Genomic DNA, 225,090 nt, shown 5'->3' on the forward strand with positions numbered 1-225,090 from the left:
GCTGGAGTTCGTCGGCCTGCCCGATCCGGCGACGCTGATGCATGCCTATCCGTTCCGCCTGTCGGGTGGCCAGCGCCAGCGCGTGGTGATCGCCATGGCGCTGGCGCTCGAACCGGCGCTGCTGATCGCCGACGAGCCGACTACCGCGCTCGATGTCACCACGCAGGCGCAGATCCTCGACCTGATCCGCCGTATCCAGGCCGAGAAGGGCATGGGCGTGATGTTCGTCACCCATGACTTCGGTGTGGTGGCCGAGATCGCCGATCGCGTGGCGGTAATGGAGAAGGGCGTTCTGGTGGAGATGGGCAGCGCCGACCAGGTGTTGAACCGCCCGCAGCATGCCTATACCAAGCGTCTGATCGGCGCGGTGCCGCACGGCCGTGCCGGCGAGCGCGGGCGCAACGAGAGCGAGACCGTGCTGGAGGTGCGCGACCTGCGCAAGACCTATGTGACCGGCGGCGGGCTCTTCACCAAGAAGCGCGTGGTGCATGCGGTGGATGGCGTCAGCTTCACGGTGCGCCGCGGCGAGACGCTGGGCATCGTCGGCGAGTCGGGCTCGGGCAAGTCGACCATCGGCAAATGCCTGCTGCGCCTGACGGATATCGATGGCGGCGCGCTGATGTTCGATGGCCAGGACATCGCCCGGCTGTCCGAGCGCCAGTTCCGCCCGCTGCGCCGCGACGTGCAGATGATCTTCCAGGATCCGTTTGCCTCGCTCAATCCCCGCCACACGGTGGGTCGCATCATCACCGATGGCCCGGTCGCCAATGGCGTGCCGCTGGCGGCCGCACAGGCGCGCGCCCGTGAACTGCTGCAGCTGGTGGGGCTGGAGGCGTCCGCGTTCGACCGCTATCCCAACCAGTTCTCCGGCGGCCAGCGCCAGCGCATCGGCATCGCGCGGGCACTGGCGCTCGAACCCAAGCTGCTGGTGGCCGACGAGTCGGTCTCGGCGCTCGATGTCTCGGTGCAGGCGCAGGTGCTGGAGCTGCTGGCCGACCTGCAGAAGCGCCTGAATATCGGCCTGATCTTCATTACCCATGACCTGCGCGTCGCCGCGCAGATCTGCCACCACGTGCTCGTGATGCACAAGGGCCGCGTGGTCGAGTCCGGCCCGCCGGGGCAGATCTTCGACGCGCCGCAGCACGCCTATACCCAGCGCCTGATCGGCGCGATTCCCGGCAAGGAATGGGACCCCACTCTGATCCGCGCCGCCGCCTGAGCGGCGCGGGCACCAACCACGTCGCAACCGCAAGAATAACTGGAGAGAAGTGATGAAGAACGCCGAACTGGTTCGCCGCAAGGACGCCGCCACCCCGCGCGGCGTGGGCGTGATGTGCAATTTCTACGCCGAGCGCGCGCTGAATTCGGAGATCTGGGATGTCGAGGGCAAGCGCTATATCGACTTCGCCGCAGGCATCGCCGTGCTCAACACGGGCCACCGCCATCCGCGCCTGGTCGAGGCCGTCGAGAAGCAGCTGGGGCGCTTCACCCACACCGCTTACCAGATCGTGCCATACGCCAGCTATATCGAACTGGCCGAGAAGATCAACCGCCGTGCGCCGGGCCGCTCCGCCAAGAAGACCGCATTCTTCACCACCGGCGCCGAGGCGGTGGAAAACGCCATCAAGATCGCGCGCGCCGCCACCGGCCGGCCGGGCGTGATTGCATTCTCCGGCGGCTTCCACGGCCGCACCATGATGGGCATGGCGCTGACCGGCAAGGTCGCGCCGTACAAGATCGGCTTCGGGCCGTTCCCGGGCGAGGTCTACCACGCGCCGTATCCGTGCGCGCTGCACGGGGTCAGCACCGACGATTCGCTCAAGGCGCTGCAGCACCTGTTCAAGGCGGACATCGATCCCAAGCGCGTGGCGGCCATCATCTTCGAGCCCGTGCAGGGCGAGGGCGGCTTCAACGTCGCGCCGACCGATTTCGTGCGCGCGCTGCGTGCGGTCTGCGATGAGCACGGCATCCTGCTGATCGCCGATGAAGTCCAGACCGGCTTCGGCCGCACCGGCAAGCTGTTCGCGATGGAGCACTACGACGTGGCGCCGGACCTGACCACCATGGCCAAGAGCCTGGCCGGCGGCATGCCGCTGTCGGCCGTGTGCGGCCGCGCCGAGGTGATGGACGCTCCCGCGCCCGGCGGACTGGGCGGCACGTATGCCGGCAACCCCCTGGCGGTGGCGTCGGCGCTGGCGGTGCTGGACGTGCTCGAAAGCGAAAAGCTGATCGAACGCGGCGCCGAACTGGGCCAGCGTTTGATGGCGCGCCTGGAAAACCTGCGCCCGCGTGTGCCGCAGATCGCCGAAGTGCGCGGCGTCGGCGCCATGGTGGCAGTGGAATTCCGCCAGGCCGACGGCAGCCCCGATCCCGACTTTACGCGCACGGTGCAGAACCGCGCGCTGGAAAAGGGCCTGCTGCTGCTGTCGTGCGGCGTGTACGGCAATGTGATCCGCTTCCTGTTCCCGCTGACGATCCAGGACGAAGTGATGAACGAAGGCCTGGACATCCTGGCCGAGGCACTGACGCGCTGAAGCGTTCGCTCCCATCGATACCAACGAGACATTCCATGCAACTCAAGGACTCCGGCCTGCTGCGTGCGCAGGCCTATATCGCCGGCAGCTGGCAAGATGCGGACAGCGGCGCCACCTTCACTGTCACCGATCCCGCCAGCGGCGCCCTGATCGGCACCGTGCCCGGCATGGGCGCGGCCGAAACGCGCCGCGCCATCGACGCCGCGCAGGCGGCACAGGCTGGCTGGCGCCGCAAGACCGCGCGCGAGCGCGCCGCGGTGCTGCGCGCCTGGTACGAACTGATGCTGGCCAATGCCGACGACCTCGCGCTGCTGATGACCACCGAGCAAGGCAAGCCGCTGGCGGAAGCGAAGGGCGAAGTCGTCTATGCCGCTTCCTTCCTCGAATGGTTCGCCGAGGAGGCCAAGCGTGTCAGCGGCGACGTGCTGGCCACGCCCGCCAACGACAAGCGCCTGGTCGTGGTCAAGGAGCCGGTCGGCGTATGCGCGGCAATCACGCCGTGGAACTTCCCGCTCGCCATGATCACGCGCAAGGCCGGCCCGGCCCTGGCCGCGGGCTGCGCCATGGTGCTCAAGCCGGCTGAAGACACGCCGCTGTCGGCGCTGGCGCTGGCCGTGCTGGCCGAGCGTGCCGGGCTGCCGGCGGGCCTGTTCAGCGTGATCACCGGCGACGCCATCGCCATCGGCGGCGAACTCACGGCTAACCCCGTGGTGCGCAAGCTCAGCTTCACCGGCTCGACCGAGGTGGGCCGCATCCTGATGCGGCAATCCGCCGACACCATCAAGAAGCTTTCGCTGGAGCTTGGCGGCAACGCGCCCTTCATCGTGTTCGACGACGCCGACCTCGATGCCGCGGTGGAGGGGGCCATTGCCTCCAAGTACCGCAACGCCGGCCAGACCTGCGTCTGCGCCAACCGGCTCTATGTTCACGACAAGGTCTATGACGCATTCGCCGAAAAGCTGGTGGCAGCGGTGGCAAAGCTGAAGGTCGGTTACGGCGTCGAGCCGGGCGTGCTGCAGGGCCCGCTGATCAACGAGGATGCGGTGGCCAAGGTCGAGTCGCATATCACCGACGCGCTTGGCAAGGGCGCGCGCCTGCTCGCCGGCGGCAAGCGCCATGCGCTGGGCGGCACTTTCTTCGAACCGACCGTCCTGGCCGACGTTACCCCTGCCATGCGCGTGGCCCGGGAAGAAACCTTCGGCCCGCTCGCGCCGCTGTTCCGCTTCTCCACCGACGAGGAAGCGATCGCGATGGCCAACGATACCGAGTTCGGACTGGCCTCCTATTTCTTCAGCCGCGATATCGGCCGCGTCTGGCGCGTCGCCGAGGCGCTGGAATACGGCATGGTCGGCATCAACACCGGCCTGATCTCCAACGAGGTGGCGCCGTTCGGCGGCGTCAAGCAGTCGGGGCTGGGCCGCGAGGGCTCGAAGTACGGCCTCGACGAATACCTGGAGGTCAAGTACCTGTGCATGGGCGGGGTGGACCGGTGAGCGCGCCGCAAGACCGGCCCAGGGCAGTCGGCACGGTGCAGGTCGACAACGAGCGCGTGGTCGTGACCGAGTGGCGCTTCGCGCCCGGCGCCGAGACCGGCCAGCATCGCCATGGCTACGACTATGTGGTGGTGCCGATGACCACTGGCGCGCTGCGCCTGCAGACGCCGGCCGGCGAGGTCACCAGCCAGCTGATCGCCGGCCAGGCCTACCACCGTCCGGCCGGCGTCGAGCACAACGTCATCAACGCCCACGAAGGCGAATGCGTGTTCGTGGAGATCGAGATCAAGCCGGCGGCCGGTGCCGCGGGCGGAGGAAGTTGCCAATGAGCCAAGCCCATCACAACCTGCGCGAGCGCAATGGCGGCCAGATCCTTGTCGAGCAGCTGCGCATCCAGGGCGTGCGGCGCGTATTCCTGGTGCCGGGCGAAAGCTACCTGCCATGCATCGATGCGCTGTACGACCACCAGGACGCGATCACGCCGATCGTCTGCCGCCAGGAAAGCGGCGCCGGCTACATGGCCGAAGCCCACGGCAAGCTTACCGGCGAGCCCGGCGTTTGCTTCGTCACGCGCGGCCCCGGCGCAACCAACGCCAGCATTGCCGTGCATACCGCGTTCCAGGACTCCACGCCGATGATCCTGTTCGTGGGGCAGGTGGGCAACGATTTCTACGAGCGTGAAGCCTTCCAGGAAATCGACTACCGCCGCATGTTCGGCCAGATGGCCAAGTGGGTCGCGCAGATCGACCGCACCGACCGCATCCCCGAGTTCATCGCGCGCGCCTTCGCGGTGGCGACGAGTGGCCGGCCCGGGCCGGTGGTGCTGGCGTTGCCCGAGGACACGCTGTGGGGCAAGGCCACCGTGGCCGATATGCCGCGCTACGTGCGCAGCCACGCGGCCCCGGCGCCGCACGCGCTGGCGTCCCTGGCCGCGATGCTGGAACAGGCCGAGCGTCCCTTCCTGATGATCGGCGGCTCCGGCTGGACCCCCGAGGCGATGCGGCAGATGGAAGGCTTCGCCGAACGCTTCGGCCTGCCGGTGGGGTTGGCGTGGCGCCGGCTGGAATGCTTCGACAACCACCATTCCAACTATGCCGGCCATGTCGGCTGGGGCATGGGCGAGGCACTGCGCGCGCGCATCCGCGAGTCGGACCTGCTGATCGCCGTCGGCACCCGCATGGGCGAGGCCACCACCGAGGGTTATACGGTGGTGGAAAGCCCGCTGCCGCGCCAGCGGCTGGTGCATGTGTATCCCGATCCGGAGGAGCTGGGCCGCGTGTTCCGCGCGGAGGTGCCTATCGTTGCCGACGTCGTCTCGTTCGCGGCCGCGGTGGACGGCCTGCGTCCGGCGCGAGAACACAATCGCGCCGCATTGGTGGAGCGCGCGCGGCACGACTACCTCGACAGCCAGAAGGCGCTGCCCGCGCCAGGCCCGCTGAACCTGAATCAGGCCGCCTGCCTTGTGCGCGAGCGCCTGCCCGACGATGCCTGCATCACCGTCGGTGCCGGCAACTACGCGGTCTTTCCGCACACCTATTACCGCTACAAGGGCGTCGGCACCAGCCTGGCGCCCACCGTGGGCTCGATGGGCTACGGGCTGCCGGCGGCCATCTCGGCCAAGCTGGAGCGTCCGGAACGCACCGTGGTCTGCTATGCGGGCGACGGCTGCTTCCAGATGAACCTGCAGGAGCTGGGCGTGGCCATGCAGTACCGCCTCGGCATCGTGGTGCTGGTGTTCAACAACGGCATCTGGGGCACGATCCGCGCCCACCAGGAACGCGAGTTCCCCGGGCGGACCATCGCGCTGGGCTTCGAGAACCCCGAGTTCGCCGAACTGGCGCGCGCCTACCGCGGCTACGGCGAAGTGGTCGCCAGCGACGCCGAATTCGGTCCCGCGCTGGACCGCGCGCTCGACTTTGCCAGCACGCACAGCATGCCGGCGCTGCTGGAGCTGCGCTACGACCCCGACGGCATCGCGCCGGGCATGACCCTGTCCGGCATCCGCGCGGCGGCGCTGGCGCGCCAGGCGGCAGGCTGAGCCGGCGCTTCTCTTCACAACCACTCAACACCATGCGTGCCTTCTTCTCGGATGATCAGTTGCTGCACGAGCCTCGCCAGTTCATGCGCGCGGGGCGGCTGTGCGCGCCGACCGACGTGCCGGCCCGCGCGGCGGCACTGCAGCGCGCGCTGGCCGCGCGCGGCATCGAACTGGCGGCGCCGCCCGATTGCGGGCGCGCGCCGCTGGAGGCGGTGCACAGTCCGGCCTATCTCGACTTCCTCGCCAGCGCCTACGCGCGCTGGCAGGAACTGGCGCGCCCCGGCTTCGAGCCCGGCATCGAAGTCCTGCCCAATCTTTCGCCGTATCACAACGGCAAGGTCGGCGAGCCGCGCCGGCCTGCGTGCCCGACCGAATCGGTGATCGCGCAGGCGGGCTACTACCTGGGCGACCTCAGCTGCCCGCTCGGCCCGGACAGCTGGCGCGCGATCCTGCGCGGCGCGCACAGCGCGGTGGCGGCGGCACGCCATGTGTGCGAGCGGCAGGACGGCGCCGGCATGGCCTACGCGCTGTGCCGTCCGTCCGGCCACCACGCCCATAGCGATCGCGCGGCCGGCTTCTGTTACGTCAACAACTCCGCCATCGCGGCGCAGACGCTGCTGGCCCGCTTCGGCAAGGTGGCGGTGCTCGACGTCGACGCGCACCACGGTGACGGCACGCAGCAGATCTTCTATCACCGCTCCGATGTGATGACGATTTCGCTGCATGCCGATCCGGCCGACTACTACCCGTTCTACACCGGCTATGCGAACGAGCGCGGCTATGGCGCGGGCTATGGCTACAACCTCAACTTCCCGCTGCCGCACGGCAGCGGCGACGCCGAATTCCTGTCGGCGCTGGACGGTGCGCTGGACGCGCTGCGCGACTATCGCCCGCAGGCGGTAGTGCTGGCGCTGGGCTTCGATACCTACGAGAACGATCCCATCAGCGTCCTGAAGGTCAGCATGGACGGCTACCGCGGCATCGGCGAGCGCATCCATGCGCTGGGCCTGCCGACGGTGGTGGTGCAGGAGGGCGGCTACGAGGTCGAGGCCATCGGGCGCGGGCTGGATGCATTCCTGGCAGGTTTCGCACCCGCGATCGCATAAGAAATGAATGGCGCAATCACCAATACTGGGAGAACTGCAATGACTAGCAAGATCGCCATCAACGGCCAGCGCCTGTGGCAATCGCTGATGGACCTGGCACGGATCGGCGCCACGCCGAAGGGCGGCAACGCGCGGCTGGCCCTGACCGCACTCGACGGTCAGGGCCGCGACCTGGTATGCGGCTGGATGCGCGACGCCGGCCTGACCGTGACGGTGGACCGCGTCGGCAATATCTTCGGGCGCCGCGCCGGGCGCAACGACGCGCTGCCGCCGGTGATGACCGGCAGCCATATCGATACCCAGCCGACCGGCGGCAAGTTCGACGGCTGCTTCGGCGTGCTGGCCGGGCTGGAAGTCATGCGCACGCTCAACGACCATGGCGTGACCACCGAAGCGCCGCTCGAACTGGCGATCTGGACCAATGAGGAGGGCACGCGCTTCGTGCCGGTGATGATGGGCTCGGGCGTGTTCGCGGGCATCTTCCCGCTGCAGACCGCGCTGGACGCCACCGATACCGAAGGCAAGCGCGTGGCGGACGAACTGCAGGCCATCGGCTATGCCGGCACCGACGAAGTGGGCGGGCGGCCGGTGGGCGCATATTTCGAGGCGCATATCGAGCAGGGCCCGGTGCTGGAAGCGGCGGACAACGTGATCGGCGTGGTCACCGGTTCGCTGGGGCTGCGCTGGTACGACGTCACCGTGACCGGTATGGAAGCGCACGCCGGCCCGACGCCGATGCCGCTGCGCCGTGACGCGCTCTATGGTGCCACACACGTGATGCAGGAAGTGGTGCGCATCGCCCATGACTTCGCGCCGCACGGCCGCGGCACCGTGGGCGTGGTCAATCTCCACCCCGGCTCGCGCAACGTGATTCCCGGCGCGGTCAGATTCACGGTCGACCTGCGCCACGAAGACGCCGGCAAGCTGGCCGAGATGGACGCCCGCTTCCGCGCCGCATGCGAGGCGCTGGCGCAGGGCCAGACCACCGGTGCCGCGTTCGACGTGAAGATCGACGACGTGCAGTACTTCCCGCCGACCCCGTTCGCGCCGGAACTGGTCGACCATGTGCGCCGCGAGGCCGTGGCGCGCGGCTACAGCCAGCAGAACATCGTCACCGGCGCGGGCCATGATGCCGTCTACATGGCCAGCGTGACCCCGACCGCGATGATCTTCGTGCCCTGCAAGGACGGCATCAGCCATAACGAAGTGGAAGACGCCCGCCCCGAGCACCTGGAAGCCGGCGCCAACGTGCTGCTCGGTGCAATGGTCGCGCAGGCGGGCGCATGACCGCCGCGGCGCCGGGCAGGTCCGACTGGTGGCGTGGCGGGCTGCTGTTCCTGTGCGTGGTGACGTTGTTCGCCACGGTGGATGCCACCGCCAAGCACCTGGTCGGCCGCTATCCCGCGCCGTTCCTCAATGCGGTGCGATACGGCGCCACGCTGGCAGTGGCGGTGGCCATGCTCGCCGGATCTGGCCAACTGCGCTTCTGGCGCACCCCGCACCGCGGCCTCTTGGTGCTGCGCGGTCTGATGCTGGCGGTGGTCGGCACCTGCTTCATGACCGCGCTGCTGTGGATGCCGCTGGCCGAAGCCACCGCCATCTATTTCATGGCGCCGCTGATGGTGGTGGGCCTGTCGCCGTGGATGCTGGGCGAGAAGGTCGGCCTGCGCCAGTGGCTGGCGGTAGGCGCGGGCTTCTGCGGGATGCTGCTGATCGTACGCCCCGGCGGCGCGGTGTCGTGGCTTGGCACCGTGCTGATGCTGGCCGCCACGCTGGCCTACGCCATGCTGCAACTGCTGACGCGGCGCATGGCGGGGCAGGTTGATGCGCGCGTGCAATACGGCTTTGCCGCGCTGATCTGCATGGTTGCCACCGGCGTGCCGGCGCCGTTCTTCCCGCCGCCGGTGTGGCCTGACCTGGCCGACTGGATGGCGATCCTGGCGATGGGGCTGATGAGCGCGGCGGCGCAGGTGCTGCTGATCCTGGCCCTGCAGCGCGCCCCGGCATCGCGCCTGGCGCCGCTGAACTATTTCCACCTGCTGCTGGCGCTGGTCTACAGCGCGCTGTGGTTCGGCCGCTGGCCCGACGCGCTGGCGCTGGCCGGCATCGCCCTGATCGTGGTCGCGGGCCTGACGCAGACGCTGCCGTCGCCCGCGGCCCTGTCAACCAAACGAGGAACCCCATGAGCGAAACTCGCGACCAGTCTTACTGGCAGACCCGGGCAGCGGCACTGCGCCCGCAAAGCCGCGGCTACATCGGTGGCGAATGGACCGACGCAGCCAATGGCGCTACCTTCGACACCATCAACCCCGCCACCGGTGCCGTGCTGGCCAAGGTCGCGGCATGCGGCGCGGCCGACGTCGACCGCGCCGTCGCGGCGGCACGCCAGGCCTTCGAGCAAGGCGTCTGGTCCGGGCTGGCACCGCGCGATCGCAAGGCCGTGCTGCTGCGCCTGGCCGCGCTGATCGAAACGCACCACGAGGAACTGGCCCTGCTGGAAACGCTGGACATGGGCAAGCCCATCGGCGACACGCTGGCCTACGACATTCCGGAAGCGGCGCGCACCTTCGCGTGGTACGCCGAAGCCATCGACAAGCTCTACGACGAGATCGCGCCCACCGGCGGCAACGTGCTCGCCACCATCACGCGCGAGCCGCTTGGCGTAGTCGCGGCCGTGGTGCCGTGGAACTATCCGCTGCTGATGGGCAGCTGGAAGGTCGCACCGGCGCTGGCCGCCGGCAACAGCGTCATCCTCAAGCCGGCCGAACAGTCGCCATTGACCGCTCTGCGGCTGGCCGAACTGGCTGCTGAAGCCGGCATTCCGCCCGGGGTCTTCAACGTGGTGCCGGGACTGGGCGCGCAGGCAGGGCAGGCACTCGGGCTGCATCCCGACGTGGATGGCATCGCCTTCACCGGCTCCACGGCCACCGGCAAGCGCTTCATGGAATATTCCGGCCAGTCCAACCTGAAGCGTGTCTGGCTCGAATGCGGCGGCAAGTCGCCGCATATCGTCTTCGACGACTGTCCCGACCTCGACCGCGCCGCGCAGGCGGCTGCCATCGGCATCTTCAACAACCAGGGTGAGATCTGCATCGCCGGTTCGCGCCTTTATGTCCAACGCGCCATCTACGACGCCTTCATGGAGAAGCTGGAGGCCCATGCCAGAGCGATGCAGCCCGGCGATCCACTCGACCCCGCTTCCGCCATGGGCGCCATCGTCGACGCGCGCCAGCTCGATCGCGTGATGTCCTATGTGGACGGCGGCCAACGCGAAGGCGCGCGGTTGCGCCTGGGCGGCGAACGCGTCCGCACGGACACCGGCGGCTACTTCCTGCAGCCCACCATCTTTGAATGCCCGAGCCAGTCGCTCAGCATCGTGCGCGAAGAGATCTTCGGCCCGGTGCTGGCCGTGACTTTGTTCGACACGGAGGACGAAGTCGTGCGCATGGCCAACGATTCGCCCTATGGGCTGGGCTCAGGACTGTGGACCGCCAATCTGTCGCGCGCGCACCGTGTCTCGCGTCGGCTGCGGGCCGGGCTGGTGTGGGTCAACTGCTATATGGATGGAGATATCACGGTGCCTTTCGGCGGGGTCAAGCAGTCGGGATCGGGGCGGGACAAGTCGCTGCATGCGCTGGACAAGTACACCGATTTGAAGACTACGTGGATCAATCTGGGGTAGATCTGCTGACGAGGCGCTGGGCTTCCAGCTCGCGTCTCGTCTGGTCCAGCTTTTCGGCAAGCAGTCGTTCATCGGGTAGTACGGTCCGATACTCGGCGGCCAACACTCTGTTGGACAGGCCTTCGAGGGAATAGCGCGCTTCCGAGGCACCCAGTTCCGTGCACAATATCAGCCCAACCGGGGGATTCTCCCCCGGTTTCATCCAATTCTCGCGTGCATAGTTCAGGTAAGGATGCATTTGGCCAGCGTCGGTGTAGCTGAACTTTCCAACCTTGAGATCCACAACGAGCAGGCACTTGAGTCGACGGTTGAAGAACAGCAAATCAACGCGGAACCAACTGTCGTCGATGCGTAGGCGCCGCTGCCGGCCAATGAATGCGAAGTCATCGCCCAGTTCAAGCAGGAAGTCAGCGAGATGGTGAATCAAGGCGCCCTCCAGTTCCGATTCGGAGTATTCGTCCTTGAGATTCAGGAACTCCAGCACGAATGGGTCCTTGAAGGCTTGGTCCGGTGACGATGTGTCACTGGCTTCGATCTCCATGGCGCCTGTCAACATGGCTGCCTGGTTCGTCGAGAGTGCCGTGCGCTCATAGAACTGGCTGCCGATCTGGCGGTCAAGCTGGCGCACGCTCCAGCCACAGCGCAGTGCCTCGGCTTCATAGAAGTCCCGCGCATAGGCGTTCTTGACTGAGATCAGGCGCACATAGGTGGACCAGGGCAGACGCAAGGCCTGGGCGAGGACGGAAATATTGAGTGGCTCTTTGCGCACACATTTGCCAGACAGAGTCTGGCAAATCTTCTCTGCAGGCCAATATTGGTAGAACGTGCGCATCTGCTGCAGGTTTTGCCTGCTGAAGCCTCGGCCAAACCGGGAGGAAAGGTCGGATGCCAGACGTTCGAGCAATGCGTCGCCATATCCGGCGCGTTCTTGTCCGGCCTGTTCGAACTCGGTGATGCGTCGGCCGATTTCCCAGTAAGTAGCGGTCATGAGGGCGTTTACGCTTCTTGCGGCGGCGCTTCGCGCGGATTCCAGCAATGCCACGACTTCTCGCTGGATGAACGCGTACGCCTGGCTTTCGGGGAGTGCACTCGTCGTGGTCATGGTGTTGTCGTCAAGCTTGAGGTTAACGCGTTGGCGGATGCCCCGAAGCGCCGCCAACGCATGCGCCGCTACGCTGTGAGCGGATCCGCGTCCATCAACTCGGCCAGCTTCGCCTGCACCATGCCAAGCAGGCATAGCGCGCTGAAGCATTCCTCTGAACGTACGCTCAACTGCTCCAATAGCGCGAGCACGCCTTCAATGCCGGCGCGGATTTGATGCAGGGAAACACTGGTTTCGACTGGTTCGATCGTCATGGATGACACCTCACTAAGTGGATTTGGGCCACCCAGGCAAGTGAGGGTGGCGGGTCAAGAGCGAGGGTGGAAATACCGGAAGACGCGAAGAACCGGCCCAGCCTTGCGGCTGCCCCGCTCGACCCGCCATGGAACCAATTGGTTCGTGCGAGTACACAGACGTTGCCCATTGGTGCGGCAACGTCTGTTCGCATCAATTGCTCGGGTTTCCACGCCCGGTCACCGGCAATCCGATGACGCAACCAGTATTTCCGGCCTGCGCCACGAAGGCGATAAGAGATGTCGCATTCCTGTTGGGAAAGCGAAGCTTGCAGGAACGCGGCTCCCTAGGAAATCGCTGAGTCCTGAAAGCGGCGAAAGCGGATGGAGGAGGGAAGTACGGCCAGGCTTGGCGCGGCAGCGTGCAGGAATCACGCAGTCCAACGCCTCAGAAATTCCCTAACGAAAGACGCGGTTTCTCAGCTGAGCGCCAGCGTCACCGCAGCCTGCGCGTGCAGCGCCGTGGTATCGAACACCGGCAGCGCCACGTCACGCTGCCCGAGCAGCAGCGTGATTTCCGTGCAGCCGAGGATCACGCCTTCGGCGCCCTGCGCCGCGAGCGCGGCGACGATGCGTTGGTATTCGGCCCTCGCGTCATCGCGCACGATGCCGTGGCATAACTCTTCATAGATGACATCGTGCACCCGTTCGCGGTCCGCCTGCTCCGGCACTACCACGTCGATGCCATGCAACTCGCGCATCCGCCCGCGGTAGAAATCCTGCTCCATCGTGAAGCGGGTTCCGAGCAGGCCGACCCGCCGGATGCCGGCCTGACGCAACGCTTGCGCCGTCGGGTCGACGATATGAATGAAGGGCACGTTGAGCACGGATTCGATCGCCGGCGCTACGCGATGCATGGTGTTGGTACAGAGCAGCACGAAATCCGCGCCGCCGCCCTCGACCTGCCGCGCGGCCTGCTGCATGAGCCGGCCGAGTTCATCCCATTGCTCCGCGTGCTGGAGTGCCTTGATTTCCTCGAAGCAGACGGTGGCCATGAGGCTGCGGGCATTGTTGTGCCCGCCCAGCCTTGCTTTCATGTCTTGGTTGATCAGCCGGTAGTACTCGGCGGACGACTCCCAGCTCATGCCGCCGATCAGTCCGATTGTTTTCATGCTCTGATTCCCTTGCGCAGTCTGGCCCTTGTGACTTTGAGAAAAGTAGCAACAAAAGGCAGTAGCGGACAGGGACAATTCTGCTGATTCCCACCCGGCCAGTGCCGGCACGAAATGCGAAGAAGGCGAGATATGACAGGCGGCGGCTATCTCGCTTCCCGCTACAGCTTGCCTTCAAGCGACTTGCGCTCCAGCCAGATCTCCTGCACGAACGGGTCCGTCACGCCATAGACCCCGTGCCCTTTGCGCATGATCAGGTTCGTCGCCATCATCTCATTGACCACAGGCTGCGCTTCCTCGATGCGGACATCACGTCCCAGGGCAGCCGAGTAGGCAGCAGCGGACTCGCCTGAAAACAGGCCGCGGGCGTCACCATCAGCGCACGCAATGCGATCGAAAATTGCGGTAGCCAATCCGCCCAGCTGTTCGAGCTTCATCAGTTCAAGATCGGCAGCAGTCGAGCGGAGCGTGTTGGCAATGACTGGCAAGTGCTCGTCCGGATTGCTTCCGGAAGGCAAGTGGAAATGCAGTTGCCGCAAGGCTTTGATCATCTCTTCCGGCCGGTTGCCCAGTGCGCGGAAAGCCTGGACGGCAACGTCGAGAGATGGACGCGCGCTGAATCCTTCTGCCGACAAGCGTTCCAGCAGATGGGCGATGTAGTCTTCACCAAGCACGGGGTAGGAGACCGAGGTAGCGCCTGCAAAGGCCTGGTTGCGGCGCGCAGTCAGTTCGCCAACCAGCGCCCGGTGCGAGCCAGTGCCTACAAAGATGAAGTAGCCAGGCGTATTGGGGCGTGGATTGACGGCATCGCGGGCTGCCTTGAGTGCCAGTAGCATTCGGTTGCCCTCGTCGGAGGTGATGGCATGCTGGACCTCGTCCACGATCAGGACTACGTTGGTCCTGGCCTTGTCGACGACTTCGGCAAGGGCGTGGGCCAGCGTGGCACCGCCGGGCTCGCCAACGCTTTCAAGCTTGAACCCGAACTTGAGGCCAAAGGCGCCAAAGTCGGCACCGGACACTCGCTTGAGCTGCCTGAGGGCGGCGGAGCCCGGCTGCTCCAGCTCGGCGAGAGTCTTCTTTACCGCGGCAAGGATTAGGGACGCAGGGCTGCGTTGGGTGTCGCTCCAGAGGTCGACGTAGATGACGATCGCACCCTCGGCCTCCAGGGCAGGGACGAGGTCGTTGATAAGAAACGTCGTTTTTCCGGTGCGCCGCAAGCCCGATAGAAACAAGCCTGACCGTAGCCCTTCGTCCAGTACGCCGGGGTGGAGCAACTGCTGCGACATCTGGCTCGCAAGGGCCGGGCGACGATAGATGTTTGTCATGGCGCACTTATTGGAAATTATTGGATTCCAATAATTATAGCCGAGTAATAATTCTCTCTAATTCATGAGGGCTGAGTGGCTCCGTACCCACTCTGGGTGACGAAAGGGATTCTTTTTGGCCGTTTAGCGCGCCGTTCCCTTTCCAAGACCAGCCACAAAGTCCTCCCCCTCTGGCAACCCTAAAGAGAAGCCGACCGGGAAGTTCACTGCAATCCCGTCTTCTCCTGCTGGGCGTCGCACCACCCCGCGGGCGCGCACGTGCGCATCCTCAAACAATTCCCCCGCCCCCAGCACCGGTGAGAACGGTATATCCAGCGGCCCGAAGAAATTCTCCCACTCGGCCAGGTCACGCGTCAGGAACACCGCCGCAAGCAGGTCATTGACCGCCAGCTTGTGCCCATAACGCCCGGCCCGCGTGGCATATCGCGGATCGCGCAGCGCAGGAAATTTCTCCCCAAGCGCCTCGCCCAGGTTGACCCAGAACTTGTTCTCCAGAATCCCCATCGCCAGATGCCTGCCGTCGCGCGTCTCGAACAGGTCGTTCTCCGGCATCACCGTCGGTGATTCCTGTGGCGCGGCCTCGTGCCCGCGCGCGGCCCAGGCGCCGTGGGCGGTCCATGACAGGATCGCGTCGTGGATCGACACGTCCAGATGCTGCCCCCGTCCGTGCTGCCGCGCGCTCATGATGGCAACAGCAAGCGACAGCGCGGCATATCCGGAGGCTGCATAGTCGGACACCCGCACACGCGGACGCGAGACCTTGTCGTGCACCTGCACCGGCGTCGCCCAGTAGCCGGCCAGCGCCAGGTAGTTGAGGTCATGCCCCGCATGGCTGGCGTACGGTCCGGTCTGCCCGAAGCCGGAGACCGAGCACAGCACAATGGCCGGATTGACCGCGGCCAATGCCGCATAGTCAAGTCCCAGCCGCTTCATGACGCCAGGGCGGAAGCCTTCCACCACGGCGTCGGCATTGCGCGCCAGTTCGAGGAAGGCCTCGCGGCCGGCGTCGGCTTTCAGGTCCAGCGCGATGGACTTCTTGCCGCGATTGAACTGCGCATACGCCGCGGGACTAAGCTGGCGGATGGAGTCGCCGCTGCCGGGCTGCTCCACCTTGATCACATCGGCTCCAAGTTGCCGCAGCAGGCTGCAGGCATGCGGGCCGGGCAGCAGCTGGCTGGCGTCGATGATGGTGACATCCTTCAGGCAGGACCATTCTGGTTTCATGTGCAATCCCGGTTCAATAGCAGGGCGCTCAGCCCAGGTCGCCGACCATGCCGATCGACTTCATCAGCTCGCCATAGCGGGAGTTGTCCGCGGCCACGACCGTGCCGAACTGGGCCGGGGTGGCGCTGCGGCGTAGTTCGCCCGCGTTGGCCTTGAGCTGCGCGTCGAACACGCCGGCATTCTGCAGCGCGGCAACCGCGGCATGGAGCTTCTGCGTCAGCTCGGCCGGGAAGTTGGCCGGCGCAAACAGGCCGCTCCAGTTGTCGATGACAAAGCCGGGCGGCAGCGCTTCGGCCATGGTCGGCACGTCCGGGAAGAACGGCGAGCGTGCGGCGGCGGTGACGGCCAGCACGCGCACCTGTTGGTTGCGCACATACTGGGTGGCCGTGCCAAGCACCGGCATGCCGAACTGGGTCTGCCCGGTCAGCATGGCGGTGATGATTTCCGGCGCGCCCTTGTACGGGATATGCACCGCGTCGCAGCCGGTCTGGTGCAGCATGGTTTCCACCGCCAGATGGGCGATGCTGCCCTTGCCGCCAGAGCCGTAGTTGAACTTGCCCGGCGCTTTCTTCATGGCAGCGACCAGCTCGGCCGCGGTCTTGTACGGCGACGATGCAGGCACGACCAGCGCAGTCGGCCCGCCGGAAAGCGCCGTGATCGGCGTGAAATCGCGCGCCGGGTCGTACGGCATCTTGCGGTACATGTGCACGTTGATCACGTGCGTATTGGCCAGAATGCCCAGCGTGTAGCCGTCCGGCGCCGCACGCCGCAGCGCGGTGGCGCCGATGATGCCGCCGGCGCCGGGCATGTTCTCGACCACCAGCGGCTGGCCGAGTTTCTGGCCCAGCTCCGCCGACAGCGTGCGGGCGGTATTGTCGGGCGTGCTGCCGGCGATGAACGGGACGATCAGCCGGATCGGCCGGTTGGGATAGTTGGCAGGGGCCGCGGCGCGGGCGGGCAGCAGGACGCTTCCCAGTGCGGCGGCGCCAGCGGTGGCGAGCCATTCTCGGCGGTTCATGCTAGGTCTCCGTGGTCTTTTTTGTCGTGTCCTGATGCCGGCGGCGTCCGTGCCGCCGGCACGGTCATGCCTGTTGCTGCTTTGGCGGCTGCGCTTGTTGCTGCAATGGCTCCAGTATCGCGCGCGCGATGGTGTTGCGCTGGATCTCGCTGGTGCCGGTGAAGATGCGGAACATGCGCAGCTTGCGGAAGGTCTGCTCGACCGGATGCCCGCGCGTAACGCCGACGTTGCCGTGGATCTGCACCGCCTTGTCGGCCACTTCGAAGCAGCGCTCCGAGACAAAGAGCTTGCATGCCGCGGCCTTCATGCGCAGGTCGGCGCCGGCATCGGCCAGCGCGGCGGTGTGCGCGATCATGCTTTCGCAGGCCCACAGCGCCGCGGCCATGTCGGCGAGCATGTGCTGGATCGCCTGGAAGCGCGCGATCGGGCCGCCGAACTGGCGCCGCTTGCCGGCGTATTCCACCGATGACTCGTAGGCGCGCATGGCCAGCCCCAGCATCGACGGGCAGTGCAGCAAGCGGTTCACGTTGATGCGCGACATGCCGAGCTTGAAGCCGTTGCCCTCGCCGCCAAAGATATTGGCGCGCGGCACGCGCACGTTGTCGAAGCGGATATCGCCGTCGATATGCTGGCCCGACATTGGCACGTACTCGTTGGTCACGGTCACGCCCGGCAGGTTCAGGTCGACCAGCACCGCGCTGATCGCCGGCGGCGTGATGGTGGCATCCGTCACGCACATGACGATGGCGAAGTCCGCGAACGGCGCGCCGCTGATGTAGTGCTTGCCGCCGTTGATCACCAGCTCGTCGCCGTCGGCGACCGCGGTGGTCTTGATGCTCTGCGCGTCCGAGCCGGAATGCGTTTCGGTCAGCGCGAAGCAGGTCGATTTCTCGCCGCGGATGACCGGCTCGAAGTACTGCTTCAGTTGCGCCGGCGTGGCGTACTTGAGCATGTTGCCTACGCGCGGCGGGCCGCCCAGGTCGCCCAGCACATGCGCCGCCAGCGTCGAGCCACTGGCGGCAAGGTCGGCCTTGAGCGCGCATTGCTCCTGGATGTTCAGCCCCTTGCCGCCGAGCGATTCCGGCAGGCAGGCGGCATAGAAGCCCAGTTCGTAAGAGCGGCGCCAGACATTGCGCAGCACCTCGCGCGGCCACTGGTCTTCGGAACCGAGACCCAGCTCCTGCTCCAGCGGGCGCAGCTCTTCGTCGATAAAGCGGCGGATGCCGGCGCGGGTTTCCAACAGCACGGGGTTGGTCAGATGATCGAACATGACAGGCGGGCTCCTTAGTTGACGCGGCGCGCCACGCCTTGCCAGTAGCGTTCGCGCACGATCTTGCGGGCCAGCTTGCCGCTGGCGTTCTTGGGCAGTTCGGCGACAAAGTCGACCGAACGCGGCGATTTGTAGTCGGCGATGCGCTCGCGGCAGTGCGCGATCAGCTGCTGCGCGCTGGCTTCTCGGCCCGGGCGCAGCGTGACCACGGCCTTGACGCTCTCGCCCCAGGTATCGTCGGGCACGCTGATGACGCAGGCTTCGAGCACGTCGGGGTGCTGGTACAGCGTCGCTTCGACCTCGGTCGGGTACACATTGAAGCCGCCGGAAATGATCATGTCCTTCTTGCGGTCGACCAGGTACAGGTAGCCGGCGTCGTCCACGCGCGCCAAGTCGCCGGTGTGCAGCCAGCCGTCGACGATGGTCTCGGCGGTCAGCGCGGGCTCGCCCCAGTAGCCCCGGAACACGTCTTCGCCGCGGATCACCAGTTCGCCGGTTTCGCCGACCGCGACCTCGCGGCCTTGCTCGTCGACCACGCGCACCTCTGTCTCGCCCAGCGCGCGGCCACACGACGCCAGGCGCTCGGGGTGGTTCGCGATCGCGTCGGCATGATCGGCGGTCGACAGGCGCGTGACGCCAGAGGTAGATTCGCTGGCGCCATAGCCTTGCGACAGGATCGGGCCGATGCGCTCCCACGCCTCGCGGATACGCGCCGGTGCCATCGGCGCGGCGCCATAGGCCAGCGTCTTCAGGCTGGACAGGTCGGCCTGCGCCAGCGTGGGCTCGGCCATCAGCATGTTGATCATTGCCGGCACCATGAACACGTGCGTGATGCGCAGCCGCGCCACCTCGGCCAGGAAGTGTGCGGGCTCGAATTTTTCGAAAAGCACCAGCGTCGCGCCCAGGTACAGGTAAGGCTGCATCAGCATGCCGGACGCGTGCGTGACCGGGCCGATCAGCGCCAGCCGGTCTCCGGGTCGAGCGGGGCGGTCCATGCCGGCCACCATCTTGCGCAGCGCCGCCATGCGGTTGCCGTAGGTCTGCATCGCCGCCTTGATCTTGCCGGTGGAGCCGGACGAGAAGTGCAGCACGGCGAGATCGCTGGCAGCGGGTGCGATGTCGGGCGGCGTGGTGCCGGCGTTGGCCAGCAGCGATTCGTAGCCGACATAGCCTGCGGGCGCGTCGCCGATGGCGATAAACGTCTCCACGCTGCCGAAGCCCGGCGTGGCGCGCGAGTAGCCGGTGTAGCCGGGGCCGGCGATCAGCACGCGCGGCGTGCAGTTCTCGACCACATCAGTGGCTTCCGCGGCGGTAAAGCGCGGATTCAGCGCGGCCTTGACCAGGCCGGCCTTGTACAGCGCGCACTCCAGCTCGACCAGCTCGGGCCGGTTGCGCGCCTGCACCGCCACGCGGTCGCCGTGCTGCAGCCCGAGCGCCAGCAGCGCGTTGGCCAGCCGGGTGGAGCGCTCTTCCAGCTGGCGGTAGGTCACCACCTGGTCCTGGTAGAGGATGGCGGGCTGGTCGCCCCAATAGCGCGCGGCGCGGCGCAGGAAGTACGCGAAACTCATGCTGTCTCCGTGATGCGAATGATGTTGTGCTACGGCTCTGCGCCTAAGTCTGTAAGATGGCGCCCATCACCACAATGCGGCGCTGGATATAAAGCCATAACCATCAGGAATGTGAGGCAATGGAGACGCGGGATCTGGACTACATCCTCGCCGTGGCAACGCACGGCGGCATCGGCAGGGCGGCGGAGGCCCTCGGGATCAGCCAGCCGGCCCTGACCAAGGCGGTGCAGCGGGTGGAGGCGCAGGCCGGGCTGCCGCTGTTCGAGCGTACCGCCAACGGCATGACCGCCACTTACGCCGGCGCGCGCTTCCTGGAGCGGGCGCGGCGCATCCGGCTGGAGTATGAGGACGGCATCAAGGAAATGCTCGGTATCCGCACCGGCGAGCAGGGCGTGCTGCGGGTCGGCTATTCGCCGTCGATTCCGGGTGGCGTGATCCTGGGCGCGTGCCAGCAGCTGATGCGTGAGCGCCCGGTCGCGCGGCTGCGCTTGCGGCGCCGGCTGGCGCGGGACGTGCTGGACCTGCTGGCCGCCGGCGAACTCGATCTCGCGGTGGCGCCGGTGCAGGCTTCAACGGACTTTGCGGTGGAGCCGCTGTTCGACGACCGGCTGGTGGTGGTGGCCGATCAGGGCCACGCGCTATTGCGCCGGCGCAAGCTGCGGCTGGTGGACCTGGCCGACCAGGAATGGCTGCTGCCGGAGGCGCATATCACGCTGCGGCAGCAGGTCGATGCCGCCTTCCGCCAGCGCGGCCTGCCGGCGCCGCAGCCGCGCGTCGAGATCGATTTCGGCAGCCCCTCGCTGTTCGCGCTGATTCAGGGTACGCAGATGCTGAGCATCGCCAACGAGGGCGGCGACGCCATGCAGCACGGCCTGCGCGCGCTGCCGCTGGAAGTGGAAGAGCTGGACCTGCGCCGGCGGATCGGCGTGCTGACCCGCGCCGGCGCGTACCTGTCGCCGCTGGCGCAGCGCCTGACGACGCTGCTGCGCGAGCACAGCCGCTGAGCGCGCTGAAGGTTATTGCAGCGGGATCCTGGCGACCGCCGCCAGCCGCTTCCAGCGCACGATCTCGTCCTTCTGGTATTGCAGCATTTCCGCCGGCGACGACAGGATCAGCTTGGTCGACTGGCGTGTGTAGTACTCGCGCACGTCGGGCGCGTTGCCAGCCTGCGTGAACAGGTCCTGCAGCCGCTTCACCACCGCCGGCGGGGTCTTGGCGGATATCGCCGCGGCCACCCAGTTGTACGCCAGGAAATCCGGCAGGCCGGCCTCGACGATCGACGGCACGTCCGGCAACAGCGGCGAGCGCTGCGGCGCGGTATAGGCCAGCGCCCGGACCTTGCCGCCGCGCACCAGTTCGATTGCGCCGGTGGCATCGACCACGGCAAAGTCCACGTTGGCCGCCATCACGCCGTTGATCGCATCGCCCGCGCCCTTGTAAGGCACCGCGGTGGTCTTGATCTTCGCCAGCTCGTTGAACCATTCGCTGTACAGCGTGTACGAGATCGAGCCCGTGCCGTAATTGAGCGCGCCGGGCCGCTTGCGCGCGTCCTCCAGCAGTTCCGCCAGTGTGCGGTAGGGCGAGCCGGCCGGCACGATGACCACGCACGGCCCGCGCGACAGCAGCGTGATCGGCGCGAAATCCGTCAGCGGGTCATACGGCAGCTTGCGGAAGGTGGCGGCGTTGGTCGACAGCGTGGAATTGCTGCCGATAAACACCGTGTAGCCGTCGGCCGGCGCGTTCAGCGCGGTCTGCACGCCGATAAAGCCGTTGCCGCCTGGCTTGTTCTCGACCACTACGCCCTGGCCGGTCAGCTCGCCGATCTTCTTGGCGAACATGCGCGCGGTGGTGTCGGTGCCGCTGCCTGCCGGGAACGGCACGATAAAGCGCATCGGGCGCGTGGGGAAGGCGTCTTCGGCAGCAAACGCCGGCAGCGTTGCGATGCCGGCCAGTGCCGCGGCGGCGAGGCCGAGGAAGCGGCGTCGCGAACGGTAAGGCTGTTGCATGGTGTCTCCTTTCGGTCGGAAAAACCCGGCGTGTTCCCGCCGGTGCGAGAAGTCGGTCACTCAGCGGCGCAGGCCGAGCAGGTCGCGCGCGATCACCCAGCGATGGACTTCGCTGGGCCCTTCGTAGATGCGCATCAGCCGGGTCTCGTTGGCCATCTGCTGCAGCGGCAGTTCCTTGGTCATGCCCATCGCGCCGAAGGTCTGCATCGCCTGGTCGATCACTTCCCACGCCATTTCGGTGGCGAAGACCTTGATCATCGAGACCTGCGTGCGCGCCTCTTCGCCGGCATCGATGCGGCTGGCGGCTTCATAGGTCATCAGGCGGCAGGCATGGATGCGCGTGGCGGCGTCCGCCACCCACCACTGGACCGCCTGGCGCTGTGCCAGCGGCGCGCCGAAGGTCTGCCGCTGCGGCGCGTATTCGCAGATCATGTCGAGCGCGCGCTGCGCCCGGCCGATGCACCACGCGGCCATCTGCACCCGGCGCGTGGACAGGCGCGCCTGCATCGGCGCAAAGCCCTGGCCTTCGGTGCCAAGCAACTGCGTGGCGGGGACGCGGCAGTCTTCCAGCACGACTTCATAGGTGGAATGGCCGCCGATCATCGGGATGCGGCGCTCCACGCGCAGGCCGGGCGTGCCGCGCTCGACGATAAAGGCCGAGATGCCGCCGCGCGCGCCCTTCGCCTTGTCGGTCACGGCCATCACGATGGTCCAGTCGGCGCGCGCCGCGCGGCTGATCCAGATCTTGCGGCCGTTCAGCACCCAGTGGTCGCCGTCGCGTTCGGCGCGCGTGGTCATCATGGCGGGGTCGCCCCCGGCGCCGGGCTCGGAAATGGCGATGGCCGATACCGTTTCGCCGCGCGCATACGGGTCCAGGTAGCGCTCGCGCTGGGCGTCGTTCGCGGTCAGCATCAGCATGCGCAGGTTGGGCGAATCCGGCGGCAGATCGTAGGGCGTGATGGTCTTGCCGAGTTCTTCGTTGACGCCGACCATCGCCACCACGGGCAGGTCGGCGCCGCCCATCTCCGTGGGCGCATCCAGTCCCCACAGGCCAAGCTCGCGCGACAGGCCGTCAAGGCGTGCGTGTTCTTCCGGCAGCAGCGCGTGTTCTCCGCCACTGGCCTCGCGGGCCAGCACCGCCGGCTCCAATGGGATCAGCTGGTCGCGCACGAAGCGCGCGACCAGGTCCTTGAGCATGCGGTGTTCTTCATCGAGCTGGAAATTCATGCGTGTCTCCTTGTTATTCCTGAGCGCCGGCGTGTGTGCCGGCATGCGCGGCGGGCAGGGCGATACCGGCTTCCTGCAAGACCTCGGCGGTGTGTTCGCCGAGCGCCGGCGCATGGCGGCGCAAGGACAGCGGCGTGGCCGAAAAGCGCGCGGCCGGGCGCACTTCGCGCAGCGGGCCTTCGGTGGGGTGCTGCGTCGCCTGGAACAGGCCCACGGCTTGCAGGTGCGGATGATCGACCAGCGCATCGAGCCCGTAGATCGGCGTGGCGGGGATGTCGAGCGATTCGAACAGCACCATCCATTCGTCGGTGCTGCGCTCAGGCGTCAGCTCGGCCAGGTGCCCGTACAGCGCGCGGATATTGGCATTGCGCTGCGCGCGGTCGCTGACTTCATAGCGGTCGGCAAGGTCGTCGCGGCCGACCGCGCGGAAGAAGGCTTGCCAGTGGCGCTCGGTATAGGGCAGCGCGCAGATCCAGCCGTCGCGCGTCGGCGCCGGGCGGCGGCCGCCTTGCAGCAGACGCGCATAGCCGGCGCCGGCGGGAGCGGGGTCGAAGGTCAGGCCACCCAGGTGCTCGGTCATCACGAATGCGGCCATGGTCTCCAGCATCGGCACTTCGACCGACTGGCCCACGCCGTGGCGTTCCCGATGCAGCAGCGCGGCCAGCACCGCGTTGGCCAGCGCCAGCCCGGTGGTCTTGTCGGCGATCAGGCTGGGCACGTATTCCGGCCGCTCGCCTGTGCCGGCGCCCAGCGCCACCAGTCCGCAGCCCGCCTGGATGATGTCGTCGAAAGCGGGCTTGTCGCGATGCGGGCCGTCCTGGCCGAAGCCTGTGGCCACGCAATAGACGATGCGCGGGTTGATGCGCGCGACCGCCTCGTAGCCAAAGCCCAGCCGCTCGATCGCCGCCACGCGCATGTTGTGCACCAGCACGTCTGCGCCGGCGATCAGCGCGCGCAGCGCTGCAACGCCCTCGGGGGTCTTCAGGTCGAGTACGACCGAGCGCTTGTTACGGTTCAGCGCCAGGTAGATCGAGCTCATGCCGGCGTGCTGCGACACGCCGTTGGCGCGCATCAGATCGCCTTCCGGACCTTCGATCTTGATCACGTCGGCGCCGAAGTCGGCCAGCACCTGCGTGGCCAGCGGGCCGAGCACGACCGACGTGAGATCCAGCACGCGGATGCCGTCGAGCGGGCCGGCGGGCGTGGCAGGGGTGTGGTGTTCAGGCACGGACGGCTCCTTAGCGGCGGTGGAATACCGGCGTACGGCGTTCCGCCATCGCTGCCACGCCTTCGCGGAAATCGTCGCTGCGGAACTGCCCACGCTGGATGGCCAGTTCGCGCTGGTTGACCTCGGCGATGCGGTCGGCCAGCCCCTCGCGCAGCGTGGCGCGCGTGGTTTCCACCGCCAGCGGCGCGGAGGCGGCGATCTCCTGGGCGAGCGCCATGGCGCGGTCGTTGACTTCAGCCTTGGCCACCAGTTCATCGGCCAGGCCGATGGCGACGGCGTCGCTACCGGAGATGCGGCGGCCGGTATAGAACAGCAGCGCGGCCTGCTGCTCGCCGACCAGCCGCGGCAGCGTCACGCTGAGGCCGAAGCCGGGGTGGAAGCCGAGCCGGTTGAAATTGGCGCTGTAGCGTGCCTCGGGGCAGGTCACCCGGAAGTCGGCCACCAGTGCCAGGCCCAGCCCGGCGCCAATGGCGGCGCCTTCGACCGCGGCGACGATGGGCTTGCGGTTGCGGTAGAGCTTCATCGCATGCACGTAGAAACCGGCCGGGTCGTTGGCGATCTCGCCCTGGCCGGCGCCGCTGAAGTCGGCGCCGGCGCAGAACGCGCTGACCCCGGAGGCCAGCACAATGGCGCGGCAGCTGGCGTCGTCGTCCAGGGCCAGCAGGGTGTCCGCGAGGCGGCGCATCACGTCGGCATCGACAAAGTTGTGCGGCGGACGGGACAGCACAATGCGGGCGACGTGGCCGTCGCGGCTCAGCTGGATGTCGGCATTGGATGACATGCGGGGCGCTCCTCAGTGTTGTGGGCCGGCGCAGGTCCGGCGGAGCACTCAGTATTCGCGCTGCCGCGCCTCGCCGCTATACTCGGATTTCGCTTACTGAAATTATGCGGAGATGGCTGATACAGCACCCGAAGCGGTGTCGACGCGCCGCGTGACCCACCAGACCGGCCGCTTTACCCGCGACACCGCTGGCAGCCAGTCGCTGGAGCGGGGGCTGGTACTGCTGCGCGCCTTCCGCGTCGGGACCACCAGCCTGACCAATGCCGAGCTGGCGGCGCGCACCGGCCTGCCGCGGCCGACCGTCAGCAGGCTGACGCGATCGCTGGTGGACGCCAGCTTCCTGCGCTACGACGTCAACGAACGCGCCTACCGGCTGGCGCCGGTGGTGCTGAGCCTGGCCGATGCCTTCCGCCACGCCAACCGCGCCGCGGATATTGCGCTGCCGCTGATGCGCAAGGTGGCAGAGGCCGACAAGGTCAACGTGGGACTGGCCGTGGGCGACAAGCTCGACATGGTGTACCTGGCCTCGATCCGCCACAGCCGCGACAGCGTCTCGCGCACGCGGCGCGTGGTGCCGGGCACGCGCGTGCCGATGGAGCTGACCTCGATCGGGCTGGCGTGGCTGGGAGCGCAGCCGGATGGTGTGCGGGAAGACATGCTGGAAGGTATTGCCGCGCGGCAGGGCGAGGCCTGGCCGGCCATGCAGGCACGCGTGCTGCAGGCGATCGAGCAGTCGCAACAGCGCGGCTTTTGCACCGCCGCATACCAGCAGGGGCATTTGCTGGCGGTGGGCGCGGCGTTCCGTGGCCCCGACCAGCAGCTCTATGGCCTGAACATCAGCTTTCCGTATTCAGCCAGCGAGCGCAGGCGCGACAACGCCCGCTATGCGGTAAAGCTGGCGCGGCTGATGGACGATATCCAGTCGGCGTGGCAGCGCGCCGGCGGCGGCTAGCGCCGGGCTCAGTACACCGGCGCCATGCCGGCGGGCCGGTTCTTGAAGCGCCGGTGGACCCAGTAGTACTGCTCCGGCATGGTCGCGATCTGCGATTCCAGGAAGGCATTCATGCGGCGCGAATCCTCCTCCACGGAGCCGGACGGAAAGCCCTCCAGCGGGTCGAAGATGCGGAGGCGGTAGCCGCGGTAGTCGGGCAGCACCTCGGTGGTAAAGGGCACCACGCGCGCGCCCGTCATGCTGGCCAGCCGCGAGGCCGACGTCAGTGTGCACGCCGGCACGCCGAAGAACGGCACGAACACCGAATCGGCCAGGCCGAAGTCCATGTCCGCCGCCAGCATGACCGGGCAGCCGGAGCGCAGCGTGCGCACCACCTGCTTGCCGCTGCCGCTGCGCGGGATCATCTCGGCACCAAAGCGCCCACGCTGCGTGCGCGCGATTTCTTCCAGCAGCGGGCTCGACATCTTGGTGTACAGCGATGCGACCGGGTGGCGGATCGAGTAGAACATGCACCCCGCTTCGATCGCGACGAAGTGGAAACCCAGGAAGATGGTTGGTTGCTCGGTGCAGGTGGACAGGTCGATGCGGGTGTCCAGTTCGATCAGCTTGTCCAGCCGCCCGGCATCGCCAAACCATTGCACGCCGCGCTCCAGGTAGCTGCGCATGACATGGCCGAAGTGGCGCCGCGCCAGCTGCTGCCGGGCGGCTTCGTCCATGTCCGGGAAGCACAGGGCCAGGTTGGTCAGCACGATGCGGCGCCGGCGGCTGGGGATCTGGTACAGCAGCTTGCCGATAGCGTCTCCCAGGCGCGCGGTCAAGCCGTAAGGCAGCGCCGCGAGGAGCTTGAAGACAGTGACGACTAGTGCGGCCCGGAGCCGATGGGTCATGAGGATCCTGTGGAGCGGTGGCGGCAGCGCGGCGTTCCGCCGGGCGGCTGCACGGTAATGATTGGGCGCCACGACAGGTGGCGGACGAGGGCGGGCGGGGCGCGCGCGGTCGGCAAGAGCAATGGCTGGCGGCCCGGCACGGCGATGGGCAACGCCTGGCGCGCACGGTGTGCGCGTCGGAACGTACGGAATGGGAGCGTTAGCGCGCAGTTGCGCTGCGAAGCGCGCACTGTAGCACGTTGCGACAGGCGGGCATGTACCGAGGTGTTACAACGTCGAAAAGTGTCCGCCACGCAACATCATGCGGGTGGCGCATGGCTTGACGCCCGGCTTCGGCGCCGCGCGCTCAGTGCTTCAGCTCGCCCAAGTAGTAGTTGATTTCCGCCAGCAGCGTATCGTGGAATTCGGCCGGCAGGGCGCGGTCGTCGGTCAGAGCCAGCAACTGGTCGACGCGCACGCGGAAGCGCCGCTCCACCCCGGCCTGGGCCGCCGGCGGCAACCCGGCGGCCAGGGCGCCGAGCAGTTCCCGTATCACCAGAAGGCGCGCGCCGTACTGGACCATGGCATCGCCCTGTGTCTTGAGGCTGGTGGCCAGCGGGTCCGGGCTGGCCGGTGCCACGGGCGCGGTGATGGCCGGCGCCACGGGCGCGGTGATGGCCGGCGCGGGGGGCACGGCATGCGCTGGTGCCAGGTGGCGTGCGTCGTTGGCGGCCTGGGGCGGCGTCGCGGCGCCAAGTATGCGGGACAGCAGGTTGATCCTGAACATCGGCAGGGCTCCCCGAGGGCAATCGTGAACGCCGCGCATGCGCGCGGCCGGCCGGTCTGGCTGACTTGCATATCTTGGAACGCCGTGGCGGCGCTGACAGTGCGGCAGGAAACAATGCCTGCCACCGGCGCGCGTTCAGGCCACTGTGCGCGCGACCGCCTTGCGGCCCTTGCCGGCACGCGCGGGCGGCAGGCACAGGCCGCAAACGAAATGCCGGCGCAGGCCATAGGCGTGGACCACGTAGTCGCCTGCGCAGCGACGGCAGCGCGCCAGCTGGAGCATGCCGTTCTCGTGAAAGCGCACCAGCGTCCAGGCGCGGGTAAAGCTGAGTTCCGCGGGTTCCCCGGTCACGGACAACTGCTCCCGGTAGACGCGGTAGCCCGACAGCACCGCGCGGATACCGGCCAGCCCGCCGGCGTCGCGCATGAATCGATAGGCGTTGAGCAGCATCGATGCATGGGCGTTGGGGCGCCATGTCACGAACCAGTCGGTGGAATAGGGCAGCATGCCCTTGGGCGGCGATTTCCCGCGCAGCTCCTTGTACAGCCGGACCAGCCGCACCCGCGGCAACGTCAGCGCCGATTCCAGCACCTGCAGGCGCGCACCCAGCCCAATCAGTTCGATGGCCAGCCGGATTTGCTCGACGTCATGCAGCATGCTCTTGCTGGTGGGCGGCGAAGACGAGGGTGGCGGGTCTGTGTCGGGGCGCAAGTCCATCGTTTCCTGAATGTTTCGCTGAATAGCGATGGATTCTATGGATGGCCGTTTTGTCATAACTCTGATATGCATCAAGAGTCGCTTCCCGGCCGGGTGTGTAGGAGAAGTGCCCACACGGTATAGGACGGACGCCGATTTTGCCTGTACACCCATGCGCTACCCTTCAAGAACACGTAAACGACTCGGGAGCAACCCATGGCTGCGAACTTCCTCATCAGGCAGACGCCCCAAGGCTGGGAACTGACGGTCGAAAGTGCGCGCAAGGGCCTGGTTCATTGCGAGGACCGGGACGTCGCCGTCAATATCGGCAAAGCCGCGGCAAAGCGGTGTGGTGTCGGGCTGATCGTGCAGGAAGATCCGGACGGCTGCGAGTCCGCGATAGGATTTACGGAGTCACTGGCCGCCTGAAGCGACGCAGCATCGGCGACGCAACATCGGGGATCCATTGCTGGACCCCATTGAGAAAATCCGGGATTTCCAGGCATCGCAAGGATGCTTACAACGGCGGGCGCTTTTTACAGGGCGCCCGCCGTTGCATTGGGTGACTTGCAGTCGCGCGCAATGGCGCGCGATGACTGTCGCAGTGGTACGGAACTTGCGCCCTCTGGCAACTGGTGCGGCGCGGTGGCATGCCGCCGCCGCAGTTCCCATCCGGCAGTTCCAATCCGCAGGAGATCAACCATGCATCCATTCCGGAATGAAGGCAGCAACTCGTGGTGGCGCGACGAAGAGGCGCCGCGGCGCGACCGTGCGGACGACCCGCGAGGCTATGGCGAGGGACGCTACGGGCAATCGGGCGGGCCGGCCCGCGACTACGGCGAAGGCCGCTACGAGGGCCGCCAGCGCCATGGCGGCGATGTGCGGGGTCAGGGCTATTACGGCAGCCGCCAGGAAGGTCAGGGCGGCCAGGGCGGCGGAGAAGACTGGCAGCGGTCCGGCCAGCGCGCGCCGTGGGACGACGATGAAGCGTGGCGCGGCAGCGCCTCGGACCAGGGCGGCAACGTGCGCGATGAGTGGGGCGAAAGCCGCCGCGGCGGCCAGGCGATGACCGGTCGCCAGGGTGGGATGGCTTCGAGCGGTAGCGAGTATGACCAGGGCTACGGCATTTCCGAGCGGCCGGGTTCGGCCGGGCGCAGTGCCGGCGATTTCGGCAGGCAGGGCGCGGGTGAACGGCGGTTTGGCCGGCAGCTGCGCGGGCGCGACCGCGTTGGCCCGAAGGGCTACCAGCGCAGCGACGATCGCATCCGTGAAGAAATCTGCGAGCGCCTGGCCCATGCGCCCCATGTCGATGTGCAGGACGTTGAGGTAGAAGTGGAGAGCGGGGTGGTGCGCCTGAGCGGCAACGTGCGCGATCGCCGCCAGAAGTACTGCATTGAAGACATTGCCGACGACGTGTTTGGCGTGCGTGAAGTCCACAACGGGATCCGGATGGGCTCGGCCGGACCGTTCGGCGTTTCGGGCCTTTCCGAGGGTGTAGGCGAGACGCGGAACACAGCTTCCGGCGCGGCCGGGCAAGGCCATGTCAGCGGTATCAGCAGTGCCGGCAGCGCGACCGGGTCGACCGCCAGCAGCTATGGCGGCGGCATGGAAGCGGGCAGTGGCGGCCCGGGTGCCGGCCGCGACAGCACCGGCGGCACGACGCGCCCCTGATTTCGCGCGGCGTCAAGCCACCGGAAAGCGGGGCTGCGCCGCTGGCGCGGCCCCGTCCGCTTTCACACCTCGCGACGCGGCGCGTCGGGCGATTCCTCCGGCGGCAAGCGGTCGTCGGCCTCGCTGCGCGGCTGCGCCATGCGGCGATGCTGCTCGGCCAGCACGTCCGCCGGGGTGACCATGGCAATCGCCGCTCGCAGCTTGTTCTGCCAGCCGGTGATGACTTCGCCTTCGCCGCGCATCATCGAATCGAAGCCGGTCCGTGCGACCTCGGCGGCATCGGCCTTCTTCTGCTGGCCGATCCGGGTGTCCAGCAGGTCCGCGCGCTCGAAAAACTCGGTCTCGGTCGCGCCGGGCATCAGGCAGGTCACGGTCACGCCGGTGCCCTGCAACTCGTGCCGCAGGGCGTACGAGAACGAATCCAGGAACGCCTTGGTGGCGTTGTACACCGCCTGGTAGGTGCCCGGCATGAAGCCGGCAATCGACCCCGTGATCAGGATGCGCCCGCTGCGCTGCTCGCGCATGCGCTGGCCAACCCGGTGCAGCAAATGGACGGTGCCGGTCACGTTGGTTTCCAGCACGTGCTGGATATCGGCAAAATCCTGATCCAGGAACGCGTGGCCGAGACCGCGGCCGGCATTGGCGCAGAGCACGTCGACGCGGCGGTTTTCGCAGGCCGCGCACAACTGCTCGATGCCGGCCGGCGTGGACAGGTCCGCCACCAGCGCTTCTACCTGGGCACCCTCGTCACGGAGTTGCGCGGCGGCAACTTCGATCTGCGGCTCATCGGCGGCGATAACGAGGTCATAGCCGTACCGCACGCAGCACCGCGCCAGTTCATAGCCGATGCCTGACGAGGCGCCGGTGATCACGGCAAGCAAGCCGGTGCGGACATGGGAGGGGGCAGGAGTGGGAGCAGGAGAGGGAGCAGGAGTGGAAGCAGGAGAGGGAGCAGGAGAGGGAATGTCAGCCATGATGGCCTCCGGGGACTGCGCAGCGGAGGACATTCTTACCGCCGCGTTGTAAGGTTTGGCGACACATGGCGCCAGCGGGACTTGCCTCAGCCCACGCGCCGCCAGGCATGTATGCCGAACCAGACCCCGAGCAATGCCACGATCGTCGCCAGCAGAGCCAGCGCCGCGCATGCCGCCGGCGCCAGCGAGCCGAACCAGGCAAAGGCATCGGTGCGCCGCCACAGCACCCAGGCGAGCGTGGCCGCCATCAGTACCAGAGCGGTCTGCGTCAGCGCTTCGACCACGCGCATGGGGCCGCGGGCGGTGCTGTCCAGGGGATCGCGGCGGGCTTCCGCGGCAATGACTTCGGGGTCTTCCATGGCGTTGCGCTCAGGAGGGCGGATGCCATGGTCGTGCAAGTCCCGTTCCCGGACGGGAATTACGCTGGCACAGGCTTCAGGCGGGTCAGAAGACGCCCAGCGCCAGCCCGGCGGCCAGCCCTTCGCCCAGTTCCGCGCAGCGCGCCAAGTCCTCCGCACCGATCTGCTTGGGCGCGAGAATGCGCTCCGGCGTCTGTGCGTGCGTGCAGACGATCAGCCCGGGCGCAACGGGGTTGAGGCGCCAGCCCGTGGCAATGCGGTCTACCTGCCGCAGTGCGTTCTGGCCATCGCTGCCGGCGCAGATCATGGCGGCGTAGGGACGGCCGTTGATGCGGTCCAGCACGGGGTAGTAACAGCGGTCGAAGAAGTCCTTCATCATCCCCGCGATGGCGGCGAGGTTCTCCGGCGTGGCGAACAGGTAGCCATCGGCGGCCAGCACATCGTCGGGCCCGGCCTCGGCCGCACGCTTGAGCACCACCACGACGCCCTCCTGCGCACGCGCGGCCGCCGCGGCTGCCTCGGCCATCTGGCGGGTGCCGCCGGTCATGGTGTGGTAGACGATCAACAGCGTTTTCATGCTTGCGTGCAGGGCGGGATGCGCGAACCCACTGTAGCACGCCGGGCGCCAGTGGCGACCTGGGAACTTTTACAACGCACCGGCGGACTGACCGGCATGGGCGCCGGCGTTAAAATGTGGCGCCTGTGTAGTTTCCGCCCCCGGTCCAGGAGTTTCCAAGATGCCTTCGCCGCGCTCGTCGCTTTCTCCGCGTTCCTTTTCTACCGCGCTTGCGCTGGTGCTGTCGCTTGGCTGCGCAGCGGCCGCTCAGGCCGCGGACGACGCGCCGAAGCCACGCGGACGCGACGAGGCTCCTGAAGCCCCCATTGCCTGCATGAAGGCGGTCAAGGCTGCGCTGCCCAACCCGGGCAGCTTCAAGTGGGTCAGTGCCAAGACCCGCAAGGTCGCGGAAGACGCCTACAGCGTGGTTGGCGATGTCGAATACGTCGCGCAGGACGGCGCGGCGCGCAAGGCCAAGGTGCAGTGCGACGTGATGCGCGCGCCCGGCAACCAGTTCGTAGTGCCCAAGGTTCGGCTGCCGCAGTAGCTCCAGCCGGGGAAGTCCAGGCACCTGCCGCACTGCGCGGCGTGATGCAAAGAAATGTGGATGCTGTCCATTTTCTTTGCTAGTCTATGTGTACGGCATCCACAAATGCCCGTGCCGGGCCCGTTGGCCGCAAACGCAAGGAGACTCCGAATGAAGACCGAAGCTCAGAAGGAACACCGCTGGCTGCAACGGCTGGTGGGCGAATGGATGGCCGAAGGCGAGGCCGTGATGGGACCGGACCAGCCACCGCAGAAATGGCAGATTCCCGAGCGGGTCACCGGCGTTGGCGAGCTCTGGGTACAGGGCACGGCGCAAGGCGACATGCCCGGCTGCGGCCCCGCCACCACCGTGATGACACTGGGCTACGATCCCGCCCGCAAGCATTTCGTCGGCACCTTCATCGGCTCGATGATGACCCACCTGTGGGTCTACGAGGGAGACCTCGACGCCGGCGGCCAGCAGCTGACGCTGCGCGCCGAGGGACCAGATTGTTCGGGCAATGGCCGCACGGTCCAGTACCGCGATGTGATCGCCTTCAAGGATGACAATGAACGGACGCTGACGTCATTCATGCAGGGCGAGAACGGCGAGTGGACCGAGATCATGAAAGCCACGTACCGCCGCAAGCGCTAGTGCGGCGCCCGTTCCTGCCGCTCAGGTGCGCTCTCCCGTGGCATGGGCGACGCGCGCCAGCCGGCGCCCGGGACCGCCAGGGCCGCGATGCTGGTCGTCCTGCGGGCTTTCCTGCGGGCTTTCCTGTTGGCTTTCCTGTTGGCTTTCCTGTTGGCTTTCCTGTTGGCTCACCGGCCGCTGCCGTTCCGCCTTGTGGCGTTCGGCATTGCGCCGCCGCCGGCGCCGCAGCAACAGCAGTATCGACGCCGGCAGCAGAAGCACCAGCGCCAGCAGCGCAAAAGTCGCCGGCCCCGGGTTGCGCGCCACGGCGGCGACGCGGTCGACCAGGAAGGCCGAGATCACGATGCCCGGCAGCATCCCCAGCGCCGTGCCCACCAGGCAGTCGCGCAGGCTGATGCGCGACGCGCCGACCACCAGGTTGACCAGCGAGAACGGCGCGATCGGCACCAGCCGCAACACCACCATCGCCAGCACGCCGTGCCTGCCGAGCTGGTGGCTGACCCGGTTCAGCCGCCGGCCGCCGAAGCGGCGCACAGTATTGCGGCCGAGCAGGCGGCCCGCCAGGTAGCCCGCGCCGGTGCTCAGCATGGTGCCACCCAGCGCCAGCGCGGCGCCATAGAGCGGCCCGAACACCACCACGGTCACGAGGATCAGCAGCGTGACCGGCAGCATGGTCACCGCCCCGGCCAGGTAGACCCCCATCATTGCCAGCGGCGCCATGGGCATGTCGTCCAGGCGCTCGACCACGGCCAGCAGCGCGCGGAAATCCGCCCATTCGCGCAGCGGCGTGTAGCGCCAGGCGAAGGCGAGCCCGGCCAGCACCAGCGCCAGCGCCACCATCACGCCGACACGGCCTACCACGCGTGGGCGCGCTTCGTGGCTGACGAATTCGGCCAGCACCTGGTCGCTGTCGATGGGCTCGATCGGGTCGAGCAGGTGGTCGGCCGGGGAAGCGGCGTCGAGGTCGTCCGGCAGCGGGGGCTCGTAGTCTTCCAGCGTGCGGCCGTCGTCACGCTGCAGCGCGCGGATGGCCGCCAGCAGGCTGCGCGTTTCGGCCACCTTGGCCTGGAAGGCCTCGGGCGCGATCTCAAGGTGCTCGCCCAGCAGCCGGGACCGCATGGCAGCGATGGCTTCGCGCACGCGCGGGTCGCCGCCTGAGGTCACCACCACATTGCACTCGGTGTCCAGCCCCAGCGAGCGGTTGCTGAGGTTGGAAGAACCAATGGTCAGGAAATCGTCGTCGATCACCGTTACCTTGCTGTGGACGTTGACGCATTCGGGCAGCAGCCCCGGTATCGTCGGGCAAAACAGGTGAAAGCGGTTGCCTGTGTCCGCCGCCCGCAGGCGCCGGTACAGGCGCGCGCGCAGCACGCCCATGCTGTGCGCCTCCAGCCAGCCGCTCTCGTTGCGTCGCGATACCAGCACGATATCGGGGCCATTCTCACGCCCCAGCCGTCCGGCCAGCGCCTTGGCGATCTCGCCCGAGCTGAAGTACTGGTTCTCCATGTAGACGCTGTGACGGGCCGACGCAATGGCGTCGCGCAGCAGCATGCGGATCTCGCTGACGCCGGGCTCGTCTTCGCACATGGGCATGGTGCGGGCGATGCCGACGCGCACGTCGGTCAGTTCCGGCTTCAGGCTGGGTGGCCACGGGTCCGCGGAGGTCTCTGCCATCGCCGAGGCCGGACGCGACCTGCGTCCGGTCGCGCGCAGCCAGCGATCCGCGCACAGGATGGCGAGCGCGGCGGCGGCCTGGCCATCGAGCACGCACTGGACGTCATGGAAGGGCGGGTAGGACTTGCCTTCGGCCATGCGCAGCGGTGCGCCGGGCGCGTGGTTGTTGTCGTCCCAGCGGCGCAGCGTCAGGTCCAGCCCGCCGACAAAAGCGACCTTGCTGTCGATCGCCACCACCTTCTGGTGGTGCGAGGCGCCGGGCGGATGGTTGCCGTCGAGCCGGAACGACAGGTGCCGGTGCGCCTGCCAGTGCGCGCTGGCCGACGGCAGCCATTCGCGCTCCATCGCCATCACCATGGCGTAATCCCAGCTCAGGATATAGATGCGAAGGTCGGGACGGCGGTCCGCCAGTGCGCAGAGGAAGTCGCGCAGCCCGTCAGGCAGGCCGTCCTGCGCGCCGTCGGGCACGAGTTCCATGCGGCTGTCGATGTCCCAGCCGAGGATAAAGATGGTGTGCTCGGCGCGCGGCAACGCTTCGCGCAGCGCGCGGAAATACGCGTCGCCGTCGACGAGCATGGCAAAGCGCTGGCACGGCTCGACACGCCAGCAGTTGCGCCCGGGCTCCAGTGTGAAGGCGGGCGGTTCCTGCAATTCATGCGGAGTGTCCGGCGCTGGCCGCGTCGGGGTGCCGGGCGGAATCTGTGGCCTCATGTCGCACGCTCAGGAGGATAAGCCTTAAGCGTCGCGCAAGTTCCATACCGGAGGGTGTGACGGGACTGCCGTGAGCGTTGCGGCCGTGGGAAGCGGCGTCCAGAGGCAGGGAAATAAGATGGGAAGGTGTGCGCGCCGCGTGTGCGCCGCGTGTGCGCTTTACCTGCCTTTGTAAGAACCGCACTGCCGGCGCAAGCGGCGCCGGCAGGTCTTACGATGCCTGGCGGCGCGCCGGGCGGGCGATGCCCCAAGCGTCAAGCAGCGGCTGGAAATGCGGCGTGGCCTCGCGCGCGGGCGGCGCCACCTTGCGCGGCGGCGGCAACGGCCGGCCGGTCAGTACCAGCAAGGTGTCGGCCTGCGAGCCAAGTTCTGGTTCGCCGGCATAGGCGACGACGCCCATTTGGCGGGCCGATTTCAGAGCGCGGGTCAGTTCCGCGGCATTCAGGCGGCTGGCGGCGGCAAGCCGGTGCCGGGGCATGGGCCCCTGGGCACGCAGGCTGTTCATCAGAGCCAGCACGCAATCCCGGGTGGTTCGATTCATGTCGCTGCGTGAGGAAGATTGGAGCATCCGCCTGGCCTCTTTGGGCCATATCGGATGCGGGAATCCATTCTTTCGCAGGGGTCATATCTTGCCAACCGGATATGACACTTGTTCACATTCTTCGCGCGATGCGTGGACGGAACCTTCCGTCAGTGCCGGGTTTGCGGATCGCCGCACGGAAACCGGTGTTCCGGGGCGAGAGCAGCCCCGGCGACGGCGCTCTGGCGGCGCCATCTGCGGGCCTGCCTGGCGTGCACATCGGTCGCCATTTCGTGGAGTTCAGCGATCCTGGCCTCAAGCGGGTCGGGATAGATGTCGAGCGGACGGTTTCTGAGTATGCGGGACATGACGGGGTCTCTGTAGGTGCCTGGTCTTAGTATTGGCACTGAAACGGTCGATTGCATGCAACGATTTCTAAACCGTTGATCTGACTCAACGTTGACTACGCAATGAACTGTTGCGGGCCATGACGCGAATGTCGCGGTCGGCGAGCATTCCCGCCGTCCGGGTCAGCTTTCAGTGTCCCAGGCGCGGCATGGTCCTGGACTCGCGGCAATCGATCTTGCGCTCGCGCACCATGCCATCGCGGCGATGGATGCACAGCGACACGCCGTCCTGGCGTGCCCGCAGCCAGCCCGCTGCGATGGCGGATTCCTGGGTGGGAAACTGCCGCGCCGTGGCTTCGCCGCCCCCGGCGCACGGGTATCGGTCGCTGTCCTACAGCCGAGGACATGTCGCGCCGTCGGCTGACACCGCGGTAGGACGAAAGCCGACTTTTCGCGCGGTTGTCGGTTGCTACGATCCAATTGCCGGTTGGGCATGAAGCTGCCCGGTCAAGCTATCCCGAGCTATTCCATCTGGCGGCGCATGCCGCTTCCACACGAAGCAAGGAGATCGTCATGAGAAAGCTATTCGCACTGTTTGCCCTCGCTGGCGTGATGCTGGTTACCGGTTGCAACACCATGGCCGGTGCAGGCAAGGACATCGAACGCGGCGGCGAGAAGGTGCAGGGCGCGGCAGAGAACACCAAGCAGAAAATGTAATCGACTGCCGACGCTCGCTTGCGCGGCAAATGGCCCGTGCCACTGGCACGGGCCATTTGTGTTTGGTTGGCAATGTCAGGTTCAGTGGCAGCTTCAGTGCGCAACCGACTCCGGCACGCGTTCCTCGTCGCGGCTGCGGCGCCAGCTTGCTGGCGGGAGCCCGAACTCGCGCTTGAAGGCGCGGCTGAACGCCGCCTCGGAGTCATAGCCGACCGCGCCCGCGATCTCGCCGATCGACCGGTTGCCGCTGCGCAGCTCCGCCGCCGCGGTGCGCAGGCGCCAGTGCGCCAGGTATTGCATCGGTGGCTGGCCGAGCAGATCGGTAAAGCGTTGCGCCAGCGCCGAGCGTGACAGCCCGACGTTGCCGGCGAGCTCGTCCACTGTCCACGGGTAGGCTGGGCGGGCATGCATGCGCGACAGGGCCCGCCCTACGTAGCGGTCGCGCAGCGCGGCCAGCCAGCCGCTTTCATTGTCCGGGAGCGTGTCAATACAGCGCCGCACCGCCTGCACGAAGAGCAGCTCGGACAGCTTGGCCAGCACCGTGGCGCTGCCCGCGCGCGGCTCGGCCGCTTCAGAGGTGGCAAACGCCAGCGCCGAGGACAGCCACGCCGACTCGATGCCATTGCCCAACCCCACTTTGAACAGCCGCGGGAGCGAGGTCAGCAGCGGGTTGCCCATGGTGTCGTCGAACCCGAGGAAGCCGCACACCATGCGCGTGGTTTCGCCGCCGCCCCCATACGACACGCGCATGACTTCGCCCGGGCTGTTGCGCAGCATGTCCGCGACCAGCGGCGCGGACTGCACCGGCTGCAGGTGCAGGTCGCTGCCCAGCACGTGTGGCTCGCCTTGCGGTACCACCAGCAGCTCGCCGGTCTCGACGCGCAGGCCCGGCCCCGTGCTTCCGACAAGGCGGGCCCAGCACACGCCTTCGGTTATCAGGTGGTAGGAGACGACGCGATCGGTGCCGGGCAGGAAGGCGTTGCGCAATTCAGCGTCCGCTTCAGACACCAGGCACCACGGCGACTTGAATTCGCCGTTGAGGAAGACGGCACCGCTCAGTTGCACGGCGCGCAGCAGGTCGGACAAGGCATCCATGGTCACTTTCCTCCAGATCCGGTGTTTCGCGCAAGAAAGCCGGACGCCCGATCATACGGGCAAGGGGACCGGGCTCCGATACTAGCATCGTGCTACGGGCCGGACAACGGCTCTGCGGCACGGATCAGACAAGCCGGAGACAACACCATGGAAACAGTTACCGCCCCCGATGCCAGCGCAGGTGCGCAGGCCGATTGGCTCGCACTTGCCGCGGCGCTGGGCCGCACCTTCGACACACGCGCCCCCGACATCGACGCGAGCGAGCAGTTCGTCAGCGCGAACTACGACGACCTGCGAGCGCATCGCTTCTTTGCCGCCGCCGTGCCGCAGGAGCTGGGCGGTGCCGGCTTGTCCCACCAGGAGCTGGGCGGCGTGCTGCGCGAGCTGGGCAAGTACTGCGGGTCGACCGCACTGGCCTTTGCCATGCACACGCATCCGGTGGCCACGGCGGCATGGCGCTGGCGCAATCAGAAAGCGCCGGTGGAAGGGCTGCTCAAGCGCGTGGCGGGCGAGCAGATGGTGCTGCTGGGCAGCGGCGGTTCGGACTGGCTGCAGGGCAGCGGCAAGGCCACGCGTGTCGAAGGTGGCTTCCGTGTGGACGGGCGCAAGATCTTCGCCAGCGGCGCGCCGGTGGCGGACTTGTTCATGACTTGCGCGGTGTACGACGATCCCGAAGCCGGGCCCACGGTGCTGCATTTCGCGCTGCCGATGAAGAGCCCCGGCGTGCGCGTGATGTCGAACTGGCACGCGCTGGGCATGCGCGGCACGGGCTCGCACGACGTGCTGCTTGAAGGCGTGCTGGTGCCGGACACCGCCGTCGCCGCGCGCCGCCCGCAAGGTGTCTGGCATCCGATGATGCATACCGTCTCGATGATCGCGTTGCCGCTGATCTACGCGGTCTACGTCGGCATCGCCGAAGCCGCGCGCGATATCGCCCTGCAACTGGCGCGGCAGCGTCGCCTCAGCGCGCATGCGGTGGAAGCGGCCGGACGCCTCTGCAACGAAGCCGAAGCCGCGCGCATGGCGCTGGATACGATGTTCGACGCAGCCGCGGGGCACGCGCCGGGTGCGGTGACCACCAACCGCATCATGTGCGGGCGCACGCTGGCTGCGCGCGCGGTGCTGGCGACCGTCGAAGCGGCCATGGACCTCGCCGGCGGCGCGGGCTTTTATCGCGATACCGGGCTGGAGCGGCGCTTCCGCGATGCGCAAGGCGCGCGCTTCCATCCGTTGCAGGCCGGTGCCCAGCAGGAGTACGCCGGACGCATGGCGCTGGGCCTGGATATCGATGCGCCTCCCGGCGAGGTGCGGCAGGCCGCGCAATGATGCCCGCACTGGCCCCGCTGCCGTATGCCACCGAGGCCTGCAACGACAGCGGCTGCGATGACCTGGGCGAGGCCTCCAGCGGCCTGGACCATGACGCCCGCGCACGTCGCGCCCTGCGCGATGCGCTCGGGCAGTTCGCCACCGGCGTGACGGTAGTGACCGCGGCGGACGCGGAGGGCAGGCCGGTCGGGGTGACGATCAACGCCTTCACTTCCGTCTCGCTGGCGCCGCCGCTGCTGCTGTGGTGCCTGGCGCGCGCATCCGGCAGCCTGCCGGCGCTGCGCGCCGCGCCCTGTCATGCCATCAACGTGCTGGGCAGCGGACAACTGGCCTTGTGCCGGCGTTTTGCCGGGCGTGATATCGACCGCTTTGCCGGTGTGGATTGCCGCCCCGGACCGTGCGGCACGGTGCTGCTGGCCGGCGCGCTGGCGACATTTATCTGCCGGCACCGCTCGGTGCGCAGGTTCGGCGACCATGTGGTGTTCGTGGTCGAGGTGATGGCCTACGGCGCGTCGCCCGGTGCGCCGCTGGTGTTCCATGGGGGCGGGTTTGGCGAAGGGACGGCGAGCATCGACGCCGGTGCGGCCTAGCGCAGCACCCGTGCTCCGCGGGCCTTGCCGGCGATCACCAGGGCAATGCCACCGAGCACGGCCACCGCGCTGACCGCGAGCCGCAGCGTCAGCGTTTCACCCAGCAGCACGATGCCGCCCGCCGCGGCAATGATCGGCACGCTCAGTTGCACCGTGGCGGCGGTGGCCGCGCGCAGGCGCGGCACCACCGCATACCAGACCACATAGCCAAGCCCGGACGTGACCGCGCCGGACAGCAATGCATACACCAGGCCCGCGCGGTCCAGCGAACGCTGCGCCTGCATCACCGCGGCCAGCGCCAGCGCCAGTGGTACCGCGCGCAGGAAATTGCCCGCCGTGGTCGTGACCGGATCGGCATTGCGCCGCCCGTGCAGCGAATAGATGCCCCAGGCGATGCCCGCCAGGATCATCAACAGGGAAGACAGCAGCGGCGGCGTGGCCAGTCCCGGCAGCAGCAGCCACACCAGCCCCACGAGCGCGAGCGCCAGGCCGATCCATTGCTGCATGCGCAGCGACTCGCCGGCCGCCAGCCCGTAGCCCGTCATGGTGGCCTGCACGGCAGCGAACAGCAACAACGCCCCGGTGCCGGCGCCCAGGCGCAGGTAGGCAAACGAGAACGCTGCGGCGTAGCAGAACAGCGCCAGTGCCGAAATCCAGCTGCCGGCCAGCGGCGGAAACCACGCCATGGTGTCGGAGCGCAGCAACCGGTGCTGCACCACCACGATGATCCACAGCATCGCGGCCGCCGCGGTGACGCGCGCCAGCGTGAAGCTGGTCGCGTCGATGGTGGTGCCTTCCAGCGCGAGCCGGCATAACAGGGAGTTGCCGGCGAAGGCCAGCATGGCCAGTGTGGTCAGCAGGACGGTGTTCGCACGTGGCATGCGGGCCAGGGGTCTATGCAGGCTCGACAAAGTGGCCGGGCTCAGGCCGCCGGCGGCGTGTCGCCGATGGCGAACGACGACAGGTGCTCGATCGCCCGCACCAGCGCGGAATGGTCCCAGCCGCTGCCGCCCAGGCCGTCGCAGACGTTGAACAACTGCTGGCACGACGCCGTGCTGGGCAGGCCCACGCCCAGCTGGCGCGCGGTGGACAGCGCCAGTTCCAGGTCCTTCTGGTGCAGGGCGATGCGGAAGCCCGGGTCGAAGGTCCGCTTGATCATGCGTTCGCCATGGACCTCAAGGATGCGCGAACTGGCAAAGCCGCCCATCAGCGCCTCGCGCACGCGCGCGGGATCGGCGCCGGCACGCGCGGCCAGCACCAGCGCCTCGCCGACAGCCTCGATGGTCAGCGCCACGATCACCTGGTTGGCCACCTTGGCCACCTGGCCCGCGCCGGCTTCGCCGACGCGCACGATATTCTTGCCCATCAGCTGCAGCAGCGGCAGCACGCGGTCGAACACTTCCTGCTTGCCGCCGGCCATGATCGACAGCGTGCCGGCCTTGGCGCCAACCTCGCCGCCGGAAACCGGTGCATCGACGTAGTCCACGCCCAGCGCCTCGATGCAGCGCGCGAACTCGCGCGTGGCGATCGGCGAGATCGAGCTCATGTCGATCACGGTGACGCCTCCCGGCGTCTCGGCGAGGCCGTCGGCGACGCCCTCCTTGCCGAAGAGGACCTGCTCCACGTCGGGCGTGTCGGGCAGCATCAGGATGATGGTTTCCGACTGCCGCGCGACCTCTTCGGCGCTGCCGCAGGCCTGAACGCCCGCGTCCAGCAGGGCCTGCGGCACGCCGCTGCGGGTATGGGCGAACACGGTATGCCCGCCGTCGACGACGTGCTGCGCCATGGGCTTGCCCATCACGCCAAGCCCGATAAAGCCGATCTTGCTCATGACAGTGTCCGGTGGTTGCGTGGGAGCGCCCGCACAGGCAGACGCTTAACTCTGATCATAGTCAGTCGCACGCCGGTAAGGCCGCGGATACGTGCGCCTGCCGGAGCAAGGAAAAAGCCCCGCGCCAATGCTGGCAACGGGGCTCATTGCGCGCTGGCGAGCCGCGCCGACGGGTCAGCGGCACGCCGCATCCTTGGCAGCATCGCCCGGACGCTGGCCCAGGATCTCGCGGATGCGGGCCAGGTACTGGTCGCCCACCGTCCGGTGCATGCGCGCGGCCTCGGCGGCGAACTGGCGCCGGCCAGGCGGGCGGATCCCGAGGCTGCGGCAGATTGTCGACAGGTAGGGCTTGCGGTCGCGGCCCAGGCGCAGCGCCACGGTCTGCAGCGCGGCATCGCCGATGCGCCCGCGCAGCCAGGCCAGCACCTGGCGGTCGTAGTCGTTTTGCACACGGATCAGGTGTTCCATAACCGGACTCCCACTGTTCATCCATACAGGTACTGTAAATATATACAGTATTCTGGCGGATGCAAGAAAAGTCCGCGTCGAGTGACTCAAGTGCTGCGACTAGCGACAAATTTCCGGAAAATCTGAGACGGAAACCGAAAGTTTCCGCGACATGGGGCACGGCGGGCATCTGCTTGGTACTGGACTGAGTCATGGTCTTCGCAGGGGAGGGGTTCTTCCCCGACCCTGGCAAACACCTTCCCAAATTTTGATGCGATCGAACTTGTTGCTGCCAATCCAAAGCTGCGTGCTCACCAAAAGCCAAGCACCTTCCACCAGACGCTCCCGACCACGGCGAAGATCAGCAGCTCCACCACGCACATCACAAAACCGACGCGCCACCAGGTTCCCATCGTGACAAAGCCGCTGCCGAAGATGATCGGCGAGGTGCCCGTCGCATAGTGGGTCAGCGTCATCATGATCGCCGAGCCGGCCGCCATCAGCAGCATGAACGGCACCACATACGCTGGCGGTATCAGATGGACTCCGACCGTCAGGAAGGCGAGCATCATCGCACTGATGTGCGCCGTCGTGCTGGCAAACAGGTAGTGCGAGAAAACGAAGACCGCCACCAGGATCGCGGCCGTGCCGCCCCAGCCAATGCCGCTGGCCACGATCGCGTCGCTCATGCCCTTAGAGAACCACCCGATCACACCCTGCTTGTTCAGTTGCTCGGCCAGCATGATCAGCGCACCGAACCAGATCAGCGTGTCCCAGGCGCTCTTCTCGGACAGCACGTCATCCCAGTCGATGGTGCCGGTAATGATCAGCACGAACAGGCCGACCAAGGCGACCACCGTCGGGTCCAGCGTTAGCGCCGGACCGAACAGCATCGCCGGAACGTTGGCCCACAGTAGCAGCAGCAGCGCGAAGGTGAAAATCATGACCATTTCCTTCGGCGACACAGGCCCCATCTTTGCAAGCTCGGCGTGCGCGTATTCCACCGCGTTGGGTGTGGCCTTGAGCTGCGGCGGCGACAACACATAGATCACCAGCGGCATCAGCAGCATACATAGCAGGCCGGGCACCAACATGCAAAGCGCCCAGTCCGTCCAGCTCAGATGCAGATTCTGATTGGTCGCCTTGGCGATGTAGTCCACCACCAGCGGGTTCGGGGCGGTGGCGGTCACGAACATCGCCGACGAGATAGGGTTGGCGTGATAGTTGACCAACGCCAGGTAGGTGCCGACCTTGCCCTCGGTGCCCGTGGCCGGGTCGGAGTCGAATGCGTTGGCGATCGACTTCATGATCGGATGCACGATGCCGCCACCGCGCGCGGTATTGCTCGGCGTGAAGGGCGCCAGTACCAGTTCACACGTGACCAGACCGTAGCCGATGCCTATCGTCCGTTTCCCCATCAGGGAGATGAAAATCAGGCCGATACGGGTGCCCAGGCCGGTCTTCTTCACGCCGCGGGAGATCAGGATGGCCACCACGATCAGCCAGATTAGCGGATTGTCGAAGGCGGTCAGCGCATCGGCGATCGCCCCCTTGGACGAAGTCGAGGTCACCTGTGACAGCGAGAGGATCACGATCGCCATCATCGCCATCACTCCGATCGGCATGACCTTCAGGATGATTGCAACGATTGTCGTCAGAAAGATGGCAACCAGGCCCCAAGCCTTGGGCGTGAGCCCCGCGGGCACAGGCAGCAGCAGCAGGGTGATCAGCACGACCGTCGTGATCAGGGCGGGGCCTAACCGGAACGGGACCACGCTGTTGAAGTAGAGGAACGCCGCTTTTAGTCTTGTGAGCATTTTTTGATCCCTCCCAGAAGAGTTGGTGGAGTTCTGGATAAGTCAGTGGCTGCGCTTCGCCACCCGCCGATCAGAGGAACGCAACCGAACGCGACCTGCACCACGCCAAGCGGGCATGGTTACCTAACGTCGTCCACCACCACCTCGTCCGCCACCAAAGCCACCCGCGCGTGCGCCACCGCCAAAGCCGCCGCCCCGGCCGGCCCCGGAATGCAGGCTCTGGTTGCCGCGACTGACGTCGCGCTGCACGGCGCTGCCGCCCCGGCCCACGCCCTGGAAGCCATTGTCCCGGCCACCGGTCGCATCGCGCCCGCGGAATCCGCCGCGGCCCGACGCATCGGCCGTGCTCCTGCCGAATTTCTCGCGCGTGGCGTTGTCACGATAGGCAACACCCTGGCGGTGCCGCGCATCATGCTGCCAGCGGCCTTTATCCAGCTTGCTGGCGTCAAAGTTGCGGTCGATATTGCGGGCCTTGTGGTGCTCCACATGGACGCCGCCGTTGTTCCAGTCGCAGTCGCCAAAAATGGCAATGGCCCCGGCCAGGCCGATACCCCATGCAATGCCGCCGAGGAAGGCGTCGCCAGGATAGTAAGGTCCGTAGGGCGGCCAGTAGTAGTACGGATAGCCGGCATAGCCCCAGCCGCCGTAGACAATGGCGGGGTCGTACACCGGCACGTAGATCACCTCGGGATTCGCCGGTTCGATGCGCACGATCGTTTGCTGCGTGGCTTCGGCAGCGGTTGCGGGTTCCACGATCACAGTCTGCTGTGCGCCCGACTTGAGATGCCCGGCTTGCTGGGCGCGCACGCGCAGGCGTTGCACGGCAGCCATCACATCCTTCTGCTGCGCCAGGAAGGCGTCTCCGAGCTTCTGGGTCCAGTCGAGCTTGTCACCCATTGGCCCAAGTATCTGCGGAAAGGCCACCAGCGATTTCACGCTGACATCCCAGGTCTCGTTCTGCACTGCCTTGACGGCGGCGTCGCCTTTCAGGTCAGGGTGTCCTTTGAGCCAGCGCGCGGCAAGGGCGACCTCGAGCGGATAGGTGGAAGCCATCAGCACCTGCGACAGCAGCGGATCGGGGTAGAGTGCGATCGGGGCGACCAGCGCCTCGATTTCTTCCGCCTTGTAGGGAGCGGGTTCGCTCTGGGCCTGTGTCGTGCCGCCGCCAGGCAGCGCGGATGCCGGCTCCGTAGCTGGCGGGCCGGCGCTCTGGCATCCGGCCAGCGCCAGCGCGCTGCAGCAAGCCATGGTCAGGATGCGATGCCTCATGGCGATACCCTCCGCCAGCCGGGCGCCGGGTCAAAAGACTTCGTTGCTGCTGCCTTGGCCGCGCTGTTGGCTCCAAGGTCGCGTTCATACACTTGCCCTTTGTGGCTGACGATGAAGCTCATCACGCCGGTTTCTCCGTACCGCACCGGCCAGGCCATGACCGCGAAGCCGCCGAACAGCTTGCCGTCGACGACATAGTTCAGCTTGCCGCCGTCGCCGTGCGGCCCTTGCGCGGTCAGCAGCTTGTAGTGGTAGCCGTGGTAGCCGTCCTTGCTTGCATTGCGCGTGCCGGCGTCGCGGAAAGCCGGGCCGAGCGGACTCGGTGGCTCATTCGAGGCGGTCGGCCAATAGAGCCCGTCTTGCTTGCCCGGGGAACTGGATAGCCTGTTCGCATAGACCAGGCGCTTCTCGCCATCGTGCATCGTCTGGGCATATTCGGTTTGCGCATCGCAGATGGCCTGCATGGTCTGGATCACGGCAAGCTCGTTGCGGCCGATGCGGCGCACGCGCATTTCCTCGACGCCCGCCCGCGTGTCGAATTGCCAGCCGCCCGCCGCTTTGACCAGCGGCACCGGCAGGGTCCAGCCGTCGTCGCCGACAGCGATGAAGGCGTGCTTGTCCGTCTGCTGCAAGCGGTGCGACTGCGCCCAGGCACTGTTGAACCGGTTCCGCACGTCGTCACCGGCTGGCGGAATGATGTCGCGGAAACTGGCGCCCAGCATGCGGCGCATGGCCGCTTCGTCGTCATTGCGCACCGCCTGCCCAAAGGCCGCCATCGCTGCATCGGGCGAGTCGAAGACCTGGCGCGCGAAGGCAAGCGCCGGGCTTAGCGCGAACAGGCAAAGGCAGGCTACCGCAGCGGCTGCGCCAAGGGGCACCCTTCGAGGGCGCACAATCACGCGGTTCCGGGACACCAGCGTCACCGCGATCAGGCCGATGGCGGCACCAGGGATGGGCTCGAGCATCAGCCCGACGATGACGCCGACGAAGATCGCGACGTACAGCCACGTGTGCAGTGCCAGCCCCTCGGGCGCGGGAATCAACGCGACCACGACCGCGGCCACGACGGGCGCAAGCGCCGTCATCAGGGTTTTCATGGGGCTTCCCCTAGGCAAAGACCTTCGCTGTGCTATGGTTTATATGACCTTTTCGGACAGTGCGCCAGTTAAATGTGCGGCTGGCGCCGCCGACACGACAGGATGTGAAATGGCACGTTTGAGCATCGAGGGGCGGCAAATCGAGGCACCGGCAAACTGTTCCATCCTGCAGGCCTTCCTGCACGCAGGGGAGACGCTGGTTGAAGGCGTGGGCTGCATGGGCCAGGGCGTCTGCGGCTCGTGCCGGGTCATGGTGCGGCGCAGCGGCGAGCAGGATGTACGCACGGCGCTGGCCTGCGAGACGCTGGTCGAGGACGGCATGCAGGTCGCGTTCCTGGACTACTTCACGGCGTCGGAGCGGCACGTCTATCGCATGGAGGAGGTCGGCGAGAGCTGGGAAGCCTTGCGGACGATTTCCACGGTGTTCCCCGAGGCCGCCCATTGCCGCCACTGCAGCGGATGCGACCGCGCCTGTCCGAAGGAGCTGGCGGTCCAGCAGGGCGTGCAGTTCGCCGTGGAGGGCAAGCTCAGCGCCGCCAGCCAGGTCTTCGACGAATGTGTCATGTGCAACCTCTGCACGCTGGCCTGCCCCGAGCATATCCGCCCCAACCATCTCGGCCTGTTCGTGCGGCGCATGATCGCGGCCCAGACGCTGCGGCCCGCCAATCTCATGCTGCGCCTGCAACAGCTCGAAAGCGGCGCGATGACGATCGACTTTGACGCACCAGGCGCGCAGCCGCCGCGCTGACGGGGGCAGACAAACATGCCAACCGGCATCCCATACGATGAAGCGCGCCGGCGGTACCGGCCCGGCGTCGCGACAGCGATGCGCAGCGACGACGACAGCGTCGAAGCGCTGCTCAAGGGCTATCACCCAGACCACGGGCCCAATGCGCGCGTTGCGCTGGCCGTCGGCGTGAACCGCGGCGAGCCCTGCCAGCCGGATCTTGCGCGCTGTCTGCAGGCTAATGCGCTGATTGACGATGTCGACATTGCCGGCGCCCAACTCGTCTCCACCGATGTGCTGATCATCGGCGGCGGCGGAGGCGGCTGCGCGGCAGCGCTCACGGCGGCCGGGCAGGGCGCACAGGTGATCCTGGCCACCAAGCTGCGCCTTGGCGACAGCAATACCGTGATGGCCGAGGGCGGCATCCAGGCGGCCATCGGCGAGGATGACAGTCCCCAGCTGCACTTCGAGGACACATTGCGCGCCGGTCATTTCCGCGGCGAGCCGGAACTGGTCGCGCAGATGGTGATGGACGGGCCCGATGTCATCCGCTGGCTGATCCGGCTGGGCATGATGTTTGACCAGGAAGAGGACCGGCCCTTTGGCGGCAACCTGCTGCGCAAGAAGCCAGGCGGGGCGTCGGCCGCGCGCATCCTGTCCTATCGGGATTACACCGGGCTGGAGATGATGCGCGTGCTGCGCGAGGCCGTGGACCTGGAACCGGGGGTTGCGGTGTGGAACCGCTGCCCCGCGGTCGAGCTGCTGTCCGACGAACGGGGCCGCTGCGCCGGCGCCGTGATCTACAACCTCGAATGGCGAACCTTCATGCTGGTGCGCGCGCGTGCCGTGATTCTCGCCACCGGCGGGGCGGGGCGCCTGCACCTGAACAGCTTCCCCACCTCCAATCACTACGGCGCCACCGCGGACGGCCTGGTGCTTGCCTATCGCCTCGGGGCGCGCCTGCGCGAGCTCGATTCGTTCCAGTACCACCCCACCGGCATCGCCTACCCGCCGCACCTGGCGGGCGGCCTGATCTCGGAAGCGGCGCGCTCGGCGGGCGCCCGGCTGCTCAACGGCGAGGGCGAGCGCTTTGTCGATGAACTCAAGCCCCGGGACATCGTGGCCTCGGCCATCCTGCGCGAGTGCGCGCAGGGCCGCGGCATCGAGCGGGGCGGACAGGTCGGGGTGTTCCTCGACACGCCGACGCTCGAAATGGAGAATCCCGGCATCCTCGCCAAGCGGCTGGTCACGCTGCGCCATCTGGCGCACAAGTGCGGGCAGGACGCGGCGCAGGAGCCTTTCCTGGTCTATCCGACCCTGCACTACCAGAATGGCGGCGTTGCCATCGACAAGGATGGCGCGACGAGCGTGCCGGGACTTTACTGCGTGGGCGAGGTTACGGGCGGCATCCACGGGCGCAACCGGCTGATGGGCAACGCGCTGCTCGACATCCTGAGCATGGGCCGGCGTGCCGGTGCCAGCGCGGCGCAAGCGGGGCGCGCTGGGATGGCCGTGCGCGCCGGGATCGGCCACGTGCATGCGTGGCAGCGGGAACTGACGCTGGCCGGGCTGCCACTGCATGTCAAGGCACCGCAGCTGTTCCCCGGTTACGCCCATTTCGATCTGCGCGACGATGCCGGATTGCGCTCCGGCGTACGGGGCCGCACGGTCGGCGGCACGCGGTGATCGACCCACGGAGCGCGCGATGGAACACCTGAATCAGGTACTCCTCAACGAGGATATCCGCGTCGGTGCGGACCTGGATGGCTGGCTTGCGCGGGGCGGCGGAGAGGGGCTGGCCAGGGCGCTGCGCGAACCGGCCACGATCATTGCAGAAATCGAACAGGCGGACCTGCGCGGGATGGGCGGCGCCGGCTTCGCGACGCATCGCAAGTGGACGCCGGTGGCCGCTGCCGCCGATGGCGACAAATACATCATCTGCAATGGCAATGAAGACGAGCCGGGAACCTTCAAGGACCGGTTCCTGCTGGAACATACGCCGCACCAGGTGATAGAGGGCGCGCTGATCGCCGCGGCCGCCACCCGTGCCAACCACGTCGTCCTGTACGTCAATCCGCATCAGCCACTGGCGCTGGACAGGACCCGCCAGGCGGTGCAGCAGTGGCAGGGGCACGCGCAGTTCGCCGAGCTGGCGCAACTGGTCGGCGGGCCGGTATCGCTCAGCGTGGTGCCGAGCTCGGGCTTGTACATCGGTGGCGAGGAGACCGCGGTCATCGCGAGCGTGGAGGGCGGGTTCCCGTTTCCGCGCCGCAAGCCGCCTTTTCCCGCCCAGCACGGGGTGCATGGCGCGCCGACGGTCGTCAACAACACCGAGACGCTGGCCCACGTGCCCGGCATCCTGCGCCACGGCGCGCAGTGGTATCGCAGCCTCGGCACCGGCAATGCGGCGGGCACGAAGCTGTATTCGCTGTCGGGCGACGTGTTGCGGCCCGGGCTGTATGAGCTGCCGATGGGCACGAGCCTGGAGACGCTGGTGTTCGGGCATGGCGGCGGCATGCTCCAGGGCAAGGAATTCAAGGCGGTCTTTACGGGCGGTCCTTCCAATACCCTGCTGACCAAGCGCGACCTCGACGTGGCACTGGACTTTGATTCAGTGCGGCAGCGGCGCTCGCGGTTGGGGACCGGCGCGATGATCGTGGTGTCGGAAGGAACCAGCATCGTCCGCAAGGTGGCCGAGTATGTGAGCTTCTTCGCCCAGGGTTCGTGCGGCCAGTGCCCGCCATGCAAGGGCGGGACCTTCCAGCTGATGCGGCTGCTCAATCGGATCGATACCGGCCGCGGCGTGCGCGCGGACGTGGAAGCGTTGGAAAACCTGTGCCGCATCCTTCCCGGCAGCGGGCGCTGCGGCCTGATCGATGGCGCCGTGACGGTGGTGAACAGCTCCCTGGATCAGTTCCGGGAAGAATACGAGGCGCTTTTGATGGCATAGCCCCAGCAAGCGGACGCCCGACAGGGCATCCGGCGCGGTCATGGAGTCAACCATGCATTGCATTGCAACTTGTGTGCTGTCCTTGTCGGTGGCACTGGTCTCGGCATGCGGAAAGCGCGAGCAGCCACCTGCTCCGACAAGCGTCACGCCGCCAGTCGCCGGCAGCAGCGAAGCGGTGGCCGCGGCGCCACCGCAAGGCGCCAATGACAGACCTCGGCCCACTACCAACGGGCGATATCAAATCGTCGTCAATCCGACAGGCGCCCGCGCAGGCCCGTTCTTGCTCGATACTCAGGCCGGGCGCATCTGGCAATTGAGCGAGTTCCCTGGGCTTCAAGGCGCCCCGAGGGCGTGGCGCGAGATGACGATCATTGATGACACGGGCGAAATGGGGATCACAACGGCGCAGTTCCAGAAACTCTATCCGCCGCGACAGGTTGTGCCGCAGAGGCGGTAATACCAGCAAACTCTGGTTGGCATCACGTGGGGAAAAGGGTAGCGCTCTGATTCCAGCCGGCCTAAAGTTGTCGGGACGGCGGTGTCGCAATCAGCGTGGCCGCCATGCATGAACGTACCAGCTAGCCAAGCTGTCTTGGGAAAGCCAGAGTGGCTTGACGGCACAAGGCTGATCCATTTGGGAGGCGACATGTCCCATTCCTATGTTCTGAAGCTGATATCGCAAATGGCGACACTGGTACTTGCCAGCGCCACGTTTGCCAGCACGGCGTGGGCGACAGAGCAAGCGCAGCAACGCCGGGCCGGCCGTGACGTTCGCCAGGAAACGCGTCAGGATGCCAGGCAGACGAAGCAAGACTGTCGTGCCACCGACCAGCAAAGCAATGCGAATTGCCGGCAGGATAAGCGTCAGACTAAGCAACAGGGCCGCGAGACAGCACGCGATATCAAATACTAGACGCTTGCATAGGCCCTGCTAGTACCACTCTGACTTCCGTCACCTGGCCCCAGGCCGCGGCTGCCTCCGGCCGACCCGGAACCGTCACTCGCGGCCAGCACTGTCGTCGTGCTGGACATCAGGCCTTTTCCACGCGCGAAGCCATGGCGGCGATTTGCCAGGCGACCTTGCGCAGTTACGGAATTCGAGTCAGGCCAGGCGATGGCCAATGAAAACAAGGCATGACATCAAGGGTGGGACGATCAGCCAAATATATGTCCCGCTTTGTCAAATGAAGGCGAGGGCCCTTTGGTAAAATCCAGCGCCCTATGCAGCCAGTTTCGCCGGCTGGTCACGCCGCCCCGATCCACCCAAGCGTGCTGCCGGTCTGAGTTAACGCGCATGCCGCCACCAATCATCTCCGCCGTGATCGCCGACGATCACCCGGTAATTCAGCTCGCAGTCAAGGCTACCTTGAGCGAGATTCCGAATGTCCGGATTTCCGCAATATGCTCGTCAGGAAAAGAGCTCTTTGCGGCGCTACAAACGCAACAACCTGACCTTATCGTTACCGATTTCACGATGGAGCGTTCCCAGGTCAATGACGACGGTCTTCGCCTGATCCACCGGCTCAGGCAGTCCCGCCCAAATACGCCGATCGTGGTTTTCACGATGTTGACCAACGGCGGACTGCTCACGCGCATCAGGGAGATGGGCGTTGAGGCCATCGTCGGGAAGGACGAGGAGCCGGGCATCCTGAGGCAAATCTGCGTCGATGCCATAACCGGTACTGGCCAGCGCCTGTCGCCGGGCATAGCGGCCAGGATGTCAAGCGCGGGGGCGTTGGTCAACGGCACGGCAAGCCCGCTATCCCCCCGTGAGATCGAAGTTGTGCGGATGTTCGCGACTGGCAGCACTCTCACGCAGATCGCGGGATATCTCCATCGATCGCTCGCTACCATCGCGACGCAGAAGCGATCGGCAATGCGCAAGCTGAATATCACCAGTAATGCGGACCTTGTCACGTACGCACGCGACAACGGTCTTGCCTGATGCAGGACGAACGCGAGCGCTCGCAGCAATCGCCACTACACGCCGACCACTCGGTTGAGCGGAATCTGCAGCGGGAGCGCCGTGTGTTCTCGATGGTGGTCCTGCTGCTGGGGCTGGTCGCCATCGCGATCGCTTCGGCAGCCATGCTTGCCCGCCTGAATGGATCCCTGCGTGCCCAGGAGCAGGTCGCGCGCCTGTACGAGCAAGGCGTAGTCGATGCGGTGCTCGAACGCCGCAGCACCCTGACGGCGACGAACCTGATCCTTGAGTTGCGCAGCAATGGCAAAGTCCCCGTGGCGCACCGCGCGCATGCCGGCAGTCTGTGCACGCAGGTGTCTCCGTCCGCGCCTCCCGATCCCGTGTTGGAGCAGAGTTGCGACCAGGCCGTCCGGACGCTGACTGCCGCAAGCCAGAAGCCTTCGATCGAGATGATCTCGATTGCGAACGGGGCGACGTATCGGTATGAAGCGCCTGACGCATCGGGATCCGGCGTGGGGGCGACCCTTCCGCCGCTGTCGTCGTCAAGCATCACCTCGATGATTCTTGAACGGTTCCAGGGCCGCGACATGGATCTCTTGCAGGCAGCACGGGAGAAGCGCGTCGTATGGCTGGGCATTCCGGCGAATGCGGCCGGAGGGAGTCCGGAGATGGTTGGCGCATCGCTGGTCGCGAAAGGCGACGCACTCTACGCCATCGTGTTGACGCGGATCCCGCTGCAAGACTTGCTTCGGCCAGCCTGGCCGAACTTGTCGATCCCGGAGCCAATTGTCGTCGATCGCCTGGGCACGCCCCTGGTTGCTTCAGGTGAAGGGGCCAACGCACGGCGCCTGGACGACAGGCTGGAGGGACTTCCGGAGGGGCTGTTTCATTGGGTCCAGGACTATGGGTGGGCCCTGCGGCGCCCGCCGCTGGTTGCGGATTTCGGCCACCTTGTCTTCGCGCTGCCGCTAGGGCAGCAGTTCCGGGAAATGCGCGAGGAATTGCTTGCCACCGGCCTGATGACCGCTGCGCTGCTCGCCTTGCTGTTTGCGATGTATCGCTACTGGAACTATCGCTTCCTGACCGGCACCTATGCCGAGGCGGCACGCGCGCAGCAGCTATTGCACGAAGCGAGACTCGCCAGCGAGGCTGCGGCCAAGGCCAAGGTGGCGTTCTTTGCGTCGATGAGCCACGAGATACGGACGCCGCTTTCCTCGCTGCTGGGAAACATGGAGCTCGTGGCCCTCGGCACGCTGGGGCCGGAGCAGCGGGCGCGGGTAAGCGCCATGCAGGTGTCGGCCGAAGGGTTGCTGCAGATCGTTAACGACGTGCTCGATTTTTCGAAGCTCGACGTGGGAGCGATGCGCCTGGCGGAGGAGCCCGTCGTCGTCACGGAACTCCTCGGTCGCATTGCGATCTCGCACGCGCCGCTTGCGGCGCGGCGTGGGCTGAGCTTCTTCGCGGTATATGGCAAGGAGATTCCGGCGCGGCTCAATCTTGACCCGGTGCGCCTGACCCAGATCATCAACAACCTGCTTGGCAACGCGTTCAAGTTCACCGAGGCGGGGAAGATTGTCCTGCGCGCGCAATGGGTGGATGCAAACCTTGAGATCGTCATCACCGACACCGGCGTTGGCATACCGGAGGCGTACAAGGATCGGCTCTTCCAGCCATTCTCCCAGGTCGGCAACAATCGTCTCGCGCAGGCCGGCGGGACCGGGCTTGGACTGTCAATCTGCCTGCGGCTGGTGGAGCGGATGAACGGACGTATCACGCTGGACAGCGTATTAGGCGTTGGCACGCGCGTCACGGTTCGCCTGCCGCTCAGCACGCCGGGTGGGCACCAGACCCCGGCGCAATGGCGCCTGGCGCCGCACCGCGCCCTGGTCCTGTCCCGTGAGCCAGAGTGCCGCGAAGCAATGCTGAACCATTTCGACTGGGGATCATGCCAGCCGTCTTTCCGGTCGAACATCGACGAGCCCATTGACGGGGACCGATTCGACTGCCTGCTCGTGACCGAGTCCCTGGATCCGGCCCAGGTCATTGCGTGGTGGCGGAAGCCAGCCTCTATCGTATGGCTCAGGCAACTGGGCCCGCTCGTCCCGACCACGCGGCCGGATGGCAGCCGGGATGTGTCTGCCTACAGCCTGGCCGGTATCCATGCCGCTGTACAGGCGGCCCTCAAGAAAGCTCCGCAGCCTGAGCATGTCGGCGAAGTTCGTGTCGGGGCTGCCATGCACGATCAATCTTCAGCTCCTTTCGCGGGCCTTTCCGTGTTGGTCGCGGAAGACAATCTGCTGAACAGGAAGCTGCTGCGCGACCAGCTTCACCTGCTGGGTGCGAGCGTTATCGAAGCCGGCAACGGCAACGAGGCCTTGGCAGTCTTGTCGGAGCAGGCCGTGCACGCAGTGCTGACGGACGTGGACATGCCCGTCATGAATGGATTCGACCTGCTTCGTGAAATCAGGCGGCGCGGGCCGGAAGTACCCGTCTATGCCGTAAGCGCTAGCGCCAGACCGAAGGATGTTACCGAGGGGCTGGCAAGCGGTTTCACCGGCTATCTCACCAAACCGGTGTCGCTGGCGACGCTGGCTTCGGTGCTCGATGCTGTTGCCACCCGGGCCGAACCGCTACACACGGATGAAGGGGCGGCGCCAGTGCCGCTAACCGATGACGATCTCCCTGAACTGCCGTCGGTCGCCGAAGAATACGCCGAGGCGTTCCTGGCGCAGACCATGGTGGACCTGGACGAGTTCAAGGCGATCCGGGCAGCGCGAGACATCCGCCACCTGGAACGGCTGCTGCATCGTATCGCGGGGACGCTCGGCGTCGTCGGGCGCTCAGGACTGTCCGAAGTCTGCGCTGACCTGCACAACCACGTGGCTGAAGCCAAGCGCTGGGACGATGAGATCGAACTGCAGTCCGCCTTCATCATGCAAGGCCTGATGAGCGCATGCGAGCGCGGGCGTGGTGAGGACCGGGTCGCCTGCGGCTCCCGTCCGCTGGCTTTCTAACTTCTATGATTGTGAACACTCCTGCGCGCGGTCAGCATTGAGGGGACGGCTGGATGCCTGCTTAAGGCACCACTCGTCTTGGGTACTGCCCCCTTGCGAGGCCCTTGGTTTGCCCGCCTGTATGGCGGGCATTTTTTTATGTGCCCCGGCCGGGCGCATCGGCTAGCGCTGATTGCCGCCACACCGAGGCGCGAATCCCTGCCACCGGGGAAAGATGGCGCAATGCCCCGGACTGGCACCTCCTCAGGAGAGTTCATGAGCAATCGTAGAAGTCTTGCTCTTGCCGCGTGCACGGCATTGGTTCTGATCTCGGGTGCGGCCAATACGGCGCAGGCTCAGGTCTTGCTGAAGCCCATTGCCTATCCGCTGAGAGGACAGTCGGCCTACCAGCAGGCCAACGACGATGGGGCCTGCTATGGCTGGGCCCGGCGCGAGACCGGCGTCGACCCGGCCCGCATAGCGAGCACGCCAGCGCCGGTCATCCTGCCCGGCGGCGAGAGGATACGGGGCGCAGCGGGCGGAGCGGCTGCCGGGGCAGTGGTGGGCGCGATCGGCGGTGACGCGGGCAGGGGAGCTGCCGCGGGCGCGGCGGTCGGCACGGTCGCTGGTGGCGTCGCCCATCGCCAGCACCGCCGGCAGGCTGCAGCCATGGGCGCACAGGCGCAGGCCAGCAACGACTGGGCCATGACATCGTACTGGCAAGCCTGGCGTGCCTGCATGGCGGGCCGCGGCTATTCAGTGCAGTAAGCACCTCGGAAGGTGGACCGGGCTGGCGTCAGCCGGTCCATCCCGGAGAGCACGACGTCAGAGGCGCCCTAGAGAACGGCGCAGGCTTCTGCGCTGGCGGTAACGGCAAGATCTACCCGCGCATCATTGCGCAAGACCACGCAGAGGAAATTGCCGATGGCTTCGCCCGCGTGAGGATCTTCCCGCCACAGTTGTGGCAGGGGTGCGGTCGAGGCATGCAAGTCGCCCCGCTCGGGCGCGGCATGGGATTCCGTGCCGGCTATGGCATCGCTCCAGGTTATCGCGATGGGCCCCTCCGGCTTGGTGCCAAGGAAGCAGAAAGAGGGCGCCGACAGCGAGCGCCGCGACGCGGGTCCGGTCTCGCAAGTGCCGGCGCGTAGTTCCAGCACGTCATGATCGGTCTGATTGACGGTGACGATCTTTGTCCACGGCCAGGGCTCCTGGAACGGACTCCACGTCTCAGAGGTAGGGATTGCGCATCCGGAGATGGCGCTTGCCGTGGCAATGGCAATGACACAGGCAGAAATCGACGAAACAGCATTCATTGGATAGTCAATTCAGGTGAACCTGATATTCACCTGGGAGGGCATACGACGGCGCACAGGGTAAGCCGGCCTCGTCGTGGCGGCTATCAAAGGAATTCGAAATGTCGGGCGACGCTTGGGGCGCATCCATCCGACCCGCCCTCACTTTCTAATTTCTGTGATAGCCCCGCCTGCACCACCGGCATAAGGTGTGCACATTCACTGAGATCTGACTGGCCGCGCCGGTTTGCGTCGACGGTATCTGACCCACTTCAAAGGAACTACAGGAATGATCAAGCACTGCCTTTCGGCTGTCTCGAGAGCGGGCGCGGGCGCGCGCGGTCGTGGGGTGCCCAACCTTGTCATGGCCCTGCTGATTGCCGGCGCCGCGCAATCGTACGCGCAGATCCTGCCCGCTCAAGGGCAGCGAGACACCGCCGCGCAGCCGGAGGCCTGCTCAGGTACCGGCGCCGGCCTGCAATCCGCGGCCTGCCGTGCCGCCAGCAATCCCGGCCAGAGCAAGTACAACCTCCTGTACGCGGACGATGCGCCAGCCGGCAACAGCGAACGGTCATCCGGGCAGGTTTCAGCCAGCCCGTGCCGGAGCTGCCCGACGGATGCAGAATCCGGCCGGCAAGCCGGGCGCATGCCGGACAGCGCCGCCAGGAACAGCCGCAGCGAATCAGCGGGTACTACCTCGACCAGCACGCTGTAGTTCTCAACGCAACCGAGTACCTGGCAAGTCAAACACCGGGCCCTGGTGCCCGATCTCTCTACTTCCCCGATGAAACTGCGTCAATATCTGCTGGCGGGCCTTAGCCTGCTGGCAATGCATGAACCAGCGTTCGCCTCCTTCCTCAGCGGAAAGGCCCTGGAGAGCGCCGCCAATGCCATCTCCTGGGTGGTGGTGATATTTGTGCCGCTTGCAGCCATCTACCTGTTCTGGATGCTGCATATCTGGCCGGACAAGGTCGCTCACCGGAAGCAGCATCCGCAAAGGGAAGCCATCCATGCGCTATGCCTGCTTTCGCTTTTCTTCGGCGGACTGCTGTGGCCGATGGCGTGGCTCTGGGCACACACCAAGCCGGTGTTCTACCGGGCGGCCTATGGCACCGACAAACTGCCGGAAGACGAAGCCGCGCGAGGCGCGGGACATGCCCCCATCGGCCGGCCCGGGAACGTCGCGTCCCTGCGGGCGCCGGCACGCGGCGCTGCGTCCGGCGCAGGGGAGCAGAGCTGAATGGATGCGCTGCTGCTTGCTATCTACGCGCTGGCCGTCTGGCTGGTCTTCTTCAAGTTCAAATGGCTGCCATGGAACACGACGTCCATGGTCATCGTGGTCACGATTCCGGTGGTCGCGCTGACGCTGCTGGTCCTGACGCTGAACGTGGTGGCACCTTCGTCCCATGATGTCAGGGTGGTCGGCAAGGTGCTCCAGGTGGTGCCGCAGGTGAGGGGGCGCATTGTCGATCTTCCGGCCGAGGGTAACCGGCACTACAAGAAGGGCGATGTCCTGCTGCGCATCGACCCGACGCCCTATCAGGCCTCGGTCAGGCAGCTTGAGGGCAGGTTGATGGCGGACGACGCCGCGCTTGCCGAAGCGCAGGCCGCCGCTCGCCAGCTCAGCGAGTCAGTGCGCGGAGCGGCCGGCAAGGTTGCCACGGTACAAGCCAAGCTGTCGCTCGCCCGACAGCGGCTCACAGAACATGAGGCACTGCTCGCGGCAGGGGCCGGATCGAAGTTCGACCGGGAAGATGCCCTGGCGCGGCGGCACGAACTGGAAGGCGAACTGGTCAGCGCTCAAGCCGTCGAGGACGAGGCCAGGCAGAGGCTTTCGGCCAGGAGCCAGGGGGAATTCGCCGCCATCGCCACGGCGCGCGCCAAGCGTGCGGAAACCGAGGTCATGCTCGAGAACGCCCGATGGGAACTTGGCCAAACCGAGTACCGGGCGCCCGCCGACGGCAAGGTGGTGAACCTGCAGGTGCGCGTGGGCACGATGCTGGTCCCGTTTCCGTTCTCGCCGGCATTCAGCTTCGTTGAGGACGAGCAGGAAGTGGTCGCCTTCTACAGGCAGAACGAGCTTTACAACGTCAGGGCGGGCGACTTCGCCGAGATCTACCTGCCGACGCATCCGGGTGAAATCATCAAGGCAAAGGTGGATTCGATCGTCTGGGCGCAATCACAAGGCCAGTTTGCGCAGGGTGGAATGATTCCGAACACTGGTGCCACGGAAGCCGTGCCGAACCGGTTCGCGGTCAAGCTGGACCTGCGCGACGAATCGAAGGGCCAGATGCTTCCGGTCGGGGCTGTCGGCGCGGGTGCCGTCTACACCACGCACATGAAGATGTTCCATATCGTTCGGATGGTCTTCCTGCGCGTCAGTTCCAAGCTGAACTATCTGGTATTCAAGCTCCATTAAAGGCAAGCCTGTGTCGTCATCTTTCAACAAGACCATTCCGGTACTGCTGGCGCTGCCGCTTGCCATGCTCTTCGGCTGCGCCTTGCAGGCGCCGCCGGATAGCGCCAGCCTTCGAGACCAGGCCGTCCCGGCGCTTGAAGGGCAGCGCACCTGGGCAAGCTCGGCCGAAGCAGGCGAGCCCGCGGACGACTGGCTTGCAAGCTTCGACGATGCCGAGCTGCATCGGCTGGCCCGGGAAGCGATCGCGCACAACGGCGATCTCAGGCTGGCAGCGGTGCGCGTCGAGCAGGCGCAGGCACTCGTTACCATGCAAAGCAGCGGCCTGTTACCGAGCGCGGGCGTGAAGGGCAGGGCCGGGCAATCGGAAACCCAGTTCCTCTCGATTGGTGCGAGCTGGGAGATCGATCTCTGGGGCCGCATACGCGCACAATCGCGTGCCGCAAAATCCCAGTACGCCGCTACCTTGGACGAATATCTCTGGGCGCAGCGCGTCGTCGCAGCAACTACTGCCAAGGCATGGTTCACACTGATCCGGTCCGCAAAGCTGGAGGACCGGCAGCGACAGGCCGTGGCCGTAGAGGAGCAACTGGTGCAGATCAGCGAGCGGCGGGTTGCCATTGGTGCGGCACCGGACACCGAACCGGTGGAAGCGAAGAATGCGCTGCGCACGCAGGTGGATGCGCTCCGGAAGGCCGAACTGGCCAGAAGCCAGGCTGCGCAAGCCCTGGAGTTGATGCTGGGCCGATACCCTGCCGGGGAAATCGGAGATAGCGTGGCGAAGCTGGAGCTGCCCGCCATGCCCGTCGCCCCGCAGGCAGGCTTGCCTGCGGATCTGCTTGATCGCCGGCCGGACTTGACGGCTGCGGCACACCGCGTCGCCGCGGCCTTCGACCTGAGGCAGTCCGCCGAGGCAGCGCGGCTGCCAAGCATTTCTATCAGCGCGGCCATTACCGGCATCCGTAGCGACGTGCTGCTGCTCAACCAGGCCGGCACTCCGATCAAGGGACTGAACGGCGCGTTCTTCGCGCCGCTGTTCACGGGGGGAGAGCTCAAGGCCAGGGCGGACTACTACAGCGCCGAGCAGAAGGCCGCCATGATCGCCTATGGCAACAATGCCCTGCAGGCACTGGGCGAGGTCGATGCGGGGTTGCGTGCTGAATCGAATCTTGCAGACCGCACCAGGCAACTGCAGGATCGGGTGAACGAGAGCCAGCTATTGGTTCAGCGCGAGGAGGCACGCGCAAGCATTGGTGCTTCCGACCCGCGCGGGGTCCTGAGGGTTCGGCAGAAACTGCTGGCTGCCGAGATGGATCTGATCAACGTGCGGGGCGATCATCTCAATCAGCGTATCGCGCTATTGTTGGCGCTAGGGGGAGACTGGAGCAGCAAAGGGCAGATCTGATGCTGTCGGTGAAAACGCTGAAGGGCCGAAAAAGCATGCCAGTCAGCGCATGAGGCTGACTGGCATGCTTTTCCTTGATGGAAGAGATTCACTTGTTGCCTTGAGCATGCGCGTCAAAGCGCGCGACTTCTTCGAGCAGCATCGGCGCACCCATGCTGTTCGCGTGCAAGCCCAGAACGCTAACGCCCTGAAGGACAGCGGCGATCTCTTCCTTGGTGGCGCCGAGCTCGAGTGCGCGGCGGATATGGCGCCGCGTACCAGGACCGTACATGTGCGTGCAGGATACATCGACGGCTATGGAGATGAACTCCCAGACCTTTGGCTCTATCAGCCCCTTGGTCATCGGATGCATGGCCATGTCGAGGAATTTCTCGGTCCAGACGGGGTCGAGCTCCGTGAAGCTGTTCCACTCCGGATTCCAATAGCCGCTCGCGCGCAAGCTGTCGCTGATGGGCGTGGCTGGCAGGGTGCTTGTGCCGGTGTACTTGTCGTCGTGCATGGCGGTCAGTTCAAGGAGGGCTTGTAGTTGATGGCACGCAGTGCCTGACCTGTCCGCTCGTTCTCCCGCTTGAGCATCTTCTCCAGGCCGGCGGTCGTCTGCGTGGGACTTCCTGCGTTCATTCCAAGTGCCGCAAGCTGGCTCTTCACCGAAGGGGATGAGACGGCCTTGAGTAGCTCCTGCTGCAGCTTGCCGCGGATGGCAGCCGGCACGTCGGGCGTGGACCAGACGCTGGTGCCCATGATCTGGCTGAGATCGGGGTAGCCCGCTTCCGCCATTGTCGGCACATCGGGCAGGAACGGCGAACGCTCGGCCGATGTCACCGCCAGCGCCCGGACCTTGCCGGGTTTCACGAGCGCAAGCGCGGTGCCCATGCCGTCAAACATGAACTGAATCTGGCCGCCCATCAGGTCGGTGAGCGCAGGGGGCGAGCCTTTGTAGCCGACGTGCTCCATGTCCAGCCCGGCCGCCTTGTTGAACTGCATGCCTTTGATGTGAGAAAGCGTACCCGGACTGTAGGACGCGTAGGAGACCTTTCCCGGATGTGCCTTCACGTAGGCCACCATCTCGCTGACATTGGTGACCGGCAGGCGAGGGTCGGCGACCAGCACCAGCGGCACGCTGGCCACTTCAGCGACCGGTACCACATCCTTGAACGGATCGAAGCGGAATTTGTAGCTGTACGGGTTCTCCGTCACCAGCGAGTTGGGAGACAGCACGAATGTGTAGCCATCGCGTGGCGCGCCGAGCATGGCGTCCGTGGCAATGATGCCGCCCGCGCCGGGCTTGTTTTCAACCACCACGGATTGTCTGAGGTTCTGGCGCATGCTCTCCGCAATCGTACGTGCGATCATGTCGGATGCGCCTCCCGCCGGAGCCGGAACGAGGATGCGAATGGGGCGATTGGGCCAATCCCCTTCCGCCAGCGCGCTGGAGAGGGGCAGGGCGGACAACAGCGTTGCAATGCAGGTCCGGCGTGCGATTCGAATGATGTTCGAGGTCATTTTCGCCCTTTGCGTAGGTGTTGTTACGGCGTCGTATGCGGTGGAGGTGCGAATGACGGGACCACCGTGATCACGACCTTGTCCAGGTTCTCCGGGTGCAGCGAATCTTCCAGAAAATGCATTTCGTTCTCCTTGACAGGAGGGCTTGGCTATCGGCGCCGCGACGATGTTGTTGAGGTCGAGCCGGGATTAGTCTAGTAATCACGGGTCAGTTGGTTTCTCTCACTTCATGACGTTCATGTCTCATTTCATGACAGACTGTTGGAGGTGACCGGGTTTTCCCTGAAGGAACGGATCCGGGTTACTCCCCGGTGAAGGAGAAACGATGGGTTGATTCGTACGGGGGTGCTGAAGAACTATTTCAAGGTTGCGCAGCAATTCATCTACGATGGGGGCAGCGATGCTCACGGGGACGCGCTACACTCGGTGCAAGAGCTGAACTTCAAAATTTTTATCGGTAGTTCTCTATAAGGAAAGACCATGGGAATGGAAACCATAGAAATCAAGGCCTACGTCCCGGCACGGGACTTTGCGCTGTCGCGTCGCTTCTATTCCGATCTCGGGTTCAATGAGACCTTGCTTTCCGCTGAGATGGCTTACTTCAACGCAGGCAATTGCAGTTTCCTGCTACAGAACTTCTACGTGAAGGAGCACGCCGAAAACTTCATGATGCACATGCTGGTGGCGGACGTAGAAGCATGGTGGGAAAGGGTGGTTTCGCAAGAACTGGCCAGGCGCTACGGAGTGCGAGTCGAGCCGCCGCAGAATCAGCCCTGGGGCATTCGGGATTTCTGCATTGTCGATCCCACAAGCGTGTTGTGGCGCATTGGGCAAGACCTGGGTTAGTGTCGGCCTTGGGCCGAGGGCGAGTGATGGACGTCCGTCGACCCAGGAAGTCGTTCACCCGGTCTGGAACATCTGGCCAAAGTCGCAGGTCTCCTGAGCCAGCGTGACAATTGACGATACAAGCAGGCTCTTCCTGTCGCTCTTGCAGATGGCGGCATACGGCGCTGGCGGCAACGCGGGGCTTACAGAAAGAACCTCCAGCGCGCCAGCATCGACCATCGGCGCCAGGCACTTCCTGGGCAAATAGCTGATGCCCATACCCGAGACCGTCAGGCCGATGATGGCAACCACGCTGTTGCTGAACAGCGTGTTCTCCTGGTTCACGCCTATCGATCTCAGCCAGCGGTTGTAAAGCTGGCCGGTCCCCGACCGGTCATCCTGCGTCAGCAGCCGATGCGCAGCCAGCTCGTGCATGCGCAGCCGATGGCGACGGCCTGTCAGCCCGGGCTTGCACATCCACGCATTTTCGACGACCCCAACGCGCGTCGACAGGAAGCGCTGGTCGCTGAACACATCGGGGACGATCATCAGGTCTACTTCGTCGGCCAGCAGCTTGTCGCGAAGCACGACGCTGACGTCGACGTGCGGCTCGATGATCACTCGCGGATAGCTGGCCTGGATCGCGCTCACCAGGCGCGGCAGCCAGGTCATCGCCGTCAGTTCGGTGACGCCGATACGGACGTGACGCTCGAGTACCTCCGGGCGCTGGAACTGTTCGACCGCCGCGTCGCGCTGCTCGAGCAGCCGCTTGGCCAGCAGGAACATCTCCTCTCCCTTTTCAGTCAGCCGCGCCGATCGCAACGAGCGATCGAACAAGGGCGTCTCGAACAGTGCCTCCAGCTCCTGCACTCGCTTCGATACGGCCGATTGCGTGGTGTGCATCTTGTTCGCGGCTTGCGCGAAGCCGCCGAGTTGTACCACCCAGTAGACCGCCTCCAGTTGCTTGAACGTCATCACGGCGCTCACCTCCGACTTCCTATGTATCGATTCATGGAATGTGTACAGATTCCAATTTATCGCTTTTTTTGATCGAGATCGAGTACCAGAATGAGTGCATCGATTCCGCCCCAGTACCGCTCCAATGCGACTCGGGCTTCCAGCATGGAGACACAGGTATGTTGCTGACTGAAGAAGAAACCGGGATGTTGAACGGGGACAAGGGCCTCGCCGTCAAGAAGGCAATGGAGATCCTGGTTGCCCTCGGCGAAAGCTTTGGTGCCGCAAGGCTCGTTCCGGTCAACAACGTGCATATGGCGGGTTCCTCGGTGCTGGTCGCCGAGGAAGCCGGTACGAGGTTCGTTGAAGATATCCGCAAGCAGGGCGGTACGTTCGTTACCCGGGTCACAACCAATCCTACGGCTGTCGATCCCACGCAGTGGCAGCAGATCGGCATTCCCGAGTCGGACAGCGTCCTGCAGGCGCGGCTGACCGATGCCTATGCCGGGATGGGCGCCAATACCTGCAATACCTGCATTCCTTACCTGGTCGGGAACCTGCCGCGCTTTGGCGAGCATATGGCATGGGGAGAGTCGTCAGCCGTCGTGTTCGCCAACTCCGTTTGCGGCGCCCGGACCAATCGGGAAGGGGGGCCCAGCGGGCTTGCCTCGGCCCTTACCGGCCGCACACCTGAGTATGGATTCCACCTGAAGGAAAACCGTTACGGCAAGTTTCTGGTCAAGGTCGAGACGCCGCTCGATGACATGACCGACTACGGGACGCTCGGCTATTTCGCCGGCAAGATCGCGGGGCAGGATACGCCGGTGTTTACGGGCATTCCGTCGGACCCGACGGTGGAACAGTTCAAGGCACTGAGCGCTGCGCTGGCGGCCTCCGCTTCGGTGAGCATGTTTCATGCGGTCGGCGTGACACCGGAGGCGCCAACGCTCGAAGACGCATTCGGCGGCCGCGAGCCGGAGAAGGTGCTTGTGTTCGGCGAGGCAGAGAAGGCGCAGGCAGAGGCTGCCTTGAACAAGGAGCCATCCGACCATGTGGACTGGATCCTGGTCGGCTGTCCGAATGCTTCCGTGCAGGAGATTCGGGAAGTGGCGGAAGCCCTGGAGGGCAAGAAAGTCCATCCTGATGTCTCGCTCTGGGTCACCACGGCAGGCGCCATGTACGCCATGGCCGAACGGGTTGGCTACATCAAGACGATCGAGGATGCCGGCGGCACCGTGGTGCGGGAAACCTGCCCGTTCCTGGCCCGCAGCCGGGTCATTGCGCCGAACAAGGGATACAAGACCCTCACCACCAACTCGGCAAAGATGGCATTTTATGCGCCCGGCCAGTTTGGACTCCTTACCCACTATGGGAATCTGGATCGCGTAATGAAGGCCGCAGTTGCCGGCGTCTGGAGGTAATCAGCATGACGACCCATCAATTCGTTCTGAAGGGACGCAAGATCGTCACGGGCAAGGCCAGCGGAGAGGCTGTCGTCACCAAGGAAGCGATCAGCTTCAATGGCGGGGTCGACAACATGACCGGCATCGTCACCGAGCCCGGCCATGAACTGGAGGGTGTCAGTATTGCCGGCAAGGTGCTGGTGTTCCTGACGGGGAAGGGCTCCACCGGCGGCTCGTACAAGATTTACGACATGGTGTCGCGCGGCACCGCCCCGGTTGCCTTCGTACAGGTGACTCCCGAAGCGATCACCACGATCGGCGCGATTATCGGGAATATCCCGGTCGTCGCCGGACTGGATCAGGATCCCACGCTTGCCATTTCCACCGGGGATCTTGTCGAGATGGATGCGGATGCCGGCATCGTTTCGGTGACCACTAAAAAGAAGCACCAGGAAGCCACGCCCCCGGCGGCATAGCGCATCCAGTTCGATTGCGCTGACCGCACGCAGCAGCGCACATAAAACCATTACCGGAGACAACCATGACCCGACGTTTCGTCCACGTCGCTGTTGCCGCCTGCGCGGCGTTTGCGACTTTCACCGCCCAGGCCAGCGACTGGCCTTCGAAAAAGCCGATCACGCTGGTCGTGCCGCTTGCCCCCGGCGGCAGCACCGATTCCACCGCGCGCCTGCTTGCCGACAAACTTGGCAAGGAACTGAAGCAGCAGGTCATCGTGGAAAACCGGGCCGGTGCCGGCGGCAACATCGGCGCTGCCTACGTGGCGAAGGCGGCGCCGGACGGCTACACGCTGCTGATGGCCACCAGCACGATCGCCACCAACGTCACGCTCTACAAGAACATGGGTTTCGACCTGCGCAAGGACCTGGTTCCGGTATCGCAGGTGGCGTTGATCCCGAACGTGCTCACCATCAACAACGCTGTGCCGGCCAAGACACTGCAGGAGTTCGTTGAATATGTCCGGCAGAAGAAGGGACCCGTCAGCTATGGTTCCGCCGGTAACGGCACGGCGTCGCACCTGTCCGGAGCGCTGTTCAACAGCATGGCGCATGCCGAAATGCTTCATGTTCCCTACAAGGGCGGTGCGCCCGCCAATGCCGACCTGATCGGCGGGCAGATCCAGGCGGTGTTCTCGCCCATGGTGGAGGTGCTGCCGTTCATCGACAGCGGCAAGCTGCGCGCCCTCGGCGTCACGACCAAAAGCCGCTCGTCACGCCTGCCCAACGTGCCCGCGGTCGGCGAGGTGCTGCCGGGATTCGAGGTGACGCTCTGGAACGGCGTCTTCGCGTCCGCGGCTACGCCGCAGGCCGTGGTCGACAAGCTGGCCGCGGCGATCCAGAAGGTTGCGCAGGACCCGACCTTCCGCAAGACGCTGGCCGACCAGGGCTCCACGCCGGTGGGCAATACGCCGGCGGAGTTCAGGAAGATCCTCGACCAGGAAATCGACAAGTGGGGCAAGCTCGTCAAGCTCTCGGGCGCGAGCGTCGAATAAAGCGCAGGCGCATGACCATGACCAATGCTCAGTCATTCCTCCTGCGCTGCACGCTGGCCGCCGCCGTGGCCGGTACGCTCGCCGCGTGCGCCGGTACACCCGTAGCCCCCAAGCCGTCCGCTTACTTTCTCTCCGTGCAGGATGGCCGCGCCGGGCTGGTCGACGGCAAGCCCGTGGTGCGCAACGCGGGCGACACCCTGGCCGTCGTCGAGCTTGCCGATGGACGCCTGCGCGTGGCGCAGCAGATCGAGATGCCGACCTCGCTGGTCGGGCCGCCCAGCTCCATCGCCATCGCCCCCGGCGGGCGCCTGGCGCTGGTCAGCGCGGCGACGCGACGCGACCCTTCCGATGCGACCAAGGTGGCCACGTTCGACCTCGTGTCGGTGGTGGCGCTGGATCCCGGCGCCGGTCCGCGCGTCGTCGGCAACGTGCGGACCGGCGCCGGCGCATCCGGCATCTCGATCAACCGGGCCGGCACGCTGGCGTTGGTCGCCAATCGCACCGAGGGCTCCGTTTCCGTGCTCGCCATCGAGGGGGAGCAGGTACAGGCCGTCGGCAAGCTGCAGCTCGGTGACAAGTCTGGTCCGGCGCACGTCGCCTTTACACCAGATGGCCGCCGTGCCCTCGTGAGCCGCGATGGCGATAACCGCGTCAGCCTGCTGGCCATCGACGGCCGCTCGGTCACGCTCGACCCGCGCGAATTGTATGCCGGCCTGCGTCCTTATGGACTCGACGTGTCGCCGGACGGCGCGTGGGCCGCAGTGACCAACCTCGGCGCGGGGCAGGGCGACGCCGACACGATCAGCCTTATCGACCTGCGGGTGCAACCGCCGCGCGTGGTCGATACGGTCACCGTGGGGCAGACGCCGGAAGGCATCTTCTTTTCGCCCGACGGGCGCTTGGTCGGCGTGACCGTCATCGATGGCAGCAACAAGCCGCAGGCTTCTGCCTTCCATGGCACCGCGCGCTATCGCCTGTTCAGCATCGAAGGCGGCCGTCTGCGGCAGGCCGCGCAGCTGGCTGGCGGGCAATGGCTGCAAGGCCATGCCTTCACGCCGGACGGCAACGCGGTGCTGGTGCAGGACGCCGCCAACCGTCAGATACGCCTTTACCGGAACGTGGGCGGCACGCTGGCCGACAGCGGCGAGCGCGTGCAGCTCGATGGCGCCCCCGCCGCGCTCAAGCTCTGGCGCTGAAGCAACAGCGGCCTGCCGAATGTCATCACCAATCTTTGAGGGATTCATCAAATGAAACAGCCTTCCTTGCTTGAGCGCCTTGCCGCGCTCGACACCAATACGGTCTCCGACGCGCTTGATTTCCTGGGATTGCCCGGCGCCACGCATGGCCTGCTGCCGTTGTGGGACTGCCCGAAGATCGTGGGCCGCGCCAGCACGATCCAGCTCGGGCCCAAGACCGATGCCAGGCCCACGGTGCACCTGATTTCGCCGGTGATTGACGCGGTGGACACCGATGACCGCGTACTCGTGATCGCTGGCGGTGTCGATGGCATCTCGTGCTGGGGCGACATCCTCGCCAATGCGGCCTGTGCGAAGAAGATCAGGGGTTCCGTCATCGACGGCTACAGCCGCGACATCGAGGGCAGCGAGTCGATCGACTACCCGGTCTACGGCCGCGGCATCACCATGATCAGCGCGCGCAACCGCGTGATCCAGACCGGCTCGGGCGAGCCGGTGCAGGTCAGGGGCGTGACGGTGCGCCAGGACGACTACGTGATCGCCGACCGCTGCGGCGCGGTGTTCGTGCCGGCAGCGCGCATCGAAGAGGTGCTCGGCCTTGGCGAACGCATCGCGCGCCGCCAGGACGGCATGGTGGCCGCGGTGCGCACCGGCCGCCCGGTCGCGGAAGTCATGCACGACAAAGAGTTTGAAGCCATCAATCAAGGAGGCACGAAATGAACGCACCCGCCATGCGCGCAGAAGACAAGGAACTGGTAGCCCTGTTCGAAGGACTGGATACCCCAGGCGTATCCGATGCCATGGACAAGCTGGGCCTGCCCGGCCAATGCCTGGGCATCGCGCCGCTGGACAACTACAAGGGCACGGTCGTCGGTCCGGCATTTACTGTCAAGTATGTGTCGGCGACCACGCCGGCCGGGTCGGTCGGCGACTTTATCGATGAGGTGGCCGAGGGCGACGTCATCGTGATCGACAACGACGGCCGCACCGACTGCACCGTGTGGGGCGACATCATGACCCAGTACGCCGGCCTGCGCCGGATCGGCGCCACCGTCATCGACGGTGTCTGCCGCGACGTCTCCAAGGCGCTGGGCGATGGCTACCCGCTGTTCACCAAAGGCCGCTTCATGCGCACCGGCAAGGACCGTGTGCAGGTCGAGGCCGCGGGCGTGCCGGTGTCCATCGGCACCGCTCGCGTAGCCGCGCGCGACATCGTGGTGGCGGACGCCAACGGTGTCGTGGTGGTACCGCGTGAACGCGCCCGGGAAGTGGCGGACGTCACGCGGCAGATCGAAGGCGTAGAAGCCCAGATCCGCGCGCAGATCGCACAAGGCAAGACCCTGGGCGAGGCGCGCGAAGTGCTGGGCTACCACACGCTGCAAAGGAAAGCATGATGACCGCATCCCACACCCCATACAGCGGCGCCACCCTTGAGCTGGCGCGCAAGCTGGGCTCGTCCACGCTCTATGAGGCCTCGGGCCTGCCCACCAGCGCGGTCGATCCACTGGTCCGAACCATCTGGCCCGGCGCCTCGGTTGCCGGTCCCGCTTACCCGCTGGAATGCGCACCGGGCGACAACCTGGCCATTCACGTCGCGATGGAAAAAGCGCCGTGCGGCAGCATCCTGGTCGTGTCCACAGGCGGCTTCGTGGCAGGCTATTGGGGCGAAGTGCTGACGGTCGCGGCCGAGGCGGCCGGCATCGCCGCACTGGTGATCGACGGCGGCGTGCGCGATATCGCGGCACTGACCGCTCGGCGCTTCCCGGCGTTTTCGCGCGGGATCTCCGTGCGCGGAACAATCAAGGCCAGTGTCCCGTCGGTGGGGCAGCCCCTCAGCTTCACGGGTACCCCGGTAGCCGCCGGCGACCTGGTGGTGGCGGACGATGATGGCGTGGTTGTCATTCCGGCGGCGCATGTCGAGGCGACCCTGGCCCAGGGTCAGGCTCGCTTCGACAAGGAAGCAGGGATGATGGACGAACTGCGCCAGGGGCGTACGACGCTTGACCTGATGGGCTTGTCCCGCTGGCGGGAAGGTACGTGACGGCCCAGGCCCGCAGGGTTTGCCGGTGCAACTGCAGCTACCCTTGATTCGCAAGGGGTAGGTGCTGCGTAAGCAGAAAGGCACGAAACTCACTTATCTGGATGATGGTGGTCCGGGATGGGCATTGTTTCCGGCGGCGGGCATTCCGGTACCGTTGTGTCGTCGCGCTCTTCAATTACCGAAATATCCCAGCAGGAGATGAACAGAGCGGCGATCAGAGGACCTATCACAAAGCCGTTGATGCCGAAAACGGACATGCCGCCCAATGTCGAAATCAGGACGACCCAGTCCGGCAGCTTGGTGTCCTTGCCGACAAGGAGAGGGCGTAGCAAGTTGTCCACGGCGCCAATAACAAGGGTGCCGATGGCAATGAGCGCGATCCCTTTCCAAACCGGGCCTGCCAGCAAAAAATAAACCGCCGTCGGACCCCAGACCAGTGCAGCACCGATGGCCGGTAGCAGGGAGAGAAACGCCATCAGCGTGCCCCATAGCAACACCCCGTTGATTCCCAGCAGCAGGAAAGCCAGGCCGCCCAGTATTCCCTGGATTACGGCCACTGCGACGTTGCCCTTGACCGTTGCGCGGACTACCGTGGTGAACCGGCTGACCAGCCTGCGAGTATGCGCTTCATCTAGTGGCACGGCCTCGCGGATGCGGTGCGAAATGATCGTGCCATCACGCAGCAGGAAGAACACCAGGTAAAGCATGATGCCAAGGCCGGCAGCGAACTGCAGCGTGTTCTGCCCAATGGTGACAGCCTGGGCCGCCATGAACTGGCTGATCCGGGCGGCGCCTTCGGTCAGTTTCGCTTGCAACCCCGCTACGTCGGCCAATCCGATTTCGCCCAGCCAGTTCGCAACGGAAGCCGGCAAGGCCTGTACTGCCGTCCGGAAATACTGTCCGAAATTCCACTCGCCTGTCTTGATCTGGTTATAGGCAAACGCGACTTCCTGGGCGAGTGTGGCAATCATCAGGAAGACCGGAACAATGGCCATCAGCAGGCAGACAAGCAGGGTCGTCAGCGCAGCGACATTTTCCCGGTTGCCAAATCTCACCGTCAGTTTGCGGTGCATCGGATGAAATAGGATCGCGAGTATCGTGCCCCAGAGGATCGCACTGAAGAAGGGCAACAGGATCCAGATGAACGCAACGGAGACAGCGAACAGAAGGATGTAAAAGCCTTTCAGATTGCGCATTGGATTGTCCATGAATTCGGCAATACGGCATATGACGAGCAGCGCTGCGGAAGATCATAGCAGCCAGGGCAGGAATGACCACGAGTCTCCGGCATCCCGACACAGCTTAGTACGTGTCGGCGATTTCCTACCGGGCATGCTTCCTGTGCCCTACATCGTTGGGCGGTCCTATGTGGTCTAGTGATACGCAACAACGGAGTTGTCTCACTTCACCAAGGAGCGAGGAAGCGCCATGTCTAGCTCGTTAGCGGGATTCAGGGTTGACCCAATGCTGGTGACGATTTCAGGACTGTCGGCTGGAGCGTTCATGGCGCATCAGCTCCACGTTGCATACTCGGAGATGTTCAAGGGCGCTGCGTTTATAGCAGGCGGTCCATACTTTGCGTCAAAAGGTAGCTTGAGCCACGCTTTGTCCTCTGTACTCGGGCTGACTGGACTTCCGGATACTGCCTTCTCCATTTCGGTCGCGCGAGAGGCTGACGCCGAGGGGAAGATCGCACCGCTGGCTAACCTGCGTTCCTCGCGCGTTTGGGTGTTTCACGGTCGTGCCGACACGATTTCCTCCCGCTCGGCAGCGGAAGCATTGGTATCGTTCTATGACGAGTGCGGGAATCGCAGCGCATTGGAGTACGTGTACGACCTGGAGGTGGGGCATGCCATGCCTGTTGCATGTGAGGAAGAGTTGCCGCCGTACTTCTCCAATTGTGGTTTCGATGCTGCCGGTAGCTTGTTGGCCCATCTATACGGACCTCTGCGCAACCGAGCGTCTTCCGCGCCGGGCGAGTTGCGCGCGTTCTCTCAACTAGAATTCAATGATGCATCGCGGTGTTACGGCCTGGCGGAAAGAGGCCTGGTCTACCTTCCGATCGCGGCGTTGGCGGGGCGAAAGTGCGGCCTTCACGTCGCACTACATGGCTGCCAGCAAACGCTCGACGACATTGGCGACGGCTTCGCGAGGATGGCAGGCTACAACGAGTGGGCAGAAGCCAATGACCTGATCGTCCTGTATCCTCAAGTGTCGAGGTCATACAGTATGTCAGCCTTTAACCCATTAGGTGCCTGGGACTGGTGGGGATATAGTGACCCGGATTTCCATCTTCGTGCCGGTGGGCAGATGCAGAGCATAGCGTCGATGGTTCAGACTTTGTGCGGCACGTCCGGCCTTCACTGAGTTCCATGCGTGCGCGCAGCTTCATGCCGGCCGGGTTGAAGTTCTTGCCAGCACCGCGTGTAAATTAGCGCGATGGTGGCCGTCTGGTGCCTGCTACCAGGTCGAGATGGCGCTTGTCGTTGCCAGCGGCATGCCAATCCCGGCAGCGGGGTCGGGCATTGCCTGGATTTCGATATAGGGACGCTCCGACTCGACCTTGCCAAATATGGCGGCGAACGGAATGTCGCCGGCATCCCGGCCGGTGCCGATGCGCAGCAGGCCGGTCGGAATGGAAACGCCTGACGGATCGAGCAGATACCAGCCGCCCGAAAGATACACCTCGACCACCGCGTGAAAATCGGGTGCGCCCATCGCTGGATCCGCGCCGTAGTCCAGGCTGCTGGACATACGGGCGGGAATACTCAGGGCGCGGCAAATTGCGATCATCAGGTGGGAAAAATCCCGGCAAACTCCGGTGCGCTCGACAATCGTATCGATTGCCGAAGTGCGCTCATTGGTGGAGCGCGAGAGAAAGCGCACATGGTTGCGTACCCACTCCCGTATGGCATACACACGCGAATAGCCCCGCGGCATGCTGCCAAACTCGCGCAGGGCGAACTCCATCATGCGGTCAGATTCGCAATAGCGGCTGGGTGCCAGGTACGAAAGCACATCGAAGGGAAGCTCCGCAACCGGCACCTCGTTCAGCGACGCTCCATCGTCCAGGCGATGGTCGATGTCCACCACAGCTTCATAGCGGATGGCCAGTGGGCCCTGGCTCGCACGAATCCTGAGCATGCGGTTGCATAGCGGGTCAGTGTAGCGGGCAGCGTGGATCGGTGGCGTGAGCGTAAGGTGCTCGGAGACAACCGACTGCCTTCCGGTCTTGGCAGCTTCGACAATCAGCAGAAAGTCTGCCGTGGGATCCAGGATCTTATAGGACAGGTTCACCAAGTACCGAAGGCGGTTCATTGCTGATCTTGCGTCGACGTGGAGACGGTCCTGGCCGTGGGACTGACTCTGGCCATCCAGGTAAGTGTACTGCGACTCAGCGAGCAGCAAGGCCGTACTCCGACGTCTCTTGTTCGATACCTGTCATGGCGTATGGAAAGCGTTTGCTTCGTGGCGGAACGGAAATCGGACACATCCTGGCTTTCAGCGTATGCTCGGTGATGAAAGGAGACCAACATGTCTCAGAACAACGCAATCTACAAAGGCTTCCGGGTATCCGCGAACGTGCGTCGCGCACCCCGTGCGGTTCCCGATGGCGAGCCGCTTCAGCCGGGATTCCTCGCTACTGTGACGATCACGCAAGTCAGTACAGGAATGGGCTCCCAGAGACTGGTGCCACCGCTGATCCAGCATTTCGCAAACGCGCCGCACGCTGCCATCGCGCTGGCTTTGTCGTCCGCCAGGGAAGCGATCGACGCCATGTCCACCTTCGTCAAGGCGAAGTAGTCCGTCGGCAATGCCACAGGCGCTGATCGAAAGAGCATTCCGGCCACCTCGCGAGTGACCGGTACGGTGGTTGCCATTATTGCCGCGAATACTGTTCCAGGTTTTGTCGCAACAGGTTCCGGTGAATCAGGCACGCGCTTCCGGAACAAATAGGTCCAGACTCACTTGCGCGGCTCGCGAACTTGGCTTTCCGCTGTGCAGGAATCAAACACGGCTCGCACAACAGACAGGGGCGCGGCCCCGAGAAGCGCGGCTGCCTCTGCCTGGCAGTCGCGTGCGGGGCCAACTGGCACGCCAGGCGGCTCGCCCGCGGGTGTCTTGCCGGGCTGGCTACCGCCGTTCGTCGACGCGCAGGCGTTCAGCAGGGCCAGGGCGGCGAGCAATTGCACGGATCTGAGGCGCATATTGCAAGGTACTCCATGGCGAGCGTAGGGATGGCTTATTGCCCACCCGGAACGGTCGACCGATTGGTCGTGGTAGAGTCGATCATCATACTTTGTCGCGTAGCCTTATGTCGCCACCCGTTGAACGTGGATCCGTCGATTCAGCAGGCCATCAACAGGCCATGGAAAGCGCCGCGGATGCGGATAGCGTGAGCGTGCGGATTCCGGCCATCGTTCCAGCGCAAGCCGCTCTGGTGGTCATGCATTATCAGACCGACATCCTTGCGTTGTTTCCATCGGTCGCGCCCACTTTGCTCTCCAATACGCGCAAGCTGTGTAACGCTGCGCGGGCCAAGGGCGTCAGCGTCTATTTCGCCAAGATCCACTTTCAGCCGGGCTATCCGGAAGTCAGTCCGTTGAACAGGAACGGGCAGGGAATCAAGCGACTTGGTCTTTTCGTCGACGACCAGATCTCGCCGGAACTCGGCCAGTTGGCCACGGAGCCGCTCATCATCGCGCATCGTGCCAGCGTGTTCTTTGGTACCGACCTGCAGGTGCGGCTTTCCGCGCAGGGTATCGATACCCTGCTCATGGTCGGCATTGCGTCAACCGGTGTAGTGCTGTCGTCGGTCGCGTACGCGAGCGATGCGGACTTCCGTTTATTTACCGTCAAGGATTGCTGCTACGACCCAGATCAGGTCGTGCACGATCATCTTTTTTCAACGGCGTTCGATTCGCGCACAACGGTGCTCACGCTCGCTGATGCCTTGCGGTTGCTTGCCTAGCATTTGCTGGCATTTCGACGGTTGGCAAGCAATGCGGGCGATCCCCGCGGCATGCCGGTAGCTAGCCGCCGTCATCCGAGCACGAGATGGCGTCCTATGGTAACTTCGGCAAATGAATTCATTGACTTCACCTGGTGCTGCATAGGCGGCACTTATGTGCTGTTGGGAGAGTGACGCAGTGTGAGCAATGCGAAACAGGACACGCGGCGTATGTTGCGGACTGAGAAGGTTTCAATCAGCAGGGCGTTGCGCCTGAGCGTGCCGCCAGAAGCCAGGCCTGCGCCGGTCAACAGGAGAGACTGGCTGCGGCAGAGGAAAGAGCAATTGCAGGCTGCCCGTGCCGCTGCCAAGCAAAGGCGCGATCTGCTGAAAGCCGAAATCATGTCGGCCGCGCAAGATGTTGCGCGTGAGGAACGCGTTGCTGCGCGGCTGGAAGCGGAACGCCTGAAGGCGGAAACCAAGGCCGCGCGAAGCAACGCGCGGGAAGACGCACGCGCTGCCGCCAAGTTCGAGCGCGGCCAACCAGCCCGCCCGGCGTCAAAACGAAAGGCACTGCCCGAGGAAAGAGGCAAGCTTGTCTCTTACGCCGATCTGTTGCGGATGCGCAGGTGATCTGGCGGAAGGTCGACGGGACTGACCGCTTCGTGGCAAACCACTTCGATGTTGTGCCCGTCCGGACCAATGACGAATGCTGCATAGTAGTTCGCGTGGTAGTGCGGGCGCAGACCAGGCGCACCATTGTCTTTGCCCCCCGCCTCCAGAGCCGCGCGATAGAACGCTTCGACCTGCTGGCGAGTCTCGGCCGTGAATGCCAGGTGAAGATGCGCCGGCTTCTCGTCGGTCTGGTACAGGCACAATGAAGCCTTGCCCTTTGGGCTAAGCTCGACACCGTACGCCGGCGGCCCCTCCGAGACAACCGCTACGCCGAGCGGTTCGAGTGCCTTGAGGAAGAACGCCTTGCTCGCTGCATAGTCGCTGACTCCGAATTTGACGTGGTCAAACATGAGCTCTCCTGAAGAGTTTCGGCCTGCGCGAGGATCCTAACCCTTTCATCGAGGGGACGTCCGCAAGCGGGCTTCGCCCACTTGCGGCCGCTTCTCATGTCAAACGTCGAGCGTCCGGCAACGGCCCGCTATGGTGGTAGGAATCGCTTCACACACCTGCCACCTCGATCAGCGCATCGACCACCACCACGCCGTCGGCGTTCGCCATGACCGGGTTGAGGTCGATCGAGCGGATCGCACCGCCGGCAGCATGGACCAGCTGGCCGACTTGCACCGCCAGTCGGCACAGCGCGGCGACATCGACCGCAGGCTCGTTGCGCACCCCATGCAGCAGCGGCGCGATGCGCAGGCCGTCCAGCGCACGGGCGACATCGGCTTGGCTGCACGGCGCCAGCAGCACGGCGGTGTCGCGCAGCACCTCGACATACTTGCCGCCGTCGCCGACCACCAGCACCGCGCCGAATACGGGATCCCAGTGCGCGCCGATCATGCATTCGCGCTGGCCGCGCACCATGCGCGCGACGACGATGCCTTCGCAATGGGCGTCCATGGCCTGCAGCGTGCGCGTCTGGGCGGTGAATGCGCTCGCTACCGCTTCCGGATCATTGCAGTGCAGGGCGACCAGCCCGTGCTCGCTCTTGTGCGGCACCTGGGGCGAGCTCGCCTTGACCGCCACCGGCGCGCCGATGCGCTGCCACGCGGCCACCACGGCGTCCACGTCGCGGCAAAGATAGTGTTCCACCACCGGCATGCCGGCCGCGGCGAGACGTGCCAGGCTGGCGGCTTCGCTCAGCGTCTTGCCTTTCGCCGGCGACGCGGGCAAGGCAGGTGCAGCGGGAGGTGGCGGCTCGCCGTCAGCCGCGATCTGCCGCAGCCGCTGCTGGTGCGAGACCAGCTGCGAGAACGCCGCCAGCGCTTCGGCAGCGCTGGCGTAGGTCGGTACGTTGGCTTGCCGGAAGGCTTCGGCCACCGGCGGCTGCCAGACGGCGACCGCGATGGGCTTGCCCGCGGTATCGGCAAATGCGGCGGCGTCGCGGGCAAAGCGCAGCACGTCATAGCCCATGCCGGACACCGGGATATCGAGCAGGAACAGGTCGGCGGCGGAATCGCGCGCGACCACTGGCAGCACCTCGCCGAACAGCGCGCTGTTGGTCAGCAGTGCGGCGGTGACATCGACCGGGTTGGCGGTAGCGGCAAAACCGGGCAGGCGCTCGGCCAGCGCGGCCTGCGTGGCACCGGACAGCGGCGCGAGCGTCAGGCCGCACGCGGGCGCTGCGTCGGCGGCCATCACGCAGCTTGCTCCGGAATTGCTGACGACCACCAGCCGCCGCCCCGTGGCTTGCCAGCCGCGCAGGTACATGGGCGCGCAGCGTGCCAGCGCGTGCGCATCGTCCACGCGCCAGATGCCATGGCGCTGCAGGAAGGCATCGACCGCGCGGTCCTCGTTGGCGATGGCACCGGTGTGCGACGCCGCGGCCCGCTGCCCGTCGTCTGAGCGGCCGGCCTTGACCGCCACCACCGGCACATTGCGCGCCCGCGCCACGCGCGCGGCCTCGGCCAGCACCTCGGGGTCGGTCAGGCTTTCCAGGTACAGCAGCACCAGCCGCACACCGGGATCGTGCGCTACCGCCAACGCCAGTTCGCTGACGGTGATATCGGCCTGGTTGCCGGTGGCATGCATGTGGCGCACGCCAATGCCCTGGCCGCGCAGCAGCCCGTAGACCATCGCCGCCACGCCGCCGCTCTGGCTGACCACGGCGACCGGGCCGTCCTGCGGCGGCACCTCGATGAACATGGTCGAAAAACTGGCGATCGCGCCACTCCCGAAGTTGGCCAGTCCCTGGCTGTTCGGGCCGACCAGCCGCAGCCCGGTGGCGCGGGCGGCGCGCACCATCTCGTCCTGCTGGCGCCGGCCTTCGGCCCCGGCTTCGCCGAAGCCCGATGCAATCACAATGGCCGCCGCCACGCCCAGCCGGGCGCAGTCCTGCACGGCCTGCACCGCGGCGTCGCCGGCGACGATGATGATCGCGAGCTCAGGGACTTCCGGCAGCGCGTCCAGCGTGGGATAGGCGCGCAGGCCCTGGATGGTGTCGCGCTGCGGGTTGACCGGGTAGAGCGTGCCGGCGTAGCCGTGCGTCCTCATGTAGTGGATGGGCCGGCCGCCGATCTTGTGGATGTTGTCAGAGGCGCCGATCACGGCGATGGAGCGGGGAGCGAGCAGGGACTGGAGCGAGTTGTTCATGACTGGGCGGGGGTGTGCGTGGGGAATCAGTCGACGGTGGCGCCGGAGGCCTTGACGACGCGGGCCCATTTGTCGATTTCCTGGTCGAGGAACTGCGCGGTGGCTGGTGGGGATGTCCATTCCGTGGCAAAGCCCTGCGTGGCGAAGCGCGCGCGCACGTCGGCGTCGTCGAGCACGGATTTCAGCGCCGTGCCGATCGTATTGAGCACCGCGGGCGGCGTGCCGGCGGGGGCCAGCAGCGCGTTCCAGGCGCTGGCCTCGTAGCCCGGCAATCCTGACTGCGCGATGGTCGGCGTGTCCGGCGCGGCCGGCGAACGCGCCGCGCCCGTGACCGCCAGCGCCTTGAGCTTGCCGTCGCGCACGAACGGCATGGCCGACAGCATGGTGTCGAACATCACCGTGGCCTGGCCGCCCATCACGTCGGTCAGCGCGGGCGCGCTGCCCTTGTACGGTACGTGCGTCATGCGCACGCCGGCCATGCTGTTGAACAGTTCCGCGGCAAGATGGGTGGACTGGCCATTGCCGGAGCTGGCAAAGGTGACCTCGCCGGGCCTGGTCCTGGCCAGCGCGATCAGCTCGGCGACATTGCCCGCGGGCATGGCGGGCGCGGTCACCAGCACCAGCGGGCCGCGCGTGAGCAGGCTTACCGGCGTGAAGTCCTTGCGCGTGTCGTAGCCGGGCTTGCGGAACAGCGTCATGTTGATGGCATGTGCGGTGGTGGCGACCAGCAGCGTGTAGCCGTCGGGCGCGGCCCTGGCCACGGCCTCGGCGCCGATGTTGCCGCCGGCGCCGGGACGGTTCTCCACCACCAGCGGCTGGCCGAGCTTGTCCGAGAGCTTCTGGCCGACCACGCGCGCGACGATGTCGGTGGGACCGCCGGGCGGGTACGGCACAACCAGCCGGATCGGCTTGACTGGGAAGGACTGGGCCAGAACTGTCGGCACGGCGGCCGCGGACAGGGCGAGGCAGGAAAGCAGGGCGAGCGCGTGCCGCCGGGATCGATTCGGTGCCAAGGGGTTTCTCCGGTTGTGGGTGCCGGCTGGGATGGAGACGGGCGCGCCGGCTGGCGCCGGAAGGCCGCTATTCGCGCAGGAAGCGCAGCAACGTCCCTTCCCCGAATCGCAGGAACCCTGCGCGCACGCGCTCGCCGATCGCCACGCCGGGCTCGGCATGGCCCATCACGCGCGGACCTTCGTCCAGCGTGGCCAGCACCAGCGTGTAGGGCGCGAGGGCACGGAAGGCCTCCGTCGGGGCGCGGCTGATCTCGGTGACCGCATACACCGTGGCCAGTCCGCTGGCATCGCGCCAGTGCAGTTGCACGCTGCCGCAGGTGCGGCAGGCGTGGCGCTCCAGCGGCTGCCACGCCCCGCAGCCGTCGCAGCACTGGTAGCGCACCACGCCGGAATCGAGTCCGTCGGCATAGGGATGGCTTATGGTATGGCTCATGGCATGGCTCATCACGTAGCCTCCAGCACCAGGCTGACATGCGACGACAGCACGCCGCCGTCGGCATGGAACAGCGCGCGGCGGCGCTTGCTCAGTTGGCGTTCCCCGGCGCGCCCGGCGAGCTGGCGCGCGGCTTCGGCAAGATGCATCAGCCCGCCCGCCACGCCGGAATGGCCGAAGGCAAGCAGCCCGCCATGCGTATTGAGCGGCAGCGCGCCGCCGCGGCTGAATTCGCCGGCTTGCAGCCGCGCATGCGCTTGCCCGCGCGGCGCCAGTCCGAGCTCTTCCAGCAGCATCACCAGGGTGATGGTGAACGAGTCATAGATTGCCAGGCAGTCAATGCCGTCCACGCCGCGGCCCGCCTCGGCAAAGGCGCGCCGCGCGGCGTCGGCGGCGCCGGTCTGCATCACGTCTTCGATCGCGCCCAGGTGCTGGTGCCGGTGCGCCTGCCCCGCGCCGGCGATGCGCACCGGCGTGCCGGCGCCGGGTTCCGCGGATACGATCACCGCCACCGCGCCATCGGAAATCGGGCAGCAGTCGGACAGCCGCAGCGGCGTGGCGATCGGGCGGGAGGCGCGTGCCTCTGCGAGCGACAGCGGCTCGCGCAGGTGCGCATCCGGATGGCCGGCGGCATGCTCGCGCATCAGCACCGCAAAGCCGGACAGCGCATCGGCATCCATGCCGGTCTCATGCAGGTAGCGCGACGCCAGCAGCGCGTAGTAGGCCGGCACCGAGGCGCCGTTGGGCACCTCGGCATGCGGCTCGCCCACCTGCGCCAGCGTCTGGATCGACTGGTCGCGGCTCTGGCCGCTGAGGCGGTTCTCGCCAGCCACCACCAGCACGTGGCGGCAGCGGCCGGCGCGCACCAGTTCGTGCGCCAGCATGGCCATCACGCCGCCGGTGGCGCCGCCCGCGGCCACGCCGTGGGCGTAGGCGGGAGTGAGCGAGGCGTATTCGCAGAAGCGGTCGGCCAACATCAGGTGCGGCAGCGTGGTGGCATAGCCGCACAGCACGCCGTCGATGTCGGCGCGCGCCAGCCCGGCATCGGCCAGCGCGGCATCGGCGGCCTGCGCCATCAGCGCCAGCGGCGTGCTGCCCTCGATGCGGCCGAAGCGGGTGTTGCCGCTGCCGCGCAGGTAGGTGGTGCGCATGTCAGTGTTTGAGCAGCGGGCATTGCGACTTCGATGCCGGCATGAAGGCCTGCTCGCCGGGCACCGTCGCCACGACCTTGTAGTAGTCCCATGGGTACTTTGATTCGGCCGGCGTCTTCACCTCGAACAGGTACATGTCGTGGATCATGCGGCCGTCCTCGCGGATGCGGCCGTTCCTGGCGAAGAAGTCGTTGACCGGCATGGCTTTCATCTTCTTCATCACCGCCGACGTCTCGTCGGTACCCGCCGCCTGCACCGCCTTCAGATAGTGCATCACCGACGAATACGCGCCGGCCTGGCTCATGTTGGGCATCTTCTTCAGCTTCTCGAAATAGCGGCGCGACCACGCGCGGGTGGCATCATTCATGTCCCAGTAGAAGGCTTCGGTCAGCACCAGGCCGCCCGCGGTCTTCAGGCCGATGGCATGGATGTCGTTGATGTAGAGCAGCAGTCCCGCCATGCGCTGCGCGCCGTTGCGCGTGAGGCCGAACTCCGACGCCGCCTTGATCGCGTTGATGGTGTCGCCGCCCGCATTGGCCAGTCCCACGACCTGCGCCTTGCTGGCCTGTGCCTGCAGCAGGTAAGAGGCAAAGTCGCTGGCGCCGATCGGGTGGCGCGCGGCGCCCAGCACCTTGCCGCCGGTTTCGTTGATGACCGACGTGGCGGAGTCCTGCAGCGTATGCCCGAAGGCGTAGTCGGCGGTCAGGAAGAACCAGGTCTTGCCGCCGCGCTGCACCGTGGCGCGCGCGGTGGTGTTGGCAAGCGCGTAGGTGTCGTAGGCGTAGTGCACCGACACTGGCGTGCACAGGTCGTTGGTAATGCGCTCGGTGCCTGGTCCCGAGAACACCACGATGCGGTTTTTCTGCTTCGCCACTTCCAGCACGGCCAGCGCCGGCGCCGAGGCGGCCACGTCGAGGATGGCGTCGACATTGCCGGTGTCGTACCACTCGCGCGCCTTGTTGGCGGCGATATCGGCCTTGTTCTGGTGATCGACCACCACCAGCTCGATCTTCTTGCCGAGCACCTTGCCGCCGAAATCGTCGATGGCCATCTGCGCCGCGGTGGCGCTGCCGCGGCCGGTGACGTCGGCGTACAGGCCGCTCATGTCGAGCAGCATGCCGAGCTTGACCACGTCGTCGGAGATCGCTGCCTTGGGCTGCGCGTGCGCGCTGCCGCAGGCAAGCGCCGCGGCCACGGCGAAGGCGCCGGCGGCCCGGCGGCGGATCGAATGGCGAAGCTTCATGTTGTCTCCTCTGGCTTGTTGTGGTTCTTGTTTTGGCTTTGCCTGGCTAGACCGTGGCGATCGGTGTCACCGGCGACCCGACTGCCCCCGGCAGCCGAAGCGGCGGCGCGGTCAGCTGGAAGCGGGTGCGGCCGCTGGCGCGCAGCCAGTCGGCCAGCTCGCGCAGGTACCACAGCTCGCCCAGCGGCAGGCCCAGCTTGAACAGGCAGTGGTGGTGCAGCGGCAGCAGCGGGTGGTGCTTGTCGCCATCGGGCGCGGGGCGGGCCGGGTAGCGCTCGACTGCGTAGTTGTCGGCGATCAGCGCGGCGATGCCGGCGTCGGTGATCCACTGCAACAGCTTGTCGTCGCGGCCGTCGAGCGCGCAGCAGCTGTGGTGCAGCACGGCTTCGTCGGGCTCGCGCTGCATCGACAGCACCACTTCGGCAAAGCCGGTGCGCAGCAGCAGCATGTCACCGGACTCGACCTCGGCCTTGCCGGCGTCCATCGCGCGCATCAGGTCGTCATAGCCGACGGTGCGGAAGTCCTTGCCATACACGTGCGCCAGGTCCACCAGCACGCCGCGACCCTGCATGCCCTTGACGGCAAAATTCTCGATGCCGAGCGCCTGCGCGGCGCTGTGGTCGTGGCCGCATGGATGGGCGGCGAAGTGGTCGTCGTCGGCGTAGTCCACCGGGCCGACGATATGCTCATTGGCACGGAAGCCGTTGTAGTAGACGCGCTCGGGCCGGCCGTCGCCGTCAGCATCGAACAGTGCGCCCACATGCGCCAGCGCATCCCACTGCGTGCTGTACTGCAGGCACATCAGGACCTGGTCGTCGCTGATTACATCGGTGGCGGCCGGATCGACCCTGGCCAGCGGGAAGTTGAGGTAGGGGCTGTCGTCGCGGAAGGTGGGGCGCAGTTGCGGCGGGTGGCGGCGCGGGTTGAGCTTGTTGCCGCCCGGGTAGTCCAGCGGCAGCGACAGGCAGAAGCTGATGCCGGCCTGCACCTCGCGCGCGCCCTTGACGACCTGCTCGGGGCCGATCAGGTTGACGCGGCCCAGCTGGTCGTCGGGGCCGAAATCACCCCAGTTGGAACCCTGCGGACGTTGCTTCCAGCGCATGTCATGCCTCCTCTTGCGTACGTGGCCGGGTGGCCGGTTTGTGTAGGTTGGGTCGTGGGTCGGGCCTGGTGTCCGGATGCGCGCCGGCGTGCGATCGCCAGTGCTGGCAGATGGCGTCGGCTTCGCGCCGCAGCGCGCGCGCCATGGCCGCCTCGCGGGTGGTGATGCGGTCATTGAGCGCGGCGATGCTGATCGCGCCCAGCGGGTAGCCGCCGGGGCCGGGCAGGGCGACGGCGATGCCGCCCATGCGCTCCACCACGACGTCCAGCAATACGGCGTAGCCGCGCTCGCGCGTGGCCTGCACATGGCCCAGCAGCATGTCCCGGCTGAAGCGCGGGTAGCGGCGCATGGCCGGCGCGATGCCGTCGAGCACGGCGTCGATCTCGGCATCGGGCAGCGCGGCCAGCAGCGCCAGGCTGCCCGCACCGATGCCCAGCGGCCGGCGGCTGCCGATGTCCAGGTAATTGGCGCGGATCGGGAAGGTGCCCAGGCGCAGCTCGATGCAGACCGATTCGCAGCCGCTCGGCACCGACAGGATGGCGCTGTCCTCGAAGGCATTGGCCAGCCGGATCAGTGCGGGGCGTACCAACGGGCGCAGGTCGGTGCGCTGCAGGGTGGCAGCATGCAGCGCGAGCCATTCAGGCCCCGGCGCAAAGGCCTTGGTGGCGGGATCGCGGTGTACCAGGCCCTCGGCCGCCAGCGTTTCCAGCAGGCGCAGCGCCGAGGCCTTGTCGACGCCTGCGGCCAGCGCCAGGTCGGTAAGGCGGCTGTTGCGGGCATCGGTCAGCGCGCGCAGCAGGCGGCAGGCTTTCTGCAGCGAGGTGCTCGGGGTGGTCACGCCGGTGGTCTCCTTGTCCGGTTTTCGTCACGTGAAACCGGTCAGGGGAGTTTATAGGCCATAGGAAAGGGCTGGTCATTCTGCGGTGCGGGAAAGTTTTGCCGGATGAAACTGGCCGTCAGGGCTTTGCGAAACCAGCGCCGAATTCGTCACATGAAAGCTTGTTGTAAGTCATCGTATGACATGGCGGATCGAAAATGTTATTCCGAAGGGAACCCGTCCAGTAGTACCGGCGGCGCCAGAGACGCGCACCAGCAGTGGGATTGCAGCCAGGAAGCCGTCACGCCGGTGGCGCGTTCCGTGTACCGACCTAGGGAAATCCCGGAGTCATTCGTCCGTATGACACATTACAATGTCATCAGACAACGTAACACTGGCAAGGCCCACATTGCCGATCCGGAGATGACATGGCAGTAAACGCGACAGCGGCGCGCACAGCGACCGCGGCAGCTGGTGGGCGTGGACCTCGGCCAGTACTGTATCAACGTGCTGGCGTGCCGGGCGGGCGCTTCTCCCGCTGGTGATCGGCTACATCCTCAGCGTTACGGGTTCGTTCAACGGCGCGCTGGTGTTCGTGGGCGTGAATGCACTGGTGACCGTGTTCTGCTACCTGGTCATCGTCAAGGATATCCGTCGGGTGGAACTGCAGCCCGCCTGAGCTTTCTGGAACAAGCAAAATGAGTGAAGCCAATTCCTCGCAAGCGGTGCGTCCGCTGTACATCACGATGCACCCCGACGACAACGTCGCCATCGTCGCCAACGACGGCGGGCTGCCTGCCGGCGCCACGTTCCCGTGCGGCCTTACGCTGGTCGAGGGCGTGCCCCAGGGCCACAAGGTCGCACTGGCCGACCTGCGCGAAGGCGACGAGGTGATCCGCTACAACGTGGTGATCGGCTACGCGCTGAAGGACCTGCCGCGCGGCAGCTGGATCAACGAACGCGTGATCCGCATGCCGGCCGCGCCTGAGCTGCACGACCTGCCGGTCGGCACGCGCGTCACGCCGCTGCCGCCGCTGGAGGGCTACACCTTCGAGGGCTACCGCAATGCCGACGGTTCGGTCGGTACGCGCAATATCCTCGGCATCACCACCACCGTGCAATGCGTGGAGGGCGTGGTCGAGTTTGCCGTGCGGCGCATCAAGGAAGAGCTGCTGCCGAAGTATCCCAACGTCGATGACGTGGTGGGCCTGGAGCACACCTACGGCTGCGGCGTGGCGATCGACGCGCCGGACGCCGGCATTCCCATCCGCACCATCCGCAATATCGCGCTAAACCCCAACTTCGGCGGCGAAGTGATGATCGTCAGCCTGGGCTGCGAAAAGCTGCAGCCCACGCGGCTGGTCAGCGCCGGCACCATCCCGATCCAGAAGGAAGGCGAGCCGGACGTGGTCTGCCTGCAGGACGAACAGCACGTGGGCTTTGCGTCGATGATCGATTCGATCATGACGACCGCCGAGAAACACCTGCAACGCCTGGATGCGCGCCGGCGCGAGACCTGCCCCGCATCCGACCTGGTGGTCGGCGTGCAGTGCGGCGGCAGCGATGCCTTCTCCGGCGTGACCGCCAACCCGGCGGTGGGCTTTGCCACCGACCTGCTGGTGCGCGCCGGCGGCACGGTGATGTTCTCCGAGGTGACCGAAGTCCGTGATGGCATCGATCAGCTCACCGCGCGCGCGGCCACGCCGGAAGTGGCCGAGGCCCTGATGAAGCAGATGGCCTGGTACGACGCCTACCTCGAAAAAGGCAAGGTCGACCGCAGCGCCAACACCACGCCCGGCAACAAGAAGGGCGGGCTGTCCAATATCGTGGAAAAGGCCATGGGCTCGATCGTCAAGTCCGGCACCGGCCCGATCCATGGCGTCAGCGGCCCGGGCGAGAAGGTGACGCAGAAGGGCCTGATCTATGCCGCCACGCCGGCTGGCGACTTTGTCTGCGGCACGCTGCAGCTGGCCGCCGGCATGAACCTGCACGTCTTCACCACCGGCCGCGGCACGCCGTACGGCCTGGCCGAGGTGCCGGTGATCAAGGTCTCGACGCGCAACGACCTGGCGCGCCGCTGGCACGACCTGATGGACGTCAACGCCGGCCGCATCGCCACCGGCGAAGCCACCATCGAAGAGGTGGGCTGGGAGCTGTTCCACACGCTGCTGGCGGTGGCCAGCGGCAAGAAGTCGTGGGCGGAACACTGGAAGATCAAGAACGCGCTGGTGCTGTTCAATCCGGCGCCGGTGACCTGAGGCCTCGGCTTCCGGTTCTTCTCGTCGCTCGTCGTCGTCGTCGAAGGATTATTCATGGCTCTTGAGTGGGCGGCCGAAAAGGCCGCTCTTTTTTGCTTGAAAACTATATTCAAAATATTTGAACAACTATGTGATGATTCGAGTAATTTTTCAGGCACTTCGTTACGTATAGTTCATCCCATCGCAGCGCCACAGGCACAGAGACGTTGCGGGAAATTAACCAATCTACTTAACGGAGCGCCCCATTATGTCGAACGCCAAACTGGAAGTCCTGACCCCGCAAAACAGCCAGCTGATCATCATCGACCACCAGCCGCAGATGGCGTTCGGCGTCCAGTCGATGGACCGCCAGCTGATGAAGAACAACGTGGTCGGGCTGGCCAAGGCGGCAAAGATCTTCGACATCCCGACCACGATCACCACGGTCGAGTCGGATTCGTTCTCCGGCTACACCTACCCCGAACTGCTCGACGTATTCCCCGGCAAGGAAACGCTGGAACGCACCTCGATGAACTCGTGGGACGACCAGAAGGTGCGCGACGCGCTGGCCGCCGCCGGCCGCAGGAAGATCATCGTCGCCGGACTGTGGACCGAGGTGTGCAACACCACCTTCGCGCTGTCGGCCATGCATGACAGCGACTACGAGATCTACATAGTTGCCGACGCCTCGGGCGGTACCAGCAAGGAAGCGCACGACTACGCCATGCAGCGCATGGTGCAGGCCGGCGTGGTGCCGGTGACCTGGCAGCAGGTGGTGCTGGAGTGGCAGCGCGACTGGGCCCGCCGCGACTCGTACGACGCCGTGATGGCGCTGGTCAAGGAACACTCCGGCGCCTACGGCATGGGCGTGGACTACGCCTACACCATGGTGCACAAGGCCGCGCAGCGCACCGCGTCGCAGCACGTGTCGCTGGCCCCCGTTCCCGCGGTCTGACCGATCGCTGTTGCACTGGCATCCCGGACAAGGAGAACAACATGAATATCGGTGCAAGGCTTGGCCGCGGCGCTTGCCTGCTGGGATGCTGGCTTGCAGTGATGATGGGCAGCGTCGGCGCCGCGGCGGTGGTGGCGCAGACGCTGGCGGTGTGAGGCGATCCGGGGCTAGCGCAGCCATGGAAGCTGGACGCCGCTGAACGCCAGCGCCAGCCCGCCGACCACGACCAGGCTGAGCGCCCACACCACGTCGAGGTTGAACCAGCTGCGCGACACGAATTTAAGCCCGACGTAGCGATAGACCAGCCACGCTACCACGCCGCCTGTCGCGATCATGGCCGCGGCATGCACGACGGACACGAGCAGCGCCATGGAAACATTAGCGCCCATCAGCGCGGCGGCGGCCTGGTGGCCGGCATCCTCGTCGGCGCGGCACAGCCCGAGATAGATCGGCACCAGCATCAGCCCAGCGCCGTGCGCGATCGCCACGGCGAAGGACCATAGCGCGAGGCGCGACGGCGGAATGCGCGCCAGTGCGCGCGGATGGCGGCGCCACACCAGCAGCGCCACGCCCCAGCCGATTACCAGCAGCCCCGCGGCAAACTGCAGCGGCGCCTGCCAGCGCACCAGCATGGCCAGCACGCCGAACGGCAGCATGACCGCGATCATCGCCAGCAGATGGCCCAGCGCCAGCGAACCGAGCGCCGACACCACCGCGCGATCCTGCTGCGCCAGCAAACCGTTCGATACAGCAAGCGGCCATCCCATCGCGGGATTCAGGCCGTGATAGATGCCGCTTGCCAGGACCGCCGACCACAGGCCGGCATGCTCCCAGGAGAGCGCGGTCAAGTCCGGACCGACGGGTAGCAGAACGAGTCAGTCGAGCAGTCGCCGCCTTCCAGCCGCACCTGGTGGGCGCGGTAGCCGTCGGGGAAGTCCACCCAGTAGTCGTCGGCCAGCGCCAGCCCGCCCTCCGGCTCGGCACGCCCCATCACCTGCACGCCGGGAACACCGTTGGGATAGAACTGGTTGTCCCAGGTGGAGTAGAGCGAATTGGTCCAGTAGACGCGCCTGCCGTCGCGGCTGATTTCGACCATCTGCGGGCCGCCGGCGAAGGTCTTGCCGTTCGGGTGCGGCGTGCGCCGCGCAATGCCGCCAAGATGGACCGAGCCCGACAGCCGGGGCTTGCGCGGGTCGCTGACGTCGTACTGGCGCATCTCGCCGGTGCCCCAGCAGGCCACGTAAAGAAACTTGTCGTCGATGGACAAATCGATATCGGTCACCAGCGGCGGCACCGCGCCGAAGCCTTGCAGCAAGGGCGGCAGCTGGTCGGCCGAAGCCGGCTCGGGCGGAATGGTCGCGGTCTTCTCCACATGGAACTTGCCGCCTTCGCGCCACCAGGTCCAGATCGAGCCTTCCAGGTTGGTGGTGTCGACCACCACGCCGACAAAGCCGTATTCGCGCACCGGATCGTGCGCGGGCCGGACTTCCAGCGCCATCTGGTGGTTGGCGCCGAGGTCGATGGTCTGCACGTTGCGGCGCCCGCGCAGGTCCCAGAAATGCAGCTTGTGGCCGTACTTGTTGGCAAGCAGGTCCTCGGCCACCAGGCCGTTCTCGAACTGCGGCGGCAATGCCCATTCGCTCGACACCATGTAGTCGCGCGGCAGGTTCCACCAGAAGTCGTAGTGCTTCTCCTGCTCGCCGCGGTCGATTTCCCAGCGCCCGAGCACCTCGAAGGTCTCGCAGTCCATGATGAAGATGCCGGGCAGCCCGTCGGTGCCGTCCTGGCCGGCGCCGCCGAGCGTGCTCACGTAGATCCCTTCCGGGCCGCAATGCACGGTGTGCGGCCGCGAGTAGCCGGTCTTGCTGATGATCTCGTCCGGCTCGATGATCTTGTGGATGCGCGCCTGCGTGGGATGCGGCTTGGTGTCTACGATATAAATGCGGGACGAGCGCATGCCCGGGATGATCAGGTAGCGCCGCTCCAGGAACGCGTGGCCGGTCAGCGGCGACAGCGCGGAGGAACAGGCATTCCAGCCGAAGTGATGCAGCTCGTCGCCCTTGTTGGTCATCGGCACGGTATGCACCACCGTGCTGTAGGTGGGCGAGCCGGGCTTGACGTCGATCACGGCCAGCGCGTCAGGGCGCGAGCCGTCGGGGCTCAGCAGCAGGGTGTAGGCAAATTCTTCCGGCGGCGCGCTCATCGCGAGCTGGGGCGACGGGTAAAACGTGGGATCCGGCCGCATGTTCATGGTTAGCCCTCCTTGTTCTACGCCGGTCACATGCCGCGAGATCGCGCAGGCCGGCATGGCAGCGTCCGCGCACGTAAGTGGAGTTCGAGCCTACTTAGCCTAGGTCGTTCTCCAACCCTAGTCAAACGCGGCCAGGGCGGCGGCGCAGGGCCGTTCTCGTCACGCTAAAGACGCCTGGCGCGTGAGCAAATGCGATGGTGCACCGCACGTGCGCTGCCCGTGCCGGCAGGCATATCGTTATCGGCAATCGTTCGTTCCGGCCGCGGGCATCGCGCCCGTATGCTTTGGCTTCGATTCCGACCGATGCCCCGCGAGCCATGGCCAACTATCTCGACGACCGACAGCGCAGCGAACTCGCGCACGCCGCGCGTCACTGGCTGTGGCGCACCGAACTGCCGACCTGGCTGCTGATCGTGGCGGTGTACGGCGCATGGTTCGGCGTAGCCACGCAGGCGAGCCGGTTGGGCCTGCCGCTGGCATGCGTGCTGCTGACGCTGTGCACCACCTGGTACCTGTCGCTGCAGCATGAACTGATGCATGGCCATCCGACCCGGCTGCCCTGGCTGAACGCGCTGATCGGCGCGGCGCCGCTGGGCGTGTGGCTGCCGTATGGCCTGTACCGGCGCTGGCACCTGCAGCACCATGAAGCCGAACTGACGCATCCCGGCGGCGATCCGGAGAGCTATTTTCTGTACGCGGCGGACTGGCATGCGTCGGGCCCGTTCGCACGCAGGCTCTATGCCGTGCGCAACACGCTGGCGGGCCGCGTGCTGCTGCAACCCGCATTTTCGATCCTGGCCATCGGTGCCGATGCGTGGAGCAAGCTGCGCGCCGGCGACTGGCGCGATGTGCCGATGTGGCTGGCGCACCTGCTGGCGCTGGGCGTGCTGCTGGCCTGGCTGCAGGTGTACTGCGGCATGCCGGCATGGCTGATGCTGGCGGGCGTTGCGTATCCCGCGCTGTCGCTGTCGGCGATCCGTTCCTTCCATGAGCATCGCGCCACCGGCCCGCAGGCGGCGCGCAGCGTGATCAACGACGCCGGGCTGGCCTGGCGCCTGCTGTTCCTGAACAACAACTATCACCTGGTGCACCACGATCTGCCGTCGGTGCCGTGGTTTGTGCTGGGCCGGGTCTATCGGCGCCGCGCCGACGATTACCTGGCGCGCAACGACGGCTTCCTGGTGCGCGGCTATGGCGAATGGCTGGTGCGGTATGCGCTGCGCGCGGCCGCGCCGGTGGTCCATCCCCTGTTCCACGGGCCGTCCGACGGACCCCACTACGCGGCGAGGCCCTATGGCGAAGCCTGAGCACTGGGTCGCGGCGCTGCCGATGTACAACGTGTCGGCGTCCTTGCGCGCTGACTGGATCACGCTGATCGAGCGCGTGGCGCAATCGCTGCAACGCGCGGGCGTCGTGCTTACCGCCGTCGACCCCGGCGACGATGCCGCCGCGCTGCACGCATTCTGGCGGCGCGACGACGTGCTGCTGTCGCAGGCATGCGGCTATCCGCTGGTGCAGGGGCTGGCGCCGCATGTGCGGCTGATCGGCACGCCGCGCTTCCGGGTGCCGGGCTGCCAGTGGCATACCTATCGCAGCGCGATCGTGGTACGGGCAGGCGACGGGCCCGGCACGCTCGATGCCTGCCGTGGCGCGCGGGCTGCCTGCAATGCGCCCGACTCACACAGCGGCATGAATGCGCTGCGCCATGCGGTGGCGCCGCTGGCGCGTGCAGGGCGCTTCTTTGGCGAGGTGGTCCACACCGGCTCGCACCTGGCGTCGTTGGCGGCCGTGACCGCCGGCGAGGCAGACGTGGCGGCGATCGATTGCGTGACGCTGGCCTATGCCGCCGAGCACCATCCCGATCTGGTGGCGGGCGTGCGGCAGATCGGCACCACGCGGGCGGTGGCGGGATTGCCGTTCATCGCATCGCGGCGGGCGGGTGCGCCGCTGGTGCAACGGGTGCGGGCGGCCATGCGGCAGGCCCTGCACGACGACGTGGCGCTGCGCGCCCGGCTGCGGCTGGAAGATGTGGTGCCCAGCGCGGTGGCGGACTACCAGCCGGTGTCCAGCATGGCGCTGGAGGCAAGCCTGCGGGGGTACAGCGCGCTCAACTGAGGCCGCGCCCGCCCTAATACCCGCCCTAATGCGCCGGCCCGATGCCGGCATCGAAGCGCGCGGCCAATCCCCGGTCGCGGAACGCCGCCACCACGAAGTCGATGAACACGCGCGTCTTGGGCGGCAGCAGCGTCTTGTTCGGGTAGTAGAGCGAGATCGGCCCGTTGTCGGCATGCCATTCCGGAAGCAGCCGCACCAGCGCACCGCTTTCCAGCCATTGCGCCGCATGCGGCGTCGGCAGCAGCGCCACGCCGTAGCCGAGCATGGCCGCGTGCGCCATTGCCTCGGGATCGTCAAAGATCATGCGCGTGCGCTGCGTGACCGGCGCCTCTTCGCCTGACTCGCTGCGCAGCGTCCATGCGCGCAGCCTGCCGGTCGGGCCGGAGCGCCGCACGATGCCGTCCATCGCGGCCAGCTCGCTGGGATGGCCCGGCATGGGCCTGCCTTCCATGTAGGACGGCGATGCCGCGGCCACGATGCAGGTCCGCGCCAGTTCGCGCGCGACCACGCCATCGGTCAGTTCGATCCCGCCGCCGATAGCCGCGTCAAAGCCGTCCTGGATCAGTTCCGCGGGGCGGTTGTCGAAATGCCAGTCCGGCACGATCGCCGGATAGCGCCGCAGGAATTCGCCCAGCATCGGCACCAGGTGTTCGCGGCCGAAGGCGAGCGCCATGCTGACCTTGAGCGTGCCCGCGGGTTTGCCGGCGTCTTGCGAGGCGCTGGCAAAGGCATCGCGCAAGGTCGAGAACGGATCCGAGACCTGCCGCAGGAACTGTTCGCCGCTGGCGGTCAGCGTCAGCTGGCGCGTGCTGCGCTGGAACAGCCGCAGGCCCAGGTGCGACTCCAGCCGCGCCACGTTCTTGCTGACCGCCGCCGGCGTCATGCCGAGCTGGCGCGCCGCTGCGGAAAAACTGCCGGCTTCGGCACTCCGGACAAAGGATTCGAGCAGATTGAGGGCCTCCATGGCCTCAGCTTATACCAATGGTTGAAAAAGCTGATGCCGATTTATGGCTACCGACGGGGCAATCCACGCACGATACTGCTTTCACCAACCAACCATTTCCCGGAGCAATCCATGGCCAACCTGACTGGAAAAACTGCATTCGTAACCGGCGGCGCCCGCGGCATCGGCGCGGCAATCGTGCGCCGGCTGGCGCGCGAGGGCGCCGCCGTCGCCTTCACCTACCAGAACTCCGCAGCGGGTGCCAACGCGCTGGCCGCGGAAGTGGAAGCCGCCGGCGGCCGCGCGCTGGCGCTGCAGGCCAACGCCGCCGATGCCGCCGCGCTGACCCGCGCCATTGACGGCGCCGCGCGCCAGTTCGGCAAGCTCGACATCCTGGTCAACAATGCCGGCGTGCTGCGGCTGGGATCGGTCGAGACCCTGTCGCTGGAAGACTTCGACGAGACCCTGGCCGTCAACGTGCGCGCGGTGTTCGTCGCGGCAAAGGCCGCTCTGGCGCACATGGGCGAAGGCGGCCGCATCATCAACATCGGCAGCACCAATGCCGAACGCATGCCGTTCCCCGGCGGCAGCGCGTATGCGATGAGCAAGTCCGCGCTGCTGGGGCTGGTGCAAGGCATGGCGCGCGACCTGGGGCCGCGCGGCATCACCGTGAACAACATCCAGCCGGGACCGACCAATACCGACATGAACCCGGAAGCCGGGGAATTCGGCGCGGCGCTGCATGGCCTGATGGCACTGCAGCGGCACGCCACGCCGGACGAGATTGCCGGCATGGTGGCTTATGTCGCGGGTCCGGAAGCGGGCTTTGTGACCGGTGCCAGCCTGATGATCGACGGCGGCTTCAGCGCCTGAGCGATGGCGGTGTGGGCGCCGGGCCATCCTCCCGTGACCACGCTGATGCTGGTCAAGCCGGATGGTATCGAGCCGCTGCCCGCCGGCCCGGCCGCCACGCCGAACAAGTAAGCCTTACGCTGCCCCGCCAGCACGCCGGCCCGGCGCCGGCGTGCCTCAGTCTTCCGCCGCCTTGCGCATCGCCGCGCTGACCTCGCCGTAAAAGCCCCGCAGCTTTTCCAGTTCCAGGTCTACCGGCTGCAGCGCCGGCCACAGCAGCGCCACCATGTCGCGGGCGGTCTTCTCGATATCGACCTCGCGCTGCCGCGCGATCGCATCCCACAGGATGTGCTCCATCGGCCCCAGGATGGCCGAGCGCAGCAGGCTCAGCGGCAGGTCGCCCCGGATCTCGCCATTGGTGCGCGCCCGCGCCAGCAGGTCCATCAGCGGCGCCGTGTAGCGGCGCTGCAGCGGCAGGAACATCTCGCCCAGCCCCGGCCCCTTGGCCCGGCCTTCCGACAGCACCAGCGCACACAGCCCGGTCCCCTGGATCAGGAACAGGCGCAGGTGCGTCTTCACGTAGAACTCAAGCTGCACCTTGGTGGGCTGGCCATGCGGCATGCCCTGTTCCAGCGTGCTGATGATCTCGTCGTACCAGTCCTCGATCACGCGCACGCACAGTTCGCGCTTGCCGTGGAAATAGGTAAAGACCGTCCCCTCGGAGACGCCCAGGCGCTGGGCGATCTCGGTGGTGGTGGCGCGCTCGTAGCCAAGCTCGGCGAACACGTCGCGGCTTACGCGCAGGATGTCGCGGATGCGCTGCTCGGCCTTGGCTCCGGCGGGTACGCGGCGCCGGGAACTGGTGTCTTCCATGCTGTCGGGGGTGTGGACGTCTCTCTCGTGGCGAGGATTATAGTGCGCCGTTAGTGAAAACTTGAGTAAAGCTCAAAATTATTATTGCGTTCTGCCTGCCGAGCGTGTACTTTTCACTCGTCGGCGCCACAGGCTGCGCCGGCGGGCGGGGAGCAGATGCGGCGGATTTAAGGGATTTCCCTGATGCAATTGCCCGCCAGCCCATCTAAGACAATGAACACGGCATGAATTGAGTGATACTCACAAAACGCCGGGCGCACGGAACGCCACCGAGCTTTGGAGACCAGTATGACGATGCAGGGCGAGTCCCAACCCACCATCCTGCCCCTGGGCGGGCTGTCGCATGTGCGAGGCGAAACCAATATCCCGCTGTCCGAGCAGACGGTGCCGGAGTTGCTGGCGCAGACCGTCGCCCGCTTTGCGCAGCGCGACGCGGTGGCTTTCCGCGAGCAGGGCGTGCGCTGGACCTGGCAGCAGTTCGCCGAGGCCATCGATGCGCTGGCAGCGGGGCTGCACGCGCTCGGCCTGGTGCGCGGCGATCGGGTCGGCATCTGGTCGCCCAACCGCGTGGAATGGGTGGTGACGCAGTTCGCCACCGCGCGGCTCGGGCTGGTGCTGGTCAATATCAACCCGGCCTACCGCTTGTCCGAGCTGGAGTACGCGCTGAACAAGGTCGGCGTCAAGGCGATCGTCGCGGCCGAGGCGTTCAAGACCTCGCGCTACCTGGAGATGCTGCAGGCGCTGGCCCCTGAACTCGCCACCAGCGAGCCTGGCGCACTGCAGGCCGCGCGGCTGCCGGCGCTGCGCTGGGTAATCCGCATGGGCGCGGGCGAGACGCCGGGCATGATCCGCTATGACGATGTGGTGGCGCGCGGCGCAGGCGTAGCGCGTGAAACGCTCGACGCCATCACCGTGCAGCTCGACCGCAACGACCCGATCAACGTGCAGTTCACCAGCGGCACCACGGGCGCGCCCAAGGGCGCCACGCTGACGCACCGGAATATCGTCAACAACGCGCGCTTTATCGCCATGGCGATGCGCTTTACCGAACAGGACAAGCTGTGCATCCCGGTGCCGTTCTACCACTGCTTCGGCATGGTGCTGGCGGTGCTGGCGTGCGTCTCCACGGGCGCCGCGATGGTGTTCCCGGGCGAAGCGTTCGATCCGGAAGCCACCATGCAGGCCGTCAGCGAAGAGCGCTGCACCGCGCTGCATGGCGTGCCGACCATGTTCATCGCGCAGCTCGACCATCCGCGCTTTGGCAACTATGACTTCTCGTCGCTGCGCACCGGCATCATGGCCGGCTCGCCGTGCCCGATCGAGACCATGAAGCGCGTGGTGTCGCAGATGCATATGTCGGAGGTGACGATCGCCTACGGCATGACCGAGACCAGCCCGGTCTCGTTCCAGAGCAGCACCACCGATCCGCTGGACAAGCGCACCACCACCGTCGGCCGCATCCAGCCGCACCTGGAGGTCAGGATCGTCGACGGCACCGGCGCCACGGTGCCGGTGGGCGAGAAGGGCGAGCTGTGCACGCGCGGCTACTCGGTCATGCTGGGCTACTGGGACGACGAGGCCCGCACCGCGGAGACCATCCGCGATGGCTGGATGCACACCGGCGATCTCGCCACCATCGACGAAGAGGGCTACTGCAATATCGTCGGCCGCGTGAAGGACATGCTGATCCGCGGTGGCGAGAACATCTATCCGCGCGAGATCGAGGAATTCCTGTTCCGCCATCCGAAGGTGCAGGCCGTGCAGGTGTTCGGCGTGCCGGACCAGAAGTACGGCGAGGAAGTGTGCGCGTGGATCGTGCTCAAGCCGGGCGAAAGCGCCACCGAGGAAGAGATCCGCGAGTTCTGCCGCAACCAGATCGCCCACTACAAGATTCCGCGCTACATCCGCTTCGTGGACGAAATGCCCCTGACCGTGACCGGCAAGGTGCAGAAATTCGTGATGCGCGACCAGATGGTGCGCGACCTGAACCTCAGCGAATCGAAGACGGCCTGAACGCGCCGCCCCCAGTACGACATTGATTACCAAGACGACACTGCCATGACTACCTTGCCCGGCCTGAAATTCGACCTCGGCGAAGACATCGAGATGCTGCGCGATTCCGTGCGTACGTGGGCCCAGGCCGAACTGGCCCCGCGCGCGGGCGAGATCGACCGCACCGACCAGTTCCCGATGGACGCCTGGAAGAAGATGGGCGACCTCGGCGTGCTCGGCATCACCGTGGCCGAGGAATACGGCGGCGCCAATATGGGCTACCTGGCGCACATGATCGCGATGGAAGAGATCAGCCGCGCGTCGGCGTCGGTCGGCCTGTCGTACGGCGCGCATTCCAACCTGTGCGTGAACCAGATCCACCGCAACGGCACGCCGGCGCAGAAGGCCAAATACCTGCCCAAGCTGGTGTCGGGCGAATGGATCGGCGCGCTGGCGATGAGCGAGCCCAACGCCGGCTCCGACGTGGTCAGCATGAAGCTGCGCGCGGAATTCAAGGGCGACCGCTACGTGCTCAACGGCACCAAGATGTGGATCACCAACGGCCCGGACTGCGACGTGCTGGTGGTGTACGCCAAGACCGAGCCCGAGCTGGGCGCGCGCGGCATGACCGCATTTATCGTCGAGAAGGGCATGAAGGGCTTCTCGGTGGCGCAGAAGCTAGACAAGCTGGGCATGCGCGGCTCGCACACCGGCGAGCTGGTGTTCGAGGACGTGGAAGTGCCGGCGGAAAACATCCTTGGTGCCGAGAACAGTGGCGCCAGGGTGCTGATGAGCGGGCTGGACTACGAGCGCGCGGTGCTGTCGGGCGGCCCGGTCGGCATCATGCAGGCGTGCATGGACGTGGTTACGCCGTATATCCATGACCGCAAGCAGTTCGGCCAGAGCATCGGCGAGTTCCAGCTGATCCAGGGCAAGGTGGCGGACATGTACACCACGCTGCAGGCGGCGCGCAGCTACCTGTACACGGTCGGCAAGAACCTGGACGCGCTCGGCAGCGGCCACGTGCGCCAGGTGCGCAAGGACTGCGCCGCGGTGATCCTGTACACGGCGGAAAAGGCCACCTGGATGGCGGGCGAGACCGTGCAGATCCTGGGCGGCAACGGCTATATCAACGAATACCCGGCCGGGCGCCTGTGGCGCGATGCCAAGCTGTACGAGATCGGCGCCGGCACGTCGGAGATCCGCCGCATGCTGATCGGCCGCGAGCTGTTCGCGGAAACGATGTAAGCACCCCACGCGATGGCTGCACCCTACAACGAACTGACTGGCCGAGGCTGATATGGCGGCAATTGAGACAAAGCTGAACGCACGCTCCGAAGCGTTCAAGACGAACGCGCAGGCAATGCAGGCACTGGTTGCCGACCTGGAAGCGAAGATCGCCAGGCTGGCGGAAGGCGGCGGCGAGGCCGCGCGCGACAAGCACCTGTCGCGCGGCAAGCTGCTGCCGCGCGACCGCGTGCAGCAACTGCTGGATCCGGGCACCCCCTTCCTGGAGCTGTCGCAGCTCGCGGCCTACGACATGTATGACGATGCCGCGCCGGGCGCCGGCATTATCACCGGCATCGGCCGCGTGGCCGGGCAGGAGTGCGTGATCGTCTGCAACGACGCCACCGTCAAGGGCGGCACGTATTATCCGATCACGGTCAAGAAGCATGTGCGCGCGCAGGAGATCGCCGAGCAGAACAACCTGCCGTGCATCTACCTGGTCGATTCCGGGGGCGCCAACCTGCCCAACCAGGACGACGTGTTCCCCGACCGCGACCACTTCGGCCGCATCTTCTACAACCAGGCCAACCTGTCCAAGCAGGGCATCCCGCAGATCGCGGTGGTGATGGGTTCCTGCACCGCAGGTGGCGCCTACGTGCCGGCGATGAGCGACGAGTCAATCATCGTCAAGAACCAGGGCACCATCTTCCTGGGCGGGCCGCCGCTGGTGAAGGCCGCCACCGGCGAGGAAGTCAGCGCCGAGGACCTGGGCGGCGCCGACGTGCATACGCGCCTGTCCGGCGTGGCCGACTACTTCGCGCAGAACGACCACCACGCGCTGAGCCTGGCGCGCAATATCGTGCAGCACCTGAACCGCCGCAAGCCGGACCAGATCCGCCTGCACGAGCCGGCCGAACCGCTGTACCCGGTGGAAGAACTGTACGGCGTGATCCCCACCGACACGCGCAAGCCCTATGACGTGCGCGAGGTGATCGCGCGCATCGTCGACGGCTCCGAGTTCGACGAGTTCAAGGCGCGCTACGGCACCACGCTGGTATGCGGCTTCGCGCGCATCTGGGGCTACCCGGTCGGCATCGTCGCCAACAACGGCATCCTGTTCTCCGAGTCGGCGCTGAAGGGCGCGCACTTTATCGAGCTGTGCTGCCAGCGCAAGATCCCGCTGGTGTTCCTGCAGAACATCACCGGCTTCATGGTGGGGCGCAAGTACGAGAACGAAGGCATCGCCCGCAACGGCGCCAAGATGGTGACCGCGGTGGCGACGGCGCAGGTGCCCAAGTTCACCGTGATCATCGGCGGCTCGTTCGGTGCCGGCAACTACGGCATGTGCGGCCGTGCCTATTCGCCGCGCTTCCTGTGGATGTGGCCGAACGCGCGCATCTCGGTGATGGGCGGCGAGCAGGCCGCGAGCGTGCTGGCGACGGTGCGCCGCGATGGCATCGAGGGCAAGGGCGGCAAGTGGAGCGCGGAAGAGGAAGACGCCTTCAAGCAGCCGATCCGCGACCAGTACGAGCACCAGGGCCACCCGTACTACGCCAGCGCGCGGCTGTGGGACGACGGCGTGATCGATCCCGCGCAGACGCGCACGGTGCTGGGGCTGGGCCTGTCGGCCAGCCTGAACGCGCCGATCGAGGACATGAAGTTCGGCGTCTTCCGTATGTAATTCGGCATGTAATCCTGCCCTCCAGGTATCCCAGAATCGTTGTCAAGAACGCTCCCCGCGAGGAGCGAAAGGCGAAGTCATGTTCACCAAAGTCCTGATCGCAAACCGCGGCGAGATCGCCTGCCGCGTGGCCGCCACCTGCCGCCGGCTCGGCATCCGCACCGTCGCGGTGTACTCGGATGCCGACGCCAATGCACGCCACGTCGCCTTCTGCGACGAGGCGGTCCATATCGGCGCCGCCGCCGCGCGCGACAGCTACCTGCGCGCCGACCACATCATCGAGATGGCGAAGGCGACCGGCGCCCAGGCGATCCACCCGGGCTACGGCTTCCTGTCCGAGAACGAAGCCTTCGCCGAGGCCTGCGCCGCGGCCGGGCTGGTCTTCATTGGCCCGCCGGCCTCCGCCATCCACGCCATGGGCAGCAAGAGCGCGGCCAAGCAGTTGATGGAAAAGGCGTCGGTGCCGCTGGTGCCGGGCTATCACGGCGAAGACCAGGACGCGGCGCTGCTGCGCCGCGAGGCCGACCGCATCGGCTACCCGGTGCTGCTCAAGGCCAGCGCGGGCGGCGGCGGCAAGGGCATGCGCGTGGTCGAGTCGGGCGATGGCTTCGAGGCCGCGCTGGCGTCGGTCAAGCGCGAGGCCAGCGCCAGCTTCGGCGACGACAAGGTGCTGGTCGAGAAGTACCTGACCCGCCCGCGCCATATCGAAATCCAGGTGTTCGCCGATACCCACGGCAACTGCGTCTACCTGTTCGAGCGCGACTGCTCGGTGCAGCGCCGCCACCAGAAGGTGCTGGAAGAGGCGCCCGCGCCGGGCATGACAGAAGAACGCCGCCGCGCCATGGGCGAAGCGGCAGTCGCCGCCGCCAAGGCGGTGGGCTATGTCGGCGCCGGCACCGTCGAGTTCATCGCCAACCAGGATGGCTCGTTCTATTTCATGGAGATGAACACGCGCCTGCAGGTCGAGCACCCGGTCACCGAGATGATCACCGGGCAGGACCTGGTCGAATGGCAACTGCGCGTCGCCGCCGGCGAGCCGCTGCCGCTCACGCAGCAGCAACTGCGCATCGACGGCCATGCGCTGGAAGCGCGCATCTACGCCGAGAACCCCGACAAGCAGTTCCTGCCCTCCACCGGCACGCTGCGCTTCCTGCGCACGCCGCCGGCGGTGCAGTTCATGCGTGGCGAAGATGCGCATGGCCCGGCCGGCATCCGCATCGATGCCGGCGTGCGCGAAGGCGACACCATCAGCCCGTACTACGACCCGATGATCGCCAAGCTGATCGTCTGGGGCAAGGACCGCGACGAGGCGCTGGCGCGCATGCGCCAGGCGCTGGCGGCATACCATGTGGTCGGCCTGTCGACCAACGTGGCGTTCCTGCAGCGGCTGGTGTCGTCGCAGGCGTTCCGCACCGCGGACCTCGATACCGGCCTGATCGAGCGCAACGAGAGCGAACTGTTCCCGCTGCCTGAGCCGGTCGGCATCGACACCGTCGCGCTGGCGGTGGCTGCGCTGCTGGACCGCGAAACGCGCGAGCGCCGCATCGACGCCGCCGACCAGCATTCGCCGTGGACCCACGGCGGTGCCTGGCGGCTGAACGGCAGCGCATCGCGGCAGCTGCGCTTTGGCTACGGCGACCAGGTGCTCGACGTGACGCTGCACGTCAACGCGCGCGGCAGCACCCTGGCCTACGCTGGCGAGTCTGTGCCATTCGCCGCGGTATGCAAGGCCGACGATATCCGCATCGATCTCGGCACGCGCCGCGTGCACGGGCACGTGCATGCGGAAGCGGACGACTTCCACGTCTTCGCCGCGGGCCGGCAGGTGCTGCTGGGCTGGATCGATCCGCTGTCCCACGCCGGCGAAGCCGAAGGCGAGGGCGGCAAGCTGACCGCGCCAATGCCGGGCAAGGTCATCGCGGTGATGGTCGAAGCCGGCAGCACCGTCACACGCGGCACGCCGCTGCTGGTGATGGAGGCGATGAAGATGGAGCACACCATCAGCGCACCGGCCGACGGCGTGATCAGCGAAGTGCTTTACGGCGTAGGCGAACAGGTGACCGAGGGCGCGCAACTGCTCGCGTTCGGTACCTGAAACACTGACGGAGACGACACATGCATGCGGACAAGGTCAAGGTCGTTGAAGTCGGCCCGCGCGATGGCTTGCAGAATGAGAAGAGCCTGATCCCCACCGAGACCAAGGTGGCGTTGATCGACCAACTCACCGACGCGGGCTTCCCCAATATCGAAGTGGCATCGTTCGTCTCGCCGAAGTGGGTGCCGCAGATGGCCGACGGTGCGCAGGTCATGGCTGCGATCAGGCGGCGGCCCGGCACCATCTACTCTGCGCTGACGCCGAACATGAAGGGCCTGGAAGGCGCGCTTGCGGCGGGCGCCGACGAGGTCGTGATTTTCGGCGCGGCCAGCGAGGCGTTCTCGCAGAAGAACATCAACTGCTCGATCGCCGAGTCGATGGCGCGCTTCGAGCCCGTTGCCGCGGCCGCCAAGGCGAAGGGCGTGCGGCTTCGCGCCAGCGTGTCGTGCGCGCTGGGCTGCCCTTACCAGGGCGAGGTGCCGATCGATGCCGTGGTCGACGTGGTGAGGCGCATGCGCGAACTGGGCTGCGACGAGATCGATATCGCAGACACCATCGGCGTTGGCACGCCAGACAAGGTAAAGGCCGTGATGCGTGCCGCGGCCACGGAATTCCCGCTGGCGCAGCTTTCCGGGCATTTCCACGACACGTATGGGCATGCGCTGGCCAATGTCGAGGCGAGCCTGGAAGCCGGCATCCGCATCTTCCATGCTTCGGTCGCCGGGCTTGGTGGGTGCCCGTATGCGAAGGGCGCGACCGGTAACGTGGCGACGGAGGCATTGCTGCAGCGCCTGGCGAGCCTGGGGATGGAGACCGGGGTTGATCTGGACAAGGTTATTGCGGCTGCCGGACTGATCTCCAGGGCCATCGGCAAGCCGGTACTGCAATAGTCCGAGCGCGGAGGTTGCGCCCTTCTCCCGCGTGCGGGAGGGGGGAGACCACATGTGCAATTCCAGCGTTGGAACGTACCGTCCTGCGTCGCTTTCGCAACCCACCTGTCTCATATTGAGACACCGCCCGCATTATCCTGAGACAGCCTCGCCAAACCTGCCACACAACGCTTGAATTCGCCCGGGGGCTCTCTTAAAGTACCTTTCCAGTTCGCGCCGCCCCAACTACAGCACAGGCAGCGCACATAGATGACCTGGCCGCAACGACGGCCGGGCGTGCCACCGGCATCGGCGCAATTAGCCCTCATACGGCAGCGCGCGACACCGACCACTGGAGACAAGGTAATGCCACCCGCACCGACAAGCCTGCTGTGCGATGCCAACGTTGCACGGCGGGAGTTCCTCGACGGAAAGGACGTGCCCGCCGGCGTCGTGTCCGACCTGATCGTGCGTTCGTGGCAACGTGCCGCGCGCGCGGGCGTGCGTCCCGAGCAGCGCATGCTGTTTTCGGATGTCATCACGCATAGCGAAGTCCGGCGCAGCGAAGAAGAGAACCGCACGCTGATCGAACTGGCCGGCGCCGACATGGAGGTGCTGGCCGGCGCCTTTCCGTCGCAGCAGTGGATCGTGCTGTGCACCAATGCCGAAGGCATGATCGTGTCATCCCACGGGCGCCTGGGCGCGGGGCCGGGCGGGCCGTCGCCGCTGCAGCATGGCCGGCGCATCTGCGAGACCGGCATCGGCACCAACGCGCCCGGCTGCCTGCTGGCTGAGGGCGGCAGCGCCGTCGAGATTCGCCGCGGCGAGCATTTCCTGCATGAACTGGTCGACGTGGTCTGTGCCGCCGCGCCGATCTACGATTGCCACGACCGCCTGATCGGCGTGCTCGATATCACTGGCTTCGGCGTCGACTTGCCGGCCTACGCGGTCAGCCACGTGCGCGCGGCGGCCACGTCGATCGGCAACCGCACCTTTGAGCGGCTGCCTGGCTGCTGCATCGTGCGCCTGCACCACGACCGGCGCATGCTGCATACACCGGCGGAAGGCATCGTCGCGGTCTCCGCCGACGGCGTGATCGTGGCGGCAAACCATACCGCGCGCGACATGCTGCGGCTCGGCAACGCCGAGATCGGCGCGATCGATATCGGCAGCGTCTTTGCCGAAGGCATGTATGGCCCGGGAGGCGCGGTGCAAAGCGTCGTGCGCACGGTCGCCGGCGGGCGCCTGCATGTGTCGGCAAGTGAAACCCAGCGTGCGCGTTCCCCCGGCGCCGCGCCGCGCGCCGACGACACCGGTCCGCTGGCTGGCCACCTGATTGCCGATGCCACGCTGGCGCGCGCCTTCGACAAGGCCAGCATGGCGGTCGGCGCGCAGGTGCCGGTGATCCTGCTGGGAGAGACCGGCACCGGCAAGACCATGCTGGCGCGCGCGCTGCACGAGGCCAGCCGGCCGGCCGGCAGCTTTGTCTCGATCAACTGCTCGGCCATTCCCGAAGGGCTGGCCGAAGCCGAGCTGTTCGGCTATGCCGACGGCGCCTTTACCGGCAGCCGCCGTGGCGGCAGCGCGGGCAAGATCGAGCAGGCCAACCATGGCACGCTGTTCCTGGACGAGATCGGCGACATGCCGCTGGCATTGCAGACGCGGCTGCTGAGCGTGCTGCAGGAGCGCTGCGTAACACGTGTGGGCGCGACCAAGGCGATCCCTGTCGACCTGTCGGTGATCTGCGCCACGCACCGCAGCCTGCCGGAACTGGTGCGGCAGGGCGCCTTCCGCGAAGACCTGTATTTCCGCATCAACGGCATGTCGGTGCGCGTTCCAGCGCTGCGCGACCGCACCGACCTGCCCGAGCTGATCGCGGCGATGCTGCAGACGCTGGCGCGCGGCCGGCGCAAGGCGCTCGACGCCGACGTGATGGCGCTGCTGATGTCGCATCCCTGGCCGGGCAACGTGCGCGAGCTGCACCAGGTGCTGCGCACCGCGGTGGCGCTGTCTGGCCTCAGCGAGGCAATCCGGCGCGAGCATCTCGACGAAAGCTGGCTGGATGCGGCAACACGCGCGACGGTGGCGGACCTGCTGCCCACGGCAGGCCAGCCGATGCTGCTGGCGCAGGCGCAGGACGCGCTGATCCAGCGCACCCTCGACGAACTCAGCGGCAACCGCTCCGAAGCCGCGCGCGCACTCGGCATCTCGCGCGCGACGCTGTACCGCAAGATGGCGCGCGCCAAGATCCGCTAGAACGGTTCTCCCACCTCCCATCCCTCCATCGAACCCCCGCTCGCCACGCCGTGGCAGCGGGGGTTTTTTATTGACCGCCTGTCTTGGCTGTATCGAGACATTGGCTCAGATTGCGACATCCCAGGCAGCCTCGCGACGACGTTGCAGGCGAAAACTGGCGCAAAAACACGCACCTGTGCGCGATTTGGGCGGCGGGCACGGCGCTTGCGTTGCAGGGCATCGCATACCAACAGGGTTCGACCCAAGGATCAACATGAGGAGACAGGCGATGCACGGCAATGCAGGACTGCTGATCAACGGAAAAATCGTGCAGGGCAGCACCACGCTCGACGTGGTCAACCCCGCCACCGGCAAGGTGTTCACCACGGTATCGCGCGCCACCGAGCGCGAGGCCGCCGCCGCGGTCGCTGCCGCCAAGGCCGCGCAACCCGCCTGGGCCGCGCTGGAACTGGCGCAGCGGCGCGCGTTGCTGCTGCGCTTTGCCGACGAGCTGCACGGCAACGCCGAAGACCTAGCCGCCACGCTGGTGCTGGAGCAGGGCAAGCCACTGGCCGAAGCGCGCCAGGAGCTGCAGTTCGCCGCAGCCTTCGTGCGCCATATCGCCGGGCTGGAGCTGCCGGTCTCGCTGGTGCAGGACGATGCCACCCACCGCATCGAACTGCACCACAAGCCGCTGGGCGTGGTGGCCGCGATCGCGGCTTGGAATTTCCCGGTGCTGATCGCCGCCTACAAGCTCGCGCCGGCGCTGCTGATGGGCAATGCCGTGGTGCTCAAGCCCGCGCCGACCACGCCGGTGGCAACGCTGCAACTCGGCGCGATCCTGTCCGACCTGCTGCCGCCGGGCGTGGTCAATGTCATCACCGATGCCAATGACCTGGGCAGCTACCTGACCTCGCATCCCGACGTGGCCAAGGTCTCGTTCACGGGCTCGACCGCGACCGGCAAGAAGGTGATGGCAAGTGCCGGCCCGGGGCTGAAGCGCATCACGCTGGAACTGGGCGGCAACGACGCGGCCATCGTGCTCGACGATGCCGACGTGGCGGACATCGCGCCGAAGATCTTTGGGAGCGCCTTCTACAACTGCGGGCAGGTATGCCTGGCACTGAAGCGGCTGTACGTGCATGCCTCGGTCCATGACGCGCTGTGCGACGCGCTGGCCGACCTGGCCGGGCGCGCGGTGGTCGGCAACGGCGCCGAAGCCGGCGTCACGATGGGGCCGCTGCAGAACGCCATGCAGTACGACAAGGCCGGCCGCTTTCTGGCCAGCGCGCGGCGCGACGGCAAGATCCTGGCGGGCGGTGCATTGCTCAAGGGCGATGGCTACTTCGTCGCCCCGACCATCGTGCGCGATCTGACTGACCGCAGCGAACTGGTGGCCGAGGAGCAGTTCGCCCCGATCCTGCCGGTGCTGAAGTTCGACAGCATCGACGAAGCTGTGGCGCGCGCCAACGGCACGCCCTACGGACTCGGTGGCTCGGTGTGGTCCCGCGACGAAGAGCGCGCCTGTGGGGTGGCGTGGCGTCTCGACGTGGGCACGGCATGGGTCAACCACCACCTGCATTTCGGCCCGCATATCCCGCTGGTGGGCGCCAAGGAGTCTGGCGTCGGCGTGGAATTCGGGCCGGAAGGGCTGGCCGAGTATGCGCAACTGAGCGTGATCAATATCGCGCGGGCACAGGCGGGCTGATGCCGCATGCCCGCCGCCCGGCGGGCCACAGACAAGAAGAAAACCGGAGGAGACATGCATCAAACCAGAACGGCCGGTGGCCGGGGACTGCGCTCGCCTGTACGCAGCGCTGCAGCGCCGGCGGCCGGCTTGGCATTGGCCCTGCTGCTCGGCGCATCCCCCGCGCGCGCCATTGACGTAGACGCGGGCGATTACACCGCATTGCCCGCGGGCACCAATCTCGGCCTGTTGTACTACCAGCATGCGCAGCGCGACCGCGTCTATGCCGGCGGCAACCGCGTCGCGGGCGGCAACCTGGATTCGGACGTGGGCATCGTGCGCTATGTGCGGTTCATGGAAGTCGGCGGCATCACCATCGACCCGCAGTTCCTGCTGCCGTTCGGCAAGCTGCGCGCCACCGACAACCTCAGCGCGCTGGGCAGTGCCAGCGGCGTGGGCGACCTGATCCTGGCGTCGACGGTGTGGCTGGTGAACCAGCCCGACAGGAAGCGCTATTTCGGCATCACGCCGTTCCTGTTCGTGCCGACCGGCAGCTACGACCAGAACCGTCCGCTGAACCTCGGCGAGCACCGCTGGAAGTTTGCGCTGCAGGCAGGCTATATCACGCCGATTACCGACAAGGTCACGCTCGACCTGGTGGCGGACGTCACGGTGTTCGGCAACAACAGCAAGTACGGCCCGAACTCGGCCACGCTCAGGCAGGACGCCCTGGTGCAGGGGCAGGGCTGGCTGCGCTACCACTTCACCGAACGCTTCGATGTGCGCGGCGGGCTGTCGTATGCCTTCGGCGGCGAGACCTCGGTCAACAACGTATCGCGCGACGACCGCACCAATACGTCGAAGTTCCTGGTCGGTTTCGCCTGGTTCCCGGCAGCGACGTTCCAGGTCCTCGGCACCTTCGGCCGCGATATCTCGGTGCGCAACGGGCCGATGGAGAACCTGCGCGCCAACCTGCGCCTGCTCAAGGTGTTCTGACACGCCATATCAAGAAAGAAGACAGAGGAGATCAAGATGCATAGCAACAAGCTACGCCTGTTAGTGAGCGTGATGGCCGCCGCCAGTGTGGCGCTGCCCGCGCCGATGGTATTCGGCGCCGACGGCATCGCCACCACTCGCTCGGCAAAAGCGAACAAGCCGGCCAACGCCGCCGCGCGCGTGGATGGCGCCGCCATCCGCGCCAACGAGGCCGGCACGCCGAACTGGCCCAGTTACGGCCTGGATTACGCCGAGACCCGCTTCAGCAAGCTTGAGCAGGTGAACGCGGGCAACGTCAAGGGCCTGGGGCTGGCGTGGTCCTACGACCTGGAATCAACGCGCGGCGTGGAAGCAACGCCGCTGGTGGTCGATGGCGTGATGTATGTCTCCGCGCCGTGGAGCGTGGTGCATGCCATCGACGCGCGTACCGGCAAGCGCCTGTGGACCTATGACCCGCAGGTGCCGCGCGACCAGGCCTACAAGGGTTGCTGCGACGTGGTCAACCGCGGCGTGGCGCTGTACAAGGGCAAGGTCTTCGTCGGCGCGTTCGATGGCCGGCTGGTGGCGATCGACGCCGCCACCGGCAAGAAGGTCTGGGAGCAGGACACCATTGTCGACCGCAGCAAGTCCTACACCATTACCGGCGCGCCGCGCGTCTACAACGGCAAGGTGATCATCGGCAACGGCGGCGCGGAATACGGCGTGCGCGGCTATATCACCGCCTACGATGCCGAGACCGGCAAGCAGCAATGGCGCTGGTACACGGTGCCGGGCGACCCCGCCAGGCCCTTCGAGAATGAAGCCATGGCAAAGGCCGCGGCCACCTGGGATCCCAGCGGCAAGTACTGGGTCAACGGCGGCGGCGGCACGGTGTGGAACACCATGGCGTTCGACCCCGAGCTGAACCTGATGTACATCGGCACCGGCAATGCCGGTCCGTGGAGCCGCAAGCTGCGCAGCCCGAAGGGCGGCGACAACCTCTACGCGGCCTCCGTGGTGGCGCTGAACCCCGACACCGGCGAATACGTCTGGCACTACCAGGAAACCCCGGGCGACAACTGGGACTACACTTCGACGCAGGACATCATCCTGGCCGACCTGAAGATCGACGGCCAGCCGCGCAAGGTGATCCTGCACGCGCCCAAGAACGGCTTCTTCTTCGTGATCGACCGGACCAACGGCAAGTTCATCTCGGCGAAGAACTTCGTCGACGTCAACTGGGCCTCGGGCTATGACAAGGACGGCCGGCCGATCGAGACGCCGCAGTCGGACACATCGGGCAAGCCGGCGGATATCGTGCCGGGGCCGTTCGGCGCGCACAACTGGCATTCGATGTCGTTCCACCCGAAGCTGGGGCTGGCCTTTATCCCGGCGCAGCACGTGCCGCTGACGCTGGCCGACAACAAGGAGTGGGCCCACAACCAGAAGGACTCGCCGGAGGCGCATCGCGGCGTGGGCTGGAACCTGGGCATGCTGGTCAATGCCGAGCCGCCCAGGAGCAAGCCGATGGGGCGGCTGATCGCCTGGGATCCGCTGGCGCAGAAGGCGGTATGGCACCAGGACCATGCCGGGCCGTGGAATGGCGGCACGCTCGCGACCGCTGGCAACCTGGTGTTCCAGGGCACCGCGGACGGGCGGCTGGTGGCGTATCACGCCGGCACCGGCGAGAAGCTGTGGCAGGCGCCGACCGGCTCCGGCGTGGTGGCGGCGCCGGTGACCTACCTGCTCGACGGCAAGCAGTACGTCTCGGTGGCGGTGGGCTGGGGCGGCGTGTATGGCCTGAGCCAGCGCGGCAGCGACAGGCAGGCGCCGGGGCGGGTCTACACCTTTGTGCTCAACGGCAAGAAGCCGATGCCAGAGTCGGCGCCGTACGCGATGGCGCCGCTGCTGAGCGGGGTGAAGTACGACCCGGCCAAGGTCGCCGACGGGCAGAAGCTCTACGTCAACAACTGCGTCTTCTGCCATGGCGTGCCAGGTGTCGACAAGGGTGGCAATATCCCCAACCTGGCTTATGTCGGCGCGCCGATGATCGAGCACCTGGACAAGATCCTGTTCAACGGGCCGTTCGTGCAGAAGGGCATGCCGGATTTCACCGGCAAGCTGACGGCCGAGGACGTGGTCAAGATCCAGGCGTTCATCCAGGGCACCGCGGACGCGGTGCGGCCTAAGAAGCCCTGACGGGGGCGCGCGCGGGCCGGCGCTGGCCCGCGCGCTTCATGCGTGCAAAAGTGGCTGTTCGCCAAATCGGAATTGCTCAGAGCCGCGAATCGCGAGGAAATACCGCCTGGACAATTTGAGTCGTGGTGAGCAGTGAAATGAAAATCCAATCAACGGAAACCGTGACGGAGGGTGGCGCCGGCGGCGCCCTCGACAACCTCTCCCTCGACAATCCCGCCCTCGAAAGCATCGGTGTCCGCATCACGCAGTGGCGCCCCGATTACGTCGAGCTTGAGCTGCCGGTCACATCCAGCATGCTGAACCGCAGCCGCGTGGTCCATGGCGGCACGATCTGCACGCTACTGGACGCCGCCACCGGCTATGCCGGCCTGTTCTCGGCACCGGGCGAGGCGGCGCGGCATGCGGTGACGCTGTCGCTGACTTCCAACTTCCTGAGCAATGGCACGGGCAGTGTGCTGACGGCGAAGGGCACCGTCGACCGGCGCGGGCGCTCGATCTTCTTCTCGCGCGCGGAGGTCTGGCTCGATGATGAATTGCTGGTGGCGACGGGCGTTGCCACGATGAAGTACCTGAAGTAAGGCGAGGGGGCGTGCCCCTTTCTCCTCGTAAGCGGACGCTCGTCCGCCCGATCCCTTCCTCCGGTGCCCCGCGCACCACCTCGGGTGTCCTTCGCGCGACTACCCCTTGCGCTCGCCTCGATACTGTATAAATATACAGTTATCGTAAATATCCTATGTCTCTCGCTTCCCGCGAGCGATCCCGACTTCACATGCCTGCGCAATCGTACGCAGCCCCGCCCATGGCGGCGGAGGGCCTTCTTTTCCCTGCGCCGACGCCGGCCAGGCCCGCAGCCCCGGCAGCCCACGCTACGCGGCAGCAGGCGCTGTCAGCGCTCGAGCAGCGCTATCCCGGCCTGTGGCGCGCCGGCCAGCTTGGCCGCGCCGGCAGCGCCGCGGTGTGCCCGACCGGGTATGACGCGCTCTCTGCCGAACTGCCCGGCGGGGGCTGGCCGGCCGGCGGCCTGACCGAACTGCTGACCACGCAGGCCGGCGCGGGCGAGTTGCGCCTGCTGCTGCCGGCGCTGCGCGCGCTGGCCGGGGCGGGGCGCCGCATTGCGCTGGTGGCGCCGCCTTGCCTGCCCAATGCGATGGGCCTGGCCGCGGCCGGCCTGCCGGCGCGCCAGCTGTACTGGCTGCGCCCGCCTGCAGGCGCGGCCAAGGGCGCGCAGCAGGCCGACATGCTGTGGGCGGCCGAGCAGGTGCTGCGCAGCCAGGCCTTCGGCGGCGTGCTGGTGTGGCTGCCCACGGCCCGGCCCGGGGCGCTGCGCCGGCTGCAGGTGCTGGCGCAGGCCGGCGACGCGGTGGTGTGGGCGCTGCGCCCGGCCGCGGCGTTGCGCGAGTCGTCGCCAGCGGTGCTGCGCCTGCTGCTGGCGCCGCAACCCGGCAATGCGCTGTCGATCACCTTCCACAAGCGGCGCGGGCCGGTGCGCGATACGCCGTTGCTGCTGCACCTGGGCGGGATGGAGGCAGCCACGCGCACGGCCGCCTGGCCCGTGCCCGCCGGCGCCCCGGCCGCCGCGCGTTCCGTTATGCCTTCGCCTTCTCAGTCTTCTCAGTCTTCTCAGTCTTCTCCCGATGCCGTACTGGATCGCGGTGCACCTGCCGCGCCTGCCCCTGGACGCACTGCAGCCCAACTGGCCTGAGCCCGCTGCTGCCGGCCCATCCTCCGCCACTGGCACGCTGCACCATGCGCTGCCGGTGGCGGTGATGGCGCAGGAGCAGGTGGTGCTGGCCAACGGTCCCGCGATGCAGCTGGGCGTGCGCTACGGCATGCGCCGCGGCGGCGTGCAGGCGCTGTCGGCGGACATCGTGCAGCTGGAGCGCGACCCGGTCGCGGAAGACGCGTTGATGGAAACGGTGGCGCTGGCGCTGCTGCGCTTCACGCCGGCCGTGACGTTCGACGAGGAGCCCGAATCGGCCACGGTGATGCTCGACGTCACCGCCAGCCTGCGCCTCTTCGGCGGCCACCGCGCAATGTGCCGCGCGGTGCGCGCCTGCGTGCGCCAGCTTGGCACCATTGCCCAGGTGGGCAGCGGCCCGACCGCGCACGGCGCCGCCTGGCTGGCGCGCCAGCCGCTGCGGCGCACCCGCCGCGGCGTGGTGCGGCCCGCGCGCCGGGCGGTGGGCATGGCGCGCCTGCACCGGCTGCTCGACCGCCTGCCGGTCGAGGCGCTGCACACGCTGGCCGACCCGGCCTGGCTCGAAGGCATCGGCTGCCGCACGCTGGGCGAGGTGCGGCGCCTGCCGCGCGCCGGCCTGACGCGGCGGCTGGGCCCGGCACTGCTGGCGCGGCTGGACCAGGCCTATGGCGAGATCCCGGCGCGCTTTGCCTGGTACGCGGCGCCGCCCACGTTCGCGCAGCGCATGGACCTGCCGGGGCGCATCGAATCCGCCGAAGGCGTGCTGGCGGGCGCGCAGCGCCTGCTGCTGGCGCTGGCCGGCTGGCTGGCGCTGCTGCAGGCCGGCGTCACGCGTTGCGTGCTGGTGCTGGAGCATGAGCGCTACCGGCGCGGCGTCGATACTGAAGGGACGCCGGTCGCGCTAGGCCTGGCCCAGCCCAGCCGCGATCCCGCGCACCTGTCGCGGCTGCTGCGGGAGAAGCTCGACAAGCTCAGCTTCCACGCCCCCGTCACCGGACTGGTGCTGCGGGTGGAGGCGATGCAGGCGTGCGTGCCGCAAAGCGATGCGCTGTTCCCCGAACCCGGCGGCACGCCGGAAGACCTGGGCCGCCTGCTCGATACGCTGATGGCGCGGCTGGGCCGCGACAACGTGCTGCAGCCGCGGCCGCTGGCGGACCACCGTCCAGAGCGCGCCAACCGCTGGATGCCGGTCGACGAACCCCAGCCCGGCGGCAAGGCGGCCGCCATGCCGGGCCCGCTGCCAGAGCGCCCGCTGTGGCTGCTGCCGCAACCGCTGCCGTTGCCGGTGCAGCAGCACCGCCCCAGCCACGGCGGGCCGCTGGCGCTGCTGAGCCGGCCCGAGCGCATCGAGGCCGGCTGGTGGGACGGCGCGCTGGCCACGCGCGATTACTTCATCGCCGAGCGCGCCGATGGCCTGCGCTGCTGGATCTATCGCGAGCGTCCCGGCCACGGCGCGGACGAGGGCAGCGAGTACCGCTGGTTCCTGCACGGGTTGTTCGCATGACGCCGGTGATCTCTTCGCTGCCCGGCCTGCTGCCGGCGCTGCCCGACTACGTGGAGCTGCACTGCATCTCCAACTTCACCTTCCTCACCGGCGCCTCGCACCCGGGCGAGCTGATCGAGCGCGCCTTCGGCCTGGGCTACCGCGGACTGGCGCTGACCGATGAATGCTCGGTGGCCGGCACCGCGCGCGCCCACGATGCGATCCAGACGCTGCGCAAGCGCCTGCACGATGCGGTGGCACGCAGCGCGGCGCGCGGCGCGGAGGCAGACATCGACGAGCCGCTGCTCGATCCCGAAGGCGACGCCGATACCGACGAGGACGACCCCGCCGCGCACGCCAGCCGCCACCAGCGGCTGCAGGCGCTGGTGGCCGCCGCCGACAGCTTCGCGCTGCTGATCGGCAGCCGCTTCAGCCTGCCGCCGGCCGATGGCGCCGATGATGCCGATGGTGCCGACCGGCCGCCGCTGCGGCTGGTGCTGATCGCCCAGCACCGCGACGGCTTCGGCAACCTGTCCGAGCTGATCACGCTGGGCCGCCGCCGCGCGCAGAAGGGCAGCTACCGGCTGCACCCCGAAGACATCGCCGCGCCGACCGGCGACGAAGCCCACCTGCGCGGCATGCCGGGCTGCCTGGCGCTGCTGCTGCCCGACTATTGCGCCGATCCCGAGTTGCTGCGCGAACAGGCGCAGTGGTGCCGTGACGTCTTCGGCGAGCGCGTATGGATCGCACTGGAGTTGCTGCAGGGCCATGCAGACGGGCTGCACCGCGCGCGCCTGGAAGCAGTGTCGGCACAGACCGGCGTGCCGTTGGCCGCCGCCGGCGCGGTCACCATGCACGTGCGCTCGCGCAAGCCGCTGTCCGACGTGATGTCCGCGATCCGGCTTGGCCAGCCGCTGGCCGAATGCGGCATGGCGCTGGCACCCAATGCCGAGCAGCACCTGCGCATGCGCCAGGTGCTGTCGCGCCTGTACCCGCGCGATGCGCTGGCGCAGACGCTGAAGATTGCCGCGCAGTGCGATTTTTCGCTGGGCATGCTGCGTTACGAATATCCCGAAGAGCTGGTGCCGCCGGGCTATACGCCGATCTCTTACCTGCGCGACGAAGTGAAGCGCGGCAAGGTGGAACGTTTTCCAAATGGCCTGAAGCCGGAATGGGAAGCGCAGCTGGAGGAAGAACTGCTACTGATCGAGGAAAAACAGTACGAGCCCTTTTTCCTCACCGTGCACGACATCGTGCGCTTTGCCCGCGCCAACGGCATCCTGTGCCAGGGCCGCGGCTCGGCCGCCAATTCGCTGGTGTGCTTCTGCCTGTATGTGACCGAGGTCAGCCCCGAGCAGGCCAACCTGCTGTTCGGCCGCTTCCTGTCGCGCGAGCGCGATGAGCCGCCCGATATCGACGTCGACTTCGAGCACCAGCGGCGCGAGGAGGTGATCCAGTACATCTACCAGAAGTACGGCCGCCACCGTGCCGCGCTGGCGGCGTCGCTGATCACCTACCGTTCGCGCAGCGCGCTGCGCGACGTGGGCCGCGCGCTGGGCATCGACGCGAGTGTGGTCGAGCAGGTGGTCAAGGGCCAGGCCTGGTGGGACGGCCCCGGCTTCGTGGAGAAGATCACGCGCTACGGGCTCGATCCCGACTCGCCCGCGGTGCAGCAGTGGGCCAGCCTGACTGCGCAGCTGCGTGGCTTTCCGCGCCATTTGTCGCAGCACGTCGGCGGCTTCGTGATCGCGCGACACAAGTTGTCGCGGCTGGTGCCGATCGAGAACGCGGCCATGGCGGACCGCAGCGTGATCCAGTGGGACAAGGATGACCTGGAATCGCTGGGCTTGCTCAAGGTCGATGTGCTGGCGCTTGGGATGTTGTCAGCGATCCGGCGGGCGTTGGAGATGATCCCCAATCCCGACGAAACGCGTGCGGGATTGCCTGCGCGCATGGAGGACATCCCCAAGGAGGATCCGGAAACTTACGACATGATCTGCAAGGCCGATACCATCGGCGTGTTCCAGATCGAGTCGAGGGCGCAGCAGTCGATGCTGCCAAGGCTGCAGCCGCGTGCGTACTACGACCTTGTGGTGGAAGTGGCGATCGTGCGCCCCGGCCCGATCCAGGGTGGCATGGTGCACCCTTACCTCAAGCGGCGCGAGGCGTTCCGTTTGACGAAGAAGCCGCCGGTCTTCTTCAACGCCGTGATCGAGAAAGTGCTGGGCCGCACGCTGGGCGTGCCGATCTTCCAGGAACAGGTGATGCAACTGGCCATCGACGCGGCGGGTTTCTCACCGGGGCAGGCCGACCAGCTGCGGCGCTCGATGGCGGCGTGGCGCAGGCGCGGCGATCTCCGCCAGCATCAGGACGCGCTGGTGCGTGCGCTGACCCGCAATGGCTATCCCGAATCGTTCGCGCTGGCGATCTGCAAGCAGATCGAGGGGTTTGGTGAATATGGCTTCCCGGAAAGCCATGCGGCCAGCTTCGCCAAGCTGGTGTATGTCAGCTCCTGGCTCAAGTGCCATCGTCCGTCGGCCTTCCTGTGCGCGCTGCTGAACAGCCAGCCGATGGGGTTCTATTCGCCATCGCAGCTGGTGCAGGATGCGCAGCGGCATGGGGTGGAGGTCTTGCCGGTGGACGTCACGTTGAGCCGGTGGGAAAGCACGCTGGAGCCGGTGGAGGCCGATGCCGCGCAAACGCATCCGCACGTGCGCCTCGGCCTGAGCCGCGTCAAGGGCATGCGCGAGGAGGCCGCGCTGCGGATCGAGGATGCGCGTGCGCAGCGTGCGTTCGACAGCGTGGAAGACCTGGCGCTGCGAGCCGCGCTGGACCGGCATGATATCGACGTGCTGGCCGCTTCAGACGCGCTGGCGCCGCTTGCGGGTCATCGCCGGCAGGCGCGATGGCAGGCACGCGCGGCGGCTGAACACGCGGCGCACCGCGATCTTCTGTATGAGGCGCCGCCGGCAGAAGATGCGCTCGTACTGCCTGCGCCGCGGCTGGGAGAGGATGTGACGGCGGACTACGCCAGCCTCGGGCTCTCGCTCAAATCTCATCCGCTGGCGTTGTTGCGGGACAGGTTGAAGGCGATGCGGTTTGCTACCGCCAGTCAGCTGCAGCGCTGTGGCAATGGGCGGCGGGTGCGGGCTTGCGGGATCGTCACGGTGCGGCAGCGGCCATCTACGGCCAGTGGGACTATTTTTGCGACGATCGAGGATGAGACTGGTACGGTCAATCTGATTTTATGGCCGGATCTGGTGGAGAGGCAGCGGAAGGAGGTGTTGGGGGCTACGTTGCTGGGGGTGGTGGGGACGTGGCAGCGGCAGGGGGACGTGCGGCATCTTGTGGCCAAGGAACTGGTGGATCTTAGTCCTTTGCTGGGGAGGTTGATGGTGGGGAGTCGGGATTTTCATTGAGATTTTTTGTTGTTTTGGTGTTGCTGCGGCTTACCTCAGTCCAGCAACTTGTCAACCGTCATCGGCAGATCGCGCACACGCCGTCCAGTCGCGTGATACACAGCATTGGCAATGGCCGCGGCCACCCCCACGATGCCGATTTCGCCGATACCCTTGGTGCCCAGCGCATTGATATGCGGATCGTGCCCGTCCAGCATGTCGACCTCGATCTCCCCCACGTCGGCGCTGACCGGCACATGGTATTCGGCAAGGTTGGCATTGGCCACGCGGCCGGTGGCCAGGTCCAGTTCGCTTTTCTCATGCAGCGCCATGCCGATGCCCCAGACGATGCCACCCACCAGCTGGCTATGCGCGGTCTTGCGGTTCAGCACGCGGCCCACGTCGTAGCAGCCGGCCACGCGATGCACGCGGACCTCGCCAAGGTCGGGATCGACATGCACTTCGGCAAAGACGGCGCCGAAGGCATGCATCGAGTATTGCTTGCGCTCGTCGCCCGGCGCGGCGCTGGCGTGGGCCTCGATGGGCTTGCCGCCAGCGCGCGTGATGGCCGCGCCGACCTGCTCCCGGCGCGACGGGTCGCTGCGCAGCCGCAACCAGCCGTCCACGACTTCCACATCATCCGGGCGCGCGCCTGACAGCGGCGAGGCGGGATCGGCCACGGACCGCGCCACCAGCTTCCCAAGTGCGGCGGCGGCTGCCTGTTGCACCGCCGGGGCGACGCTGGCCACCGATTGCGAGCCGCCCGACACCGGCGCCTCCGGGAAATCCGTATCGCCCAGCTCAAAGCGCACGCGCTCCGGCGGCAGGCCCAGCGCGTCGGCGGCCACCTGTGTCATCACGGTATAGGTGCCGGTGCCCAGGTCCTGCGACCCGCTGCGCACCAGCGCCGTGCCATCCGGCAGGATGCGCGCCATGGCGCTGGCGCCCGAGCGGTTGGCAGGGTAGGTGGCGGTGGCCATGCCCAGTCCGACCAGCATGCCGCCGGCCTGCATCGAGCGCGGCTTCGGATCGCGGCGCGACCAGCCAAAGCGCTCTGCCGCCACGCGATAGCATTCGCGCAGCGATTTGCTGGAGAAGGGCTTCTGCTTGTGCGGATCGGCATCGGCGTGGTTGCGCAAACGCAACTCGACCGGATCGATGCCGAGCCGATCGGCCAGTTCATCCAGCGCGCACTCCAATGCAAAGCTCCCCGGCGCTTCGCCCGGCGCACGCATGAAGGTCATGGTGCCGATCTGCAGCCGTGCCACCCGGTGGCTGGTTTGCAGGTTGGGGCATGCGTAGAGCGAGCGCGTCAGCACGGCGCAAGTCTCGAGCCATTCCTCGAGTTGCGCGCTGCCGATGATGACGTCGTGCCGCAGCGCCTGCAGGCGGCCATCGTCACCGCTGGCGGCGACCACGTGCTGCTCGGTGACTGGCCGCGCGCCGACCGGGCCGAACATCTGCACGCGGTCGACCACCAGCTTGACCGGCCTGCCGGCCGCTTGCGCCGCCATGGCCGCCAGCACCACGTGCGACCACATCGAACCCTTGCAGCCGAAGCCGCCGCCGACGAAGGGGCAGCGCACGCGTACCTTGTCGGCGGGGATGCCGAGGGTGGCCGCCACCGCCTTGCGCACGCCGGTGATGTACTGGGTCGAGTCATACAGCGTCAAGGCGTCGCCATCCCAGGCGGCGATGGTCGCGTGGGGCTCCATCGGGTTGTGGTGCTCCATCGGCGTGGTGTAGACCTCGTCGACGGTCGTGGACACTGAGCGCAGCGCGGCGTCGACATCGCCGCGATGGCTGTCGGCCTGGCCGGCGTCTTCGCCCTTCGGCTTGCCGGCGCGCGCGCGCGCCTGCGCGAAGTCCAGCACGGCTGCCTCCTCGCGGTAGCGGAACACCAGTCGCGTCGCTGCTTCACGCGCCTGCTCCAGCGTATCGGCCACGACCACGGCGATGGGCTGGTTGTTGTAATGCACCGAGGTGTCCTGCAGCAGCGCCATCACGTGGCCGGCGGTCGGCGTATCGGCCCCGGCCTTGCCGCCCTTGGGCAGTTTCGGTGCGTTGAAAGGTGTCATCACCAGCCGCACGCCGGGCAGCTGCTCGCATGCGGCGCTGTCGATCGATTCCACCTTGCCATGCGGGATGGTGCTGGTGACCATTACCGCGTGGACCATCCCTGGCACGACATGGTCGGCTGCGTAGCGTGCGCGGCCGGTGACCTTGAGCACGCCGTCGGTGCGGTCGATGGGGGCGCCGGTAACGCTCATTGCCATGCTCCTTCATGCGCCTTGCGGGCGGGCCGCGACCTGCAGCGCACGCACCACGGCGCGTTGCGCCAGCCCGACCTTGAAGGCGTTGTGCTCATAGGACCGGGCGCCATCTAGCAGCAGGCGGGCGGCCTCGGCCGCGCTGTGCGCGCTCAGCGGCCGGCCGGTCAGTGCCTGCTCGGCAGCGGGCACGCGCCACGGCTTGTGTGCCACGCCGCCGAGCGCCAGACGCGCGCTGCGCACGGTATGGTCGGCAAATTCGAGCGCCGCGGCCACCGAGACCAGCGCGAAGGCGAAACTGGCCCGGTCGCGCACCTTCAGGTAATGCGCATGGGCGGCATAGGGCGAGGGTGGCAGCTCCAGCGCCACGACCAGCTCGCCGGGCGCCAGCGTCGTGTCGATCTCCGGCTTGTCTTCCGGCAAGCGATGGAAGTCGGCGATCCGGATCCTGCGCTCGCCGCCTGGCGCACGCACGACAATAACGGCCTCCAGCGCGGCCAGCGCCACGCACATATCGGACGGATGCACGGCAATGCAATGCTCGCTGGCGCCAAGGATCGCGTGCATCCGGTTGATGCCGTCGCGCGCGCTGCAGCCCGAGCCAGGCTTGCGCTTGTTGCAGGCCGGGAAGCCGGTGTCGTAGAAGTAGTGGCAACGCGTGCGCTGCAGCAGATTGCCGCCCACGGTCGCCATATTGCGCAACTGCCCGGAAGCGCCGGACAGCAGCGCCTGCGCCAGCAGCGGATAGCGTTGGCGCACCAGCGGCTGGTTGGCGGCGTCGGTGTTGGTGAGCATCGCGCCGATGCGCAGGCCACCGTCGGGCAGCGCCTCGACCTGCGCCAGCGGCAGCCGGCTGACGTCGACCAGTTGCTGCGGCGATTCAACACCGGCCTTGACCAGGTCGAGCAGGTTGGTGCCGCCGCCAACATAGCGAGCGCCCGGCTGGCTGCCCAGTTGCAGGGCTTCGTCGACGGTATCGGGCCGCGCGTAGGAGAAGGGCTGCATGCCGCTGCCTCAGCGCGCGCCTTGCTTGCCGCCAACCTCGCGGATCGCGGCGACGATCCTGGGGTAGGCACCGCAGCGGCACAGGTTGCCGCTCATGCGCTCGCGGATCTCGTCGTCGCTGAGCGGAAGTGTGGGCGAGGCCAGCGGCTGCACCATGCTGGCCTCGCCGGCGCGCGCTTCGGCCAGCATGCCAACTGCCGAGCAGATCTGGCCTGGCGTGCAGAAGCCGCACTGCAGTGCGTCATGGGCGACAAAAGCGGCCTGCATGGGATGCAGCCTATCACCGTCGGCCAGGCCTTCGATGGTGGTCAGGTCGCGGTCTTCCTGCATCACAGCAAGTGTCAGGCAGGACTGGATGCGCCGCCCGTCGCTCAGCACGGTGCAGGCGCCGCACTGGCCGCGGTCGCAGCCCTTCTTGGTGCCCATCAGGTGCATCACTTCGCGCAATGCGTCGAGCAGGGTGGTGCGCGGCTCAAGCTGCAGGGTGTGGGTCTGGCCGTTGATACGGAGCGTGACGGGGCGCGCGGCGGCGCCCGCAGGCGCGGTGGCGTCGCGCCGGGTGGAGTCCTTGTGTTCGGACATTGTGCTGGCCTTTTGTGGAAGGGGCGGCACCGTGGGGAGAGCGCCGCGCCTGACAGTGCAGCAAGAAGGACAGCAAATTCGGTGCCCGGCAGCGAGGCGGGCCAGGAACGGGAGAGGGAGGGAAGAGGTGAGGGAACGGTGCCGCCGCGTGCGTCAGAACTCCACGGCGGCTTGTAGAAATTACGCTCGCGCCACGCGGGCCGCACAAAGAAAAGGCGGCGCACAATGGCGCCGCCCTGGCATTGACCGTAAGGCCGCAGAGGCCTTAGCCCTTCAGCACGCTGCCGATGGCCTTCGCCACGATTTCCACGTTGCGCTCGTTCAGGCCGGCCACGCACATGCGGCCCGAGCGCAGCAGGTAAACACCGTACTGCTCGCGCAGGCGCTCGGCCTGGTCGGCGGTCAGGCCGGTATAGGTAAACATGCCGCGCTGCGTCAGGTAGCGCGACAGCGCTTCGCCGCTGACATGGTCGCGCAGGTTGTGGTGGATCGCTTCACGCATGCGCGCGATGCGGCCGCACATCTGGGCCAGTTCTTCCTCCCACAGCTGGCGCAGCTCGGGCGTGGTCAGCACCTTGGCCACCACGCGCGCGCCGTGCGTCGGCGGGTTGCTGTAGTTGGCGCGCACCGCGCCGGTCAGCTGGCCGAGCACGTTGGCGGCTTCCCCCGCGGTGTTGCAGAACACGCTCAGGCCGCCGCAGCGCTCGCCGTACAGCGAGAAGTTCTTCGAGAACGAGTTCGCCACGAGGCAGGGCACGTCCTGCGCGACCAGCTCGCGGATCGCAAAGGCATCGTCTTCCAGTCCGGCGCCGAAGCCCTGGTAGGCCATGTCGACGAAGGGCAGCAGGTTGTTGGCATTGACCAGCGCGATCAGCTGGCGCCACTGGTCCTGGTTCAGGTCCACGCCGGTCGGGTTGTGGCAGCAGGCGTGCAGCAGCACGATGCTTTGCGCGGGGATGGTGCGCAGCGCGTCCATCATCGCGTCGAACTTCAGGCCGCCGGTGGCGTCGTCGTAGTACGGGTAGGTGTTGACCGTGAAGCCCGCGCGCTCGAACACCACGCGATGGTTTTCCCAGCTCGGGTCGCTGATCCACACCTGCGATTGTGGGTAGTAGCGCTTGAGGAAATCCGCGCCCACGCGCAGCGCGCCGGAGCCGCCCAGCGTCTGCAGCGTGGCGATGCGGCCGGCGGCGCGCGCCGGCGAGTCTTCGCCAAATACCAGCGCCTGCACCGCGCTGCGGTAGCCCACCAGGCCCGACATCGGCAGGTAGGGGCGCGGGCCCATGTCAGCCAGCAGCGCAGCCTCGGCCTTGGCGACGGCCTGCATCACCGGCAGGCGGCCGTCATCGTCAAAATAGATGCCGATGCTCAGGTTGACCTTGTCGGTGCGGGGATCTTTCTGGAAGTCCTCGTTGAGCGAGAGGATCGGGTCGCCGGGAAAGGCTTCGATGTGTGCGAACATGGGATGCGATGGAATCAGGTCGGAGGGGGCTGCTGCGTGGCGCAGGCAGGCGCCGGGCACCGCGCAGCAAGGATTCTAACCGGCGGCGCCCGCGGGCTGCGGGCGCCGCGCCGGCCGGTCAGCGCAGTTGCTGGGTGGCGACGCCGTCCTGCAGCGGGGCGGCCGCGTTCTTCTGGCGCACCAGGTAGCTGATGGCAAGGACCACCAGCCACACCGGGATCAGGTAGACCGAGAGGCGCAGGCCTTCGGTCAGGTACATCACCACCAGGATGCCGGCCAGGAACACCAGGCACAGGTAGTTGGTCAGCGGGTAGCCCCAGCTCTGGAACTTTGTGGCCTGGCCGGCCTTTCGCTTGTCGGCGCGGAATTTCAGGTGGATCAGGCTGATCATGGCCCAGTTGATGATCAGGGCCGACACCACCAGGCCCATCAGCAGCTCGAAAGCCTTGCCCGGCATGAAGTAGTTGATCACCACGCAGGCCGCGGTGGCCAGCGCCGAAAAGCCCAGTGCCGCCAGCGGGATGCCGCGCTTGTTGACCTTGAGCAGCGCCTTGGGCGCATTGCCTTGCTGGGCCAGGCCGTACAGCATGCGGCTGTTGCAGTACACACCGCTGTTGTAGACCGACAGCGCGGCGGTCAGCACCACCACGTTCAGCACGTTGGCAACCCAGTTGCTGTTCAGCGCATGGAAGATCAGTACGAACGGGCTGCCGCCGGTGACCACGTTTTCCCACGGGTACAGCGACAGCAGCACTGCCAGCGCGCCCACATAGAAGATCAGGATGCGGTAGATCACCTGGTTGGTGGCCTTGGGAATGGTCTTCTCGGGCGAATCGGCTTCCGCCGCGGTAATGCCCACCAGCTCCAGGCCGCCGAACGAGAACATGATGACAGCCATGGCCATCACCAGGCCGCCCATGCCGTTGGGGAAGAAGCCGCCGTGCTGCCACAGGTTGGCCACGCTGGCTTGCGGGCCGGCATTGCCGGACATCAGCAGGTAGCCGCCAAAGCCGATCATGCCGATGATGGCCACGACCTTGATGATCGAGAACCAGAATTCCATCTCGCCGAAGGACTTCACGCTCGACAGGTTGATCGCATTGATCACCAGGAAGAACACCAGCGCCGAGACCCACGTCGGGATTTCCGGCCACCAGTACTGCACGTAGATGCCGACGGCCGACAGCTCGGCCATGCTTACAAGGATGTACAGCACCCAGTAGTTCCAGCCGGAGAGAAAGCCGGCGAAGTGGCCGCAGTACTTGTCGGCGAAGTAGCTGAACGAACCGGCGACGGGCTCGTCCACCACCATCTCGCCGAGCTGGCGCATGATAAAGAACGCCACGATGCCGGCGATCGCGTAGCCCAGCAGGACCGACGGCCCCGCCATCTTGATGGTCTGGGCGATGCCCAGGAAAAGGCCGGTGCCGATGGCCCCGCCCAGCGCGATCAGCTGGATATGCCGGTTCTTCAGGCCACGCTTGAGCGTGCCGTCATTGCTGCTTGCATGCATTCAGTTGTTTCCTCTACCCATTCTCATGGAATGTGGGCCCGCGCCTCTGGCTGTTTTGACTCGGACGCTTGGGCCGGGGGACGCCACCACCCGCACGGCAGGGTGACTGCCGCGTGGGTGGTTCGCTTACCGGAACCGGCTGGTGCCTGTCACAGGCGGCCGGTCAGGGAAGGCCGATGCCGGTCAGGCCTCGACCTTGAGCGTGCCGCGCTCGATCTGGTCGCGTTCCAGCGACTCGAACAGCGCTTTGAAGTTGCCTTCGCCGAAGCCTTCGTCACCGCGGCGCTGGATGAACTCGAAGAACACCGGACCCAGTGCGGTCTTGGAGAAGATCTGCAGCAGCAGGCGGGGCTTGCCGCCTTCCGTGGTGCCGTCCAGCAAGATGCCGCGCGACTTCAGTTGCTCGACGGGCTGGCCGTGGCCGGGCAGGCGCGTTGCCAGCGCGTCGTAGTAATAGTCGTTCGGCGCGGTCATCAGCGGCACGCCTGCGAGTTGCAGGTTGTCGATGACTTCGATCAGGTTGTCGGTCAGGAAGGCGATGTGCTGGATACCCTCGCCATTGAAGGCCATCAGGAACTCTTCGATCTGGCCGGCGCCCTTGGACGATTCCTCGTTCAGCGGAATGCGGATTTTACCATCCGGCGCGGTCATGGCCTTGGAGGTCAGGCCGGTGTATTCGCCCTGGATGTCGAAGTAGCGGATTTCACGGAAGTTGAACAGCTTTTCGTAGAAGTTGGCCCAATAAGCCATGCGGCCACGGTAGACGTTGTGCGTCAGGTGGTCGATCAGCTTGAGGCCGTGGCCAACCGGGTGGCGGTCGACGCCTTCGACGAACTCGAAGTCGATGTCATAGATCGACTTGCCTTCCTCGAACCGGTCGATCAGGTACAGCGGCGCGCCGCCGATGCCCTTGATAGCAGGCAGGCGCAGTTCCATGGGGCCGGTCGGGATTTCAACCGGCTGGGCGCCCAGTTCCAGCGCGCGGGCGTAGGCCTTGTGCGAATCCTTGACGCGGAAAGCCATGCCGCAGGCGCTCGGGCCGTGTTCGGCGGCAAAGTAGGCGGCGTGGCTGTTCGGCTCGCGGTTGACGATGAAATTCACCTCGCCCTGGCGGTACAGCACCACATCCTTGGAGCGGTGCTTTGCCACCAGCGTAAAGCCCATCTGCTCGAACAGCGGCTCGAGCACGTTGGGGGTGGGCGAGGCGAATTCAACGAATTCAAATCCCATCAGCTGCATCGGGTTGTCAAACAGGTCGGCCATGGCTTTCTCACTAGAGGGGAGGTTAAGTGATTGGATCGGTGCGGCGCCGGCAGAGTGCCGTGAGGCAGGGCGGGCGCGCACCGGAGATCGGAATTCCGGTTCAGCACTCCGCGCCATCGGCGCTGGCGCCTGGCGTGCCAGGCAAGGAAGGCAGGTTCATGGTCATGGGGGCGTTCAGAACCGGTCAGTCGGGAAATATTATTGCAGTGGCGACTTTGCCCGGATCGGGTGCCGCCGCCGCCAGTCAGTGCCGCGCAAACTGTTTGCCGCGCTGGCTTTATGTCGCTGGCTTGGGATGCAGTGTATATTCTGGCCAGCAAAATTGGATTTCGTTAGCCACGCAGGGAAACCCTAGATTATGAAATTCAATTGCAAAAATCTTTGAAATGAGGAAATCAAAGTGCAAACGATCGACCTGGACCGTACCGATCGCCGCCTGCTGGCGGTATTGCAGGAGAACGCGCGCGCCTCGAACCTGGAGCTGGCGGAGGCAATTGCGCTGTCTCCGGCACAAACGCTGCGGCGTCACCGTCGCCTGGAAGAGGCCGGGCTGGTCAAGCGCTACGAAGCGCGGCTGGATGCCGCTGCACTTGGCCTGGGCGTGGTCGCCTTCATCCATGTGACGATGGAGCGTGGCCATATCCGCGAGCTGTCCAACTTCAAGCGGCTGGTGGCGGAGCTCGCGCAGATCCAGGAGTGCTTTTCCGTGACCGGAGATATCGACTACGTGCTGAAGGTGGTCGCCAGGGACCTGAAGGCGTTGTCTGACTTCCTGCTCGATACGCTGATGCGCATCCCGGGCGTCAGCGCGGTCAAATCCAGCGTCTGCCTGGACGAGATCAAGTGCACCAGCGCCGTGCCGGTGGAAGCCTGAAACCGCGCGTCGGTGTTTCCGTCACTCCGGGCCGTTGCCGGTCCGGTCGCATGCCACGTTCATCTCGCGGCATATGGCGCACCACGCGGGGCATGAGCCGGGTTTGTTGGCGTCCGGCGCATCCGTAGCGGGCAGGTCGGATGGCGCCACATGCACCGTCATCGCCGGCCGCGGCGGCCGGCAACCGCTGCAGGCGCGCGCCACTGCTTCGTACAGGGCTTGCAGCCCCACCGGCTTGACGATCACCGCATTCATGCCGGCAGCCAGCGCCGCGGCGTGGTCTTCCGCCACGGCACTGGCGGTGCAGCCGACGATCGGCACATCGCGGGCGGCGCCATCGCGGGCCCGCACCGCGCGCGCGAAGGCCAGGCCGTCCATCACCGGCATCGCGCAGTCGCAGACGACGACATCGAACACGGCGCCATCCAGCCTGGCCAGCCCGTCGCGGCCGTCCCCGGCGGTCGCCACATGGTGGCCCAGGTACTCCAGCTGGCGCTGCAGCAGCAGGCGGTTGGGCGCATGGTCGTCGATCACCAGGATGCGGGCGTGGCAACGCGCGCAGCCTGGCACCGGCACAGGCTGCGCCGGCGAGGCCGCGACGGCGTCGGCCAGCGCCAGCGCCAGCGACACCGTCACGCGCGTGCCGTGGCCCGGCTGGCTGGACAACGAGATCCGTCCGCCCATCGCGCTCGCCAGGCGCTGGCAGATCGCCAGGCCGAGCCCGGTGCCGCCTGCATGGGTGCGCGACTGGTCGTGTACCTGCACGAACGGCTCGAACAGCCGCGCCTGCGCTTCGGGTGGTATGCCGATGCCGGTATCCGCAACGGCCAGCGTCACGGCCTGCTTGCCGTCGGCGGCTGGCTCGGCTTCCAGCCGGACCCGGATCGCCCCGCGGTCGGTGAAGCGCACTGCGTTGGACACCAGGTTGCCCAGGATTTGCCGGAAGCGCAGGCCGTCGACCTGGTGCAGCGGCGCCACGCCAGTGCCAAGCTCGCTGGTCAGCGCCAGCCCCTTCTGCCCGGCCACAGGGCCAAAGATCAGCAAGGTGTCCTTGATCAGCGCCGGCAGCGACGCGGGTGCCGGGTGGATGCTGAACTTGCCGGCTTCCATCTTGGACAGGTCGAGGATGTCGTCGATCAGTGCCAGCAGGCCGAGCGCCGACTCATGCGCGGTCACCAGTTGCAGGCGTTGGTGGTCGGGCAACTGGCATTGCGCCAGCGTCAGTTCCAGCATGCCGGTGATGGCGTTCATCGGCGTGCGGATCTCATGGCTGACCGAAGCCAGGAAGGTGGACTTGGCGCGGTTGGCGGCCTCGGCCTCGGCCTTGGCGTGCGCCAGTTCGGCCAGCATGTCGTGGCGCTCGGTCAGGTCGACGCAGCCGCCCGCGAGGCCCTTGACCTTGCCGTCAGCGCCCCGCAGCGGGGTAACCCAGTTCAGGACATGATGGCTGCGCCCGTTGAGCAGCAGGCAACGGTCCTTGCGCAGCGGCTCGCCCTCGTCGAGGACCTTGCGGTAGTCGCGCGCCAGTTCGGCCATGTCGGTGACGATGGGATGCGCATGGCCTGGCGCATCGAGCGGCTGCCCGCGAAGCATGCTGCGCGTGGCGCCGACGAGTTCCTCATAGTTGCGGTTGCACGTGATGAGGCGCAGCGAGGCATCGCGCAGGTAGACCGGCTGCGGGATACCGTCGAGCAGCGCCGACTGGATCGCAATGTGGTCCTTCAGCGCGCTCTCGGCGGCGCGGCGCCGGCGCACCTCGCGGTGGAGCACGGCGATCCATGCCAGCAGGCATGCGCTGAGGCCGCAGAACAGCATCGCGGCCCAGCCGTACAGGCGTTCATGGGCCAACGGGGTGGCGTACACGGGCGCCATGGTCTGGCCCGTGGCACCAGTCGAGAAGGCGATCAGGAGCATCGCTGCCCAACGGTATAACGCGGCGCTTGCGTGGCGGGGTTGCGACCGGGCGAGGGGTGCCGTGCGGAGGGATTTCGAACGGACCGGCAAGCGAGACAGGCAGGACAGGCAGGACAGAGGGGGCAAGGTGAACCAGGAAAATACGGCTGGTATTCACTCTAGATCCTATGAGATAGAGGGAGCCATCGACAAGCGCCCATACCTAAAATCAGCGTGTCGTGCTTGGCTCACAGGAGAGCATCATGCGTACAGATCAGACCACGGGTACCGAGGAGCGGGTGTTGGCGGTGTCGCTCGAACTGGCGGCCGCGAAGTGGAAAGTGGCGTTACACGACGGGCACCGCGAGAAGCCTGCGGTGCATACCGTCGCGCAGCCGCAAGCCTCAGCGCGTCTGCAGGCCGTCATGGAGCTAATCGAACAACACAAAGACAAGTGGTCGCTGCCAGCAGGTGTGCGCGTCGTCATAAGCTACGAGGCAGGCCAGGACGGGTTCTGGATCTGTCGCGCGCTTCAGGCACGCGGCATCGAGTGCTACGTCATCGATCCGGCCAGCATTCCGGTCGAACGCCACAAGCGGCGCGCGAAGACCGACCGGCTCGATGTCATCAAGCTGGTGATCAGCCTGCGCGCCTGGCTACGCGGCGAGCGCGACCGCATGCACGTCGTTCACGTGCCATCCCCGCAGGACGAAGCGTCGCGGCACCTGATGCGCGATCGCGGGCAACTGCAGAAGGAAGTGCTGCAGCACTGCGACCGCATGCGCAAACTGTTGGCCACCTTCGGCTGCTGGGATGAGGTGCATCACAGGCACTTCGCCGGCCGGCTCGCCCGTGACGAGGTGAAGTGTCACGACGGCGCGCCGTTGCCGCCCGAAATGCGCGAGCGGCTGCTGCGCGAGTGCGATCGGCTGGCGCTAGCGCAGCAGCAACTCGCGGCGCTGGAGAAGACGCGGCAGGCAAGCCTGCCCGCACCCGCGTGCCAGCGACGCGATAACCTGGCGCGCCTGAAAGGAATTGGCGAAGTGGGCGCGTCACGCCTCGCGCTCGAACTGTTCTGGAGGGAGTTCGGCAACCGGCGCCAAGTGGGTGCCTGTACGGGGCTGGTGCCCCAGCCTTACGACAGCGGCGAGAGCCAGGTCGACCAGGGCATTAGCAAACAGGGGAACCGACGAGTGCGCGCGTTACTGATCGAGATGGCATGGTGCTGGCTCCGCTACCAGCCCGACAGCGCACTCACGCGCTGGTTCAACGAGCGCACCCAGAGCACGGGACCAAACCGGCGCGCCCGGCGTATCGCGATCGTTGCAGTCGCACGGCGACTGGCCATTGCGCTGTGGCGCTATCTGAAAGACGGTGAGATTCCCGAAGGCGCACGGCTGAAGTCGGCATAGGCCTCCTAAAAGCTTGCAGGAAAGAGGTAACGCTCGGTCAGGGCAACTACGCAAGCACAAACGGTCTGAGGTGAACATGCCCGTTAGGCTCCTGGGTTGCTGAAGCAACCGATTTATCTAGATGGGGCATTTGTTCCTGGTTGATGATTCCGGCGTAATGCGCATGCAGGATGAGGCCGGCCAAGCGCCGGCGGATAGAAGGTGGTCGGACGTCACGTCTGACGCGCGCACACAAACGGACTTCAGACCTATGCACCTACCAAAGTAGGAATGTTCGATCGCCCGGTCGACTTAGCCAGTTCTGCAAAAGGATTTGACAAACCACTGTTCATAGAAGGAGCCTCGCTGCGCCACCTCATTCAGACGACTCCGAAAGTGCTTGTGGAAATTTCCGAATCGAATGGAGATATTGCCTAACGCGCTGCCATTACCTCACCTGCAGCGCGAGGTTTTGCCGCCCTCCAGCCGACGGAACGTATCGCGGGTGAGCCCTCGGTACATTTGCAAGCGCAACCGCGGCGCTATGATTCGCCTTGCGGATCGCGATGCATGTGCTCTCCATTAGCACTGCATCGGCCGCGGCCGATGCACGTGATTGCATGGGACAAATGGGACAGCTAATTGCCAGTTCAGGAATGTTGGGAAGATTCGTGGCGCACCTCGGAAGCTTCAGGTGTATTCGTGAGCAAATGCTGAGCACAATGCTGCAACGCCTGACTGCGTGCCGCTTCACGCGGGCACAAAAAAGTTTGCTATGGAGGGAATGCAGTGGCCACTATCCTGATCGTCGACGATCATCCGCCCGTGCGAATCGTCCTCAAGACCCACTTGTCCCAGGTGCTAGGCATCACGCATGTACTGGAAGCGGACAACGGCCAGGCCGCCGTGGAAATCGTGCGGCAGTATGCGCCGGACGTGGTGATCCTCGACCTGGACATACCGAAGATCAACGGCCTTGAAGTGATCCCCCGTCTGATGGCCGTGCATCCGGGCGTGCGCATCCTGGTGATCTCGGGCCAGGACCAGAATACCTTTGCCCCGCGCGCGCGCCAGGCCGGCGCGCATGGCTACGTGAGCAAGACCCAGGAACTGGCGGAAATCGTGCGCTGCGCCGAGTCGGTGCTGGCCGGCTATACCGTGATGCCCGAACTCGAACGCGGCAAATCTGAGTTCGGCGATGAGGCAGTGCGCCTGGCCAGCCTGTCGGACAAGGAGCTGATTATCATGCAAATGCTGGCCAAAGGCATGAGCAACAAGGAAATCGGCGAAGCCCTGTTTATTTCCAACAAGACCGTCAGTACCCACAAGACGCGGATCATGGAAAAACTCGGGGCGCGCTCGCTTGTGGATGTCATCGATTTTGCGCGGCGCCACCATATTGCAATCGGCTAGCATGGCGAACCTGGTTTCTTTTGCATCGTCCGGGGGCGCGCTGCCATGACCGGCGCGCTTCTGTTTGCCGCGCTCCACGACGGACAGTGGGCCGCCAGCCTGGCGGCGCTGCTGCAGCGGCTGGGATTTGCACCGCAGGCGGCCGCGCCGGCAGCGGCGCTTGCGCCGGCATCGGCTGGCAAGGTCGGGTTGGTGATCGCCGGGCCCGGCACGCCCGTGCCGCCAACGCTGCTGGAAGGCTGGCATGCCGTCGGCGCGTTGTGCGCGGTCGCGGTCCCGCCGGGGGAGCGCTCGGAACATGGTGCCTTCGTGGCCCGATTGCCGGTGCCGGCAACCGAGGCGGCGATTCTCGCGATGCTGGCCGAGCGCCACTACGTTGCGCTGCCCGCGTACGAGGCGGCCGCGATCCCCGCTGCGATTGCCGCGCAGACCTTCGGCGATGCGGCCTTCGCGGACGAATTGCTGCAGGCGCTGGTGATGTCGGCGCAGGCTGACCTGGCACAACTGCGCGGCGCCGGCACCAACCTGGAAACATGCGGCAGCATTGCGCATCGGATGAAATCGTCGGCGCATTATGTCGGTTGCGACACGTTGCGCGTGCTGGCACAACGCATTGAGGACGCTGCCCGCAGCGGCGATGCCGGCACGGTCGCGGCACTCCGCGCGATCTTCGAGCCGACCTGCGTGCGGCTGGTTGGACTGCTGACGGCACTGGCGGCCAGGACATAATGCCGGGCCAATTGGCGTGATTATCAGGCACGGTAATTTTCCGGATTGGCGCAAGCGCGCCGCTCGATTATTCTGGATTAACGGCGGCTGGGTATCCTGAATATCCGGTAATGAATGCTGCCGATTCATTCGGCGCGGTCATGGATGGATTTTGGCGCGGCAATTTTCCGCCAGGATTCCCCCGGGCACCGGCGCCGTCATTTTCCGGGAACGGGTCATGAACCATGCGTTGGCGGCATTGCCGGAATCGGCCTTCTACTTCCACCTGGCCGCGGTGGCGCTGCTGCTGCTGTCGTTTTTTACCGGCCGCGCCATCCTGCAGGTGCTGGCCACGCGCGAGGGGCGCCGCGAACGGGCGCAGCGCCTGGTGCGCGTCGCATTTGGCCGGCTGGTCGCGCTCGGCGCCATCTGGACCGCGATCGTCTACGGGCACGGCGCCTGGGAGCGTGCCGGTGCCCACAACTGCCGGCACCTGCCGGCGGTGGATGCGGCTGCGCGTTACGCCGCCGAATTCTGCTACCTGCGCCATGACCGGCTGCTGCTGCGCGTCTATGGCGACGGGCGCGGTACGGCACGCGGGGAAGGGCGCGAGGGCTTGCTGGCCCATCGCACCATCACCAGCGTCGGTCCGGTACACGTGAGCTGGGACGGCCACGCGCTGGTCTATGCATCCCAGGCGGGGGGCGCACAAGGCCGGCTGGCGCTGCCACCCACATGGCGCGACCGGCTGCTGGCGCGGTTGCCCTGAAGCCGGCCCCGGCTGGCCCTTTCTACGCCACGCGGGACGCGTCAGTGCGGGGCGGCCGCCGGAAGATCGGTGCTGCAGCTGGGCGCACCGTCATCGTGCGAGTGGACGTGCAGCGCGCCCGGGACATGGCGACTATCCAGGCCATTGCCCTGCAGCCATTGGGCGGTGGTGGCGGCGGCACGGTCGATCAGCTCGCCGCAGCGTGTGTAGTCGTAGGGCGAGATATCGAGCGGGCACAGCGGCGGCACCACGCTGATATACGCGCGGTCGGCAAAGTGCTGCAGGTCGTTCACCAACTGGCGTGCTACCAGCAGCGACAGCGCATTGAAGGCATGCTCGAGCGCGCCGCGCGGCGCCCGGCGCTCGGCGCAGGTAAAGCCGGCGGGCAGCACAATCACGCGGGTGGCGCCGAGGGCGACCGCGGTGGATACCGGTGTATTGTTGGCCACGCCGCCGTCGATCAGCGTGCGGCCTTCGAACTGCACCGGCGGGAACACGCCGGGAATGGCGGCGCTGGCCAGCACCGCATCGACGATATTGCCCTGGGATAGCAGCACCTCGTCCCCGCTTTGCATATCCGTGGCAACCACATGCAGCGGCAACTCCGCCGCTTCGAGCCGGCGCGGACCGAAATGGCGCGCCAGCAGCGCGCGCAGGCCCGCCGACTCGACCAGGTGGCCGCGGCTGCCTCCAACCATGCCAAGCACGCTGCGCCAGCCCCACGGCATGATGTCGGCGCGGCGGATGCCGCGCCACAGCTGGTCCAGGCGGCCAGCGCCGGCGACGCCAGGGTTGCAGGCGAAATAGGCCCCGTTGATGGCGCCCGCCGAGGCGCCGATGACGATGTCGGGCGTCACGCCCCATGCCACCAGCTCGCGCAGCATGCCGACCTGGATCGCACCGAGGCTGCCGCCGCCGGCGAATACGAAGGCTGTCTTGTCCATGGCTGTCGTAATGGCGCGGTGCGTCCGCGCCGTCTCCCCTTGCATGTTGGCTCGTGTGCCCCCGACCCTAGCAAAGCATAGGCGACACCGGGCCCGCTGGGCAGGATGGCTCCCCGCGCTGACATCATCCTGGCGCGCTTCAACGGCTCGGCGCGGCGGCCATGATGGCCGTTGCGCAAGCGGGCGAGATCGTCCAGACCATCCGGCACAAGCAGCATTGATCGAAGCCTGCCTGCGCACCGCGGGCCTGACGCTGCCGGGGACATGCTTCGCCAATAAAATGCAATTAACCGCCAGAAATTTTCCGCAACCTCCAAGTTGGGCTGGCAGTGGGGTGGGGCAGACCTTCTGGCAGTACCCTCGGCCGCGACACGGCATGCAGGGCCGCGGCGTAAGGTGTCGGGACGCGCTATTCGAGGAATTCGTCCGCGGAGATCCCCAGCTGGCCGGCCATATGCTCGACCAGCGCCTGCAGCCGGGCGACCTTTTCCGATAGCGCCTGGTGTTCCGCGCGCAGTTGCGCCAGTTCGGTGGAAGTCCCCGCACCCGCTTCGGCACCGCCCAGGCTGCCTCCGTAAGCAGACTCCTGCGCCGCTTCCAGTCCGGCGTCGCCGCTCAGCAGGTGCATCCAGCGATGCTCGCGCGCGCCGGGCGCACGCGCCAGACGCACCACGAAGGGCGGCTCGCGCTCCGCCAGTTCTTCCAGGAAAGCCTCCACCGACGAAATATCGGCAAACGCGTGCAGGCGCGCCGTATTCAGGCGCAACTCCGCCGCGGTCTGCGGCCCGCGCAGCAGCAGCATCGCCAGCAGCGCGACCGACTGGCTCGGTACACCGAGCCCGCGCTGCATATTGTGCTCGAAGCGTGGCACGCGGCTGCTGCTCCCCTCGAAGACCAGGCTCAGGTGCTTGAGCCCGTCGATGGCGTCGAGGATCTCGGGTTCGCTCACATTCATGACCGGGGCACGGGCGGTCTTCTGGTTGCAGCCGGACGCGAGGGCGTTGAGCGACAGCGGATAGGTATCGGGGACGGTGTGCTGTTTTTCCACCAGCACGCCGAGTACGCGGCCTTCCACTGCAGACAGGGGCCGCGGCGCGGGGCGGGCGGGGCGTTCGCCAGGCTGGCTGGCGTCGGAGACGGAATCGGGTTGCATCAAGACTCTGGTGTGGACTCGGGCCGCGCCTGCCGGCCTGGCGGCGCGCTCCCATTCAAGCGCAAGGCAGCGCCAGGCGCAACTATGCCATGCCGGGGCCGCCGCGCCGCTGCTTGCGACCCGTTCGCCCCTCGCATTCTGCGGCGTGCCGTCTACTATCGATAGGCCGCGCCGCCGCCGGCTGGCGCGCGCACCGACCACTGGGGGGCCGAAATGGCGATTTCGCAGGCGGAAGCGATGGCAACGGGCGCCACCGACGGCGAGGCTGGCAGCGCGGGCGCAGCGCCTGACGGTGGCGGACTGGAAGCGCCGTATTCCACGCTGGAGTCGCGCTGGCACCAGATGTTCCCGAAGCTCGGTGCCGAAGACATGGCACGGGTGCAGCGCTTCGGCACGCCGCAGCGCTGGCGCGCCGGAGAAAAACTGTTCTCGATCGGCCAGAGCGGGCGCGGCATGTACCTCGTGACCAGCGGCTGCGTGCGCCTTGTGCGTCGAGACGGACTGGGCCGCGAATCCACGATCACCGAGCAGGGGCCGGGCCACTTCCTGGCCGAGGTCGGCACGCTGAGCGGCCGGCCGGCACTGGTCGACGGCATTGCCGTGACCGACACCGACGGCTACGCCATCACGCCCGAGCGCCTGCGCGCGCTGCTGGTGGCCGAGGCCGAACTGGGCGAGCGCATCATGCGCGCCCTGATCCTGCGCCGCGTGGGCCTGATCGAGTTTGGCAGCGGGCCGGTGCTGGTCGGCCACGGCACCGAGCCGCTGCTGCTGGCGCTGCAGGCATTCCTGCGGCGCAACGGCTATCCCCACACCGTGATCGACATGGACGTGGATGGCGAGTGCTCGTTGCTGCTGGAGTACGCCAACGCGCCCGCCAGCGACTTCCCGCTGGTGATCTGCCCTGACGGCAGCGTGCTGCGCGCGCCCGATGAGGGCCAGCTGGCCTCATGCCTGGGGCTGTTGCCTGAGTTCGATCCGCACCATGTCTATGACGTGATCGTGGTGGGTGCGGGGCCGGCAGGCCTGGCGACGGCGGTGTATGCGGCGTCCGAAGGGCTGTCGGTCGCGGTGATCGACTGCCGCTCGCCCGGCGGCCAGGCCGGTGCCAGCGCGCGCATCGAGAACTACCTGGGCTTTCCCACCGGCATTTCCGGGCAGGCACTGGCCGGACGCGCCTTCGTGCAGGCGCTGAAGTTCGGCGCGCATATCGCCATCCCGCTGGAAGTGAAGGCCCTGCATTGCGGCGCCGATCCAATCCAGCTGGAGCTTGTCGACGGACGCATGATCCCGACCCATACCGTAGTGATCGCCACCGGCGCGCAATACCGCCGGCCCGGCATTGAAGCGCTGGAGCGCTTCGAGGGACGCGGCGTCTACTACTGGGCTTCGCCGGTGGAGGCCAAGCTGTGCCGCAACGAGCCCGCGATGCTGGTCGGCGGTGGCAATTCAGCCGGGCAGGCGGCGGTCTACCTGGCATCCAATGCCGCGCACGTGCATATGCTGGTGCGCGGGCCCGGGCTGGCCGCGACCATGTCGCGCTACCTGATCGACCGCATTGGTTCGCTGCGCAACGTCACGCTGCATACCCATGCGCACATCACCGCGCTGACGGGCAACGGCTGGCTGTCGCGGGTGCGCTACGACGCGCCGGGCGAAAGCCCGACGCCGGTGGAAATGAACGTGCGCCACCTGTTCCTGTTCATCGGCGCGGACCCCAACGCGGCCTGGCTACGCACCTGCCATGTCGAGGTCGACGACAAGGGCTTCGTGCGCACCGGAGGCGGCGACCTCGGTTGCGCCGCGGCGGTCCCGTATCCGCTGCAGACCAGCGTGCCGGGCGTGTTCGCCATCGGCGATGTGCGCTCGGGCTCGACCAAGCGCGTCGCGGCCGCAGTGGGCGAGGGCGCCGCGGTGGTGGCGCAGATCCACGATTACCTGGCGAAGGCCCAGCTGGCGGCGGCCCGATAGCGCAAGTACCCAGGGCACGCGCCTAGCCTTGCGCTTCGCGCTCAAGCAGTTCGCGCTTGCGCGCCACGCCCCAACGGTAGCCGGACAGGGCGCCATCGCTGCGTACCACGCGATGGCATGGAATCGCGACCGCCAGGTGATTGGCCGCGCAGGCCTGCGCCACTGCTCGCACCGCCCGCGGCGCGCCGATGCGGGCCGCGATCTCGGCATAGCTGGCGGTGCTGCCCGGCGGGATCTCTTGCAGCGCCTGCCAGACGCGCTGCTGGAAGGCGGTGCCGCGCACGTCCAGCGGCAGCGCCAGCCCGGTCGATGGCGCCTCGACAAAGCCGACCACCTGCGCCACCAGTTGCTCGAACCGCGCGTCGCCGCCGATCAGGTTGGCGCGCGGGAACTGGTCCTGCAGATCCTGCAGCAGTCCCTGCGGATCGTCGCCCAGCAGGATCGCGCAGACGCCGCGGTCGCTCTGCGCGACAAGGATCGCGCCCAGCGCCGATTGGCCGATGGCGAAGCGGATATCGGTGTCGGCACCGCCCGCGCGATAGCGCGACGGCGTCATGCCGAGCACCGCGTCCGCGGTTTCGTAGAAGCGGCTGTTGGAGCCAAAGCCGGCGTCGTAGATGGCTTCGGTCACCGATTCGCTGCTGCCCAGCTGCGTGCGCAGTTTGCTGGCACGGTGTGCGGCCGCGTAGGCGCGCGGGGTCAGGCCGGTGGCGGCCTTGAACAGCCGGTGGAAGTGATAGGGGCTGACGCCGGCGGCACGCGCCAACCCGGGCAGCGTAGGCAAGGTGTCGGCGGCCTCGATGCGGCGGCATGCGTCGGCCACGATGGCGGCGTGCTGCGCGGCCAGCGCGGGCGGCGCGGCGCGGCGGCTGGGCCGGTAACCGGCGGCTTCGGCCGCCGAGGCGTTGTCGAAGAACTCGACATTGGCCGGATGCGGCAGCCGCGACGGGCTGCTGGGCAGGCAATAGACGCCGGTGGTCTTGACCGCGTAGACGAAGCTGCCGTCGGCGGCGGGATCGCGCGCCAGCACGCGCGCCCAGCGCGGGTCGTTCTCGATGGCGGTGGCGCTGCCGGTATTGCGGCGCGGTCTTGGCATGGATACAGGCATGTCGTTGCTCAGCTGGCGTCGTGGAAGATGATGCCGAGCGTGTAGCGCTGGCCCGCGTGCAGCCGGCTGACGCCATGGCGCAGGTTTACCCGGTAGCTGCCCCGGCTGCCTTGCACCGGCCGCTGGCTGACGGCGAACACCACCGCGTCGCCCTGGCGCAGCGACACCACTTCGGCTCGAGACTGCATGCGCGGGCGCTGCTCGGTCATTACGAACTCCCCGCCAGTGAAATCGCGTCCGGGCTCGGACAGCAGCACCGCCACCTGCAGCGGAAAAACATGTTCGCCGTACAGGTCCTGGTGCAGGCAGTTGTAGTCGCCGGGGCCGTAACGCAGCAGCAGCGGCGTGGGACGCGACTGGCCTGCCTGGTGGCAACGCGCCAGGTAGTCCGCGTGCACCGCGGGGTAACGCGTGTCGATGCCCATCGCGGCGTTCCAGCGGTTGGCAACGGGCACGAGGTGCGGGTACAGCGCCGTGCGCAAGGCGCCGACGATGTCGGGCAAGGGATAGGCAAAGTACTTGTACTCGCCCTGGCCGAAGCCGTGCCGCGCCATCACGATGCGCGAGCGATACAGCCCCTCCTGCTCGTAGCGCGCAGCGAGCGCCCGGCATTCCGCTTCGGCCAGCAGGCCGCGGATGGCGGCGCAGCCGTAGTCATCAAGGCCGCGCTCCAGCGTGGGCCAGTCGACGCCATCGACGCGCACTCCGACGGGCGCGTGCCCTGGCGACTGGCGCCTGTCTTCCCGCAGGTCCGGCACGGGGCGGCGCGGTCCGCTTACCGCCGTCGCGTATGCCTGGGGGCGCTGTGCCTGCTTGATTGTCACTGCCGTTCTCCGGTTTTGGCTTGCATGGTGCCCACTTTAGGTCGCGTCGGTCGCCGTGGCACTCCGGGTCTTGCTTTTGAATTCTGCACAACAAATTGCCTTGACAAGACAGGTCTGTCTACAAATAATGAGACAGGTCTGTATCATTGTCGAGAGGCAAGCAGGCCGCCAACCCGAACATCCTTTGCCTTGCAGGAGAAACCCGATGTCCGCCCAACCCGAAATCCGCCCGCCACTGCCGCCGTTCACCCACGATTCCGCCATCGCCAAGGTCCGCGCCGCCGAGGACGGCTGGAACAGCCGCGACCCGGAGCGCGTGGCGCTGGCCTACACCGTCGACAGCGCCTGGCGCAACCGTGCCGAGTTCGTCAACGGCCGCGCCGATATCGTCGCGTTCCTGCAGCGCAAGTGGCAGAAGGAACTGGATTACCGCCTGATCAAGGAGTTATGGGCGCATGACGGCAACCGCATCGCGGTGCGCTTTGCCTATGAATGGCATGACGATTCCGGCAACTGGTACCGGTCGTATGGCAACGAGAACTGGGAATTCGATGAGGCGGGACTGATGCGGCGCCGCTTCGCCTGCATCAACGATGCGCCGATCCGCGAGGCGGACCGCAAGTTCCATTGGCCGCTGGGGCGGCGCCCGGACGGGCATTCGGGGTTGAGCGATTTGGGCCTGTAAGCGAAAAACCGCTGTTGCTTTTCTCCCCTCTCCCGCGCGCGGGAGAGGGGAGAAAGCCAGCGGCTTGCGGGTCTGCACAGCCTTACTGCATCTTGTCCAGGTTGCCGATCCGCACCAGCATTTCCGTGAACATCTGCATGTCGAGGTTCAGGTCGGCTACTTCCTTGTACTCGCGCGCATTGTGCGCGGTGTACTTCTTGCCCGGCATCGCCGGCCCGAAGTTGATCGCGTTGGGCATCAGCTTGGCGGTGGTGCTGCCCGCGGTGGCGACCGGCTTGGCTTCCAGCCCGGTGGTGTCGCCGAAGATATTGAGCAGCGTGGACAGCCAGGCGCCCTTGGGGTCGCGCGCCATCCAGTTGCCCTGGTCGTACTTGATCTCCACCGGCCCGTGCGTCGCGGCCCAGCCGAAGATGCGCTTGGTGATCCGGGCACCCAGCTCGTCGGGCGTGCGGCCGCGCGGCATGCGCACATTGGTGACCACGTCGACATACTCGCCGCGCTCGCGCACCAGCGTGGGCGACATCGTCAGCGGACCCATGAAGGCGTCGCGATACGCCACCTCCATCCTGGTGCCGAGGTAGTCCAGCCCATACAGGTCGTTCAGGTAGCGCACCGCGTTCAGGTAGTGGTTGTCGGCAAAGCGGACGCCGCTGGCCTGCAGGAACAGCGCCAGCCGCGGCAGCGGGTTGACGCCTTCTTCCGGGCGCGAACCGTGTGCGGAAGCGCCGGTGACCTTGACCTCGACTTCATTGCCCTCGCGCTTCACGTCGATCGAGAACTTGCCGCGTGGCGCATTGCGGCGCACGAAATCCGCCTTGGCCTGCTCGAGCGCCGCGGCCACGGCGGCGGCATCGCCGCCGGCAATGCGCGCGGTGGCGGTCTCGGGAATGGCGTTGGCCGAGGCTGCGCCGCGCATGGCCACGATAGCGGGGCCCTTGTCGTCTCCCTTGCCGCGTTCAGCCTTGCCGTCGGCGGACTTGATGCCGAACGAGACGGTCAGCGTGCCGGCGCCTTTCTCCGCGACCACGGCCGGGTACTTGCTGTCGAGCACGATGTTGTACTCCGGCAGCGTGGTGTGCTGGCGGTAGTACTTCATGCCGTCGCCGCCGGTCTCCTCGGTGGTTTCGATCATCAGGCGGATGGTGCGCTCCAGCGGCACGCCGCTTTCCTTGACGGTCTTCATCGCATACAGCACGGCCGCGATCGAGCCCTTGTCGTCGATGGTGCCGCGCCCGTAGAGCGTGTCGCCCACGCGCGTGAGCCGGAACGGATCGAGGCGGGTGCCGTCCTCCAGCACCCATTCCTCGGCCACGGCCGGAACCACGTCGGCGTGGGTCAGGATGCCGAAGGTATCCTTGCTGCCGCCAGGCAGCGTGACTTCGAACACGCGGTTGTCCACGTTGCGGTAGGCCAGCCCGAAGTCGCGCGCCATGCCTTCCACCATCTTGCCGAACTCCACGATGGCGGGGTTATCGTGCTGGGCGATCTTTTCATCGCGCACGGTGCGCAGCGCCACCATCTTGCCGATGGTGTCGATCACCGCGGCCTCGTTGCGGACGCGGTTGTAGACGCCCAGCAGGCGTCCGACATTGACCAGGTTCTCGCCAGCCAGCGGTGCCTTGGCCTGCCAGGCAGCCACGGCCGGGGCGACCGAAGGTTCCGCCCTGGCGGCGGCCGCCATGAAGGCCTGCAGGTCGGCCGGCGCGGCCGCGCGGGTGCTGCTGACCAGCGCATCGAGCGCCGGCTTCTTCAGGGTTTGCGCCTGCCCCGGGTGCGCGATCAGGAGCGATAGCGCAAGCAGGGCAGCCCACCGGCGAGGCGTCGGCCGGTGGTGCGGGCGGCAAGATCTGGTCATTGCGAAGCAGGGAGTCAGGTTGGATGCCGCATGATAGGGCACTCACAGGGGTTTGCCGAAGAAATATGCCGTGCAGTGCGCGCGCGGGGTGTGTCCCAGGCCGCAATAGCGGATTCCTATGCCGTCATCATAGAATAAGGCAATCGTTTCGGTTGAAACGATGAATTGTACAAATCACATCGCGGTCGACAGAATGAGGCCTTCGCTGCAACACGCAGCCGAAACAACCGAATGAATCCAGACCAAGGAGTGATTCCGATGCTGCAATCCCGTGAAGGCCAACGCGTTCCCAATGTTTCGTTCCGCGTCCGTCAGGACAACGAGTGGAAGACCATCACCACCGGCGAACTGTTCAGCGGCAAGACCGTGGCCGTGTTTTCTCTGCCGGGCGCCTTCACGCCGACGTGTTCGTCCACCCACCTGCCGCGCTACAACGAACTGGCGCCGGTGTTCGCCAGGCACGGCGTCGACGACATCCTGTGCGTGTCGGTCAACGACACCTTCGTGATGAACGAGTGGGCCAAGGACCAGGAGTCGGAAAACATCACCATGATCCCCGACGGCAACGGCGAATTCACCGAAGGCATGGGCATGCTGGTGGACAAGGCCGACCTGGGCTTCGGCAAGCGCAGCTGGCGCTATTCGATGCTGGTGCGCGACGGCGTGGTCGAGAAGATGTTCATCGAGCCGGAAGAGCCGGGCGACCCGTTCAAGGTCTCCGACGCCGACACCATGCTGAACCACATCGCTCCGGGCGCGCGCAAGCCTGACCAAGTGGTGGTGTTCTCGAAGGTGGGCTGCTCGTTCTGCGCCAAGGCCAAGCAGCTGCTCGACGACAACGGCTTCGACTACATCGACGTGCCGCTGGACAACAAGGTGCGCGGCAAGGTGCTGGGCGCCGTGTCGGGCGAGATGACCGCGCCGCAGGTCTTCATCAACGGCAAGCTGGTCGGCGGCGCCGAGGCGCTGCAGCAGTACCTGGCCAGCTGAGTGGCCAACTAAACCGCTCAAATCCCTTCTCTGCCGCTTGCGCGGACCGGCAGTCGCCGGACCCGATGGCACCGTCTTGCCCGCAATTGCTGGCAAAGGGCAGGGCGGTGCCATCCAGCCCGCTGATTGATCCCTGATTCACGCCATGACAACCAAGGAACCGCACGCCATGACTACCATCCAGACCGACGTCGCCGTGATCGGCGCAGGCACTGCCGGCCTTGCTGCCTACCGGGCTGCGATCGCCGCCGGCAAGCGCGCCTTGATCATCGAAGGCGGCCAGTACGGCACGACCTGCGCCCGCGTGGGCTGCATGCCTTCGAAGCTGCTGATCGCTGCCGCCGAGGCCGCGCACGAACTGCGCCATACCGCGCCGTTTGGCGTGCACGTGGATGGCCAGGTTCGCATCGACGGCCGCGAGGTCATGGCCCGCGTGCGCAGCGAGCGGGACCGCTTTGTCGGCTTTGTCGTACGCGGCGTCGAGAATATCCCGGAAGCCGACCGGCTCCGTGGCTACGCCCGCTTTATCGACAACACCACGCTGGAGGTCGACGGCCACACGACCGTGCGCGCCAGCCGCGTGGTCATCGCCACCGGCTCAAAGCCTGCGCTGCCGGCACCGTTCCAGGCGTTTGGCGACCGCCTCATCGTCAATGACGATGTGTTCGCATGGGAAGACCTGCCGGGCAGCGTGGTGGTGTTCGGCCCGGGCGTGATCGGGCTGGAACTTGGCCAGGCGCTGTCGCGCCTTGGCGTGCGGGTGCGCGTGTTTGGCGTCAGCGGTTCGCTCGGGCCGCTGACCGATCCGGTGATCCGCGACTATGCGGCCAAGGCATTCAACGACGAGTTCTACCTCGACCCGCACGCCAGGGTGAGCGAAATGGGCCGCGACGGCGACCAGGTGGTGATGACCTATGCCGACCGCGAAGGGCGCAGGGTGACCGAGCGCTTCGACTACGCGCTGGCCGCCACCGGCCGCGAGCCGAACGTGCGCGGCCTCGGCCTGGAAAACACCGGCCTGGCGCTGGACCAGCGTGGTGTGCCTGTGTTCGACCCGGAAACGCTCCAGTGCGGCAATTCCCCGGTGTTTATCGCGGGCGATGCCAACAATATCCTGCCGCTGCTGCACGAAGCCGCGGACGAGGGCAAGGCCGCCGGCGAGAACGCCGCCAGCTATCCGCAAGTAAAGCGGCTGGCGCGCCGGGCGCCGCTGGCAGTGGTGTTCTCCGACCCGCAGATCGCGATGGTTGGCCAGCGCCACGCCGATCTGGCTGACGGCAGCTTCGTCACCGGCGAGGTCAGCTTCGAGGACCAGGGCCGCAGCCGCGTCATGCTGAAAAACCGCGGGCTGATGCATGTCTACGCGGACAAGGCGAGCGGCCGCTTCCTCGGGGCGGAATGGATCGGCCCGCGTGCGGAGAATATCGCGCACTTGCTGGCGTGGTCATACCAGCAGGGGCTGACCATCGAGCAGATGCTTGGCATGCCGTATTACCACCCGGTGGTGGAAGAGGGGCTGCGCACGGCGCTGCGCGACGCGGCGGCCAAGCTTGCGGCGTGAACGTTACCTTGGTTGCTAGACAGGTCTGTCTGTCATAGTATTCCTTATGCAGGCCGGCTTGCGCTACCTCGCCGCCGGCCCTGCTATTGATTTCCCTCACTTGTCTTTCGCCGCGCCCCCATGGCCAACCCCTCCGCCCGCGACCGCATCCTGGACACCGCCGCCCGCCTGTTCTACCAGGAGGGGTATCGCGCCACCGGCATCGACCGGATCATTGCCGAGTCGGGTGTGGCCAAGATGTCGCTGTACCGGCATTTCGCCTCCAAGAACGACCTGATCTCGGCCTTCCTGGACCGGCGCCATGACGAGTGGATGGTCTGGTTCCGCGGCGACGTCGAGGCACGCCTGGCCACTCGCCCGCATCTGGAGGTGATTGCCGACGCGCTGGCAGACTGGTTCGCCGCGGATTTCCGCGGCTGCGCCTTTATCAACGTGGTGGCCGAGGTCGGCGGTGATGCCCGCGCGGCCGATCAGGCTGCCGCGCACAAGGCAGAACTGGCGGCGTTCGTCGCCGATATCGCCGCGCGGCTCGGGCTGCGCCAGCCAGCACAGGTGGCGGAGGAAGCCATGCTGTGCATCGAAGGCATGATCGTGCGCTACCAGATGCACCGCGACCCGGCGGTGATCGAGGCTGGGCGGCGGTTGCTGGGGCGATTGCAGGGCGGCTGAGGGCAGCTTAACTCCGGGGCATCATACGATGCGCCGTGGCATAGTCGCGCAGCGCGTCGTTCATCAGCGTTTGCCAGCCGCTGCCGGTAGCCTTAAAGGCATCGAGCACATCCGGATCGATCCTGAGTGTCTGGTTTACCTTGCGCTCGCCTGCCGGTTTGGCCGGGCGGCCCCGGCGCCTAACCAGTGCCTCGGCCTTCTCCTTCCCCATCGCCTGCTCAAGCACCTCAATGGCCGGGCGCATCTGCCTGATCTGCTCTGTGGACAGCGACACAGCATCCGGATCGGCATCAATGCCGCGGGCGATCGCGGCGTCTTCCGCGGGTGTCGGGGTAATCAGCTTAGCTTTCCTGTTCATAGTCTCGCACCTCGCGGGAATTGGCTTTTCGAAGGCTGATCGCACGCAATGTGTTGCCGCGCATGGTGAAGACCAGGCAATACAGGCGAGATCCAATTGGCCCATACGCGATGTAGCGCGTCTCGCCATATTGCTTGCGTGTATCGGTCTTCAGCAGCGCGCGTCCAAATTCGAACAGGCCAGCAGCGGCCAGTGACAACCCATGTTGGTGTTGGTTGATGACGTCCTTCGCCAAGTCAAACTCGATGTCCATTTACTGTAGCAGCAAAAAATACCTCAGGCAAAATTTAATGCTGCAGCGTAAATTCTTAACCCGATATCGCAAAAATGCGGAAGTTAAGTCACTCCTTTCTAGTGCTCTCAATCAATTCCGCGAAAATGTATCGCCTCTGACACATTCAGGCTACAATACAAATGTAATTGCGAATTGTTCGCATTCGTAATCAGAAATTTCCACTGGCGATCCGTCACCGTTCCTGGTGCACGGCACGCTACATTTCCGTTCCTGAGTGATGTCCTTTCAACCGATCTCCCGGGCCAAGCCGCGCTTTGCCCGCTCCCGGCTGACGCCTCCCCGCGGCCTTTCGCTGACCACCCTGGCCCTGAGCCTGCACACCGGGGGTGTGTTTGCCCAGCCGGCAGCCACGCCCCAGCCTGCCTCCGGCGCGGCAGCCGAACTGCCGGCCGTGACGGTGCGTGCGTCCGGCGCGGATGAAACCGCAACCGGGCCGGTGCACGGCTTCGTTGCCAAGCGCAGCGCCACCGCGACCAAGACCGATACGCCGGTGATGGAGACGCCGCAGTCGATCACGGTGATCACGCGCGACCGGATGGAAGCGCAGGGTGCGCAGTCGGTCCAGCAGGCCATCGGCTATACCGCCGGAGTCTATGCCGGGCCGTATGGCAATGACGCGCGCGGCGACTGGGGCAAGTTCCGCGGCACGGACTTCACGCAGTACCGCGACGGCCTGCTCAACCAGGTCGGCTTCTACAACAACGTGCGTGCCGACGTCTACGCGCTGGAGCGCATCGATGTGCTGCGCGGCCCGTCGTCGATGCTGTTCGGGCAGGGCGCCGTCGGCGGCATCCTGAACCTGGTCAGCAAGCGTCCGCAGGCCGAGGCTGCGCGCGAGGTTGGCGTGCAGTTCGGCAACTACAACCGCAAGCAGGTGCAGGCCGACCTGACCGGCCCGCTCGATGCCGAGGGCAAGTGGATGTACCGGCTGGTGGCGCTGGCGCGCGACAGCGACACGCAGGTGGACTACGTGCCCGACAACCGCTACCTGATCGCGCCGTCGCTGACATACCGTCCCAATGCCGATACCTCGTTCACGCTGCTGACCAATTTCCAGCGCGACGAAAGCGGGACCTCGGTCGGCTTCTTCCCGTGGCGCGGCACGCTCTATCCGAACCCGGGCGGGCAGATTCCCGACCACCTGTTCATCAGCGAGCCGGGCTACGACCGCTACAACGCCGAGCAGACTTCGGTGGGCTATGAGTTCCAGCACAAGGTCAACGATGCGCTCACGGTCCGCCAGAACCTGCGCTACTCGCACAGCACCGTGGACTACCGCAGCATCTATGCGGCCGGCTTCACCGGCGCGACGCACGGCTGGGTGCCCGGCAGCAGCACGCTGATGCGCCGCACGGTCTACCTGAACCAGCCGACGCTGAATGCCTTCGTGGTCGACACGCAGGCGCAAGGCAACTTCCGCACGGGCCCGGTCGACCATACGCTGCTGGCCGGGATGGACTACCAGCATGCCGAGATCACGGGCCGCGCCGGCGTAGGCGGCACCGCTGCGCCGCTGAATGTGTTCAACCCGGTCTACGGCAATTTCACCTTGCCGGGCACACGCGACCTGAACCCCAGCAAGCAGATCCAGACCGGCGTGTACCTGCAGGACCAGCTGTCATGGAACAAGTGGCTGCTGATGCTGGGCCTGCGCTATGACTGGTCGCGCGCAGCACAGGACAACACGCCTGCGGGCAGCCGCGAAGACAATGAGCTGACCAAGCGCGCCGGCCTGATGTACCGCTCGGACATCGGCCTGAACCCGTACGTCAGCTACACCGAGTCGTTCCAGGGCCTGCCCGGCTTCAACCGCTCCAACCAGGCGTTCAAGCCGCTGCGCGGTTCGCAGTGGGAAGCGGGGATCAAGTACCAGCCGCCGGGCAAGAACGCTTCGCTGACCGTGGCGGCGTTCGACATGCGCGAGAAGAACCGGAAGACCGCTGGCGTGGTCAACGGCATTCCTGACCAGGTGCAGGTGGGCGAGGCCCGCACGCGTGGCATCGAGGTCGAGGCACTGGCTTCGCTGACCAGCCGCCTGGACCTGATCGCGACCTATACCTACCTGGATGCGCGCGTGATCGAGGGCAGTGCCGCCGAGGTCGGCAAGCGCCTGGCCAGCACGCCGTCGAACATGGCGTCGCTGTGGGCCAACTACCGCTTCAAGATGTTCGGGCTGCCGGGCTTCGTTGCCGGCGGCGGCGTGCGCTATGTCGGCCCGAGCTATGACGGCACCGACCAGAACCGCGTCGGCGGAGTCACGCTGTACGACGCCATGATCGCCTACGATCACGGCCCGCTGCGCGTCGCGCTGAACGCCAACAACCTGTTCGACAAGCAGTACGTAACCACCTGCCTGTCACGTGGCGATTGCTACTTCGGCGCGCGCCGGACGGTGGTCGGCAGCGTGACGTACCGCTTCTGACGCGGCGGGCTAGGCTGCCAGCGCGGTATCGATGGCGCGCTGCAGCCGCTCCATGCCGAAGGTCACGTCCTGCACCGTGCCGTTGACGAAGAACGACGGCGTGCCGCGCACCCGGCAGCGCGTGCCGCCGTGCTGGTCGGCGCGGATGCGTGGCAGGTGCCGGTGGGTCGACATGTCGGTGTCGTAGCGGTCAAGATCCAGGCCGGCCATGCCCGCGTATTGGCGCAGGGCGTCGGGCTTCAGGCCTTGCGGGTGCTCGTAGAGCATGCGGTACATCTGCCAGAAGCGGTCCTGCGCCGCCGCGGCCTCGGCGCATTCGGCCGCCGGCTCGGCGGACGGGTGCCAGCTGGCCATCGGGTAGTGCCGGTAGACAAAGCGCACCTGCGGGCCATAGTGCTCCAGCAGGATCTTCATGGCTCCGTAGGCGATGCGGCAGTAGGAGCATTCGAAGTCGCCGTATTCGACGACGGTGACCCTGGCGGTATCGGGGCCGACGGCATGGTCGGCGGCGGTGACGGCGACTTCCAGCATTGGCGTTCTCCGGTGCGTGCGCGGCAAGCAAGCGCGGATTCCCGGTGGGGGAGGTTCCAGTGTAGTCGCCGCCGGCGCCAGGCAAAGGCCCCGGCACCTGCCCGGAATGCGCGGCGGTTGCGGACGGAAGGACCGGGGCGGCTACGGCACGATCGACAGGAACAGGTAGGCCGCCAGGATCACCAGATGCACCACGCCTTGCAGGATGGTGGTGCGGCCCATGCCCAGCGTCAGCGACGACACCACCAGCGTCAGCATCAGCAGCACCATGTCCTTGGTGCCCAGCCCCAGTTCCAGCGGCTGGCCGATCCAGATAAAGACGGCGGCCACGGTGGGAATGGTCAGCCCAATGCTGGCCAGCGCCGAACCCAGGGCCAGGTTCAGGCTGGTCTGGATACGGTCGGCGCGCGCCGCGCGCAGCGCCGCCAGCCCCTCGGGCAATAGCACCATGGCGGCAATCACGATCCCGACCACCGCGGCCGGCGCACCGGCTTTCAGCACTGCCGCCTCGACCGACGGCGACAGCAGCTTGGCCAGCCCCACCACCAGCACCAGGCAAGCCACCAGCAGCACGCCGCTGGTGAGCGCCACGCGCGCGGGCGGTGGCGGCGCGTGCACGCTCTCGTCCGAACTGCCTTCGGCCAGGAAGTAATCGCGGTGGCGGATGGTCTGCACGAACACGAACGAGCCGTACAGCACCAGCGACATCACGCCCGAGAACGCCAGTTGCGCCGGCGTCAGCACCGGCCCCGGCGACGAACTGGTGTAGTTTGGCAGCACCATTGTCAGCACCAGCAGCGCCGCCAGCACCGCCATCGCGGCATTGGCGCCGGGCGCCTGGAACGCCTGCTCGCGGTGGTGCAGGCCGCCGACGAACAGGCACAGCCCGACAATGCCGTTGCAGATCAGCATGACCGCGGCAAATACCGTGTCACGCGCCAGGCCCGCTTTCTCCGGCCCGGACGACAACATCACGGAGACGATCAGCGCGACTTCGATTACGGTCACGGCAATCGCCAGCACCAGCGTGCCGAACGGTTCGCCCACCTTGTGCGCGACCACCTCGGCGTGGTGCACGGCGGCAAAGACCGCGCCGGCCAGCGCCACGGCCACCAGTGCGATCAGCCAGCCCTGCCCCGGCATCAGCCAGGCCACGCCCAGCGTCGCCGCTGCGGCGACTGGCGCCCCGATGGTCCATGGCGGCAGCTTGTTGGAAGTCAGCGCCATCCCTGTGTGTCCTTTCTTGTCGTTATGCCGTACCGGGCGGCACGGGCGTGCCATGCGGGCACGCATTGTAGCTTTGAGATATGACGCCAGCACCACTTTACAGACTGCGGCGACAGGGATATGGCAAGCGTGAAGGCTATGAGTTCCCGCTAGTTGATAGATGTTGACGGAATTTGGTGCGGATTCTGCGGCATTGGCCGGCGCAATGTCGCGTCGGGAATGGTCAGCCAGGCCCCGGTGGGTCGTCGTGGGCAACGCACGGCGGCCGGGCGGGCGGCCGCTCGCGCAGCGCCGGATGATTACGCAGGATCCAGCGCGCAGCAAACAGCAAGGCGAGGAAGCACGCGAAAAAATACGCGCACAAGGCGACGACGTTTTGCATGATGAATTGACCCTGGATGTCGGCTCTTGCGGCCGGTGTGCGCGGCAGTATGCGCAGCATTCGTAACGCCTGACACCCTCATGAGGGAGGGCAGGACGCGCGCTTAAGCCAGTCTCGCCAGTCTCACCGGTCTCGCTGCTCTCGCCGGCAATCTGCCGGCCATCTGCCGGCTTCGCGGGCGGGTCAGTCCGCGTCCGGGATCGGTGCGCCGGTGATCTTGGGGGCCGGCTCGGCCTGCAGGGCATCTGCGGGAAGCAGCTTCAGGAAGGTGCGGGCAACTTCGGGATCGCGGCAGGCGAGCCAGTCGTCCCACTGCTCGCGCGGCACGATGACCACGGAACGTTTTTCGTCGCCTGGCTTGTGGAAGCGGTCCATCACCGGGTGCCGCGCGGAGTTCACCGTCAGCATGGTGAAGGACAGCGCTTCGTCGGGCCAGCCACGCCACAGGCCGGCGATGCCGAAGGCGGGCTCGCCGGGCAGCCAGATGCGCCAGCGCACCGGCTTGCCGGGCGGGCCGCCCGGCATCGCGTCTTCGGGATAGGCGTACTCGTAGAACGCGGTGGCCGGAACCAGGCAAAGCTGTCCCTGCCGCCAGTAGCGGGCGAAGGCAGGGCGCTCGCCGACGGTCTCGCTGCGCGCGTTGGTGGTGTCATAGCGGCGTGTGCCGGGCGGGATGCGCGGCCGCGGCACCATGCCGAACGACGCCAGCCCGGCATGCCGCACGCCGTCGTCGGTGGCGCGCACGATCGGCGCCAGGTAATCGGGATAGGTTTCGGCCTTGAAGATGCCCGGCGGCGGCTCCACGCCGAAGATGTCGCGCAGGATCTGGCGCTGGACCGGGGCGTAGTTGGTGCACATGCGCTGATCTCCCTGGCGTGATGCCCGCCGTGTTCTGCGTATCGTCGGCGCCGGGCCGCATGGCGTCAAGCGCACCGCGCGTGATGTCCGGGCATGGCAAAAACAGTCAGGCGCGCTGGCGGATTCGGTTATTGCCCGCCGCCCCGGCACAGGCGCACACTCCTGCGACCATTACAGACGATAACAGGCACCATGACGCGGGCGGCGTCCGCGGCAGGCTGCCGGACATACAGGAGACACCATGCGCGACTACGCCCAGGCCTACGACGGCTTTTCCTATGACGAGACGGTGGCCCGGCAACTGCACGGCAGCCTCGATGCGATCAACGCCTGTGTCGAATGCTGCGACCGTCATGCCGGGCCCGGGCGCATCGCGCTGTTCTGGGAGGGCCGCGACGGCAACGCGCGCAGCTGGACGTTTGCCGAGCTGCAGGCGCTGTCGGCGCAGTTTGCCGGCTTCCTGAAAGCGCAGGGCGTGCAGCCGGGCGATCGCGTTGCCGGGCTGCTGCCGCGCACGGCCGAGCTGCTCGTGACCATCCTGGGCACCTGGCGCGCCGGCGCCGTGTACCAGCCGCTGTTCACGGCGTTCGGTCCCAAGGCCATCGAGCACCGGCTCAACAGCTCGGGCGCGAAAGTGGTGGTCACGGATACTGTCAACCGTCCCAAGCTGGATGATGTGGAGGGCGCGCCGCCCGTCGTCACCGTGGCCGGCACCAGCGAAGCGCCTGGCGACGCAGCCACCGGCGATTTCAGCTTCTGGGCCGAGCTGGCGCGCCAGCCCGCCACGTTCGAGCCGGTCATGCGCCGCGGCGACGATCCCTTCCTGATGATGTTCACCTCGGGCACCACCGGGCCGGCCAAGCCGCTGCTGGTGCCGCTCAAGGCCATCGCCGCGTTCGCCGGCTACATGCGCGACGCCGTCGACCTGCGCGACGAAGACGCGTTCTGGAACCTGGCTGACCCGGGCTGGGCCTACGGCCTCTACTACGCGGTGACGGGGCCGCTGTCGCTGGGGCATGCCACCACCTTCTACGACGGCCCGTTCACCGTGGAAAGCACCTGCCGCGTCATCCGCAAGTACGGCATCACCAACCTGGCCGGCTCGCCCACCGCCTACCGGCTGCTGATCGCCGCCGGGCAGGCCGTGTCGGAGCAGTTGCGCGGGCAGTTGCGCGCCGTCAGCAGCGCCGGTGAGCCGCTCAACCCCGAAGTGATCCGCTGGTTCGCCAGCGAGCTGGATGCGGCCATCCACGACCACTATGGGCAGACCGAACTCGGCATGGTGCTGTGCAACCACCACGCGCTGTCGCACGCGGTGCGCATGGGTGCTGCGGGCTTTGCCAGCCCGGGGCACCGCGTGGTCGTGGTCGATGACGAGCAGCGCGAACTGCCCGCCGGACAGCCCGGCACGCTGGCGCTGGACCTGGAGCGCTCGCCGATGTGCTGGTTCGGCGGCTACCATGGCACGCCCACCAGCGCGTTCGCGGGCCACTATTACCTGACCGGCGATTCCGCCGAACTCAACGACGACGGCAGCATCAGCTTTATCGGCCGCGCCGACGATGTCATCACCACTTCGGGCTACCGCGTCGGGCCGTTCGACGTGGAAAGCGCGCTGATCGAGCACCCCGCCGTGGTCGAGGCCGCGGTGATCGGCAAGCCTGACCCCGAGCGCACCGAACTGATCAAGGCCTTCGTCGTGCTCGACCGGCAATACCCGGCCACGCCCGAACTGGCCGAGGCACTGCGCCAGCATGTGCGCAAGCGCCTGGCTGCCCACTCCTACCCGCGCGAGATCGAATTCGTCGCCGAACTGCCCAAGACCCCCAGCGGCAAGGTCCAGCGTTTCATCCTGCGCAACCAGGAGGTGGCGCGCGCCCGCGAATCGGCCTCGGCCTGAGTCCGAACGCCCCTGGCATGCTTCCTATAATGAGGAAGCGGATGCCAGGGCCCCCGGCGGTGATGGAGGCCGCGGCGCCGCGCCAGGCGCGCCCGCAGGCCGGGCGCACGTCTTTTCATCTCCAGACCATTCGGGCGAGGCGATCAAAATGCAGACTAGCGAAGCGGTGCTGACGCAGGCGCGCGCAGCCTTGGCGCATGTGCCTTATCAGGGGCATGTACTCCATCCCACCATCCAGTTGCGGCTGTCGGACGGCGCGCTGATCCTGGAAGGCGAGGTAGCCGATATCGTCGACAAGACCCGCGCGGCCACCGCGCTGAGGCGCGTGGACGGCGTGACCAGCGTGATCGACCACCTGCGCGTGACAAACGGTGGCGTGCCAGTCGGCGACGGCGAACTGCGCGACGCGGTATGCGAGCGCCTGCTCAATGCCATCGATTTCCGCAACTGCAGGATCTGCGCACGCGTCAAGGGCCAGCACGAGACCGTGCGCGAGGCCGTGGGCGAACGCAGCGGCTGGATCGAGGTCGAGGCGCACGACGGCGTGGTGACGCTGTGGGGCCAGGTGATCAGCCTGTCGCACATGCGCCTGGCCGGCGTGCTGGCCTGGTGGTCGGGCGGCTGCCGCTGCGTGGTCAACGAACTGGTGGTGGCGCCCGCCGAAGCCGACCGCGACGATGAGATCACCGAGGCGCTGATGCTGGTGCTGGAGACCGATCCCTTCGTCGACGCCGGCCAGGTCAGCGTGCATACCGAGAACCGCGTCGTCACGCTGGAAGGCTGCGTCGCCAGCGAGAACACGCGCCGGCAGGTCGAGCGCGACGCGTGGTACGTGCAGGGCGTGGAGGACGTGGTCAACCGCATCTCGCTGCGCGCCTGATTAGCCCGGCATGCCGCGCCGGGCCGCCGCATCCTCCATGCGCCAGTAACGCCGCCGCGCCCGCAGCGCAAAGCGGGCGCGATAGTCCGACATCGACATTCCCGTGATGCGCTGGAACAGCCGCCGGAACGCGGCCGCGTCGCTGTAGCCGCAGGCTTCGGCGATGGCCTGCGTGCCGTGCAGCGTCACTTCCAGCAGCATGCGCGCGCGCTCCACGCGCAGTGTGTGCAGGTAATCCAGCGGCGTCATGCCGGTAACCTGCCGGAAATGCCGCAGCAGGGTCCGCTCGCTGACCGCAGCAGCCTGCGCCACCGCGGCCAGCTGGTAGGGCTCGGCCACATGTTCCTGCAGCCACTGGATGGCCCGGTACACCGGGCTGTCCGCCGTGCGGCTGAGCCAGCGCTGCGAGACCAGCGCCGGCACGCTGCGCTGGCGTTCGGGCTGGTATAGCATCAGCTGCGCGGCAGCCTGAGCCAGGTCGGGGTCGTGCAGATGCCCCAGCACGCGCAGCATGAATTCCACCTGCAGCGCGGGGGCCACGCAAGAGAACACTTGCCCGTGCACGCTCATGGCCTGGTCGCCGGCCAGGTCGGCGTGCGGGAACTGGTGCGTCATCCAGCTCTGGTACATCCACGGCGCCCCGGTACGGGCCTGGTCCAGCAGGCCGAGCTGCAGCGGCAACACCATCCCCGACGAGCAGGCGGCGAGCCACCCGCCCGCGGCCACATGGCGCTCGACCATGCGCAGCGCGGCGGTATCGCGGCGGACGATATCGCCGAGCTGGTGCGCATTGCTGGCCAGCAGTGCCGGGATCACCAGCAGCGAGCGGCTGCCCGTCGCGCGGATGCGGCGCGTGGACGCTTCCAGGCCCGGCAGGTCCGTCGACAGCATGCGCCCGTTGGCGCCGCACAGTTGCCAGCTCAGCGTCGGCGCGGCATCCGGGCGCTGCAGGCTGGCCACGCCGGCGACGGTGCGCAGCACGTCGAGCGTGGTGAAGAGGGTGCCGGGCATCGCATGGGGCAGCCAGAGCAGGCGGACATGTAATGGACTTGCGGGCGCGGTGAGGATGTCGGAAACCAGCGGATTAATGGGGGCGCGCATATCAGGGACAGTTCGGGCATGGTCCGACCCCCGCCCAGTCGTGGCGGGATCGGCATTGTGATTGGCGATATTGATCCTCCCCATGCCCGCTGGCAAGGGCTAGCATCGTGCCGTTGTGCCGTGGACGCCGGCGTTGCCGCACGGCATGGCCCCAACAAGACGCCAACAAGATCCCAACAAGATCCCAACAAGATCCCAACAAATCCAGACCGAGGAGATTCCATGCCGTTTTCCGTTCGACAAGTTGCTGTCGCCGCCGCCCTGTCACTTGCCGGCGCCGGCCAGCTGGCCGCTGCCGCCCAGCCCGATGCCGCGCTGCTGGCCGCCGCCCGCACCGCCCAGCCGGCGGTGGTGCAGTCGCTCAAGGAGATGGTGTCGATCGAATCCGGCAGCGCCAACGCGCAGGGCCTGGCCCAGATGGCCAGCTACACCGAGAAGCGGCTGCAGGCGCTGGGCGCCAAGGTGGAGCGCGTGCCGGTCGCCAGGGGACCGGGCACCATGGTCAAGGGCACGTTTATCGGCAACGGCAAGCGCCGCATCATGCTGATCGCCCACATGGACACGGTCTATCCGGAAAACACGCTGGCGACCCAGCCGATCCGCGAGGAAGGCAACCGGCTCTACGGCCCCGGCATTGCCGACGACAAGGGCGGCATCGCGGTCATCCTGCATTCGCTGGAGATCCTGAAGAACAAGGGCTGGAGCGACTACGCGCAGATCACCGTGCTGTTCAACCCGGACGAGGAAGTGGGCTCGGTCGGCTCCGGCGAGACCATTGCCGCGCTGGCCGCGCAGCATGACGTGGTGCTGTCCTGCGAGCCCACCGCCGCCAAGGACGTGGTCAAGGCCGAGTCGCTGCTGCTGGGCGCGTCCGGCACCGCCACCGCCACCATGCAGGTCAAGGGCCGCGCCTCGCATGCCGGCGCCGCGCCCGAGCGCGGCCGCAATGCGCTGGTCGAGCTGGCCTACCAGCTGCAGCAGACCCGCGACGTCGCCACGCAGGTGCCTGGCTCGCAGCTGAACTGGACCCAGGCGCAGGCCGGCACCGTGCGCAACCAGATCCCGGAAAGCGCGGTGGCCTACGGCGACGTCCGCACCACCGCCAGCGGCGCCGCCGAGAAGCTGAAGGTCGCGCTGCAGGACAAGGTCAGGTCGGGCCAGCTGGTGCCCGATACCCAGACCACGGTGACCATGGAAGAGGGGCGCCCGCCGTTCGTGGCCGACGCCCGCGGGCGCGCGCTGGCCAGGCGCGCGCAGGAAATCTACGCCGAGCTGGACGGCCGCACGCTGGCGCTGGCAGAAGGCACCGGCGGTGCCACCGACGCCAGCTATGCCGCACGCTCGGGCAAGCCGGCGGTGGTGGAGAGCTTCGGCCTCGCGGGCTTCGGCTACCACGCGCGCGACGAGTACATCGAGCTGGATTCGATCGTGCCGCGGCTGTACCTGATGACGCGGATCCTGGAGGATATCGGGCGCAACTGAGACCTCGTGCCGGTGTGCCGCGGATGGCACCCGGGCTGCTCCGAAGCGGCGCTTCGCATACGCTCCGGACACCTCTCCCCGCGCGCGTGAAGGCCACTGGCCCCGGCATCCTGCTACAGTGTCAACGCCGCCCCAATGGCGGCCATGACAAAGACATAGTGGGGAGACCGCAGCATGAACCGCAAAGGCCTGGTCGATGCCGCCTCGGCATTGGAAGACCTGGCGGCCGGCAATGTGCCGGCTGCCGCGCAAGTGGCGGCAGGCGCCGCCGCGCTGGAAAAGATCCATACCGATTACCCGGGCTGGCGCGATGTCGGCGATGCCCTGTTCGGCCTCAAGGCCCTCGCCAGCGGCTGCGGCATGGAGCTGGACGCCAACGGCCGCCAGCGCGCGGGCCGGCTGGCCGACGTCGTGCGCAGCCTGATCGACCAGATCTGACGCAGTGGACTAGAGCATCGACTCGATCGGCAGGATCGACAGGAACCAGATGCCAAGCCGGCGCCACCAGCTGGTGTTGGGCTCGGTGTCGTGGCGCACAACCTCGTCGCCGCGCCGCTCCAGCCAGTACAGCTTGCCTTGCTCGTCGAGCTTGACCTGGTAGGCCGCTTGCGGCACCACCGTGGCAAAGGTCGATTCGATGCGGCCGGCCAGCGTCGGGCTGTCGATCACGAAGCCGAGCTCGGTATTGAGGTTGGCCGAGCGCGGGTCGAAATTGAACGAGCCCACGAACACGCGGCTGGCATCGACGGCAAAGGTCTTGGCATGGAGGCTGGAGCCGGAACTGCCGAACGGGCCGGCGGCGCGGTCCTCCTTCCTGGCCGGTGCCGCCGACCGCCGCAGTTCGTACAGGTCCACGCCGGCCTCCAGCAGCGCCTTGCGGCGCTTGGCATAGCCGGAATGGACGGCGGCGACGTCGGTGGCCTCTAGCGCGTTGGTCAGCACGCGCACGGCAACGCCCTTTTCGGCCAGCTGCGAGAAGTAGGCGGTGCCGGCGGTGGACGGGACGAAGTAGGGCGAGACCAGATCCAGCTCGCGCTGCGGCTCGCCCAGGATCTCGCGCAGCTGGTGCGCGACCAGCGTGTCGCGCGATGCTTCGCCGAGGGCCTTGACCGGGTCGTCGCTGACGATGCGTGTCGCTGCCCACTCGAACTCCAGCGTGCCGTTGAGCATGTGCTGCACGTCGGGCACCTCGCGCAGCGCGGCCACGTAGGTGCCGGCGGCGGGGTTCTGCTCGACCGCGCGGGCGCTGCCGGCCAGCTCGTGCAGGCGCTCCACGCTGACCGGTGGCACCAGCCGGTCCACCGGGTAGGCCGAGGCGCTGGTCCAGTAGCGGTCGAAATCGTGCGCCACGTCTGCGGCGGCGGGGCCGATCGCAATCACGTCGAGGTCGGCGAACAGCACGCCGTCGGTAGCGCCGAAGTACTCGTCGCCGACGTTGCGTCCGCCGATGATCGTGGCGACGCCATCGGCGGTAAACGACTTGTTGTGCATGCGCCGGTTCAGGCGCCGGAAATCGGTCAGGAAATTGAGCGCCTTGGGCTGGCGCAGCACGAACGGGTTGAAGATCCGCACTTCGACCTGCGGATGCGCGTCCATGGCCGCCAGCAGCTCGTCCATGCCCGAAAGGCCGTTGTCATCGAGCAGCAGGCGCACGCGTACGCCGCGGTCGGCGGCCTCGTGCAGCGCCTCTAGCAGCAGGGTGCCGGTCAGGTCGTTACGCCAGATGTAGTACTGCACGTCGAGCGTGCGCTGCGCCGTGCGCGCCAGGTGTATGCGCGCGGCGAAGGCGGCGTGGGCGTTGTTCAGCGGGTGGATGCCGCTGAGTCCGGGATGGCCGGCCAGCGCGGCGGCTACCGCGCGGCCCAGCGGCGTGGCCGCTGCCTCGGCGGGCGTGATGGCGGTGGATTCGGTGCGGTGGTCCAGCGGCGGCAGCGCACAGCCGCCCATCAGGGTGGCGCAGCACAGCAGCAGCGAACTGGCGTGCTGGCGGCGGTGGGGCACGAACGCGGCGTCTGTGGGCAATGGCATGGCGGTGGTCGGCGCGTCCCGCTGGCGGTCCGCGCGTTGCGTCAATGTACGCCATGTTGCCATGCCGGCGTGCATGACGGCATCAGCTGCCTGCGAATGACGCAGCGGGTGAATGCGAATTTCTAGGGGGATTGAAGAGCGGCGAGGTTTGCCGCTGCACAGGGCTTGCGTCCCTCTCCCGCGAGCGGGAGAGGGACAACACCAGCAGGATCCGAAACGCTTGCGACTTAGGAAGCCGCCGCCACCACCCCGCAAGCAATGCGCCCGCCCGCATTGCCCGTCGGCTGCGTCTTGTAGTCGTCCGGATCCTTGTGCACGACCACCGCGCGCCCGATCACGCTGTTGGCGCCGGTGCCGACCGACAGCGCCGGCAGCAGCATGCCGACGCGCACGTTGCCGTTGGCGTCGGCGGTAACGTTGTTCATGTCGCCGGCATGGTGCTCACCCGAGGTCATCTGGCCGTGCGGCTTGCCGCCCGGGTTGAAATGGCCGCCCGCGCTCATCGCGTCGGGCGCCGAGCAGTCGCCCTTTTCATGGACGTGGAAGCCATGGACGGTATTAGGCGGCAGGCCGGTGATCGAGGCGGTCATCAAGACTCCGCCCTGCTGCTGCTGGAAAGTCACGGTGCCGCCGGTGTTGGTGCCGCTCTTGGGCTGCAGCTGCGCGGTGGCACGGGCCCCGCTCGTGCTGGCCGAGGCCGCGGTGGCAGCGGTAGCACCGCTGGCGCTGGACGAGGCCGAGGAGCTCATGCCGGAGCCGCCGCAGCCGGCCAGGAACACCGTTGCGGCAACGCAGGCAGCCAGGGGGGTAAGCACTTGTTTCATCGGAATCCTCTTCTGGTCGTGATTTCGGATGAAACAGTATAGGTCGGCCAACGCGCTTGCGGCTTCCGGTTTTGTCCTACTAGGCACGTTCCGGATGCGCCTGCGCTTGCTGCACTTGCTGCCTGCACTTGCCGGTCGCGCCAGGAGGGAAGTCAGGCCGCTACCGCGAGGCGCTGCTGTGCCGCACCAAAATGCGGGTGGCGCGAGAACTGGTCCGCCGCCCAGTTGACGAACACCCGCACCTTGGCCGACAGGTGCCGGTTCTGCGGATACATCGCCGAGATCGGCAGCTCGTCGGTCTGCCAGTCGGCCATGATCTCGACCAGCCGGCCGCTGGCCACGTAAGGCTCGGCCATGGCGCGCGAGATGCGGGCGATGCCGTGGCCTTCGAGTGTGCAGCCCACATAGACTTCGGGGTCGTTGGTCGAGATCGCCGAGGGCAGCAGTACCTCGCCGCGCTCCGTGCCGCGCGCCATCGGCCACGGCATCTCGCGCCCGGTGCGGTTGGACAGGTAGTTCACCGCCTTGTGCTGCGCCAGCTCGGCAAGGTCGCTCGGCGTGCCGGCGCGGTTCAGGTAGATCGGCGAGGCGTAGAACGCCAGCTTTACGTGGCCGATGCGGCGGGCCACCATCGATTCGTCCAGCGGAATCCCCACGCGCAACACCACGTCGACGCCTTCCTGCAGCAGGTCGATGGGCTTGCCGTTGATGGTCAGCTCGAGCTTCAGGTCGGGGTAGGCCTGCAGGAAGTCATTCAGGGCAGGCACCAGGACCATGTTGGCCAGCGGCGCGGTGGTGTCGACCGACAATGTGCCGCGCGGCGAATTGTTCTGCCGCGTCAGCGACTGTTCGGCTTCTTCCACGTCCGCGAGGATGCGCACGCAGCGTTCGTAATAGGCCGCGCCGTCGTTGGTCACGCTGATGCGGCGCGTGGTCCGGTGCAGCAGCTTGACGCCGAGGTGCGTCTCTAGGTTCTGGATCAGGCGGGTCAGCGTGGCCTTGGGCAGGTCCAGCGATTCGGCGGCGCGCGCAAAGCTGCCGACGTCCACGACCCGTGTGAATGCCTGCATTGATACGAGACGGTCCATGATGAGGTTCCGACGATAGATCCGAACGGCGTACCGCGCGCGCTCGTGACGCGCACGGCGTGGTTTGTTGTTGTGATTGGGGAAGTGCTGCCGGCTGGCTGGCGCCGGGGTGCGCGGGGGCGCTGGTCCGGCGTGGGTTTGTCAGGGCGTGCAGCGCCCGCAATGAATGAAAAGCAAGGTTGCGGATCGCCATGCGTGCCGAGAACCGGAGTGAATCACATTTCCGATGACCTTGTCACGCGTGGGGTTTCGGTCCCGTGCTTCCGTTGCACTGCGCCCGATTATTCCAATCCGGGAACAGTGCATTGGCAATCTCTCGCTTTATCCCATCCTCGTCAATCACCATAATCCGTTGCATCGCAACACTCAAGCGCATTGTTTTCCCCGTGCGCCAGACGCCATGCCAAACAAGCCAGGCCAACGCCAGAATGCCGCTTTCGCCGCCACCGGCCAGGGCGAGCCGCGCGTGGCCGAGCACACGGTAACGAGCGACGGCCGCGAGATCGCGGTGTGCGTGTGCTACCCGCCGGGCTATCCCGCGCCGGGCGCCGAGGCGGCCACGTGGTTGCCCTGGCTGGTGTACCTGCATGCCGGCGGCTTTGTCGATGGCGGCGTGGAGCGGGCGCGCAAGCTGGTGCAGGACCTGGCCCGCGCGGTGCCGGCCGTGGTGGTGACGCCGGCCTATTCGCTGGCGCCCGAAAACCCCTTCCCGGCGGCGCCCGAAGACGCGCACAGCACGGTGCAGTGGGTGCTGCGCAATGCCCGGCGCCTGAAGCTGGACAAGACCCGCTTCGCGCTGGTGGGCGAGGAAGCCGGCGGCAACCTGGCGATCGCGCTGGCGCAGATGCTGCGCGACCGCGGCACCGCGCAGCCACGCGGCCAGTGGCTGATCCGGCCGGTGACCGACCCATGCCTGCAGCACGCGTCGTGCGCGGGCTTCGGCAGCGGCCAGGTGCTGATGGAAACGTTGCGGCGCATGGCCTGCAACTATCGCGATTACTTGCCGACGCCGGCGGACAGCGTGCATCCCTATGCCGCGCCGGCCATGGCTTCGCGCCTGGCCGGGCTGCCGCCCACGCTGGTCCAGGTCGCGGAACAGGATGCGCTACGTGCCGAAGGCGAAGCCTTCGCGCAGCGGCTGGGCAAGGCCGGTGTGCCGGCCCAGGCCATGATCATGCCCGGCGCCTGTGGCGACGGCGTGGAAGAGGCCCATGACGCGTGTCAGGCATGGGTCAACGAAGGTGCGCGGTTCCTGCAGCGATGTCTGGCTGCGGCCGACGATACCTCACCCCTGACCGAACGCCAGGCTGGCGCAAGCGCCAGCCGGCCTGGAGCCAAGCCCGCCGGCTGAGCCGCTCCAGCCAATCGCCAGCCGGCTCTGTATCGGCCAGAGCCAGGTCCGCCGGTTTGCATGGGCGGCCCTAAGTCCGACTATCCAATCTGACCAGATTCCGGTCCGCCCCCGCGGACCGGCAGGCGGCGTTCGGCCATTTGCTTTTCCGGTTGAAGAAAACCCGAACAGGAGTTTGAGAAATGCAGCAGCAGAAGCGACGTACCCTGATTGCCCTTGCCATCGTCGTGGTGCTCGGTGCCGGCGTGGCCGGCTCGGTCCTGCGCCCGTGGCACAGCGGCGAGGCCCATGCCAACACCCCGCCGCCGGCCCCGTCGATCGAAGTGGCCGCCGCGGTGGGCCAGACCATCACCGAGTGGGATGAGTTTTCCGGGCGCCTGGAGGCGGTCGACCGCGTGGAGATCCGGCCGCGCGTGGGTGGCACCATCGATGCCGTCCATTTCCGCGAGGGCGCGCTGGTGAAGAAGGGCGATCCGCTCTTCACCATCGACCCGCGCCCCTACGCAGCGGAAGTGGCACGCGCCGAGGCCGCGCTGGCCGCCGCGCAGGTTCGCGCCGCGCACGCCAAGAGCGAAGGCGAACGCGCACAGCGGTTGCTGGACGACAACGCCATCTCGCGGCGCGAGTTCGACGAGCGCATCCACGCCGCGCGCGAAACCAGCGCCAACGTGCGCGCCGCGCAAGCGCAGCTGGAAACCGCGCGCCTGAACCTGGCCTACACCCGCATCACCGCGCCGGTGTCTGGCCGCGTATCGCGCGCCGAAATCACGGTGGGCAACCTGGTGGCGCCGGGCGTGGCGACGCCGCCGCTGACCACGGTAGTGTCGGTGTCGCCGATCTACGCGAGCTTTGAGATCGACGAGCAGAGCTACCTGCGCTACACCGCTCCCGGCGCCGGCGGCGGGCAGGCCAACCTGCCGGTCTACCTCGGCCTGGCCAACGAAGACGGCCATCCGCACCAGGGCAAGATCCAGTCGGTCGACAACCGGCTCGATACGCGCAGCGGCACCATCCGCGTGCGCGCCGTGTTCGACAACGACGACGGCCGCCTGCTGCCGGGCCTGTACGCCAAGGTCAAGATGGGCGGCGGCGCGCCGCATGCGGCGGTGCTGGTCAACGACCGCGCTGTCGGCACCGACCAGGGCAAGAAGTTCGTGCTGGTGGTCGACAAGACCAGCAAGCTGGTCTACCGCGAAGTCGAGCTCGGGCCCAACTACGAGGGCCTGCGCGTGATCCGCAAGGGGCTGAAGCCGGGCGAGAGCATCGTCGTCAACGGGCTGCAGCGCGTGCGCCCCGGCGACACGGTGCAGCCCAAGACGGTGGCGATGGCCTACCGCAGCGAGCTGGAGCCGCGCCAGGCAGCGCCTGACCGCAAGCAGGCCGCCAGCGGCAAGGGCGACGGCAACGAAGGCAAACCGGTGAGCTGATCCGCCTACCGACAGCAGAAAACCCCTGGCGCTCCCCTTCATTTGTGGATGGCGCCCGCCACGGCGGGCCGCCAGGGGACGCGCTACGCCAACGCAGGCCAACGCAGGCAGAGACCAAGATGAATCTCTCTAAATTCTTTATCGACCGCCCCATCTTCGCGGGGGTGCTGTCGGTGCTGATCTTCCTGATTGGCGCCATCTCGATGTTCAAGTTGCCGATCTCGGAGTACCCGGAAGTGGTGCCGCCTTCGGTGGTGGTACGGGCCCAGTTCCCCGGCGCCAACCCGAAGGTGATCGCCGAGACGGTGGCCACGCCGCTTGAGGAACAGATCAACGGCGTCGAGGACATGCTCTACATGAACTCGCAGGCTAACAGCGACGGCACGCTGACGCTGACCGTGACCTTCAAGCTGGGTACCGACCCGGACAAGGCCCAGCAGCTGGTGCAGAACCGCGTCTCGCAGGCCGAGCCGCGCCTGCCCGAGGACGTGCGCCGGCTGGGCATCACCACCGTCAAGAGCTCGCCGGACCTGACCATGGTGGTGCACCTGGTCTCGCCGAACGACCGCTATGACATGACGTACCTGCGCAACTACGCGCTGATCAACGTGAAGGACCGCCTCGCGCGGATCCAGGGCGTGGGCCAGGTGCAGATGTTCGGCTCGGGTGACTACTCGATGCGCGTCTGGGTGAACCCGGAGAAGATCGCCGAGCGCGGCCTGGCCGCGTCCGACGTGGTGCGCGCGATCCGCGAGCAGAACGTGCAGGTGGCGGCCGGTGTGATCGGCCAGTCGCCGTCGCTGCCGGGCACCGACCTGCAGCTGTCGGTGAATGCGCAGGGCCGTCTGCAGACCGTGGAGGAGTTTGGCGACATCATCGTCAAGACCTCGCCCGACGGCGTGGTCACGTACCTGAAGGATATCGCCCGCATCGAACTGGGCGCGTCGGAGTACGCACTGCGCTCGCTGCTGGACAACAAGTCCGCCGTGGCGCTGCCGATCTTCCAGTCGCCGGGTTCGAACGCCATCCAGATCTCGGATGACGTGCGCAAGACCATGGCCGAGCTGAAGCAGAACATGCCGGAAGGCGTGGACTACAGCATCGTCTATGACCCGACGCAGTTCGTGCGCCACAGCATCGAGGCCGTGGTCCACACGCTGTTCGAAGCCATAGCGCTGGTGGTGCTGGTGGTGATCCTGTTCCTGCAGACGTGGCGCGCATCGATCATCCCGCTGCTGGCGGTGCCGGTGTCGATCGTCGGTACATTCGGCCTGATGTATGCATTCGGCTTCTCGATCAACGCGCTGAGCCTGTTCGGCCTGGTGCTGGCGATCGGTATCGTGGTGGACGATGCGATCGTGGTGGTGGAAAACGTCGAGCGGAACATCGAGGAAGGGCTGTCCCCGAAGGAGGCCACGTACAAGGCCATGCGCGAAGTGAGCGGCCCCATCATCGCCATCGCGCTGACGCTGATCGCCGTGTTCGTGCCGCTGGCCTTCATGACGGGCCTGACCGGCCAGTTCTACAAGCAGTTCGCGCTGACGATCTCGATCTCGACCATCATCTCGGCCTTCAACTCGCTGACGCTGTCGCCGGCCCTGTCCGCGTTGCTGCTCAAGCGCCACGATGCGCCCAAGGACTGGCTGACGCGTGGCATGGACCGTGTATTTGGCAAGTTCTTCGTGCGCTTCAACCGCTTCTTCGGCCGCAGCTCGGATAGCTATGGCCGTGGCGTGAAGGGTGTGATCCGCCGCAAGGGCTCGGTGTTCGGCGTCTACGCCGTGATGCTGGTGGCCACGTGGGGCGTGTTCCAGCTGGTGCCCAAGGGTTTCGTGCCGGCGCAGGACAAGCAGTATCTGGTGAGCTTTGCCAAGCTGCCTGATGGCGCCACGCTGGACCGCACCGAGGACGTGATCCGCCGTATGTCGGAGATCGCACTCAAGCATCCGGGCGTGGAGTCCGCCGTGGCCTTCCCGGGCCTGTCGATCAACGGCTTCACCAACAGCCCGAGCGCCGGCATCGTGTTCGTCACGCTCGATCCGTTCGACAAGCGCAAGAGCGATGAGCTGTCCGGCAATGCGATTGCCGCGGACCTGAACAAGCAGTATGGCTCGATCCAGGATGCCTTCATCGCCGTGTTCCCGCCCCCGCCGGTGCAGGGCCTGGGTACGATCGGCGGGTTCAAGATGATGATCGAGGATCGCGCCGCGCTGGGCTATGACGCGCTGTTCGACGCCACCAACGCATTCATGACCAAGGCGCGCGCCACGCCGGAGCTCGCCGGCATCTTCAGCAACTACCAGGTGAACGTGCCGCAGCTGGACGTGCAGCTCGACCGCACCAAGGCCAAGCAGCTGGGCGTGCCGGTGACCGATGTGTTCGAGACGCTGCAGACCTATCTGGGCTCGTCGTACGTGAACGACTTCAACAAGTTCGGTCGTACGTACCAGGTCAAGGTGCAGGCCGACGCCCAGTTCCGCCAGCATGCCGAGGACATCCTGCAGCTGAAGGCGCGCAGCGCCAGCGGGGAAATGGTGCCGCTGTCGTCGCTGGTAAAGGTCAAGCAGAGCTTTGGTCCGGACAGCGTGATCCGCTACAACGCCTTCACGGCCGCGGACATGAACGGTGGGCCGGCGCCAGGGATCTCGTCGGGCCAGGCACAGGCGGCCGCCGAGCGCATTGCCGCCGAAACGCTGCCCAAGGGCATCGGCTTCGAATGGACCGAGCTGACGTACCAGGACATCCTGGCCGGCAACGCGGGGGTGTGGATCTTCCCGCTGTGCGTGCTGCTGGTGTTCCTGGTGCTGGCTGCGCAGTATGAAAGCCTGACGCTGCCGCTGGCGGTGATCCTGATCGTGCCGATGAGCCTGCTGGCGGCGATGACCGGGGTGTGGCTGACGCAAGGCGACAACAACATCTTCACGCAGATCGGTTTCATCGTGCTGGTGGGGCTATCCGCGAAGAACGCGATCCTGATCGTGGAGTTTGCGCGCGAGCTTGAACATCACGGCCGCACGGTGGTGCAGGCCGCGATCGAAGCCAGCCGCCTGCGCCTGCGCCCGATCCTGATGACGTCGTTCGCGTTCATCATGGGCGTGGTGCCGCTGGTGTTGTCCAGCGGTGCCGGCTCGGAGATGCGCCATGCGATGGGCGTGGCGGTGTTCGCGGGCATGCTCGGCGTGACGTTCTTCGGGCTGTTCCTGACGCCGGTGTTCTACGTGGCGCTGCGCTTGCTGGCCACCCGGGGCCAGCGCCGCGCGCAGACGGCGCAAGTCGGACACGAGGCTGTGGCATCGGCTGAATAACGCATGTTTGCTCCCCTCGCCCTCTGGGAGAGGGGAGCTACCTCGGCGGCATTGATTCCGCCGAAGCACAGAACAGTCAAGGAATGCACAAATGATTGCCCAGATGACAAGGCAGTTCCCCCGAATCGCTACGCTGGCCGCCGCGCTGATCCTGGCCGGCTGCTCGCTGGCCCCGACCTACAAGGTGCCGGAGACCGCCACGGTGCCGGCCTACAAGGAAGCCGAGGCCGCGCAGGCCGAAGGCGCGCAATGGAAGACCGCGACGCCCGCCGAAGGCCAGCATCGCGGCGAATGGTGGAAGATCTTCGGCGACGGCGAACTGGACCGGTTAATGGTTGCCTCCGGCGAATCCAACCAGGATCTCGCCATCGCCGCGGCCCGTCTGAAGCAGGCGCGCGCCTTCACCGGCGCGACCGAGGCGGATCTCTACCCGCAGCTCAGCGTGGGCCTCGATCCGACCCGCTCGCAGCCCTCGGCCGCATCGCAAGGCCTGCCCGACGGCACGCGGGTCTCGCCGCAGACCGTGCTGAAGGCACGCGCCTTCGCCAGCTATGAGCTGGACCTGTTCGGCCGCGTGGCGTCCAGCGTCAATGCCGCGCGCGCCGAAGGCGAAGCCGCCGAGGACCTGTACCGCTCGGTGCAGCTCGCGTTGCAGGCCGACGTGGCGCAGGCGTATTTCGCGCTGCGCACGCTGGACAGCGAACGCGACCTGCTGAACGCGACCATCCGGCTGCGTGAAGACGCGCTGAAGCTGCTGAAGAAGCGCTACGACGCCGGCGAGACTACCGACCTGGATCCGGCCCGCGCCGAGGCCGAGCTCGGCACCGCGCGCGCCGACCTGGCCGGCATCGAGCGCCGCCGCGCCAACCAGGAGCATGCGCTGGCGGTGCTGACCGGCGTGCCACCCGCGGCGTTCTCGCTGCCGGCGCGGCCGTTCGATGCCACGCCGATCGCGATCCCGGCCGGGCTGCCGTCCGAGCTGCTGGAGCGGCGCCCCGACATCGCCGCGGCGGAGCGCCAGATGGCTGCCGCCAACGCCCGCATCGGCGTGGCCAAGGCGGCGTTCTTCCCGCGCATCACGCTGACCGGGCTGTTCGGCTTTGAATCGGCCGACCTGTCGAACCTGTTCAAATGGTCGTCGCGTACGTGGATGCTGGGGCCGCTGATCGGCTCGACCATCGCGCAGACGGTGTTCGACGGTGGCCGCAACAGTTCCAACCTGGCCGGCGCGCGGGCCGCGCATGAGGAAAGCGTGGCCGCGTACCGGCAGACCGTGCTGGTGGCCTTCCGCGAAGTCGAGGACAGCCTGGCCGACGTGCGCTGGCTGAGCCAGCAGGCGGGCGCGCTGGACGGCGCGCTGGGCGGCGCGCGCCGCGCGGCGCGGATCTCGCGCAGTCGCTACGATGCCGGCGCGGTTGACTACCTTACTGTGATCGACGCCGACCGCACCGTGCTGCAATCGCAGCGCGAGGCCAATGCCGTGGCCGGCTTGCGCGCTGCCGCAACGGTATCGCTGATCCGCCGGCTGGGTGGCGGCTGGGGTCCGTTGCCGGAGACGGTGGCGGCCACGCAGCCTGCGACGGCCACGGTGCCCGCGCAATGACGCGCTGCAGCGCCGCGCCATGACGCGCTGCAACCGCGCGCCATCAGCGCGGCGATGCTGGCGCGATGCCCCGGAATCACTACACTGGAAGCATCGCGCCACGCATCCCGGGCGCCCCCGGGGCAGATTTGCGGGTGCCTGGGTTGCGTCGTCATGCTTCGCTTCAGGAAACCGGTCTGGGGATTGATCTTTGCCGCGCTTACGGTGGCGCTGCTGCTGGTGCCATTGCCGTGGGCGGACCGCACCAGCATCCATGACGAAGTAGTGATCGCCCGGACGCCGGCCGAGGTGTTCGACTACATTGCCACGCCGCAGCACTGGCCGGCGTGGTATCCCGCCTCGGGCGCGGTGGCAGGGGCGACGGACCATCCGCTGGGACCTGGCGAGCGCGTGGCCGAGAGCTTCGTGGCAGGCGAGCGCAGCGCCGTGGTCATCTGGACCGTCACCATCAGCCAGCGGCCGCGCCTCTGGGCGATCGCCGGCGACGTGCCGGGCGGGCGCCGGGCCGGCACCATCACCTACAAGCTTACGCCGGCCATGACGCCGTCGCTGACACCGTCGGCGGAAAGCACGCGTTTCGAACGGGAATTCAGCTACCAGTCGCCCACGCTGCTCTTTGCGCTGATCAATCGCCTGATGCTGCGCTCGCGCCTGCAGTCAGAGTCCGGCGAGGCGCTCAGGCGCCTGAAGGCGAGGCTGGAAGCACCGCAGGCGCCATAGCCTTGCACGGCGGGTCGATCGGCACTAAGTTGGAAACAGCCGCCAGTGCGGCTGCAGGAGGTTTGCCATCACCATGACGCCCCATACCCTTGGCCTCGATCCCGCAGCATGGATGTGGCGGCTGGCATTGGGCGCCACGCTGGCGCTGGCGTTGCAGTTCGGCGCCGGGCCATCGCGCGCCCAGCCACATGAGTCGGGCTCGATCACGATCGGCGGATCGGCGCAAGTGCAGGGGCCGGTTCGGGTCCATGGCACGCTCACCGTCGCCGGCCATGTCTTTGCCAGCGGTCCGTTGACCGCGGCGTATTTCACCGGCCCGGTCAGCGCCCGCGCCGTGCCATATCGCGGCGGCTACCTGAAGGTATTCAATGGACCGTTGACGGTGCATGGCGACATGGTGGTCAAGGGCGACCTGACCGTTGCCGGGCCGCTGACCGTCGATGGCCCGCTTGCCGCCAGCGGCGGCATCGATGCCGACGGACCGATGCGCGAGCGCGACTACGGCCGCTGAAGCCGAGCCCGGCTGCGCGGCGTTTCCCTGTTGCACAATACCGGCTTTGCAGTCGCTGCAATCCGGACGGGGAACACGCATGGCAAAGCAGGGCGAGGGCGCACTGGGCCTGAAGGGCATCGCAATGTTCGAGGCGGCCAAGGGCCTGCTGGTGATCGTCGCCGGCCTGGGGCTGGCCGCGCTGCTGCACCGCGATGCGCAGGCGCTGGCCGAAGCCATCATCCAGCGCCTGCACGTCAATCCCGCCAGCCGCTATCCCACCATCTTCCTGTCGCTGCTCGCGCATCCTGACAACGCGCGCCTGTGGGCGATCGGCGGGTCGGCGGCGGTCTATGCGCTGATGCGCTTTGCCGAAGCCTACGGGCTTTGGCGCGGGCTCGCGTGGGGCAACTGGATCGGCGTCTGGTCCGGCGGCATCTATATCCCGCTGGAGCTGTACGAGGCCTTGGTCCATCCGAGCTGGCTGCATGGCGGGCTGGCGGCGGCCAACCTGCTGGTGGTGCTATACCTTGCGCGGGGATTGCTGTTGCGGCGCGTGTCCGCCGGCTAGGGCGATCCGGCGGTCAGTGCGAGATCGATCAGCAGCGGGTCGTGGTCGGAAGACCGGTAGGCATCGGGGGCGTAGTAGGCAGGCACCGAAGGCGCCCCCGGGCCCGGCGCATACGAGAACGCAGCCGGCTCGTCGGCATTGATATGCCAGGCCTGCACGGCAATGACGTGCCTTGCGGCCGCGGCATCGGCCAGCACATGGTCAAGATAGCCGGCCTGCCCGTTATAGACGTAGCTGTAGGCTTGCGGCCCCGCCCGCTTTGCCACCATGTCCGCGTAGCCGCGCCGTGCCAGCAATCGTACCGGATCTTCCATCGCATAGCTGTTCAGGTCGCCAATCACCAGCACGCCCGCGCCAGCCGCGCCGGTCGGCACCGTGGCAAGCCAGTCGGCCAGGGCGCCGGCGGCCTGTACGCGTGACGGGTTCCAGCATCCTTGCCCATCGCCCTGGTCGGCTTGTGCGCCACCGGCTTCCACGCAGTTCTTTGACTTGAGGTGGTTGACCACGAGCGTCACAGGCGCGCCGCCGGCCTTTGCCCGGAAGCTGGCGGCGAGTGGCTGCCGGCTGCGGGCGCCCAGCCACGTGGTGGCGGCACGGCCGACGATCTCCGCGGCGCGGGCGTTGTACAGCAGGCCCACCGCGATCGCATCGCCGCCGAGCGAGGGCGTTCCGGGATCGACGACGCGCCAGTCGGGCCCAAGCCGCGTCGCCAGTTGCCGCACCGCGCTGTCCGGGCCAAAGCCGTTGTTCTGCAGTTCCATCAGGCCGACCACGTCGGCATCCAGCGCGCGCAGCGCGGCGACCAGCTTGGCCTCCTGCCGGGCCAGCGCCGCGGCGCTCCGCGCACCGCGGTTGTCGGCCGCAGCGAGACCACCAGTGCCGTTGAAGTAGTTCTGCAGATTGAATGCCGCCACCCGCAGCGTTGCCGCGGGATGGCGCGCCGGCGCACCCGGGCGCGGATTGGCGGATTGGAACGCCGGTGCCTGCGCGCCGCGCACCGGCTGCAGGCGCCACTGACCGTGGCGCTTCTCCAGCACGCCAATGACGCCGCTGACGGTATCGCCCGCACGCAGCGGACGGGTGGCGGCAAGCTGCGGCGGCGGGTAGGGCACTACCTCGGGATACTGGCGCGTCGAGCCATCATCGAGCAGTAGCCGGTTGCGCGAATTGGCGGCCGCGATCTGCGCTGCCGCCGCGCCAGGCAAGGCAGCTTGCGTCGGCGCGAGTGGCCGCCCGAAGCTCAGCGTAAGGGTGCCGTAGCGCGCCAGTTCATGGGTGTCGCTGACCGTCAGTGTCTGCGGCAGCCTGACCAGCATGCCAGCCCGGGCACGCAGGTCGGCATCGCCACGGACGGGCAGCGTCAGCGAGGCCGGCGTGACCGGGATGCCGCTGGCGCAGACCGTCGGCGCCTCTGACAGGGTCAGTTGCGTTTGTCCGAATTTGTCCTCGACCGTTCCGGACAGGCGCACGAGGTCGCCTGCGCGCGCCACGGCTCGCGGCGCGTAGACGAACAAGCCTTCGGAAATGCCCGGCCGGTGCTGGCGACTGGCGTCAGCCTGCTGCACAAAGAAACCGCGCAGGCCGCGCTCGCCGCTGAAATCCGCGGTGACGACCGCTTCAATTTCGACCATGCGCCCGGACAATGCACCGCCATCCTGGACCTGGGTAATGGCTGTCGCCGGCGCGCCGCATGGCTGCACGGCGCCCAACGCCGGCGCGGCACCGGGCAGGCTAATCAGGACGGCGAGGGCACGGACGCAAAGGTTTCCGGTCAAGGGGCGCAAGCGTGTCGGCATGGCGGCTCTGGCAACGAAGTGGCAAGGTCCACGATGCTAGCCGAGCCGTGTAACGGAATGCTTTCCGCGGCATCTGGCGCCGCGATCGTGCTAAGGTAATAGGAACCCGCCGGCGCGCGCCGGCCTCCTACCCAAAGGTAATAGAACCGCCATGATCAAGGAAATCGCTCAACTCACCATCAAGCCCGGCATGGAGCAGCAGTTCGAACAGGGCGTCAGCGAGGCCAAGCCGCTGTTCCTGCGCTCGCGTGGCTGCCACGATGTGCAGCTGTTCCGCTCGATCGAGCAGCCCGAGCAGTACACGCTGGTGGTCGACTGGGAGACCGTGGAGGACCATATGGTCCACTTCCGCGAATCGCCCGAATTCCAGCAGTGGCGTGCGCTGGTGGGCGATACCTTCGCCGCGCCGCCGAATGTGCATCACGTAGCCAAGGCTCTGTAAGCGCGACCGATGAACACACGGCCCGAGCGTCCCCGCCATTTCTCGATGCTGCGCGAGCTGCAGCTTGCCGATGTGTTCACGCTCGGCAATGCGGCCTGCGGCATGGGGTCGGTATTCTTCGCCATGTTCTACGTGGCGGACCAGCAACTGTCGCACTTCTACACGGCCGCGGCGCTGGCGCCGCTGGCCTTTATCTTCGATGTGCTCGACGGCCGCATCGCGCGCTGGCGTCATGCGCATTCGGCGCTGGGGCGCGAGCTCGATTCGCTGGCCGACGTGATCTCGTTCGGCGTCGGCCCGGCCACGCTGGCGTTCGCCGCCGGCATGCGCGGCGGCTGGGACCTGGCCATCCTGATCTACTTTGTCTGCTGCGGCGTGAGCCGGCTGGCGCGCTTCAACGTCACCGCCGAAACGCTGGCCGCCGGCAGCGACAGTGGCAAGGTGGCGTATTTCGAAGGCACGCCGATCCCGACCAGCGTGCTGCTCACGGCCGTACTGGCATGGTGCGCCTGGCAAGGACGGCTGGCCGGCGACCTGCCCGGCGGCGCCTGGGTGCTGGGCCCTGCCGTGCTGCATCCGCTCGCGTTGCTGTTCGCGCTGTCGGGCACGCTGATGGTCAGCAAGACCCTGCGCATCCCCAAGTTCTGAGTTCCGCCGGCGCGCGAAGCGCCGCTTCGGATAAACGTCGATCCAGCAGAATGGACCAGCGCCAGCGCGGAAACCCCGCGCTGGCGCTGCCTGGCTGTCCGGTTTTTATTGATGGTTTAAGCCGGTGCGCCAAGCCAGGATGGCGTGCCGCCGAGCGCACGGCGTTCTGTGAACACCCCGCACCATGCGCGAGGCGAAGTCTATCAATTGACAAGTCAAAAGAGAAACGCCGTGTGGACGACGCTTGCGCTCCGGCTCATGCGCGTGCCGGCTCCGCCACACCCGCCGCGCGCTTGCGGCTGACCATCAACGCCAGCAGCGCCGCCACCAGGCAGGCCGCGCCGGCGGCATACAGCGCCGGCGTATAGGTCAGCAGCAGCGTGCGAGTCATCCCTGCGCCGAAGGCAGCCACGGCCGCGCCGATCTGGTGGGCCGCGAAGATCCAGCCGAACACCATCGGCGCGCGCTCGCGCCCGAAGGTGGTTGCGGCCAGCTTGACCGTCGGCGGCACCGTGGCGATCCAGTCCAGCCCGTAGAACATGGCAAAGATCGACAGGCCGTAGAGCGTGAAGGTCGAATGCGGCAGCCAGAACAGCGACAGGCCGCGCAGCGCGTAGTACCAGAACAGCAGCTTGCGGCTGTCATAACGGTCCGACAGCCAGCCCGACAGGATGGTGCCGACAAAGTCGAAGGCGCCCATCATCGCCAGCGCCGACGCGGCCGGCACCGGACCCATGCCGAAGTCGCCGCACAGCGCGATGAAGTGCGTCTGGATCAGGCCGTTGGTGCTCAGGCCGCAGATAAAGAAGGTGCCGGCAAGGACCCAGAAGGCCTGCGTGCGCGCGGCGTCGCGCAACACCACGAAGGGGCCGCGCAGCGTCAGCGGTGCCGGGGGCGCGGGCGGCTGCACCGGCGTCGCGGCCGGAACTTCGCCGAACGCCGCCAGGCCCACATCGGCGGGGCGGTTGCGCATCAGGCTCAGCACCAGCACTGCCAGCAGCGCGCACGCGGCCAGTACGGGCAGCACCGCGACACGCCAGCCCATATGCTCGATCAGCCAGGCTGCCACCGGCAGGAACGCAAGCTGGCCGGTGGCCGAACTGGCGGTCAGGAGGCCGATGACCAGCCCGCGCCGGGCGCTGAACCAGCGGTTGGCAACCACGGCCGCCAGCACCAGCGCGGTCATCCCGGAGCCGACGCCCAGCATCAGCCCCCATGCGACGAAGAGCTGCCACAGTTCGGTCGACACCGTTGCCAGCGCCATGCCGCCCGCGATCAGCGCCAGCGCCGCGCAGACCACGTTGCGCACGCCGAAGCGCTCCATCAGGATGGCCGAGAACGGCGCCATCAGCCCGAACAGCGCAAAGCGGAAGGCCAGGATCGACGAGATCTCGTCGGTGTTCCAGCCCATCTCGCGTGCCAGCGGCGACAGGAACGCGCCGGGCAGGCCGAGCGCGGCCGAGGTGGTGAGCATCACCAGGAAAGTAAGGGCGGCGACCAGCCACGCGTAGTGGATGCCGCGCCGGTCGAGCCGGCTGGATAAGGCTTGCGCAAACATTGGATTTCTCTGACCTGGGTTGGGGTAGCGACAGGCGAAAGGGGGCCTGCCCGCCGGCCCCGAAGGCGGCAGGGAGAAGGCCCGGCACGTGGTTGAAAACGGGTTTGGGGGATTAGGCGGAACTGCCGAGCAAGCGGTTGCGGACGGCGTCGAGCATGGTGCCAGAGAGCGGATCGCCCTCGGTTGCGCGCGCCAGCGTCAGCGCGCCGACCAGCATGGCCATGCGGACCAGCGCTTCTTCCTCGCGCACCTGCGGGTCATCGCTGGCTACGGTCGTGGCCATGTCGTCGACCAGTACCTTGAAGCCGTCCAGGAAGGCCTGTCGCACCGGCTTGTCGGCGGGCTCGCGCGCCACGTCCACCGCCAGCGACGAGGCCGCGCAGCCAGCGCCCGGGTTGGCGCAGTGCGCAGCCGTCAGGTAAGGCTCGACCAGGTTGGCCAGCATCACGTGCCGGTCGCCGCCGGCGCGCGCCAGGCGGCGCTCCCAGCGCGCGGCGGACTCTTCAAAGGCGCGCTTGCAGGCCTGCGCGGCGAGGGCGTCCTTGGACGCGAAGTGGCCATAGAAGCCGCCGTGGGTCAGGCCGGCACCGGCCATCAGCTCGGCGACGCTGACGCCATTCAGCCCGCGCTCGCGGAACAGGCGGGACGACGCCTGCTCGATCGCTTCGCGGTTCTTGTCGACTTGTTCGCGTGATGCGCGTGCCATGTGAAGGACTCCTCGGATTTCTGCCTTGACCGCAGTTTAGATGATGGCCATACTTTATTCAATAGATGTCAGGCATCATCTATAAGCAAGCCACAGGGCAAACTAACCGTCACCTTCAGGAGTCACCCCGTCATGCAAAACCTTTTTGATTTGAGCGGCCGCGTTGCCGTCGTCACCGGATCCACCCGCGGCATGGGCCTCGCCATGGCGCGGGCGCTGGGCAGCGCCGGCGCCGCGGTGGTGGTGTCGGGACGCGACAGCGAAGCGGCGCGCACCGTCGCCACCCAACTGGAAGCGGAAGGCATCCGTGCCACCGGCATCGCCTGTGACATTGCCGACGTCGACAGCGTGCGCGCCTTCGCCGAGCAGGCGCTGGCCGCCTACGGCCGGGTCGATGCGCTGGTCCTCAATGCGGCGGCCGGCGCCACGCCGGGTTCCATGCTGGCGCAAGGCCCTGAGTTGTTCGATGCGGCCATGGCCGGCAACGTGCGCGGCAACCTGATGCTGGTGAACGCGCTGGCGCCGCAGATGGCCGAGCGCCGCGATGGTTCGATCACTTTCATGTCGAGCATCGCGGCGAAGCGCGGCTCGGCGTTCCTTGGCCTGTACAGCGTGACCAAGGCAGCGATCGACCAGGCCATGCGCAGCCTGGCGCTGGAACTTGGCCCGTCAGGCATCAACGTCAATGCGATCAACCCGGGCCCGGTGCGCACGGAATTCTCTCGTGAAGCCCTGTGGGGCGATCCCGAGCGCGAAGCGCGGCTGGCCGCGGGCGTGCCGATGCGGCGCATCGGCGAGGCGGAGGACGTGGCGGGGCTGACGGTGCTGCTGGCTGCGCCGGCCGGACGCTTTATCCACGGCCAGAGCATCGGGGTGGATGGGGGCTTGTCGGCACAATAAGGCGATGCGTGCCAGGCGAAGCGGCACGATTTGAACGGCCATCGGCAAATCACTATGATGAATTTCCCGATGGCCGTCAGAGTGCCGTCAGAGCGCGGTTAGGGCGCCGTTACAGCGCCGTTGGAGCCTGGAAATGCCGGCCTGGCGCCCAGCCTGCCGGGACAGCGGAGCATTGCATCATGCAGACAACCAGCCCGAGCGTTGCGTCGACCCTGGTGGCGGTGCGGCCCGACAGCGCAATTGCCACCAGCCAGAAGCTGCCGTATTTCGTTGGCATCTCCGCCACGACGACAGGCGCCAGGGCTTTGTCGATGCACCTGGTCGTGGTCCCGCCCGGCGCGCACGCGGAAGCCCATGTGCATTGCGAGCATGAGACTGCTATCTACGTGCTGGAGGGCAGGGTCGAAACCCGCTACGGCCCCGGCCTGCGAGACTCCGTGGTCACTGAAGCGGGTGACTTCCTGTTTATTCCACCCGGCGTTCCGCACCAGCCGTTCAATCTCAGTGCCACCGAGCCGGCCCGCGCCATCGTTGCCCGGAACAGTCCGGACGAGCAGGAGAGGGTACTGCCGTACGACCCGGCCGCGGACCACGAGGCCTCTGGCGATACAACTATTCGGTCGCCGTGAACCCGGAAGCCATGACCACAGGCCTCCATCGCGCCCGCTGGTCCTGGATCGTCTGACGCAGTGCCGTCGCCGGCTGGCCATTCAGTTCCATGCCCAACGTCGCCATCTTGTCGCGGATGTCGCGCGCACGGACCGCCTCCAGCAGCGCTTTCTCCAGTCGGGCAACGGTGGCGGGCGGGGTGCCCGCCGGCAAGAACGCCGAGTACCACCCGGAGGCAGTCTCAAAGCCGGGTGCCCCGGCTTCTGCCAGCGTCGGCACGTCAGGCAACAGTGATGAGCGCCTGGTGCCGGTAACGCCGAGGAAGCGGATCTTGCCGGCGCGATACAACTCCATCTGCCCGGCAATGGCGTCGATGCCAATAGGCAGCGTGCCACCGATTTCGTCGGTCAGCATCATCACCACGCCCCGGTACGCCGTCGGTGTCAGCGGCACACCGATTTCCTTGCTGAGGGTGACGACGCCGAAATGAATGCTGCCGCCGAGGGTAACCAGTCCGACTCCGCCTTTTGACGGATCGCGCTTCACCCACGCCAGGTATTCCTGCATGGTCCGGTACGGCTGGCTGACGCTGGTCGATGCCACCAGCGGAACATCGGCCAGGTAGGCGACAGGGACCAGGTCCTTGTCCGGATCGTAGGGCAGTTGCTTGTAGGTCAGCGGGAAGATCGTGAACGGGGGCGCCGGCGAAATCAGCAGCGTCTTGCCGTCAGGCGGCGAGCGCCGGACATTGTCCAGCGCCAGGCGGGCTGAAGCGCCCGGACGATTCTCCACCAGCACCGGCGTGTCGAGGGAGACGCGCAGCTTCTCCGCCAGCGCGCGGGCAAAGATGTCGAGTGCGCCGCCAGGCGCGAATCCAACCACGATGCGCAGCGGGGTATCGGTTGGGGCCGCGAGCGCGGTGGCCGGCAAGGCGCCCATGCCCAACGCGAGGGAAATGCCGACTGCAAGGTTGCGCAGTGCGAATCGGACCGGCATGGTGTCTCCTTTTGGAAGCAAGAATACTTCGATGGTCAGGCAGGCTGGATCGCGGCGTGTTTGTCCAGCGGATAGATAGGGCGGCGCAGGTTGCGGAAAGGGAACTGGCTGTAGTCCGAACTGCAGACGCCAGGGCCGGCCACCAGGACGATGTCCTTCGCAATCGGCTCGAAGCCGGCGCGGAAATGCTGGCGCGACTTGATCAGGACGTACTTTCGGCGTGACAAATCGATCCCGGCGTGGGTGAACACGCCCGTATCGAATGGCTCCTGCGGCTTCTCGCAGACGACGACCAGCGCGCCGTCCACGTCAAGCACCGCAGTCCGGCCCAGGCTGAGCCGCATGCCGGTGAACATCGGCCCGGTCACCTGGTAGGCGCCATCGGTGATGCATCGAACCTGTCCCGTCAGGCGCAGCGGCTTGCCCTTGAGTCCGAGCGCAGGCATATCGGTCTTTCCGCCGACGTCGACCGTTACCGTCTTGCCGACCCCCGCCTCGATCATCAGGGCCACGGCACCCGGATCCCAGAAGGGGCCGGCGACAACGTCCTTCAGCCCCTGCCGCAGCACTTCACCAAGGACCGTCATTTCGTCGGTCGGCCCACCCGCCCCGCAGTTGTCGCCGTGATCGACGAGGATCACGGGGCCCGCCTCGGCGTCGCGCGCACGTGCGATGGACGTCTCCATGGGCTCGAGCGGAAAGACGAAGTCGGCGCGGCGCTCCCATGCGGCGGCGCAGAGTTCGTCGAGCAGCTGCGCGCCCGCGTCGGCATGGTCCGCATCGGCCACCACGACCACCGTCAGGCCGACATGTGGAATATCCGCAAGCGGGAAGCCGCCGAAAATGGAGACGTTCAGCACCTCGCCGTCGCGCTCCGCGGCGATGGCCCGATCCATGATGTCCTTCATCGGCTGCTCGCGCGGCGTCTGGCGCAGCATATGGGTAAGCATCGGCAGCGTCCGCCACAGCATGACCGGGCGGACTTCGTCACGAAGCGCCGCCATCAACGTCTGCGCCGCGCGCGCCCCGGTCTCGTACACGTCCACGTGCGGGTAGGTCCGATAGCCGGCAATGACGGTGGCGTTTTCCACCAGTGCCTTGCTGAAGTTGGCATGGAAATCGAGCGATACCGCGATCGGTACTTCCGGCGCGGCGGCGCGGATCCGTGCAAGCAGTTCGCCTTCGGCATCCGCAAGGCCCTCGGCCACCATCGCACCGTGCAGGTCGAGCATGACCGCGTCGCAGCCTTCGCGCACGGCCTCGACGATCGTGGCCGACATCGATTCGAAGGCTTCCCGCGTCACCACCCCGCTCGGTACGGCATTTGCCATCAGCGGCATCACGAACTCGTCGCCCTGGGCAACAACCAGGTCCATGAACGCCGCCGCGGCGCTGTTGGTGCCCTGGCAGGCGCGCACCGCGTCGTCGCCATAGAGCGGGCCATCGGTGCTGCTGCCGCGGCTGAAGGCAGAGAGCGGCGTGGGAATCGGCGAGAAGGTATTGGTCTCATGCCGCATCAGGGCGATGACGAAGCGCATTGGTGGGCTCCAGAAATTGAGTCGGACGTAATGTCAGTTGGATTCGAGATTGACCATGCGGGCGATGGCGCCATAGCGCACGGTTTCGGCATGGATCAGGCGCCGGCTTTCCGCGGGCGTGGTGAGGACCGGCTCGTAGGCGAGCGCCTGGAGCCGTTCGAGAAAATCAGGCTCCTGCACGCTGGCGCGCACTTCCCGGTACAGCCGTTCCACGATGGCATCCGGCGTGCCGGTCTTGGCCACGAGTGCCAGGTTGGCGCGCACGAGCAGGGCATCCTTGCTGTCGGCAGCCTGCCGCTCCAGCCTGGGGAACTGCGTGACCGTCGCCGCTTGCAGCACGGCCAGCGGCTTGACCTTGCCGTCACCGACATAGCTGATGGATGAGCCGATGACATCCACATGGGCATCGGTCTGGCCGCCAATCAGGTCCGACATGGCCGGCGGAGAGCCGCGATACGGCACGATGGTGAAGTCCAGCCCGTTGCGGCGCTTCCAGTCCGCAAGGCCGAGATGCGCCGCGCCGGCGACTGCATTGATGCTAATCGAGACCTTGCCCGGGTGCTTGACGATGTAGTCCCTGAGTTCGGTCAGGTTCATCTGCTTGCGGTCCGCCCGCGTGACGATCCAGTGCGGCACGGTGTTCACGATGGTGATGGGCGTGAAATCCCGATCGGGGTTGTAGCGCAATCCCTTGACGGTATGCGGATTGATGTTCAGCGTGCCATCGCTCGCGAGCAGCAGGGTATTGCCGTCGGCCTTCTCCTTCAGTACCGACATGACGCCCGGCACGGTAGCGCCGCCGGCGATGTTCTCCACCACCACCGGCTGCCCGAGCCGCTGTTCCAGCTTGCGAGCCAGGGTGCGGCCCACGATGTCGTAGGAACCGCCCGCGGGAAAGGGCACCACCAGCCGCAGCGGCCGATCCGGCCATGCCGCGGCAGCGGCGGGATGCATCGCGACAAGCATGGTGCCCATCATGGCGCCTGCCATCGCCCCGCGTACGATCCTGGCAAAAGTGTTCAGTGTGATCATCGGTCCTCCTCCTGGGGGTCTTGCGCCGCGCTTGTATTGATGGAATGGCGCCGACTATAAGGGATCGATGTCTCTACCAAAAGCGAATAAAAGTCTTTGTAGATCAACCAAATGGTTAACTCTTAGAATGCGGCTATCCCACTGCTACTTGTTGTCCAGCGATGCCCAATGATCCCGCCCGTACTGTCCAGGAATCCGCCCAGTCCATGCTTGGCCGCCTCAAGCTGCGTCATCTCCGCCTCGTTCTCGCACTCAGCGAAGCGGGTACGGCGGCGGCGGTGGCCGAGCGCCTGCATGTCAGTCCGGCTGCGGTGTCGAAGTCATTGGGGGAAATCGAGGACATCGTCGGCACGCCGCTCTATGTCAGGGGCCGGCGCGGCCTGGTGCTGACCGAGCCAGGCCGCGAGATGGCGGCGCACGCCAAGGTGATGCTGGCGCAGTTCGAGCGGCTGGCGGAATCGCTGCACGCGGTGCGTGCGGGCAGCCAGGGCGAATTGCGCATTGCCTTTCGGACGATCTCGGTGCAGCCGCTGCTGGCGCAGGCGATGACCGATTTCCACCGCGACAATCCGCGCGTCGAAATCAGCGTGATCGAGGGCGGCATCGGCGAAATGACGGAGCAGCTGATCGACGGCTCGCTCGACATGCTGTTCGCCTACGACGATCCTCGCCTGTCGCGGCCGGCATTGCGGACCACGCCGGTGGTCCCGGCCCAGAAGGTCGTCATCGTGGCCAGCCGCGACCACCCGTTGCTGGCGCGCCGGAAGATTGCGGCACAGGCATTGTCATCCGAGCGGTGGTGCATACCAGCGGCCGGTTCACGCATGCTCCACCTGCTTCACACGGCGTTCCACGCCTTTGGCGTCGCGCCGCCGGCATCGGGCATCCGCACCAGCGATGTCGCCGCTACCGCAAGCCTGATGCAGACCGGGCACTACCTTGCCGTCTTCCCCGAGCGGATCGCCGCGCAGCTCTGCGAGGCCAAGGTTGCGCGCATCCTCCGCTTCGACCTGTGCAGCCACGTGGAGCCGGTCGTCGTGGTCTGGAATGGCGATGTCACGCCGCGGCCGGCGGCGCAGCGTTTCCGTGACCTGGTCGTGGAGCGGGCCAACCTGGGCGCCTGGCAGCACGAAGACGTGCCGGTGCTGGGCGCGCGCGCCGTGGCTGCGGCGGGCATGGTGGACCGGAAACCGAAGCCGTCAGCGAAACCGTAAGCAACGCGGGTCCGATGCATGCCCCGATCGCTCCCGCCCCCGCGCAGGTTTACCCTGGTACGCACCAACACAAGTCATTGGGGCGTATCGCCCTATTGGTCCTGCACCGGCCATTTCTAGTATGGAGTCACCGCGCGGCACCGCAAGCACTGCGGCGCGGTATCCAGGCTTTCCTGCCCGGACGTGAATCGCCGAGTTCAATCATGGCGATTCATGAGAAACACGAATAGCCGATATCACCCCTCTGCCTGACCGGGTACAGCTGAGCACCGAGTGAGCGGCTGGGGATGCGGCTGCAAAAAATATCCAGGAGACAACATGCTGCATGACCTGCCCGCTCGCCCAGAGACCATCCATTGGGGCTACTTCGATGCCACCAAGGCGCCCGCCCTGACCGTGAAGAGCGGCGACCTCATTCGTGCCGAGGCCGTGACCCATCACGCGGGAGATGCGCCAGAGCTGATGATGGATGACGCCATCCGCGAGATCTACCAGAAGGTTCCCCATGACGACCGCAACCCGGGTGTGCACATCATGACCGGGCCGATCTATGTCGAGGGTGCCAGGCCCGGCGATGTGCTGGAGGTGCGCTATCTCCAGATGATCCCGCGCTTCCGCTTCGGCGCCAACGTTGCGGCGCACTGGGGGCAGCTCTACAGGGAGTTCGAGAAGGAGCGGGTCACGATCTATGAGCTGGACCAGGCTTCCAACACCGCGCATGCCCTCTATGCCTTCGACTACCCCGGCAAGCTGACCACGCCCGGCAAGGTGGTCGACGAACGCGAATGCTGCCGCCAGCCGGCGCTTGCCGGTGTGCGCGTGCCCGTGCGGCCCCATCTTGGCACCGCTGGGGTCGCGCCCGATAAACGCGGCCGGGTCACTACCGTGGAGCCAGGGCTGCATGGCGGCAATATCGACAACTGGCGCATCGGTGCGGGTGCCACCATGTACTACCCGGTCCAGGTCGACGGCGCCCTGTTCTCGATCGGCGACCCGCATATCTCGCAGGGCGACGGCGAAATCAGCGGTACGGCGATCGAAGCCTCGCTGAACGTGCTGTTCCAGGTCATCCTGCGCAAGGACTTCCACTTCCCGTCGCCGCTTCTGGAAACGCCCGATTGCTGGGTCGTGCACGGCTTCCATGAAGACCTTGATGAGGCCGGCAAGAACGCGGCCCGCGACATGATCCAGTTGCTGACCGAGCAGCAGGGCCTCTCGCGCGATGATGCCTACTCGCTGATGAGCGTCTCGGCCGACTTCGGTGTGACGCAGGTCGTCGATGGCACGCAGGGCATCCATTGCACCATGCCTCGCGCGATCTTCCCCCCCAAAGGCGGCAAAGGCAAAGGCTGAGCTGGCACCATCATCGAATCCACGCACCGCCGGACGCCCGCCGCCGCAAGGCGGGGTGCCCCGCGCGGCTGCCGAACCGGAGAACGCGGCATGCAATACGTCTACGTAGGACGCAACGAATGGGTTGCCCTGATCGTCGGCCTGGTCACCGGCACCCTGTATTCCTGGCTGAATTTGCCGATTCCCGCGCCCAATGTCACCGGCGGGATCTGCGCCATCCTTTTTACTTACCTCGGCTACCTGATCGTGCAGGCGTTGCGCAAGACCATCGCCTTCGGGCGCCCGCCGCAAGGCAGCCAGGGCAACGGAATTTCCTGAGAGCGGGGAGAACGACATGGTAGAAATTGCATTGGGGACGACCGAACTGCAGGCAGCCGCCGTCGGACTGGTCACCGGTATTGTCTACACTGCTGTCCGTGCACCGATACCTGCGCCTAACGTGCTCGGCGGCATTTTCGCCATCTTCGGCACATTTGCGGGTTTCGTGCTGGTTGCCGCCATGCGAGGCCAGTTGATGGTCGGATGACTTGACGGATTGATGGCCTTTGCATGAAATGCCTGGAGCGTTGGCGGACAGCCCTGTCCGCCAATTGCGCTGTTGCAGAATGCTGCCTGGGAGGCTGAATTGCACCTTTTGCGCTTTTCCACCGAAGCCTATCCGCACAACCGGCGGGGCGCCGCCTGGCGCGACGAACTCAGGATCGCGCGCCTGCATTGCGAAAGCCTGTGCGCGGATCACACCCTGCACGGCACGATCCAGTCGCGGACAACTCCGGCAGGGATAGAGCTGGCCTGTGTCGCGTCGGTTCCCCAGACCCTGGGCGTTGCTGCGGGAGACGGGCGAGGTATGACGCTGCTGATGCTGGTCGAAGGCAACGCCACCCTCGCCGCGCCAGAGCTGCGCGAGCCCCTACGGCCTGGCCAGCTGGTCTGCGTGCCGCAACAGGATTCCCGGAAGCTGGTGCTCAGCACTGGCTTCCGGCTGCTGGCGGTACACATCGGCCAGGCATTGCTCAGTGCACGGGTCACGGCACCGCTGCCAGGCGCCGCGCAGGTGCTTGCCGGCGACTCGGCCGAACTGTTCTCCCGGCTGCTGCAGTCGATGGTGCTCGGTTTCGATACCGTGGTGTCCGCTGACGGCAAGGCCATCCAGCCGTTCGAAAACACCATTTTTTCGTGCCTGGGCGCCGTCCTTGCGGAGAGCCGGGCTGCCCCGGCGGTGGACATGACGCGATCGCGTTCCGCGATTTTTTCCCGGGTTTGCAGCCGCATCAACGCTCGTCTCTCGGAACCGGATCTCAGCCTGGCCACCATCGCCGCGGACGAGCGCCTGTCGGCTCGCTACTTGCAGAAGCTGTTCGAGAAATCGGGCAGCAGCTTTTCATCCTTCCTGCGCACCAGCCGGCTTGACCGATGCCGGGCCGATCTGGCGAACGCGCAGTACGACAAGCTTTCCATTTCCGATATCTGCTATCGCTGGGGTTTCAACGATCCCTCCTATTTCAGCCACGCGTTTCGCGAACAGTTCGGGATTTCTCCGCGCGCATACCGCGACCAGATGGCGATCGCGCCGGCACCCCGGCCACCCCAGAATGTGTCGCGCGGACTTCCCGCGCACGCGAAACCCGCGCCTGTCATGCGCGCGGCGCCAGCCGACCAGCCCGCTGTCGTTTCCATTGCGCAGGCGCGATCGCATGCCGCACGCCAGGAAGGCCAGCACCACTGGCTGCAAGCAACGGACAAGACCGTGCATTGGGGCTACCTGAGCCATGAGCTGCCGCCAGCGCTGGAGGTCAGGTCCGGCGACACGGTCACCATCGAGACGCTGACCCAACACGCGTCGGACGACCGCGAGCGCATGATTGACGGCGATCCCGGCGCGGAAAGCGTCTTCCACTGGACGGCCGAACAAAAGAACGTCAACCGGCGCGGCGCAGGGCCGATCGATGCTTCGGTCTATGGCCGGGGCGCGGGAGAAGGCTTCGGCGTCCATATCTGCACCGGTCCGATCGCGGTTCGTGGTGCCATGCCCGGCGATGTCCTTGAGGTGCGAATACTCGACGTACGCCCGCGGCCGTGCGCGAACCCGCGATTTGCCGGAAAGGCTTTCGGCAGCAACGCTTCGACCTGGTGGGGATTTCACTACCGCGACATGCTGACGGAACCGCGCGAGCGGGAGGTGGTGACCGTCTTCGAGATCGATTGCGAACGTGCCGACGGTTGCGCGCGCGCGGTCTACAGCTTTCGCTGGACGCCGCAGCGCGATCCCTTCGGCGTGCTGCATCCGACCATCGATTATCCTGGCGTGCCGGTCGACCATGCCACCATTACCAAGAACTACGACGTACTGCGGAATGTCTCCATACCGATCCGGCCGCACTTCGGTGTCATTGCCGTGGCGCCGGCGCAGGACGGGCTGATCGACTCCATCCCGCCATCAAGCTTCGCCGGGAACCTGGACAACTGGCGCGTCACGCGAGGTGCCACCGTTTACCTCAGGGTTGCCGTTCCGGGCGCGCTACTGTCGATCGGTGACCCCCATGCTTCCCAAGGCGACTCCGAGCTGTGCGGAACCGCCATCGAATGCTCGCTCACCGGCGACTTCCAGCTGGTCCTGCACAAGAGCACCATGATCGAACGCGGTGCGCCCTTTGCCGACCTGAGCTACCCATTGGTGGAGACTGCCGGGGAGTGGATACTGCATGGCTTCAGCTCACCGAACCATCTGACCGAGCTGGGCAAGATGGCGCAGAGCGATATCTACCTGAAATCCACGCTCGACGATGCCATGCGCGATGCCTTCCGCAAAGCGCGCCGCTTCCTGATGACGGTCAAGGGACTGACCGAAGACGAGGCGGTCACCCTGATATCGGTCGCCGTGGATTTCGGGGTGACACAGGTCGTCAATGGCAACTGGGGCATTCACGCCATCATCAGGAAGTCCTTGTTTTCGGGTTCGGCGTAACGGTCCGACTCATTGGCGGCACGCTAGAACCGATGCCGCATGCCAGCACCCAGTGTCTCGGCATGCGGCCGCCCGGTCACGCGGTCGTAGAAATACGCGGCATACAGGTCAGTCCGCTTCGACAAGTTGTAGTCATAGGCAATGGCGGCCGTGTGCCGGCCCATTGCCGCCACGTCGTTGCGCGTATTCGCATAGGCGTACGAGGCCAGCACGCTGCCGGCGCCGGCAGGAATCGAAGTGCCAACCTGGCCGTTGGCATGGCGGATGTCGCCCTGCGCGCCATTGACCGCGGTACGGATGTACTGCGCCTGGCCGAACAGCTTGGCGACGCCCAGGTCGTAGCTCACGCCAAGCTGGGCCGCGGTCTGCTTGTCGAAGCCCGCGAGTGCCGCGGGTGCCGCCGGTGCCGTCACATCGCCGGGAACGGCGTTGAAACTGACCTGCTGGAACGCGGCGGTCGCGGCGAAGGCGCCGCTGAACCAGGTCACGTTGCCGCCCCATTTATTCTGGCCGGTGCTGCCCGCCTGCTCGCCGAACGCATAGATCAGGTTTACCGTCAGGCCGCCGGCCGTAGGCGACGAATACACGACCGAGTTCGACCACCCGGAATCGCCGATGATGCCGGGATCGAACACGCGTCCATCGGTGGCCGTCTTGTAGGTGTGAAAGATCGACGGGCCGAAATTGTAGGAATCGACCAGCGGGTTGAACAGGATCGTCGACAGGAAATACGGCGTGGTATTGCGCCCGAGCCGCACCGTGCCGTACTTCGGCGATTGCAGCCCGGCATAGGCGCTGCGCGTCAGGAAGCCGTCGGTGTCGGAGCGGCCGAAGCGCCCCGTGTCGACACGGTAGAAGCCATTCAGGTCGAAGATGGCCTTGAGCCCGTTACCCAGGTCTTCGTTGCCGCGCATGCCCCAGTACGAGGTCTGCATGCCGCCCGCGCCGACGATTGCCGTGCGCTCGCCGCCCGAGGCGCGGGTGCTGCCGACGAAGGCGTCGACCTGGCCGTAAAGTGTGACGCCCGAGGTGACGCCCGGGGTGACGCCCGATTGCGCCAGGGCAGGCTGTGCAAGGCTCGCGGCCATGGCGGCCGCGGCCAGGGCCCGGTGTTTCAGATGCATGGTCTCCTCCGGTTTTTTTTCAGTGGGTATGGCGTGGAAAGGCTTGCAGGCGACGCGTGGGCCTGAAGGCGTCGTCCATGGCGGATTTCAAGGAAAATCGGGCAAAAGGGGGCCACCGCCCGTGCATGACGGGCGAGAGGCCGGAACACAAAAAGTCGTTGAGGGCTACGCGGCGATGCCGCCGTGCCGGCTGGACCAGCGCGGCGGGTCGGCCAGGAAGGCTTGCAATTCGGCCAGGTCGGCCTCGGCAACGTCGCCCGACTCGTGCAGCGCGTCGAGGATGTCGCGCCACGTGGCCAGCGCATGGATGGCTGGCTGCCAGCGGGACAGGGCCGCCTGCGTCGGGAACGTGGCGTAGTCGAACAGGACCAGGATGTCGTGCACGACTGCCCCAGCGTCGGACAGTGCCGCGCAGAAGGCGGCCTTGGACCGGCCCGCTGCCATCATGTCGTCGACCAGCAGCACGCGGTCGCCGGCGCGGATGTCGCCGACGACCTGCGCGGCGGGGCCGATGCCGCGCGCTTCCTTGCGCACGTAGATCAGCGGCAGGTCGAGCAGCTCGGCCACCCACGCGGCGAACGCGATCCCGCTGGATTCCGCGCCGGCGACCGCGTCGATGCCGGCCAAACGGCCGCGCTCGCGCAGCAGCTGCAGGCCACGCTGCACCAGCGCGCGGCGCAGTGCCGGGTACGAGATCAGCCGACGGCAATCGATATAGACCGGGCTGGCCCAGCCCGAGGGCAGCCGGAAGGGCTCGTCGCGGCGAAAGCGGACGCAGCCGGCCTCGATCAGCGCGCGGCCGACGGACGCCTGCAGCGTGAGTGCGGTGCGAGGGCGGGGCATGAAGACTCCCTCGTTCATGGCTTGCCGCCGAGCTTGTCGGCACGCGGCCGGATCAGCGTTTCGGGGCGCAGTGCTTCGTCCAGCGCCTCGGCGGTCATCAGGCCCCGTGCCAGCACCACTTCGCGGATGGTGGTGCCCTTGGCATGGGCCTCGGCGGCGACCGAGGTCGCGTTCTTGTAGCCGATCACGGGATTGAGCGCCGTAACCAGTGCGATCGAGCGCTCGATGGTCTCGCGCAGGCGTTCCGGGTTGGCGGTAATGCCGTCGACGCATTTCCGCGCCAGCGTCAGGCAGCCATTGGTCAGGTGCCGGAAGCTGCGCAGCAGGCTGGCGGCAATCACCGGCTCGAAGGCATTGAGCTGCAGCTGGCCGGCTTCCGCGGCAAAGGTGATGGTGATGTCGTTGCCGAACACTTCGAAGGCGATCTGGTTCACGACCTCCGGGATGACCGGGTTGACCTTGCCCGGCATGATCGACGACCCCGCCTGCATCGGCGGCAGGTTGATCTCGCCGAAGCCCGCGCGCGGCCCGCTCGACAGCAGTCGCAGGTCGTTGCAGGTCTTGGACAGCTTGACGGCGATGCGCTTGAGCACGCCGGAGATCTGCACGAAGGCGCCGCAATCCTGCGTGGCTTCCACCAGGTTGGGCGCGAGACACAGGTCGATGCCGGTGATGCGGCGCAATGCAGCCAGGGCCTTTGGCGCATAGTCGGGGTGCGCGGTGATGCCGGTGCCGATCGCGGTGGCGCCGAGGTTGATCTCGCGGATCAGCAACGCGGTTTCGCGCAGGCGTGCCATGTCTTCTTCGAGCATGACCGCGTACGTGGAGAATTCCTGGCCGAGCGTCATCGGCACGGCATCCTGCAACTGGGTGCGCCCGAGCTTGAGCAGGCCGGAAAACTCCGTCGACTTGCGGTCGAACGCGGCGTGCAGCACTTGCATCGCTTCAAGCAGGTGCTCGATGGCAAAGTACGTGGCAATGCGCAGCGCGGTCGGATAGACGTCGTTGGTGCTCTGCGCCATGTTGACGTGCTCGTTCGGGTGCAGGAACTGGTATTCGCCCTTGCTGTGCCCCATGTGCTCGAGCGCGCGGTTGCAGACGACCTCGTTGGCATTCATGTTCGTCGACGTGCCGGCTCCGCCCTGGATCGTGTCGACAATGAACTGGTCATGCAGCATGCCTTCGCTCACGTCATGGCAGGCGGCCAGGATGGCGTCGCGCAAGTTGGCCGGCAGCAGGCCGAGTTCGGCATTGGCCTCGGCGGCAGCCTGCTTGACGGAGGCCAGCGCAATGATCAGTTCCGGCCATGAGGAGATCGGGGTGCCGCTGATCTGGAAGTTCTCCCAGGCCCGCAGGGTGTGGACGCCGTAGTAAGCGTCGGCCGGCACCTGGCGTTCGCCAAGCAGGTCGGCTTCGGTGCGATAGGTATTGGTCATGATGCGATCCGATAAGAGTTGGCGTCGGCTAGGCGAGCGTCCAGGGCAATGTCTCGCCGGCCAGGAACTGACGGATGTGCCGCCCGTCCGGCAGTTCGGTCTGTTCCGTCACGTGCATGGGGCTGCGGTGGAACGTGATCGTCTCCTGGTGCGGCGGCATGCCGTAGAAGCGCGCGCCGCTTTCGCTGGCGAAGGCTTCGAAGCGGTGTATGGCCTGTTCCTCGTCGAACACGGTCAGGTAGGCCTGCAACGCAACGGGCGCGCTGAAGATGCCGGCACAACCGCAGGCGGATTCCTTGGCGCCGGTGTCGTGCGGCGCCGAATCGGTGCCGAGGAACAACGCCGGCGAGCCCGAGGTGGCCGCGCGCCGCAGCGCCAGCCGGTGCCGCTCGCGCTTCAGTACCGGCAGGCAGTAGTAGTGCGGCCGGATGCCGCCCGCGAACATGGCATTGCGGTTGAACATCAGGTGCTGCGGCGTGATGGTGGCCGCCAGCCTGCCGCTCGCGTCGCGCATGACGAAGTCGGCCGCTTCGGCGGTGGTGATGTGTTCCAGCACCACTTTCAGGCGCGGGTAGCGGGCCAGCAGCGGCCGCAAGGTGGCCTGCAGGAATGCCGCCTCGCGGTCGAAGACGTCGACCGCGGGATCGGTGCTTTCGCCATGGATCAGCAGCGGCATGCCGATGTCCTGCATGACGGCCAGCACGCCGGCAACGCGGCCGATCGACGTCACGCCATACTCGGAGTGGGTGGTGGCGCCGGCGGGATACAGCTTTGCGGCGGCAAAGGCACCGGCGTCAAAGCCGGCGCGGATGTCCGCCGGATCGGTGGTGTCGCACAGGTAGCAGGTCATCAGCGGCGTGAACGCGGACCCCGGCGGCAATGCGCCAAGGATACGTTCACGATAGGTCATGGCCGCCTCCGCCGTGGTGACCGGCGGCTTCAGATTGGGCATCACGATGGCCCGGCCGAACTGGCGGGCGGACGCCGGCAGCACCGCGCGCAGCAGGTCGCCGTCGCGCAGGTGCAGGTGCCAGTCGTCCGGGCGGCGGATGGTCAGGGTCTGCACGGTCATGCCTGCCTCCTGGCCGGGATGCCTTCGAGTGCCCGATACATGACTTGCGTGCCGAGCATGAAATCATCCAGGTCCATCGCCTCGTCGGGATTGTGCGAGCCGTTTTCGTTGCGGACAAAGAGCATGGCGGTGGGGATGCCGGCATTGGCGAACAGCGAGGCATCGTGCCCGGCGCCGCTCGGCACCATCTCGACCGGCAGTCCGGCGCCGGCACACGCCTCACGCAGCAGGTTTGACAGTGCAAGGTCCATCGTCGCCGGAGCCGATTCGATGCGGCGGTCGAACTCGAAATGCACCCCGCGGTCGCGGCCGATGGCCTTGCATTCCGTACGCAGCAGCTGGTAGAAGCCTTCCAGCGTATCCACGCTCTTGCTGCGCGCCTCGAAGCTGAATTCGACCTTGCCCGGAATCCGTGAAATCGAATGCTCGGCGGGATCGGTGGACACCACCCCGGTGGTCACAACCAGGTCAATGCCGCGTTCGAGCAGCACCTTCCAGTGTTCGTCGAGCCGCGTGATCAGCTCCGCCACGGCAAACATCGCATCCTTGCGCAGCCAACGCGGCACCGCGCCGGAATGCCCGGGTTCGCCGAGGCAGGCGATGCGGTTGTGCCTGACGTTGCCGCGAATGCCGGGCACCACGGCCAGCGGCAGCTTGCGGGCCACCATCACCGGCCCCTGCTCGATATGCAGCTCCAGGTATGCCGCTGCGGCGGCACGGTCGAACAAGGGTTGCTGCGCGGCGATGGCCTCGACGTCGGCGCCGGCCGCCGCCATGCAATCGGCGAGCGTCTTGCCCGAACTGCGGTGCTTCAGCGCCAGGTCGTCCGTGCCGAGCTTGCCCAGCGCCGCGCCCGATCCCATGTAGGCCTTGCCGAACCACGCGCTCTCCTCGCCGCGGAAGGCGATCACGCGCAGCGGCGCGGCACCGGACCCACCTTGCGCCTTTCGCGCGGCCAGGCACAGCAGCCCGGCGACGATCCCCGCGAGGCCGTCGAAGTTGCCGCCCTGCGGGACAGAATCGAGATGCGAGCCGACCCACGCGGCCGGTGCGCCGGCGTCCTCCTCGGGCAGGGTGAACACGAGGTTTGCTGCGCGATCGCTTTGCGCGTGCAGCCCGTGCAGCGCGGCAAAGCGCCGCAGGTAATCGGCGGCGGCCGATTCGCCGGCGCCATAGCTGTCGCGGGTAATGCCGACGCCATCGAACGACAGCGCGCCGATGTCGGCGAACAACTGTTCGGCCAGCGGCCTGAGTTCCAGGATTTCCATAGACAAGTCCCGTTGCTCAGCCGGATTGCTGGGCAAAGCGCAGCCAGCGGTCGCTGAGCTGGCGGTCGAGGATCACCTGCCCGGTCAGGTCGCGGATCGATGCGATGCCGGCCTGCTCGCAGTACGCATCGAGCCCGTCGATGATCTTCTGCATGACCGCCGGATCCCGGAACGAGGCCGTGCCGACCTGGATCGCCGACGCCCCCGCGAGCATGAACTCGACCGCGTCCTCGGCGCTCTGGATGCCGCCGCAGCCGATGATGGGGATGCGCACGGCGCGATAGCACTGATGCACCAGCCGCAGGGCAATCGGCTTGATCGCAGGCCCGGACAGGCCACCCATGACATTGCCGAGCCTGGGCTTGCGCGTGCGGATATCGATCGCCATGCCCAGCACGGTGTTGCCCATCACGATCGCATCGGCACCGGCTTCCTCGGCAGCGCGGGCGACGGCGGCGATATTGCCGGCGTTGGGCGTCAGCTTGACCCAGAACGGGTGCCGGGTGCGGCGGCGAATCGCGGAGACTGCCTTGTAGGTGGTCTCGGGCAGCATGGCGAAGGCCATGCCGTCCGCTTCCAGGTTGGGGCAGGAGATATTGGCCTCGATCACGTCGACTTCGGGCAGCGACATCTCCTCGCAGGCGGTGCCGAACTCCTCGGCCGTATCCGCGGAAATCGATACCACCACCGGGGTGTTGTACTGTGTGTAGGCCGGCAGGACTTCCTTGCGGTAGTAGTCGAGTCCCTTGCTGGGGATGCCGATCGAGTTGAGCATGCCGCTGAAGGTTTCGGCCACGCGCGGGGTGGGGTTGCCCGCGCGCGACTTCGGCGAGACGCTCTTGATGACCAGCGCGCCAAGCCGGTTCAGATCCATCGCCTCGCGGTACTCGATGGCGAAGCATCCGGATGCGGGCATCACGGGGTTGCGCAACGTCAGGTCGCCAACCCGGACAGTCAGATTAGCCAAATTCCACCTCCCCAACCACTTCACTGATCTTGAAAACAGGACCCTCGCGGCAGACGCGCAGGAACTGCTTGTCGCCATCGCAATCGAACAGCCGCACGCACGACAGGCACACACCCATGCCGCATGCCATGCGCTGCTCCATCGCGACTTCCCCCTGGATGCCGGGGTGGTCCTCGAGTACGCGCTGGAGCAGCATCAGCAGGCGGTGCGAGCCGCAGGTGTAGATGGCATCAGGGCGTTGCGTGTCGATCAGGCGGCGGGTCAAGGCTTCGACCGCCTCGACCGACGATGTGCCGTCGGCATCGAACACGGCGTGCACCTCGGCGCTGGCGCCGCGCAGGAATTCCTTCTCCATCAGGTCGCCCGAGGTACGCGCCGACATGACCGCGGTGATGGCGGTGCCGGCCTCGGCAGCCTGGCGGATCAAGGGCGCCATCGTCGCCAGCCCGACGCCGCGCGCGACCACGAGGATGCGGCGGAACGACGGCTTGAACGTAAACGTATTGCCGAGCGGGCCGACGATGTCCAGCCGGCCGTCGACCGGCAGCGTGGCCATCGCCCGCGTGCCAACGCCGGTGACGTTGTAGAGAAATTCGATGCGCCCGCTTTCCGGACCGGCGCCATAGACGCTCATCGGCCGCAGCAGGAACGGCTGCGCTTCGGCCGTGGCGGGGCAACTGAGTTGATAGAACTGTCCGGGCCGCGTCATCGCCGCGATCGGGGCGTCCGATTCAAGCCGGATGTACTTGTAGCGCTGGTTGACCCAGTAGTGTTCGACGATTCGACAGCGATAGGAGGCTACGGTAGCCGCGGAATCCGCGCTACACACGGTGGCACACATGTTGGTGACTCCTGAGGATGGCGCTGCGCCGGACGGCGCAGCGAAGGAATGCCTGGAGGGCTCCGGCGTTATTCCAGTTCCACGCCCTTCAGTTCGGGGATGAGGAAGATGGTGGCGATCATGTCGATCACATAAATGCTCGCAAGCAGCGCGATGGCAAGCTGGAACGAATACGCTGCAGCGATGGCGCCGACCACGATCGGCCCCAGCCCGCCCACGGCACGGCCGATGTTGAACAGCACGTTCTGCGCCGTGGCGCGGGCCGCGGTCGGGTAAGCCTCGGAAATCAGCGCGCCGTAGCCGCCGATCATGCCGTTGACGAACATGCCCATGACGGCGCCGGCCCAGAGCATGGTCATGGGGTCGGACAACCTGGCATAGGTCAGCACCATCGCCACCGCGCCTGCCTGGAAGATCAGGAACGTCGGCTTGCGCCCGATGCGGTCGGCCACGTGGCCAAAGACGTAGACGCCGATCATCATGCCCACGATGGTCACCGAGGTCCACAAGGCCGACTTGGTCAGCGAAAAGCCCAGCGCCCTGGACAGGTAGGTCGGCAGCCAGATCATGATGCCGTAGTAGCCGAAGTTCTGGACCGAGCACAGGATCACGATGCCCAGGCTGGTGCGCGTGGTCTTGCGATCCGCGACCAGCAGCTTGAATGCATTGGGCTTCTTTTCCGTGCGCGCACTGCGCACGAACACTTCGGGCTCATGCAGGCGGTTGCGGATAAACCATGCCACCAGCGCCGGCAGCACCCCGATCACGAACATCCCGCGCCAACCCACCACGGGAAGCAGCAACGGCGTCAGCAACGCAGCCATCAGCACGCCCGATTGCCAGCCCAGCGCGACATAGGATGAAACGCGCGCGCGCTTGCTCGCTGGCCACGCCTCGGCGGCCAGCGCCATGCCGATGCCGAATTCGCCGCCGAGCCCGATGCCGGCAATGGTGCGGTAGACCAGCAGGTCCCAGAAGCCCTGGGCCAGGGCGCACATGCCGGTAAACACCGCGAACAGCACGATGGTCCACGTCAGCACCCGCACGCGGCCATAACGGTCGCTCAGCGCGCCGAAGACGATGCCGCCGGCGACGGCGCCGACCAGCGTCCACGTGACCAGCGCGCCAGACTGGCCGGTGGTGAGCGCAAGCGCGGCGCTGATCGCGGGCAGCATGAAGCCCAGGATCAGAAGGTCGAACCCGTCCATGGCGTAGCCGATGGCGGATCCGGCCAGGGCTTTCCACGCGTAGGGCGAAGTCGGCGCCTCCGTCGCGGCTACAGGTTGGGTCATTGGCTGGCTTGTCATGCTGTCTCCATTTTTAGACTGTAAGGGCCTCAGAAAGCACTGCATTACTTCCCTTGCCGTGCATGGCGGGTGGGGACTGTGCAGCGGTTCTTAGAATCTATTTTTTTAGACTATGCGGCGCATGGCGGGATGGCAAGTGTTTTTGCTGCCGCCCCGGGTTTTTCCCTAGCCCGCGTGAACAGGCGATGCGCACGCCGACCGCCCCATGCTATAGTGGCTTTGATCTAATTATTGAGACTGAAATGGAACGTCGCGCCACCGGCACAGGCGGAATCGACTTCGAGGCACTGGGGGCGCGGCTGCGGGCCTACCGGCTCGGGGCGCAACTGCGGGCCGAGCAGATTGCCGAAGTGCTGGGCATTTCCCGCGCGGCGGTCTATCGCATGGAGAAGGGCGAGATCGTCAAGATCGAGACGCTCGAGCGCCTGGCCGGCATCCTCGACACCTCGCTGGAATCGCTGCTCGGCGCCGGCACGGAATACTACCCATCGGCCATCGCCTACATCGAACGGATGCGCCAGCTCGAGCAGGGCGCCACCCGGATCCTTGCGCACTTCGAGCCGATTTCGTTCCTGCTGACCTCGCCGGACTACGACCGCTATCTTGAGCAGATGCTGAGGGAGAGCGGCGACAACGACGACGGCCGTATCCAGTCCATCATGGCCTTGCTGCGCGAGCGCAAGGATTCGTATGCATCGCATCCGGCGCCAATCCTGAGCCTGATCGGATTGCGCGAACTCGAACGCTTCGTCCATTTCGGGCTGATCGGCCGGATGGACCTGCCGCCCGCGACCCGCATGGAGCGATCGCTGGCGGCGCGCGCGGAAGTGGAGCGCATTGCGGTGTTGCTTGACGAACAGCGTGCCGGCATGCAGATCGGCATCGTCAATGAGAGCATGCCGAACGCCACGTTCCAGGTTTTCGAGCGGACTACCGGCTCGTACGTGGCGATCAGTCCGTTCCGCTTCGGCGAGTTTCCCAATATTTCGGCGGGCATCGCCTCTGTGACTGCCGCGCCGGAGGCTGTGTCGCTTTACACAAACATGGTCGAGGCTCTCTGGCAGCGTGCCTACAAGGGTCCCGACGGCGCCAGCCTGTTGCGGCGCATGTTGCAGCAGGTCTGAACGGTTCGATTTTTTCCTCTGAGAGACACCCCATGGACTTCAAGACGGTTACCGAGCAGTTTGCCAACAGCGTTCCGGGAACGGACGCATTCCTCAAGGTCAAGCAGCAATCGCTGGCGCTGATGTCCGCCGATCCCGGCCACGCGGCGGCTTACTTCCTGATCTACGGCTTCGCGCGGTCGTACGTGATCCTGCACGATGACGAAGGGATTACCACCGAGGTAGCCAATGCCGCGCAGGCGCAGTTGCTGGGCTATATGCGCGCGATCGGGCAGTCGCTCGGCGGCGGCGGTCAGGCGCTGCTGGGCGCGATGAACCAGATCGTTCTCGACTACGATGGCCGGCGCCAGCTTTTTTAAGTCAGCCAATCCAGGCAGCCGATCAAGCCAACGTCAGGGGTGCTCCCAGGCAGCCCGTACTTCGCCAGCCAGCTCCGCCGCGCGGCTACGGTAGCGCGGCGAGAAGTGAAATGGCGTCACCGCGCGGGCGCCGATGCAGCGCGCGATCCGGCCAGCCTGCGCGGCGGTCAGGTGGTTCTTGCGTAGCGCATGCGCGCGATCTTCATCCAGGAACACGCTCTCGATAAAGAGCTGGTCGACGCCTTGCATCAAGTTCGACAGCGCTTGCATGTTGTCGCTGGTATCGCGCAGGTCCGTCGCGTAGCCGATGCGCTGGCCGGGCTCGGCGTCGAGAATCAGGCGGCTTAATTCACCGACCGTTCGTGTCACCGCACGGTCGCCGCTTCTGTCGCGCCATTGCACGAGCATCGGCGTGTCCGGGGGGACACCGGTCAGGACCGCATGCTTCAGCTCGCGCAGCCAGGCGCCTTTTGTCATGCCCGATGCTTCCAGGCGCGCCTTGTTGATGCCGAGCCGCACCTTCTCCTCGACCAGGTAGGACAGGCACGGAATGCCATGGTCGACAAAGCCGGCGCGCACGCGGAACGTCGTCTCGTCGTGAACGATATCGTCGGTCTGTTCAGTCGTCGCGCCGGTCACGCCGGCGAATCGATCCCGGCTGGAAAACCGGGCGCTCCGCAGGTGCCCGTCCAGTGCAAGTTCAGTCGCCTCCACGACCAGTTCCATGTCGTAGCGATGCACCACATTCCAGGTATAGGCACGCAGCTTGTGCCCGACCTGCGCCAGGAACCCTGGCCCGCCATACAGGGCGATGGACGGCTTGCGCCCGAGCAGTACCCGCAACAAGTGGTCGAAGCCGGAAAAGTGATCCATATGCGCATGCGTGACGAACACGTGCGAGACGCGCATCAGCTCGCGCGGCATCAGCACGGTGATGTCGCCCAGGTCGAACAGCAGCGCGCGCCGTTCGTCCAAAAAGTCCATGAACAAGGCGGGGTCGCCGAAGACATCGTTGACGAGGCGGGCTTGCAGCAGGGGACGCATGGTCACTCGCGGTGCGGAAGGCAGCCGTGATTTCCGGCCCTTTCTATCGAGAAGTATAAAAGGCGACAATTTGCGGCGCGTCGCGCCTTCCCGAATCGTTGCCTCGCTGTGCCCTGGAAATCCAGCCTGCGCATGTTTAAAACAGTGAATCGAGCCACAGCCTATTGTTCGCGACCAGGTCGCCGCGCGTTCCCAGCACGACCTGTCGCGACACGGCACCGGTCGCCGGATTGAAGACATCCTGTCGCCGCAGGGCTTCCCCATGGGTCTTGCTGCCGGCGATGATCATCAGCTGCAGGAAGCGCTGCATGATCCGCGCGCGACGGATGGGAGGCGTCTCCGACCACGCCGGGAACGCCCTGGCGGCAGCGGCAACCGCGGCGTCCGGAGTGGACGACTTCACGCTCATCGTCATAGCGGTTCGGTGCACTCATGATTCGCTCCTGAACCGATCCCGGTGCCCTGGCACGGCTTTGGCGGCTGGAAGCGCAGCCTGTTCGGCGACATGCATGCCTATGGCGAGGAAGGCGTCCGGTTCTACACGCGCCAGAAGTCCGTGATGCAGCGCTGGCCCGACAGCATTGCAAAGGGTGCGGAGTTCGCCATGCCGACGGCGAAGTAGCCGCTGCGGGCCGCACGGTCCTCGCCGTCCGCCCCGTCCGCGCCATCGCGCGTCAATCCAAGCACCAGGCCGCCTGTCTCTGACAGGCGGCCTTTTTTTGCATGCACCCGCCGTTTCCGCAGGGTTTTATCCCTCACCGGCAGTGATGGAAGGCATCACCAAAGATCGTTTTACATGAGGGCTCCGGCCACCTAATTTAGGCGTACCAACCTTATCTGCATCACTGCTGCACGATCAAAAAAGGAGGAGACATGCCCCATACAACCGCCTATTCCATCATTGGCGAACATCCACTCTTCGAGGAACTGGTCCGGCGACGAAAGCGGCTGGTGGTGGTGCTATCCGCCGTCACGCTGGTGCCGTACTACCTTTTCATTCTCGTCGCGGCGCTGAGCCCCGATACGCTGGCCGCACGGATCTCCGCGCAAAGCAGCGTCAGCGTCGGCTGGCTGGTCGGGGTGCTGATCATCCTCGGCGCGTGGCTGCTGACCGGCCTCTACGTAAGCCGTGCCAACAATGAGTTCGACGGCCTCACCAGCAAGCTGATCCGGGAGGCCTCGAAATGAAGTCCATCGCCACCCTGTTCCTGGCATCGGGCGCCGTGCTGGGCGCCGCCGTCGTCCATGCCGCCCCGGCTGCCCTGCAGTCGGTGCAGACCCAGCCGATCAACGTGGTCGCCATCGTCATGTTTCTGCTGTTCGTGCTGGCGACACTGGGCATTACCTACTGGGCCGCGTCCCGGACCAAATCGCTGGAGGACTTCTACACCTGCAATGGCGGCATCACCGGCTTCCAGAATGGCCTGGCACTGGCCGGTGACTATATGTCGGCGGCCGCGCTGCTGGGTGTCACCAGCATGATCTTCGCCAAGGGCTACGACGGCTTCATCTATGCAATCAGCTTCTTCGTCGCATGGCCGCTGCTGCTGTTCCTGCTCGCGGAGAAGATCCGCAATCTCGGCAAGGTGACGATCGCCGATATCGCCTCCTACCGGTTGGACCAGGACAGGGTCCGTACTTTCATGTCCTTCGGCTCGCTGACGATCGTGTGCTTCTACCTGGTCGTCCAGATGGTTGGGGCGGGGCAACTGATCCAGCTGCTGTTCGGGCTCGACTACAACTACGCCGTGATTGGCGTTGGCCTGCTGATGATGATCTATGTCACCTTCGGCGGCATGGTCGCGACTACCTGGGTGCAGATCATCAAGGCGGTCCTGCTGCTGGCCGGCGGCACGCTGCTGGCGATCCTTGCGCTGTGGCGGTTCGGTTTCTCGTTTGAAACGCTGCTGACGCAGGCGGTGGCCAGCCACAAGGACGGCGTGAAGATCCTCGCGCCCGGCGCGCTCGTCTCCGATCCGCTTTCGATGCTGTCGCTGTCGGTGGGCCTGGTGTTCGGCACGGCGGGGCTGCCGCACATCCTGATGCGCTTCTTCACGGTGCCCGATGCGCAGCAAGCCCGCAAGTCAGTCTTTATCGCGACCGGGTTCATCGGGTTCTTCTTTCTTATCGTCGCGGTGCTGGGGCTCTCTGCCATCGTCATCGTCGGACAGGATGCGGCGTACTTCGAGGGGGGCGTGCCGGGCGGCAAGATGATCGGCGGCAGCAATATGGCGGTGATGCATCTGGCCAAGGCGCTCGGTGGCGACTTGTTCCTGGGCTTTCTGTCAGCGGTTGCCTTCGCCACCATCCTGGCGGTCGTCGCGGGCCTGACCATGGCCGGCACCTCTGCGATTTCCCACGACCTGTATGCCAGGGTGCTCAGGAAGAATACCGCCAGCCCTGCGCAAGAGATGCGTGTGTCGCGCGTGGCGTCGGTGTCGATCGGCGTGGTTGCGGTAGCGCTCGGGATCCTGTTCAAGGAGCAGAACATCGCCTTCCTGGTGGCGCTGACCTTCGGCGTGGCAGCTTCGGTCAATTTCCCGATCCTGGTGCTTTCCATCTACTGGAAGGGGCTGACCACGCGCGGGGCGCTCGCGGGCGGCATCGCCGGGCTGGTTTGCGCGGTCGGGCTGGTCGTTCTGTCGCCCGCGGTCTGGGTCAAGATCCTTGGCTTCAAGGCAGCCGTCTTTCCCTACGACTATCCCGCCATCGTCTCGATGAATGTAGCGCTGCTGTGCACCTGGCTGGTATCGGTCACCGATCGCAGCGCGCGCAGCCGCCGCGAGCGGGATGCCTATGGCGACCAGTTTGTCCGTGCGCAAACCGGCATCGGCGCGTCCGGCGCGGTGAGCCACTGAGGCAGCGGATCGGTGGCGCAGGCGCTTGCGTGGCACGATTCGCCGATCCGCACAGACATGGATTTGAGTTCATTTGGAGTGGAACGATGCAGATGAGAGACACAGGACTGGGCTTTTCGCCCATCACGATCGGCCTGCACTGGCTGATCGCAGCCGCGGTGTCGGTAATGGTCTGGCTTGGCCTGTCGGCGGGCCAGATGGACGCAGGCGCTGCCAAGGCAGAGCTGATCGCGATGCACAGCACGCTGGGCACGGTGCTGTTCGTCGTGGCGGCATACCGGCTGTGGGCACGGCTCACGTCCTATCACCCGCTGCCGGTGGGCACCCCGAATCCCATCGAAGTGATGATCAGCCGCTCGGTCGCCGTCGCGCTGGCGTTGGCGCCCGTGCTGCTGCCGCTTGATGGCTGGCTGGCCATGTCGGCGGCTGGTGACGTGGTGCGGCTGCCGGGCGGGATCGCGCTGCCTGCCATCGTGGGGCTCAACCCGGAGGTGGAGTACGTAGCCAGGCTCCTGCACAAGATCGGCGCGTATGCGTTCCTGGCCGGACTGGCGCTCCATATTTTCGGGGCCATGAAGAATCATTTCGTTCTCAAGAATGACACGCTGAAGCGCATGCTCGGCAAGCGAGTGGAGCTCTGATGATGCAACCGATCCAACAAGACTCCCTGCACGCCGCGCCGATGGGGCCGGCGGCAGCCCTGTGCGGCATCCGCTATCCGGTGTTCCAGGCGGGCATGGCCGGCATATCGGGGCCGGCGCTGACCGCTGCCGTGTCCAATGCGGGTGGCCTGGGGCATATCGGCGGGCTGCGGCTGCCGCCGCTGGCATTGCGCAGGTGGATCCGGGAGACCAAGGCACTTACCGACAAGCCGTTTGGCGTGAACATCGTTCCGTCTTTCGGCGGCCCGGAAGTCTTCGAGGCGCAGTTCCGCGTGATCCTCGAAGAGAAGCCGCGGGTGGTCTCGCTGTTCTATGGCGACTTTGCCGAGATGATCCCCCGCGCGAAAGCGGCTGGCATCACGGTGATCGTGCAAGTGGGTTCGGTCGCGCTTGCCCGGCAGGCGATAGCCTGGGGCGCCGACATCCTGGTCGCGCAGGGCGCCGAAGGCGGCGGCCACCTCAACCGCGGCACCATCGGCGTGCTGTCGCTGGTACCTGCCTTCGTCGAGATTGCCGAGGGCCGGCCGGTGCTGGCTGCCGGCGGCATCACCGATCGTGCCGACGTGCGGGCCGTGCTGGAAGCGGGCGCCGCCGGGGTGTGGGTGGGCACCGCCTTTGTCGCCAGCAACGAGTCCCTGGCGCACGACCTCTACAAACAGAAGATCGTGGAGGCGACCATCGATGACACCGAGTATCGGACCGGTTATTCGTTCGGATGGAAGTTCGGCACGCCGCACCGGGTGATCCCCAACCGCAAGAAGTGGAATCCGATCAAGTACGTCGGAGGTGGCGCGCGCGTCATCGACAAGCCGGAGATGGCGGAGAAACTGTCGCTGTACGCGGGGCAGGGGGTAGGCAAGATCCACGGTATCGTTCCCGCCGCCGAGCGCGTCGTGGAGCTGGTGGCGGGGTTCTCGGGCTGGCATGCGGGCGAACACCGTACCGCAGCGCCGCTCCTGCAGGCCGTCGCCTGAATGGCGCCACTCCTCAGGGCATTGCTGGTCTGCACCCTCGGCATGCCGCTGGCCGCCGTGTGGGCATCGGAAGCGGCGGTGTTTCCGCTGGTGATCACTGCACTGACTGCCGGCGTCCCGGCGCGGGTCGGGGCAAGGCGCATCGCGGGCTTTGCCGCTTCCCACCTGGTAAGCAGTGCAGCCGCATTCATCGTCGGCGCGCTGATGACTTCCCTGCCGGCAGCCCAGATCAGTCACCAGCCACTGCTATGGCTGCCTGGATGCATCGTGCTGCTGGGCATCCAGGCAACGATGCTGCGCCATCCTCCCGCGCTGGCCAGCGGCGGCGCGGTCCTGCTGGGCCTGCCGCTGCCGGCCGTCGTTGCCTGTACGGTGCTGACCGCGATCTTGCTGGGACTGGAAAGCCGGCTGGCGCGCGCCGGCTGACCGGCCGGCACATCAACCGGACACTGCGAATTGCTCATGCGCCAGGCTAGCCATCGCCCGCAGCGCCGCCGTTTCGAACGAGTCCTTGCGCCGGATAAAAACCGTCGCCACCTTCGCGAACTCGTCGGGCAAGCGATGGCATGAAATCTGGTCGCGCGATTCATGGTGCTCGACCACCGCCTTGGGCAGGATCGTGACGCCCATGCCCGCCGCGGTGCAGGACAGGATGCCGTCAAGCGTCCCGAGTTCCAGGATCTGCCCCGGGATCAGCCCGGCCTGGTAGAGCCATTGTTCCAGCGTGGAGCGATAAAAGCAGCCGGAGCGAAACACCAGCACGGTCTGCTGGGTCATCTCGTTGGCCAGCGCGGCAAGCGAGGCGTACCTGTTGCTGCTGACCAGCACCAGTTCCTCGTTGAAGATCGCTTCCTGGTGGAGCGAGGGGTTCTGGTGAAAGCCGCCGACAAAGGCGCCATCCAGCCGATGCGCCTCGACGGCCTTGATCAGCTCCGCCGTGGTGCCGGTGGCCAGCGATAGCTGCACCTCGGGATAGCGCTCGCGATACCGTGCCAGCACCCTTGGCAACCGCACCGCGGCGGTGGTCTCCATGGAGCCAAGCCGCAACGGACCGGCGGGCACGGAGCTGTCCAGCAGCGCGCTGCGGCTTTCCTCCGTGAGCTGGAGGATCCGCTGTGCATAGCCAAGGAAGACCTGTCCGGCCGAGGTCAGCGTGATGCCGGTCTTGCGGCGGATAAAGAGCGGCTGCCGCAGTTCGGCCTCAAGCTCCTTGACGCGCATGGTGATGTTCGATTGCACGCAGTGCACCTTTTCCGCGGCAGCCGTGAAGCTGCCATACTCCGCAGCCGCGCAGAACATCTTCAGCTGGCGCAGTTCCATGTCGCCGGGCCTCCATCCATGATTGGTAGTGATGCATGGAATGCCTATAAAGCATTAGCCATGCTGGCTGCTGTGAATCTATAGTCCGACCAGATGCATGACGGAGTCACCAATGCCTGAGACGACAAGCAACGTACCCATTGACGCGATCTTTGCCGGCGGCATCGGCATACTAGGCGAAGAAGGGCATCGCAGCGGCATCTTCAAGCGGCGCATCGACGGCGAGGTCCGGGTCGCCGCGGATGGCATCGTTGGCGATCAGCATGCGGATAGGCGGGTGCATGGCGGGCCGGAGAAGGCCGTCCACCATTTCGCCACGGAAAACTATGCCATCCTGGCGAGCGGCTTTCCCCCGGTTGCCGATGCGCTGGTTCCCGGCAGCCTTGGCGAGAACATTGCCACGGTCGGGCTCGACGAGTGCAGCGTGCATATCGGCGATATCTATCGGGCCGGCAGCGTGGTGCTGCAGGTTTCGCAGCCGCGCAGTCCTTGCTGGAAGATCAATCATCGTTTCGCTGTCGAAGGGATGTCGTTGCTGGTGGCCAGGGAACGCATCACCGGGTGGTATTACCGCGTGCTCCGGCCGGGATCGATCCGGCAGGGAGATGTTCTGGAGCGCCTCGAACGCGCGACCGGCCGGTTTTCGATCAGCGAGTTCTGGCAGGTCGTGTCGGCGCACGTCCCGGAAGTCGATGACATGCTGGCGCTGATTGCCGTGGATGGACTGGCCGATGACTGGAAGCGGCGGCTGACCGAACGCGTGCGGTGGATACGCGAGCGCCGTGCCACTTGTGCCGCCGCTAGTGCCACTACGCAGGCCGGACCGCTGCATCGCTGACACAGCGTCTGGCCCGGCAAGGCTAGGCGGTCACGCGTTGCAGCGAGGCCAGGCGCGCGATCGCGTCCTGGAGTTCCGACCGCAGCTGTTCGACCAGCGCGGCAGCGGGCAGCGATCGGGCCAGCGGTACCGCCTGTCCTGCCCACTGGGCCGCGTAGTCGGCGCTTCCCGTGGCCTTGGCGGCAGCGTGGAGCGCTTTGCCGGCGTCATACGTGATGGGATAGTCGGGAATGGCCGGCGCGTCCGGATGCTCGCCGAGCGCCGTGAAGCGGTTCGTGAAGCCCCGGGCGGCGCGGCCGGAGATGGCGCGCGTGAGCGTGGTAGGGCGCTTGCTGTCCGCCGCGAGCGCGCTGCGATAGGCGGCATCGACCGATGTCTCGGGGCTGGCGACGAAAGCCGTGCCAAGTTGCGCCGCTTGCGCGCCGAGCGTCAGTACCGCCGCAATGCCCGCGCCGTCCATGATGCCGCCGGCTGCAATCACCGGCAGGCCGGTGTTCTGCACCAGGACACGCACGAGCGCCAGCGTACCGAGCCCTTCGTCGTAGGCGGCCGGATCGAACACGCCGCGATGGCCGCCCGCTTCGATGCCCTGCGCAACAATGGCGTCGATACCCGCGGCTTCGATCTGGCGAGCCTCCTGCAGCGACGTCGCGCTGGCCAGCAGCACGATGCCCGCGTCGCGCAGCGCATCGATCTTGTGCTGGGCGGGAAGGCCGAAATGGAAGCTCACGACCGCGGGCTTTTCTTCCAGCAGCATCCGGAACATGTCCTCGTCTTCGACGAAGCTCTTGTAGATCTCACGCAGCGTGGCAGGGGCCGTGCCGTCGTGCTCCGCGAAGTGCGGGGCGAGGTAGTCGAGCCAGGCCTTCTCGCGCGCGGGATCGGAATGGGCCGGCGCATGGCAGAACAGGTTGACGTTGAACGGCTTGCCGGTCAGGGCACGCGTGTCGCGGATCGCCTTGCGCGCGCCCTCGGCGTCCATGGCGCCGACGCCGAGCGAACCCAGGCCGCCGGCTTCGGACACGGCTGCCGCCAGCGCGGGCGTACCGACGCCTGCCATCGGCGCCTGGATGATCGGCGTGGAAATTTGCAGCCGTGCAAGCAGGTTGCGGCGGTTGTCCAGGGGCTTCGTTGTTTCCATGATGCAGTTCCTTTGTTGAATCGCCGGGTGCCTAGGCGCACCGGGCAGAAAGCAGTTGCAGCCTGCAATGGCGCGCAGGCAGGCGCCCGTCAGTCATGGCGCAGTTCCCGCAGGAAGGCTTCATATCCCGACGTGCTGAAGCCGGATCGCCTGACCAGGAAGGTATGGACCGGCCTGATCGGTACCGTGTGGAATTCCGCCGCATCCGGATGCAGTGCCAGCAGGGAGCGCGGCACGATGCCGACGGCCGATCCTGCGGAGACATAGGCAAAGATCGCATGATAGGAAGGCATTTCCACCACGGAGAGCCGGCGCCGCATCTCCTCGCCGCCTGCCTCCAGCCAGGCTTCCGCGCATTGCCGATAGGTGCAGCCCCTGGCGAAGGCCGCCAGATGCCGCAGCGTGACGTCCCTGGGCTGGCGTACCTTCGGGTGCGTGGCGGGCAGCACCAGTACAAGCTCTTCGGTGCGCAGGAAAACGCCGTCAAGCCCTTCACCCAGCGCGGCGACATCGAGGCTGCGCGGCGCGCCCGTGCCCGGATGCGCCACCACCGCGCAATCGAGACGGTGCGCCAGCACGGCGTCGACCAGGAATTGCGTGGTGCCCGTCGTGACGGTCAGTTCGACATCCGGCCAGGCCGCGTGATAACGCCCCAGCGGCTTTGGCAGCAGCGTTGCCGCCGAGCTTTCCATCGAGCCCAGGCGCAGCCTGCCGCTTGGCGCATTGGTGCGCATGGACTGGCGTGCCTCCTCGGCCAGCGCGAGCAATTGCTCGGCATAGCCCAGCAGGCGCTGGCCCTCGGGCGTCAGGATCATCTTCTTGCTGTCACGCTGGAACAGCGCCACGCCCAGGCTTTCCTCCAGCTGCTTGATGCGCGTGGTGACGTTGGATTGCACCCGTTCCAGGGTCTTGGCCGCACGCGTGATGCTTTGTTCGCGTGCGACGGCCTGGAAGATTTCAAGTTCAGCAAGTTCCACACCGGCTTCGGCACCTTGCGGTGACGTTCTCAAAAAAAGAATTAAAGTTTATTTAGTATTGTGGATAGAGAATATTATGTCAAGGCGGATTCAGCCTCGGTATCCCGCAACTCAGCGTCCTTTCACCCATTGCCCCAGGGCGGCGCAGGTGCTGGTGACGCCGCGGAGCGTGAAATCGCTGGAAGCCCTGCAATCCACGCAACAACTGAAGACCATCGTGTTTCGCCTTGGCTGCTCGTACCGGCAACGGCTGGAAGGGCTGCTGGCGCAGGCCGGGATTCGTGCCGCGACGCCGCTCGAATTCGGCTCGCTGGATGCCATCTTGGCGTGCGTCGCGGGCGGTATCGGCGTCACGCTGTTGCCGCGTGGCGTCGTCGCCGCCGCGCAGGATACGATTGCCATCCACGCGCTTCCACCCGAGATATCCCATGTGGAAACGCTGTTCATACGGCGCCGCGACGCCTATGTCTCCAGCGCCATGCTCGCCTTTATCCAGGCCGCGCGCTCGGGCTTCGGTGCGCTGAGGGAAGCGGCCTGAGGGATGCGTTCAAGGTGACGCGGCCTTGCACGTCGCAAGGCCGCCGGGCATGTGTTCAGTAGTCGCTGAGTTTGTTGCCGTCGACTTCGACCAGCCGGTCGAGCCGCACGGTCTCGCCAGAGCTAAGCAGTACGTATTCGGCGCCGCCGCGGTTGAACACGTCCTTGACGGTAGCATTGCGATGCTGCAGAACGCCGTCGTCGTCGAGGTAGCTGACGCTGGTCCGCTTGCGCAGTGTCGCGAGATCTTCGAGCCGGTCGTGGAACTCGCAGCTGATCGGGCTGTAGTCGTTGCGTTGGCTGCTCATGGTCTTACTCCTGGATAATCGCGCCGCCGACGTGCGCGAGGAAGAACACGGAATCTTCGAGGGCCTCGGCATCATGCTGTTCGCCGTTGCCGATCTTCATAAAGTCACCCGCGGACAGCACCAGGTCGCCGAAGCGGATGCGTCCCGACAGCACGAGGATCTGTTCAGGGCCTTCATGGTCATGCAGCGGGAAACGGGCGCCCGCCTTGAATTCGATGAAGTCCGCACCTTCGCCGTTCTCTGCCCAGATCGTTGCCACCCGGATGCCGGGGAAGCCAGTTTCAACGAATTCGCGGGCGGCGTTGGTGAAGTGAAGCATGTGGATCTCCTGCGGTGTGACTGGATCAGGCCATGAAGGTAGGTGAATCAGGCCTTCGTACATCGCTTGCGATTCAATCGCATGCGATGAATATAAGATGATTCCTGCCGGCATCGAAGTCAAGGCTTTTTTAAGGAGGTTTGCTTGCTGTGCACGCGTGCGGCCAACGTCACCACCGGGTGATATTGCCCTTATTTCGATCGCTATGCGTGCGGCCCGCGCTCCAGGATCTTGTACAGGTGCGAGCGGGAGATCCGCAGTTGCTCGGCCGCGCGCTTCTTGTTGCCGCCATGTCGCGCGACGGCGTCCATCACCGCGGCATAGGCAAGCTCCTTCATCCCCGCGGCGGGCTCGCTGGTTGATCGAAGTGCGGGAGAGGTCGATGGCGGGTCGTCTGCCGAGGACGTTTCGTGCGGATACGCTGGTTCGGCCGCATGCACGGAGGCGTGGCTTTCCAGGCCCGAAAGCTGCCCGCGTGCGGATTCGCCACGTGCAAAATCCGCCACGCGCAGCGTACGGCCGTCGCAGAAGACCAACGCTTCCTCGATGCGCTGGCGCAACTGGCGCACATTGCCGGGCCATGGCTGGCCGGCAAGATGGCGCGCCACCTCATGGTCGATGCCCGGCGCCGGCATGCCGTTGCGCGCGCAGAAGGCATCGACGAAATGCTGCAGCAGGGCGGGAATGTCCTCGCGCCGCTGGCGCAGGGCAGGGATGCGCAGCACCACGCCACTGAGCCGGTAGTACAAGTCGAGGCGGAACCGCCCGGCGTCGATCAGTTCGGGAATGTCGCGGTTGGTGGCCGAAACCAGCCGGAAGTCGACCCGCTGCGCGCGGCGGCTGCCAAGGCGTTCCACCATGTGGTCTTCGAGCACGCGCAACAGCTTGACCTGCATCTCCATCGGGATATCGGCGACCTCGTCCAGAAAGACCGTGCCGCCGGCTGCCTGTTCGAGCTTGCCCGCCTGCCCCTGGCGCTGGCTCCCGGTGAAGGCGCCGGGCGCGTGGCCGAACAGCTCGGATTCGATCAGCGTGGCGGGCAGCGCGGCCAGGTTCAGGCTGACCAGCGGCCGTTCGCTTGCCGGCTCGGGCCCGGCACCGTGGATGGCGCGGGCCACCAGTTCCTTGCCGGTGCCGCTTTCGCCCAGGATCAGCACCGGCACGTCAAGGCGTGCCACAGTCTGGATTTCGCGGCGCAGCCGCTGCATCGGCGCGCTTTCGCCGATCAGGCCGAACGCCGGTTGCCGCTCGCGCACGCCGTCGAACTCACGCTGGTAGCGCGCCACTTCCGAGCGCAATTCGACCAGCTCCTTGTGCATGCGCCCAATGGCTTCCGGCCCCTTGAACATGACCTGGCCGATGGCGCCCACCACTTCGCCATCCTGGCGGATCGGCATGCGGTTGACCACGCGTGTGGCGCCATCCAGCTGCTGCAACTGCCCGATCTCGGCCTTGCCGCTGGCCACCACCTGCGGCAGCCGCGAGTTGGGGATGACGTCCGCGGCGGGGCGGCCGGTGCCGGCACCGCGCTCCAGGCCCAGGAATTTCTCGTGGACAGGGCTGATGAAGCGCACCAGGCCATCCCTGTCGACCACGGTGATGGCCTGGTATGGGTCGTTCAGGAAATAGTCGAGGATCGCGCCGGCGAAAGGCACCGTGCCAAGGAAGTCGAACAGAACGGCCTGTGGGTCGGCGCGGTGCAGGAGGATCAACTGGTGGTCGCTGTCTTCCAGGCACACGCCGATGAATCGCCGCGCGCCGGCTTCGACGGGGAACAGCTTGCGTCCCCGGCTCGGCTCCGCGGCGCGGGCGCATGCGGAGAACGCCGCGTCGGCGATGGCGGGGTCGGCGCAGGCCCCTAACGCCGCCAGCCGGGCGCCCTCGCGCGAGCAAACCAGGGCGCCAAGCGGGGTCCTGTCCATGCCTTCCAGTGGTGTCTTCAATGAGGACACTGGCGTCTCCGTGCGTGCCTCTGTTGCGGACACGTTTGTGTAGTCATGGTGGACATCCTAACGGCGCTCAGGAAATTGTTCAATGAAATCAATGTGTTTTCGAGCCTGGTGTGGCTGGCACGGCTCCTGCGGAGAGTTGGCGAGCATGTACCGCGAAAAGACACAGGAGAGGACAGTGAGCTGGCAGCCTGAAATCGACGAACTGGCCTACCGACGGCGGCTTGCCGCCCGGATGGGCGGCGAAGGCAAGGTGGAACGCCACAAGGCGGCTGGCAAGCTGACGGTGCGCGAGCGTATCGATGCACTTGCCGATCCCGGCTCGTTCCGCGAAGTGGGAGGCCTGAGCGGCAGCGGCCGCTATGACAGCAACGGGCGGCTGGTGGACCTCATTCCGTCGAACTTGGTGATGGGCCGCGCGCAGGTCGGCGGCCGGCCGGCCGTGCTGGTGGGCGACGACTTCACCGTGCGCGGCGGCGCCAACGAGGGCGCAGTGGGCGACAAGCTGATCCACGCCGAAAAGATGGCGCACGACCTGCGGCTGCCGATGATCCGGCTGGTCGACGGCACCGGTGGCGGCGGTTCGGTGCGCAATATCGAGATCAAGGGCCATACCCTGATTCCCACCATGAAGGTCTGGCAACACGTGGTGGAGAACATGTCCGTGGTGCCGGTGGTGTCGCTGGCATTGGGATCCGTGGCGGGCATGGGCGCGGCCCGCGTGGCCGCCAGCCACTATTCGGTGATGGTCAGGGAAACCTCGCAACTGTTCAACGAGGGTCCGCCATCGGTGGTGGCCCGCTTCGGCGAGGAACTGAGCAAGAACGAGCTGGGCGGCAGCCAGATCCACACCCGCAACGGCGTGGTGGACGACGAGGTCGGCACCGAGCAGGAGGCCTTCGCGCGCGCGCGGCGGTTCCTGTCCTATCTCCCGGCTTCCGTGTTTGAACTGCCGCCGCGGATCGAGCCCAGCGACGACCCGGCGCGCCGCGACGAATGGCTGCTGTCGGCGATTCCGCGGGATGGCCGGGCCGACTACAAGATCCGGCCCATCGTGCAGGCGCTGGTGGATGCCGATTCGTTTTTCGAGATCGGCATGCACTGGGGCTGCGCTGTCATCACCGCCCTGGCCCGGCTCGATGGCTGGCCGGTGGCCGTGATCGCCAGCGACCCGTCCTTCCATGGCGGCAGCTGGGACAGCGACAGCGCCGAGAAATTCACGCGCTTTGTCGACATGGCCCAGGCGTTTCACCTGCCCGTGGTCAACCTGGTCGATACGGCCGGGTTCCAGGTCGGCCTGGAGGCCGAGAAGGCAGGGATCATGCGCTACGGCGTACGCGCGCTGGCCGCCCTCTACCAGGCCACGGTGCCGTGGTGCTCGGTGATCCTGCGCCGTGCCTACGGCGTGTCGGCAGCGGGCCACCAGCACATGGGGCGCTTCAACTTCCGCTATGCCTGGCCATCGGCCAACTGGGGCGCATTGCCGATCGAAGGCGGCCTCGACGTCGCCTACAAGGCCGAGATCGAAGGCGCCGACGATCCGGTGCAGAAGCGTGCCGAGATCGAGCTGCGCGTGCGCAGCCTGACGTCGCCATTCCGCAGCGCGGAAGCCTTTGTCATCGAAGACATCATCGACCCGCGCGAGACCCGCACGCTGCTGTGCGAGTTCGCCAACCTCGCGGCACCGCTGCGCGAAGCCGGCACCAGCCGGTTTGGCATCCGGCCTTGAGCGGGCCGCTGCTACAGCGCGTGCCTGCCCGGCACTGACATCCAAATACAAACGAGGAGACTGCATTGAAAAAGCTGTTGATTGCCAATCGCGGGGAGATCGCGCTGCGCGTCCTGCGCGCCGCACGCGATCTCGAGATCGGGACCGTCGCGGTCTATTCGCAGGACGACCAGGGCGCCTTGCACCGGATCCTGGCCGACGAGGCCGTCGCCCTCGACGGCGCCGGTCCGGCCGCGTACATCGACATTGCAGGCATCATCGCCGCGGCGAAGGCATCCGGCTGCGATGCGATCCACCCGGGCTATGGCTTCCTCAGCGAACGGGCGGATTTTGCACAGGCCTGCCAAGACGCTGGCATCCGCTTTATCGGCCCCACCGTCGAGCATCTTGCGCTGTTTGGCGACAAGGGGCGAGCGCTTGAGTTGGCGGCCGACAGCGACGTCCCGGTCATGCCGGCGACACGTGGCGCAGCGTCGCTCGATGAAATCACCAGCTTCTTCGACCAGCAAGGCGGCGCCGGCGTGGTGATCAAGGCGGTCGGCGGCGGCGGCGGCCGCGGCATGCGTGTGGTCCGCCGGCGTGAGGACCTGGCCGAGGCCTATGCGCGCTGCCGGTCCGAGGCGGGTTCGGCGTTCGGCATCGATGCGGTCTATGCCGAGCGGCTGGTGGCGCGCGCGCGCCATATCGAAGTACAGATCGCCGGCGACGGCGCGCACGTCATCGCCCTCGGCGAACGTGACTGCACCTTGCAGCGCCGCTTCCAGAAGCTGGTGGAAATCGCGCCCAGCCCGGTACTCAAGCCGCAACTGCGCGAGCAGATCATCAAGGCGGCGCTCAGGCTGGCGCGCCGCGTCAACTACCAGAGCCTGGGTACCTTCGAGTTCCTGGTCGAGGAAACCGAATCCGGCGAGCAGAAGGATTTTGTCTTTATCGAAGCCAATCCCCGCTTGCAGGTCGAGCACACCATCACCGAGCAGGTCACCGGCGTCGATCTCGTCGCACTGCAGATCGGGCTTGCGGCGGGACAGACGCTTGCCTATCTCGGCCTCGATCCCGCTGCGCCGCCGCAGCCCAGGGGATACGCCATCCAGGTGCGCATCAACGCGGAAATGACCGATGCACAAGGCCTGGCACGTCCGGCGCACGGCCGCCTGGAGCGTTTCGACCCGCCCTCGGGTCCCGACGTCCGCGTCGATTCCCATGGCTACACCGGCTATGAACCGTCGCCCAATTTCGACACCTTGCTGGCGAAACTGATCGTCAGCAGCGCAACACCCAGGTTCGAAGCGGCCGTGCGGCGCCTGCAGCGCAGCCTGGCAGAATTCCGCATCGCCGGCGTGCCGACCAACCTCAATTTGCTGCGTGCGCTGGTGCAGCGCGACGACTTCCTCACCCAGGACGTCCATACCCGGCACTTCGAGGCGATCATGCAGGAGCTGGCCGCATCGGCGGAGGCCATTGCGCAAGCCGGACGCGCGCAGGAGGCCTTGCTGGGCGGCGCGGCCCGTCCATCGCAAGCCCACACGCCACACCATGCCGATCCGGAAGAGGAAATCAGCGAAGGGCTGGCGGCGATCCGCGCACCGCTGACCGGCCGGGTGGTAGAGATTGCCGTCGCGCTGGACGACATCGTCAAGCCCGGCCAGACAGTCGCGGTGCTGGACGCCATGAAGATGGAGCACGCCATCGTCACGGAGTGCGGCGGGCGCGTGGTCGACCTGCGGCTGGAGCCGGGCGCACTGGCCGCCGAAAACCAGGTGCTGATCGTGCTGGAGCAGCTCGAGGCCGATGGCATTTCCGTGGCTGCCGTGCAGCAGGTCGATCCGAATGCGATCCGCGCGGACCTGCAGCGCGTGCTGGACCGGCATGCCTACCTGGATGACGCCGCGCGTCCCGATGCCGTTGCCAGGCGCCGCTCGCGCGGGCAGCGCACGGCCCGTGAAAACCTCGCCGACCTGTGCGATCCGGATACCTTCGTCGAGTATGGCGCGCTGGCGCTGGCGGCACAGGCTTCACGCCGCAGCCAGCAGGACCTGATCGTCAACACCCCGGCGGATGGCCTGATCACGGGCATCGGCAATATCAATGGCGAACTGGTCGGCAAGGAGCGGGCCCGCAGTGCGGTGATGGCCTACGACGCCACGGTGATGGCCGGCACGCAGGGCAAGCGCAACCATATCAAGACCGACCGCATCGTGGAGGTCGCGCTGCGTGACGAACTGCCCCTGGTGCTGTTTGGTGAAGGCGGTGGCGGCCGGCCCGGTGACGTGGATTTCCCTTCGGTTTCGGGGTTGTACCAGCCGTCGTTCGCCGCCTTTGCGGAGTTGAGCGGCAATGTGCCGGTGGTGGGCATTGTCTCGGGGCGCTGCTTTGCCGGCAACGCGGCCTTCCTCGGCTGCTGCGACGTCATCATTGCCGACAAGTCGGCCAATATCGGCATGGCGGGACCGGCCATGATCGAAGGCGGCGGCCTTGGCATCTACAGCCCCGAAGAAGTCGGCCCGGCATCGGTGCAGCTTGCCAATGGCGTGATCGATGTCCTGGTCGACAACGAGGCTGAAGCCGTGCAGGCAGCCAAGCACTACCTGTCGATGTTCCAGGGCCGCGTGGCGCACTGGAGCGCGCCGCAAGCGCTGGCGCTGCGCCATGTCGTCCCCGAGAACCGGCTGCGCGTGTACGACACCCGCAAGGCCATCGAGGGCATCGCCGACGTCGGCAGCGTGCTGATGCTGCGCAGCGGCTTCGGCGCGGGCATCCACACCGCGCTGGCGCGCGTGGAAGGGCAGCCGGTCGGCATCATGGCCAATAACCCGTATCACCTTGGCGGAGCCATCGATGCGGATGCCGCGGACAAGGCGTCGCGCTTCATGCAGCTGTGCGATGCGCACGGGCTGCCGATCGTCTCGCTGATCGACACCCCCGGGTTCATGGTCGGGCCGGAGGTCGAGGCCCGCGCACAGGTGCGGCACGTGTCGCGCATGTTCCTGACGGCCGCCAAGCTGCGCGTCGCCTTGCTGGCGGTGACGCTGCGCAAGGGCTACGGCCTCGGCGCCATGGCCATGGCGGGCGGTGGCTTCCGCTCGGCGAGCTTCACCGTGTCGTGGCCGACCGGCGAGTTTGGCCCGATGGGACTGGAAGGCGCGGTCAGGCTGGGCTTCAAGAAAGAGCTGGAGGCGGTGCCGGATGGCCCCGAGCGCAAGGCGCTGTTCGACAGGCTGGTCGCCCAGTCCTATGAGCGCGGCCACGCGATCAACACGGCGGCTGCCGTCGAGATCGACGCGGTGATCGACCCTGCGCAGACACGGAAATGGATCGCACAGGGCATTGCGTCCGCTGACGTGCGCAGCCGCAGGGAACGCCGCGGCTTCATCGATGCGTGGTAAGCGCCGTACTCCGACGAGTCCATACACAGAGCCAGGAGGTTTGCATGATCAAGCATGGGTTTGACCCGGCGCAGCTGGCGCTGGGTGGGTTGCGCGTGCTGGAGGTCGGCAGCGGGCCGGCGCTGGCGTACGCGGGCAAGCTGTTTGCCGATTTCGGCGCCGAAGTCATCAAGGTGGAGAGCCCGGCTGGCGACGCGTGGCGGCAGATGCCGCCCATGGTCAGTGCCCCGGGTGCCGCGCAGCCGGAAAGCGCGCTGTTCGCCTGGCTGAACACCAACAAGCGCAGCGTCACCGCGGCGGACGGGAAGGCCGAGGATGGCGCATGGCTGGCCCAGCTGGCGCGGACGTGCGACGTTGTGCTGGATGCCCGTGCCCTGACTGAAGGCCCGGGCATTCTTGGCGCGCCGGTCTGGCAGGGTACGGCCGAAGATCCGCAGGAACACGAGCCGATCGAGGTGGCGCTGACCTGGTTCGGCGAGACCGGGCCGTACAGCCACCATGCAGGCGCCGAAGCGGTGTGCCGCGGGCTTGCCGGCGCCGTGCACGGCAGTGGCCCGGCAGATGGCCCGCCACACATGCCGCACGACGTGCAGACGGCGATCGTGGTCGGGCTGAGCGCATTCTCGGCCGCTGTCGCGGCGGTGATCGGTAGCGGGCAGGGGAGCCGCCGTTATGTGCTGAGTGCCCACGAAGCCATCTTCAGCGTGGTCGAGATGGAGGCCGGCATGGTGCAGGACAACCGCCATCCGCTCCGGCGTCTTGGCGTCAACCGGTTCTGCGGCACGCATCCGGCCGGCATTTATTGGACTGCCGAGGGGTGGATCGGCATCTTCACGCACACGCTGCCGCAGTGGACGGGGCTGTGCGAGGCCATCGGACGTCCGGACCTCGCCAGCGATCCTCGCTACGCGAACGGCCAGGAGCGGATGAACCGGGCGGACGAGATCGACGACCTGCTCGTTCCCGCGTTCCTGACACGCACGGCTGAGCAGTGGTTCGAGATCCTGGGTGACAAGAAGCATCCGGCAGTCATCGTGCCCACCATGGAAACGCTGCTTGGCCAGGCGGTGCATCGCCAGCGCGGTGCCTTCGTCCCGGTCGGCGTGGGCGGCGCTTCGTTCGAAGGCCCGGTCGTGCCGCTACCCCTCGATGCGGCGGGACCGCTGCCGGGCGGTGCTGCGCCGGCAAAGGGCGCGCACGACCTGCACTATCGGACGTCGGGACTGGATCATCGCCCGCGTTTGCAGCTTGCGCGAACGGCCAGCGAGCGCTTGCCGCTGCAAGGCATCCGCGTCGTCGACCTGACCATGGGCTGGGCGGGGCCGCTTGCGGCCAGGACGCTGGCCGACTTCGGCGCGGAGATCATCAAGGTGGAAAGCACCGGCTATCCCGACTGGTGGCGCGGCGCCAATTTCACCGAGGCGTTTTACCGGGACAGGTTGTACGAGAAGAACTCGAACTTCAACCTGATGAACCGCAACAAGCTGGGCATCACGCTGGACCTGACACGGCCGGAAGGCAAGCAGCTGCTGCTGCAACTGGTCGAAGGCGCCGACGCGGTCATCGAGAATTACTCCGCCGAGGTCTTGCCCAAGCTGGGGCTGGACTACGAGGCATTGCGCGCCAGGAACGACCGGCTGGTCATGCTGTCGATGCCGGCATTCGGGCTCGGCAATGCGTGGAGCAATACCCGCGCTTATGGCGGCACGCTTGAGCAGGCCAGCGGGCTGCCGCTATACACGGGGCACCCCGAGGGACCGCCCGCCATGACGTCATACGCCTATGGCGACCCGATCGGCGGCCTGAACGGTGGCGCGGCGATCCTGCTGGCGCTGTTTGCCCAGCAAGCGACGGGGCAGGGGCGGCATATCAACCTGTCACAGGTCGAGGCCATGTTGCCGATGGCCGCACCGTTCATCCTGGAGCAATCCATCTGCGGCGCCGTGTCGCCTCGGCAGGGCAACCGGCATCCGATGTACGCGCCGCATGGCTGCTTCCGTTGCACGGGCGAGGACGCTTGGATCGTGCTCGCGGTGACCGATGCGGACTGGCCCGCGCTGGGCCGGGCGATCGGCCGCGCAGACCTCGCTGCCGATCCACGGCTGGCGCAAGCAGCGGGGCGGCGGGTCGAAGAAGAACGAATCGACGAAGCCATCAAAGTCTGGTGCGCAGGCAGGGACCCTGAAGCGGCAATGCACCTGCTGCAACAGGCCGGGGTCGCTGCCGGCGTGGTCCGGCCCATGTCGCAGGTGCCGGAGGACATCCATCTGCGTGCGCGGGGATTCTGGCGTGAAGTGGAGCGCGCCCACATCGGCACTTACACGGCCAGCACACCCTGGTTTCGGACCGGTCCGCAACCCACGCCAGTGCGGAATGTCGCGCCGACGCTGGGCGAACACACCGAAGCCGTGTTGAGTCGCGTGCTTGGACTGGGCGTGGACCAGATCGCAGACCTGGAGCGACAGGGCATCACCGGCACGGTCGCCAAGCCAAAGCGCGCGAAGGAAACGCCGTAGGCCCGGCAAGCATTCAGAACATCATTATTACGATACGGAGACGACATGAATAAACCGACAGGGATGCCGCGCTGCCAGGCCAGCGCAAAGACCAGCAAGTTCAGCATGGCGGCAGTCGCGCTGGCCGTGGTGGCCACGGCCATGGCCGCGCCGGCAGCGGCGCAGGGCACCGGCTGGCCCAACAAGCCAATCCGGATGATCGTTCCCTTCCCCGCGGGGTCGTTCACCGATACCGTGGCACGGGTGCTTTCGGAGCGCCTGACCAAGTCCCTCGGCCAGCCCGTGGTCGTGGAAAACAAGGCGGGCGCGAACGGACTGATCGGTGTCGGCGAGGCGGCCAGGGCAGCGCCGGACGGGTACACCTTGCTGGTCACCAACTCCAGCAGCATCACCATCAACCCGCAAATCTACAAGAAGGGCACTTACTCGCCGAAAGACTTTACGCCAGTCACCCTGGTCCTTGAAGCGCCATTTATCCTCGTCACGAATCCGGAGTGGTCGCAGAAAAACGCGGTGGGTTCGGTACCGGAACTCATACGCTACGCCACGCAGCATCCCGGCAAGGTCAGCTATGGCTCGGCCGGACCGGGCAATATCGCGCATCTCAGCTTCGCCATGCTGAACAACCGGGCGAAGATCAAGACCACGCACATTCCGTACAAGTCGGCTGCACAGGCGCAATTGGCGGTGATCAGCGGTGAGCTGGATACGGCCTTCGACACCTGGACGGCGCTGCCTCAGATCAAGGCCGGCAAGCTGAAGCCCATCGCCGTCAGCGCATCGAAGCGCATGACGCAGTTGCCGGATGTGCCGACGCTGGAGGAGCTTGGCATCTCGCCGTTCAATGTGACCTTCTGGATCGGGATGCTGGCGCCGGCCGGCACGCCGCCGCAGATCGTCCAGAAGCTCCATTCGGTCACGCAGGGACTTCTCGAAGACGCGAAGGCAAAGGCTGCCTTGGGCCAGCAAGGCGATGTCGTGATGATCGATCCCGCAAACTTCGCGAAGCGCGTGGAGAAGGAAGAAAGCAGCTGGACGGCGGTGATCCAGCGTGAGGGCATCACGCTGGATTGACCCGGCAGGCGGCCCGGCCGGGACGTCGCCGCATCAGCGTGCGGAGACGCCCGGCCGTTCCAGGCCGTAGTGGCCGCGCAGCGTGCGCGCGTCATATTCGTACCGGAACAGCCCCTTGCGTTGCAGGATGGGAACCACATGCTCGACGAAATCGTCGAGGTGGGCGGGCAGCACAGGCGGCATCACGTTGAAGCCATCGGCGGCGCCGCTGGCAAACCAGTCCTCGATCGTATCGGCGATGCGTTGCGGCGAGCCTGCGATCGTGTAGTGGCCGCGCGCGCCGGCGAGCTTGTGGAGCAGTTCGCGCAAGGTCGGGCGTTCACGCTCCACCAGTGCGGTGATGACCACGGCGCGGCTCTGTGCCGCCTGTACCGTGGCCGGGTCGGGAAAGTCCTGCACCGACAAGGTCTTGTCCAGGTCGAGATGGGAGAAGTCGTGGCCGCCGAACCGGTTCGACAGGCGCGCCAGGCCGACGGAAGGCGCCGTGAGCGCGTTCAGCTCGTCCCAATGCCGCTGCGCTTCGTCGTCGGTCGATCCGATCACCGGGCTGATGCCCGGCAGGATGATGATCTGGCCGGGTTCGCGCCCGAGCAGCCGGGCCCTTTCCTTCAGCTCGCGATAGAAGCTGATGGCGGTGTCCTTTTGCAGATGGGCGGTGAATACGGCTTCCGCGTAGCGGGCGGCAAAGGCCTTGCCCGCGTCGGACGAGCCGGCCTGGACCAGCACCGGTCGACCCTGGGGGCCGCGCGGCAGGTTCAGCGGGCCGGCAACGCGATGGAATGGGCCGACGTGGTCGACCGGGCGTACGCCTGCGGGCCGGACATACTGGCCGCCATGCGGATCGTCGATGACGGCGTCGTCGTCCCAGCTGTCCCACAGCTTCGTGACCGCTTCGAGGAAGTCATGCGCGCGGGCGTAGCGCTCCGCATGCGGCGGTTGCGTGTCCAGGCCGAAGTTGCGGTTTGCGCCCTGCACCCAGGAGGTCACGATATTCCAGCCAACCCGGCCGCCGCTGAGATGGTCGAGCGAAGCGAACTGGCGTGCCAGGTTGAACGGCTCGGAATAGGTTGTCGATGCGGTGGCGATCAGGCCGATCCGCTCGGTCGCGCCGGCCAGCGCGGCGACTGCCGTCAGCGGCTCCAGCGCGCCGCCGGCGACGTGCTCGATGCCGTCGCCCAGCGCGAGCGCATCGGCTAGGAATACCGAATCAAAGCAGCCTGCCTCGGCAGTGCGCGCCAGCTGCCTGAAATAACCGATATCCGTCAGTGCCTGGCGCGTCGCGCGCGGATGGCGCCAGCCGGCTTCGTGGTGGCCGCGGCCGTGGATGAAGAGGTTCAGGTGCAGGCGCCTGTTGTGCAGATTGTTCGACATGATCGGAGTGAGGCTGGCGAATGAGGCTCGGCTTGTGCCGGTGGATTTACGCGACGATCTCGACGCCGAGCGCGGCCAGCAGCGCGTCGCGCAGTTCGTCGCAGGCGTCCTTGTTGGCCTTGCGTGGATGGGAAAGCGAGATACGCTGGTCGACGCGGATGCGACCCGCGTCCATCACCATGACGCGGTCGGCGAGGGCGAGCGCCTCGTCGACATCGTGGGTGACAAAAACCACTGCCGGCCGGTGCTGGTGGACAAGCCCGTGCAGCAGTTGCTGCATCTTCAGCCGCGTCAGCGCATCCAGCGCGCCGAACGGCTCGTCGGCAAGCAGCAGCGCGGGCTTGCGTACCAGCGAGCGCGCCAACGCCACGCGCTGCTGCTCGCCGCCGGACAGCGCAACCGGCCAGGCATTCTCGCGGCCGGCAAGGCCGACGCTGGCCAGGGCGCTGCGTGCGCGGGCGGTGGCGTCCGCGTCATGCAGCCCCAGCGTGACGTTGGCCAGCACGGGTTCCCATGGCAGCAGCCGCGAGTCCTGGAACAGCACCGAACGCGCCTGCGGAACACGGATCCGGCCCTCGCCGGCAACGTCCGTGTCCAGTTCTGCCAGCGCGCGCAGCAGCGTGCTCTTGCCCGAGCCGCTCTTGCCGATCAGCGCGACGAATTCGCCGGGTTCGATGCGGAAGCTTAGGTCGTCCAGTACCTTGCGCTCGCCATAGCGGCGCGTGAGGTGCTCGACTTCGACGCCAACGTTGCTCATGATCCGATCACCCTGCGGTAGGACAAGGCCTTGCGTTGCCACAGGCGCACCAGCAGGTCGGAACTGAGGCCGAGCAGTGCGTAGATCAGCAGGCCTACCACGATGACATCGGTCTGGCCGTAGTCGCGTGCGCGATTCATCAGGTAGCCGATGCCTTCGGTGGTATTGATCTGCTCCAGCACCACCAGGGCAGCCCAGCAGGTGGTCACGGCGAGCCGCAGGCCGGTAAAGAAGCCGGGCAGGGCGCCCGGCAGCGCCACCCTGCGGATAAACTCGGCGCGCGACAGCCCCACGCTTTGCGCCAGCTCGACAAAGCGGATGTCGAGGCCGCGCAGGCCCGCATGGGTATTGATATAGACCGGCACCATCACGCTGGCGGCGATCAGCGTGACCTTCAGCGTTTCACCGATGCCGAGCCACAGGATGGCCAGTGGCAGCAGCGCCAGCGTCGGTACCGCACGCTTGATCTGGACCAGACCGTCAAAGCACGCCTCGCCCCAGCGGCTCAGGCCTGACAGCAGCGCCAGCGCCACGCCAACGGCCACGCCGGACAGCAGCCCCGCGTAGGCGCGCTGCGCGGAGGCCCACAGTTGCGGCAGCAGCGTGCCGTCGCCAAGCATCTGCAATCCGGTCTCGATTGCCGTCGAAGGCGCCGCGAGCAGCCGCGGCGGCAACAGGCCGGTACGGGACGCCAGTTCCCACGTGATCAGCAGGAGCAAGGGCCCGGTCAACAGGCCCAGGCCGCCCAGGCGGCCCGGTACCAGCCGGGGCGTGCGCGACCGGGACGGTTTGCCGGCGGCAGGAGCCGCGGCGCCGGAGGTGGATATCCAGGGCGCCTGCGCGCGCGTGTCGGCAGCGGAGGAAAGCGGGGCGGTCATGTCTGTCTCCTACTGTCGCGTGGCCGGCAGGCTTGCCACGGCCGCACGGATCACGGGATCGAAACGCAGGTCGAATTCCTGGCGTGCGTCGAGGCGCCGCGGAATATCGCCAGCCTCCTGGATCAAATCGATCAGTCCCTGCTGCGGAGCGATCGAATCGGCGAGCAACGGATAGGTGGCCTGGCCATCGGCGCGAACGATGGCCAGGCCGTCCTCCTCACGCAGCCCCTGTTGCTTCACGTAGTAGGCCTGGACCCATTGGTGGGGATGCTTTTCCGCCCAGTCGTTGGCCCGGATCCACGCCTCGACCAACTGGCGGATCGCCGCGGTCTTGCCCGGGTCCGACAGCGCCTTGGGGCTGGCGTACAGATAGGCGAGGCGCGTGGGCAACTGGCGGTGCTCGGAAGCCGGGATCGCGCTCGCCTTGCGGTCGGCGAAGTCGCGCAGGTAGCGGCTGAAGTGCGGTTCGTTCAGCGCAGCAACGTCTACCTGGCCGGCGCGGATCGCCGTGGGAAAGTCGCCGGCGCGCAGCGGCACCAGCTTCACGTCGCGCCGCGACAGGCCGGCCACCTTCAGCGCCGTCAGCACGAAGGGCTGGCGGCCGGTGCCTTCGGCGTAGGCGATCGACTTGCCTTTCAGGTCCTTCAGCGAAGCAATGGTCAGCCCCGGCCGCACCGCGAGCTGGTAGTCGGGCGCGCTGGTCTTGCGTACCGCGACGATCGGCAGGGGCTCGCCAGCTGCATGGGCCTGGATCGGCGGCGTGTTGCCCACGACGGCGAGATCGAGCGCGCCGGCACGGAAGGCCTCAAGGATCGAAGGGCCGCCCAGGAAGTTGGCATAGCTGACCTGCGCGGTCAGTCTGGATTGCTCGCCGGAAACGCGCAGCAAGGTCTGCAGGGCTTCATTCTGGTCGGCGACGACGAGTCTGGTTCCGGCGGGCACGACAGTGGGCAGGGCGCCGGTTTGTGCCAGCGAAAGTCCCGGTGCGACCGTGCCGGCAAGGGCGGCAAGCCAGGTGAGCGCGCCCAGCGAACGGCGCAGGCGGGATACGTAACGAACGATCATGGAAACAACGTGGGGCGTCAGCAGAACCTGCATTATTTCGGTGGCGATCACGCCCCGATAAGGAATGTTTTCGGTGATCGTTATGCGCAAATCCTGCTGGCACCGTGCAAACGCTTTACGCATGCCGATATGAGGCGCCGGCGTCTATGTACATGCCGAATCGGCATTTCGTTCGTCAGTCGCGGCACCGTACGATGGCCGCTTGCCGCCCGCCAACCCTGCATCCGATTCATGGCGGCAGAAGCACCGACGATAACCATGCCCTCCGTAACGCCCTCCGCCCTGTCCCGCACCTTTGCTTCCCTTCTGCTTGCGTTCTGCGTAACGGCCCGCGCACTGGCCGAGCCGGGCTTTCCGCAGAAGCCCATCACCTACGTGGTGCCCTACACCCCGGGTGGCACGAACGACAACGTCGCGCGCATCATCACCAGGCGGCTGTCGGAGAAGACCGGCCAGCCGGTCGTGATCGAGTACAAGCCAGGAGCCGGTGGCACGCTGGGCGCGGGGTATGTCGCCGCGGCGGCACCGGACGGCTATACGCTGCTGAGCACGTCGATCGGCAACCTCGCCATCGCCCCGCAGCTGATGCAGGTGAAGTTCGACCCGTTCACCGACCTGGTGCCGGTGTCCTATATCGGCAATTCGTTGGCAACGGTGGCGGTCAATCCCGCCGTGCCGGCGCAGACGCTGCCACAACTGATCGCGTATGCCCGTGCCCATCCGGGGGCGTTGACGTACTCGAGCTCGGGTAACGGCACGCCCGGCCACCTCGCGGGCGAGCTGCTCAAGCGCGTCGCCAACATCGACATCCGCCATGTCCCGTACAAGGGCAGTGCGCCGGCGGTGGCCGATGTGGTGGCGGGCCATGTCGATATCGTTTTCGATCCGCTGAGCGCGTCGTATATCAAGGCGGGCAAGCTGCGCGCGCTGGCGTATTTCGGCGGCGCCAAGGCGCAGGGGCTGCCCAATGTGCCGTCGATTCGCGAAGCCGGCGTCAAGGGCTGGGAAGACGCGCTGGCCGGCGCCTTCTTTATCAGCGCGCCCAAGGGCGTGCCGCCGGAGGTGCTGGCGAACCTGCGCCGCCTGATTGGCGAGATCCTCAAGGAACCCGACACCATCTCCGCGCTGAACCGTGTGCAGGTGGACGTGCAGCCGTTGACGCCGGAGCAGGCGTCGCAGCGCATCCGCCAGGTCCATGACATTGCCGCACGCGTGGTCAAGGACGGCGCGCTGCAATCCAACTAAGAAAGAGTCCCGCCTTTCCTGCCTTTTCAGAGATTGTTCCCCCATGAAGCTTGGCCTGTTCCTGCTCGCCGCCGGCCACCATGCCGCCGGCTGGCGCTATCCCGACGCTGAATCCGGCACCGAAAATATCGACCTGGTCGTGCGCATGACGCAGGCCGCCGAGCGCGCGAAATTCGACATGGTGTTCTTCGGCGACCGCCTGCTGACATCGGCCGATGCGCATCCGTCGATGATCACGCGCCCGGATCCGCTGGCCATGCTCGCCGCCCTGTCGATGGTGACTTCGCATATCGGCCTGGCCGGTACGGCATCGACCACCTACAGCGAGCCGTTCAACCTGGCGCGCACGCTGGCCACGGTCGACAAGCTGTCACGGGGCCGTGCCGCCTGGAATATCGTCACGACCTTCGCCGACGGTTCAGTCAATTTCAGCCGCAGCCGGCATCCCGATCACGCCCAGCGCTATGAGATTGCCGACGAGTTTGTCTCGGTCGTCAAGGGCTTGTGGCGCTCCTGGGATGCCAATCCCTACGTGCAGGACAAGGAGGCCGGCATCTATGTCGATGTGGCCAGGATGCATGCGCTCAATCACCAGGGGAAGCATTTCTCCGTCGCGGGCCCGTTGAACGTCACCGGCAGCCAGCAGGGCCATCCGGTACTGATCCAGGCGGGATCGTCCGGGCCGGGGCAGGCCCTCGCGGCTCGCCATGCCGAGGTGGTGTTCACCGCGCAGCAGGACCTGGAGGCGGCGCGCGATTTTGCGCAGGGATTGAAGGCACAGGTCAGGGCCCAGGGCCGCAACCCGGCGCAATGCCTGATCATGCCCGGCCTGATGCCCATCATCGGGCGCACCGAGGCGGAAGCGCACGACAAGCTGGCGCAGCTGCAATCGTTTACCGACCAGTCCAATGCACTGGCCATCCTGAGCGAGCAGCTGACGATCGATGTATCGGGCCATGACCTGGACGAGCCGCTGCCGCCGCTGGCACCGCAACAGGTGGTGCACAGCCGCAGCGCGCTGCTGCTCAGGCTTGCCGAAGAGCGCGGGCTGACGCTGCGCCAGCTCTACCACCTCGTAGCCAGCGCCCGTGGCCACCAGATCGTGGTCGGGACAGCGGAGCAGGTTGCGCAACACATGATCCAGTGGGTCGCTGCGGGTGCTGCGGACGGGTTCAACATCATGCCGGCGTATTTTCCCGGCGGCTTAGAGGACTTCACGCGCGAGGTGGTGCCGATCCTGCAGGAGCGGAACGCTTTCCGGCGCGACTACGAGGCTGACACGTTGCGCGGCAACCTCGGTCTGCCGGTGCCAGGCGGGCTTGACTGAAGAGGGCGTGAGCGGTCGGCAAATGTGCATACATATGAAGCTGTCTTCAGCGCGCTGAAGGATTTTCCCGTATCGTGTCGGACGGATGCCGCCACTGGCGGCATCCGGTAACCGGTAACGACAGTGTCCAACACAGCGCCCCTCCCGTCCGCCCCTGCAGCCGCCGCAGACAACGCCATGACCGCGCGCGAGCGGCGCGGCATGGCCGCCATCCTGATCGCCGTCGCCCTGGCGACCCTCGATACCGCCATCGCCAATACGGCGCTGCCATCGATCGCCGCCGACCTGCACGCCACGCCGGCGGCGTCGGTCTGGGTGATCAATGCCTACCAGCTGGCCATGGTCGCCACGCTGCTGCCGTTTGCGGCACTCGGCGGCATCCTGGGGCACCGGCGCATTTATCTTGGCGGCGTCGCAGTGTTCACCGTTGCGTCGGTCGTGTGCGCGCTGGCGTGGTCATTGCCGACGCTGGCGGCGGCACGTGCGCTGCAAGGCATCGGCGCGGCCGCGATCATGAGCGTCAACACGGCGCTGATCAGTTCCATCTTCCCGATGCACCGGCTCGGGCGCGGGCTGGGATTGAATGCGCTGGTGGTGGGCGTGTCGTTCGCGGTCGGGCCGACGGTGGCGTCGGTGATCCTGTCGTTCGGCACCTGGCCATGGCTGTTTGCCGTCAACCTGCCGATCGGACTGCTGGCCCTGGGGATCGCGCGTGGCGCGCTGCCGCAGACGCCGCGCGGCACGCAGACGTTCGACCGTGTGGCGGCGCTGCTGAACGTGGTGGCGTTTGCTGCGCTGATCTTTGCACTTGGCGAGGGCGCGCAGCGCGCGCCGCTGCACGAGTCGCTGGCGGCCGCCGGGGTGTTCGTGGTGGCGTTCGGCCTGCTGGTCTGGCGCGAGCGCGGGCGGGCCGCGCCGATGCTGCCGCTGGACCTGTTCCGGCGGCCCATGTTCGCGCTGTCGACGCTGACCGCGGTGTGTTCGTTCGCGGCGCAGGGGCTGGCGTTCGTGTCGTTGCCGTTCTACTTCCAGCATGTGCTGGGGCGAGGGCAGGTCGAGACCGGTTTCCTGCTGACGCCGTGGTCGGTGGTGGTGGCGCTGATCGCGCCGCTGGCTGGCCGGCTCTCCGACCGCTATCCGCCGGGCCTGCTCGGTGGCGTGGGGCTGGCGGTGCTGAGCGCGGGCATGGTCTCGCTGGCGCTGCTGCCCGCCAATCCCAGTGCGCTCGATATCGGCATCCGCATGTGCATCTGCGGCGCCGGCTTCGGCTTCTTCCAGTCGCCCAACCTGAAAGCCTTGATGGCCAGCGCGCCGCGCGAACGCAGCGGCGGCGCCAGCGGGGTGATTGCCACCGCACGCCTGCTGGGCCAGGCCACCGGCGCCGCGCTGGTGGCATTGTGCTTTGGCATTGGGGACGCACGGTCCGGGCCTGGCCCTGGCGCTGGGCGCCGGGTTTGCGGCCGTGGCGGCGGTCGCGAGCTGGCTGCGGCTGGTCGCGCCCGACCCGCTGGCGACGGCTTGACCCTTGCATGAGCATGGCCTTGTGTTTTGTATCGATCGATCTATAATTTGTTTCATAGCAAACGATACGAAATCGAGCGACCATGGCCAGACCCCGCAAATTCGATGAGCAGGCCGCGCTGACGGCAGCGCTGGACGCCTTCTGGGCGCGCGGCTATGAAGCCACTTCCACGCGCGACCTGACTAACGTGATGGGCCTGACCCAGCCCAGCCTGTACAACGCCTTCGGCGACAAGCGCACGCTGTTCCTGCTGGCGCTGGAGGGTTATCTCGAAGCCAGCATGCGCGAGCGGATCGCCCGGCTGGGCGCAACGCTGCCACCCGGCGCGGCCATTTCGGCATACCTGTCGGAGAGCCTGGAGCGCTCGCTGGCGGATCCGCTGCATCGCGGCTGCCTGCTGGTCAATACCGCATTGGAAGCGACGCCTGACGCTCCCGACGTGCAGCAAAAGGTCGCGGACGCTTTCGCGGAAATCCGCGCGTTCTTCCGGGACCGGTTTGCCACGGCACAGCAGCAGGGCGCGGCCAACGCCCGCGTGTCGGCCGACGATGCTTCCGCACAGCTGCTGGCGACGCTGCTCGGCATGCGCGTGCTGGCCCGCGCTGCCCCGCAGCGCGCGTTGCTGGAGGGTGCTGTGCGGCCGACGCTGGCACTGCTCGGCTTGCCGCCGTTGAGCACGGCTTCCGTGCCCGGCACCGGCTGATTCTCGCCATTCCTCCCTGACCTTTCCCGTTTGTAGTTCCCGGACACGCCGCCCCGGCGGCGTGACGGGCGGCTGCATGCCATTTTTCCGGCGCCATGCCCGGCGCCGAAGGCCCCGTTTTGCCCGGCGCAAAGGCAGTGGCCGAACCGGAGATTCCCATGTCCAGACCTGCCGGCCTCTGCGCCGCTCACACGGCGCCCGATCCTTTGGCTTGGCGCGAGATCTACGCCGCGCTGTGCGGCCTCTGTGCAAGCCTCGTGGCCATCGGCCTCGCGCGCTTTGCCTACACCGCGCTGATTCCTCCGCTGATCCAGGCCCACTGGTTCCCGGCCTCGCAAACCGTCGCGCTGGGCGCGGCCAATTTCGCCGGCTACCTGGCCGGTGCGTTGCTGGGGCGGCCGCTGGTGTCGGTCTGGTCCAGCCGCACGGTGCTGCGTGCGTTGATGCTCGCCGCCACGCTGGCATTCTTTGCCTGCGCCTGGCCCCTGTCGGTGGCGTGGTTCTTTGGCTGGCGCTTTGTCTCCGGGCTGGCCGGGGGCGGGATCATGGTGCTGGTGGCGACCTCGATCCTGCCGCATATCCCGGCGCCGCGCCGCGGGCTGGCGATGGGCACGATCTTCGTCGGGCTCGGGCTGGGTATCGCCGCGTCGGGCACGCTGGTGCCGCGCTTGCTGCAATTTGGCCTGCGCGAGACCTGGCTTGGCCTTGGCGCCGTGGCGCTGGCGCTGACCGCGTTCAGCTGGTTCGGCTGGCCCGGTCCGCTGCCGCAATCCGCCGCGGGCACGGCGGCCACGGCAGCACCGCCGGCAGGGGTGCGCCGCCGGCTGCAATGGCTTTATGCGCAATACGCCATCAACGCGTTCGGCCTGGTGCCGGCCATGATGCTGCTGGTCGACCTGGTCGCGCGTGGTCTTGGACGCGGCAGTGCCGTCGGCGCGTCGTACTGGGTGCTCTATGGCCTGGGCGCGATCGCCGGGCCGCTGGTGTGCGGTTTTGCCGGCGAACGCATCGGCTTCGGCGTGGCCTATCGCGTCGCGCTGCTGCTGCAGGGTCTGGCCACGGCGATGCTGGCATTGTGTGGCGATCCGCTGGCGCTTGGCGTGGCGGCGGTGGTGCTCGGCGCCTTCACGCCCGGCATTGCGCCGCTGGGACTGGGCGCGATCCAGGAGACGCTGCCGCACGACCCGGCCGCACAGCGCGCGGCGTGGAGCCATGCCACCAGTGCATTCGCGCTGTTCCAGGCGCTGGCCGGCTATGGCTATGCGTGGATGTTTGCGCATTCGCATGAAAACTACGCGCTGATCTTCGGCTGCGGCGCGGTGGCGCTGGTACTGGCGCTCGCGTTGAGCCTGGCCGGCGAACGCCGCGCGGCACC

204 protein-coding genes and 3 pseudogenes (2 of these 207 cut by a window edge) are annotated in these 225,090 nt (G+C 66.7%); 111 read left to right on the plus strand and 96 right to left on the minus strand.

The window, feature by feature from the left end:
* The 9 genes in view from CTP10_RS21220 to CTP10_RS21260 are tightly spaced (at most 52 nt apart) and all read left to right on the plus strand, a layout consistent with a single transcriptional unit that may run on beyond the window.
* Nucleotides 1-1,219 carry the 3' portion of an ABC transporter ATP-binding protein gene (locus CTP10_RS21220; protein ID WP_116319668.1) on the plus strand. The gene continues 419 nt to the left of window position 1, outside the view, so the window shows 1,219 of its 1,638 coding nt (coding positions 420-1,638); the start codon falls outside the window, past its left edge; the stop codon is at nucleotides 1,217-1,219.
* A gap of 52 nt (nucleotides 1,220-1,271) precedes the next feature.
* Nucleotides 1,272-2,534, plus strand: a complete 1,263-nt coding sequence (gene gabT / locus CTP10_RS21225) for a 4-aminobutyrate--2-oxoglutarate transaminase (RefSeq protein ID WP_116319667.1) — start codon at nucleotides 1,272-1,274, stop codon at nucleotides 2,532-2,534.
* A gap of 35 nt (nucleotides 2,535-2,569) precedes the next feature.
* On the plus strand, nucleotides 2,570-4,027 hold the full coding sequence (gene gabD, locus CTP10_RS21230; RefSeq protein WP_116319666.1) for an NADP-dependent succinate-semialdehyde dehydrogenase: 1,458 nt from the start codon (nucleotides 2,570-2,572) through the stop codon (nucleotides 4,025-4,027).
* Complete coding sequence (locus tag CTP10_RS21235) at nucleotides 4,024-4,356, plus strand: cupin domain-containing protein (RefSeq protein ID WP_116319665.1); 333 nt, start codon at nucleotides 4,024-4,026, stop codon at nucleotides 4,354-4,356. The genes gabD and CTP10_RS21235 overlap by 4 nt, the downstream gene beginning before the upstream one ends.
* Complete coding sequence (locus tag CTP10_RS21240) at nucleotides 4,353-6,065, plus strand: thiamine pyrophosphate-binding protein (protein ID WP_116319664.1); 1,713 nt, start codon at nucleotides 4,353-4,355, stop codon at nucleotides 6,063-6,065. Before CTP10_RS21235 ends, CTP10_RS21240 begins: the two co-directional genes overlap by 4 nt.
* Before the next feature lie 32 nt (nucleotides 6,066-6,097).
* Nucleotides 6,098-7,171: a histone deacetylase family protein gene (locus CTP10_RS21245; protein WP_116319663.1), complete on the plus strand. Its 1,074-nt coding sequence runs from the start codon at nucleotides 6,098-6,100 to the stop codon at nucleotides 7,169-7,171.
* A 39-nt stretch (nucleotides 7,172-7,210) separates the two neighbouring features.
* Nucleotides 7,211-8,458, plus strand: coding sequence for a Zn-dependent hydrolase (locus tag CTP10_RS21250; RefSeq protein ID WP_116319662.1), 1,248 nt, complete (start codon nucleotides 7,211-7,213; stop codon nucleotides 8,456-8,458).
* Nucleotides 8,455-9,357, plus strand: coding sequence for a DMT family transporter (locus tag CTP10_RS21255; protein WP_116319661.1), 903 nt, complete (start codon nucleotides 8,455-8,457; stop codon nucleotides 9,355-9,357). Before CTP10_RS21250 ends, CTP10_RS21255 begins: the two co-directional genes overlap by 4 nt.
* Entirely contained in the window at nucleotides 9,354-10,853 is a 1,500-nt protein-coding gene (locus tag CTP10_RS21260) for an aldehyde dehydrogenase (protein ID WP_116319660.1), read from the plus strand. The genes CTP10_RS21255 and CTP10_RS21260 overlap by 4 nt, the downstream gene beginning before the upstream one ends.
* Here the strand turns inward: CTP10_RS21260 and CTP10_RS21265 are convergent.
* The 8 genes from CTP10_RS21265 to CTP10_RS21300 all read right to left on the minus strand — a co-directional run bounded on the left by CTP10_RS21265 (nucleotide 10,840) and on the right by CTP10_RS21300 (nucleotide 19,765).
* Entirely contained in the window at nucleotides 10,840-11,955 is a 1,116-nt protein-coding gene (locus tag CTP10_RS21265) for a PDDEXK nuclease domain-containing protein (RefSeq protein ID WP_116319886.1), read from the minus strand. The genes CTP10_RS21260 and CTP10_RS21265 overlap by 14 nt on opposite strands.
* Nucleotides 11,956-12,023: 68 nt before the next feature.
* The gene (locus tag CTP10_RS21270; protein WP_116319659.1) at nucleotides 12,024-12,209 is read right to left on the minus strand and encodes a hypothetical protein; all 186 of its coding nucleotides are present in this window, start codon (nucleotides 12,207-12,209) and stop codon (nucleotides 12,024-12,026) included.
* A gap of 458 nt (nucleotides 12,210-12,667) precedes the next feature.
* A complete protein-coding gene (locus CTP10_RS21275; protein ID WP_116319658.1) occupies nucleotides 12,668-13,360 on the minus strand; it encodes an aspartate/glutamate racemase family protein in 693 nt (230 codons plus the stop codon).
* 161 nt (nucleotides 13,361-13,521) lie between these two features.
* Nucleotides 13,522-14,685, minus strand: coding sequence for an AAA family ATPase (locus CTP10_RS21280; RefSeq protein ID WP_116319657.1), 1,164 nt, complete (start codon nucleotides 14,683-14,685; stop codon nucleotides 13,522-13,524).
* A gap of 123 nt (nucleotides 14,686-14,808) precedes the next feature.
* Complete coding sequence (locus CTP10_RS21285) at nucleotides 14,809-15,909, minus strand: CaiB/BaiF CoA transferase family protein (protein WP_116319656.1); 1,101 nt, start codon at nucleotides 15,907-15,909, stop codon at nucleotides 14,809-14,811.
* Between the two features lie 28 nt (nucleotides 15,910-15,937).
* A complete protein-coding gene (locus CTP10_RS21290; protein WP_116319655.1) occupies nucleotides 15,938-16,927 on the minus strand; it encodes a tripartite tricarboxylate transporter substrate binding protein in 990 nt (329 codons plus the stop codon).
* A gap of 64 nt (nucleotides 16,928-16,991) precedes the next feature.
* Nucleotides 16,992-18,197: an acyl-CoA dehydrogenase family protein gene (locus CTP10_RS21295; protein WP_116319654.1), complete on the minus strand. Its 1,206-nt coding sequence runs from the start codon at nucleotides 18,195-18,197 to the stop codon at nucleotides 16,992-16,994.
* A 14-nt stretch (nucleotides 18,198-18,211) separates the two neighbouring features.
* Nucleotides 18,212-19,765: an AMP-binding protein gene (locus CTP10_RS21300; RefSeq protein WP_116319653.1), complete on the minus strand. Its 1,554-nt coding sequence runs from the start codon at nucleotides 19,763-19,765 to the stop codon at nucleotides 18,212-18,214.
* Between the two features lie 119 nt (nucleotides 19,766-19,884).
* Between CTP10_RS21300 and CTP10_RS21305 the strand changes: the two genes are divergently transcribed.
* Nucleotides 19,885-20,769 carry a LysR family transcriptional regulator gene (locus CTP10_RS21305; RefSeq protein WP_116319652.1) on the plus strand — a complete coding sequence of 295 codons (885 nt, stop codon included), beginning with the start codon at nucleotides 19,885-19,887 and terminating at the stop codon, nucleotides 20,767-20,769.
* A 12-nt stretch (nucleotides 20,770-20,781) separates the two neighbouring features.
* Here the strand turns inward: CTP10_RS21305 and CTP10_RS21310 are convergent, their stop codons facing one another.
* Genes CTP10_RS21310 through CTP10_RS21325 form a run of 4 tightly spaced genes read right to left on the minus strand, consistent with a single transcriptional unit; the run spans nucleotide 20,782 to nucleotide 25,007 of the window.
* Nucleotides 20,782-21,771, minus strand: a complete 990-nt coding sequence (locus tag CTP10_RS21310; RefSeq protein WP_116319651.1) for a Bug family tripartite tricarboxylate transporter substrate binding protein — start codon at nucleotides 21,769-21,771, stop codon at nucleotides 20,782-20,784.
* Between the two features lie 60 nt (nucleotides 21,772-21,831).
* Complete coding sequence (locus CTP10_RS21315) at nucleotides 21,832-22,998, minus strand: acyl-CoA dehydrogenase family protein (RefSeq protein WP_116319650.1); 1,167 nt, start codon at nucleotides 22,996-22,998, stop codon at nucleotides 21,832-21,834.
* A 13-nt stretch (nucleotides 22,999-23,011) separates the two neighbouring features.
* Complete coding sequence (locus tag CTP10_RS21320; RefSeq protein WP_116319649.1) at nucleotides 23,012-24,226, minus strand: CaiB/BaiF CoA transferase family protein; 1,215 nt, start codon at nucleotides 24,224-24,226, stop codon at nucleotides 23,012-23,014.
* Between the two features lie 10 nt (nucleotides 24,227-24,236).
* Complete coding sequence (locus CTP10_RS21325; RefSeq protein ID WP_116319648.1) at nucleotides 24,237-25,007, minus strand: enoyl-CoA hydratase/isomerase family protein; 771 nt, start codon at nucleotides 25,005-25,007, stop codon at nucleotides 24,237-24,239.
* Nucleotides 25,008-25,119: 112 nt separating this feature from the next.
* Between CTP10_RS21325 and CTP10_RS21330 the strand changes: the two genes are divergently transcribed.
* Nucleotides 25,120-25,959 carry an IclR family transcriptional regulator gene (locus CTP10_RS21330; RefSeq protein WP_116319647.1) on the plus strand — a complete coding sequence of 280 codons (840 nt, stop codon included), beginning with the start codon at nucleotides 25,120-25,122 and terminating at the stop codon, nucleotides 25,957-25,959.
* A gap of 8 nt (nucleotides 25,960-25,967) precedes the next feature.
* Here the strand turns inward: CTP10_RS21330 and CTP10_RS21335 are convergent, their stop codons facing one another.
* The 3 genes from CTP10_RS21335 to flhC form a co-directional block, all read right to left on the minus strand.
* Nucleotides 25,968-26,846, minus strand: a complete 879-nt coding sequence (locus tag CTP10_RS21335) for a lipid A biosynthesis lauroyl acyltransferase (RefSeq protein WP_116319646.1) — start codon at nucleotides 26,844-26,846, stop codon at nucleotides 25,968-25,970.
* Between the two features lie 346 nt (nucleotides 26,847-27,192).
* Nucleotides 27,193-27,612: a hypothetical protein gene (locus tag CTP10_RS21340; RefSeq protein ID WP_116319645.1), complete on the minus strand. Its 420-nt coding sequence runs from the start codon at nucleotides 27,610-27,612 to the stop codon at nucleotides 27,193-27,195.
* Between the two features lie 135 nt (nucleotides 27,613-27,747).
* Nucleotides 27,748-28,269: a flagellar transcriptional regulator FlhC gene (flhC, locus tag CTP10_RS21345; RefSeq protein ID WP_233528141.1), complete on the minus strand. Its 522-nt coding sequence runs from the start codon at nucleotides 28,267-28,269 to the stop codon at nucleotides 27,748-27,750.
* A gap of 255 nt (nucleotides 28,270-28,524) precedes the next feature.
* Between flhC and CTP10_RS21350 the strand changes: the two genes are divergently transcribed.
* Together CTP10_RS21350 and CTP10_RS21355 are read left to right on the plus strand one after the other, a co-directional pair.
* Nucleotides 28,525-28,737: a hypothetical protein gene (locus tag CTP10_RS21350; protein WP_116319643.1), complete on the plus strand. Its 213-nt coding sequence runs from the start codon at nucleotides 28,525-28,527 to the stop codon at nucleotides 28,735-28,737.
* Nucleotides 28,738-29,010: 273 nt separating this feature from the next.
* Nucleotides 29,011-29,979, plus strand: a complete 969-nt coding sequence (locus CTP10_RS21355; protein WP_116319642.1) for a BON domain-containing protein — start codon at nucleotides 29,011-29,013, stop codon at nucleotides 29,977-29,979.
* 62 nt (nucleotides 29,980-30,041) lie between these two features.
* Here the strand turns inward: CTP10_RS21355 and CTP10_RS21360 are convergent, their stop codons facing one another.
* The 3 genes from CTP10_RS21360 to CTP10_RS21370 all read right to left on the minus strand — a co-directional run bounded on the left by CTP10_RS21360 (nucleotide 30,042) and on the right by CTP10_RS21370 (nucleotide 31,889).
* The gene (locus CTP10_RS21360; RefSeq protein ID WP_116319641.1) at nucleotides 30,042-30,953 is read right to left on the minus strand and encodes an SDR family NAD(P)-dependent oxidoreductase; all 912 of its coding nucleotides are present in this window, start codon (nucleotides 30,951-30,953) and stop codon (nucleotides 30,042-30,044) included.
* A gap of 86 nt (nucleotides 30,954-31,039) precedes the next feature.
* Nucleotides 31,040-31,312 (minus strand): hypothetical protein, encoded by a 273-nt coding sequence (locus CTP10_RS21365; RefSeq protein WP_116319640.1) that lies wholly within the window; start codon nucleotides 31,310-31,312, stop codon nucleotides 31,040-31,042.
* A gap of 85 nt (nucleotides 31,313-31,397) precedes the next feature.
* The gene (locus CTP10_RS21370; protein WP_116319639.1) at nucleotides 31,398-31,889 is read right to left on the minus strand and encodes a flavodoxin family protein; all 492 of its coding nucleotides are present in this window, start codon (nucleotides 31,887-31,889) and stop codon (nucleotides 31,398-31,400) included.
* 160 nt (nucleotides 31,890-32,049) lie between these two features.
* Here CTP10_RS21370 and CTP10_RS21375 point away from each other — a divergent pair, with 160 nt between their 5' ends.
* Nucleotides 32,050-32,415, plus strand: coding sequence for a DUF2880 domain-containing protein (locus CTP10_RS21375; protein WP_116319638.1), 366 nt, complete (start codon nucleotides 32,050-32,052; stop codon nucleotides 32,413-32,415).
* 150 nt (nucleotides 32,416-32,565) lie between these two features.
* A complete protein-coding gene (locus CTP10_RS21380) occupies nucleotides 32,566-33,048 on the plus strand; it encodes a DUF1579 domain-containing protein (protein WP_116319637.1) in 483 nt (160 codons plus the stop codon).
* 21 nt (nucleotides 33,049-33,069) lie between these two features.
* Here CTP10_RS21380 and CTP10_RS21385 read toward each other — a convergent pair whose 3' ends face one another.
* The 4 genes from CTP10_RS21385 to CTP10_RS21400 form a co-directional block, all read right to left on the minus strand.
* Nucleotides 33,070-35,433: a VTT domain-containing protein gene (locus CTP10_RS21385; protein ID WP_116319636.1), complete on the minus strand. Its 2,364-nt coding sequence runs from the start codon at nucleotides 35,431-35,433 to the stop codon at nucleotides 33,070-33,072.
* A gap of 211 nt (nucleotides 35,434-35,644) precedes the next feature.
* On the minus strand, nucleotides 35,645-35,974 hold the full coding sequence (locus CTP10_RS21390; RefSeq protein WP_233528125.1) for a hypothetical protein: 330 nt from the start codon (nucleotides 35,972-35,974) through the stop codon (nucleotides 35,645-35,647).
* 149 nt (nucleotides 35,975-36,123) lie between these two features.
* Complete coding sequence (locus CTP10_RS21395; RefSeq protein ID WP_116319635.1) at nucleotides 36,124-36,321, minus strand: hypothetical protein; 198 nt, start codon at nucleotides 36,319-36,321, stop codon at nucleotides 36,124-36,126.
* Between the two features lie 169 nt (nucleotides 36,322-36,490).
* Entirely contained in the window at nucleotides 36,491-36,619 is a 129-nt protein-coding gene (locus CTP10_RS21400; protein WP_233528140.1) for a DUF2188 domain-containing protein, read from the minus strand.
* Between the two features lie 254 nt (nucleotides 36,620-36,873).
* Here CTP10_RS21400 and CTP10_RS21405 point away from each other — a divergent pair, with 254 nt between their 5' ends.
* Nucleotides 36,874-37,017, plus strand: coding sequence for an entericidin A/B family lipoprotein (locus tag CTP10_RS21405; RefSeq protein ID WP_029044501.1), 144 nt, complete (start codon nucleotides 36,874-36,876; stop codon nucleotides 37,015-37,017).
* A gap of 93 nt (nucleotides 37,018-37,110) precedes the next feature.
* Here CTP10_RS21405 and CTP10_RS21410 read toward each other — a convergent pair whose 3' ends face one another.
* Entirely contained in the window at nucleotides 37,111-38,112 is a 1,002-nt protein-coding gene (locus tag CTP10_RS21410; protein WP_116319634.1) for an AraC family transcriptional regulator, read from the minus strand.
* Nucleotides 38,113-38,259: 147 nt separating this feature from the next.
* Between CTP10_RS21410 and CTP10_RS21415 the strand changes: the two genes are divergently transcribed.
* Nucleotides 38,260-39,438 carry an acyl-CoA dehydrogenase family protein gene (locus tag CTP10_RS21415; RefSeq protein WP_116319633.1) on the plus strand — a complete coding sequence of 393 codons (1,179 nt, stop codon included), beginning with the start codon at nucleotides 38,260-38,262 and terminating at the stop codon, nucleotides 39,436-39,438.
* Nucleotides 39,435-40,028, plus strand: a complete 594-nt coding sequence (locus CTP10_RS21420; RefSeq protein ID WP_116319632.1) for a flavin reductase family protein — start codon at nucleotides 39,435-39,437, stop codon at nucleotides 40,026-40,028. The genes CTP10_RS21415 and CTP10_RS21420 overlap by 4 nt, the downstream gene beginning before the upstream one ends.
* On the opposite strand, the gene CTP10_RS21425 is transcribed toward CTP10_RS21420, so the two are convergent.
* The 6 genes from CTP10_RS21425 to CTP10_RS21450 form a co-directional block, all read right to left on the minus strand.
* Nucleotides 40,025-40,909, minus strand: a complete 885-nt coding sequence (locus CTP10_RS21425) for a DMT family transporter (protein WP_116319631.1) — start codon at nucleotides 40,907-40,909, stop codon at nucleotides 40,025-40,027. The genes CTP10_RS21420 and CTP10_RS21425 overlap by 4 nt on opposite strands.
* 41 nt (nucleotides 40,910-40,950) lie before the next feature.
* Nucleotides 40,951-41,859 carry a 2-hydroxy-3-oxopropionate reductase gene (locus tag CTP10_RS21430; RefSeq protein WP_116319630.1) on the minus strand — a complete coding sequence of 303 codons (909 nt, stop codon included), beginning with the start codon at nucleotides 41,857-41,859 and terminating at the stop codon, nucleotides 40,951-40,953.
* A 174-nt stretch (nucleotides 41,860-42,033) separates the two neighbouring features.
* Nucleotides 42,034-42,327 (minus strand): hypothetical protein, encoded by a 294-nt coding sequence (locus CTP10_RS21435; RefSeq protein WP_116319629.1) that lies wholly within the window; start codon nucleotides 42,325-42,327, stop codon nucleotides 42,034-42,036.
* A gap of 290 nt (nucleotides 42,328-42,617) precedes the next feature.
* Entirely contained in the window at nucleotides 42,618-44,123 is a 1,506-nt protein-coding gene (locus tag CTP10_RS21440) for a DASS family sodium-coupled anion symporter (protein ID WP_271815878.1), read from the minus strand.
* Nucleotides 44,124-44,246: 123 nt separating this feature from the next.
* Nucleotides 44,247-45,392 (minus strand): DUF3300 domain-containing protein, encoded by a 1,146-nt coding sequence (locus tag CTP10_RS21445; RefSeq protein WP_116324065.1) that lies wholly within the window; start codon nucleotides 45,390-45,392, stop codon nucleotides 44,247-44,249.
* A complete protein-coding gene (locus tag CTP10_RS21450; RefSeq protein ID WP_116324064.1) occupies nucleotides 45,389-46,489 on the minus strand; it encodes a DUF2950 domain-containing protein in 1,101 nt (366 codons plus the stop codon). Before CTP10_RS21450 ends, CTP10_RS21445 begins: the two co-directional genes overlap by 4 nt.
* Nucleotides 46,490-46,598: 109 nt before the next feature.
* Between CTP10_RS21450 and CTP10_RS21455 the strand changes: the two genes are divergently transcribed.
* The 8 genes from CTP10_RS21455 to CTP10_RS21490 all read left to right on the plus strand — a co-directional run bounded on the left by CTP10_RS21455 (nucleotide 46,599) and on the right by CTP10_RS21490 (nucleotide 55,851).
* On the plus strand, nucleotides 46,599-47,237 hold the full coding sequence (locus CTP10_RS21455) for a 4Fe-4S dicluster domain-containing protein (RefSeq protein ID WP_271815879.1): 639 nt from the start codon (nucleotides 46,599-46,601) through the stop codon (nucleotides 47,235-47,237).
* A gap of 15 nt (nucleotides 47,238-47,252) precedes the next feature.
* Nucleotides 47,253-48,902, plus strand: a complete 1,650-nt coding sequence (locus CTP10_RS21460) for an FAD-binding protein (RefSeq protein ID WP_116324056.1) — start codon at nucleotides 47,253-47,255, stop codon at nucleotides 48,900-48,902.
* A gap of 19 nt (nucleotides 48,903-48,921) precedes the next feature.
* Nucleotides 48,922-50,166, plus strand: coding sequence for a complex I 51 kDa subunit family protein (locus tag CTP10_RS21465; protein WP_271815880.1), 1,245 nt, complete (start codon nucleotides 48,922-48,924; stop codon nucleotides 50,164-50,166).
* 52 nt (nucleotides 50,167-50,218) lie between these two features.
* A complete protein-coding gene (locus tag CTP10_RS21470; RefSeq protein ID WP_116323420.1) occupies nucleotides 50,219-50,623 on the plus strand; it encodes a hypothetical protein in 405 nt (134 codons plus the stop codon).
* Nucleotides 50,624-50,848: 225 nt separating this feature from the next.
* Nucleotides 50,849-51,079: a hypothetical protein gene (locus CTP10_RS21475; protein ID WP_116323459.1), complete on the plus strand. Its 231-nt coding sequence runs from the start codon at nucleotides 50,849-50,851 to the stop codon at nucleotides 51,077-51,079.
* Nucleotides 51,080-51,460: 381 nt separating this feature from the next.
* Nucleotides 51,461-52,111: a response regulator transcription factor gene (locus tag CTP10_RS21480; protein ID WP_116323421.1), complete on the plus strand. Its 651-nt coding sequence runs from the start codon at nucleotides 51,461-51,463 to the stop codon at nucleotides 52,109-52,111.
* On the plus strand, nucleotides 52,111-55,104 hold the full coding sequence (locus tag CTP10_RS21485) for a hybrid sensor histidine kinase/response regulator (RefSeq protein WP_116323422.1): 2,994 nt from the start codon (nucleotides 52,111-52,113) through the stop codon (nucleotides 55,102-55,104). Before CTP10_RS21480 ends, CTP10_RS21485 begins: the two co-directional genes overlap by 1 nt.
* 255 nt (nucleotides 55,105-55,359) lie before the next feature.
* Complete coding sequence (locus tag CTP10_RS21490; RefSeq protein WP_116323423.1) at nucleotides 55,360-55,851, plus strand: glycine zipper family protein; 492 nt, start codon at nucleotides 55,360-55,362, stop codon at nucleotides 55,849-55,851.
* Between the two features lie 68 nt (nucleotides 55,852-55,919).
* Here the strand turns inward: CTP10_RS21490 and CTP10_RS21495 are convergent, their stop codons facing one another.
* Nucleotides 55,920-56,396, minus strand: coding sequence for a hypothetical protein (locus tag CTP10_RS21495; RefSeq protein ID WP_116323424.1), 477 nt, complete (start codon nucleotides 56,394-56,396; stop codon nucleotides 55,920-55,922).
* A 343-nt stretch (nucleotides 56,397-56,739) separates the two neighbouring features.
* Between CTP10_RS21495 and CTP10_RS21500 the strand changes: the two genes are divergently transcribed.
* The 4 genes from CTP10_RS21500 (at nucleotide 56,740) to CTP10_RS21515 (ending at nucleotide 60,196) form a co-directional block, all read left to right on the plus strand.
* Nucleotides 56,740-57,090: a hypothetical protein gene (locus CTP10_RS21500; protein ID WP_233528441.1), complete on the plus strand. Its 351-nt coding sequence runs from the start codon at nucleotides 56,740-56,742 to the stop codon at nucleotides 57,088-57,090.
* 69 nt (nucleotides 57,091-57,159) lie between these two features.
* Nucleotides 57,160-57,615 (plus strand): DUF3302 domain-containing protein, encoded by a 456-nt coding sequence (locus CTP10_RS21505; RefSeq protein WP_116323426.1) that lies wholly within the window; start codon nucleotides 57,160-57,162, stop codon nucleotides 57,613-57,615.
* The gene (locus CTP10_RS21510; RefSeq protein ID WP_116323427.1) at nucleotides 57,616-58,794 is read left to right on the plus strand and encodes an HlyD family secretion protein; all 1,179 of its coding nucleotides are present in this window, start codon (nucleotides 57,616-57,618) and stop codon (nucleotides 58,792-58,794) included.
* A gap of 10 nt (nucleotides 58,795-58,804) precedes the next feature.
* Nucleotides 58,805-60,196: an efflux transporter outer membrane subunit gene (locus CTP10_RS21515; RefSeq protein ID WP_116323428.1), complete on the plus strand. Its 1,392-nt coding sequence runs from the start codon at nucleotides 58,805-58,807 to the stop codon at nucleotides 60,194-60,196.
* A gap of 88 nt (nucleotides 60,197-60,284) precedes the next feature.
* Here CTP10_RS21515 and CTP10_RS21520 read toward each other — a convergent pair whose 3' ends face one another.
* Nucleotides 60,285-60,695 carry a carboxymuconolactone decarboxylase family protein gene (locus CTP10_RS21520; RefSeq protein WP_116323429.1) on the minus strand — a complete coding sequence of 137 codons (411 nt, stop codon included), beginning with the start codon at nucleotides 60,693-60,695 and terminating at the stop codon, nucleotides 60,285-60,287.
* A 5-nt stretch (nucleotides 60,696-60,700) separates the two neighbouring features.
* Complete coding sequence (locus CTP10_RS21525; protein ID WP_116323430.1) at nucleotides 60,701-61,699, minus strand: Bug family tripartite tricarboxylate transporter substrate binding protein; 999 nt, start codon at nucleotides 61,697-61,699, stop codon at nucleotides 60,701-60,703.
* A 480-nt stretch (nucleotides 61,700-62,179) separates the two neighbouring features.
* On the opposite strand from CTP10_RS21525, the gene CTP10_RS21530 reads away from it, so the two are divergent.
* On the plus strand, nucleotides 62,180-62,545 hold the full coding sequence (locus CTP10_RS21530; RefSeq protein ID WP_116323431.1) for a VOC family protein: 366 nt from the start codon (nucleotides 62,180-62,182) through the stop codon (nucleotides 62,543-62,545).
* Nucleotides 62,546-62,599: 54 nt separating this feature from the next.
* Here the strand turns inward: CTP10_RS21530 and CTP10_RS21535 are convergent, their stop codons facing one another.
* Nucleotides 62,600-63,499, minus strand: coding sequence for a LysR family transcriptional regulator (locus CTP10_RS21535; RefSeq protein WP_116323460.1), 900 nt, complete (start codon nucleotides 63,497-63,499; stop codon nucleotides 62,600-62,602).
* A gap of 161 nt (nucleotides 63,500-63,660) precedes the next feature.
* On the opposite strand from CTP10_RS21535, the gene CTP10_RS21540 reads away from it, so the two are divergent.
* The 7 genes from CTP10_RS21540 to CTP10_RS21570 all read left to right on the plus strand — a co-directional run bounded on the left by CTP10_RS21540 (nucleotide 63,661) and on the right by CTP10_RS21570 (nucleotide 69,631).
* Complete coding sequence (locus tag CTP10_RS21540) at nucleotides 63,661-64,902, plus strand: aconitase X (protein ID WP_158577753.1); 1,242 nt, start codon at nucleotides 63,661-63,663, stop codon at nucleotides 64,900-64,902.
* 5 nt (nucleotides 64,903-64,907) lie between these two features.
* Nucleotides 64,908-65,360 carry an aconitase X swivel domain-containing protein gene (locus CTP10_RS21545; protein WP_116323433.1) on the plus strand — a complete coding sequence of 151 codons (453 nt, stop codon included), beginning with the start codon at nucleotides 64,908-64,910 and terminating at the stop codon, nucleotides 65,358-65,360.
* A gap of 65 nt (nucleotides 65,361-65,425) precedes the next feature.
* Nucleotides 65,426-66,394 carry a tripartite tricarboxylate transporter substrate binding protein gene (locus tag CTP10_RS21550; RefSeq protein WP_116323434.1) on the plus strand — a complete coding sequence of 323 codons (969 nt, stop codon included), beginning with the start codon at nucleotides 65,426-65,428 and terminating at the stop codon, nucleotides 66,392-66,394.
* A 17-nt stretch (nucleotides 66,395-66,411) separates the two neighbouring features.
* The gene (locus tag CTP10_RS21555; protein ID WP_158577754.1) at nucleotides 66,412-67,590 is read left to right on the plus strand and encodes a YncE family protein; all 1,179 of its coding nucleotides are present in this window, start codon (nucleotides 66,412-66,414) and stop codon (nucleotides 67,588-67,590) included.
* A 51-nt stretch (nucleotides 67,591-67,641) separates the two neighbouring features.
* Complete coding sequence (locus CTP10_RS21560) at nucleotides 67,642-68,310, plus strand: RraA family protein (RefSeq protein WP_116323436.1); 669 nt, start codon at nucleotides 67,642-67,644, stop codon at nucleotides 68,308-68,310.
* Between the two features lie 11 nt (nucleotides 68,311-68,321).
* Nucleotides 68,322-68,984, plus strand: coding sequence for an RraA family protein (locus CTP10_RS21565; protein WP_116323461.1), 663 nt, complete (start codon nucleotides 68,322-68,324; stop codon nucleotides 68,982-68,984).
* On the plus strand, nucleotides 68,981-69,631 hold the full coding sequence (locus CTP10_RS21570) for an RraA family protein (RefSeq protein ID WP_116323437.1): 651 nt from the start codon (nucleotides 68,981-68,983) through the stop codon (nucleotides 69,629-69,631). The genes CTP10_RS21565 and CTP10_RS21570 overlap by 4 nt, the downstream gene beginning before the upstream one ends.
* 89 nt (nucleotides 69,632-69,720) lie before the next feature.
* Here the strand turns inward: CTP10_RS21570 and CTP10_RS21575 are convergent, their stop codons facing one another.
* Nucleotides 69,721-70,839: an AI-2E family transporter gene (locus CTP10_RS21575; protein WP_199414730.1), complete on the minus strand. Its 1,119-nt coding sequence runs from the start codon at nucleotides 70,837-70,839 to the stop codon at nucleotides 69,721-69,723.
* Between the two features lie 256 nt (nucleotides 70,840-71,095).
* Between CTP10_RS21575 and CTP10_RS21580 the strand changes: the two genes are divergently transcribed.
* A complete protein-coding gene (locus tag CTP10_RS21580) occupies nucleotides 71,096-71,998 on the plus strand; it encodes an extracellular catalytic domain type 2 short-chain-length polyhydroxyalkanoate depolymerase (protein WP_158577755.1) in 903 nt (300 codons plus the stop codon).
* A gap of 93 nt (nucleotides 71,999-72,091) precedes the next feature.
* On the opposite strand, the gene CTP10_RS21585 is transcribed toward CTP10_RS21580, so the two are convergent.
* Nucleotides 72,092-72,949, minus strand: coding sequence for a transglutaminase-like domain-containing protein (locus tag CTP10_RS21585; RefSeq protein WP_116323440.1), 858 nt, complete (start codon nucleotides 72,947-72,949; stop codon nucleotides 72,092-72,094).
* Between the two features lie 216 nt (nucleotides 72,950-73,165).
* On the opposite strand from CTP10_RS21585, the gene CTP10_RS21590 reads away from it, so the two are divergent.
* The 3 genes from CTP10_RS21590 (at nucleotide 73,166) to CTP10_RS21600 (ending at nucleotide 75,215) form a co-directional block, all read left to right on the plus strand.
* On the plus strand, nucleotides 73,166-73,435 hold the full coding sequence (locus CTP10_RS21590; RefSeq protein ID WP_116323441.1) for a GTP cyclohydrolase: 270 nt from the start codon (nucleotides 73,166-73,168) through the stop codon (nucleotides 73,433-73,435).
* A 565-nt stretch (nucleotides 73,436-74,000) separates the two neighbouring features.
* Entirely contained in the window at nucleotides 74,001-74,603 is a 603-nt protein-coding gene (locus CTP10_RS21595) for an isochorismatase family cysteine hydrolase (RefSeq protein ID WP_116323442.1), read from the plus strand.
* Between the two features lie 180 nt (nucleotides 74,604-74,783).
* Nucleotides 74,784-75,215 carry a hypothetical protein gene (locus CTP10_RS21600; RefSeq protein WP_116323443.1) on the plus strand — a complete coding sequence of 144 codons (432 nt, stop codon included), beginning with the start codon at nucleotides 74,784-74,786 and terminating at the stop codon, nucleotides 75,213-75,215.
* Here CTP10_RS21600 and CTP10_RS21605 read toward each other — a convergent pair.
* From CTP10_RS21605 to CTP10_RS21640, 8 genes are all read right to left on the minus strand, one after another.
* A complete protein-coding gene (locus CTP10_RS21605; protein ID WP_116323444.1) occupies nucleotides 75,185-75,607 on the minus strand; it encodes a VOC family protein in 423 nt (140 codons plus the stop codon). The two genes, CTP10_RS21600 and CTP10_RS21605, sit on opposite strands and share 31 nt — an antisense overlap.
* A 148-nt stretch (nucleotides 75,608-75,755) precedes the next feature.
* Complete coding sequence (locus tag CTP10_RS21610; protein ID WP_116323445.1) at nucleotides 75,756-77,849, minus strand: acetate--CoA ligase family protein; 2,094 nt, start codon at nucleotides 77,847-77,849, stop codon at nucleotides 75,756-75,758.
* Nucleotides 77,850-77,875: 26 nt separating this feature from the next.
* A complete protein-coding gene (locus CTP10_RS21615) occupies nucleotides 77,876-78,862 on the minus strand; it encodes a tripartite tricarboxylate transporter substrate binding protein (protein WP_116323446.1) in 987 nt (328 codons plus the stop codon).
* A gap of 67 nt (nucleotides 78,863-78,929) precedes the next feature.
* Nucleotides 78,930-79,295, minus strand: a complete 366-nt coding sequence (locus CTP10_RS21620; RefSeq protein ID WP_116323462.1) for a Zn-ribbon domain-containing OB-fold protein — start codon at nucleotides 79,293-79,295, stop codon at nucleotides 78,930-78,932.
* Between the two features lie 11 nt (nucleotides 79,296-79,306).
* Nucleotides 79,307-80,446: a thiolase family protein gene (locus CTP10_RS21625; protein WP_116323447.1), complete on the minus strand. Its 1,140-nt coding sequence runs from the start codon at nucleotides 80,444-80,446 to the stop codon at nucleotides 79,307-79,309.
* A 1-nt stretch (nucleotide 80,447) separates the two neighbouring features.
* Nucleotides 80,448-81,689, minus strand: coding sequence for an ABC transporter substrate-binding protein (locus CTP10_RS21630; protein ID WP_116323448.1), 1,242 nt, complete (start codon nucleotides 81,687-81,689; stop codon nucleotides 80,448-80,450).
* Nucleotides 81,690-81,735: 46 nt separating this feature from the next.
* Entirely contained in the window at nucleotides 81,736-82,791 is a 1,056-nt protein-coding gene (locus CTP10_RS21635) for a cyclase family protein (protein ID WP_116323449.1), read from the minus strand.
* Between the two features lies 1 nt (nucleotide 82,792).
* Nucleotides 82,793-83,629 (minus strand): IclR family transcriptional regulator, encoded by an 837-nt coding sequence (locus tag CTP10_RS21640; protein ID WP_116323450.1) that lies wholly within the window; start codon nucleotides 83,627-83,629, stop codon nucleotides 82,793-82,795.
* A gap of 514 nt (nucleotides 83,630-84,143) precedes the next feature.
* Here CTP10_RS21640 and CTP10_RS21645 point away from each other — a divergent pair.
* From CTP10_RS21645 to CTP10_RS21655, 3 genes and pseudogenes are all read left to right on the plus strand, one after another.
* Nucleotides 84,144-84,287 (plus strand): annotated as a pseudogene (locus tag CTP10_RS21645) (MFS transporter); the annotation flags it as partial.
* 19 nt (nucleotides 84,288-84,306) lie between these two features.
* Nucleotides 84,307-85,866, plus strand: coding sequence for a galactarate dehydratase (gene garD, locus CTP10_RS21650; RefSeq protein ID WP_116323451.1), 1,560 nt, complete (start codon nucleotides 84,307-84,309; stop codon nucleotides 85,864-85,866).
* 247 nt (nucleotides 85,867-86,113) lie between these two features.
* Nucleotides 86,114-86,800, plus strand: a complete 687-nt coding sequence (locus tag CTP10_RS21655) for a hydrolase (RefSeq protein WP_116323452.1) — start codon at nucleotides 86,114-86,116, stop codon at nucleotides 86,798-86,800.
* Nucleotides 86,801-86,967: 167 nt separating this feature from the next.
* Here the strand turns inward: CTP10_RS21655 and CTP10_RS21660 are convergent, their stop codons facing one another.
* Together CTP10_RS21660 and CTP10_RS21665 are read right to left on the minus strand one after the other, a co-directional pair.
* Complete coding sequence (locus CTP10_RS21660; protein ID WP_116323453.1) at nucleotides 86,968-87,648, minus strand: hypothetical protein; 681 nt, start codon at nucleotides 87,646-87,648, stop codon at nucleotides 86,968-86,970.
* Nucleotides 87,645-89,051 carry a selenium-binding protein SBP56-related protein gene (locus CTP10_RS21665; protein WP_116323454.1) on the minus strand — a complete coding sequence of 469 codons (1,407 nt, stop codon included), beginning with the start codon at nucleotides 89,049-89,051 and terminating at the stop codon, nucleotides 87,645-87,647. Before CTP10_RS21665 ends, CTP10_RS21660 begins: the two co-directional genes overlap by 4 nt.
* A gap of 317 nt (nucleotides 89,052-89,368) precedes the next feature.
* On the opposite strand from CTP10_RS21665, the gene CTP10_RS21670 reads away from it, so the two are divergent.
* Both CTP10_RS21670 and CTP10_RS21675 read left to right on the plus strand, forming a co-directional pair.
* The gene (locus CTP10_RS21670; protein WP_116323463.1) at nucleotides 89,369-90,358 is read left to right on the plus strand and encodes a fatty acid desaturase; all 990 of its coding nucleotides are present in this window, start codon (nucleotides 89,369-89,371) and stop codon (nucleotides 90,356-90,358) included.
* Entirely contained in the window at nucleotides 90,345-91,166 is an 822-nt protein-coding gene (locus CTP10_RS21675) for a phosphate/phosphite/phosphonate ABC transporter substrate-binding protein (RefSeq protein ID WP_233528442.1), read from the plus strand. Before CTP10_RS21670 ends, CTP10_RS21675 begins: the two co-directional genes overlap by 14 nt.
* 25 nt (nucleotides 91,167-91,191) lie before the next feature.
* Here the strand turns inward: CTP10_RS21675 and CTP10_RS21680 are convergent, their stop codons facing one another.
* A complete protein-coding gene (locus CTP10_RS21680; RefSeq protein WP_116323455.1) occupies nucleotides 91,192-92,130 on the minus strand; it encodes a LysR family transcriptional regulator in 939 nt (312 codons plus the stop codon).
* Nucleotides 92,131-92,241: 111 nt separating this feature from the next.
* Between CTP10_RS21680 and CTP10_RS21685 the strand changes: the two genes are divergently transcribed.
* On the plus strand, nucleotides 92,242-92,982 hold the full coding sequence (locus CTP10_RS21685) for an SDR family oxidoreductase (protein WP_116323456.1): 741 nt from the start codon (nucleotides 92,242-92,244) through the stop codon (nucleotides 92,980-92,982).
* 156 nt (nucleotides 92,983-93,138) lie between these two features.
* On the opposite strand, the gene CTP10_RS21690 is transcribed toward CTP10_RS21685, so the two are convergent.
* Nucleotides 93,139-93,834 carry a TetR/AcrR family transcriptional regulator gene (locus tag CTP10_RS21690; RefSeq protein WP_116323457.1) on the minus strand — a complete coding sequence of 232 codons (696 nt, stop codon included), beginning with the start codon at nucleotides 93,832-93,834 and terminating at the stop codon, nucleotides 93,139-93,141.
* Nucleotides 93,835-94,122: 288 nt separating this feature from the next.
* On the opposite strand from CTP10_RS21690, the gene CTP10_RS21695 reads away from it, so the two are divergent.
* The 13 genes from CTP10_RS21695 to CTP10_RS21755 all read left to right on the plus strand — a co-directional run bounded on the left by CTP10_RS21695 (nucleotide 94,123) and on the right by CTP10_RS21755 (nucleotide 115,395).
* Complete coding sequence (locus tag CTP10_RS21695; protein ID WP_116323458.1) at nucleotides 94,123-95,847, plus strand: AMP-binding protein; 1,725 nt, start codon at nucleotides 94,123-94,125, stop codon at nucleotides 95,845-95,847.
* 45 nt (nucleotides 95,848-95,892) lie between these two features.
* On the plus strand, nucleotides 95,893-97,074 hold the full coding sequence (locus CTP10_RS21700) for an isovaleryl-CoA dehydrogenase (RefSeq protein ID WP_271815881.1): 1,182 nt from the start codon (nucleotides 95,893-95,895) through the stop codon (nucleotides 97,072-97,074).
* 52 nt (nucleotides 97,075-97,126) lie between these two features.
* Nucleotides 97,127-98,734 carry a carboxyl transferase domain-containing protein gene (locus CTP10_RS21705; protein WP_271815882.1) on the plus strand — a complete coding sequence of 536 codons (1,608 nt, stop codon included), beginning with the start codon at nucleotides 97,127-97,129 and terminating at the stop codon, nucleotides 98,732-98,734.
* Nucleotides 98,735-98,813: 79 nt separating this feature from the next.
* Nucleotides 98,814-100,829 (plus strand): acetyl/propionyl/methylcrotonyl-CoA carboxylase subunit alpha, encoded by a 2,016-nt coding sequence (locus CTP10_RS21710; protein ID WP_271815883.1) that lies wholly within the window; start codon nucleotides 98,814-98,816, stop codon nucleotides 100,827-100,829.
* A gap of 20 nt (nucleotides 100,830-100,849) precedes the next feature.
* Complete coding sequence (locus CTP10_RS21715; RefSeq protein WP_116323837.1) at nucleotides 100,850-101,719, plus strand: hydroxymethylglutaryl-CoA lyase; 870 nt, start codon at nucleotides 100,850-100,852, stop codon at nucleotides 101,717-101,719.
* A gap of 345 nt (nucleotides 101,720-102,064) precedes the next feature.
* Nucleotides 102,065-103,954: a sigma-54-dependent Fis family transcriptional regulator gene (locus tag CTP10_RS21720; RefSeq protein ID WP_116323838.1), complete on the plus strand. Its 1,890-nt coding sequence runs from the start codon at nucleotides 102,065-102,067 to the stop codon at nucleotides 103,952-103,954.
* Between the two features lie 268 nt (nucleotides 103,955-104,222).
* Entirely contained in the window at nucleotides 104,223-105,641 is a 1,419-nt protein-coding gene (locus CTP10_RS21725) for an aldehyde dehydrogenase family protein (protein WP_116323839.1), read from the plus strand.
* Nucleotides 105,642-105,695: 54 nt separating this feature from the next.
* Complete coding sequence (locus CTP10_RS21730; protein WP_116323840.1) at nucleotides 105,696-106,616, plus strand: transporter; 921 nt, start codon at nucleotides 105,696-105,698, stop codon at nucleotides 106,614-106,616.
* A 36-nt stretch (nucleotides 106,617-106,652) separates the two neighbouring features.
* Nucleotides 106,653-108,794 carry a PQQ-dependent dehydrogenase, methanol/ethanol family gene (locus CTP10_RS21735; RefSeq protein ID WP_116323841.1) on the plus strand — a complete coding sequence of 714 codons (2,142 nt, stop codon included), beginning with the start codon at nucleotides 106,653-106,655 and terminating at the stop codon, nucleotides 108,792-108,794.
* 137 nt (nucleotides 108,795-108,931) lie between these two features.
* Nucleotides 108,932-109,372, plus strand: a complete 441-nt coding sequence (locus CTP10_RS21740) for a PaaI family thioesterase (protein WP_233528479.1) — start codon at nucleotides 108,932-108,934, stop codon at nucleotides 109,370-109,372.
* A gap of 191 nt (nucleotides 109,373-109,563) precedes the next feature.
* A complete protein-coding gene (gene imuA / locus CTP10_RS21745; protein ID WP_199414758.1) occupies nucleotides 109,564-110,496 on the plus strand; it encodes a translesion DNA synthesis-associated protein ImuA in 933 nt (310 codons plus the stop codon).
* Nucleotides 110,429-111,997, plus strand: a complete 1,569-nt coding sequence (locus tag CTP10_RS21750; RefSeq protein ID WP_116323843.1) for a Y-family DNA polymerase — start codon at nucleotides 110,429-110,431, stop codon at nucleotides 111,995-111,997. Before imuA ends, CTP10_RS21750 begins: the two co-directional genes overlap by 68 nt.
* Nucleotides 111,994-115,395, plus strand: a complete 3,402-nt coding sequence (locus CTP10_RS21755; protein WP_116323844.1) for an error-prone DNA polymerase — start codon at nucleotides 111,994-111,996, stop codon at nucleotides 115,393-115,395. Before CTP10_RS21750 ends, CTP10_RS21755 begins: the two co-directional genes overlap by 4 nt.
* Before the next feature lie 35 nt (nucleotides 115,396-115,430).
* Here the strand turns inward: CTP10_RS21755 and CTP10_RS21760 are convergent, their stop codons facing one another.
* The 6 genes from CTP10_RS21760 to hppD all read right to left on the minus strand — a co-directional run bounded on the left by CTP10_RS21760 (nucleotide 115,431) and on the right by hppD (nucleotide 123,469).
* Nucleotides 115,431-117,644 (minus strand): xanthine dehydrogenase family protein molybdopterin-binding subunit, encoded by a 2,214-nt coding sequence (locus tag CTP10_RS21760; RefSeq protein ID WP_116323845.1) that lies wholly within the window; start codon nucleotides 117,642-117,644, stop codon nucleotides 115,431-115,433.
* 12 nt (nucleotides 117,645-117,656) lie between these two features.
* Nucleotides 117,657-118,649, minus strand: a complete 993-nt coding sequence (locus tag CTP10_RS21765) for an FAD binding domain-containing protein (RefSeq protein ID WP_116323846.1) — start codon at nucleotides 118,647-118,649, stop codon at nucleotides 117,657-117,659.
* A 9-nt stretch (nucleotides 118,650-118,658) separates the two neighbouring features.
* Nucleotides 118,659-119,231, minus strand: coding sequence for a 2Fe-2S iron-sulfur cluster-binding protein (locus CTP10_RS21770; protein WP_116323847.1), 573 nt, complete (start codon nucleotides 119,229-119,231; stop codon nucleotides 118,659-118,661).
* A gap of 265 nt (nucleotides 119,232-119,496) precedes the next feature.
* Entirely contained in the window at nucleotides 119,497-120,693 is a 1,197-nt protein-coding gene (locus CTP10_RS21775) for an amino acid aminotransferase (RefSeq protein WP_116323848.1), read from the minus strand.
* Between the two features lie 118 nt (nucleotides 120,694-120,811).
* Complete coding sequence (locus CTP10_RS21780) at nucleotides 120,812-122,206, minus strand: amino acid permease (RefSeq protein ID WP_116323849.1); 1,395 nt, start codon at nucleotides 122,204-122,206, stop codon at nucleotides 120,812-120,814.
* Nucleotides 122,207-122,389: 183 nt separating this feature from the next.
* Nucleotides 122,390-123,469 carry a 4-hydroxyphenylpyruvate dioxygenase gene (gene hppD / locus CTP10_RS21785; RefSeq protein ID WP_116323850.1) on the minus strand — a complete coding sequence of 360 codons (1,080 nt, stop codon included), beginning with the start codon at nucleotides 123,467-123,469 and terminating at the stop codon, nucleotides 122,390-122,392.
* A 400-nt stretch (nucleotides 123,470-123,869) separates the two neighbouring features.
* Here hppD and CTP10_RS21790 point away from each other — a divergent pair, with 400 nt between their 5' ends.
* On the plus strand, nucleotides 123,870-124,343 hold the full coding sequence (locus tag CTP10_RS21790) for an Lrp/AsnC family transcriptional regulator (RefSeq protein WP_116323851.1): 474 nt from the start codon (nucleotides 123,870-123,872) through the stop codon (nucleotides 124,341-124,343).
* Nucleotides 124,344-124,364: 21 nt separating this feature from the next.
* Here the strand turns inward: CTP10_RS21790 and CTP10_RS21795 are convergent, their stop codons facing one another.
* On the minus strand, nucleotides 124,365-126,257 hold the full coding sequence (locus tag CTP10_RS21795; RefSeq protein ID WP_233528480.1) for a PAS domain-containing sensor histidine kinase: 1,893 nt from the start codon (nucleotides 126,255-126,257) through the stop codon (nucleotides 124,365-124,367).
* A gap of 242 nt (nucleotides 126,258-126,499) precedes the next feature.
* On the opposite strand from CTP10_RS21795, the gene CTP10_RS21800 reads away from it, so the two are divergent.
* From CTP10_RS21800 to CTP10_RS21815, 4 genes are all read left to right on the plus strand, one after another.
* Nucleotides 126,500-127,648 carry an IS110 family transposase gene (locus CTP10_RS21800; RefSeq protein ID WP_116324088.1) on the plus strand — a complete coding sequence of 383 codons (1,149 nt, stop codon included), beginning with the start codon at nucleotides 126,500-126,502 and terminating at the stop codon, nucleotides 127,646-127,648.
* A gap of 768 nt (nucleotides 127,649-128,416) precedes the next feature.
* Nucleotides 128,417-129,040: a response regulator transcription factor gene (locus CTP10_RS21805; RefSeq protein ID WP_116321217.1), complete on the plus strand. Its 624-nt coding sequence runs from the start codon at nucleotides 128,417-128,419 to the stop codon at nucleotides 129,038-129,040.
* Between the two features lie 45 nt (nucleotides 129,041-129,085).
* A complete protein-coding gene (locus tag CTP10_RS21810; RefSeq protein ID WP_116321216.1) occupies nucleotides 129,086-129,769 on the plus strand; it encodes an Hpt domain-containing protein in 684 nt (227 codons plus the stop codon).
* Between the two features lie 217 nt (nucleotides 129,770-129,986).
* The gene (locus CTP10_RS21815; RefSeq protein WP_116321215.1) at nucleotides 129,987-130,517 is read left to right on the plus strand and encodes a hypothetical protein; all 531 of its coding nucleotides are present in this window, start codon (nucleotides 129,987-129,989) and stop codon (nucleotides 130,515-130,517) included.
* Between the two features lie 41 nt (nucleotides 130,518-130,558).
* On the opposite strand, the gene CTP10_RS21820 is transcribed toward CTP10_RS21815, so the two are convergent.
* Entirely contained in the window at nucleotides 130,559-131,461 is a 903-nt protein-coding gene (locus CTP10_RS21820; protein WP_116321214.1) for a patatin-like phospholipase family protein, read from the minus strand.
* A 409-nt stretch (nucleotides 131,462-131,870) separates the two neighbouring features.
* Nucleotides 131,871-132,614, minus strand: a complete 744-nt coding sequence (locus tag CTP10_RS21825) for a YceH family protein (protein WP_116321213.1) — start codon at nucleotides 132,612-132,614, stop codon at nucleotides 131,871-131,873.
* Between the two features lie 213 nt (nucleotides 132,615-132,827).
* Here CTP10_RS21825 and CTP10_RS21830 point away from each other — a divergent pair, with 213 nt between their 5' ends.
* The gene (locus CTP10_RS21830; protein ID WP_116321212.1) at nucleotides 132,828-134,585 is read left to right on the plus strand and encodes an FAD-dependent oxidoreductase; all 1,758 of its coding nucleotides are present in this window, start codon (nucleotides 132,828-132,830) and stop codon (nucleotides 134,583-134,585) included.
* 22 nt (nucleotides 134,586-134,607) lie between these two features.
* Here the strand turns inward: CTP10_RS21830 and ada are convergent, their stop codons facing one another.
* Nucleotides 134,608-135,693, minus strand: coding sequence for a bifunctional DNA-binding transcriptional regulator/O6-methylguanine-DNA methyltransferase Ada (gene ada, locus CTP10_RS21835; RefSeq protein WP_271815884.1), 1,086 nt, complete (start codon nucleotides 135,691-135,693; stop codon nucleotides 134,608-134,610).
* Between the two features lie 8 nt (nucleotides 135,694-135,701).
* Nucleotides 135,702-136,442, minus strand: coding sequence for a 2OG-Fe(II) oxygenase (locus CTP10_RS21840; protein WP_442875244.1), 741 nt, complete (start codon nucleotides 136,440-136,442; stop codon nucleotides 135,702-135,704).
* Between the two features lie 280 nt (nucleotides 136,443-136,722).
* On the opposite strand from CTP10_RS21840, the gene CTP10_RS21845 reads away from it, so the two are divergent.
* The gene (locus CTP10_RS21845) at nucleotides 136,723-137,202 is read left to right on the plus strand and encodes a nuclear transport factor 2 family protein (protein WP_116321210.1); all 480 of its coding nucleotides are present in this window, start codon (nucleotides 136,723-136,725) and stop codon (nucleotides 137,200-137,202) included.
* 82 nt (nucleotides 137,203-137,284) lie between these two features.
* Here CTP10_RS21845 and CTP10_RS21850 read toward each other — a convergent pair whose 3' ends face one another.
* Nucleotides 137,285-139,057, minus strand: coding sequence for a dipeptidase (locus CTP10_RS21850; protein ID WP_116321209.1), 1,773 nt, complete (start codon nucleotides 139,055-139,057; stop codon nucleotides 137,285-137,287).
* 258 nt (nucleotides 139,058-139,315) lie between these two features.
* Between CTP10_RS21850 and CTP10_RS21855 the strand changes: the two genes are divergently transcribed.
* The 3 genes from CTP10_RS21855 to CTP10_RS21865 all read left to right on the plus strand — a co-directional run bounded on the left by CTP10_RS21855 (nucleotide 139,316) and on the right by CTP10_RS21865 (nucleotide 142,277).
* Complete coding sequence (locus CTP10_RS21855; RefSeq protein ID WP_116321208.1) at nucleotides 139,316-140,047, plus strand: glutathione peroxidase; 732 nt, start codon at nucleotides 139,316-139,318, stop codon at nucleotides 140,045-140,047.
* Between the two features lie 169 nt (nucleotides 140,048-140,216).
* On the plus strand, nucleotides 140,217-141,608 hold the full coding sequence (locus tag CTP10_RS21860; protein WP_116321207.1) for a dihydrolipoyl dehydrogenase: 1,392 nt from the start codon (nucleotides 140,217-140,219) through the stop codon (nucleotides 141,606-141,608).
* A 120-nt stretch (nucleotides 141,609-141,728) separates the two neighbouring features.
* Nucleotides 141,729-142,277 carry a TetR/AcrR family transcriptional regulator gene (locus tag CTP10_RS21865; protein WP_116321206.1) on the plus strand — a complete coding sequence of 183 codons (549 nt, stop codon included), beginning with the start codon at nucleotides 141,729-141,731 and terminating at the stop codon, nucleotides 142,275-142,277.
* Between the two features lie 7 nt (nucleotides 142,278-142,284).
* Here the strand turns inward: CTP10_RS21865 and CTP10_RS21870 are convergent, their stop codons facing one another.
* Nucleotides 142,285-142,635: a BrnA antitoxin family protein gene (locus tag CTP10_RS21870; RefSeq protein WP_116321205.1), complete on the minus strand. Its 351-nt coding sequence runs from the start codon at nucleotides 142,633-142,635 to the stop codon at nucleotides 142,285-142,287.
* A complete protein-coding gene (locus tag CTP10_RS21875) occupies nucleotides 142,619-142,888 on the minus strand; it encodes a BrnT family toxin (RefSeq protein WP_116321204.1) in 270 nt (89 codons plus the stop codon). The genes CTP10_RS21870 and CTP10_RS21875 overlap by 17 nt, the downstream gene beginning before the upstream one ends.
* Nucleotides 142,889-143,147: 259 nt before the next feature.
* Between CTP10_RS21875 and CTP10_RS21880 the strand changes: the two genes are divergently transcribed.
* Nucleotides 143,148-145,352: a TonB-dependent siderophore receptor gene (locus tag CTP10_RS21880; RefSeq protein WP_116321203.1), complete on the plus strand. Its 2,205-nt coding sequence runs from the start codon at nucleotides 143,148-143,150 to the stop codon at nucleotides 145,350-145,352.
* A gap of 9 nt (nucleotides 145,353-145,361) precedes the next feature.
* Here CTP10_RS21880 and CTP10_RS21885 read toward each other — a convergent pair whose 3' ends face one another.
* The 4 genes from CTP10_RS21885 to CTP10_RS21900 all read right to left on the minus strand — a co-directional run bounded on the left by CTP10_RS21885 (nucleotide 145,362) and on the right by CTP10_RS21900 (nucleotide 148,350).
* Entirely contained in the window at nucleotides 145,362-145,883 is a 522-nt protein-coding gene (locus tag CTP10_RS21885; RefSeq protein WP_116321202.1) for a DsbA family protein, read from the minus strand.
* Nucleotides 145,884-146,024: 141 nt separating this feature from the next.
* On the minus strand, nucleotides 146,025-147,110 hold the full coding sequence (locus CTP10_RS21890; protein ID WP_116321201.1) for a calcium:proton antiporter: 1,086 nt from the start codon (nucleotides 147,108-147,110) through the stop codon (nucleotides 146,025-146,027).
* 223 nt (nucleotides 147,111-147,333) lie between these two features.
* On the minus strand, nucleotides 147,334-147,552 hold the full coding sequence (locus CTP10_RS21895; protein ID WP_116321200.1) for a hypothetical protein: 219 nt from the start codon (nucleotides 147,550-147,552) through the stop codon (nucleotides 147,334-147,336).
* Between the two features lie 123 nt (nucleotides 147,553-147,675).
* Nucleotides 147,676-148,350 carry an SOS response-associated peptidase gene (locus CTP10_RS21900; protein ID WP_116321199.1) on the minus strand — a complete coding sequence of 225 codons (675 nt, stop codon included), beginning with the start codon at nucleotides 148,348-148,350 and terminating at the stop codon, nucleotides 147,676-147,678.
* A gap of 241 nt (nucleotides 148,351-148,591) precedes the next feature.
* On the opposite strand from CTP10_RS21900, the gene CTP10_RS21905 reads away from it, so the two are divergent.
* On the plus strand, nucleotides 148,592-150,250 hold the full coding sequence (locus CTP10_RS21905) for an AMP-binding protein (protein WP_116321198.1): 1,659 nt from the start codon (nucleotides 148,592-148,594) through the stop codon (nucleotides 150,248-150,250).
* A 148-nt stretch (nucleotides 150,251-150,398) separates the two neighbouring features.
* Nucleotides 150,399-151,130: a BON domain-containing protein gene (locus CTP10_RS21910; RefSeq protein ID WP_116321197.1), complete on the plus strand. Its 732-nt coding sequence runs from the start codon at nucleotides 150,399-150,401 to the stop codon at nucleotides 151,128-151,130.
* On the opposite strand, the gene CTP10_RS21915 is transcribed toward CTP10_RS21910, so the two are convergent.
* Nucleotides 151,131-152,231: a GlxA family transcriptional regulator gene (locus tag CTP10_RS21915; protein ID WP_116321196.1), complete on the minus strand. Its 1,101-nt coding sequence runs from the start codon at nucleotides 152,229-152,231 to the stop codon at nucleotides 151,131-151,133.
* A gap of 222 nt (nucleotides 152,232-152,453) precedes the next feature.
* On the opposite strand from CTP10_RS21915, the gene CTP10_RS21920 reads away from it, so the two are divergent.
* Together CTP10_RS21920 and CTP10_RS21925 are read left to right on the plus strand one after the other, a co-directional pair.
* Complete coding sequence (locus CTP10_RS21920; protein WP_116321195.1) at nucleotides 152,454-153,713, plus strand: M20/M25/M40 family metallo-hydrolase; 1,260 nt, start codon at nucleotides 152,454-152,456, stop codon at nucleotides 153,711-153,713.
* A gap of 174 nt (nucleotides 153,714-153,887) precedes the next feature.
* Entirely contained in the window at nucleotides 153,888-154,151 is a 264-nt protein-coding gene (locus CTP10_RS21925; protein WP_116321194.1) for a hypothetical protein, read from the plus strand.
* A 9-nt stretch (nucleotides 154,152-154,160) separates the two neighbouring features.
* Here CTP10_RS21925 and CTP10_RS21930 read toward each other — a convergent pair whose 3' ends face one another.
* From CTP10_RS21930 to CTP10_RS21940, 3 genes are all read right to left on the minus strand, one after another.
* On the minus strand, nucleotides 154,161-155,741 hold the full coding sequence (locus CTP10_RS21930; protein WP_116321227.1) for a phospholipase D family protein: 1,581 nt from the start codon (nucleotides 155,739-155,741) through the stop codon (nucleotides 154,161-154,163).
* Nucleotides 155,742-155,968: 227 nt separating this feature from the next.
* A complete protein-coding gene (locus CTP10_RS21935) occupies nucleotides 155,969-156,565 on the minus strand; it encodes a superoxide dismutase family protein (RefSeq protein WP_116321193.1) in 597 nt (198 codons plus the stop codon).
* Nucleotides 156,566-156,717: 152 nt separating this feature from the next.
* Nucleotides 156,718-157,653, minus strand: a complete 936-nt coding sequence (locus CTP10_RS21940) for a LysR family transcriptional regulator (RefSeq protein WP_116321192.1) — start codon at nucleotides 157,651-157,653, stop codon at nucleotides 156,718-156,720.
* Nucleotides 157,654-158,053: 400 nt separating this feature from the next.
* On the opposite strand from CTP10_RS21940, the gene CTP10_RS21945 reads away from it, so the two are divergent.
* The 7 genes from CTP10_RS21945 to CTP10_RS21975 all read left to right on the plus strand — a co-directional run bounded on the left by CTP10_RS21945 (nucleotide 158,054) and on the right by CTP10_RS21975 (nucleotide 167,120).
* A complete protein-coding gene (locus tag CTP10_RS21945; protein ID WP_116321191.1) occupies nucleotides 158,054-159,004 on the plus strand; it encodes an alpha/beta hydrolase in 951 nt (316 codons plus the stop codon).
* A gap of 182 nt (nucleotides 159,005-159,186) precedes the next feature.
* Nucleotides 159,187-160,431 carry an efflux RND transporter periplasmic adaptor subunit gene (locus CTP10_RS21950; protein WP_116321190.1) on the plus strand — a complete coding sequence of 415 codons (1,245 nt, stop codon included), beginning with the start codon at nucleotides 159,187-159,189 and terminating at the stop codon, nucleotides 160,429-160,431.
* Between the two features lie 119 nt (nucleotides 160,432-160,550).
* Nucleotides 160,551-163,736, plus strand: a complete 3,186-nt coding sequence (locus CTP10_RS21955; RefSeq protein ID WP_116321189.1) for an efflux RND transporter permease subunit — start codon at nucleotides 160,551-160,553, stop codon at nucleotides 163,734-163,736.
* Nucleotides 163,737-163,827: 91 nt separating this feature from the next.
* The gene (locus CTP10_RS21960) at nucleotides 163,828-165,339 is read left to right on the plus strand and encodes an efflux transporter outer membrane subunit (RefSeq protein WP_116321188.1); all 1,512 of its coding nucleotides are present in this window, start codon (nucleotides 163,828-163,830) and stop codon (nucleotides 165,337-165,339) included.
* A 153-nt stretch (nucleotides 165,340-165,492) separates the two neighbouring features.
* Complete coding sequence (locus CTP10_RS21965; protein WP_116321187.1) at nucleotides 165,493-166,059, plus strand: SRPBCC family protein; 567 nt, start codon at nucleotides 165,493-165,495, stop codon at nucleotides 166,057-166,059.
* Nucleotides 166,060-166,132: 73 nt separating this feature from the next.
* Nucleotides 166,133-166,570: a polymer-forming cytoskeletal protein gene (locus CTP10_RS21970; RefSeq protein ID WP_116321186.1), complete on the plus strand. Its 438-nt coding sequence runs from the start codon at nucleotides 166,133-166,135 to the stop codon at nucleotides 166,568-166,570.
* 79 nt (nucleotides 166,571-166,649) lie between these two features.
* Nucleotides 166,650-167,120 (plus strand): DUF2127 domain-containing protein, encoded by a 471-nt coding sequence (locus CTP10_RS21975; RefSeq protein WP_116321185.1) that lies wholly within the window; start codon nucleotides 166,650-166,652, stop codon nucleotides 167,118-167,120.
* Here CTP10_RS21975 and CTP10_RS21980 read toward each other — a convergent pair.
* Nucleotides 167,117-168,916 (minus strand): ExeM/NucH family extracellular endonuclease, encoded by a 1,800-nt coding sequence (locus tag CTP10_RS21980; protein WP_147316229.1) that lies wholly within the window; start codon nucleotides 168,914-168,916, stop codon nucleotides 167,117-167,119. The genes CTP10_RS21975 and CTP10_RS21980 overlap by 4 nt on opposite strands.
* A 151-nt stretch (nucleotides 168,917-169,067) precedes the next feature.
* Between CTP10_RS21980 and CTP10_RS21985 the strand changes: the two genes are divergently transcribed.
* Nucleotides 169,068-169,358: an antibiotic biosynthesis monooxygenase family protein gene (locus CTP10_RS21985; protein WP_116321184.1), complete on the plus strand. Its 291-nt coding sequence runs from the start codon at nucleotides 169,068-169,070 to the stop codon at nucleotides 169,356-169,358.
* A 9-nt stretch (nucleotides 169,359-169,367) separates the two neighbouring features.
* Nucleotides 169,368-170,006 carry a CDP-alcohol phosphatidyltransferase family protein gene (locus tag CTP10_RS21990; RefSeq protein ID WP_116321183.1) on the plus strand — a complete coding sequence of 213 codons (639 nt, stop codon included), beginning with the start codon at nucleotides 169,368-169,370 and terminating at the stop codon, nucleotides 170,004-170,006.
* Nucleotides 170,007-170,262: 256 nt separating this feature from the next.
* On the opposite strand, the gene CTP10_RS21995 is transcribed toward CTP10_RS21990, so the two are convergent.
* Complete coding sequence (locus tag CTP10_RS21995) at nucleotides 170,263-171,564, minus strand: MFS transporter (RefSeq protein WP_116321182.1); 1,302 nt, start codon at nucleotides 171,562-171,564, stop codon at nucleotides 170,263-170,265.
* A gap of 112 nt (nucleotides 171,565-171,676) precedes the next feature.
* On the minus strand, nucleotides 171,677-172,270 hold the full coding sequence (locus CTP10_RS22000; protein ID WP_116321181.1) for a TetR/AcrR family transcriptional regulator: 594 nt from the start codon (nucleotides 172,268-172,270) through the stop codon (nucleotides 171,677-171,679).
* A gap of 132 nt (nucleotides 172,271-172,402) precedes the next feature.
* Here CTP10_RS22000 and CTP10_RS22005 point away from each other — a divergent pair, with 132 nt between their 5' ends.
* Both CTP10_RS22005 and CTP10_RS22010 read left to right on the plus strand, forming a co-directional pair.
* Nucleotides 172,403-173,170 (plus strand): SDR family NAD(P)-dependent oxidoreductase, encoded by a 768-nt coding sequence (locus tag CTP10_RS22005; protein ID WP_116321180.1) that lies wholly within the window; start codon nucleotides 172,403-172,405, stop codon nucleotides 173,168-173,170.
* A gap of 179 nt (nucleotides 173,171-173,349) precedes the next feature.
* Nucleotides 173,350-173,799 carry a cupin domain-containing protein gene (locus CTP10_RS22010; RefSeq protein WP_116321179.1) on the plus strand — a complete coding sequence of 150 codons (450 nt, stop codon included), beginning with the start codon at nucleotides 173,350-173,352 and terminating at the stop codon, nucleotides 173,797-173,799.
* Here the strand turns inward: CTP10_RS22010 and CTP10_RS22015 are convergent.
* The 3 genes from CTP10_RS22015 to CTP10_RS22025 are packed head-to-tail and all read right to left on the minus strand — an operon-like array spanning nucleotide 173,783 to nucleotide 177,345.
* Nucleotides 173,783-174,775 carry a tripartite tricarboxylate transporter substrate-binding protein gene (locus tag CTP10_RS22015; RefSeq protein WP_116321178.1) on the minus strand — a complete coding sequence of 331 codons (993 nt, stop codon included), beginning with the start codon at nucleotides 174,773-174,775 and terminating at the stop codon, nucleotides 173,783-173,785. The genes CTP10_RS22010 and CTP10_RS22015 overlap by 17 nt on opposite strands.
* Before the next feature lie 35 nt (nucleotides 174,776-174,810).
* Entirely contained in the window at nucleotides 174,811-176,313 is a 1,503-nt protein-coding gene (locus CTP10_RS22020; RefSeq protein WP_116321177.1) for a M81 family metallopeptidase, read from the minus strand.
* A 33-nt stretch (nucleotides 176,314-176,346) separates the two neighbouring features.
* A complete protein-coding gene (locus tag CTP10_RS22025; RefSeq protein ID WP_116321176.1) occupies nucleotides 176,347-177,345 on the minus strand; it encodes a Bug family tripartite tricarboxylate transporter substrate binding protein in 999 nt (332 codons plus the stop codon).
* Between the two features lie 206 nt (nucleotides 177,346-177,551).
* Here CTP10_RS22025 and CTP10_RS22030 point away from each other — a divergent pair, with 206 nt between their 5' ends.
* The 5 genes from CTP10_RS22030 (at nucleotide 177,552) to CTP10_RS22050 (ending at nucleotide 182,877) form a co-directional block, all read left to right on the plus strand.
* Nucleotides 177,552-178,559, plus strand: coding sequence for a LysR family transcriptional regulator (locus tag CTP10_RS22030; RefSeq protein ID WP_233528211.1), 1,008 nt, complete (start codon nucleotides 177,552-177,554; stop codon nucleotides 178,557-178,559).
* A gap of 318 nt (nucleotides 178,560-178,877) precedes the next feature.
* Nucleotides 178,878-179,912 (plus strand): acetamidase/formamidase family protein, encoded by a 1,035-nt coding sequence (locus CTP10_RS22035; RefSeq protein ID WP_116321174.1) that lies wholly within the window; start codon nucleotides 178,878-178,880, stop codon nucleotides 179,910-179,912.
* A gap of 90 nt (nucleotides 179,913-180,002) precedes the next feature.
* On the plus strand, nucleotides 180,003-180,230 hold the full coding sequence (locus CTP10_RS22040) for a XapX domain-containing protein (protein WP_116321173.1): 228 nt from the start codon (nucleotides 180,003-180,005) through the stop codon (nucleotides 180,228-180,230).
* 16 nt (nucleotides 180,231-180,246) lie between these two features.
* Nucleotides 180,247-180,438 carry a DUF1427 family protein gene (locus CTP10_RS22045; RefSeq protein ID WP_116321172.1) on the plus strand — a complete coding sequence of 64 codons (192 nt, stop codon included), beginning with the start codon at nucleotides 180,247-180,249 and terminating at the stop codon, nucleotides 180,436-180,438.
* A gap of 99 nt (nucleotides 180,439-180,537) precedes the next feature.
* Nucleotides 180,538-182,877, plus strand: coding sequence for an acetamidase/formamidase family protein (locus CTP10_RS22050; protein ID WP_116321225.1), 2,340 nt, complete (start codon nucleotides 180,538-180,540; stop codon nucleotides 182,875-182,877).
* A 23-nt stretch (nucleotides 182,878-182,900) separates the two neighbouring features.
* Here CTP10_RS22050 and CTP10_RS22055 read toward each other — a convergent pair whose 3' ends face one another.
* From CTP10_RS22055 to CTP10_RS22090, 8 genes are all read right to left on the minus strand, one after another.
* A complete protein-coding gene (locus CTP10_RS22055; RefSeq protein WP_116321171.1) occupies nucleotides 182,901-184,001 on the minus strand; it encodes a porin in 1,101 nt (366 codons plus the stop codon).
* A gap of 165 nt (nucleotides 184,002-184,166) precedes the next feature.
* Nucleotides 184,167-184,844, minus strand: coding sequence for an orotate phosphoribosyltransferase (locus tag CTP10_RS22060; RefSeq protein WP_116321224.1), 678 nt, complete (start codon nucleotides 184,842-184,844; stop codon nucleotides 184,167-184,169).
* A gap of 14 nt (nucleotides 184,845-184,858) precedes the next feature.
* Entirely contained in the window at nucleotides 184,859-186,280 is a 1,422-nt protein-coding gene (gene aspA / locus CTP10_RS22065) for an aspartate ammonia-lyase (protein WP_442875241.1), read from the minus strand.
* A gap of 28 nt (nucleotides 186,281-186,308) precedes the next feature.
* Nucleotides 186,309-187,352 (minus strand): dihydroorotase, encoded by a 1,044-nt coding sequence (gene pyrC, locus CTP10_RS22070; RefSeq protein ID WP_116321169.1) that lies wholly within the window; start codon nucleotides 187,350-187,352, stop codon nucleotides 186,309-186,311.
* Nucleotides 187,349-188,620 (minus strand): hydantoinase/carbamoylase family amidase, encoded by a 1,272-nt coding sequence (locus tag CTP10_RS22075; RefSeq protein WP_116321168.1) that lies wholly within the window; start codon nucleotides 188,618-188,620, stop codon nucleotides 187,349-187,351. Before CTP10_RS22075 ends, pyrC begins: the two co-directional genes overlap by 4 nt.
* Nucleotides 188,621-188,636: 16 nt before the next feature.
* The gene (locus CTP10_RS22080) at nucleotides 188,637-189,587 is read right to left on the minus strand and encodes a dihydroorotate dehydrogenase (protein ID WP_116321167.1); all 951 of its coding nucleotides are present in this window, start codon (nucleotides 189,585-189,587) and stop codon (nucleotides 188,637-188,639) included.
* Nucleotides 189,580-190,428, minus strand: a complete 849-nt coding sequence (locus CTP10_RS22085; RefSeq protein WP_116321166.1) for a dihydroorotate dehydrogenase electron transfer subunit — start codon at nucleotides 190,426-190,428, stop codon at nucleotides 189,580-189,582. Before CTP10_RS22085 ends, CTP10_RS22080 begins: the two co-directional genes overlap by 8 nt.
* A 68-nt stretch (nucleotides 190,429-190,496) precedes the next feature.
* A complete protein-coding gene (locus tag CTP10_RS22090; protein WP_116321165.1) occupies nucleotides 190,497-191,735 on the minus strand; it encodes an MFS transporter in 1,239 nt (412 codons plus the stop codon).
* Nucleotides 191,736-191,977: 242 nt separating this feature from the next.
* On the opposite strand from CTP10_RS22090, the gene CTP10_RS22095 reads away from it, so the two are divergent.
* Complete coding sequence (locus tag CTP10_RS22095) at nucleotides 191,978-192,859, plus strand: helix-turn-helix domain-containing protein (protein WP_116321164.1); 882 nt, start codon at nucleotides 191,978-191,980, stop codon at nucleotides 192,857-192,859.
* Between the two features lie 32 nt (nucleotides 192,860-192,891).
* Nucleotides 192,892-193,218, plus strand: coding sequence for a hypothetical protein (locus CTP10_RS22100; RefSeq protein ID WP_116321163.1), 327 nt, complete (start codon nucleotides 192,892-192,894; stop codon nucleotides 193,216-193,218).
* A 33-nt stretch (nucleotides 193,219-193,251) separates the two neighbouring features.
* On the opposite strand, the gene CTP10_RS22105 is transcribed toward CTP10_RS22100, so the two are convergent.
* On the minus strand, nucleotides 193,252-194,262 hold the full coding sequence (locus tag CTP10_RS22105) for a ribonuclease Z (protein ID WP_116321162.1): 1,011 nt from the start codon (nucleotides 194,260-194,262) through the stop codon (nucleotides 193,252-193,254).
* Nucleotides 194,263-194,398: 136 nt separating this feature from the next.
* Complete coding sequence (locus tag CTP10_RS22110) at nucleotides 194,399-194,677, minus strand: aldehyde dehydrogenase family protein (protein WP_233528209.1); 279 nt, start codon at nucleotides 194,675-194,677, stop codon at nucleotides 194,399-194,401.
* A gap of 27 nt (nucleotides 194,678-194,704) precedes the next feature.
* Between CTP10_RS22110 and CTP10_RS22115 the strand changes: the two are divergent.
* Nucleotides 194,705-194,884, plus strand: a pseudogene (locus CTP10_RS22115) (methylmalonate-semialdehyde dehydrogenase (CoA acylating)); the annotation flags it as partial.
* On the opposite strand, the gene CTP10_RS22120 reads toward CTP10_RS22115, so the two are convergent.
* Nucleotides 194,800-194,991 (minus strand): hypothetical protein, encoded by a 192-nt coding sequence (locus CTP10_RS22120; protein ID WP_271815885.1) that lies wholly within the window; start codon nucleotides 194,989-194,991, stop codon nucleotides 194,800-194,802. The pseudogene CTP10_RS22115 and the gene CTP10_RS22120 sit on opposite strands and share 85 nt — an antisense overlap.
* Nucleotides 194,992-195,135: 144 nt before the next feature.
* Between CTP10_RS22120 and CTP10_RS22125 the strand changes: the two genes are divergently transcribed.
* From CTP10_RS22125 to CTP10_RS22145, 5 genes are all read left to right on the plus strand, one after another.
* Nucleotides 195,136-195,450: a DUF485 domain-containing protein gene (locus tag CTP10_RS22125; RefSeq protein WP_116321161.1), complete on the plus strand. Its 315-nt coding sequence runs from the start codon at nucleotides 195,136-195,138 to the stop codon at nucleotides 195,448-195,450.
* Nucleotides 195,447-197,120 (plus strand): cation/acetate symporter ActP, encoded by a 1,674-nt coding sequence (gene actP, locus CTP10_RS22130; protein ID WP_116321160.1) that lies wholly within the window; start codon nucleotides 195,447-195,449, stop codon nucleotides 197,118-197,120. The genes CTP10_RS22125 and actP overlap by 4 nt, the downstream gene beginning before the upstream one ends.
* An 86-nt stretch (nucleotides 197,121-197,206) precedes the next feature.
* The gene (locus CTP10_RS22135) at nucleotides 197,207-197,761 is read left to right on the plus strand and encodes a cytochrome b (protein ID WP_116321159.1); all 555 of its coding nucleotides are present in this window, start codon (nucleotides 197,207-197,209) and stop codon (nucleotides 197,759-197,761) included.
* Nucleotides 197,761-198,756, plus strand: coding sequence for an NAD(P)H-dependent flavin oxidoreductase (locus CTP10_RS22140; RefSeq protein ID WP_233528208.1), 996 nt, complete (start codon nucleotides 197,761-197,763; stop codon nucleotides 198,754-198,756). The genes CTP10_RS22135 and CTP10_RS22140 overlap by 1 nt, the downstream gene beginning before the upstream one ends.
* Nucleotides 198,757-199,182 (plus strand): hypothetical protein, encoded by a 426-nt coding sequence (locus CTP10_RS22145; protein WP_147316228.1) that lies wholly within the window; start codon nucleotides 198,757-198,759, stop codon nucleotides 199,180-199,182.
* Nucleotides 199,183-199,194: 12 nt separating this feature from the next.
* Here CTP10_RS22145 and CTP10_RS22150 read toward each other — a convergent pair whose 3' ends face one another.
* Entirely contained in the window at nucleotides 199,195-200,076 is an 882-nt protein-coding gene (locus CTP10_RS22150) for a LysR family transcriptional regulator (RefSeq protein WP_116321157.1), read from the minus strand.
* Between the two features lie 112 nt (nucleotides 200,077-200,188).
* On the opposite strand from CTP10_RS22150, the gene CTP10_RS22155 reads away from it, so the two are divergent.
* A complete protein-coding gene (locus tag CTP10_RS22155) occupies nucleotides 200,189-200,914 on the plus strand; it encodes an MOSC domain-containing protein (protein WP_116321156.1) in 726 nt (241 codons plus the stop codon).
* 22 nt (nucleotides 200,915-200,936) lie between these two features.
* Here CTP10_RS22155 and CTP10_RS22160 read toward each other — a convergent pair whose 3' ends face one another.
* Both CTP10_RS22160 and CTP10_RS22165 read right to left on the minus strand, forming a co-directional pair.
* On the minus strand, nucleotides 200,937-202,055 hold the full coding sequence (locus tag CTP10_RS22160) for an NAD(P)H-dependent flavin oxidoreductase (RefSeq protein WP_116321155.1): 1,119 nt from the start codon (nucleotides 202,053-202,055) through the stop codon (nucleotides 200,937-200,939).
* An 89-nt stretch (nucleotides 202,056-202,144) separates the two neighbouring features.
* Nucleotides 202,145-203,032: a LysR substrate-binding domain-containing protein gene (locus tag CTP10_RS22165; protein WP_116321154.1), complete on the minus strand. Its 888-nt coding sequence runs from the start codon at nucleotides 203,030-203,032 to the stop codon at nucleotides 202,145-202,147.
* Nucleotides 203,033-203,180: 148 nt separating this feature from the next.
* Between CTP10_RS22165 and CTP10_RS22170 the strand changes: the two genes are divergently transcribed.
* Nucleotides 203,181-203,570: a LysR substrate-binding domain-containing protein gene (locus CTP10_RS22170; RefSeq protein ID WP_233528207.1), complete on the plus strand. Its 390-nt coding sequence runs from the start codon at nucleotides 203,181-203,183 to the stop codon at nucleotides 203,568-203,570.
* A gap of 55 nt (nucleotides 203,571-203,625) precedes the next feature.
* Here the strand turns inward: CTP10_RS22170 and CTP10_RS22175 are convergent, their stop codons facing one another.
* The 3 genes from CTP10_RS22175 to CTP10_RS22185 all read right to left on the minus strand — a co-directional run bounded on the left by CTP10_RS22175 (nucleotide 203,626) and on the right by CTP10_RS22185 (nucleotide 206,118).
* On the minus strand, nucleotides 203,626-203,877 hold the full coding sequence (locus CTP10_RS22175; RefSeq protein WP_116321153.1) for a hypothetical protein: 252 nt from the start codon (nucleotides 203,875-203,877) through the stop codon (nucleotides 203,626-203,628).
* A 4-nt stretch (nucleotides 203,878-203,881) separates the two neighbouring features.
* Nucleotides 203,882-204,196 (minus strand): cupin domain-containing protein, encoded by a 315-nt coding sequence (locus CTP10_RS22180; protein ID WP_158577677.1) that lies wholly within the window; start codon nucleotides 204,194-204,196, stop codon nucleotides 203,882-203,884.
* A 203-nt stretch (nucleotides 204,197-204,399) separates the two neighbouring features.
* Nucleotides 204,400-206,118 (minus strand): sigma-54 interaction domain-containing protein, encoded by a 1,719-nt coding sequence (locus CTP10_RS22185; protein ID WP_116321151.1) that lies wholly within the window; start codon nucleotides 206,116-206,118, stop codon nucleotides 204,400-204,402.
* 205 nt (nucleotides 206,119-206,323) lie between these two features.
* Here CTP10_RS22185 and CTP10_RS22190 point away from each other — a divergent pair, with 205 nt between their 5' ends.
* The 4 genes from CTP10_RS22190 to CTP10_RS22205 all read left to right on the plus strand — a co-directional run bounded on the left by CTP10_RS22190 (nucleotide 206,324) and on the right by CTP10_RS22205 (nucleotide 214,847).
* Complete coding sequence (locus CTP10_RS22190) at nucleotides 206,324-207,874, plus strand: acyl-CoA carboxylase subunit beta (protein WP_116321150.1); 1,551 nt, start codon at nucleotides 206,324-206,326, stop codon at nucleotides 207,872-207,874.
* A 65-nt stretch (nucleotides 207,875-207,939) separates the two neighbouring features.
* Nucleotides 207,940-211,257 (plus strand): acetyl-CoA carboxylase family protein, encoded by a 3,318-nt coding sequence (locus CTP10_RS22195; RefSeq protein WP_116321149.1) that lies wholly within the window; start codon nucleotides 207,940-207,942, stop codon nucleotides 211,255-211,257.
* A gap of 44 nt (nucleotides 211,258-211,301) precedes the next feature.
* Nucleotides 211,302-213,773, plus strand: a complete 2,472-nt coding sequence (locus CTP10_RS22200) for a CaiB/BaiF CoA-transferase family protein (RefSeq protein WP_116321148.1) — start codon at nucleotides 211,302-211,304, stop codon at nucleotides 213,771-213,773.
* Nucleotides 213,774-213,818: 45 nt separating this feature from the next.
* Nucleotides 213,819-214,847, plus strand: coding sequence for a tripartite tricarboxylate transporter substrate binding protein (locus CTP10_RS22205; protein ID WP_116321147.1), 1,029 nt, complete (start codon nucleotides 213,819-213,821; stop codon nucleotides 214,845-214,847).
* 33 nt (nucleotides 214,848-214,880) lie between these two features.
* Here CTP10_RS22205 and CTP10_RS22210 read toward each other — a convergent pair whose 3' ends face one another.
* From CTP10_RS22210 to CTP10_RS22225, 4 genes are read right to left on the minus strand one after another with little or no spacing between them, the layout of a single operon-like run.
* A complete protein-coding gene (locus CTP10_RS22210) occupies nucleotides 214,881-216,218 on the minus strand; it encodes an LLM class flavin-dependent oxidoreductase (protein ID WP_199414634.1) in 1,338 nt (445 codons plus the stop codon).
* Nucleotides 216,219-216,264: 46 nt separating this feature from the next.
* Nucleotides 216,265-216,975 carry an ABC transporter ATP-binding protein gene (locus tag CTP10_RS22215; RefSeq protein WP_116321146.1) on the minus strand — a complete coding sequence of 237 codons (711 nt, stop codon included), beginning with the start codon at nucleotides 216,973-216,975 and terminating at the stop codon, nucleotides 216,265-216,267.
* Nucleotides 216,972-217,853 carry an ABC transporter permease gene (locus tag CTP10_RS22220; RefSeq protein WP_116321145.1) on the minus strand — a complete coding sequence of 294 codons (882 nt, stop codon included), beginning with the start codon at nucleotides 217,851-217,853 and terminating at the stop codon, nucleotides 216,972-216,974. The genes CTP10_RS22215 and CTP10_RS22220 overlap by 4 nt, the downstream gene beginning before the upstream one ends.
* A gap of 9 nt (nucleotides 217,854-217,862) precedes the next feature.
* Complete coding sequence (locus CTP10_RS22225; protein ID WP_116321144.1) at nucleotides 217,863-218,918, minus strand: ABC transporter substrate-binding protein; 1,056 nt, start codon at nucleotides 218,916-218,918, stop codon at nucleotides 217,863-217,865.
* Between the two features lie 258 nt (nucleotides 218,919-219,176).
* Between CTP10_RS22225 and CTP10_RS22230 the strand changes: the two genes are divergently transcribed.
* The 5 genes and pseudogenes from CTP10_RS22230 to CTP10_RS22250 form a co-directional block, all read left to right on the plus strand.
* Nucleotides 219,177-220,163, plus strand: a complete 987-nt coding sequence (locus CTP10_RS22230; RefSeq protein WP_116321143.1) for a Bug family tripartite tricarboxylate transporter substrate binding protein — start codon at nucleotides 219,177-219,179, stop codon at nucleotides 220,161-220,163.
* A gap of 43 nt (nucleotides 220,164-220,206) precedes the next feature.
* Nucleotides 220,207-221,490 carry an LLM class flavin-dependent oxidoreductase gene (locus CTP10_RS22235; RefSeq protein ID WP_116321142.1) on the plus strand — a complete coding sequence of 428 codons (1,284 nt, stop codon included), beginning with the start codon at nucleotides 220,207-220,209 and terminating at the stop codon, nucleotides 221,488-221,490.
* A 177-nt stretch (nucleotides 221,491-221,667) separates the two neighbouring features.
* A pseudogene (locus CTP10_RS22240) lies at nucleotides 221,668-223,012 on the plus strand (MFS transporter).
* A gap of 82 nt (nucleotides 223,013-223,094) precedes the next feature.
* The gene (locus tag CTP10_RS22245) at nucleotides 223,095-223,715 is read left to right on the plus strand and encodes a TetR/AcrR family transcriptional regulator (RefSeq protein WP_116321141.1); all 621 of its coding nucleotides are present in this window, start codon (nucleotides 223,095-223,097) and stop codon (nucleotides 223,713-223,715) included.
* Nucleotides 223,716-223,873: 158 nt separating this feature from the next.
* Nucleotides 223,874-225,090, plus strand: partial view of a YbfB/YjiJ family MFS transporter gene (locus CTP10_RS22250; RefSeq protein WP_116321140.1) — the 5' portion only. It continues 4 nt past the right edge of the window; the window shows 1,217 of its 1,221 coding nt (coding positions 1-1,217); it begins with the start codon at nucleotides 223,874-223,876; its stop codon lies beyond the right edge, outside the window.

This window comes from Cupriavidus sp. P-10 (genome assembly GCF_003402535.2).
Taxonomy (GTDB): Bacteria; Pseudomonadota; Gammaproteobacteria; order Burkholderiales; family Burkholderiaceae; genus Cupriavidus.

Bases quoted from the DNA above. Each gene is read 5' to 3' on its own strand.
- gabT (WP_116319667.1), top strand. From the start codon at position 1,272: ATGAAGAACGCCGAACTGGTTCGCCGCAAGGACGCCGCCACCCCGCGC.
- gabD (WP_116319666.1), top strand. From the start codon at position 2,570: ATGCAACTCAAGGACTCCGGCCTGCTGCGTGCGCAGGCCTATATCGCC.
- CTP10_RS21240 (WP_116319664.1), top strand. From the start codon at position 4,353: ATGAGCCAAGCCCATCACAACCTGCGCGAGCGCAATGGCGGCCAGATC.
- CTP10_RS21245 (WP_116319663.1), top strand. From the start codon at position 6,098: ATGCGTGCCTTCTTCTCGGATGATCAGTTGCTGCACGAGCCTCGCCAG.
- CTP10_RS21250 (WP_116319662.1), top strand. From the start codon at position 7,211: ATGACTAGCAAGATCGCCATCAACGGCCAGCGCCTGTGGCAATCGCTG.
- CTP10_RS21255 (WP_116319661.1), top strand. From the start codon at position 8,455: ATGACCGCCGCGGCGCCGGGCAGGTCCGACTGGTGGCGTGGCGGGCTG.
- CTP10_RS21260 (WP_116319660.1), top strand. From the start codon at position 9,354: ATGAGCGAAACTCGCGACCAGTCTTACTGGCAGACCCGGGCAGCGGCA.
- CTP10_RS21265 (WP_116319886.1), bottom strand. From the start codon at position 11,955: ATGACCACGACGAGTGCACTCCCCGAAAGCCAGGCGTACGCGTTCATC.
- CTP10_RS21270 (WP_116319659.1), bottom strand. From the start codon at position 12,209: ATGACGATCGAACCAGTCGAAACCAGTGTTTCCCTGCATCAAATCCGC.
- CTP10_RS21275 (WP_116319658.1), bottom strand. From the start codon at position 13,360: ATGAAAACAATCGGACTGATCGGCGGCATGAGCTGGGAGTCGTCCGCC.
- CTP10_RS21280 (WP_116319657.1), bottom strand. From the start codon at position 14,685: ATGACAAACATCTATCGTCGCCCGGCCCTTGCGAGCCAGATGTCGCAG.
- CTP10_RS21285 (WP_116319656.1), bottom strand. From the start codon at position 15,909: ATGAAACCAGAATGGTCCTGCCTGAAGGATGTCACCATCATCGACGCC.
- CTP10_RS21290 (WP_116319655.1), bottom strand. From the start codon at position 16,927: ATGAACCGCCGAGAATGGCTCGCCACCGCTGGCGCCGCCGCACTGGGA.
- CTP10_RS21295 (WP_116319654.1), bottom strand. From the start codon at position 18,197: ATGTTCGATCATCTGACCAACCCCGTGCTGTTGGAAACCCGCGCCGGC.
- CTP10_RS21300 (WP_116319653.1), bottom strand. From the start codon at position 19,765: ATGAGTTTCGCGTACTTCCTGCGCCGCGCCGCGCGCTATTGGGGCGAC.
- CTP10_RS21305 (WP_116319652.1), top strand. From the start codon at position 19,885: ATGGAGACGCGGGATCTGGACTACATCCTCGCCGTGGCAACGCACGGC.
- CTP10_RS21310 (WP_116319651.1), bottom strand. From the start codon at position 21,771: ATGCAACAGCCTTACCGTTCGCGACGCCGCTTCCTCGGCCTCGCCGCC.
- CTP10_RS21315 (WP_116319650.1), bottom strand. From the start codon at position 22,998: ATGAATTTCCAGCTCGATGAAGAACACCGCATGCTCAAGGACCTGGTC.
- CTP10_RS21325 (WP_116319648.1), bottom strand. From the start codon at position 25,007: ATGTCATCCAATGCCGACATCCAGCTGAGCCGCGACGGCCACGTCGCC.
- CTP10_RS21330 (WP_116319647.1), top strand. From the start codon at position 25,120: ATGGCTGATACAGCACCCGAAGCGGTGTCGACGCGCCGCGTGACCCAC.
- CTP10_RS21335 (WP_116319646.1), bottom strand. From the start codon at position 26,846: ATGACCCATCGGCTCCGGGCCGCACTAGTCGTCACTGTCTTCAAGCTC.
- CTP10_RS21340 (WP_116319645.1), bottom strand. From the start codon at position 27,612: ATGTTCAGGATCAACCTGCTGTCCCGCATACTTGGCGCCGCGACGCCG.
- flhC (WP_233528141.1), bottom strand. From the start codon at position 28,269: ATGCTGCATGACGTCGAGCAAATCCGGCTGGCCATCGAACTGATTGGG.
- CTP10_RS21350 (WP_116319643.1), top strand. From the start codon at position 28,525: ATGGCTGCGAACTTCCTCATCAGGCAGACGCCCCAAGGCTGGGAACTG.
- CTP10_RS21355 (WP_116319642.1), top strand. From the start codon at position 29,011: ATGCATCCATTCCGGAATGAAGGCAGCAACTCGTGGTGGCGCGACGAA.
- CTP10_RS21360 (WP_116319641.1), bottom strand. From the start codon at position 30,953: ATGGCTGACATTCCCTCTCCTGCTCCCTCTCCTGCTTCCACTCCTGCT.
- CTP10_RS21365 (WP_116319640.1), bottom strand. From the start codon at position 31,312: ATGGAAGACCCCGAAGTCATTGCCGCGGAAGCCCGCCGCGATCCCCTG.
- CTP10_RS21370 (WP_116319639.1), bottom strand. From the start codon at position 31,889: ATGAAAACGCTGTTGATCGTCTACCACACCATGACCGGCGGCACCCGC.
- CTP10_RS21375 (WP_116319638.1), top strand. From the start codon at position 32,050: ATGCCTTCGCCGCGCTCGTCGCTTTCTCCGCGTTCCTTTTCTACCGCG.
- CTP10_RS21380 (WP_116319637.1), top strand. From the start codon at position 32,566: ATGAAGACCGAAGCTCAGAAGGAACACCGCTGGCTGCAACGGCTGGTG.
- CTP10_RS21385 (WP_116319636.1), bottom strand. From the start codon at position 35,433: ATGAGGCCACAGATTCCGCCCGGCACCCCGACGCGGCCAGCGCCGGAC.
- CTP10_RS21390 (WP_233528125.1), bottom strand. From the start codon at position 35,974: ATGAATCGAACCACCCGGGATTGCGTGCTGGCTCTGATGAACAGCCTG.
- CTP10_RS21395 (WP_116319635.1), bottom strand. From the start codon at position 36,321: ATGTCCCGCATACTCAGAAACCGTCCGCTCGACATCTATCCCGACCCG.
- CTP10_RS21405 (WP_029044501.1), top strand. From the start codon at position 36,874: ATGAGAAAGCTATTCGCACTGTTTGCCCTCGCTGGCGTGATGCTGGTT.
- CTP10_RS21410 (WP_116319634.1), bottom strand. From the start codon at position 38,112: ATGGATGCCTTGTCCGACCTGCTGCGCGCCGTGCAACTGAGCGGTGCC.
- CTP10_RS21415 (WP_116319633.1), top strand. From the start codon at position 38,260: ATGGAAACAGTTACCGCCCCCGATGCCAGCGCAGGTGCGCAGGCCGAT.
- CTP10_RS21420 (WP_116319632.1), top strand. From the start codon at position 39,435: ATGATGCCCGCACTGGCCCCGCTGCCGTATGCCACCGAGGCCTGCAAC.
- CTP10_RS21425 (WP_116319631.1), bottom strand. From the start codon at position 40,909: ATGCCACGTGCGAACACCGTCCTGCTGACCACACTGGCCATGCTGGCC.
- CTP10_RS21430 (WP_116319630.1), bottom strand. From the start codon at position 41,859: ATGAGCAAGATCGGCTTTATCGGGCTTGGCGTGATGGGCAAGCCCATG.
- CTP10_RS21435 (WP_116319629.1), bottom strand. From the start codon at position 42,327: ATGGAACACCTGATCCGTGTGCAAAACGACTACGACCGCCAGGTGCTG.
- CTP10_RS21440 (WP_271815878.1), bottom strand. From the start codon at position 44,123: ATGCTCACAAGACTAAAAGCGGCGTTCCTCTACTTCAACAGCGTGGTC.
- CTP10_RS21445 (WP_116324065.1), bottom strand. From the start codon at position 45,392: ATGAGGCATCGCATCCTGACCATGGCTTGCTGCAGCGCGCTGGCGCTG.
- CTP10_RS21450 (WP_116324064.1), bottom strand. From the start codon at position 46,489: ATGAAAACCCTGATGACGGCGCTTGCGCCCGTCGTGGCCGCGGTCGTG.
- CTP10_RS21455 (WP_271815879.1), top strand. From the start codon at position 46,599: ATGGCACGTTTGAGCATCGAGGGGCGGCAAATCGAGGCACCGGCAAAC.
- CTP10_RS21460 (WP_116324056.1), top strand. From the start codon at position 47,253: ATGCCAACCGGCATCCCATACGATGAAGCGCGCCGGCGGTACCGGCCC.
- CTP10_RS21465 (WP_271815880.1), top strand. From the start codon at position 48,922: ATGGAACACCTGAATCAGGTACTCCTCAACGAGGATATCCGCGTCGGT.
- CTP10_RS21470 (WP_116323420.1), top strand. From the start codon at position 50,219: ATGCATTGCATTGCAACTTGTGTGCTGTCCTTGTCGGTGGCACTGGTC.
- CTP10_RS21475 (WP_116323459.1), top strand. From the start codon at position 50,849: ATGGCGACACTGGTACTTGCCAGCGCCACGTTTGCCAGCACGGCGTGG.
- CTP10_RS21480 (WP_116323421.1), top strand. From the start codon at position 51,461: ATGCCGCCACCAATCATCTCCGCCGTGATCGCCGACGATCACCCGGTA.
- CTP10_RS21485 (WP_116323422.1), top strand. From the start codon at position 52,111: ATGCAGGACGAACGCGAGCGCTCGCAGCAATCGCCACTACACGCCGAC.
- CTP10_RS21490 (WP_116323423.1), top strand. From the start codon at position 55,360: ATGAGCAATCGTAGAAGTCTTGCTCTTGCCGCGTGCACGGCATTGGTT.
- CTP10_RS21495 (WP_116323424.1), bottom strand. From the start codon at position 56,396: ATGAATGCTGTTTCGTCGATTTCTGCCTGTGTCATTGCCATTGCCACG.
- CTP10_RS21500 (WP_233528441.1), top strand. From the start codon at position 56,740: ATGGCCCTGCTGATTGCCGGCGCCGCGCAATCGTACGCGCAGATCCTG.
- CTP10_RS21505 (WP_116323426.1), top strand. From the start codon at position 57,160: ATGAAACTGCGTCAATATCTGCTGGCGGGCCTTAGCCTGCTGGCAATG.
- CTP10_RS21510 (WP_116323427.1), top strand. From the start codon at position 57,616: ATGGATGCGCTGCTGCTTGCTATCTACGCGCTGGCCGTCTGGCTGGTC.
- CTP10_RS21520 (WP_116323429.1), bottom strand. From the start codon at position 60,695: ATGCACGACGACAAGTACACCGGCACAAGCACCCTGCCAGCCACGCCC.
- CTP10_RS21525 (WP_116323430.1), bottom strand. From the start codon at position 61,699: ATGACCTCGAACATCATTCGAATCGCACGCCGGACCTGCATTGCAACG.
- CTP10_RS21530 (WP_116323431.1), top strand. From the start codon at position 62,180: ATGGGAATGGAAACCATAGAAATCAAGGCCTACGTCCCGGCACGGGAC.
- CTP10_RS21535 (WP_116323460.1), bottom strand. From the start codon at position 63,499: ATGACGTTCAAGCAACTGGAGGCGGTCTACTGGGTGGTACAACTCGGC.
- CTP10_RS21540 (WP_158577753.1), top strand. From the start codon at position 63,661: ATGTTGCTGACTGAAGAAGAAACCGGGATGTTGAACGGGGACAAGGGC.
- CTP10_RS21545 (WP_116323433.1), top strand. From the start codon at position 64,908: ATGACGACCCATCAATTCGTTCTGAAGGGACGCAAGATCGTCACGGGC.
- CTP10_RS21550 (WP_116323434.1), top strand. From the start codon at position 65,426: ATGACCCGACGTTTCGTCCACGTCGCTGTTGCCGCCTGCGCGGCGTTT.
- CTP10_RS21555 (WP_158577754.1), top strand. From the start codon at position 66,412: ATGACCAATGCTCAGTCATTCCTCCTGCGCTGCACGCTGGCCGCCGCC.
- CTP10_RS21560 (WP_116323436.1), top strand. From the start codon at position 67,642: ATGAAACAGCCTTCCTTGCTTGAGCGCCTTGCCGCGCTCGACACCAAT.
- CTP10_RS21565 (WP_116323461.1), top strand. From the start codon at position 68,322: ATGCGCGCAGAAGACAAGGAACTGGTAGCCCTGTTCGAAGGACTGGAT.
- CTP10_RS21570 (WP_116323437.1), top strand. From the start codon at position 68,981: ATGATGACCGCATCCCACACCCCATACAGCGGCGCCACCCTTGAGCTG.
- CTP10_RS21575 (WP_199414730.1), bottom strand. From the start codon at position 70,839: ATGGACAATCCAATGCGCAATCTGAAAGGCTTTTACATCCTTCTGTTC.
- CTP10_RS21580 (WP_158577755.1), top strand. From the start codon at position 71,096: ATGCTGGTGACGATTTCAGGACTGTCGGCTGGAGCGTTCATGGCGCAT.
- CTP10_RS21585 (WP_116323440.1), bottom strand. From the start codon at position 72,949: ATGAACCGCCTTCGGTACTTGGTGAACCTGTCCTATAAGATCCTGGAT.
- CTP10_RS21590 (WP_116323441.1), top strand. From the start codon at position 73,166: ATGTCTCAGAACAACGCAATCTACAAAGGCTTCCGGGTATCCGCGAAC.
- CTP10_RS21595 (WP_116323442.1), top strand. From the start codon at position 74,001: ATGGAAAGCGCCGCGGATGCGGATAGCGTGAGCGTGCGGATTCCGGCC.
- CTP10_RS21605 (WP_116323444.1), bottom strand. From the start codon at position 75,607: ATGTTTGACCACGTCAAATTCGGAGTCAGCGACTATGCAGCGAGCAAG.
- CTP10_RS21610 (WP_116323445.1), bottom strand. From the start codon at position 77,849: ATGAACAACTCGCTCCAGTCCCTGCTCGCTCCCCGCTCCATCGCCGTG.
- CTP10_RS21620 (WP_116323462.1), bottom strand. From the start codon at position 79,295: ATGAGCCATACCATAAGCCATCCCTATGCCGACGGACTCGATTCCGGC.
- CTP10_RS21625 (WP_116323447.1), bottom strand. From the start codon at position 80,446: ATGCGCACCACCTACCTGCGCGGCAGCGGCAACACCCGCTTCGGCCGC.
- CTP10_RS21630 (WP_116323448.1), bottom strand. From the start codon at position 81,689: ATGAAGCTTCGCCATTCGATCCGCCGCCGGGCCGCCGGCGCCTTCGCC.
- CTP10_RS21635 (WP_116323449.1), bottom strand. From the start codon at position 82,791: ATGCGCTGGAAGCAACGTCCGCAGGGTTCCAACTGGGGTGATTTCGGC.
- garD (WP_116323451.1), top strand. From the start codon at position 84,307: ATGAGTGAAGCCAATTCCTCGCAAGCGGTGCGTCCGCTGTACATCACG.
- CTP10_RS21655 (WP_116323452.1), top strand. From the start codon at position 86,114: ATGTCGAACGCCAAACTGGAAGTCCTGACCCCGCAAAACAGCCAGCTG.
- CTP10_RS21665 (WP_116323454.1), bottom strand. From the start codon at position 89,051: ATGAACATGCGGCCGGATCCCACGTTTTACCCGTCGCCCCAGCTCGCG.
- CTP10_RS21670 (WP_116323463.1), top strand. From the start codon at position 89,369: ATGGCCAACTATCTCGACGACCGACAGCGCAGCGAACTCGCGCACGCC.
- CTP10_RS21675 (WP_233528442.1), top strand. From the start codon at position 90,345: ATGGCGAAGCCTGAGCACTGGGTCGCGGCGCTGCCGATGTACAACGTG.
- CTP10_RS21680 (WP_116323455.1), bottom strand. From the start codon at position 92,130: ATGGAGGCCCTCAATCTGCTCGAATCCTTTGTCCGGAGTGCCGAAGCC.
- CTP10_RS21685 (WP_116323456.1), top strand. From the start codon at position 92,242: ATGGCCAACCTGACTGGAAAAACTGCATTCGTAACCGGCGGCGCCCGC.
- CTP10_RS21690 (WP_116323457.1), bottom strand. From the start codon at position 93,834: ATGGAAGACACCAGTTCCCGGCGCCGCGTACCCGCCGGAGCCAAGGCC.
- CTP10_RS21695 (WP_116323458.1), top strand. From the start codon at position 94,123: ATGACGATGCAGGGCGAGTCCCAACCCACCATCCTGCCCCTGGGCGGG.
- CTP10_RS21700 (WP_271815881.1), top strand. From the start codon at position 95,893: ATGACTACCTTGCCCGGCCTGAAATTCGACCTCGGCGAAGACATCGAG.
- CTP10_RS21705 (WP_271815882.1), top strand. From the start codon at position 97,127: ATGGCGGCAATTGAGACAAAGCTGAACGCACGCTCCGAAGCGTTCAAG.
- CTP10_RS21710 (WP_271815883.1), top strand. From the start codon at position 98,814: ATGTTCACCAAAGTCCTGATCGCAAACCGCGGCGAGATCGCCTGCCGC.
- CTP10_RS21715 (WP_116323837.1), top strand. From the start codon at position 100,850: ATGCATGCGGACAAGGTCAAGGTCGTTGAAGTCGGCCCGCGCGATGGC.
- CTP10_RS21720 (WP_116323838.1), top strand. From the start codon at position 102,065: ATGCCACCCGCACCGACAAGCCTGCTGTGCGATGCCAACGTTGCACGG.
- CTP10_RS21725 (WP_116323839.1), top strand. From the start codon at position 104,223: ATGCACGGCAATGCAGGACTGCTGATCAACGGAAAAATCGTGCAGGGC.
- CTP10_RS21730 (WP_116323840.1), top strand. From the start codon at position 105,696: ATGCATCAAACCAGAACGGCCGGTGGCCGGGGACTGCGCTCGCCTGTA.
- CTP10_RS21735 (WP_116323841.1), top strand. From the start codon at position 106,653: ATGCATAGCAACAAGCTACGCCTGTTAGTGAGCGTGATGGCCGCCGCC.
- CTP10_RS21740 (WP_233528479.1), top strand. From the start codon at position 108,932: ATGAAAATCCAATCAACGGAAACCGTGACGGAGGGTGGCGCCGGCGGC.
- imuA (WP_199414758.1), top strand. From the start codon at position 109,564: ATGCCTGCGCAATCGTACGCAGCCCCGCCCATGGCGGCGGAGGGCCTT.
- CTP10_RS21750 (WP_116323843.1), top strand. From the start codon at position 110,429: ATGCCGTACTGGATCGCGGTGCACCTGCCGCGCCTGCCCCTGGACGCA.
- CTP10_RS21755 (WP_116323844.1), top strand. From the start codon at position 111,994: ATGACGCCGGTGATCTCTTCGCTGCCCGGCCTGCTGCCGGCGCTGCCC.
- CTP10_RS21760 (WP_116323845.1), bottom strand. From the start codon at position 117,644: ATGAGCGTTACCGGCGCCCCCATCGACCGCACCGACGGCGTGCTCAAG.
- CTP10_RS21765 (WP_116323846.1), bottom strand. From the start codon at position 118,649: ATGCAGCCCTTCTCCTACGCGCGGCCCGATACCGTCGACGAAGCCCTG.
- CTP10_RS21770 (WP_116323847.1), bottom strand. From the start codon at position 119,231: ATGTCCGAACACAAGGACTCCACCCGGCGCGACGCCACCGCGCCTGCG.
- CTP10_RS21775 (WP_116323848.1), bottom strand. From the start codon at position 120,693: ATGTTCGCACACATCGAAGCCTTTCCCGGCGACCCGATCCTCTCGCTC.
- CTP10_RS21780 (WP_116323849.1), bottom strand. From the start codon at position 122,206: ATGCATGCAAGCAGCAATGACGGCACGCTCAAGCGTGGCCTGAAGAAC.
- hppD (WP_116323850.1), bottom strand. From the start codon at position 123,469: ATGGCCGACCTGTTTGACAACCCGATGCAGCTGATGGGATTTGAATTC.
- CTP10_RS21795 (WP_233528480.1), bottom strand. From the start codon at position 126,257: ATGCTCCTGATCGCCTTCTCGACTGGTGCCACGGGCCAGACCATGGCG.
- CTP10_RS21800 (WP_116324088.1), top strand. From the start codon at position 126,500: ATGCGTACAGATCAGACCACGGGTACCGAGGAGCGGGTGTTGGCGGTG.
- CTP10_RS21810 (WP_116321216.1), top strand. From the start codon at position 129,086: ATGACCGGCGCGCTTCTGTTTGCCGCGCTCCACGACGGACAGTGGGCC.
- CTP10_RS21815 (WP_116321215.1), top strand. From the start codon at position 129,987: ATGAACCATGCGTTGGCGGCATTGCCGGAATCGGCCTTCTACTTCCAC.
- CTP10_RS21820 (WP_116321214.1), bottom strand. From the start codon at position 131,461: ATGGACAAGACAGCCTTCGTATTCGCCGGCGGCGGCAGCCTCGGTGCG.
- CTP10_RS21825 (WP_116321213.1), bottom strand. From the start codon at position 132,614: ATGCAACCCGATTCCGTCTCCGACGCCAGCCAGCCTGGCGAACGCCCC.
- CTP10_RS21830 (WP_116321212.1), top strand. From the start codon at position 132,828: ATGGCGATTTCGCAGGCGGAAGCGATGGCAACGGGCGCCACCGACGGC.
- ada (WP_271815884.1), bottom strand. From the start codon at position 135,693: ATGCCTGTATCCATGCCAAGACCGCGCCGCAATACCGGCAGCGCCACC.
- CTP10_RS21845 (WP_116321210.1), top strand. From the start codon at position 136,723: ATGTCCGCCCAACCCGAAATCCGCCCGCCACTGCCGCCGTTCACCCAC.
- CTP10_RS21850 (WP_116321209.1), bottom strand. From the start codon at position 139,057: ATGACCAGATCTTGCCGCCCGCACCACCGGCCGACGCCTCGCCGGTGG.
- CTP10_RS21855 (WP_116321208.1), top strand. From the start codon at position 139,316: ATGCTGCAATCCCGTGAAGGCCAACGCGTTCCCAATGTTTCGTTCCGC.
- CTP10_RS21860 (WP_116321207.1), top strand. From the start codon at position 140,217: ATGACTACCATCCAGACCGACGTCGCCGTGATCGGCGCAGGCACTGCC.
- CTP10_RS21865 (WP_116321206.1), top strand. From the start codon at position 141,729: ATGGCCAACCCCTCCGCCCGCGACCGCATCCTGGACACCGCCGCCCGC.
- CTP10_RS21870 (WP_116321205.1), bottom strand. From the start codon at position 142,635: ATGAACAGGAAAGCTAAGCTGATTACCCCGACACCCGCGGAAGACGCC.
- CTP10_RS21875 (WP_116321204.1), bottom strand. From the start codon at position 142,888: ATGGACATCGAGTTTGACTTGGCGAAGGACGTCATCAACCAACACCAA.
- CTP10_RS21880 (WP_116321203.1), top strand. From the start codon at position 143,148: ATGTCCTTTCAACCGATCTCCCGGGCCAAGCCGCGCTTTGCCCGCTCC.
- CTP10_RS21885 (WP_116321202.1), bottom strand. From the start codon at position 145,883: ATGCTGGAAGTCGCCGTCACCGCCGCCGACCATGCCGTCGGCCCCGAT.
- CTP10_RS21890 (WP_116321201.1), bottom strand. From the start codon at position 147,110: ATGGCGCTGACTTCCAACAAGCTGCCGCCATGGACCATCGGGGCGCCA.
- CTP10_RS21895 (WP_116321200.1), bottom strand. From the start codon at position 147,552: ATGCTGCGCATACTGCCGCGCACACCGGCCGCAAGAGCCGACATCCAG.
- CTP10_RS21900 (WP_116321199.1), bottom strand. From the start codon at position 148,350: ATGTGCACCAACTACGCCCCGGTCCAGCGCCAGATCCTGCGCGACATC.
- CTP10_RS21905 (WP_116321198.1), top strand. From the start codon at position 148,592: ATGCGCGACTACGCCCAGGCCTACGACGGCTTTTCCTATGACGAGACG.
- CTP10_RS21910 (WP_116321197.1), top strand. From the start codon at position 150,399: ATGCAGACTAGCGAAGCGGTGCTGACGCAGGCGCGCGCAGCCTTGGCG.
- CTP10_RS21915 (WP_116321196.1), bottom strand. From the start codon at position 152,231: ATGCGCGCCCCCATTAATCCGCTGGTTTCCGACATCCTCACCGCGCCC.
- CTP10_RS21920 (WP_116321195.1), top strand. From the start codon at position 152,454: ATGCCGTTTTCCGTTCGACAAGTTGCTGTCGCCGCCGCCCTGTCACTT.
- CTP10_RS21925 (WP_116321194.1), top strand. From the start codon at position 153,888: ATGAACCGCAAAGGCCTGGTCGATGCCGCCTCGGCATTGGAAGACCTG.
- CTP10_RS21930 (WP_116321227.1), bottom strand. From the start codon at position 155,741: ATGCCATTGCCCACAGACGCCGCGTTCGTGCCCCACCGCCGCCAGCAC.
- CTP10_RS21935 (WP_116321193.1), bottom strand. From the start codon at position 156,565: ATGAAACAAGTGCTTACCCCCCTGGCTGCCTGCGTTGCCGCAACGGTG.
- CTP10_RS21940 (WP_116321192.1), bottom strand. From the start codon at position 157,653: ATGGACCGTCTCGTATCAATGCAGGCATTCACACGGGTCGTGGACGTC.
- CTP10_RS21945 (WP_116321191.1), top strand. From the start codon at position 158,054: ATGCCAAACAAGCCAGGCCAACGCCAGAATGCCGCTTTCGCCGCCACC.
- CTP10_RS21950 (WP_116321190.1), top strand. From the start codon at position 159,187: ATGCAGCAGCAGAAGCGACGTACCCTGATTGCCCTTGCCATCGTCGTG.
- CTP10_RS21955 (WP_116321189.1), top strand. From the start codon at position 160,551: ATGAATCTCTCTAAATTCTTTATCGACCGCCCCATCTTCGCGGGGGTG.
- CTP10_RS21960 (WP_116321188.1), top strand. From the start codon at position 163,828: ATGATTGCCCAGATGACAAGGCAGTTCCCCCGAATCGCTACGCTGGCC.
- CTP10_RS21965 (WP_116321187.1), top strand. From the start codon at position 165,493: ATGCTTCGCTTCAGGAAACCGGTCTGGGGATTGATCTTTGCCGCGCTT.
- CTP10_RS21970 (WP_116321186.1), top strand. From the start codon at position 166,133: ATGACGCCCCATACCCTTGGCCTCGATCCCGCAGCATGGATGTGGCGG.
- CTP10_RS21975 (WP_116321185.1), top strand. From the start codon at position 166,650: ATGGCAAAGCAGGGCGAGGGCGCACTGGGCCTGAAGGGCATCGCAATG.
- CTP10_RS21980 (WP_147316229.1), bottom strand. From the start codon at position 168,916: ATGCCGACACGCTTGCGCCCCTTGACCGGAAACCTTTGCGTCCGTGCC.
- CTP10_RS21985 (WP_116321184.1), top strand. From the start codon at position 169,068: ATGATCAAGGAAATCGCTCAACTCACCATCAAGCCCGGCATGGAGCAG.
- CTP10_RS21990 (WP_116321183.1), top strand. From the start codon at position 169,368: ATGAACACACGGCCCGAGCGTCCCCGCCATTTCTCGATGCTGCGCGAG.
- CTP10_RS21995 (WP_116321182.1), bottom strand. From the start codon at position 171,564: ATGTTTGCGCAAGCCTTATCCAGCCGGCTCGACCGGCGCGGCATCCAC.
- CTP10_RS22000 (WP_116321181.1), bottom strand. From the start codon at position 172,270: ATGGCACGCGCATCACGCGAACAAGTCGACAAGAACCGCGAAGCGATC.
- CTP10_RS22005 (WP_116321180.1), top strand. From the start codon at position 172,403: ATGCAAAACCTTTTTGATTTGAGCGGCCGCGTTGCCGTCGTCACCGGA.
- CTP10_RS22010 (WP_116321179.1), top strand. From the start codon at position 173,350: ATGCAGACAACCAGCCCGAGCGTTGCGTCGACCCTGGTGGCGGTGCGG.
- CTP10_RS22015 (WP_116321178.1), bottom strand. From the start codon at position 174,775: ATGCCGGTCCGATTCGCACTGCGCAACCTTGCAGTCGGCATTTCCCTC.
- CTP10_RS22020 (WP_116321177.1), bottom strand. From the start codon at position 176,313: ATGCGCTTCGTCATCGCCCTGATGCGGCATGAGACCAATACCTTCTCG.
- CTP10_RS22025 (WP_116321176.1), bottom strand. From the start codon at position 177,345: ATGATCACACTGAACACTTTTGCCAGGATCGTACGCGGGGCGATGGCA.
- CTP10_RS22030 (WP_233528211.1), top strand. From the start codon at position 177,552: ATGCTTGGCCGCCTCAAGCTGCGTCATCTCCGCCTCGTTCTCGCACTC.
- CTP10_RS22035 (WP_116321174.1), top strand. From the start codon at position 178,878: ATGCTGCATGACCTGCCCGCTCGCCCAGAGACCATCCATTGGGGCTAC.
- CTP10_RS22040 (WP_116321173.1), top strand. From the start codon at position 180,003: ATGCAATACGTCTACGTAGGACGCAACGAATGGGTTGCCCTGATCGTC.
- CTP10_RS22045 (WP_116321172.1), top strand. From the start codon at position 180,247: ATGGTAGAAATTGCATTGGGGACGACCGAACTGCAGGCAGCCGCCGTC.
- CTP10_RS22055 (WP_116321171.1), bottom strand. From the start codon at position 184,001: ATGCATCTGAAACACCGGGCCCTGGCCGCGGCCGCCATGGCCGCGAGC.
- CTP10_RS22060 (WP_116321224.1), bottom strand. From the start codon at position 184,844: ATGCCCCGCCCTCGCACCGCACTCACGCTGCAGGCGTCCGTCGGCCGC.
- aspA (WP_442875241.1), bottom strand. From the start codon at position 186,280: ATGACCAATACCTATCGCACCGAAGCCGACCTGCTTGGCGAACGCCAG.
- pyrC (WP_116321169.1), bottom strand. From the start codon at position 187,352: ATGACCGTGCAGACCCTGACCATCCGCCGCCCGGACGACTGGCACCTG.
- CTP10_RS22075 (WP_116321168.1), bottom strand. From the start codon at position 188,620: ATGGAAATCCTGGAACTCAGGCCGCTGGCCGAACAGTTGTTCGCCGAC.
- CTP10_RS22085 (WP_116321166.1), bottom strand. From the start codon at position 190,428: ATGTGTGCCACCGTGTGTAGCGCGGATTCCGCGGCTACCGTAGCCTCC.
- CTP10_RS22090 (WP_116321165.1), bottom strand. From the start codon at position 191,735: ATGACAAGCCAGCCAATGACCCAACCTGTAGCCGCGACGGAGGCGCCG.
- CTP10_RS22095 (WP_116321164.1), top strand. From the start codon at position 191,978: ATGGAACGTCGCGCCACCGGCACAGGCGGAATCGACTTCGAGGCACTG.
- CTP10_RS22100 (WP_116321163.1), top strand. From the start codon at position 192,892: ATGGACTTCAAGACGGTTACCGAGCAGTTTGCCAACAGCGTTCCGGGA.
- CTP10_RS22105 (WP_116321162.1), bottom strand. From the start codon at position 194,262: ATGCGTCCCCTGCTGCAAGCCCGCCTCGTCAACGATGTCTTCGGCGAC.
- CTP10_RS22110 (WP_233528209.1), bottom strand. From the start codon at position 194,677: ATGACGATGAGCGTGAAGTCGTCCACTCCGGACGCCGCGGTTGCCGCT.
- CTP10_RS22125 (WP_116321161.1), top strand. From the start codon at position 195,136: ATGCCCCATACAACCGCCTATTCCATCATTGGCGAACATCCACTCTTC.
- actP (WP_116321160.1), top strand. From the start codon at position 195,447: ATGAAGTCCATCGCCACCCTGTTCCTGGCATCGGGCGCCGTGCTGGGC.
- CTP10_RS22135 (WP_116321159.1), top strand. From the start codon at position 197,207: ATGCAGATGAGAGACACAGGACTGGGCTTTTCGCCCATCACGATCGGC.
- CTP10_RS22140 (WP_233528208.1), top strand. From the start codon at position 197,761: ATGATGCAACCGATCCAACAAGACTCCCTGCACGCCGCGCCGATGGGG.
- CTP10_RS22145 (WP_147316228.1), top strand. From the start codon at position 198,757: ATGGCGCCACTCCTCAGGGCATTGCTGGTCTGCACCCTCGGCATGCCG.
- CTP10_RS22150 (WP_116321157.1), bottom strand. From the start codon at position 200,076: ATGGAACTGCGCCAGCTGAAGATGTTCTGCGCGGCTGCGGAGTATGGC.
- CTP10_RS22155 (WP_116321156.1), top strand. From the start codon at position 200,189: ATGCCTGAGACGACAAGCAACGTACCCATTGACGCGATCTTTGCCGGC.
- CTP10_RS22160 (WP_116321155.1), bottom strand. From the start codon at position 202,055: ATGGAAACAACGAAGCCCCTGGACAACCGCCGCAACCTGCTTGCACGG.
- CTP10_RS22175 (WP_116321153.1), bottom strand. From the start codon at position 203,877: ATGAGCAGCCAACGCAACGACTACAGCCCGATCAGCTGCGAGTTCCAC.
- CTP10_RS22180 (WP_158577677.1), bottom strand. From the start codon at position 204,196: ATGCTTCACTTCACCAACGCCGCCCGCGAATTCGTTGAAACTGGCTTC.
- CTP10_RS22185 (WP_116321151.1), bottom strand. From the start codon at position 206,118: ATGGACAGGACCCCGCTTGGCGCCCTGGTTTGCTCGCGCGAGGGCGCC.
- CTP10_RS22200 (WP_116321148.1), top strand. From the start codon at position 211,302: ATGATCAAGCATGGGTTTGACCCGGCGCAGCTGGCGCTGGGTGGGTTG.
- CTP10_RS22205 (WP_116321147.1), top strand. From the start codon at position 213,819: ATGAATAAACCGACAGGGATGCCGCGCTGCCAGGCCAGCGCAAAGACC.
- CTP10_RS22210 (WP_199414634.1), bottom strand. From the start codon at position 216,218: ATGTCGAACAATCTGCACAACAGGCGCCTGCACCTGAACCTCTTCATC.
- CTP10_RS22215 (WP_116321146.1), bottom strand. From the start codon at position 216,975: ATGAGCAACGTTGGCGTCGAAGTCGAGCACCTCACGCGCCGCTATGGC.
- CTP10_RS22220 (WP_116321145.1), bottom strand. From the start codon at position 217,853: ATGACCGCCCCGCTTTCCTCCGCTGCCGACACGCGCGCGCAGGCGCCC.
- CTP10_RS22225 (WP_116321144.1), bottom strand. From the start codon at position 218,918: ATGATCGTTCGTTACGTATCCCGCCTGCGCCGTTCGCTGGGCGCGCTC.
- CTP10_RS22230 (WP_116321143.1), top strand. From the start codon at position 219,177: ATGCCCTCCGTAACGCCCTCCGCCCTGTCCCGCACCTTTGCTTCCCTT.
- CTP10_RS22235 (WP_116321142.1), top strand. From the start codon at position 220,207: ATGAAGCTTGGCCTGTTCCTGCTCGCCGCCGGCCACCATGCCGCCGGC.
- CTP10_RS22245 (WP_116321141.1), top strand. From the start codon at position 223,095: ATGGCCAGACCCCGCAAATTCGATGAGCAGGCCGCGCTGACGGCAGCG.